The 174795-nt window shown below is 59.5% G+C and carries 152 protein-coding genes and 1 pseudogene; 69 read left to right on the forward strand and 84 right to left on the reverse strand.

Annotated features, from left to right (window positions below):
• The first annotated feature begins 1049 nt into the window (after positions 1–1049).
• Both L6R21_16090 and L6R21_16095 read left to right on the forward strand, forming a co-directional pair.
• On the forward strand, positions 1050–1397 hold the full coding sequence (locus L6R21_16090) for a hypothetical protein (protein ID MCK6560714.1): 348 nt from the start codon (positions 1050–1052) through the stop codon (positions 1395–1397).
• Positions 1394–1642 (forward strand): DUF4926 domain-containing protein, encoded by a 249-nt coding sequence (locus tag L6R21_16095; protein ID MCK6560715.1) that lies wholly within the window; start codon positions 1394–1396, stop codon positions 1640–1642. Before L6R21_16090 ends, L6R21_16095 begins: the two co-directional genes overlap by 4 nt.
• A 185-nt stretch (positions 1643–1827) precedes the next feature.
• Here the strand turns inward: L6R21_16095 and L6R21_16100 are convergent, their stop codons facing one another.
• The 4 genes from L6R21_16100 to L6R21_16115 all read right to left on the reverse strand — a co-directional run bounded on the left by L6R21_16100 (position 1828) and on the right by L6R21_16115 (position 7537).
• Positions 1828–2091, reverse strand: coding sequence for a hypothetical protein (locus L6R21_16100; GenBank protein MCK6560716.1), 264 nt, complete (start codon positions 2089–2091; stop codon positions 1828–1830).
• A gap of 112 nt (positions 2092–2203) precedes the next feature.
• On the reverse strand, positions 2204–4798 hold the full coding sequence (locus L6R21_16105) for a glycoside hydrolase family 9 protein (GenBank protein ID MCK6560717.1): 2595 nt from the start codon (positions 4796–4798) through the stop codon (positions 2204–2206).
• Between the two features lie 412 nt (positions 4799–5210).
• On the reverse strand, positions 5211–5510 hold the full coding sequence (locus L6R21_16110; protein ID MCK6560718.1) for a hypothetical protein: 300 nt from the start codon (positions 5508–5510) through the stop codon (positions 5211–5213).
• 14 nt (positions 5511–5524) lie between these two features.
• Positions 5525–7537: a hypothetical protein gene (locus tag L6R21_16115; GenBank protein MCK6560719.1), complete on the reverse strand. Its 2013-nt coding sequence runs from the start codon at positions 7535–7537 to the stop codon at positions 5525–5527.
• A 402-nt stretch (positions 7538–7939) separates the two neighbouring features.
• Between L6R21_16115 and L6R21_16120 the strand changes: the two genes are divergently transcribed.
• Positions 7940–8428: a hypothetical protein gene (locus tag L6R21_16120; protein ID MCK6560720.1), complete on the forward strand. Its 489-nt coding sequence runs from the start codon at positions 7940–7942 to the stop codon at positions 8426–8428.
• 170 nt (positions 8429–8598) lie between these two features.
• Here L6R21_16120 and L6R21_16125 read toward each other — a convergent pair whose 3' ends face one another.
• On the reverse strand, positions 8599–9618 hold the full coding sequence (locus L6R21_16125) for a zinc-dependent alcohol dehydrogenase family protein (GenBank protein ID MCK6560721.1): 1020 nt from the start codon (positions 9616–9618) through the stop codon (positions 8599–8601).
• A gap of 325 nt (positions 9619–9943) precedes the next feature.
• Complete coding sequence (locus L6R21_16130) at positions 9944–11638, reverse strand: glutamine--tRNA ligase/YqeY domain fusion protein (GenBank protein ID MCK6560722.1); 1695 nt, start codon at positions 11636–11638, stop codon at positions 9944–9946.
• 349 nt (positions 11639–11987) lie between these two features.
• On the opposite strand from L6R21_16130, the gene L6R21_16135 reads away from it, so the two are divergent.
• The 6 genes from L6R21_16135 to L6R21_16160 all read left to right on the forward strand — a co-directional run bounded on the left by L6R21_16135 (position 11988) and on the right by L6R21_16160 (position 19158).
• Positions 11988–12683 (forward strand): succinate dehydrogenase cytochrome b subunit, encoded by a 696-nt coding sequence (locus tag L6R21_16135; protein ID MCK6560723.1) that lies wholly within the window; start codon positions 11988–11990, stop codon positions 12681–12683.
• 2 nt (positions 12684–12685) lie between these two features.
• On the forward strand, positions 12686–14602 hold the full coding sequence (locus tag L6R21_16140) for a fumarate reductase/succinate dehydrogenase flavoprotein subunit (protein MCK6560724.1): 1917 nt from the start codon (positions 12686–12688) through the stop codon (positions 14600–14602).
• Positions 14599–15339 carry a succinate dehydrogenase/fumarate reductase iron-sulfur subunit gene (locus tag L6R21_16145; GenBank protein ID MCK6560725.1) on the forward strand — a complete coding sequence of 247 codons (741 nt, stop codon included), beginning with the start codon at positions 14599–14601 and terminating at the stop codon, positions 15337–15339. Before L6R21_16140 ends, L6R21_16145 begins: the two co-directional genes overlap by 4 nt.
• 100 nt (positions 15340–15439) lie before the next feature.
• Positions 15440–17350 carry an N-6 DNA methylase gene (locus tag L6R21_16150; protein ID MCK6560726.1) on the forward strand — a complete coding sequence of 637 codons (1911 nt, stop codon included), beginning with the start codon at positions 15440–15442 and terminating at the stop codon, positions 17348–17350.
• A 15-nt stretch (positions 17351–17365) separates the two neighbouring features.
• Positions 17366–17986 carry a hypothetical protein gene (locus L6R21_16155; GenBank protein ID MCK6560727.1) on the forward strand — a complete coding sequence of 207 codons (621 nt, stop codon included), beginning with the start codon at positions 17366–17368 and terminating at the stop codon, positions 17984–17986.
• A 116-nt stretch (positions 17987–18102) separates the two neighbouring features.
• Complete coding sequence (locus L6R21_16160) at positions 18103–19158, forward strand: DUF3810 domain-containing protein (GenBank protein ID MCK6560728.1); 1056 nt, start codon at positions 18103–18105, stop codon at positions 19156–19158.
• A 3-nt stretch (positions 19159–19161) separates the two neighbouring features.
• Here the strand turns inward: L6R21_16160 and L6R21_16165 are convergent, their stop codons facing one another.
• Positions 19162–20910, reverse strand: a complete 1749-nt coding sequence (locus tag L6R21_16165; GenBank protein ID MCK6560729.1) for a M28 family peptidase — start codon at positions 20908–20910, stop codon at positions 19162–19164.
• Positions 20897–21382, reverse strand: coding sequence for an isochorismatase (locus L6R21_16170; protein MCK6560730.1), 486 nt, complete (start codon positions 21380–21382; stop codon positions 20897–20899). Before L6R21_16170 ends, L6R21_16165 begins: the two co-directional genes overlap by 14 nt.
• A gap of 142 nt (positions 21383–21524) precedes the next feature.
• On the opposite strand from L6R21_16170, the gene L6R21_16175 reads away from it, so the two are divergent.
• A complete protein-coding gene (locus L6R21_16175) occupies positions 21525–21779 on the forward strand; it encodes a hypothetical protein (protein MCK6560731.1) in 255 nt (84 codons plus the stop codon).
• Positions 21780–21785: 6 nt separating this feature from the next.
• On the opposite strand, the gene dusB is transcribed toward L6R21_16175, so the two are convergent.
• The 3 genes from dusB to L6R21_16190 all read right to left on the reverse strand — a co-directional run bounded on the left by dusB (position 21786) and on the right by L6R21_16190 (position 25289).
• The gene (gene dusB / locus L6R21_16180) at positions 21786–22778 is read right to left on the reverse strand and encodes a tRNA dihydrouridine synthase DusB (GenBank protein MCK6560732.1); all 993 of its coding nucleotides are present in this window, start codon (positions 22776–22778) and stop codon (positions 21786–21788) included.
• A gap of 258 nt (positions 22779–23036) precedes the next feature.
• The gene (locus L6R21_16185) at positions 23037–24479 is read right to left on the reverse strand and encodes a hypothetical protein (GenBank protein ID MCK6560733.1); all 1443 of its coding nucleotides are present in this window, start codon (positions 24477–24479) and stop codon (positions 23037–23039) included.
• A 3-nt stretch (positions 24480–24482) separates the two neighbouring features.
• Complete coding sequence (locus L6R21_16190) at positions 24483–25289, reverse strand: hypothetical protein (GenBank protein MCK6560734.1); 807 nt, start codon at positions 25287–25289, stop codon at positions 24483–24485.
• 1089 nt (positions 25290–26378) lie between these two features.
• Here L6R21_16190 and L6R21_16195 point away from each other — a divergent pair.
• The 10 genes from L6R21_16195 (at position 26379) to htpG (ending at position 38339) form a co-directional block, all read left to right on the forward strand.
• A complete protein-coding gene (locus L6R21_16195; protein ID MCK6560735.1) occupies positions 26379–28445 on the forward strand; it encodes a serine protein kinase in 2067 nt (688 codons plus the stop codon).
• 108 nt (positions 28446–28553) lie between these two features.
• On the forward strand, positions 28554–29660 hold the full coding sequence (locus tag L6R21_16200) for a DUF444 family protein (GenBank protein MCK6560736.1): 1107 nt from the start codon (positions 28554–28556) through the stop codon (positions 29658–29660).
• An 88-nt stretch (positions 29661–29748) separates the two neighbouring features.
• A complete protein-coding gene (locus L6R21_16205) occupies positions 29749–31239 on the forward strand; it encodes a SpoVR family protein (protein ID MCK6560737.1) in 1491 nt (496 codons plus the stop codon).
• 41 nt (positions 31240–31280) lie between these two features.
• A complete protein-coding gene (locus L6R21_16210) occupies positions 31281–31805 on the forward strand; it encodes a hypothetical protein (GenBank protein ID MCK6560738.1) in 525 nt (174 codons plus the stop codon).
• A 238-nt stretch (positions 31806–32043) separates the two neighbouring features.
• Complete coding sequence (gene cobO / locus L6R21_16215; protein MCK6560739.1) at positions 32044–32601, forward strand: cob(I)yrinic acid a,c-diamide adenosyltransferase; 558 nt, start codon at positions 32044–32046, stop codon at positions 32599–32601.
• Between the two features lie 477 nt (positions 32602–33078).
• Positions 33079–34236 carry an endonuclease/exonuclease/phosphatase family protein gene (locus tag L6R21_16220; GenBank protein ID MCK6560740.1) on the forward strand — a complete coding sequence of 386 codons (1158 nt, stop codon included), beginning with the start codon at positions 33079–33081 and terminating at the stop codon, positions 34234–34236.
• A 10-nt stretch (positions 34237–34246) separates the two neighbouring features.
• Complete coding sequence (locus tag L6R21_16225) at positions 34247–34921, forward strand: hypothetical protein (GenBank protein MCK6560741.1); 675 nt, start codon at positions 34247–34249, stop codon at positions 34919–34921.
• 23 nt (positions 34922–34944) lie between these two features.
• A complete protein-coding gene (trxB, locus tag L6R21_16230; GenBank protein MCK6560742.1) occupies positions 34945–35883 on the forward strand; it encodes a thioredoxin-disulfide reductase in 939 nt (312 codons plus the stop codon).
• Between the two features lie 44 nt (positions 35884–35927).
• Positions 35928–36263: a hypothetical protein gene (locus tag L6R21_16235; GenBank protein ID MCK6560743.1), complete on the forward strand. Its 336-nt coding sequence runs from the start codon at positions 35928–35930 to the stop codon at positions 36261–36263.
• Positions 36264–36476: 213 nt separating this feature from the next.
• Positions 36477–38339 carry a molecular chaperone HtpG gene (gene htpG, locus L6R21_16240; GenBank protein MCK6560744.1) on the forward strand — a complete coding sequence of 621 codons (1863 nt, stop codon included), beginning with the start codon at positions 36477–36479 and terminating at the stop codon, positions 38337–38339.
• Between the two features lie 198 nt (positions 38340–38537).
• Here htpG and L6R21_16245 read toward each other — a convergent pair whose 3' ends face one another.
• Both L6R21_16245 and L6R21_16250 read right to left on the reverse strand, forming a co-directional pair.
• Entirely contained in the window at positions 38538–41042 is a 2505-nt protein-coding gene (locus tag L6R21_16245) for an OmpA family protein (protein ID MCK6560745.1), read from the reverse strand.
• A gap of 261 nt (positions 41043–41303) precedes the next feature.
• The gene (locus tag L6R21_16250) at positions 41304–44144 is read right to left on the reverse strand and encodes a gliding motility-associated C-terminal domain-containing protein (protein MCK6560746.1); all 2841 of its coding nucleotides are present in this window, start codon (positions 44142–44144) and stop codon (positions 41304–41306) included.
• 247 nt (positions 44145–44391) lie between these two features.
• Here L6R21_16250 and ftsH point away from each other — a divergent pair, with 247 nt between their 5' ends.
• The 7 genes from ftsH (at position 44392) to L6R21_16285 (ending at position 52179) form a co-directional block, all read left to right on the forward strand.
• Positions 44392–46320 (forward strand): ATP-dependent zinc metalloprotease FtsH, encoded by a 1929-nt coding sequence (gene ftsH, locus L6R21_16255; GenBank protein MCK6560747.1) that lies wholly within the window; start codon positions 44392–44394, stop codon positions 46318–46320.
• 249 nt (positions 46321–46569) lie between these two features.
• Positions 46570–47481, forward strand: a complete 912-nt coding sequence (locus L6R21_16260) for a hypothetical protein (protein MCK6560748.1) — start codon at positions 46570–46572, stop codon at positions 47479–47481.
• Between the two features lie 314 nt (positions 47482–47795).
• Entirely contained in the window at positions 47796–48176 is a 381-nt protein-coding gene (locus L6R21_16265) for a DUF5668 domain-containing protein (protein ID MCK6560749.1), read from the forward strand.
• A complete protein-coding gene (locus tag L6R21_16270; GenBank protein MCK6560750.1) occupies positions 48173–48871 on the forward strand; it encodes a cell wall-active antibiotics response protein in 699 nt (232 codons plus the stop codon). The genes L6R21_16265 and L6R21_16270 overlap by 4 nt, the downstream gene beginning before the upstream one ends.
• Before the next feature lie 81 nt (positions 48872–48952).
• Positions 48953–50008, forward strand: a complete 1056-nt coding sequence (locus L6R21_16275; protein MCK6560751.1) for a histidine kinase — start codon at positions 48953–48955, stop codon at positions 50006–50008.
• Between the two features lie 301 nt (positions 50009–50309).
• A complete protein-coding gene (locus tag L6R21_16280; GenBank protein MCK6560752.1) occupies positions 50310–51425 on the forward strand; it encodes an aminotransferase class I/II-fold pyridoxal phosphate-dependent enzyme in 1116 nt (371 codons plus the stop codon).
• Positions 51415–52179: a response regulator gene (locus tag L6R21_16285; protein MCK6560753.1), complete on the forward strand. Its 765-nt coding sequence runs from the start codon at positions 51415–51417 to the stop codon at positions 52177–52179. The genes L6R21_16280 and L6R21_16285 overlap by 11 nt, the downstream gene beginning before the upstream one ends.
• Positions 52180–52490: 311 nt before the next feature.
• Here the strand turns inward: L6R21_16285 and L6R21_16290 are convergent, their stop codons facing one another.
• The 7 genes from L6R21_16290 to L6R21_16320 form a co-directional block, all read right to left on the reverse strand.
• Positions 52491–53627: a glycosyltransferase gene (locus L6R21_16290; GenBank protein ID MCK6560754.1), complete on the reverse strand. Its 1137-nt coding sequence runs from the start codon at positions 53625–53627 to the stop codon at positions 52491–52493.
• Positions 53624–54721: a glycosyltransferase family 9 protein gene (locus L6R21_16295; GenBank protein MCK6560755.1), complete on the reverse strand. Its 1098-nt coding sequence runs from the start codon at positions 54719–54721 to the stop codon at positions 53624–53626. The genes L6R21_16290 and L6R21_16295 overlap by 4 nt, the downstream gene beginning before the upstream one ends.
• Positions 54722–54726: 5 nt before the next feature.
• Positions 54727–55431 (reverse strand): TylF/MycF family methyltransferase, encoded by a 705-nt coding sequence (locus tag L6R21_16300; GenBank protein MCK6560756.1) that lies wholly within the window; start codon positions 55429–55431, stop codon positions 54727–54729.
• A 247-nt stretch (positions 55432–55678) separates the two neighbouring features.
• A complete protein-coding gene (locus L6R21_16305; protein MCK6560757.1) occupies positions 55679–57043 on the reverse strand; it encodes a 3-deoxy-7-phosphoheptulonate synthase class II in 1365 nt (454 codons plus the stop codon).
• Positions 57044–57240: 197 nt separating this feature from the next.
• A complete protein-coding gene (locus L6R21_16310; GenBank protein MCK6560758.1) occupies positions 57241–58227 on the reverse strand; it encodes a hypothetical protein in 987 nt (328 codons plus the stop codon).
• Positions 58228–59319, reverse strand: a complete 1092-nt coding sequence (locus L6R21_16315; protein MCK6560759.1) for an aminopeptidase — start codon at positions 59317–59319, stop codon at positions 58228–58230. It lies immediately after the preceding gene.
• A 112-nt stretch (positions 59320–59431) separates the two neighbouring features.
• Positions 59432–60697, reverse strand: coding sequence for a M20 family metallo-hydrolase (locus tag L6R21_16320; GenBank protein MCK6560760.1), 1266 nt, complete (start codon positions 60695–60697; stop codon positions 59432–59434).
• A gap of 316 nt (positions 60698–61013) precedes the next feature.
• Between L6R21_16320 and L6R21_16325 the strand changes: the two genes are divergently transcribed.
• The 17 genes from L6R21_16325 to L6R21_16405 all read left to right on the forward strand — a co-directional run bounded on the left by L6R21_16325 (position 61014) and on the right by L6R21_16405 (position 72544).
• Complete coding sequence (locus L6R21_16325; protein MCK6560761.1) at positions 61014–61811, forward strand: energy-coupling factor transporter transmembrane protein EcfT; 798 nt, start codon at positions 61014–61016, stop codon at positions 61809–61811.
• A 4-nt stretch (positions 61812–61815) separates the two neighbouring features.
• The gene (truA, locus tag L6R21_16330; protein MCK6560762.1) at positions 61816–62640 is read left to right on the forward strand and encodes a tRNA pseudouridine(38-40) synthase TruA; all 825 of its coding nucleotides are present in this window, start codon (positions 61816–61818) and stop codon (positions 62638–62640) included.
• Positions 62641–62790: 150 nt separating this feature from the next.
• The gene (gene fsa / locus L6R21_16335; protein MCK6560763.1) at positions 62791–63444 is read left to right on the forward strand and encodes a fructose-6-phosphate aldolase; all 654 of its coding nucleotides are present in this window, start codon (positions 62791–62793) and stop codon (positions 63442–63444) included.
• A 48-nt stretch (positions 63445–63492) separates the two neighbouring features.
• Positions 63493–64809, forward strand: coding sequence for an adenylosuccinate lyase (gene purB / locus L6R21_16340; GenBank protein MCK6560764.1), 1317 nt, complete (start codon positions 63493–63495; stop codon positions 64807–64809).
• Positions 64810–64837: 28 nt separating this feature from the next.
• Positions 64838–65560: a hypothetical protein gene (locus L6R21_16345; GenBank protein ID MCK6560765.1), complete on the forward strand. Its 723-nt coding sequence runs from the start codon at positions 64838–64840 to the stop codon at positions 65558–65560.
• A 1-nt stretch (position 65561) separates the two neighbouring features.
• On the forward strand, positions 65562–66215 hold the full coding sequence (locus L6R21_16350; protein ID MCK6560766.1) for a phosphatidylserine decarboxylase family protein: 654 nt from the start codon (positions 65562–65564) through the stop codon (positions 66213–66215).
• Positions 66205–66948: a CDP-diacylglycerol--serine O-phosphatidyltransferase gene (gene pssA, locus L6R21_16355; GenBank protein ID MCK6560767.1), complete on the forward strand. Its 744-nt coding sequence runs from the start codon at positions 66205–66207 to the stop codon at positions 66946–66948. The genes L6R21_16350 and pssA overlap by 11 nt, the downstream gene beginning before the upstream one ends.
• A gap of 23 nt (positions 66949–66971) precedes the next feature.
• Positions 66972–67214, forward strand: a complete 243-nt coding sequence (gene purS / locus L6R21_16360; GenBank protein MCK6560768.1) for a phosphoribosylformylglycinamidine synthase subunit PurS — start codon at positions 66972–66974, stop codon at positions 67212–67214.
• Positions 67215–67220: 6 nt separating this feature from the next.
• Positions 67221–67910: a phosphoribosylformylglycinamidine synthase subunit PurQ gene (gene purQ / locus L6R21_16365; protein MCK6560769.1), complete on the forward strand. Its 690-nt coding sequence runs from the start codon at positions 67221–67223 to the stop codon at positions 67908–67910.
• Positions 67911–67956: 46 nt separating this feature from the next.
• Positions 67957–68226, forward strand: a complete 270-nt coding sequence (locus L6R21_16370) for a DUF4321 domain-containing protein (GenBank protein MCK6560770.1) — start codon at positions 67957–67959, stop codon at positions 68224–68226.
• Positions 68227–68262: 36 nt separating this feature from the next.
• The gene (gene tatA / locus L6R21_16375; GenBank protein MCK6560771.1) at positions 68263–68487 is read left to right on the forward strand and encodes a twin-arginine translocase TatA/TatE family subunit; all 225 of its coding nucleotides are present in this window, start codon (positions 68263–68265) and stop codon (positions 68485–68487) included.
• Between the two features lie 42 nt (positions 68488–68529).
• A complete protein-coding gene (locus L6R21_16380; protein ID MCK6560772.1) occupies positions 68530–68721 on the forward strand; it encodes a twin-arginine translocase TatA/TatE family subunit in 192 nt (63 codons plus the stop codon).
• A 110-nt stretch (positions 68722–68831) separates the two neighbouring features.
• Positions 68832–70271: an Asp-tRNA(Asn)/Glu-tRNA(Gln) amidotransferase subunit GatA gene (gene gatA / locus L6R21_16385; protein ID MCK6560773.1), complete on the forward strand. Its 1440-nt coding sequence runs from the start codon at positions 68832–68834 to the stop codon at positions 70269–70271.
• A complete protein-coding gene (locus L6R21_16390; GenBank protein MCK6560774.1) occupies positions 70271–70585 on the forward strand; it encodes an XdhC family protein in 315 nt (104 codons plus the stop codon). Before gatA ends, L6R21_16390 begins: the two co-directional genes overlap by 1 nt.
• Entirely contained in the window at positions 70578–71324 is a 747-nt protein-coding gene (locus L6R21_16395) for an XdhC family protein (GenBank protein MCK6560775.1), read from the forward strand. Before L6R21_16390 ends, L6R21_16395 begins: the two co-directional genes overlap by 8 nt.
• The gene (locus L6R21_16400) at positions 71321–71932 is read left to right on the forward strand and encodes a nucleotidyltransferase family protein (GenBank protein ID MCK6560776.1); all 612 of its coding nucleotides are present in this window, start codon (positions 71321–71323) and stop codon (positions 71930–71932) included. Before L6R21_16395 ends, L6R21_16400 begins: the two co-directional genes overlap by 4 nt.
• Before the next feature lie 255 nt (positions 71933–72187).
• Positions 72188–72544, forward strand: a complete 357-nt coding sequence (locus L6R21_16405) for a carboxymuconolactone decarboxylase family protein (protein ID MCK6560777.1) — start codon at positions 72188–72190, stop codon at positions 72542–72544.
• Between the two features lie 309 nt (positions 72545–72853).
• On the opposite strand, the gene L6R21_16410 is transcribed toward L6R21_16405, so the two are convergent.
• A complete protein-coding gene (locus L6R21_16410) occupies positions 72854–73063 on the reverse strand; it encodes a hypothetical protein (protein MCK6560778.1) in 210 nt (69 codons plus the stop codon).
• Positions 73064–73095: 32 nt separating this feature from the next.
• Between L6R21_16410 and L6R21_16415 the strand changes: the two genes are divergently transcribed.
• The 3 genes from L6R21_16415 (at position 73096) to L6R21_16425 (ending at position 77399) form a co-directional block, all read left to right on the forward strand.
• Positions 73096–73869 (forward strand): amino acid ABC transporter ATP-binding protein, encoded by a 774-nt coding sequence (locus tag L6R21_16415; protein ID MCK6560779.1) that lies wholly within the window; start codon positions 73096–73098, stop codon positions 73867–73869.
• Positions 73870–73964: 95 nt separating this feature from the next.
• Positions 73965–75512 (forward strand): ABC transporter substrate-binding protein/permease, encoded by a 1548-nt coding sequence (locus L6R21_16420; protein ID MCK6560780.1) that lies wholly within the window; start codon positions 73965–73967, stop codon positions 75510–75512.
• A gap of 39 nt (positions 75513–75551) precedes the next feature.
• Complete coding sequence (locus L6R21_16425; protein ID MCK6560781.1) at positions 75552–77399, forward strand: PDZ domain-containing protein; 1848 nt, start codon at positions 75552–75554, stop codon at positions 77397–77399.
• 138 nt (positions 77400–77537) lie between these two features.
• On the opposite strand, the gene L6R21_16430 is transcribed toward L6R21_16425, so the two are convergent.
• Entirely contained in the window at positions 77538–78647 is a 1110-nt protein-coding gene (locus tag L6R21_16430; protein ID MCK6560782.1) for a T9SS type A sorting domain-containing protein, read from the reverse strand.
• A gap of 224 nt (positions 78648–78871) precedes the next feature.
• On the opposite strand from L6R21_16430, the gene trmB reads away from it, so the two are divergent.
• From trmB to L6R21_16445, 3 genes are all read left to right on the forward strand, one after another.
• Positions 78872–79561 (forward strand): tRNA (guanosine(46)-N7)-methyltransferase TrmB, encoded by a 690-nt coding sequence (gene trmB, locus L6R21_16435; protein MCK6560783.1) that lies wholly within the window; start codon positions 78872–78874, stop codon positions 79559–79561.
• On the forward strand, positions 79542–80183 hold the full coding sequence (locus tag L6R21_16440) for a class I SAM-dependent methyltransferase (protein MCK6560784.1): 642 nt from the start codon (positions 79542–79544) through the stop codon (positions 80181–80183). The genes trmB and L6R21_16440 overlap by 20 nt, the downstream gene beginning before the upstream one ends.
• A 72-nt stretch (positions 80184–80255) precedes the next feature.
• Positions 80256–81224 carry a quinone oxidoreductase gene (locus tag L6R21_16445; protein ID MCK6560785.1) on the forward strand — a complete coding sequence of 323 codons (969 nt, stop codon included), beginning with the start codon at positions 80256–80258 and terminating at the stop codon, positions 81222–81224.
• Positions 81225–81260: 36 nt separating this feature from the next.
• Here the strand turns inward: L6R21_16445 and L6R21_16450 are convergent, their stop codons facing one another.
• Positions 81261–82028, reverse strand: a complete 768-nt coding sequence (locus tag L6R21_16450; protein ID MCK6560786.1) for a serine protease — start codon at positions 82026–82028, stop codon at positions 81261–81263.
• A gap of 346 nt (positions 82029–82374) precedes the next feature.
• Between L6R21_16450 and L6R21_16455 the strand changes: the two genes are divergently transcribed.
• A complete protein-coding gene (locus L6R21_16455) occupies positions 82375–82785 on the forward strand; it encodes an energy transducer TonB (protein MCK6560787.1) in 411 nt (136 codons plus the stop codon).
• A 366-nt stretch (positions 82786–83151) separates the two neighbouring features.
• Here the strand turns inward: L6R21_16455 and L6R21_16460 are convergent, their stop codons facing one another.
• From L6R21_16460 to L6R21_16470, 3 genes are all read right to left on the reverse strand, one after another.
• Positions 83152–83964 (reverse strand): SDR family oxidoreductase, encoded by an 813-nt coding sequence (locus L6R21_16460; GenBank protein MCK6560788.1) that lies wholly within the window; start codon positions 83962–83964, stop codon positions 83152–83154.
• 65 nt (positions 83965–84029) lie between these two features.
• Positions 84030–84548, reverse strand: a complete 519-nt coding sequence (gene tpx / locus L6R21_16465; GenBank protein ID MCK6560789.1) for a thiol peroxidase — start codon at positions 84546–84548, stop codon at positions 84030–84032.
• Positions 84549–84658: 110 nt separating this feature from the next.
• Positions 84659–85519, reverse strand: coding sequence for a DNA-formamidopyrimidine glycosylase (locus L6R21_16470; protein ID MCK6560790.1), 861 nt, complete (start codon positions 85517–85519; stop codon positions 84659–84661).
• 310 nt (positions 85520–85829) lie between these two features.
• Between L6R21_16470 and L6R21_16475 the strand changes: the two genes are divergently transcribed.
• Genes L6R21_16475 through trxA form a run of 3 tightly spaced genes read left to right on the forward strand, consistent with a single transcriptional unit; the run spans position 85830 to position 88456 of the window.
• On the forward strand, positions 85830–86699 hold the full coding sequence (locus L6R21_16475) for a hypothetical protein (GenBank protein MCK6560791.1): 870 nt from the start codon (positions 85830–85832) through the stop codon (positions 86697–86699).
• A 49-nt stretch (positions 86700–86748) separates the two neighbouring features.
• Positions 86749–87633, forward strand: a complete 885-nt coding sequence (locus L6R21_16480) for a hypothetical protein (protein MCK6560792.1) — start codon at positions 86749–86751, stop codon at positions 87631–87633.
• A gap of 16 nt (positions 87634–87649) precedes the next feature.
• A complete protein-coding gene (trxA, locus tag L6R21_16485; protein MCK6560793.1) occupies positions 87650–88456 on the forward strand; it encodes a thioredoxin in 807 nt (268 codons plus the stop codon).
• 141 nt (positions 88457–88597) lie between these two features.
• On the opposite strand, the gene L6R21_16490 is transcribed toward trxA, so the two are convergent.
• Positions 88598–90037 carry a beta-propeller fold lactonase family protein gene (locus tag L6R21_16490; protein ID MCK6560794.1) on the reverse strand — a complete coding sequence of 480 codons (1440 nt, stop codon included), beginning with the start codon at positions 90035–90037 and terminating at the stop codon, positions 88598–88600.
• Between the two features lie 216 nt (positions 90038–90253).
• Here L6R21_16490 and L6R21_16495 point away from each other — a divergent pair, with 216 nt between their 5' ends.
• On the forward strand, positions 90254–91081 hold the full coding sequence (locus L6R21_16495; protein ID MCK6560795.1) for a polysaccharide deacetylase family protein: 828 nt from the start codon (positions 90254–90256) through the stop codon (positions 91079–91081).
• A 55-nt stretch (positions 91082–91136) separates the two neighbouring features.
• Here the strand turns inward: L6R21_16495 and L6R21_16500 are convergent, their stop codons facing one another.
• The 31 genes and pseudogenes from L6R21_16500 to L6R21_16650 all read right to left on the reverse strand — a co-directional run bounded on the left by L6R21_16500 (position 91137) and on the right by L6R21_16650 (position 120083).
• The gene (locus L6R21_16500; GenBank protein MCK6560796.1) at positions 91137–92009 is read right to left on the reverse strand and encodes a hypothetical protein; all 873 of its coding nucleotides are present in this window, start codon (positions 92007–92009) and stop codon (positions 91137–91139) included.
• Between the two features lie 28 nt (positions 92010–92037).
• A complete protein-coding gene (locus L6R21_16505) occupies positions 92038–92859 on the reverse strand; it encodes a L,D-transpeptidase (protein MCK6560797.1) in 822 nt (273 codons plus the stop codon).
• Positions 92860–92958: 99 nt separating this feature from the next.
• Positions 92959–94053 carry a L,D-transpeptidase gene (locus L6R21_16510; protein MCK6560798.1) on the reverse strand — a complete coding sequence of 365 codons (1095 nt, stop codon included), beginning with the start codon at positions 94051–94053 and terminating at the stop codon, positions 92959–92961.
• A gap of 241 nt (positions 94054–94294) precedes the next feature.
• Positions 94295–94900 (reverse strand): DUF4398 domain-containing protein, encoded by a 606-nt coding sequence (locus L6R21_16515; GenBank protein ID MCK6560799.1) that lies wholly within the window; start codon positions 94898–94900, stop codon positions 94295–94297.
• Positions 94901–95484: 584 nt separating this feature from the next.
• Positions 95485–96465 carry an HPr(Ser) kinase/phosphatase gene (hprK, locus tag L6R21_16520; protein ID MCK6560800.1) on the reverse strand — a complete coding sequence of 327 codons (981 nt, stop codon included), beginning with the start codon at positions 96463–96465 and terminating at the stop codon, positions 95485–95487.
• 121 nt (positions 96466–96586) lie between these two features.
• Positions 96587–96925, reverse strand: a complete 339-nt coding sequence (gene raiA / locus L6R21_16525; protein MCK6560801.1) for a ribosome-associated translation inhibitor RaiA — start codon at positions 96923–96925, stop codon at positions 96587–96589.
• A 197-nt stretch (positions 96926–97122) separates the two neighbouring features.
• The gene (locus L6R21_16530; GenBank protein MCK6560802.1) at positions 97123–98088 is read right to left on the reverse strand and encodes a tyrosine-type recombinase/integrase; all 966 of its coding nucleotides are present in this window, start codon (positions 98086–98088) and stop codon (positions 97123–97125) included.
• Positions 98054–100306 carry a type I DNA topoisomerase gene (gene topA, locus L6R21_16535; protein ID MCK6560803.1) on the reverse strand — a complete coding sequence of 751 codons (2253 nt, stop codon included), beginning with the start codon at positions 100304–100306 and terminating at the stop codon, positions 98054–98056. Before topA ends, L6R21_16530 begins: the two co-directional genes overlap by 35 nt.
• 241 nt (positions 100307–100547) lie before the next feature.
• Complete coding sequence (locus tag L6R21_16540) at positions 100548–101015, reverse strand: DUF494 domain-containing protein (GenBank protein MCK6560804.1); 468 nt, start codon at positions 101013–101015, stop codon at positions 100548–100550.
• A 193-nt stretch (positions 101016–101208) separates the two neighbouring features.
• A complete protein-coding gene (gene secA, locus L6R21_16545) occupies positions 101209–104382 on the reverse strand; it encodes a preprotein translocase subunit SecA (GenBank protein ID MCK6560805.1) in 3174 nt (1057 codons plus the stop codon).
• A 174-nt stretch (positions 104383–104556) separates the two neighbouring features.
• Positions 104557–105036 carry a transcription antitermination factor NusB gene (gene nusB / locus L6R21_16550; GenBank protein ID MCK6560806.1) on the reverse strand — a complete coding sequence of 160 codons (480 nt, stop codon included), beginning with the start codon at positions 105034–105036 and terminating at the stop codon, positions 104557–104559.
• A 107-nt stretch (positions 105037–105143) separates the two neighbouring features.
• Positions 105144–106283, reverse strand: a complete 1140-nt coding sequence (locus tag L6R21_16555; GenBank protein MCK6560807.1) for an acyl-CoA dehydrogenase family protein — start codon at positions 106281–106283, stop codon at positions 105144–105146.
• A gap of 138 nt (positions 106284–106421) precedes the next feature.
• Positions 106422–107276: a 3-hydroxybutyryl-CoA dehydrogenase gene (locus tag L6R21_16560; GenBank protein MCK6560808.1), complete on the reverse strand. Its 855-nt coding sequence runs from the start codon at positions 107274–107276 to the stop codon at positions 106422–106424.
• Positions 107277–107286: 10 nt separating this feature from the next.
• Positions 107287–107724 carry a HEPN domain-containing protein gene (locus L6R21_16565; GenBank protein MCK6560809.1) on the reverse strand — a complete coding sequence of 146 codons (438 nt, stop codon included), beginning with the start codon at positions 107722–107724 and terminating at the stop codon, positions 107287–107289.
• A gap of 2 nt (positions 107725–107726) precedes the next feature.
• On the reverse strand, positions 107727–107948 hold the full coding sequence (locus L6R21_16570; GenBank protein ID MCK6560810.1) for a hypothetical protein: 222 nt from the start codon (positions 107946–107948) through the stop codon (positions 107727–107729).
• Positions 107949–108242: 294 nt separating this feature from the next.
• Positions 108243–109436, reverse strand: coding sequence for a thiolase family protein (locus L6R21_16575; GenBank protein MCK6560811.1), 1194 nt, complete (start codon positions 109434–109436; stop codon positions 108243–108245).
• Positions 109437–109456: 20 nt separating this feature from the next.
• Positions 109457–110302 carry an MBL fold metallo-hydrolase gene (locus L6R21_16580; protein MCK6560812.1) on the reverse strand — a complete coding sequence of 282 codons (846 nt, stop codon included), beginning with the start codon at positions 110300–110302 and terminating at the stop codon, positions 109457–109459.
• Entirely contained in the window at positions 110299–110925 is a 627-nt protein-coding gene (locus tag L6R21_16585; GenBank protein MCK6560813.1) for a hypothetical protein, read from the reverse strand. The genes L6R21_16580 and L6R21_16585 overlap by 4 nt, the downstream gene beginning before the upstream one ends.
• Positions 110922–112199, reverse strand: a complete 1278-nt coding sequence (locus L6R21_16590) for an ATP-binding protein (GenBank protein ID MCK6560814.1) — start codon at positions 112197–112199, stop codon at positions 110922–110924. Before L6R21_16590 ends, L6R21_16585 begins: the two co-directional genes overlap by 4 nt.
• A 22-nt stretch (positions 112200–112221) precedes the next feature.
• A complete protein-coding gene (locus L6R21_16595; protein MCK6560815.1) occupies positions 112222–113364 on the reverse strand; it encodes an acyl-CoA dehydrogenase family protein in 1143 nt (380 codons plus the stop codon).
• A 74-nt stretch (positions 113365–113438) separates the two neighbouring features.
• Positions 113439–113792, reverse strand: a complete 354-nt coding sequence (locus L6R21_16600) for a hypothetical protein (protein ID MCK6560816.1) — start codon at positions 113790–113792, stop codon at positions 113439–113441.
• A complete protein-coding gene (locus tag L6R21_16605; GenBank protein ID MCK6560817.1) occupies positions 113789–114043 on the reverse strand; it encodes a hypothetical protein in 255 nt (84 codons plus the stop codon). The genes L6R21_16600 and L6R21_16605 overlap by 4 nt, the downstream gene beginning before the upstream one ends.
• Before the next feature lie 289 nt (positions 114044–114332).
• Positions 114333–115121 (reverse strand): enoyl-CoA hydratase-related protein, encoded by a 789-nt coding sequence (locus tag L6R21_16610; GenBank protein MCK6560818.1) that lies wholly within the window; start codon positions 115119–115121, stop codon positions 114333–114335.
• A 66-nt stretch (positions 115122–115187) separates the two neighbouring features.
• The gene (locus tag L6R21_16615) at positions 115188–115526 is read right to left on the reverse strand and encodes a hypothetical protein (GenBank protein ID MCK6560819.1); all 339 of its coding nucleotides are present in this window, start codon (positions 115524–115526) and stop codon (positions 115188–115190) included.
• Positions 115527–115588: 62 nt separating this feature from the next.
• A complete protein-coding gene (locus tag L6R21_16620) occupies positions 115589–117136 on the reverse strand; it encodes an NTP transferase domain-containing protein (protein MCK6560820.1) in 1548 nt (515 codons plus the stop codon).
• A 97-nt stretch (positions 117137–117233) separates the two neighbouring features.
• Positions 117234–118601 (reverse strand): DUF1446 domain-containing protein, encoded by a 1368-nt coding sequence (locus L6R21_16625; protein ID MCK6560821.1) that lies wholly within the window; start codon positions 118599–118601, stop codon positions 117234–117236.
• A gap of 66 nt (positions 118602–118667) precedes the next feature.
• A complete protein-coding gene (locus L6R21_16630; GenBank protein ID MCK6560822.1) occupies positions 118668–119015 on the reverse strand; it encodes a type II toxin-antitoxin system PemK/MazF family toxin in 348 nt (115 codons plus the stop codon).
• Positions 119006–119281, reverse strand: a complete 276-nt coding sequence (locus L6R21_16635) for a hypothetical protein (protein MCK6560823.1) — start codon at positions 119279–119281, stop codon at positions 119006–119008. Before L6R21_16635 ends, L6R21_16630 begins: the two co-directional genes overlap by 10 nt.
• A complete protein-coding gene (locus L6R21_16640) occupies positions 119281–119448 on the reverse strand; it encodes a DUF1446 domain-containing protein (GenBank protein MCK6560824.1) in 168 nt (55 codons plus the stop codon). The genes L6R21_16635 and L6R21_16640 overlap by 1 nt, the downstream gene beginning before the upstream one ends.
• A gap of 52 nt (positions 119449–119500) precedes the next feature.
• Positions 119501–119856: pseudogene (locus L6R21_16645) on the reverse strand (DUF5615 family PIN-like protein).
• Positions 119853–120083 carry a DUF433 domain-containing protein gene (locus L6R21_16650; protein ID MCK6560825.1) on the reverse strand — a complete coding sequence of 77 codons (231 nt, stop codon included), beginning with the start codon at positions 120081–120083 and terminating at the stop codon, positions 119853–119855. The pseudogene L6R21_16645 and the gene L6R21_16650 overlap by 4 nt, the downstream one beginning before the upstream one ends.
• 66 nt (positions 120084–120149) lie before the next feature.
• On the opposite strand from L6R21_16650, the gene L6R21_16655 reads away from it, so the two are divergent.
• A complete protein-coding gene (locus L6R21_16655) occupies positions 120150–120416 on the forward strand; it encodes a hypothetical protein (protein MCK6560826.1) in 267 nt (88 codons plus the stop codon).
• Between the two features lie 536 nt (positions 120417–120952).
• Here the strand turns inward: L6R21_16655 and L6R21_16660 are convergent.
• From L6R21_16660 to recJ, 10 genes are all read right to left on the reverse strand, one after another.
• Positions 120953–121243, reverse strand: coding sequence for a coiled coil domain-containing protein (locus L6R21_16660; GenBank protein ID MCK6560827.1), 291 nt, complete (start codon positions 121241–121243; stop codon positions 120953–120955).
• Between the two features lie 364 nt (positions 121244–121607).
• Complete coding sequence (locus tag L6R21_16665; protein ID MCK6560828.1) at positions 121608–121772, reverse strand: hypothetical protein; 165 nt, start codon at positions 121770–121772, stop codon at positions 121608–121610.
• A 294-nt stretch (positions 121773–122066) separates the two neighbouring features.
• Complete coding sequence (locus tag L6R21_16670; protein ID MCK6560829.1) at positions 122067–122411, reverse strand: BrnA antitoxin family protein; 345 nt, start codon at positions 122409–122411, stop codon at positions 122067–122069.
• Complete coding sequence (locus tag L6R21_16675; protein ID MCK6560830.1) at positions 122386–122664, reverse strand: BrnT family toxin; 279 nt, start codon at positions 122662–122664, stop codon at positions 122386–122388. The genes L6R21_16670 and L6R21_16675 overlap by 26 nt, the downstream gene beginning before the upstream one ends.
• Before the next feature lie 49 nt (positions 122665–122713).
• Positions 122714–124378: an acyl-CoA carboxylase subunit beta gene (locus tag L6R21_16680; protein MCK6560831.1), complete on the reverse strand. Its 1665-nt coding sequence runs from the start codon at positions 124376–124378 to the stop codon at positions 122714–122716.
• Between the two features lie 51 nt (positions 124379–124429).
• Positions 124430–124726, reverse strand: a complete 297-nt coding sequence (locus L6R21_16685; GenBank protein ID MCK6560832.1) for a hypothetical protein — start codon at positions 124724–124726, stop codon at positions 124430–124432.
• A gap of 85 nt (positions 124727–124811) precedes the next feature.
• Positions 124812–125033, reverse strand: coding sequence for a hypothetical protein (locus L6R21_16690; GenBank protein MCK6560833.1), 222 nt, complete (start codon positions 125031–125033; stop codon positions 124812–124814).
• A 60-nt stretch (positions 125034–125093) separates the two neighbouring features.
• A complete protein-coding gene (locus tag L6R21_16695; GenBank protein MCK6560834.1) occupies positions 125094–125252 on the reverse strand; it encodes a type II toxin-antitoxin system RelE/ParE family toxin in 159 nt (52 codons plus the stop codon).
• Positions 125253–125361: 109 nt separating this feature from the next.
• Complete coding sequence (locus L6R21_16700) at positions 125362–125580, reverse strand: hypothetical protein (GenBank protein MCK6560835.1); 219 nt, start codon at positions 125578–125580, stop codon at positions 125362–125364.
• 29 nt (positions 125581–125609) lie between these two features.
• Entirely contained in the window at positions 125610–127307 is a 1698-nt protein-coding gene (gene recJ, locus L6R21_16705) for a single-stranded-DNA-specific exonuclease RecJ (protein ID MCK6560836.1), read from the reverse strand.
• Between the two features lie 335 nt (positions 127308–127642).
• Between recJ and L6R21_16710 the strand changes: the two genes are divergently transcribed.
• The 3 genes from L6R21_16710 to L6R21_16720 all read left to right on the forward strand — a co-directional run bounded on the left by L6R21_16710 (position 127643) and on the right by L6R21_16720 (position 132237).
• Positions 127643–128824, forward strand: coding sequence for a D-alanine--D-alanine ligase (locus L6R21_16710; protein ID MCK6560837.1), 1182 nt, complete (start codon positions 127643–127645; stop codon positions 128822–128824).
• A gap of 80 nt (positions 128825–128904) precedes the next feature.
• Positions 128905–130218, forward strand: coding sequence for a PP2C family protein-serine/threonine phosphatase (locus L6R21_16715; protein ID MCK6560838.1), 1314 nt, complete (start codon positions 128905–128907; stop codon positions 130216–130218).
• A 342-nt stretch (positions 130219–130560) separates the two neighbouring features.
• Positions 130561–132237: a M28 family peptidase gene (locus tag L6R21_16720; GenBank protein MCK6560839.1), complete on the forward strand. Its 1677-nt coding sequence runs from the start codon at positions 130561–130563 to the stop codon at positions 132235–132237.
• A 590-nt stretch (positions 132238–132827) separates the two neighbouring features.
• Here the strand turns inward: L6R21_16720 and L6R21_16725 are convergent.
• Entirely contained in the window at positions 132828–134345 is a 1518-nt protein-coding gene (locus L6R21_16725; GenBank protein MCK6560840.1) for an N-acetylmuramoyl-L-alanine amidase, read from the reverse strand.
• Positions 134346–134685: 340 nt separating this feature from the next.
• On the opposite strand from L6R21_16725, the gene L6R21_16730 reads away from it, so the two are divergent.
• The 3 genes from L6R21_16730 (at position 134686) to L6R21_16740 (ending at position 137734) form a co-directional block, all read left to right on the forward strand.
• Positions 134686–135429: a peptidylprolyl isomerase gene (locus L6R21_16730; GenBank protein ID MCK6560841.1), complete on the forward strand. Its 744-nt coding sequence runs from the start codon at positions 134686–134688 to the stop codon at positions 135427–135429.
• Between the two features lie 293 nt (positions 135430–135722).
• On the forward strand, positions 135723–136679 hold the full coding sequence (locus tag L6R21_16735) for a magnesium transporter CorA family protein (protein MCK6560842.1): 957 nt from the start codon (positions 135723–135725) through the stop codon (positions 136677–136679).
• 8 nt (positions 136680–136687) lie between these two features.
• Positions 136688–137734 carry a putative sugar O-methyltransferase gene (locus L6R21_16740; GenBank protein ID MCK6560843.1) on the forward strand — a complete coding sequence of 349 codons (1047 nt, stop codon included), beginning with the start codon at positions 136688–136690 and terminating at the stop codon, positions 137732–137734.
• A gap of 143 nt (positions 137735–137877) precedes the next feature.
• On the opposite strand, the gene L6R21_16745 is transcribed toward L6R21_16740, so the two are convergent.
• Both L6R21_16745 and L6R21_16750 read right to left on the reverse strand, forming a co-directional pair.
• Entirely contained in the window at positions 137878–139068 is a 1191-nt protein-coding gene (locus L6R21_16745; protein ID MCK6560844.1) for a hypothetical protein, read from the reverse strand.
• A gap of 596 nt (positions 139069–139664) precedes the next feature.
• Positions 139665–139922 (reverse strand): hypothetical protein, encoded by a 258-nt coding sequence (locus L6R21_16750; GenBank protein MCK6560845.1) that lies wholly within the window; start codon positions 139920–139922, stop codon positions 139665–139667.
• A 198-nt stretch (positions 139923–140120) separates the two neighbouring features.
• On the opposite strand from L6R21_16750, the gene fabF reads away from it, so the two are divergent.
• Positions 140121–141389: a beta-ketoacyl-ACP synthase II gene (gene fabF / locus L6R21_16755; GenBank protein ID MCK6560846.1), complete on the forward strand. Its 1269-nt coding sequence runs from the start codon at positions 140121–140123 to the stop codon at positions 141387–141389.
• Positions 141390–141727: 338 nt separating this feature from the next.
• Here fabF and L6R21_16760 read toward each other — a convergent pair whose 3' ends face one another.
• The 12 genes from L6R21_16760 to L6R21_16815 form a co-directional block, all read right to left on the reverse strand.
• Entirely contained in the window at positions 141728–144226 is a 2499-nt protein-coding gene (locus L6R21_16760; protein MCK6560847.1) for a bifunctional serine/threonine-protein kinase/formylglycine-generating enzyme family protein, read from the reverse strand.
• Positions 144223–145203, reverse strand: coding sequence for a hypothetical protein (locus tag L6R21_16765; GenBank protein MCK6560848.1), 981 nt, complete (start codon positions 145201–145203; stop codon positions 144223–144225). Before L6R21_16765 ends, L6R21_16760 begins: the two co-directional genes overlap by 4 nt.
• 698 nt (positions 145204–145901) lie before the next feature.
• On the reverse strand, positions 145902–147455 hold the full coding sequence (locus tag L6R21_16770; GenBank protein MCK6560849.1) for a cyclic nucleotide-binding domain-containing protein: 1554 nt from the start codon (positions 147453–147455) through the stop codon (positions 145902–145904).
• Between the two features lie 179 nt (positions 147456–147634).
• Positions 147635–148735, reverse strand: a complete 1101-nt coding sequence (locus tag L6R21_16775; GenBank protein MCK6560850.1) for a hypothetical protein — start codon at positions 148733–148735, stop codon at positions 147635–147637.
• Positions 148689–152369, reverse strand: coding sequence for a hypothetical protein (locus tag L6R21_16780; GenBank protein MCK6560851.1), 3681 nt, complete (start codon positions 152367–152369; stop codon positions 148689–148691). Before L6R21_16780 ends, L6R21_16775 begins: the two co-directional genes overlap by 47 nt.
• 9 nt (positions 152370–152378) lie before the next feature.
• Positions 152379–154145 (reverse strand): hypothetical protein, encoded by a 1767-nt coding sequence (locus L6R21_16785; GenBank protein ID MCK6560852.1) that lies wholly within the window; start codon positions 154143–154145, stop codon positions 152379–152381.
• Positions 154146–154152: 7 nt separating this feature from the next.
• Positions 154153–155847 carry a heme-binding protein gene (locus tag L6R21_16790; protein ID MCK6560853.1) on the reverse strand — a complete coding sequence of 565 codons (1695 nt, stop codon included), beginning with the start codon at positions 155845–155847 and terminating at the stop codon, positions 154153–154155.
• Between the two features lie 60 nt (positions 155848–155907).
• Positions 155908–156777, reverse strand: coding sequence for an FHA domain-containing protein (locus L6R21_16795; protein MCK6560854.1), 870 nt, complete (start codon positions 156775–156777; stop codon positions 155908–155910).
• A gap of 321 nt (positions 156778–157098) precedes the next feature.
• Entirely contained in the window at positions 157099–158664 is a 1566-nt protein-coding gene (locus tag L6R21_16800) for a cytochrome c family protein (protein ID MCK6560855.1), read from the reverse strand.
• Between the two features lie 35 nt (positions 158665–158699).
• Positions 158700–159581: a hypothetical protein gene (locus L6R21_16805; protein MCK6560856.1), complete on the reverse strand. Its 882-nt coding sequence runs from the start codon at positions 159579–159581 to the stop codon at positions 158700–158702.
• 506 nt (positions 159582–160087) lie between these two features.
• Complete coding sequence (locus tag L6R21_16810; protein MCK6560857.1) at positions 160088–164548, reverse strand: right-handed parallel beta-helix repeat-containing protein; 4461 nt, start codon at positions 164546–164548, stop codon at positions 160088–160090.
• A 21-nt stretch (positions 164549–164569) separates the two neighbouring features.
• Positions 164570–164992, reverse strand: a complete 423-nt coding sequence (locus L6R21_16815) for a hypothetical protein (GenBank protein MCK6560858.1) — start codon at positions 164990–164992, stop codon at positions 164570–164572.
• A gap of 102 nt (positions 164993–165094) precedes the next feature.
• Here L6R21_16815 and L6R21_16820 point away from each other — a divergent pair, with 102 nt between their 5' ends.
• The 6 genes from L6R21_16820 (at position 165095) to L6R21_16845 (ending at position 173235) form a co-directional block, all read left to right on the forward strand.
• Positions 165095–166924, forward strand: coding sequence for a T9SS type A sorting domain-containing protein (locus tag L6R21_16820; protein ID MCK6560859.1), 1830 nt, complete (start codon positions 165095–165097; stop codon positions 166922–166924).
• A 389-nt stretch (positions 166925–167313) separates the two neighbouring features.
• Positions 167314–168375, forward strand: coding sequence for a hypothetical protein (locus tag L6R21_16825; GenBank protein MCK6560860.1), 1062 nt, complete (start codon positions 167314–167316; stop codon positions 168373–168375).
• Positions 168376–168707: 332 nt separating this feature from the next.
• On the forward strand, positions 168708–169982 hold the full coding sequence (locus L6R21_16830) for a sterol desaturase family protein (GenBank protein ID MCK6560861.1): 1275 nt from the start codon (positions 168708–168710) through the stop codon (positions 169980–169982).
• A 286-nt stretch (positions 169983–170268) separates the two neighbouring features.
• Positions 170269–170766, forward strand: a complete 498-nt coding sequence (locus tag L6R21_16835; GenBank protein ID MCK6560862.1) for a DinB family protein — start codon at positions 170269–170271, stop codon at positions 170764–170766.
• Between the two features lie 213 nt (positions 170767–170979).
• The gene (locus L6R21_16840) at positions 170980–171819 is read left to right on the forward strand and encodes a hypothetical protein (GenBank protein MCK6560863.1); all 840 of its coding nucleotides are present in this window, start codon (positions 170980–170982) and stop codon (positions 171817–171819) included.
• 429 nt (positions 171820–172248) lie between these two features.
• Complete coding sequence (locus tag L6R21_16845) at positions 172249–173235, forward strand: SDR family NAD(P)-dependent oxidoreductase (GenBank protein MCK6560864.1); 987 nt, start codon at positions 172249–172251, stop codon at positions 173233–173235.
• A gap of 391 nt (positions 173236–173626) precedes the next feature.
• Here L6R21_16845 and L6R21_16850 read toward each other — a convergent pair.
• Positions 173627–174795: hypothetical protein (locus L6R21_16850; protein ID MCK6560865.1), on the reverse strand; the 1169-nt coding region annotated here is incomplete at its 5' end.

Below are 174795 nucleotides of genomic sequence, written 5' to 3' on the forward strand. Positions count from 1 at the left end.
TCGGTTGGCAAATTTTTGTGCTGCCCGAAGGGCCAAGTTCTCAGCTTGTCAGAAAACTTGCGTAGGCGATTAGCTCTTCAAACTTGGAATAAAATTCAAACTTTCCACCAACAGATAGATTAAGGCCAACTGATGGAAAGGCTTTTGTCAGTTGGGTTGTTTCTGTCGGTTGGCAAATTTTTGTGCTGCCCGAAGGGCCAAGTTCTCAGCTTGTCAGAAAACTTGCGTAGGCGATTAGCTCTTCAAACTTGGAATAAAATTCAAACTTTCCACCAACAGATAGATTAAGGCCAACTGATGGAAAGGCTTTTATCAGTTGGTTTGTTTCTATCGGTTGGCAAATTTTTGTGCTGCCCGAAGGGCCAAGTTCTCAGCTTGTCAGAAAACTTGCGTAGGCGATTAGCTCTTCAAACTTGGAAAAAGATTCCAACTTTGTTCCAACGGATGAAAAGACCCAACAGATCAGGCTTATCAGTTGGGTTCTTCTCTCAGTTGGAGATTGTCTTTTTGGTTGCGGCTTGTCCGCGTTGGGGATACACTCTCCTCGTTGAGAGGGCCGGGTTGACCCCGACGGGGTCGCATGGAATAGTCCACGGCCAGCGCCCTGGGAACCGATGGGATTTGTCGCATTCAGCCCTGCAGGGGCGGTGTTCCTGACGTGGTTCTATCGCGCCCCCGGGGCTTGGTGATTTCTCCTGATGACGACGTTCCCAGGGCGTTGCCCCTCACTGCTACCTTTCGTCCCTTTGGGGCTATTTGTCTGTGCAATAGAATTCGAATTGACGTTCTCGTATAATTGCGCCTTTTCTTTCACCGCCGCGACGCCGAGTTTTTTGAATCTTCTCTTCGTGCTCTTCGCGGCTTCGCGGCGTGTTTCATCCTTCCAACTGCCGCCGCAGCTCCTCCACCTCCGGCCTGCGCCGGCCGCAGCCCATTCGCGCGATCCTTTCCTTGCCAAAGCCAGAAAGCAAGCCCAGGGTTGAATTTGGCAAAAATCTTTGTTATTGTCGCCCCGGTTGAGAACGGGACCGTTACCAAGTGGAGGCGGCATGAAGGTGCAGAATTGTGAAACCGCCATTATTCCAGAAGCCAAAATCACCGGCTATCTGCTCTCGGATTCACACCCTGCCGGCCGCAGCAAGGCCAGGTTTTTTACACAGCTTGGCTTTTCAGTCGAATCGTGGGACGAACTGGCGCAAGCTTTACGGCAACATCTGGTGGATAATGAGATCGCCAAGATAGAATCATCGCCATTTGGAACGAGGTATGTTGTCGAAGGCAAAATCCTTACGCCGGACGGCAGAGCGTCATGGCTTCGCTCGATCTGGTTTGTCGCAACCGGGGAAGAGACCCCACGATTTGCAACGGCATACCCTTTGAAAAGGAGATCATCATGATTCGCGAGCTTGATCGTGTCGTGCTCACCGCCGATCTGCTGGAATACGGATTGCGCGTGGGCGACGTTGGCACCGTGGTTCTGGTGCATGGCAATGGCGAAGGTTACGAAGTTGAGTTTGTTGCTCTTGACGGCGAGACGTTTGCGGTGGTCTCGCTTTTCCCCGCGCAAGTTCGGCCGATCGCTCCCGGGGAAATCACGCATGCACGCAAAATCGAGGTTGTTTCTTCTGGAATTCTTCAATAGTCTTGCGCAACGAACGAAATCAGGCCGAGGTGCTTCATGCCGGCGGAATTGGCCACGGAAATCCAGAGAACCAGGAATGGCAGGATTCGCATTGCGCTCAGCCGCGGCGAGCTGGAGCGCTTCTGCAATTCGTTCAGATTTTTCCGGAAAGGCTTGCTCCAGCATCTGCGCGCCGCGGAAAAAGATCATCGCGCCGGACGGGTCACGAAAAGAGACAGCCTGTTCGAGCCTGCCCGCGATTGATCCAGCTTGCGACCACACAAGCTTTTGCGGCGCTTTTCCAGTAAAATCCCTTCAACCCCGTCCTGTGCACCATAGAGCTTCATCCAAAAGCAAAAGGCGTCTAGAGTTTTCGCGTCGATCTTGACGATCGTATTGTTTTCAAGTTTACGGACAAGAACGTGGCTGAATTTCGTTTTATCGGGCACCACAATCAGATTGACGATCACCCCATTTTCTTGGACTGATCTCCCCTGCCCAGCACTCACTCAACTGCCAACTGCCTCTGCAGCTCCTCCACCTCCAGCTTGCGCCGGCCGTAGCCCATCTGCCCGAACACCTCTATCGCACCAGCAGCATTTTTCTGCTCAGCATTTGTGTCTGAAATTTCACCACAGCAAAATAGACGCCGCTGGCGAGCGCATGGCCGTTGCTCTCTTTTCCCTCCCAGGCAACCGTGTGCGCGCCGGCGCTGCGGACGGCCTCGAGCAGCGTCACGACTTGTCTGCCGGAAAGATCGAAGATGATCACCTCGACTCTGCCGGCGGCGGGCAGGTGAAACGCAATGATCGTGGCAGGATTTCCTGCCGTGCGGGAATTCGCTCCGCGCAAAAACGGATTCGGATAATTCTGCAGCAGCCGAAAATCACCCACCGGCTCGGTTTTTCTCTGCGTCACGCCGGTGAACTTGCCGCCGGGTTTGCTCAAAAATCCAAAAGCCGCGGCGGCCGTGGCAATCGATTCATGCACGGTGAATTCGTTGGTCGGCGGGCAATAGCGGTTTTCAAACCACAACTCGTGCGAAGGCCACAGCTTCGCGTCGGGATAAACCGTGGTCCTGCCCCACTGCGGCTCCCACGGCCCGGCGGGTGTGACGGCCTCATACCAATACGGCCCGTACGGAATGATCCCGGGAATCATGCCCTTTTCGCGGTTGTAATACCACGAATCGAGATGCATGAATTCTTCCGGATGCTTCTCGCCAATGCCCGACACCCAGCATATATTCAACGGATTCGCGCCGAGAATATAATCACAGGTGGTGTAGCAATACGAGAGATATTTTCTATTGCCGGTGATCGCATACGCCGCCATCAGCGGAAAGATGTTCGGGCGGGTGGCATTGCCGGACACGACCGGATACCACCAATCATTGCCGTAACGATAGCCGCGGGAATCAGCGCTGTTGATGTGATCCGAGTAAGCCCATCTCTCCACCGCTTGTGCCAGCATGTTTTTGAGACTTTGATCGATGTTGGGTTGCTTCGTCATCACATAGGTCCACACGGCCCATTGCTGATCGTAGGAATCCCACACCTCCAGCTCGCTGGCCGCGGTTTTGATCAGGCTGTCTTTTTTGAATTGTTCCTGAAACGCCGCCTCGCCGGTGAGACGAAACAGCCACGCCGCGGCATATTGCCGGAAGTCGCGCACTTTGGTTTCATCGCCCGGCAAAATGTGATTCATTGCCCAGCCGTAAGCCCGGCGCGCCGAGGCGAGATAGTCTGATTTGAATTTGCCATGGCCCGCCACTTCCAGACAATGCGCCATCTGGCATGCGACCGCGGCATAATGAAATGAAACCTGCGGATCAGGCGCGTACGCGTACCATTGATCGGTATCGGTCACGCAACTCACGCCGGTGGCGGGATGTCGCCAGGTCTCGATGCCGCCGTGAATACCGCCGTCATCCTCCTGCATGCGCTTGAAAAAATCCACGCCCCAGCGCGCCTCATCCAAAATATCCGGAATGCCGTTGCCGCTTTCCGGAATGTTCAACTCGTCGTCGGAAAAATTTTCGGGACGCAGTTCATACGCCAGCAGCAGTGTCTTGCAGGCGTTCAAATGATAGGCATTGCGATCCCAATCCGCCGCATCGTGCCAGCCGCCCCAAAACGGTTTCTTGATATTCGTGGCGTACTGCGGCAATTGCGTGAACGCGTTGCCGCCGTCCAGGTAGCGCCAGTTGGAGAGAATCACGGTGTCGCCTTGGGCGGGATGATGGCAGCGCGGCCGCGTCCATTGCGTGTAAGGCGCTTCCAACGCCACGCCGCAGCGTTGCAGATAAAGCGCGCGAATCGTGGTGTAAAATGCTTCGCGATAAACATCGTCATCAACGCGAAACGGGTGAGATGATCCGATTCCCTCGACCATCAAACGGTATTCGCCCGGCCGGGTGAAATCCGAAAAATCCGCAACCCAAACATCGGCGCCGGTGAAACTGCCAAAGGGCGCGTGCGTGGGATAACCGTTGTCCGCTCCGCCGCTTTGCAGCCTTTTTCTCAACTCGATGGTCCCGGTATAAACCACGGTTCGGGATTTCTCTTCAACGATATAGAATCGCGAGGCAGCATAATCGTCCAGCGAAAGCGGGCCGAGATCGCCCAGCCAATGCGAGAGATAGGCATACTTCGCCGGCGCGGCGGGCGCGTAGCCGATTTGATTCACATGAATGGTTTCTGAGCGCAGGGCGTATTCATCAAAGACGAAGGTCGTATCGCTGCGGGTGAAATCCAAATAAGGAAATTGGAGATGATAGGTTTTGCCGTGCTGCAGGGGGTGGGGCAATTCGAGATAAATGAAATGTTCGAGCACGGAGGGATAGTTTGAAGCATGATTCGAGCTGAAATCCTTCGCCTTGCTTTTGCGGCCCACCTTGAGCGGAGACAGCGGCGTGGCATAATTCGCATCATCGGCGCTGCTCAAGGTGTATGAAGCGGTTCGCATCGCCCAGATAAGCAACAGCTCGGATTTAACGACGCGATCATCGTTGCCCGCCTGGCCGAGACCGTAGTGCTCGACGTAGCCGTCGTCAAAATGCAGCATGAGAATTTTGTCGGTGACCGGCAGGAGTTGCTTGAATTTGGAAGCGGAGGCATTGCCGGAAAAGAGGGTCAGCGCGGTGATAAGGCTGATCGATTTGGAGAGTATTTTCATACGATGCCCGCGATATGGTTTTAAGTGATTCACCCAATTCCGCTGAAAATATGTTTGTAAAATCGTTGTCTTAGTGCAAGCGAAAACGCCGCAGCGTGATACGTCACCGCTACGCGGTTTTTAGGGGTGGCGCCTGACTATAAACACATCTTTCCTCAGGATTCACCGGCTGCAGATTTTCCTGCCGCACGGAAAATGTTGTTGCTTCTTCGATGATTCTTGAATAAGTTCGGCGCAAAGAACTGAACAAGAAGAGGCGCCTTATGCCGGTCAAGTTAAGAGCCGAAGTCAAAAAAACAAAAAACGGCAAGATTCGGATTGAGATCAGCCGTGATGAGTTTGAACGCTTTTGCAATACGTTCGGATTCTTTCGCAAAGATTTTCTCCAGGTTCTCCGTGAGTCGGAAAAAGATCATCGGGCCGGGCGGGTTACGAAAAGAAACAATCTTTTCGAATTGATGAACAAATAATGCAAATCGCCACCACCCGAACTTTTGACCGGCTTTTCAACTCGCTCGACAAAAAGATTCAGCGGAAGGCCGCGAAAAAAACCGAGATTTTCAAACAAAACCCCTTCAATCCCATCTTGCGCACAGAAAAACTCCATCTCAAAACGCATGAAGTTTGGAGCTTTCGCATCGATCTTGACTATCGGATCGTTTTCAAGTTTGTCGAAAAGAACCTTGCCGAGTTTCGCTTCATCGGGCATCATAATAAAATCTACGACTACCCAATCTTCTTGGATTGATCCCTACTGCCCCGTTCCTGTTCAACTGCCAATTCTCTACGCAATTCCTCCACCTCCGGCTTTCGCCGGCCGTAGCCCATTTCTGCAATCATCTCTGCCGCAATGTCCAGATGCTCTCTTGCCTCTTGCCCCTTGCCCTTTGCGCCCTGCGCCATGCCCTCTGCCCCATGCGCCATGCCCTCTGCCAACAACAACCGGCACGCCTCCAAATGATAATCCGCCAAATGCAATTTCATCTCCCCGCGTTCGGCAATTTCTCGCGCTTCTTCGAGATCGGCCCAGGCCAGGGCAAATTCATTTTGGCTGCGATAGTAGGCGGCGCGGGCGAATAAACCCCATGGCAAATTATGTTGTGTTCCAGCTTCCCGCAAGCCGGCCACGGCTTGGTGCAAATAATCTCGGGCTTGGTCGAAATACTGTCCGGACGCTCCCAGCGCCCGGGCAGTGGTTTCCGCCAGGGCTTGCAGCAGAAACGCGCGGCCGAGGGAGAGTTTGTTCAAAGCAATGTCCAACAAATTTCGTGAACCATGCAAAACAATATCGAGAGCTTTCTCGGCGCGCTTTTGCACCTCCTGATACTGCCCCTGACTCAGCAGCAGATCGCAGAATTGAAAGCCACTTTGAGAATAGCGATAAGGATATTCTGGTGTTCTCTTCTTTTGCATGGCTTCGGCTTCGCGAAATAGGCTTTCCGCTTCAATAAGTTCACCTGCTTGAAGTAGCGCATTAGAGAGCCATGTTCGTGAGGTTTCTTTTATGAACCCATCCCCGCTGCGGTCAGCAAAGTCCACGCTCTGGCGGGCAGAAGCCACGGCTTGGCTGACCTCGCCCAACGTGAGATAGAGTTCGCTGAGGTTGCCAGCATCTTGCGCTGCACCTTTCCAATCTCCTTTTTGAGCGCTGGCTTCCATTCCCGCCTGCATGGGTTGGCTGGCCTCGGCTAAACGGCCCAGCGCCCGCAGACGAAAGCCGGCCCAACTCAAGACAACGGCTTTGTCACCATCTGTCAAACCAGAGGCAGGTTTACTCCACAGCACTTCAAAAAAGTTGGAGACCGTTGACAAATCAGCACCAAAGGCACCGAGTTTGTTACAACAATAATTAGTTCTTCCATCGCGTTGAATTCGAGAATAATACACATCATCCATGGCCTTCTGATGCCGCCCCGCCTGACACCCATGCGCCACCGCCGCAAACAGCGGTTCCATTTCTTCCAATGTATCGGGCAATTCTTTGGCCGGCAGCTTCTTGTAATATTCATAAAGCCGGCCATGTGCTTCTTGCCACGCGGCCGGGTTTTGCTGGCGCAGCTTCTCGCCAAAATGCTCGCGCACCAGCGGGTGGCAGTCGAGCGTGTCAGGGCGCTGCGCGTCTTTCTCCGCGAGCAGGCGCAGGTCGCGCAAATGCTGAAAGGCAAATTGCAATTGGGCAACGGGCAAGTTTTGCAAATTGGAAGTCAAGCCCTTGATCTCGGGTTGGGCAAGTAAGGCAGCAATCGCGCCCTTTGCAGCCGGGCGGTCGAAGAGTCCCATCAAATGGAGAATATCGCACTCCGGCTTGCCGGCCAGCCAGCGCTCGTAAGATTCCATCACCCGGCGCGCGTGGCCGCCTTGCTTTTCTTCTTCGGTCAAATGCGGAATCAAATCGCGTTTGCGCACCTCGCCCTCGTGTACCACGGCCAGGTAGCGGCCGAGCAGGTTCAACGCCAGCGCATGGCCGCCAAATTCCCGGCTCGCTGCGACCAGTTCCTTGTCCGTGCCCTTCACCTGCAAATGGCGCAGCAATTGGCTGCCGGCCTCGGGGCTTAAGTTTTCCAGATCAACGCGGCGGGAGGTTTTGCCCTCGGTGTGACTGATGTCCTGCAAGGCCACGCGCGTGGTTACCACGCACAGGCCCAAATTGGCGCGGGCTATTTCCTTCAGCAGCGCTTTGAGTCCCTGATCTTTCAGCTCGCCTTGCAGTTGTCCGGGCGGATATTGCAGCGGCTCCACGCCATCGAGAATCAGCAGGGTTTTTTGCTGCCGGAGCAACTCCGCCAGGCGAATGCCTTTGTCCCACGCTGAGAGAATCGCCGGCCCGCTGTAGCCGAACCAGCGCAGGGCCTCGTCAAAAAACGAGTCCGCGGAAACGTTGCGCTCTTCTCGGGTGCCCTGGCTGTAGAACGACCAGCCGAACACGCGCTCCGCGCCGCGAAAGTTGTCGCGCTCGAGCCGGCTCAGCCATTCATTCACCAACGCGGTTTTGCCGACCCCGCCCCAAGCCACCAGGCTGAGGAGGTGGGTATGTTCATCGGCCCAGGCCTGGTCGAGCAATGTGAGTTCCGCCTCGCGGCCAAAGAGGGTGCTGGTGGTGGTGGGCAGTTTGGCGGTTTGGATTTTATCGGGCGGTAGAGGTTGGAAAGTAGCCGTGACAGTTGCAGGAGCGCGTTTCAGCAATCCGGCCAGCTCTTCAGCAAGAGCAGCCAGCGCGGCTTCGGCTTTGTCTTTGCGCATACCGGCAAGCGGCTTGCCGTCTTTGGGGCGCGCTTGTATCTTTTTCAACCAATCGTTTTGTTGCCAGGCGCAAGGCTTCACAATTACCGGAAAAATCCGCACGCCCTGTTGCCGCCGGCGCTCCAACAGCAGGGGGACTTCTTTTTCCATGATGAATTTGGAAGTGAGAAACGTCGGCGAAATCAGCAGAATCGCCATATTGGCCGATTGCAGCGCATTTTCAATTTCCGCCAGCCACTCGTCGCCGCCTTGAATTTTTCGGTCATCCCAAATTTCCAACGTGATCTGATTTTTCAATACGCTAAGCTGGGTGACGAGACGTTCTTTCCAGGCCTCGTCTTTGTGGCTGTAGCTGATAAAAATTTTGTTCATAAAGCAACCCCGGAATGATATGCAATTCCTGCAACCATCAGGCGCCATTTGGGGGCCATTCGCCGGTGCCGTAGAGTTTGAATTGAGGCCTTAGCATTTGCACGATTGCGAATCCAAAGGCTGAGCGCCTGAAGGCGCGACTACGAAATTCGCAAGACCTTTCAAAGGCTGAGTGCCTGAGGGCGCGACTAGAAGATTCGCAAGACTTTGGCCCCGCGGATTTTTCTCGCCTTCAGTTCGCGCAGGGCGGTGTTGGCTTCCTCCAAAGGAAACTCCTGCACTTCCGGTTTGATGGGGATTTGCGCGGCGAGCGCCAAAAATTCGGCCACGTCGCGGCGGCTGACATTGGCCACGGTTTTGATTTCTTTTTCGAGCCAGAGGTGGCTGGGATAATTCAATTGCAGCAAGGCGGACTTGTCCGCCTCTTCTTTGCGAATGGCGTTGATCACCAATCGGCCGCCCGGCGCCAAATTCTCCAGCGCTGCCACGACCGGCCGCCACACCGGCGTGGTGTCGATGATGGCATGCAGCTTTTCCGGCGTTTTTTCTTCGGTGTCGCCTGCCCAGGCTGCGCCCAGTTCCAGCGCAAAGGCCCGCTCCGATTCACTGCGCGCAAAGACAAAGATCTTGGCCTGCGGAAACTGCTGCTGCGCCAGCTTGAGCACGAGGTGGGCGGAGGCGCCGAAACCGGTGAGTCCCAGGTTTTGTCCGTCCTGCAAGCCGGTCAGCCGCAACGAGCGATAGCCGATCGCGCCGGCGCACAGCAGCGGCGCCGCTTCTGCATCGGCAAAAATCTCGGGAATGGCGAAGACGAAAGCAGCGGGAACAGTCATGCGTTCGGCGTAGCCGCCATTGGCATCGCGGCCGGTGGCCTGGAACTGCGCGCAGAGATTTTCCTCGCCCCGCCGGCAGAAGTCGCACACCCCGCAGGCGGAAAAGATCCACGCCACGCCCACGCGCTCACCGCGCTGAAACCCGGCGGCGGCAGATTCGACTCGTCCCACGACTTGATGGCCGAGCACGATCGGCAGGCGCGGCGGCGGAGTGCGGCCTTCGATTTCATCCAGCTCGGTATGGCACACCCCGCAGGCAGAAACGCGCAGGAGAATTTCGTTTGTTTGTGGAACCGGATCAGGGAGGTCGGCCAGAATCAGCGGCGTTGGATTGCGGTCGAGCGCCGCCAAGCGGGAGAGGATCATGGCTCTCATGAGAGGCTCCTGGGTGGCAGAATGATTGAAGGCGGAATCATGCAGCCCAATGATAGGGAGCGCAACGGTTGAATAGCTGTCTGGAATTTTCCCGCTGCCACCGCGGCAACACAAAGACAACCGGATCAGCACGGCCAGATGACAGCATTTTTCAAATGCGTGTACAGGTTCGTAGTTCTCGTTGGGCACTGTTGCAACCGCGAAGCCATTGGCTTCAACAGCCGTCCAACAGGAACGGGGACTACAAACCTTTTCATTCAATTGAAAACGGCTGAAGAATTCGCCGGTTCCTGCTGATCCGGTCAAGGCCGGCCGTGCGCGAGCGTCAATCAGCGTTGCCCGATTTTTCGATCTTGCTCCAGGAATCCTTCAACGACACGATGCGATTGAAGATGGGCTGGCCGGGCCGCGCCTCCACCGGGTCCACGCAGAAGTAACCCAGGCGCTCGAACTGCCAACGGCTGCCGGGCGTGGCCTGGCCGAGGCTAGGCTCGACGTAGCAATCTTTGACCTGCTCGAGCGAGTTGGGATTGAGCTGCGCGAGGAAATCCTTGTTGTCGTCGGGATTCTCCTTGACGAAAAGCCGGTCGTACAGCCGCGCTTCGACTTTGAGCGCGTGCGCCACGGAGACCCAGTGAATCGTGCCCTTCACCTTGCGGCCGTCGGGCGAATCACCGCCGCGGGTGGCAGGATCGTAGGTGCAATGCAGCTCGATGATCTCGCCGGTGGCCGGGTCTTTCACGACATTGGTGCAGGTGATGAAGTAGGCGTAGCGCAATCTCACTTCGCGGCCGGGCGCCAGGCGAAAGAATTTTTTGGGAGGATCTTCGCGAAAGTCGTCGCGCTCGATGTAAAGCTCACGCGCGAACGGCACGCGGCGGGTGCCGGCCGCCGGGTCTTCGGGATTGTTGATCGCCTCCATTTCCTCGACTTGGCCGGCGGGATAGTTGGTGATCACGACGCGCAACGGCCGCAGCACCGCCATCACGCGCGGGGCGTGGCGGTTGAGGTATTCGCGCACGCAATGTTCGAGCAGGCCGACGTCGACCATGCTGTTGCTCTTGGCCACGCCGATGCGATCGCAGAAATCGCGAATGGCCGCGGGCGGGAAACCGCGGCGCCGCAGGCCGGCGAGCGTGGGCAGGCGGGGATCATCCCAGCCGCTGACATGGCCCTGTTCGACGAGCTGCAGGAGCTTGCGCTTGCTCATCACGGTGTAGGTGAGATTGAGGCGGGCAAACTCGATCTGCTGCGGATGGTGAATGCCGAGCGCCTCGAGAAACCAGTCGTAGAGCGGGCGATGATCTTCGTATTCCAGCGTGCAGATGGAATGGGTGATGCCCTCGATGGCATCCGACTGGCCGTGGGCCCAATCGTACATGGGATAAATGCACCACGTGTCGCCGGTGCGATGATGGGTGGCATGGCGGATGCGATACATCACCGGGTCGCGCAGATTGAGATTGGGCGAGGCCATGTCGATCTTGGCACGCAGGACTTTGGCGCCGTCGCGAAACTCGCCGGCGCGCATGCGGCGAAACAAGTCCAGGTTCTCTTCGACCGGGCGATCGCGCCAGGGGCTGTTGCGGCCCGGTTCGGTGAGCGTGCCGCGATAGTCGCGCATTTCGTCGCTGGTGAGATCATCCACATACGCTTTGCCGGCCTGGATGAGCTGCACGGCATAGTCGTACAACTGTTCGAAATAGTCGGAGGCGAAATAGAGATGCGCGCCCCAATCAAAGCCGAGCCAGCGCACGTCGGCGGTGATGGAGTCGACGTATTCCTGTTCTTCCTTGGTGGGATTGGTGTCGTCGAAGCGCAGATGGCAGCGGCCGCCGAATTCCTGCGCCATGCCGAAATCGATGCAAATGGCCTTGGCGTGGCCGATGTGGAGATAGCCGTTCGGCTCGGGCGGAAAGCGCGTGATCACCCGGCCGCCGAAGCGGTTGGTGCGGTTGTCTTCCTTGATCAGTTCGCGAATGAAGTTGGAAACGGCCGGGATCGACTCATGGGAGGGCATAAAGCTACGTTCCTTTGTGGTTGCGCCCGCAGCGGTGAGCATGCGACGAACGGACAACGGCCGCAAAAAATCCGCGCGGGCTGTGGTTCCAGTTGCGAATTCTTGCAGAATATAGTCAGATTAGTCATCGCCGTCAATTCCAAAGTTGGCGGCGTGACCGCGAGGGAAAATCGCTTGCAACTCTCCCGGCGCCGTTATATGTTTGCGAGCGTGTTCCTTGCCAGAATTCATTCACGACGTTTGTTCGGCGCACCGGCAGCCGGCGGCCGGAGAAGTTGCCCGCCGCGCCGGCCATGCTCCGCCGGGCAAGTGTCGCGACGGTACCGCATCTCAAGGGAAGGAGGAATGGATGAATGAAAAGCCGGCGGTATTGACTTCGTCGATTGGCAGCAAGGTTCTGGTGGCGCTCACCGGCATCGCGCTGGTGCTGTTCGTGCTGGTGCACATGATCGGCAATCTGCAAATGTTCATCGGCCAGGAGGCGATGAACAACTACGCGGTGACGTTGCGCAAGTTCGGCGCGCTGCTCTGGGTGTTTCGCCTGGGCCTGGTGGGCATCGCACTGGTGCATGTGTTCATGGCCCTGCGGCTGAAGCTGCAAAACCGGGCCGCGCGGCCGGTGCGCTATTCTTCCAACCACACGGTACAAGCCACGCTCGCCTCGCGCACGATGGTGATCAGCGGCTTGATCATCCTCACCTTTGCCGTGTATCATCTGCTGCATTTCACGCTGGGCGTGACCCATCCCGAGCATTTTGCGCTGCATGATGCCCAGGGCCGGCACGATGTGTACAACATGGTGGTTTATGGCTTTCAGAACGTGCTGGTGTCCGGCTTCTATGTGGTGGCGCTGGTGCTGCTGTTCTCCCACCTGAGTCACGGCGCGGCCAGTTTCTTTCAATCACTCGGCTGGAATCGTCCCCGCTGCAAAACCGCGCTGGCGAGATTCGGCGCGGTGGTGGCGTGGCTCGTGTGCCTGGGCTTCGTCTCGGTTCCTCTGGGCGTGCTCGCTGGCCTCATCAAACCTGTCGGAGGAGGGATGTGATCATGAAACTCGATGCAAAAATTCCCAGCGGGCCGCTGGCGGAGAAGTGGGACAAGCACAAGTTCGAGATGAAGCTGATCAACCCGGCGAACAAGCGCAAGTTCGACGTGATCGTGGTGGGCAGCGGCCTGGCCGGCGCTTCGGCGGCGGCAGCGATGGCCGAACTCGGCTACCGGGTCTCCTGCTTCTGTTTTCAAGACAGCCCGCGGCGCGCGCACAGCATCGCGGCGCAGGGCGGCATCAACGCCGCCAAGAATTATCAGAATGACGGCGACAGCGTCTATCGCTTGTTCTACGACACGGTCAAAGGCGGCGATTTCCGCGCCCGCGAAGCCAATGTCTACCGCTTGGCGCAGGTGAGCGGCAACATCATCGATCAATGCGTGGCGCAGGGCGTGCCGTTCGCGCGTGAATACGGCGGCCTGCTCGACAACCGTTCGTTCGGCGGGGCGCAGGTTTCGCGCACGTTTTATGCGCGCGGCCAAACCGGCCAGCAGCTTTTGCTGGGCGCCTATTCCGCGCTCAGCCGCCAGATCGGTTTGGGCAACGTGAAGATGTATCCGCGCACCGAAATGCTCGATCTGGTTTTGGTGGACGGCGCGGCGCGCGGCATCCTCACCCGCAGCCTGGTCGACGGCAAGATCCAGCGGCACGTGGCGGATGCCGTGGTGCTGGCGACGGGCGGTTACAGCCGCGTCTATTTTCTCTCCACCAATGCCATGGGCTGCAACACCACCGCCATCTGGCGCGCCTATCGCCGCGGCGCGGCGTTCGCCAATCCCTGTTTCACGCAAATTCACCCGACCTGCATTCCGGTGAGCGGCGACTATCAATCCAAGCTCACGTTGATGTCGGAATCGTTGCGCAACGACGGCCGCATCTGGGTGCCGAAGAAGAAGGGCGACACGCGCGCGCCGCGGGACATTCACGAAGACGAGCGCGATTACTATCTCGAGCGCAAGTATCCCAGCTTCGGCAATCTCGCGCCGCGCGACATTTCTTCGCGCGCGGCCAAGGAAGTCTGCGACGAAGGCCGGGGCGTGGGCGAACACAAGCGCGGCGTCTATCTCGATTTCTCCGATGCCATTCGCCGCCTCGGGGAAAATACCATTCGCGAGCGCTACGGCAACTTGTTCGACATGTACGAAGAGATCACCGACGAGAACCCCTACCAGGCGCCGATGCGCATCTACCCCGCGCCGCATTACACCATGGGCGGCTTGTGGGTGGATTACAACTTGATGAGCAACATTCCCGGCCTGTTCGTGATCGGCGAAGCCAATTTCTCGGATCACGGCGCCAACCGGCTGGGCGCGAGCGCGCTGATGCAGGGACTGGCCGACGGCTATTTCATTTTGCCCTACACCATCGGACATTATTTTGCCAGCGCCAAGCCGAAGAAGATGACGAGCACGGACCATCAGGCCTTCCGGCAGGTGGAGGAGGAAGTCACCGGCCGCATCAAGCGTTTGCTCAGCGTCAAGGGCAAACGCACGGTCGATTCCTTTCATCGCGAGCTGGGCACGCTGATGTGGGAACGCTGCGGCATGGGCCGCAACGCCGCCGGCCTGCAGCAGAATCTGCAGGAGATTCCGGCGCTGCGCGAGCAGTATTGGAGCGACGTTACGGTGCTCGGCAGCAATGAGGAGTACAACGTCTCGCTGGAAAAGGCCCTGCGGGTGGCGGATCTCTTCGAGCTGGCGGAGCTGATGTGCCGGGACGCCCTGGATCGCAACGAATCCTGCGGCGGCCACTTCCGCGAAGAGTATCAAACTGCGGAAGGCGAGGCCCTGCGCAACGACGAGAAATATTGCTATGTGAGCGCGTGGGAATATCAAGGCGAGAGCAAGGCACCGGTTCTGCACCAAGAGCCGCTGCAGTTCGAGTACGTCCAGCTAGCGGAGAGGAGCTACAAATGAGAGTGACATTGCACGTGTGGCGTCAGCCGAATGCGAACACGCCCGGCAAGCTGGTGACCTACCAATCGCCGGAAGCCAGTCCCGACATGTCCTTTCTCGAGATGCTGGATGTGCTCAATGAAGAGCTGACGCGCAAAGGCGAAGACCCGATTGCCTTCGATCACGACTGTCGCGAGGGCATCTGCGGCACGTGTTCGCTGGTGATCAACGGCATCGCGCACGGCCCGGGCGCCGGCAAGACCACCTGCCAGCTCTACATGCGGCAGTTCAAAAACGGCGATCACATTTATGTGGAGCCCTGGCGCGCCAAGCCGTTTCCGGTGATCAAGGATCTGGTGGTGGATCGCGGCGCGTTCGACCGCATCATGCAGGCGGGCGGCTTCATCGCGGTGAATACCGGCGGTACGCCGGACGCCAACGCGCTGCCGGTTCCCAAGCCTGACGCCGAGCTGGCGATGGATGCCGCGGCTTGCATCGGTTGCGGCGCGTGCGTCGCGGCCTGCAAGAACGCCTCGGCGATGCTGTTCGTGGCGGCGAAAGTCTCGCATTTCGCCCATCTGCCGCAGGGGCAACCCGAGCGCGAGCGCCGCGTGCGCAGCATGGTGGCGCAGATGGATCAGGAAGGCTTCGGCAATTGCACCAACCAGTATGAGTGCGAAGCCGTGTGCCCGAAGGAGATCAGCGTGACGTTTATCGCCAAGATGAACCGGGAGTACCTGCGGGCGATTGCGAGTTAGATGGCCTTCTGCCACAAATCGGGCCTGCCAATCGCAGGCCCGATTTTGAGATGTCGTAATAGCCGTTGCAAATTGACACTTCAGGAATCCGCAGCAACACATGCTGGCTGAAAACATCGCACGAGCATTCGAAGCGACGTACTCGACAACAGAGCGAAAATTCTCAGGAACACATTATACACCGGATAATGTCGTCGAGTACATCGTTGGGAGGACCATTGGAGCAGGGACCGCCGATCCCGGCAACTGCCGGATCCTGGATCCAGCATGCGGGTCTGGTCTTTTTCTGCTGAAAGCATATGAGATAGTTTGTGCGAATCTCAAACAAAAGCATGGCACGATTGACTCGTGGCGGGCGCGAGAAGTACTGGAGAGCTGCATTTTTGGAATAGACATTGACCCTGCGGCCGTCAAAGAGGCTCGGCAGAATCTGCTCTTGAAGGCAGGGGAGTTCGGCGTGGCGAGAGCCGACCTGAGTAGCAACTTCATCGCGGGTGATGCCCTCGACTTGCTGAATGAACACAAAGGTCAATTGGGATTCGATTTTGAGCAGGCAGAGGCTTCATCTCCTCTGGCTGGTTTTTTTCCCAGGGTGATGGCAGCGGGCGGTTTTGATTGTGTGATTGGAAATCCGCCTTATATTCGAATTCAAAACATTTTTCCGCTGGAACGTCGCAACAAATACATCAAGCTCTTTCGGACAGCAGCCGGACGCTTTGACATTTCTGCGCTTTTCATGGAATTCGCGACACGAGTATTGAGTGCGAAAGGAAGGCTTGGATATGTTGTTTCAAACAAGCTTCTCACCACCAACGGTTCCAGACATTTACGGCAGTTTATTGTTGATAACTTTACTATCGAGGAGATTGTTGACCTTGCCGATACCAAGCTCTTCGATGCCGCCATTCTGCCAATGATCGTGATTCTGCGCCGCGGCCGTCATCTCTCCGAGCAGATCATTTTTACAACTGCCAGCGAAATCAAAGGACCCTGCCCGCGCGCGGAAAAAAGCTCAGACATATTCGAGGTTCTGACACCCTCCGAACTACCTCTCGCACGCGATGTGGAAATTGGGTCTCGCACATTCAGCGTGCGCAGGTTTGCCGCACCTCATCCCACAAAAAACAAATCAATATGGACTTTTCATTCACCAGCCGAAACTCGAGTACTTGAAAAGATTTGGCGCTCGGCAGCAGGTACGTTGAATGATTTCGCCGAGAAGATCAGTGTTGGACTCAAAACGACAGCAGACGATGTTTTCATTAAACCATTGACGGAGTCATTCATTGGAAAAAGTGATCTTGAAAGAGATCTTATCCATCCTGTACTCGAGAGCCACAATATTCAACGCTGGTCGGTTCGCTGGCAAGCCCAAGAAGATTGCTTCGTTCTCTATCCTTACCGGGAGATCAATGGCAAACTGACACCCGTTGATTTGGATCGCTTTCCCCAGGCAAAAAAGTATCTTTTTTTGCACCGTGATAGATTGACTGCACGCAGCTATCTTAGAGATTCAGGACGCCAATGGTTTGAAATCTGGGTGCATCAATCTCCTCGAGATTTCGCCAAAATCAAAATAATTACACCGGATATTTCCGCTACAAACCGGTTCGCGTTGGATCAAGCAGGGTACTTTGTCAATGGAACCTGTTTCTATATCATTCTAAGCGACCAGTCATTGGAAATGAATCAAGCCGTACTGGCATTGTTAAACTCCAAACTGATGGAGTACTTTCACAAAACCACCTGTGGCAATGTTCTTTACGCCAAGCGCTTTCGCTACTGGACGACCTATCTGAGGCAATACCCTGTCCCAAGAAAATTGCACGAAAGCAGCAAAGTCAGGCAGCAACTGGCAAATACTGCGCGACAACTCGAACTGTCTTTATCCCCTGGCGAAATTGCAGAACTGGAAAACAATAACGATCGGTTGGTTTATGAGCTTTTCGGACTCAATGATTCTGATGTTGATGAACTTGAAAAAACACTAAGGATCAATCGAGCCACCTAGCCAAGAAATCTGCAGATGATCAAAGGCCGCAAGCAAATCTCAGCGTCCGCGAATGCGAAGAAGCTGGCGATCTATCAAAAAGACCTTGAGGATGCCGGTGTTCTTGCCAATCAGCCTCCGGATCCGGAAGTGCTGTACACACTGGAAGAGATGGCTGTCTTAATAGATGATTTGATGAGCATTGACGCTCCCAAGGATGCGGAGGGCAGAATACTGGAAGTGCGCCCCAAAGGACATTGGTTCGAATTTGAAGTCGCAAAGAAGCTAGGCTACAACTACCCACCTGGCGGCGGGCTTTTCCCAGACATCCGTCACCAGGCCATGGAGATAAAGCATCACACGGGAAAAAGCGTCACAGTTGATTTCGGGCGGTATCATCCCGGCTCCGATGACGTCATTAACGAGGTTTGGAATCGGAAGCTCCAGCTTAGAGTGAACCAAATTCGCTATCTCATCGCGCTGGCGCCGCCGCCGAAGTTTAAGGTTGCAACATTGCTTCTGCTCACGGGTGCGCAAATCGTCAAAGTGTTCGGCGTTTCGCCGAAAGCCACAATCAAGTATCAAATGGGGATTTCAGAAAAATGGCGGCGCGAGCATCATGGCAAAATGATGGTGGGAGAAAAAATTTGGATTTGAACCCCGGCTGCACCGTGATGGGCGCCGGATGAAACCGCGGGCTGCCACCGGCCGTGGCCGCTGTCACCACGGCCGGCGCAGCCCCATTGCCTTGATCAAGAGAATACGGCCCGGCCATGAACCCAAACCGCAATCGGTCGCTCACGTTTTCGGTTGCTGTGGCCGTGCTCCTCATTGTGTTCCTCGCAGTGTTGACGCGCCAGCCGGAGTGGGTTGAAACCTTCTACACCCAGCGCTTTTACCTCGCGCTCACCGGCTTGCTTTCGCCCCTCACCTCCGCCGTTTCCATTTCCCTCTCTGAGATTTGCCTTTACCTCTGCCTGCTCGCGGCGATTTGGTTTTGGCTGCAGCTCTTGCGCCGGCGCATGTGGAAACGCAGCTTGCGCAGGATGCTGCTGGGCGCCGCAGTGCTCGTGGCGTGGTTTTATGTCGCCTGGGGCTGCAACTATTTTCGTACTCCGATCGACCAGCAGTTGGGATTTGCCCGCGAGACTGCCGCCCTCGACAGCCTCACTTTTCGGCGTTATCTGGAACAAGGTATTGCCGTCACCAACAGGGCGTGGCGGCCGGCAGCGGTGTGGAACTTGTCCCAGCTCGACAGCATGCTCGAGCACAGCTATCAGCGGCTGTTCTCTGATTTGTCGCTGCCATTGGCGCCGGGCAGCCGCCGGCCCAAACACCTGCTCGTGCCGGCGCTGCTCAACTACACGTTGACCTCGGGCATTTTCAGTCCTTTTCTGCACGAAGTTCATCTTAATTCGGAACTGCTGCCGGTGGAATTGCCGTTCGTGCTGGCGCACGAAAAGGCGCATCAGATGGGCTACGCGCGCGAATCCGAGGCCAGTTTCCTGGGGGTACTCGCCTGTCTGGCGAGCGCGGACTCGGCGGTGCAATACGCCGGCCACTTTGCGCTGCTGGAATCTTTTCTGGCGCGGGCCGCGCTGCTGCAGGATGCTGATTCCCTGCGGCGGCGCGTGCGGCCGGAGGTGCGCGCTGATCTGAGCGCCGTGCGGCAGCGCTCGCTGCCCTACCGCGGCGTGCTGTCACAGTCCTCCCGTCGCATGTATGATGCCTATTTGCGCGCGAACCGCGTCAGCGGCGGCACGCAAAACTATGGGGAAGTGATCGAGTTGATGATACGGTGGCGGGAACAGCAGGCACAGCCGAAGTAGATTTCACTTGCGGCCGCGGCGAATCGCATTGACTTTGCTCTCCGTCAGGCGTTGCAGTTGGCGTTGCGCCTGCGCGATTTTCGCAGTCAACCCCGCGCTGGCAGGCGCAAGCGCTAGCTTGCGCACGCTGACAAACGCCTCCTCATACCACCTCTGCCAAGCTCTCAAAATCTTCTCTTCCTCAGCGGGATCAGCGCCGGGCTTGCCCAGCGCTGCCAGGCTGTTGCGCGTCTCATTCTCCAAGCGTTGGACCGCACGATTCAGCAGTAAGCGCACGACGGCGATGGCATCCGCCTCCGTGCCCTGCGCAAGAAAGAGCGCGGTGGCGGCGGCACTCACGCCGACATTGGCCATCTCTTGCGGTGAGACCTTGTCGATGTCATCGCCGCTGGTGCGATAGAAGACGTCGGTGAAATGCCAGGCCAGCACCGCGGGCACGCCGTGCTGCAAAAAGGGCACATGATCGCTGCCTCCTTCGAAGGGATTGCTGTGCACCTGCCAGCCGTTGCGCGCGAGCCGGCCGCGGCCTTCGCAGGCGGCGATGAACAAGTCATTCAGATAAGTGCCCTGCAAATCCGCTGCTTCGACTTCACTGCTGCCCCATTCCGTGTGTTGATCCGGCGGCCGCGTCCAAATCGCTGCGGGATCCGGCGCCCTTTCCACCAAAAAACTCCCGCCGGTTTGGGTAATGTCTTCACCTGCCATATCCAAAACCAATGCGGCGATCACCTGCGCGAAGGCCGCGGGTTCGGAACGCTGCCAGCGCAGCACGGTCGCGATTTCTTCGACCCACTTCAGCGTGAGCGTGCGCGCCGGCGCGGGCAGCTCACCCGCCGCCAGCGCCTGCCGCAGCGCCAGCGCCATTTCCAGCAACGTGGCGCAACCGGAGGCGTTGTCATTGGCGCCCGGCTCATCGAGATGCGCAATCACCGCGATCATCTCCTCGGGCTTCTGGCTGCCGGTAATTTCAGCGGTCACCTCGCGTACGACTTTCGCGGAAAACTGCGCCTGCACTTTTGCCTGCACCAACACCGGACCGTGGCGCAGCAGGGAATCGAGCAAAACCCCGCTGGCGTACGAAATCTTGAAAGCAAAGACCACCAGCGAATCGACGTACGGAATTGCATCCATGCTGATCGAAGCAGGATGCTCGACGGGCCGGTTGAAGTCCGGCAAGTAGGAAGAGATGAGGCCCGCGGCTTCGCCGGTAAGCGCGGCTTCGCCAAAGACCTCGTGCGGGGGCCGGCGCGTGTAGGCCACTTTGCCGCGCAGGCTGCCGGGCGCAACCTCCAGGCTGTCGAGGTCAACCAGCTCGGCTCGCATGCCTTGCGGCGGAGTGGCGTGGGAATTGGGACAGAGCATCATCTTGGCTTGCGCCAGGGAATGCAGCACGGTGTCGTTCGGCGCGAGCAAGCGCAGCTCGGCGAAATCGGGTTGCCATGCCCGGCCGTGGGCGAGCAGCGTGTCGCGTACGAGCAGTTTGAATCGGGAATCCGATTCCGAATAGCCGCCGGCGCGCAGCGCGGCGGCGATCGCCGCCATGCCCAGATTGAAATCGCGGTTGCCGGCGTGGCGCCAATAATTCTGCAGTAGGGCGACCGTCGCGAGCGCACGGTCGCCGCTGAAATGCTTGTCGATGACGGAGAGATTCTTGATCAGACCGGCGGGCGGCTTCTGCGCAGCAGCGGGCTGTTGGAGGGTAACGCAAAGAAAAACGCACAGGAGAACGAGCTTCGCCTTAGATGTCTTCATTCAGGCGGCGCTCCAAGTAGTGCGCCAGGTTCGGCCCGGCCGGGTTCGCCAAAACCGTTTCCACCCAGGCGTCGCGCTCGAAGCTGAGCACGCGCAAATCCCATACGCAGGCGATCAAACCCGTGGGCGTGACATACTCCCAGCGCTCGCATTCCTCGGGCGGAGAAACATAGACGTGATGATGCAATTCATTTTCCTCGGCCCAGAAGTCGAAGAACGCGAAATTCGCGCCGCGGCCTTCGTGTACGCCGACGAAACCGGTGTGGTAGTGCGTTGCGGCCGCAGGTTGGGAAAGATGAGGCGTGAAGAGTTTTTTCGCAGCGGCGATCAATTCCGCCTGCGGTTGCGGCCGGCGATAGGCAATGCCGTAGAGTTTGATTTGCCAGCCGGCTTCCTGCCACAACTCGAGGAAGCGAATCGGCCGGGGTTGATAATCCTCGCGCAGTTGAAGCGCGGGGAATGGGGAGGTCACTGGCTTTCCTTTTTGAGTTGGGACGATCTCACAGCAATTTCTGTTTGCGTGAAGCGATATTGTTCTCTCTGACACCGCCGCGGTTCGTTTTGGCTTGCCTGCCGGCGCAAAGGTTGAACCAGCAGGTGGGACGACAGAGGCGATGACGCTGCATGAAAAAGCGCTGGAGACTCGAATCCTGTCAATCCTGTTTCATCCGGTCGAAAAGACGAGTTTTGAATCCGGCATCGTCGTCACGCCAGCAGGGCAAACCGCCAATGGCTCGTGCGACAGGATTTGCAGGATGACAGCGCTTTTCGCCGGCGTGAAGGTTGAACCGGCAGGCGGGATGCCCCGGGCACCGACTCTTCATGCAAATAAGAAGCGCTGTAAGCAAACGAGGCCCACGGCTCGGTGAAATGAGTCACGCCGCGCGCAGTTCCTGCTGGTTCGCTTCCGCCTGCGCCAGCAGGGCGATGAAATCTTCCGGGGCGGTGCAGGTGACGAGGGCGGCGCGCAGTTTGCCCGCGCCCTGAATTTCGGTGACGTACTTGACCACGTGTTTGCGAAAGAGAATCAAACCGTAGTCCTGGTCATAATAGTCGAGCATTAGCGCGAGGTGGCGGCGAATGAGCGCGGCTTTCTCGGCAAAGGTGACCTCGTGGCGGTCCTTGCGCGCAAAGATCCAGGGATTGCCGATGGCAGCGCGGCCGATCATCACCGCGTCGCAGCCGGTGTGCTGCTGCAGCCGCTGAATGTCCGCGACACATTTGACGTCGCCATTGCCGATGACCGGAATCCGCACGGCTTGTTTGATGGCCGCGATCGCATCCCAGTCTGCTGCGCCGGTGTACGCTTGCGACTTGGTGCGGCCGTGCACGGCAATCAAGGCCGCGCCGTTGTCTTCCAGTGTTTTGGCGACCTCGAGAAAGTTGCGCGATTTGTGATCCCAGCCCAGGCGAATCTTGCCGGTCACCGGCACGGACAGCAGCTTGGAAAGGTGATTGAAAATGCGGCCGATTTTATCCGGCGTGCACAGCAACGCCGCGCCGGCGCCCCGGCCGGAAACCTTGGCCACCGAACAGCCCATGTTCAAATCGATGATATGCGGCCCGAGTTGCTCGATGCGCTGGCAGGCCTCCACGATCTTGTTCTCGTCGCTGCCGAAGACCTGAAACGTCATGGGATATTCGGAGGGATGAAAATCGAGCATGCGCAGGGTCTTGCGATTGCCCTGCAGAATGCCGTCGACGGAAACGAATTCAGTGTAGCCCATGGCGCTGCCGAAATCGCGCGCAATCATGCGGTAGGGCAAATCGGAAAAGCCTGCCATCGGCGCCAGCACCACCTCGCCGTAGACCGGAAGGTTGCGCACCCAAAAGGCCGGCGGCCGGGCTGGAGGATTGACAACTTGCATGCCGTTATTCCTGAACACTTGATTGGTCGATTCGAATGAAGTGCCCGAATGTAACAAAAAAATCGCAGGAATCCAGCCCCAACTTGCCGAAAGGCCGGCGCCGGACTGGCGAAATGGCAGGCGAGGCGAACAATGCGGCCGCGCCACACGCGGCCGCATTGTTCGCATTCAAACCAGTAGAGTTCAGTTGGAGAATCAGGCCGGCCGGAACAGCCGCGCGCGTTTGTTGTTTTGCGGGATGAAAAGACAGGCCGGATTTCACGCCTGTGAGTCAGCGCCAGAGTTGGGAGACTCGGGTTTGTCTTCCAGCTTGGCGAAGGGCGGGGCCGCCTGACCTTTGACCGGCTGATTTTTGGCGACAATCTCTTTGATGATTTCACGATTGGGCGTGGCGAGATTCAGGCGCAAGACGGCATTGTAGACTTTGAGAGCTTGCTCGTCGCGACGGCCCAGCAGTAGATAGATGTGCGCCAGGGGAAGATAGAGTTTTTCGCGTTGCGGATGGCGCGCCAGCATGACTTCGTAGATCGAAGCCGCGGCGGCGTAGTTGCCGCGCAATAGATAGTAGCGCGAGCGCGTCGTCGAAGAAAACATGATGAAGCTCAGCAGCGGCAGCACCACAATTGCGACGGCAGCGCCGATGAGATAGGGTGTCGAGCTTTGCTCTGCCAACTGCGGCGGGGTGAAAGCCGGGGATTTTTCCGGCGCGAGATTGGCGCGCGTGCGCTCCAGGCGGCTACTCACATCGCGATAGCCCGGCTGCCGGCGTTCCAACTCCTCGAAATCGGCGATGGCCCGTTGCCAGTCGGCGCGGCTCTCATGATCGCGGCCGGAACGGTAGAGCGAATCCATCTGCGCGTTCCAGATTTGTGCATGCGCTGCATCCTGCTCCTGCTGCTGTATGGTTTCGAGGTCGCGGATCCGTTCGATGACGTCGCGGTATGCCGGATCGACGGCGCGGATTTGCTCAAAAGCAGCCAGGGCATTGGCGAAGTCTTCCTGATCGAGTGCTGCGAGGCCTTCCGCATAAAGCCGCGCCCGCCAGTCTTCCTCGTTGGTTTCGGGTTCAGCGGGCGCCGCCTCCGGCTCGGGTTGGGGTGTGCGTTGCCGTGCTGGCGCCGGCGGCTCGGGCTGCTCGGCAATGCCGGCGAAAGAGTCTGCTGCAACCGGTTGCGGCGGCGGCTGAGGCGCGTCTTCGCCGGCAATTTCTTCGACCGTTGCAGCAGTCACCGGCGGTGGCGTGACGGCAGTATCCGCCGCCGCAGGCGCGGAACTGTGAGCGAGGCCGCGCACGGCTTCTTCGCCCGGCGGTGAGGATTTGAGATGATCTTCCGCGGGCGCGGCCTCTGGCAGCGGCTGGCGCAGCGAGTTGGTCAGGCCGGCAAGGAAAAATTTACGGCCGCCGTCTTCCGCCAGCAGCGGCCTTTGCCAAAAGCGCTTGGTGGTGATCCAAACGCGGTAAGGATTGCTGCCGCGCCGGAATTCCAACCCGCCGTGAATGTCGGCCTCCGGCGCGGGCGCCAGCGTCACCACCACGGAATCCTGCAGCACGCGATGGTACAAGACCAACTCTTGTTGCGATTCTCGCAGGATTTCCACGCTGTTCTCCAGCGATTGTTTGAGGGGAAACCACTGCGCCCACGCGCTGGAAGCCGCGGCAAAAAGAGTGCAGACGAGAACACGCCGGAAGAGCCGAATCATGAATCACCTCTGCTTCCGAAAGAAGTGTTGATACTGCAGGCTGACCGTGAGGTCATGCCCCCCGTTTTGCAGCGCGTAGTTTTGCCGGGCCAGGAGCAGAAACTCGTGCAGCTCGTAGGTCATGCAAAACGTGACGCCGCTGTTTTTCAGATTGGCAAAGACTTTGTCCGCGTCCTTGCCGGGGCGGCGGGCATCCACGACGCCATTGAAGGCTTGAAAGCCGCTCACGTACGCGCCCACGCGATTCCACCACAAGCCCAGGCCGGCAATGCCCTGCACCCGGCCGTATTTGTTGACATTCACTCCAAGTTGCGCCGAGGGGAAAACGGCCCGGCGCGAGAGGGCGGCGAGGCCGTCGGCATCGAACAAAACCAGGCTCAGGCGCACGTCACTGTCAGTGGCATAAAGCGCCTGCGCGGGATTGGTATCGCCCCACACGCCCAGGCGGCCATAGGCTTCCACGCGCGCCATGGTGGAGAACACGTGGTTGTAACCGGCCGTGAGCATCACGCCGTCTTCGCGCCGGCCAAAGGAGTTGCCGAGCTTGCGCGTGCGCATCTCCTTGGTGGCGTATTGATAAGTCGCGCCGAGGAAAGCCTGCCCAAGGCCGAGCTCGACCTCGAAATTGTGGCGATAGAAATCGACGTCCACCGTGCCGAGATTTTCGAACGTGGCTTTCCTGATGACCATGCTGGAGAGTCTGGCTTTGAAATCAGTGAGCAATTGCGCGTGGCTGCCGGCCGGCAGAAGCAAGGTTGCCGCGCCAACCAAGGCCAGGTGCAGGAGGCGTGGCGTGATACGCTTTCGCATGTGACTCCCTTTCAGAGATACTCGATTTGCGCACGGCCGCTTTGCCAATGGGGAAAGCATGCCGGCCCCGAACCAGCCGCGAGGATTTCCGGAGAGGCTGCTCTCCCGGCTGCGCCCCTGTTTCTGCAACGATCCCTGCTGCACGCGGCCAGGAAAGATGATCCCGGGGAAGTTCACGGAATTCCCCGCAGCGAGACGGGAAAGGGCGGGCAGGGTGCCGATGCCGATTAAGAACGATTATTTATAAGGGCTAATCCGTTGTTTTGCAGATTTTGAAATGACCAAGTGCACACCGGCGCACGCGCGGCGCCGCGGGTGTTGCCACGAGTGGTTGCGCATGGCGGCTGGCGCGCCAGGGAGGGCGAGCGATGGAACTTTTGTTCCAGCGCTTCAGTTTGAAGGCTTACATGGCCGGTGCAACAGCGGCAGCGCAACGGAACGACCTTCTTCATTCGTCTGGGCGCGTGGCCGCGTGAACGAATTCGTTTTACGCCGGCGTCACCACGCGCGCCGGATTATCGGCAGCGCCGGCAGGCGGGAAGAACTTGATCAGGCTGAGGGTTGCAGCGCACTCCTGGTGAGAAGCCGGGGCGTCCGTGGAGGGGAAAGCCCGGCGGCGTGGCCAGCGCCAGCAGCGATACGAACCGCCGCGTACCAATTTCGATATCGCCCGAGAAAGGGCTTGACTTTTATTCGCCGCGTTCGTAGTATCTGCCCACAATTTTCCAGCGCTCTTTGTCTTTGAAAGTCGAATTCATCGGATTCGACTTTTTTTGTCATGAGACGTATTGAAATCTTGTCATTGACCTTTCTGTATACCGGCAAGCTGACCGAGCAAGGCGGGCCGGGCGAACTACCTCATCATACTGCAACCCTAGCTGACGTTCCAGAGCGATCGTTCTCCTACCAACAGATGTTGTCACGATTTCGTTGATGGCCAATCGTTGCAAGCAGAGCGTGTAACGGCGACGCGTGGCGCGCTGTACCGTTCGCCAGTTGTCGACGTGCAGTCACTGGCACCCATGCCACCGTCTGATTTGGCTTGACCCGTGCCTGCATAAAAATTCAATGAAATGGAGGTTCATACTCATGTCTGAAAACATCACCCCCTCGGATGCCGACAGTTTGCTGGGCATCATCAACGGGTTGCACGATACAAGAACGTACCGCGCGCTGAATTGGAGCGGCTCGTTTGAAGAGTATTTGGGCATTGTGCGGCAAAACCCGGCGGTGACGCGCACCGCGTTTCAAAGAATCTATGACATGATCCTGTCGCACGGCCGCGACGAAATCATCGAGTTCAAGGAACGCCTGATCAAGTACAAGTTCTTCGATGATCCCATCGACCACGGCCGCGATGCGGTCTACGGCCTGGAGCGCGCGCTCATGCGCATCGTGAATTTCTTCAAAGCGGCGGCGAGCGGCTACGGCACCGAGAAGCGCGTGCTGTTGCTCCACGGCCCGGTGGGCAGCGCGAAGAGCACCATCGTGCGCCTGTTGAAAAAGGGGCTCGAGCATTACTCGCGCACGCCGGAGGGCGCCTTGTACACCTTCTCCTGGCGCCAGCACGTGAACGGCAAGGAAGTGTGGGAACGCTGCCCCATGCACGAAGAACCGCTGCATCTCGTGCCGGAAGACATCCGGCCGCGCGTGCTGGAGCGCCTGAATGCCGGCCGCAACACCGAGGAGCAGGTCAATATCGTCGGCGAGTTGTGCCCGTTCTGCCGGCAAACCTATCGCGATCTGCTGAAGCAACATCAAGGCTCGTGGATTGATCTCATTCAGGACGTGCGCGTCGAACGCCTGATTCTTTCAGAAAAGGACCGTATCGGCATCGGCACCTTCCAGCCCAAGGACGAGAAGAACCAGGATTCCACCGAACTGACCGGCGACATCAACTACCGCAAGATCGCCGAGTATGGCACCGAATCGGACGCGCGCGCCTTCAATTTCGACGGCGAGTTCAACATCGCCAACCGCGGCTTGATCGAGTTCATCGAAGTGCTCAAGCTCGACGTCGCGTTCCTGTATGATCTGCTCGGCGCCTCGCAGGAGCACAAGATCAAACCGAAGAAATTCGCGCAAACCGACATCGATGAAGTCATCATCGGCCACACCAACGAGCCGGAATACCGCAAGCTGCTGTCCAACGAATTCATGGAGGCGCTGCGTGACCGCACGGTGAAGATCGATGTGCCCTACATCACCCGGCTCAACGACGAAATCAGAATCTACGAGAAGGATTACAATCCGCAGCGCATCAAGGGCAAGCACATCGCGCCGCACACCATCGAAATGGCCGGTATGTGGGCGGTGCTCACCCGGCTGGAAGAGCCGCGCAAGGCGCAACTCACGCTGCTGCAGAAACTCAAGCTCTACAACGGCAAGACGCTGCCGGGCTTCACCGAGGATAACATCAAGGAACTGCGCTCGGAAGCGGCGCGCGAAGGCATGGAAGGCATCTCGCCGCGCTACATTCAGGACAAGATCTCCAATGCCCTGGTCAGCGAAAAGAGCCAGTCCAGCATCAATCCCTTCATGGTGATGAACGAGCTGGAGGCCGGGCTGAAGCATCACTCGCTGCTCACCAGCGACGAGCAGCGCAAACGCTACAAGGAGCTGCTGGCCGTGGTGAAGGAAGAATACGAAGACATCGTGAAGAACGAAGTGCAGCGCGCGATTGCTGCGGATGAAGACGCGCTCAAACGGCTCTGCGGCAACTACATCGACAACGTGAAGGCCTACACGCAGCGCGAGCGCGTGAAGAACAAATACACCGGGGCGGATGAAGAGCCGGATGAACGCTTGATGCGCGCGATCGAAGAGAAGATCGACATTCCTGAAAGCCGCAAAGACGATTTCCGCCGCGAGATTATGAACTATATCGGCGCGCTCGCGCTCGAAGGCAAGACCTTCAACTACAAGAGCAACGAACGCCTGCAAAAAGCGCTGGAGCTCAAGCTTTTCGAAGACCAGAAGGACACCATCAAGCTGACGACGTTGATCTCCAGCGTGGTGGACAAGGAAACGCAGGAGAAGATCGACGTGGTCAAAGCGCGCATGATCAAGTACTACGGCTACACCGACGAAAGCGCGACCGATGTGCTGAATTATGTGGCGAGCATCTTCGCGCGCGGCGATGTGAAACAGCGGTAACGCTTTTACTTCTCTTTCTGCTCATCCTCCAACTCGCCCTCCTGCTCGCCGCTTGAAAATTCCAGGCGGGCAGGAGGGCTAGGAAGATGGAGGCATGTGGAGATCTGCATGGTCAAACGCATCGAAAAAGATCGCAGCCGGTTTCGCCAAATTCTGCGCGGCCAGATCAAGAAGGAGCTGCGCAAATACATCAGCCGCGGCGAGCTGATCGGCAAGCAGGGCAAGGACATCGTCAGCATTCCGGTGCACCAGATCAACCTGCCGCACTTTCGCTATTCCGGCAAGAACACCGGCGGCGTGGGCCAGGGCGAGGGTGACCCCGGCACGCCCATCGGTCGCGGCGATGACCAGTCCGGCACCGGCCAGGCCGGCGAAGCGCCGGGCGATCATCTGCTCGAAGTCGATGTCTCGTTGGAGGAACTGGCGCAGTTGCTCGGCGAGGAGCTGGAACTGCCCAACATCTCGCCCAAGGGCAAGAAGAACATCATCAGCGAGAAGGACAAGTACACCGGCATCAGCACCACCGGCCCGGAATCGCTGCGGCATTTCAAGCGCACCTACAAACAGGCGCTCAAGCGGCAATTGATCAGCGGCTCGTACAATCCTGAAAGCCCGCGCATCATTCCCTATCGCGAAGACCGCCGCTACCGCACCTGGAAAACCGTGCCGTTGCCGGAGGCGAGCGCCGTCATCATTTACATGATGGACGTCTCCGGCTCGATGGGCGACGAGCAGAAAGAAATCGTGCGCATCGAATCGTTTTGGATCGACACCTGGCTGCGCTACCAGTACAAGAATCTTGAAACGCGCTATATCATTCACGACGCGGTCGCGCGCGAAGTCGATCAGGAAACGTTTTATCACACCCGCGAGAGCGGCGGCACCATTATTTCCTCCGCCTACAAACTCGCCCATACCATCGTGACTGCGAACTATCCGCCCGACGACTGGAACATCTACATGATCCACTTTTCCGATGGCGACAACTGGGGCGAGATCGACACCGACGAGTGCATCCAAATCCTGGAAAAGAAGCTGCTGCCGGCGGTGAATCTCTTCTGCTACGGCCAGGTGGAAAGCCCCTATGGCAGCGGCCAGTTCATTCGTGATTTGGACGATTATTTCGACGCCGAGGAAAAATTGGTGCTTTCGGAAATCCCCGACAAGGAATCGATTTACAAATCGATCAAGGACTTTTTGGGAAAGGGCAAGTAATCGCCTTGCGGCGCAGCCGCGGCCACAGTCTCAAATCTTCTGATCGTCTGATTTGAGACTCGACATTCCAACCAACACCAGACGCGCCATGAGCCTGCCTTCTGATCTTGCTGCCATCAAGGATGAAATCCGGGGTTACGCCCGCGAATACGGCCTGGATTTCTACGAGACCATCTTCGAAGTCATTGAGTACGACGAGCTCAATGAAATCGCCAGCTATGGCGGATTTCCCACGCGCTATCCGCACTGGCGTTACGGCATGGAATATGAAGAGCTCGCCAAGAGCTACTCCTACGGCCTGGCCAAAATCTACGAGATGGTGATCAACAACGATCCCTGCTATGCCTACCTCATGCGCTGCAACAATCTCGTCGACCAAAAGCTGGTGATGGCCCATGTGTACGCACATTGCGATTTCTTCAAGAACAACCTCTGGTTCGCCAAAACCAATCGCAAGATGATGGACGAGATGGCGAACCACGCCACGCGCGTGCGGCGCTATCTCGAGCTGTATGGCGAAGAAACGGTGGAAAATTTCATCGACGTGTGCCTGAGCCTGGAGAATTTGATCGATCCGCATTTGCCGTTCATGGGCAACGGCAACGGCCATGCGCCGGTGGCGGAAGAGGAGGGGCCGGAGGAACCCAGGCAGATCAAGCTCAAAAGCCCGAAGGACTATCTCGACGAATTCATCAATCCGCCCGCGTTCCTCGCGGCGCAGCGCCAAAAGGAGGAGGAAGAAAGCAAGAAGCGATTCCGCAAGGTGCCCGAAAAGCCGCAGCGCGACGTGCTGCAGTTCCTGATCGAATTCGCGCCGCTGCAAAAATGGCAGCGCGACGTGCTCAGCATCATCCGTGAAGAGGCCTACTATTTCGCGCCGCAGGGCCAGACCAAAATCATGAACGAAGGCTGGGCGAGCTACTGGCACTCCAAGATGATGACCGAGCGCATTCTCACGGATTCCGAAGTGATCGATTACGCCGATCATCATTCCGGTACGCTGCACACCAGCCCGGGACGGCTGAATCCCTACAAACTCGGCATCGAGCTGTTTCGCGACATCGAAGACCGCTGGAACCGCGGCAAATTCGGCAAGGAATACGAAGAATGCGATGATTTCGAAGTCAAGAAAGCCTGGGACACCCAGCTCGGCATGGGCCGGCAGAAGATTTTCGAAGTGCGCAAGCTCTACAACGACGTTACCTTCATCGACGCCTTTCTGACGCCGGAATTCTGCCGCGAACACCGGCTGTTTGTCTATGATTACAACGATCGCAGCGGCTACTATGAGATCAGCGACCGCCAGTTTCAAGCGGTCAAGCAGCGGCTGCTGTTCATGCTCACCAATCACGGCCAGCCCTTCATTCTGGTGGAAGACGGCAACTACAAGAATCGCGGCGAACTGTATCTCATCCACCGGCATGAAGGCATCGATCTCAAACTCGATGAGGCCCGCGATACCATGAAGAATCTTTACCGGATCTGGACCCGGCCGATTCACCTGGAGACCGAGCTGGAAGACACCAAGACCTTGTTGACCTACGACGGCGAGCAACACAAGGAGACGGAAATGGAATAAGGCAGCAACCCCATCCCTTCTTTCAAACTTCTGGAGGCAATATGAACCTCGGCATGCAGGTCGTGACGGAACTCGCACAGTTACGCCGCGGCCCGAACGAAAAGCCGCCCGCCCTCAAACCCCTGCCGCCCGGCGGCTGGCTCTACGAAGACGTCGTTGACGGCATTCATCTGAAACTCGAACTGGCCGATTTTGACCGGTTTGGCTATCTCGTGCACAAGATCACCGCGGTGCGCGCCGGCTCTCCGCCCGCCGGCAAACCGCTGAAGGCCTTGCTGGCCGAACAGGCGGCCGCGCTGGAAAACCGGATCACCTATCTGCTCGAAGGCTTTCGCCTGATCGAATTGGATGAAACCGCCCACCGCGCGCAGGTGCGCAGCGCCACGCCCTTTCGCGAAGAAGAAGCGATTCAATACTACGAAATTCTGCTCGAACAAGGCAGCGTGCTGGTGTTCGGCCGTTACGCCGGCAACCACAACAGCCGCAGCTTGCAACCGTTTCATGTCACGGATGATATTTGCCGCCGCCTGTTGAACGATCTCGCGGCTGCGCTCCTGGTTTCCTGACTCAGCTTCGGCACCTCCAAGATCTGCCCACGCAACACGCGAACAGGCGCCAGGCCTTTTGGCGTGTTGCGTGTGTTTGGCGGGCGGTGCAAGCAAGTTGACCCCGGCAGTGCGAAGCGCACGAGTGGAAAATTCTCTTCCAGGAAAGGACTCTGCAGCCCCGGCCAGGTGCCGGGGCTTTGCTGTTTGGGCCGGAGTTTTCGCTTGTTTCTCAGCGCGCGCGAAATTATGTTGCGCCATGAGCGAAATCAAAAAGACCATCACAGTGCGCCACGGCCTGACCCTGGTTTACACCGGTGACGGCAAGGGCAAGACCACTGCGGCGCTGGGCACGGTGCTGCGGGCGGTGGGCTACGGCCTGCGGGTTTTCATGCTGCAGTTCATCAAAGGCTCGTGGCATTACGGCGAACTGGAGGGCGCCCGGCTGCTCGCGCCCTATTTCACCATCGAACGCATGGGCAAGGGCTTTTACAGGATCGTCGATGACAAGCTGCCGGAGGAGGTGCATCGCCAGGCGGCGCAGGCGGCGGCGGCGCGCGCCCTCGAGATTCTCCGCAGCGAAGAGTTCGACATGGTCATCCTCGATGAAATCAATGTCGCGGTGATGACCGGCCTGCTGCCGGTTGCAAAAGTGATGGAGATCATTGCCGCCAAGCCCGCGACCTGCCATTTGATTCTCACCGGCCGCGGCGCGCCGCCGGAGGTGATCGAGGTCGCTGATCTCGTCACCGAGATGCGTGAGATCAAGCATCCGTATCAAAAAGGCAAATTGGCGCAAAAAGGCGTGGATTTTTGAAACGGGGCCGGCGCGATGAAAGTCTTCAGCTCTGCCACCCGCTTCAATCTCAAAAACTGCGGCGGGTGGCGACGCCAGTTTTCCGGCAAGCTGAAATCCGACGCCCTGCAGGCAGCAATGCCATCCCCGTAACCGAACGAGGCAAAAGCGCACGCAATGACGCTGAGAGGCAATGATACGCAACGGAAAACTTGACTTTAGTCCTCCAGTAATGAAGACAACAAATGATTGAGGCATCTTCACAAGCCTCTGCGGCTTTGCTTCCCTGAAGAAATTGCTTTGTCCCCCTGCCAACTGCCTCGGTATCGTCGTGTGGAAGATCGCGCTGGACACAATTATTCCCGGGCATCGAATTCTTGCGGCGGCGCTGTGCCCAAATCTTTACAGGATCGTCGCAGGAGGGCAAGGGGGTTGATCTTCTTTTCAAGGCAACAGTGCACTGGTCGCCGTTGGCCACAACAAACTTCATGAGCGACGGTGGCGAATCTTGACCCGCAAACGACAATCTCAGATCCCGCCCGGCGCGTGATACTCAAAAAGCTGACGCTACATTTCGGCGGTACAATCTTGTTGCTGGCTGCCGCGTTTTTCGCCGCGGTGCGGCTGCTCACGTTTCATCCCGCTGAGGTGCAGCCCGAAGCCGTCACCAGTCCCGACAGCGCGCCTTTGCTGCAACCCGGCCAAAAGCTCAAAATTCTGACGTGGAATGTGCAATTCATGGCGGGCAAGGACTACGTGTTCTGGCACGACACGCCCGGTTTCGACGGCCCGCATGAACGCCCCACCCCGCAAAGCCTCGCGCGCACCCTCGCCGAAGTCAGCCGCGTCATTCGCGCGGAGAATCCCGATCTCATTCTGTTGCAGGAAGTCGATGACGGCAGCCGCCGTACTGATCATGAGGATCAACTTCGCCGTTTGCTGGCTCTGCTGCCGCCGGAGTATTGCTCGCACGTGGCCGCGTTTTATTGGAAAGCAGCATTCGTGCCGCATCCGCGCATCTGGGGCGCGGCCGGCATGAAACTCGCAACGATTTCGAAATACAAGATCACCCGCGGCGTGCGCCATCAGCTCGCGTTGCCGCCGAACGATTTCCTCACGCGGCAATTCAGCACCAAGCGTGCCGTGCTCGAGGCCCGGCTGCCGCTGGCGCAGGGCGGCGAACTGGCGGTGCTGAACACGCATCTCGATGCCTTCGCGGCCGGCACCTATACAATGCACTTGCAAGTGGTGGAAATCGACAGTATCTTGGCGGCGCTCGACGCCAGCGGTATGGCTTGGGTGCTGGGCGGCGATTTCAATCTGCTGCCGCCGGACGAAGCCGCGTATCACCGCCTGCCCGAGAGCCACAAGAGTTACTATCAGCAACACTCGGAGATCGCGCCGTTGTATCAAAAATATCAAGTCTTGCCGAATTGGGAAGAGGTCACGGGGATTGATTATCAAAACTGGTTTACGCATTTTCCCAACGATCCGGCGGCTGCAGGCCCCGACCGCACGATTGATTATCTGATTTTTCCGAAGCCGGCTCGCGTGGATATGCACTACGTGCGGCAGCATGACCCGCTGAAAATTTCGGATCATCTGCCGGTTATTGCGATCATGCAAGTGCCGAATAATTTGTCGAACGAATTGTGATGAAAGTGATATGGCATCGCTGACGACAATCATTGAGCGACGCGTCGACGTCGGCAAAGTCATTCGCAACGCGGCCGTATTCAATTTCAAAAACTGGCGCGGAGGGGTTATGCAAGCGGACTCGCTGCCTCAGACCGTTCGAGATCTTTTTCAATTATTGCATGAGCGGAAAGCAGACTTTTTGTTGGTTGGCGGCATTGCTCTGCTGCAATATATTGAAGGCCGCAATACCGAAGACATCGATTTGATTATGGCGCTTTCCGCGCTTAAAAAGCTGCCTGAGATTCATATTGAGAAAATGGATGAATACTTCGCACGGGGACAGTTTCACGAGTTGCGCATCGACATCCTGCTAACGCGAAATCCGCTGTTCAATCATGTGCGACAGCATTGTGCCGCAATTCAACACTTTGTCGAACGTGATTTGCCGTGCGCAACAGTTGATGGGCTGCTGCTGCTCAAGCTTTATTCCCTGCCTTCGCTTTATCGCCAGGGCGATTTTACCCGCGTGGGACTTTATGAGAACGATATTGCTACTTTGATGCATGCCCATCAACCCCGACTCGATCCCTTGTTTGAAGAATTGGCGCGTCATATGAGCAAAACCGATCTCGACTCCGTCAAAGAAATCGTTGCAGAAATTCAGCAACGATTGCAACGTTTCGGCGAGAGTTTCAAATCATAAACATAATTGTTGAAGGATAAAAAATGTCATCCTCTGAAACACGCAATGTGATTATCATTGGTACCGGCCCGTCCGGTTACACCGCGGCGTTATACTCGGCGCGCGCGAATCTCGCGCCGCTGGTGTTTGCCGGCCCGGAGCCTGGCGGCCAGCTCACCCTCACGACGCTGGTCGAGAACTTTCCCGGCTTTCCCCAGGGAATCTTGGGGCCGGAACTGATGGAAAACATGCGCACGCAGGCCGAACATTTTGGCGCCCGCTTGCTGCACGACACCGTCGATCGCGTGAATTTCAAAACCCATCCGTTCGAGCTTTTCGTTAGCGAAAAAGTCTACCTGGCCAAAACCGTGATCATTTCTTCCGGCGCTTCGGCCAAATTGATGGGGTTGCCGGCGGAGCGCAAGCTGCTGGGACACGGCGTCTCCACCTGCGCCACCTGCGACGGCGCGTTCTTCCGCAATCAGGAAGTCATTGTGGTGGGCGGCGGCGACACCGCGATGGAAGACGCCAACTTCATCACCAAATTCGCCAGCAAGGTTTATCTCGTGCATCGCCGCGACAAGCTGCGCGCCTCGAAAATCATGCAGGAGCGGACGTTCAACAATCCCAAGATCAGCCTGATTTGGGACAGCGTGATCACCGAGATTCACGAGGTCGCGAAGAACACCGTCACCGGCGTGACGCTGCAGAACGTCAAAACCGGCAAGACCACGGAGATGCCGATCTCCGGCGTGTTCGTTGCGATCGGGCACAAGCCCAACACTGAATTCCTGCAAGGCCAGGTGGAAGTGGATGAGGTCGGTTACATCAAGCTGAAAACGCGCACCATGACGAGCGTCGCAGGCGTGTTCGCGGCCGGCGATGTGGTCGATCATTACTATCGCCAGGCCATCACCGCGGCGGGCATGGGTTGCCAGGCCGCGATGGACGTGGAGAAATATCTGGAAGCCCAAGGGCATTGACGGCGGCAGTGCCGTCGGCCTGTGTTGGCGCAGAAAGCCTCGCCATGATCAAACTCAATCTGCGCTGGCTGGTGCAAGCGCTGGCGCTGCTCGCGGGCATTGCCTGCTTCAGCGCTTTTTTTGATTCGAGCAAGACGCTGTTTCGGCAGCCCACGGGCGCTGCGATTGCCGCCGTGCTCGGCTGGCTTTTGCTCTTTTCTCTCAGCTTTCTGCTTTTGCTGTTCACCAGCTATCTCAAACAACGCGCCAACTTCACGCTGCGCCGCCGGCTCGCCAGCTTCGAGCGGCTGGTGCGCCTGCTGCATCTTGAGGACTACCGGGAGCGCGAGGGCGTCTCGGAGGCCAGGCAGCGCCGGCGGCCAGACGATTCCACGGCATGATCCCCGGGGCACTTCTTTCCGTTGCCGGCGGTCCGTCTCCGGCGCGCTGCCGCTGAGGCCACCGCCATCTTTGTTTGATTCAAACACTTGAAAATCGCGCGAACTTGTCATACATTTGCGCCGCTTCCGCGGACCCCGAGTGCCGGCGGAGCATTGTCAAGCATTGACGAGTGAAGCTCAATCCCTCTGATGAAAAACAGGAGATGATGTCATATGGCTGCCGACCAACCTCAAAAGATGCAGGAGTTCGAGTACAAGGCGGAGATGAAGCAGTTGCTCAATTTGATCGTGCATTCGCTTTATACTCATCCCGAAATCTTTTTGCGCGAATTGATCTCCAACGCTTCGGATGCGCTCAACAAGGTCAGATTTCGCCTGCTCACCGACCGCAATGTGCTGGACGCGGACGCTGATTTGCAGATCACCGTGACCCTCGATGCCAAGGAGCATACTTTTGCCATCACCGACACCGGCATCGGCATGACACGCGAGGACTTGATCGAGAAAATCGGGACGGTGGCAAGCTCGGGCACGCTGGAGTTTCTGCAGAAGGTGCAGGAAGAAAACCGCACGCTCGACGGCAACCTGATCGGCAAGTTCGGCGTCGGCTTCTACTCGGTGTTCATGGTCGCCGAGGAAGTGACGATCGAAACCCGTCATGCCAATCCCGACTCGCAGGGCTATCGCTGGCGCTCCGGCGGCGAGGGCACCTTCACCATCGAGGAAATCGACAAGCCGACCCGCGGCACGCACATCTCTTTCAAACTGCGCGAACAGGCGAAGGAATTCAGCGAAGAATACACCGTCAAGCGAATCATCAACAAGTATTCCAATTTTGTCGATTTCCCGATCTTTCTCGGCAAGGAAAAAGTCAATACCGTCACCGCGCTCTGGCACAAGCCCAAGGATCAGGTCCGCGAGGAGGAACTGATCGAGTTTTACAAATTCATCACCAATGACTTCAATCCGCCGCTCGGTCATTTGCAGTTGGCGATCGAAGGCGCAGTGACGTTCAACGCGCTGGTGTTCATCCCGGAAACGGCGACGCCGCTGTGGTTCCGCGATCCCCACGAACGCTCGCTGCAACTCTATTCCAACAAAGTCTTCATTCAAGATGATTGCAAGGAGCTGCTGCCGGAGTATCTGCGCTTCGTAAAGGGCGTGGTCGATACCGCGGACTTGCCCCTGAACGTCTCGCGCGAGGTGACGCAAACCAGCCCGGCGATGGCGAAGATCCGGGACATTCTCACCAAAAAGATTCTGGCTTTTCTCGCGGACTGGGCCAAACAGGAGAAGCCCAAATTCGAGAAGTTCTACCGCAATTTTGGCGCGTTCTTCAAAGCCGGCGTCAACACGGATTACGCCAATCGCGACAAGATCATCGAGCTGCTGCGCTTTGAATCGACCAAGCTGGACAAGGGTGAGCTGACCGGTCTGCGCGATTACCTCAGCCGCATGCAACCCGAGCAAAAGGCGATTTACTACCTCTCCGGCGAGAGCCGCGAGACGGTCGAGAAAAATCCCAAGCTCGAATACTTCCGCAAGAACGAAATCGAGGTGCTGTTGCTCACCGATCCGGTGGATGTATTCGTGCTGCCCTCGCTCAATGAATTCGACAAGCAACCGCTGCTGTCCATCGACAAGGCGGATCTGGAACTCGCGCCCGATCAGACCGGCGACCAGGAAGCCTTGCGCGGCGATTTGGCGAAATCGCTGCTCACGGTGTTTCGGGAAACGCTGGGCGACAAGGTGGAGGACGTGGTGGAGTCGAAACGGCTGGTCAACTCGCCGGTGACGCTGGTGGCGGGCAAGAACGGCCTCGACAGCCAGATGGAAAAAATGATGAAGCTGATGGACAAGAACTACACCGCTGCGAAAAAGATTCTGGAAGTCAACCTGTCCCATCCGCTCATCAAGAATCTCTCCCGCCGCAATCTCAGCAGCCCGACGGATCCGATCTTGCGCAAGAGCATCCTGCAACTGTATGAGGGCGCACTACTGCTGGAAGGCAACATGCCCTCCCCGGCTGACTTCGTGAATCGCATGAACGAGTTGCTGGAGGAAGCCACGAAGTAGGTTCCTGCGGCCGCGCGCTGCCTGACCGAAGCGATCGCGACGCCGGGGGTTGAACGGCCTTCCAAACACAAAATCCCACTGCCGCAGTTTTGCGCTGCGCGGCAGTGGGATTTTGTGTTTGGAGCGGCGGGTGTCTCGCCTCGCGGTTGCGTGCTGCGCATGAGGCGCAGGGATGCGCCGCGGCCGGCAAGGCGCGGCTCAATCGAACCCGAGGCCGGCGGCGCTGCTTGGCCAATTGGGCGAGTGCCGAATGTGAACCTCGACGCGGCGGTTCATCATGCGGCCTTCGGGCAGGCGATTGTCCGCCAGCGGCTCTTCTTCGCCCAGGCCAACGTAGGTCAGGCGTTCGCGGCCAATGCCGAAGGAAGTCAGCATGTCAAACACAGTTTTGGCGCGGCGGATCGACAGCCAGCGATTGGTGAGCTGATCGCCGATGGCATCGGTGTGGCCTTTGAGCAGGCAGGTGGCCTCCGGATCCGCTTCCAGCTTGGCGGCGATCAGCCGCAGCTTGGTGCGCAACTGCCGCGAATAACTGCTGAATTGATGTTCGGCAAAACCAAAGAGAAAGATCGGTATGCGCTCGATGCCGACTTCGTTGGTCAACTGCGTGCGGTGACGAATGCCGAGGCGCCGGCGCGGCGAGGTGGCGGTTTGTCCGAGCGCATCCCGCAGGGTCAATGCAAAGAAGCCGGACTGGTGCCCGCGCGTGCTGTTGCCGTTGAGCGGCACGGTGATGGTCTCGACCGCGGTGGCTGCTTTGGGGTGCTGTTGCACCAGCGCATGTTGCCATTCCCAGAAAACCGTGTCCGGCATGCTCGCGTTGCCGGCGAGCACGTCCACGGTGTCTTGTTGATCATTCATCACAGTGATTTGCCAGTCAGCCAGGCCGGCTTCGGCCACGGAATATTTGGTGACAAAGGCGCAGCGCGGCGGTTGTGCTTCCACTTCCTTTTTGGTGACCAGCAGAGGGCCGAGAATTTGTTGGTCAAATGGCGGCGCCGCGGTAATCTCGACGCGCTGCCATTCTTCCTGGCGCGGCAGGCTGGGCAGCGCCTGGCTGCGCGCCGGCCGCTGCGGCGCAGCAATGGCAACCTGTTCCGGCAACACCTGCAGACTGTCCACCAGATAATCCTTCACCGCCTGGGCGCGGCCGAGCGCGAGGTTGCGCCAGTCTTCTTCATAAGGCGGGCCGGCGCTGTAGCCGGTGAGTGAAATCACCGCGGTGCGATCCTGCGCCAGGCGCGCCGCCATGATGTTCAGCAGGTTGCGATAGGCCGCGTTGATCTCCGTGACGTTGGCCGCGACGAACACATGCTGTTGCGGACTGAGCAGATCATAGCGATTCTCCGGCAGTCGGCGCTCGGATTGCGGAAAGAACAGACGCGGAATGAGCGGCAATTCTTCCACCACATTGCGCAGCTCGATGATTTCCACGCTGTCGACGGTGGCGAAGATTTCCGGGGCCAGCCTGGGCATGTTGTTCACGCGCAGGTGCACGGGCAGGTGATGCACATGGCCGGGCGCGCGCGCCGTGATGATGAAGGGATAATCGCCGGGCTGCAGTTTTCCGGGAGATTCGAGCGCGAGCATCACGGTTTCAATGCCGCGCACTTGGGCTTGCGAGAGCCGCGGCCGCAAATGCGACGGCAACTCGCGCACTTCGAGCTGCACGGCTTTGGTGAAATCCTCGCGGCGCACGAGATTGAGATTGTACAAGGGCGTGTCGCCGGGCAACACCACGCGTGAGGGCGGAAAGGCCTGCAGATAGAAGGGCGGCTCGGGTTCCGCTGCCGGTGGATTGAGCCACGGCACAGCGAGCTTCAAGCCCAGCTCGTGCGAGCCGGCGCTGAGCAGGCCCAAATCGCTGGTGGGCAAATGAAAACTGTAGAGCAAGGCAGCGGCCGGCGGCAGGTTGAGTTCGCCTTCGAATACGGCGTTTTCCGCGCCATAGCCCAGCCGCACGCGGCCCAGGCGCGCGGAGAAAATTTCCGCGCCCAATGCGGGCCGCCATTCTTCGCGGCGCAACGCCATGCCGAGATCGAGGCGGCCGAAGCGATGGTTGAGCGTCGCGCCCAGCAGCGCTTCCAGCGGCAGGTTGAATTTCTCACTGGCGCGGGCGAGATTGGGCCGGTTGAAGTGATAAACCGAGGCGCCGAGCAGCACGGCCTCATGCACGCGCGCGGTGAGGCCGAGGCCGGGATCGAAAATCAACGGCGAGCTGGCGCGGCGAAACACGGGGTCATCGGCATCCACCAAGTCGAATTCCTCGCGATCGTACGCTCGCCAGGCCACGGCCAGATCGCTGCCGAGGGCCAGCCTCTCGCTGAGGGCATAGGCGGCGAGCAAGCCCAGGCGATTCTCACTGAGCAGGGGCGCGCCGAAGTGGCGCAGATGCAAACCCGCGCCGAATCGGGTGCCGCCCAGCCTGGGCCAGGTGAGTGCCACGTGCGAGGCTTTGAGCGCAAAAGCATTGTCCGCTATCGCGCCGGGGTAGATGAGTTTCAGGCCGAGATAGGCCTGGCCGGACAGCAACGCAGCGGCGGCTGGATTGGCAAACACAATGCGGCCGTCTTGCAGTGTCGAAGGGTTGAGCGGATCGGCAAGCTGGGCGCCGGCGGCCTGGGCGAGCAAGAGCAGGCCGGCCAGCAAGGGCGGCCACGAGGAAAGGAGAATTTGAATTCGCGCTGTGGATTTGAAGGTCATCACTTGTCACGCATCAATTTCGAGTCAACCCATTTTCTCTTGTCATACAATCGCGCCCTCCAGAATTTGACTGAATAGTGTCCGTCCGAAAACGTTCCAACCTCGGCTGAGCCGAGGCTTCCAAAACTTCAAGCGTCGTGAAAACTCTGAGGACTTTGATGCAACGGCCAAGCCGTTGCAGGAGCATTCCTCAAAAATCCGCAATTCCGGATGGACACCAAAGGAGTATGCAAATACGATCACAGTGTCGCCGGCCCGCATTCACCGCGCCAGCACGATGTATCCGTTTTTCACGTTGCGGCCGTGATTCTGCAGCGAATAGAGATAGATTCCGGGCGGCAGCGGCCGGCCGTGATCATCGCGGCCATCCCAGAGGAATTCATTTGCCGGTAACCGATCGGCCGAGAGCACGGTTCTGCCTTCGGTATTAAACACGCGCAGGCCCGGTTGCGCCAGCGCCAAACCGGCATAAGAAAATTTCACCGCGTCGTTGTAACCGTCGTGGTTGGGGGTGAAGGGATTGGGCCGCACGAAAAAAGCCGGCATCGGCTCGGCCGGCAGAATCTCCACCACCAGCTCCTGGCTGTTGTTGTCTTCGGATTCTTCGGCGATCTGATCCTCGGCATCGACGCGCAAACGCAAGTGATGGCTGCCGGCTTGCGGGAAGCTCACCAGAAAGTTTTTGCTGAGCACTGCGCCGCCGGCCATTTGCGTGATCAGCGTGTCTTGCACCAGTTCGCCATCGCGGCGCAGCTCGAGTCGAAACGGCGTGGGAATGGCATCAAGGCGATTGCGAAATTCTCCCACGACCCGGCCGCTGGCGTTGGGCCGCAGGTCGCCGAGCGGCCGCAAGGCCGTTGCCATCAAATCAAAAACCGCGGACCGCACGCGGAAACTGAACTCCTCCGCCATGGGATTGGGCGGCAGCGCTCGATCATGCGCCGCGATTTTGACGGTCACGTTTTCACCGGGAGGGAATGGCGCCGCGGGCCGATATTGCACGAAGTAATCGCGCGGGCCGCCGCTCAGCGCCGGCGCCACGGCAGTGCCATTCACCCAAAGCTTGAGGCTGTCGGCGGCCACACCGCTGGCTTCATCGCGCAGATGAAATGAAATGCCGGCGGTGGCCGGCACCGCTTGCGCGCCGGGCGCGGGCTGGCGGTCGCTGAGAAATGGGGGCTGATCGTCTCGCACGATGCTGAAGGTGTAGCGATCTTCCGGCATTAGATTAGGCGGAATGGCCGAATCCGCGGCGCGCACGCTCACCGTTACTTCCTCGTTGTAGCGCAACGCCGCCTCCGGCTGATAGCGCACCGTGAACTGCCGCGCATTGCCTGTGATCACCGGCGTGACGAGGCGTTCATTCACTGCCAGCACAATCGCGGCGCTGTCCACGCCCGCACCGGTGTCGTGAATCTCCACGCTGATCGCGTTCTCCGGCAGCACGTTCACTGCGCCGCGGCCGGGATTGTGGCCGGTGGTGAAAGGTGGTTCGCGATCAAGCAACACGCCGGTGACCTCGAGCGATATTGTATCACTCGCCGCTAACTTGCCGGCGCGACCGGTGATGATGAAATCATATGTGCCGGCCGGCAGTGTCGGCGCGGTTTGCAGCGTCAAGGTCGTTACACTCCCCGGTGAAACCACCGGTTGATCGAATTGCGCGGTCACGCCCGGCAAGTTCGGCCACCACGACAGCGCCACCGCTTGGTTGAAACTGCCGAGCGGCCGCACTTGCACTTGAAACTCGGCGCGGCTGCCGGCCAGCAGTCCACGCCGCCGCGGCAGTGCCACCAACTCAAAACCGGAGGCCTGGCAAGAGGGCACGAGAACCGTTCCCGCGACTGAATTCTGCGGCGTCTCGAGCGCTGACACATGAGCCTGCAGGCGCCAGGTGGTATCCGCCACCACCGGCAGCGCCTTCACCAACCAGGCTACCGTGCCACTCGCTTGCGGCGCCAGGCTGCCGGGCGTGAGGCTCTTGCGTGCGCTTTCGCCGGGCGCGAGCGCAAGCCCAGCCGGCAATTCCAAACGAGCAGTCACTTGCTCCGCCGCCGAAAAGCCGCGATTGGTGACGAGCAGGCTGACGTTGAAGGGATTGGGCGCGAGCGAATCGTTCACGCAGGACAGCCGCGCTTGCGTGTTGAGATTCAAAGAAAGCACGCCCGGCGCGCGCCGGACCTCGCCCAGGCCATAATAGGTCGCAACCGAACGACGCTCACCCGGCACCAGCCGCACCGGATCCCAGCGCAACAGCAGGGCGCTGTCGTTGTATGCCGAGGTGTCGGGCGCAGCCGGCGCGTAATCCCATTTCACTTGCGTGAGATTGATCCAATCGCCGATGGCGAAAAAATCCGGGCGCACCGCACTGCCGCCGGCGAGGGTGCCCTGTGCCACCAAGCCGCTGCTGTCGGGTCCGAATTCAAAGGCGAGATAGAAATCCGGCACCTCCGGCCCGCTGAAGATCTTTTCGCGATCACTGTAGCCGGTGCCGGCGAGCACGGGCGCGCGATCATTGGCATTGATTTTTGTGTCGAGCTCGAGCAGCAAGCCGGCGGCATGCGGCACCGTGTCGCGATTGGTGAGCAAATAGTGGATGAAAATCGCGCCGGTGGTATCGCTGAATTGCTCCGGCCGCAACCGCTGTTCGAGCCTGAGCGGCCCGGCGCCGTATTCACATGTAATCGTGCCGTCGGCCAATAAGCTGGGCGCTGTGAGCAGCGGTAAATTGGACAAGCCGGTGGTGAGGGGATCGTTGCTGTAGAGGCTGTCATCCAGGCGGAGCGTGAGGTGGGAAGTCTGCGGCGGCTCGGGAAAATCGAACAGCAGCGGCTGATCTTGCGCGGTGCCGATGTTGAACAGTCCGGCATGGACGAAGTGGCCGGTTGGCAGCGTGTCGGTGGTGGCGCGCACCTGCACCGCGACGATGCTGTTGCCCGAGCGCAACAATTGCGCGGTCTCGCCGGCGAATGTTTTGGAGTGGCGATTGCCGTTTTTGCCGAGGTGGCTGCCTGCTGCTTGCCCCCATAGTTCAATCGCGCTGCTCAACAAAACGAGAATGCCTAGCAACCAACCCTGCGACGTCTTCCCCAAAGGAAGCACATCATCCTCCTGGGATTAGGGCTGAGCACCATCCTGAAGCCTGTTGTTGCAGATTGCCAAAGTGGGAGAGCAAGGCTTGTCTGAGTGGAATCGTAGCTCAATCTAGGAATGTTGTTCAATTTGTCAAGGTGGAAGTTCGGCATTTCGCTTGACTTTGCCTGGTGCTGGGCATATCTTCACGCCCATCACAGACAATCATTGCCGTTGCGGTGCGGAATTCAGATCGTATGAAACCAGCCGAAAAAATATGGAACCGAAGAAAACACGCGCACGACCGCGAGTGTGGCTGCTGCTGATTGCACTGGCCGTAATTCTCACCTTTGTCCTGCCGCAGCTTTTGGGCGAAGCGCCTGCCCGGCAGATTCCCTACAGTGAATTCAAAAGCCTGCTGCGCCAACAAAAGATCACCCGCTGTACCATCGGGCCGGAAAGCATCACCGGCTTCCAGCGCGCCGATTCAACCGCGGCGGCCGCCCCCGGCTTTCTGAAGAAACTCTTCACCCGGGAAGCAGCCCAGCCCGGCGAAATCGCCTTTGCCACTGTGCCGATCAACGATCCGGATTTGATCAAGGATCTCGAAGCTGCGGGCGTGGCCTATGCCGGCGCCGCGGGCGACTGGTGGCAGGACATGCTGCTTATGTTCGGCGCCACGCTGCTGTTTCTCATTCTCATCTTCTTTGTGATGAGCTTGCTCTCGCGCCGCTTCAATCCCCAACGCGGGTTGATGACGATCGGCGAGAACAAGGCCAAGATCTACGTCGAAGGCAATACCAAAGTCACTTTCAAAGACGTGGCCGGCATCGATGAAGCGGTCGAGGAGGTCCGTGAAGTCGTGGAGTTTTTGCGGCAGCCGGACAAGTTCATCGCGCTTGGCGGCCGCATTCCCAAGGGCGTGCTGCTGCTCGGGCCGCCGGGCACCGGCAAGACCCTGCTGGCGCGCGCGGTGGCGGGCGAGGCCGGCGTGCCGTTCTACCAGCTCAGCGGTTCGGAATTCGTCGAGATGTTCGTGGGCGTGGGCGCGGCGCGCGTGCGTGATCTCTTCAAGCAGGCGCAACGCCACAAAGCTGCCATCATCTTCATTGATGAGCTGGATGCCATCGGCAAGGCGCGCGGCGCCGGCCCGTTCAACAGCCATGATGAGCGCGAGCACACGCTCAATCAATTGCTGGTGGAGATGGACGGCTTCGATGCCAACAATCGCGTGATCATCATGGCCGCCACCAATCGCCCGGAGATTCTCGATCTGGCGTTGCTGCGGCCCGGCCGCTTTGACCGGCAGATCGTGGTGGATCGGCCCAGCCTCGCCGGCCGTGCCGCCATCCTGCGCGTGCACGGCAACAAAGTCCGGCTGGCCAAAGACGTGGATTTGCGCGTGATCGCCTCGCGCACGCCGGGATTCGTGGGCGCGGATCTCGCCAACGTTATCAACGAGGCGGCGCTGCTGGCGGCGCGCGCCAACAAACGCCAGATCGACATGCGCGATCTCGAAGAAGCCATTGACCGCGTCATTGCCGGTTTGGAGAAGAAAAGCCGCGTGCTCAACAAGCGCGAGAAGGAAATCGTGGCCTATCACGAGGCCGGCCATGCGCTGGTCGCCGCCAGCTTGGAGGGTGTCGATCCGGTGCATCGCGTCAGCATCATACCGCGCGGCGTGGCCTCGCTCGGCCATACGCTGCAGCTTCCCACCGAGGACCGCTATCTCATGACGCGCACGGAATTGTTGGGCCGGTTGAAGGTGTTGCTCGGCGGCCGGGTGGCGGAGGAAATCGTCTTCAAGGAAATTTCCACCGGCGCGCAAAACGATCTCGAGCGCGGCACTGCCATCGCGCGCAGCATGGTCATGGAATACGGCATGAGCGCCCGCCTGGGCCCGCTGTTCTATGGCAACGACAAGCGCAATCTCTTTCTCGGCGGCGAGGCGTTCGGCAAACCCTACAGCGAAAAGATCGCCAGCCAGATCGACGAGGAAGTGCGCAGCATCGTTGACAAGGCCTATCACGAAGTCGAGCGCCTGCTGTGGCGCAAACGCCAGCGCTTGGCGCGCCTCGCCATGCTGCTGCTCGAAAAGGAAATGGTGGAAGGCGAAGAGCTGCAGGAAGTGCTGCAGGGCAAGAACAAACCGGCTGCCGGTTCCCTGACTGCCGGTAATCAAGAGAACGGCAAACCGTCTGAATGATCACGCGCATGGTGGCCTTGAAACACGCTTGTTGCGCTGTCATCCAGTAGAAATCTTGTGAAGATAACCACAGCGCTTCCTGCAGCGGCTTGGCCGCTGCCTGCAAGCCTCAGGGTTTCCACTGTGCTCGAAATTCTTGAAGCCCCGGCTCAGCCGAGGTTGAAACATTTTGCGGAAGTAACCATGCACCGTGCAGCAACCCTCATCTGCCGTGCGCAGTGTGCCGGCTGAATGGCGGAGACTGACGACATGCCGACGCGATCGCACTCCAGCGGCAATTCCCGCGGAGCGCAACCCGGCGTCTTGCTGGCGCTGATGCTTGTGCTTGCCGCCTGTGCTGCTTCTCCTGCTGTTGCCTCTCCTCGCGAAGATCACCAGCGGCGCCCCGCAAGCCTGTCCGCGCCTTCCTTTTTGAATACCAACACTCTCTGGCCCGCGCTGCCTGCCGGCTTGCATCTGAATCTCGCCGGCGAAATGCGGTCGCGCTGGCGCGCACCGCTCTCCGGTTTGCAGGGCCGTTTGCTGCGCCTGGGCGTGATTCGCCTCGATGCCGGCGTGGCCGAGGGCGTGGTGCTGCAGGTTCGTGGCGCGGTGCTGCAGCAGCTTGCGATCGATACGCGCGCCTCGCAGCCCAGACCCGGCTTTCCCCACCGCGGTACCACCCGCGACGCCGGTGATTTTTCGGTGGCCACCATCGTGCGCCTGGCGCAAAACGCGGCGCACACCACGGCCTTCGGCCTGCGCGTGGAAACCCGCCTGCCCAATTCCACCCAAAAAAAAGGCATTGGCACCAACACCACGGATCTATTCCTCGCCGCCCTGCTTTCACAAAAATTCAGCCGGCTCACGCTGCTGGCCGAGATTGGTTTGGGGATTCTCACCGCGCCGCTGGAAACCGACGAACAGAACGACGTGCTCACCTACGGCCTGGCTGCGAGCCATGACATTTCCTCCCGTCTGCAAATCGCCGCGGAAATCAACGGCTATTTGACCACGCGCAACCTCATTCCAGCCGGCACCGAGGCCCGCGGCGTGCTGCGCGCGGGCGGCCGCTGGCGCAGCAGGCATTTCGAGGCGGAATTCTCCCTCAGCCGCGGCCTCACCGCAAACGAAGGCACCTGGGGAGGGATGGTGGGAGTCGGGCGGGGGGTGAGGTTGTGAGGGGCGAAATAGTGTGATGACGGCCATGCGTGAAGAGCCTTATTACGCCACTCTCTAAGAATGTTCACTTTGCTGAGGGTGATCCACCGACAACGCAGACGCACGCAGATGAAGACCTGAAGATGATCCGCGGATAACTGATGTACATCCATCTGTGTCATCTGTGCAATCTGCGGAGAGACAGATTATTTACCCACCTCCCCGGCGCGGCCGCCGTTCACCGGCAGTTTCCCTCCATTGGCCGATACCCGCGCAGCTTTCCGCGGCCGCCGGCGTATCTTAGGCCGTAACCAAAACCAATCGGGAGGCTGATCATGAGAAAAGAATCGACCTGGCAGTATACGCCGCATCTTATCCTCGGCGGGCTGCTGATTGCGCTGGGCGTGATCGTGCTGTTGGAAAATCTCGGCGTGATCTATTTGGGCTCGCTCTGGGAGCTGTGGCGGTGGTGGCCGCTGATTCTGGTGTTCCTGGGGCTGAGCAAATTCTTCGCGCCCGGCGATTTCCGCGAGCGCCGCAGCGGCTTCTGGCTGATGGTGATCGGTGTCTGGCTGTTGATTTCGTTCTTCCGGGTGTTTGGCTTGGGCTTCAGTGAGTCCTGGCCGCTGCTGCTGGTGGCTGCCGGCATCAGCGCGATCTGGCAGTCGACCTCCGGCGAGCGCACCCTGATGAAGCGTCAAGGAGAACAGATATGAACGAAGAGAAGCGGTTTCGCCTGACCCCACAGCTCGTGTTGGGGTTGGTGCTGATCTTGTTGGGCCTCGTTTTCGTGCTCGACAATCTCGGCATTATCTACCGGGGCGATTTTCTGCGCTTCTGGCCGGTGCTGTTGATCATCTTCGGCGCCTTCAAGTTCGCGCAGAGTGACGGCGCCGCCGGCCGCGCCGGCGGCTTGATCCTGGTGGCGCTCGGCGGCCTGCTGCTGCTGCGCAGCCTGGATTTGGTGTATTTCAGTTTCTGGGATTTCTTCTGGCCGGCACTGCTGATCGCGGCCGGCATCAGCATGATGATGCGCGCGTGGACGCGCCATCGCAGCCATGACGGCAACCTGGATTCCGATGACTACGTGCACGGCCTGGCCATCATGGGCGGCTTCGAGCGCACCAACAACTCCCAGAATTTTCAGGGCGGCGAGTTGACCGCGATTATGGGCGGCTGCAAGCTCGACCTGCGCCAAGCCGCGATGCGCGGCAACGAAGCCATCCTCGATATCTTCGCCTGGTGGGGCGGGGTCGAGATTCGCGTGCCGGAAAACTGGAGCGTGACCCTCAAGGGCCTGCCGATCATGGGCGGCTTCGCGGACAGCACGCTGCCGCCGAAGGCCGAGACCAGCAAGCGGCTGATCGTCAAGGGCATCGCGGTGATGGGCGGCGCCGAAATCAAGAATTGATTTTCCGCTTGAGAAGTGGCCGGCGCGTGTGTATGTTGCGGCCGTTGCCCTCATCCGGATTTCGAAGAGAGACGCTCGCGCATGCACCCGCTGCTCGCAGAAAAACGCTGGTTTGGACTTTACCTCGCGGCCTGGCTGCTGGCCGCCGCGCTGCTAGCCGCCTTGGTGAAATTCATGGGGAACCTGGCTTGGGAAGCGGCGCTTGCCCTCGCCCTGCCTCTGGCACTGCTTTATGCCTTCCTGTGCCTGCCGGCGTGGTACCTCTGTCGCGCCTTCCCGCTTTCGCGTACCGCGCCCAGCCGTTTGGTGACGGTGCATCTGCTCGCCGCTGCCGTGACCAGTGCCCTTTGGGTCACACTGGGAACGGCCTGGAGCGCACTGCTGGCGCGCTTCTCCTACTGGCTCAATGTAGAGGCCGAATACCTGCGCGTCATGCCGGTGTTTGCCGGCGTCGGCTTGCTGCTGTTCTGGCTGAGCGTCGTCGGCCATTATCTGGTCATTGCCTTCGAAGAAGCGCGGCTTACCGAGAAACAGGCGCTGGAGTTTCGCATTCACGCGCGCGAGGCCGAGCTGAAAGCGCTGCGCGCGCAGATCGATCCGCACTTTCTCTTCAACAGCCTGAATTCCATCAGCGCGCTCACCAGCGCGAATCCGGCCGCGGCGCGGCGCATGTGCCTGGGGCTGGCGGATTTTCTGCGCCAAACCCTGCAGCGCGGCGCGCAGAACCACATCTCGCTGGCGGAAGAACTGGAGCTGGCGCAAGCTTTTCTCGCGATCGAGCAGGTCCGCTTTGGCGCGCGTTTGCAGGTGAAGGAAACGATCGCGGCGGACAGCAAACCCTGCTTCGTGCCGCCGCTGGTGTTGCAGCCGCTGCTGGAAAATGCCATCAATCACGGCATTGCGCATTTGGTGGAGGGCGGCACCATCACGCTGGCGGCGCAGCGCAACGGTGGGCGCCTGCAGCTTGCCGTGGAAAATCCGTGTGACCCGGACCGGCCCCGCTCAACACGGCCGGGTATTGGCCTCGAAAATGTGAAGCAGCGGCTGCTGACTCTCTTCGGCACCGAGGCGAGAGTCGATATTCTCGAAAACGCCGGCCGCTTTCGCGTCGAATTGTCGCTGCCGGCGCTGACATGAGGTGCTAATTGGTGTTCGGCTGCGTTGGAAAACCTGCGTTAGCTTGCAAGCCAGTGAAGACTGAAGCCCTCGGACGGCACGGGGAAGAGCTTTGGTTAAAACCATTATGGGTAAAACCATTGTCAATGTCATCCTGCAAGGATTCTGCGTAGACTTGGGCACAGTGCCGAGTGATTCACAAAACCCTCCGGGATGACAAATCAAATGAGCTGCTCAAACGAATTGGAGTGACGGCACACTTGCCTGCCCATGACTGCGTGAAATTTGTGCCCACCCCGAAACCAGAATTGCCGTAAAGCGCATGCAGCCTGCTCCCTTCAAACTGGAACGCTACTTTGCCCGCCATGAATTCAGTGCGCAGTATTTGCTGAGCGCCTCTGACTGCGAAAGCCTGGCACTCTCCGAGCTGCTGGGCTTGGCCGACGAACGCAGCCTCGCACTTTGGCGGGAATTGAAACTCGGCTACACCGAATCCGCCGGCCATCCGCAGTTGCGCGAGGCGGTGGCGCGGCTGTATGAATCCGTCACCCCGGAACAGGTGATGATCGCCGCGCCCGAAGAACTGATCTTTCTCGCGATGAACACGTTGCTGCGGCCCGGCGATCATGTCATCACCATTTTCCCCGCCTATCAATCGCTTTACGAAATCGCGCGCAGCCTGGGCTGCGAGGTGACGCCATGGCTCTGCCAAGCCACCGCCAATGGCTGGGCGCTCGATCTCGATGAACTCGAGCGCTGCCGCACGGCCAAGACGCGCCTCCTGGTGGTGAATTTTCCCCACAATCCCACCGGTTACTTGCCCACGCCGGCTGAGCTCGAGGCGATCATTGCCTGGTCGCGGCGCCATGATCTCCATCTCTTCAGCGATGAGATGTATCGATTTTTGGAATATGATCCGGCGGCGCGGCTGCCGGCAGTCTGTGATCGCTATGAAAAAGGCATCAGCCTGGCGGGATTGTCGAAGAGTTTTGCGCTGGCGGGATTGCGCCTGGGCTGGCTGGCCACGCGCGAGGAAGCGCTGCTGCACGCCTGTCTCACGCTGAAAGATTACACCACCATCTGCAACAGCGCGCCCGGCGAGATTTTGGGATTGATGGCTCTGCACGCCCGCGATGGAATTTGGGCCCGCAATCTCGCCATCATTCGCGCGAACCGGCAGCATGCCGAATCATTCTGCCGTGTTCACGGTGATCGTTTGCGCTGGCTGGCGCCGGCCGCGGGCTCAGTCGCCTTCCCCGAGTGGCGCGGTGACGGCAGCAGCGATGAGTTCTGCCGCAAGCTGCTCGCTGCGAAAAGCGTGATGGCCGTACCCGCCAGCATTTTTGATTTTCCCAGCAATCATATCCGCCTGGGTTTGGGGCGGAAGAACTTTGCAGAAGCCTTGCAGCGCGTGGATGAATACTTGCGTGGAAACTGACCTTTCGGCCGCCGCGAAAATCGGCGTGGTGATCGTTGACGACGAAGAACTCGCCCGCGCCGTGGTGCGCGAGTATCTCGCCGCGGATCCGGAATTGCAGGTGCTGGCGGAATGCGCCAACGGCTTCGAGGCCGTGAAGGCGGTGGCCGAAACCAGCCCGGATTTGCTGTTGCTCGATGTGCAGATGCCCAAGCTCAGCGGCTTCGAAGTGCTGGAGTTGCTCGACCGCGAAGTGGCCGTCATCTTTGTGACCGCCTATGAAGAGTATGCCGTGCGCGCCTTCGAAGTGCATGCCGTGGACTATTTGCTGAAACCTTTCAGCGCCGAACGCCTGCATGCAGCCGTGGCGCGCGCCAAGCGCCGCATTGCACAGCATGAGCCGCTGCCGCGCGCGGAGTTGACCCGCGCCGCGCGCACGGCCGTGGCGCCGCTCGAGCGCATCCTGTTGCGCGACGGCAGCAAGGTGCTGGTGATTCCGGTGGCCAGGATCGACTATTTTGAAGCGCAGGATGATTATGTCGGCGTGCGGTCTGAGGGCAAGAGCCATCTCAAGCAAATGACGATCGGCGAGTTGGAAGCGGCGCTCGACAACCGGCGTTTCGTGCGCATCCATCGTTCCTACATTTTGAATGTCGACCGGCTGGACCGCCTCGAACTTTATGCCAAGGACAGCCGCGTCGCGATTCTGCGCGACGGCAGCCGCCTGCCGGTGAGCCGCGCCGGTTATGCCCGGCTCAAGGCTTTGTTGGGGTGAATGGCGGGCGAGGGTTCAGACCAGACACGGGCAGGCGTTCTGCATCACGAAATGCGCTAGGCAAGAGGGCAGCATGCTACTCGTTTCTGGCATCTCTGGGGTAAATTTGAAATTGTCAAGACACCGGCGCTTCTGCAACGGCTTGGCCGCTGCTTCAATCACCACCGCGCTTGAAGTTTTAGAAACCTCGGCTCAGCCGCGGTTGGAACACTTTCGCACAGACACGAATTGCCTGCCCTCGCTTTGAAAAGGGGAACGAGCGCTCAGCCGCATGCGGACGCGACGTTTGCGCCTGTCCGAAGAGTGCGGCGTCAAATCGCCTTGCTTGACAACTTCTCATAAAATCCCGCCAGCGCTTCCGCAAATCCCTCCCAACTGTTTTGCTGCCGGCGCTGCGCAATCGCGCGCGCCATGCGCGGCTGCATGTTTTCCTCAAAATACGCTCGAATCTTTTCCGCGAGGGCCTGCGGGTCGTGTGCGTGCAGGATCAAACCGGTTTCATTGTCCTGCACCATTTCGGCAAGCCCGCCGACGTCGGTGACGATCACCGGCAGATTGAAGTGAAAAGCGATTTGCACGATGCCGCTCTGGGTGGCGGATTTGTAGGGCAGCACGCAGACGTTGGCGGCGGAAAAGAACAGCGGCACTTCCGCGTCAGCGAGGTAGCGCACGAACAGTTTGATCTTGCCGGCGCTGCCGCTCTCGTCGATGAGGCGTTGATAGCGGCTGAAATCGCCGTACATCTCGCCGGCGATCACCACGCAATAGTCGTCGGGGAGAAATGCCGTGGCGCGGATGAGATGATCCAGGCCTTTGTAGTCGCGAATGAAGCCGAAAAAGAGAATGAGGTGCTGCGCTGGCGGCAAGCCCAGTTGCGCGCGCGCTTGTGCGGCGGCGATCGGCGGCCCGAAATGATCATAGATGGGATGCGCCTTCAGAAAATATTCGGCCGCGGGCTTCAGTCGCAGCAGATCCTGCTCCACCACCTTGCTCATCACCGCGAAGCCGTCGTAACGGTTCAAGAAGTAGCGAATGAGCTGCACGTCTCCCGGCCGGCGCTCATGCGGAATGAGATTGTCGAGAATGGCAATGGCTTGCGCGCCGTGCCGGCGCACGCGTTGCGCCACGCTTCCCAGGCTGGGTGCGAAAAACGGCATCCAGAATTTGGTGAGCAAAAGGTCGGGCCGGCAGGCGCGTATGATGGCGGCGGTTTTGAAATAAGAAAGCGGATTGATGCTGTCCAGCACGGCCTGCGCCGGCACGGGATCAACCTGATCTTCCGCGGTGACATACTGCGTGGCCCCGGGAAAAAGCAGGCCGGGATATTGGCGGGTGAAGGTGAAGGCATGCACCTCGTGCGTTTTTTCGAGCGCGCGATAGAGCGAGGCATTGAACTGCGCGATGCCGCCGCGCAGCGGATAGAAAGTCGAGAGAAAAGCGATTCTCATGGTGTGTGCCGGCTGCGCTCGACGATCGCCTGGAAAACAGTGGCGACCGGCAGATCCTGCATGCAATGCCGCGTGCGGCGGCAGGTGTTGCCGAAGTAGCAATCGCAACCCGTCTCCGGTTCCAGCAGCACGCCCAGGCCGTACAGCTCGAATTCGTGGGGATTGAAGATGTTGTTGAACAGCACCAGCGGCTTGCGCAGGCCGAGCGCGATGTGCATCATCATGGTCACCGCGGTGACGATGACGTGGCATTGGGCGGTGAGCGCGATGAATTGCGGCAGCGGAAACGTGCCGGGGTAGTACGCGCCGCTGCGGGCTTGCAAGCCGCGGTTTTGTTCGTCTTCCTCCGGGCCGCCGAGCAGCATGGGAAAACAGCCGGCCTGCCGCAGCTCGGCGATCAACGCCACCCAATAATCTTCCGGCCACTGCCGGGTGAGCCAGCGCTTGCCGCAGCCGGTGTTGAGGCCGATAATCTTGCGGCCCTGTGCCTGCTCGTGCAAGCTCTGCCATTGGCCGTCATAGCGCCGGTCGGCCTCCAAAACATAGGGCTCGCCCCGGAAGTCGAAGCCGCAGATCTCGAAAATCTCCTCCAGATAACTCTTGCGGTTCTGCTGGGAAATGCTGTCGAACGCGCCGGTGAGCAGCTTGGCCTTGGCGGCCTGATTCAAACCGGTGATTTGCCCATTGGCCAGGCCGAAGCCGAACTTGCGATCGGCATTCACATCGGTGAGCAACGCGCAGGCCTCGAGATCCTTGTCGAGATTCACCGCGATGTCGAATTTGAGATGCGAAAGCGCATAGAGCGCTTTGAAATCGAAGCGGTAGATTTTATCGACGGCAGCGGCCGGCAGGATTTCCGGCGTGTGCGTCAGCCAGGAAATGTGCGCGCCGGGATATTCTTCGTGAAAACGCTGCAGCAGCGGCGTGGTGCGGATGACGTCCCCGATCGCGCCGAGCTTGATGAGCAGGATGCGCATGCGCACCGGGTCGTATTCCTCGCAGGTGGGGCAGAGCCGGCCGCGCTGCTTGTTGGGCAGGCAGGGAATGTCGCCGCGAAAATGCCGGCAATCGAGTTTGAGATCGGAGAATTGCATGGGCCTCAGATTTTGCGAATGACGATCGAACCCCAGATGTCCGGCAGCTCGACGATCTTTTCCGGTTTGTCCTGCAGAAATTCGTTGACCGCGCGCGCGACCGCATGATTCGATTCCGGCGAGTTGTAATCATGCGCGAACAGGTAGCCGCCGGGAACCATGCGCGGATAAAAGAACTCTAGCCCGGCGCGGGTGGGCTGATAGAGATCGAGATCGAGCATGACAAAGGCGAACTTTTCCTGCTCCAGGCCGCGAACGGTCTCGGGAAAATAGCCCGGCCGGAAGACGACATGATGGGTGTCGCCGAGCGCGGCTTTCACGATTTCGATGCTGGTGTCACGAAAGCGCTGATCGGCGCCGCTCAAATCCTGCTCCGGAAAGCCGGCAAAGGTGTCGAACAAATACAAATCACGCTCCGGCGCCAACAGGTGCAACAGCGCGCTCAGCTCGCCGCGGTAGACGCCGACTTCCGCAAGACTGCCGGCGATTTGCTGGCGTTCGAGTGCAGTGACAGCATAGGCCACCGCGGCGTAGCGCACCGGATCGTCCGCACCGGTGAGGTAGTTTGCCGCCGCGCGCCCATAGGTCGGGAACTTCGGCAGCAGGCTGCGCCAGCCGCGGAAGCGGCGCACGATCTTGCGCGCAGCGCGATCCAAATGCCAACGCACGAGCAGCCTTTTGAGTTTTTCTTTCTGAGAGGTGGAAATCACGGCACCGGCCACCGGAGATGATGAATGTTTGTCCGCGAATCAGAGGATGTTGTGAGCTGGAGCCCTTGCGGCTTTCGACAAAAATGTTCCTGCAACGGCTTGGTTGTTGCATCACAAACTTCGGAGTTGCCCCGCTGCTCAACGATTGAGAGACCTCGACTCAGCCCAGGCTGAACCTCTCTCGCACATACGCTCATATGAAGCATGCAGAGATCGAGCGTATCCCGCGGCCGCGACGCCGGCCGCGTCAAAAGCTCGGCCACGCCAGGTTGGGCACGCGTTCATCATGCGCACTGGCGATTTGAAAGGCCATTTCCATGCTCTGCGAGTAATTCAAGCGCGGATCGCAATAAGTCCGGTAATTCGTCGCGAGATCAGCCTCGGCGATTTGCTCGGCGCCGCCCAGGCATTCGGTCACCGCCTCGCCGGTCAGCTCGAAATGCACTCCGCCGAGATGGCTGCCGCAACGCTGATGAATCGCGAAACACTGCGCCAGCTCCAGCAGAATATCGCGAAAATCGCGTGTTTTCATGCCGCCTGCGGTGATTCTGGTGTTGCCGTGCATGGGATCGCAACACCACAGCACCCGGCCGTTGCTTCGTTGCACCGCCCGCAGCAGCGGCGGCAGCAGATCACCAATGCGATCCTTCCCCAGCCGGGTGATCACCGTGAGCCGGCCCCATTCGTTTTTGGGATTGAGCACGCGGATCAGCTCGACCAGCTCGTCGGGCGCGCAGGTCGGGCCGACCTTCAAGCCGAGGGGATTGGCCAGGCCGCGGAAGTATTCCACGTGCGCGCCGTGCAACTGGCGCGTGCGGTCGCCAATCCACAACGTGTGCGCGCCCAGATTGTAGTAGCGCTTGCGCTCTTTCACGTAATGCGTCAAAGCTTCTTCATAGGGCAACAACAGGCCCTCGTGCGAAGTGAAGAAATCGACGCGGCCCAAGACTTCCGCTTTCACGCCGCCCAGCGCCTCCATGAATTGCACGCCGTCGAGGATGCGTTTCACCAGGCGACGGTAGTCGCGGCGGCGATCGCTTTTGGAAATGAACTCGAGATCCCAGTGATCGGGGTAATGCAGGTCCGCGAAGCCGCCTTCGATCAGGGCGCGAATATAATTGATGGTGGTGGCGGAATGATAATAGCATTGCAACAGGCGTTCAGGATCGGGGATGCGCGTGCGCGCGTCCGGCTCGAAGGAGTTGATGCTGTCGCCGCGAAAGACCGGCAGCTTCTGGCCGCGCACGTTTTCGTATTCCGCCGAGCGCGGCTTGGCGTATTGCCCGGCGATACGGCCGATGCGCACGATCGGCTTGCGCAGGCCGTAGATCAGCACCAAACTCATCTGCAGCAGGATTTTCAGTTTGTTGGCGATGGCGCGGCTGCTGAAATCCTGAAAGCGCTCGGCGCAGTCGCCGCCTTGCAGCAGAAAGCGCTTGCCCTGCGCGGCCTCGCGCAGCAGGCGCTTGAGGTGATCGACTTCACCGGGAAAAACCAGTGAGGGATAGAAGCGAAGCTGCGTCAGCACGCGTTCCAGATGCGCGGCATCGGGATAGGTGGGTTGCTGGGTGATGGGTTTGTTGCGCCAGCTCCTGGGGGTCCAAGTCGTCATGGCTGGGTTATGGTTTCTGCCTGGCAAGTCATTGGCGTTTTTGTTTCGCATAATAGTCATGGCAGGCGGAGAATGTCAAGCAGGTTTCTTGCTGGAAGGCGCCCGGGCGCCGGCAGCTTCCGGCAGGTGTATCGGAAGAGGAATACTGCGGGGCTTGACTTGATTGGGCGGCGAAGCGTTTGCACAGCCGGCCTCGCTCACTCGAACAGCAATTTGCCGTCCTGCATGATCGTGCGGCTGTCGATCGAGATCGTGGGTTCGGAGATCAGGCCGCGCGCCACGATTTCGGTCGTCTTCAATGGGCCCAGGCGCCGGCCGAAGCCGAGGTGAATGGTGCCCAGGATTTTCTCATCCTCCAACTCAGATTGCCCGGAGCGCGCGTGCTCGTTCATGCCGAAGCCGATTTCGAGCACGGTGCGGGCGGTGCCGGTTTTGATCTTGGCGCCGCCGGCTTCCAGCAATTCCGCGCCGCTCAGGCGCAAGCGGCGGCGCAGGGCCACGGCCTCCCGGCCGCCGCGAATCAGTTTGATCTTGCCGTCCACGACTTTCATCGCGATGCCGGCCGCGCTGGCGGCGCGTTCTCCCGCCACGCCGTTGAGCACGATTTCACCGTTCACGGTGTTGCCCGCCGGCATGATGTAGGCGCGGCCGGTCGGCATGCTGGTACAGGGAAAATCACCGTTGAGCGGCGCCGCTTCCATGACGCCGCGATGCTGATGAATCGACATTTCGAGCGCTGTGCCGGATTTGCTGGTGAGCGTGATGGTTTTGCCGATGGTCAGAATGTCCGCGATTTTACGGCAGCGCTCCCGCAAGCGGCGCAAGTCGGTTTTGGCGCAGCGCTGCACCGCCTCCTCTTCCATCGGCGGGCAGATCAAAACCTGGCTGCGCGTCTGCTGCCGCAGCCAGTTGATGCTGGGCGTATCCAAATTCGGCGCCAACACCAGCACACGATCGGCAGTGTTGATGAGACTGCGCGAGAGCGCCGAATGCAGCGTGTGCCGTCCGGAATTGCCGGGCAATTCCAGCAGGAAAACCTCAACCTTGGCCTTTTCCGCCACCTTGCGAAAAATGCCGGTGACCGGCGCCTGCTCGCGGCCGGCGACCAACAACAGCGAATGCTTGGGCAGCAGTTCGAGATAATCGAACAACGCGAGCTGCGCCGTTTTCTCCAGTCGATTCATTTACACCAGAAGGTTGCCCGTGTCCATGATCATGCGGCCGTCGACATACACCGTCGGCCGCAGCACCAGGCCGTCGAGATGGCTCGACACACCCACCGTGCCGCCCATCGATTTGTTGTCGCCGAGCGCAAGATGAACCGTACCCATGACTTTTTCATCTTCGAGGATCAGGCCGGTGATCTGCGCCCGATCGTTGGTGCCGATGCCAAGCTCGGCGAGATTGCGGCCGGCCGGCCCGACCGCATCGACCAGTTGATTGAGCTTGTCGGCCTCCTGCCCGCCGGTGATTTCCACCGCGTTGCCGTTGCGCACCAGAATGTGAATGGGCTGTTGCAGCTTGCCGATGCCCGCGACCGCGGCCTCGAAGACGATCTTGCCCTCGGCGGTGCCTTCCAGCGGCGCAAAGAAAGTCTCGCCCGCCGGCAGGTTGCCGGAAGTGCCGGGTTGATGATACAGTCCGGTGTCAGGCTTGGGATAGCGATCGCCGCGCCGCATGGTGATGTCGGTGCCGGCGGGGCTGGTGACACGGATGAGATCGCCGCGCTGCAATTCCTCGGAGAGCTTGCGGCTGCGTGCCGCGATGGTTTGATAATCCGCGCTCAGACAACGGATCATCATGTCTTCGGTAATGCCGGGCAGCGTGGCGATGCGCGCCCCGCGTTCGCAGGCTTGACGCCGGGATTCGGTGTGCGTGACGGATTTGGTGGTCGGGCACAGCACCACGGCGCTAGCTGCCATGAGCGCGGCGATCGGGGCGGGCGGCTCTTCACCGTTGCGCGAGCGGGGAATGATTTCCGCCAGCATGGCCTCGGCGCCTGCTTCCTTGGCCGCCAGCCACAGCGCCTGGCCGATGTTGCGTTTGTTTTCATCGGTGATGACCGTCACCGTCTCACCCGGTTGCACATTCATGCACACTTTGACGGCGGTGCGCGCGGCCGCGAGCAGTTGCTCGTCCAGCGGCGCCGGCGCCACAGCTTTGGCCGGTGTCCGGCGGGCTGCCGGTTTCCTGGCGGCCGCTTTGGCTGCGGCTTTCTTCACGACTTTCTTGCGGGCGGTGGGAGCAGCCTTTTTTGCAGTCTTGCGAGTCGGCATGACAACCTCACATTTCGGTAATCAAATCATGACGTGCCTGCCTGCGAATGGGCGAGGCAAGAGGCTTGGTTAAAAGAAGCGCCAGCGGGCGCCGCAACAGCGTGGGAACGGCTCACGGTTGCATGAAAATATGCGCAAACACTTTGGCATCGTCAAGCAGGTTTTCGAGCAGGCAGTATTCGTCCGGGCTGTGGGCCGTGTCATCCATCGTTGACCACACCGCTGCCGGGATGCCGGCGCGCCGGAAGAATCCCGCCACCGTGCCGCCGCCGATGCCCATCGGTTTGGGCCGCAGCCGGCGCAAGTCGCGCACCGCCGCGGCGATGGCTTTGACCACCGGCGCTTCGCTGGAGGTGGGCGGCGCCGCCTGTTCGCCCTGCTGGGAGCTGACGCTGATCTTGACGCGAAACTTCTTCTCGACTTCCTTGACCATGGCGCGCACGGTAGTCATCACCTCGGACACTTTGTATTCCGGCAACAGGCGGCAATCGAAATACATCACATCTTCACCGGGAATGGTGTTGATGTTGGGCACATTCGCCTCGCGCTTGGTGGGCTCGAAGGTTGAAAACGGCGGGGCGAACATCGCGTTGCGTTTGCGGAAACGGCGGTAGAGCGAGTCCAGCCGATACGCCAGGTAGCTCGCGGCCTTGTGCGCATTGCGGCCCTTCTCCGGCTCCGAGCCGTGGCATTGCTTGCCGACGGTTTGAAAACGCAACCAGAGAATGCTCTTCTCGGCGACTTCGATCATCGCGCCCTTGTCGTCGCCGGCATCGGGAATGATCATGAGATCATGCGCTTCAAACAGGCGGCGGTGCTGCTGCAACAGATACTGCGCACCGTAGACGCTGCCGGTTTCCTCATCGGCGACGAACAGCAGCGCTACGTCATACGCCGGCAGGAGCGACAAGTCGCGCAGTGCTTTCACGGCGAACACCGCAGACACCAACCCCTGCTGATTGTCTTCCGCGCCGCGGCCGATCAGTTTGCGCCGGCCTTTGGCGTCGGTCTCGACACGCAAGGTCCAGGGATCGCCCGTCCATTTCGAAAGATCACCGGGTGGCACCACATCGAGGTGCGCCATGATCCAGATTGTGCGGCGAGCGGAAGCGCCTTTGCAGCGGGCCACGAAGTTGGGACGATAACCGCAGGGCACGCGCGCGTCCGGTGCATTCAACCATTGCATCGCATCGGGTCGCAAGGCGTGCGTCAGCCAGTTGTGGAGAAAATCGGCCTTGGTTTTTTCGCCCTCGCCGCCATTCTCGGGGGAGAGCGCGGGAATGCGGGTAAGCTGCCGCTGCAACTCGATCGCTTCCTCGTGATACTGGTCGAGGCGGTCGAGCAGGTGCGTCAAGGGAGCATTGAACTTGGGGTTCATGGGAGGTGTGGGGAGAGTATGGTTGAATTCTAAAGGACCGCACGCGGCGGAGTTGATTGCTGGCTGATTCTGTCAAGTGGGTGGGCGCCGTGAGAAGCCGCGAGCCGGTGCATGACCTCGCCCGGCCAACTGGCTTCGCCGCATCGGGGTGTCTCCTCCGGACTCCGGGGCAGCATGTGCCGTACAGAACGGCCATGAAAATATCTTCGAGGGTCTACAAAGTCAAGCGAAAAATCCGGATGATCATCGTTGCTTGGAGTTTTCTGTTGGCATTTCATCAAAATGTTGCTATATTCGCGCCAAAACCAAGCGGTTTATGAATTTATGGCAGAATATCACCCTCGGAAGATACTTCCCGGCAGACTCGATCGTTCACCGGCTTGATCCACGCGCCAAGCTGCTCGCAACTATTGGCATCATGTTCACGATCATGCTGACGGAATCCTGGCCGGCACTGCTGCTGTGGACGGCTCTCCTCGGCGCGGCCATGCTCAGCACGCGCATTCCGTTTCGCATCTTTGTGAGGAATCTCCGTGCTTTCCTCTGGCTGTTCGGAATTACCATTCTCCTGCACGCACTGACCAGTTCCACAGCCCCTGAGGTTGCGAGGTGGGGTTTTGCTTTTTCCTGGAGCGGCGTGTTGATGGGAGTGAAATATGCCCTGCGGCTCGGCCTGCTGGTGATCGCCGCGGCGATCTTGTCGAACACGACCATTCCGACTGACCTGACCGACGGCCTGGAGCGGCTGCTGCGGCCGTTGCAGCGGCTCAAGTTTCCAGTGCACGAACTGGCGTTGATGACCACCATGGCGTTGCGCTTCGCGCCGACGATCGTGGAAGAAGCGCAGCGCATCCAGCGGGCGCAGATTTCGCGCGGCGCTCGTTTCGAGGGCAGCTTGCTGCAACGCGTGCAAGCGCTCGTTCCCATGCTGGTGCCGCTGTTTGTCTCCACCTTCAACCGCGCGGATGAGCTGGCGGTGGCGATGGAAGCGCGCTGCTATCAAGGCGGCGAGGGCCGCGTGAGTTATCGCGAGCTGGCGTGGCGCCGGCGTGACTGGGCGACGCTCGGCGTGGTGGCGGGCATGAGCCTGCTGGCGTTCCACCTTTCTCGATGATGGCATGCCGAATATCAAGCTGATTCTGGAATACGACGGCAGTAATTTTTGCGGCTGGCAATATCAACCCAAGCGGCGCACGGTGCAAAGCGAGGTGCAGCGCGCCCTCAAAATTCTGCTGAAAGAGGAGGTCGGGCTGCACGTCGCCGGCCGCACCGACGCCGGGGTGCATGCCCTCAACCAAGTCGCGAATTTCCGCACGTCGGTTGCAGTGGAGCCGCAGCGCCTGCCGCGCAAGCTCAACGGCATCCTGCCGCGTGATGTCGTGGTCAAGCAGGCGGAGTTCGTGCCGGAGGCGTTTCACGCCCGCTATGATGCCGTGAGCCGGCAGTATCTCTATGTGCTCAGCCGCCATCCGGTGGCCGTCGGCCGGGGGTATGCGTATTTCTGCAAGTTTCCGCTTGCAGTGGAAGCGATGCAGGCCGCGGCGCAACACCTGTTGGGCGAACACAATTTTCGCGCCTTTTGCGCCAGCAACACCGAAGATCCGCACTATCTCAGCCGCGTCGAGATGGTGCAATGGGAAGACAGCGGCGAGAAAATTCTCGTGCGGCTGCGCGCCAACCGGTTTTTGCGCAGCATGGTGCGCATCATCATCGGTACGCTGATCGAGGTTGGCCGCGGCGCCCTGCCTGCGGAGGAGGTGGCAGCGATCCTGGCAAATCAAAAGCGCGTGCATGCCGGCGCCACCGCGCCGCCGCACGGCTTGTTTCTGGAACGGGTCTACTATCCGGCCACGGCCACGGTGTTGCCGCCGGAGGAGGCGGCAGCGCTTGAACGCCTGCGCGAGGAAGCGCAGCCAGCGGCGCTGGCTGAAGATTTGAACTGAGGACGCACGCGCGGTTGCGTTCGCGGGAATGCGGTTCGTTTTGACCGGTGCGCACGCGTCACACCAAACCCTGGCGCGCGGCCGATCGCGGAGCGCGACGTCACGTTGCAACACCACCAGCATATTCTCACCCTCACCTTGGAGTTCGACATGAAGCTTTTTCTCGACACCGCCAATCTTGGCGAAATCAAAAAGATCGCGGCGATGGGCCTGCTCGACGGCGTTACCACCAATCCCACGCTGATTTCAAAAGAAAAGGGAGAATTCAAGCAGATTCTGCGCAACATCTGCGAAGTCGTGCCGGGCCCGGTGAACGCGGAAGTCGTTTCGCTGGAGGCTGACGGCATGGTCAAAGAAGGCCGCGAGCTTGCCAAAATCCACAAGAACATCGTGGTCAAAATTCCGATGACGCGCGAAGGGCTGGTGGCAGTGCGGCGGCTGTCGAGTGAGAAGATTCCCACCAACGTCACGTTGATTTTCAGCCCGAACCAGGCTCTGCTCGCCGCCAAAGCCGGCGCTTCCTATGTCAGCCCGTTCCTGGGCCGGCTCGACGACATCTCGCACGTGGGCATGGATCTCGTGCGCACCATCGTCGAGGTTTATGAAAACTATGAATTCGAGACCGAAGTGCTGGCCGCGAGTCTGCGCAATCCGGTTCATGTGGTCGAGGCCGCGCTCGCGGGCGCGGATATCGCCACGTTGCCGGCGAAAGTCTTTGACCAGCTCTTCGATCACCCGCTCACCGACATCGGCCTGAAGCGGTTCCTGGAAGACTGGGAAAAGGTCAAGCAAGGTCAGGTTTGATTCTTCGCGGCAGGTTTGAAATCAGGTCTGCCGCCTACAGGCACGCTGATGATCGCACGCTATACTTTGCCCGAAATGGGCCGGATTTGGAGCGAGGACAACAAGCTCGCGGTTTGGCTGCAGGTCGAAATCCTCGCCTGTGAAGCGCAAGCCGAACTGGGCGCGGTGCCGGCCGCGGCCGTGGCCAACCTCAAAGCCAAAGCCGGGTTTTCTCCCAGCCGCGTGTTGGAGATCGAAAACACCGTCAAGCACGACGTGATTGCCTTTCTCACCAACGTCGCGGAAACCGTGGGGCCGGACAGCCGCTACCTCCATCTCGGCATGACCTCCTCTGATCTGTTGGATACCGCCCTGGCCGTGCAACTGAAGCAGGCGGGCGAGCTGCTGCTGCGCCGGCTGGAGGCTTTGCAGGCGGCCATTCGCGACCAGGCGGTGGCGCACAAGCACACCATCTGCATCGGCCGTTCACACGGCGTGCACGCCGAGCCGACCACCTTCGGCTTGAAACTGGCAGTGTGGTATGATGAAATCGGCCGCCAGCGCCAGCGTTTGCAGCAGGCCGTGCAGAACGTGGCAGTCGGCAAAATCTCCGGCGCGGTCGGCACCTATGCGCATCTCGATCCGCGCGTCGAAGCGTATGTGTGTGAGCAGCTCGGGTTGCGGCCGGCGGCGATTTCCACGCAAATCGTGCAGCGCGATGGGCATGCGGAATTTCTCAACACCCTGGCGTTGCTCGGCGCCTCGCTGGAGAAATTCGCCACTGAGATCCGCAGCCTGCAGCGCACGGAAATTCTGGAAGCCGAAGAGCCGTTTACCGCTGGCCAGAAAGGCTCCTCGGCGATGCCGCACAAGCGCAACCCGATAACCTGCGAGCGCATCGTGGGCCTGGCGCGGCTGTTGCGCGGCCATGCGCTCGCCGGCATGGAGAACATTGCGCTGTGGCATGAGCGTGACATTTCGCACAGCTCGGTGGAGCGCGTCGTCCTGCCGGACAGCACGATCGTGCTGGATTACATGCTGGTGCAATTCACCAAAGTGGTCGCAGACCTGCAAATCTATCCGGAAAACATGCGACGCAACCTCGAGCGCACCCAGGGCCTGATTCATTCCCAACAGGTGCTGCTCGCGCTCACGCGCAAAGGCATGGCCCGCGAGGAGGCCTATCGCGTGGTGCAGGAGCATGCCATGGCGATTTGGAATGTCGCGTTGGGTGCCGCCACGCCGGCGGCGGGATTTCAGGAACGGCTGCTGGCCGATGCACTGGTGCGGCGTTATCTTTCGGAAAAGGAAATCGCGCAGTGTTTTGAATTGGAACACAATTTTCGGCATCTCGATGCGATCTTTGCTCGCCTCGGGCTGCCGTAATCATAAAGTCACTACGTGAGGAGTGTGGATGAGTAACGCGAAGAAGAAGAGGAAACTGTTTGAGGGCAAGACCAAGGCATTGTTCGAAACCGACAATCCCGAGCAACTCATCCTGGCTTTCAAGGACGAGGCCGGTGAGGCCGCCGGCGTCGTTGAGCACAAGGGCGAAATCAACAGCCAAATCTCGGCGCTGCTCTTTCGCTATCTGGAAGGTTACCACGTTGCTACGCACTTCCTGGCCGAGGCTGGCAGAGATGCGATTTTGGTGCGCCAGCTCAACATGATCGCCCTGGCGGTCGTGACTCACTGCGTGGCGAGCGGGGCGACGGCCCGGCGGTTGGGGGTTAAGGAAGGCACGGTGCTGCAGCCGCCGGTGGTGGAATATTTCCTGAAGGACGAAAGCGCCAAGAAGACTCCACTTGATCGCAAGGATTTGCTGTCGCTCGGTCTGCTTTCATCGGAGGAGTTGCAGCAGCTTGTTCGTCTGACCGCCAAAGCTGTGGCGCTGCTCAGCAGTTACTTTGAGCGCCGCGGCCTGGTGCTGGCCGCGTGCCGGCTGGAATTCGGCCGCTACAAGAACCGCCTCGTGCTGGGTGACGAGCTGTCGCTGGCTTCCTTCCATCTGCGCGACCGCACGACCGGCGAGAATTATGATCTCTTGGAGGCGCGCCAGGAGATGGCGGCGCTGCGCAGAATATACGGCATACTCAGTCAACGCATTTTGACCAGACGCGAAAGAACGGCGGTGTAACGTGCATCGAGAAGGTTTGACGATTGTTCTGGCTTTGGCAATAACAGCCTTGCTTCTGACTCTCATTTATCGTACACTCGGCGGTGGTTTCATCGTCCGCGGCCTGAGCGTGCTGTGCTGGGCGACAACGGCGATGGCGGTCTTTTTCTTCCGCGACCCCGAGCGCGTGATTCCGAACGGCAAGGGCGAGGTGGTTTCACCCGCCGATGGCACAGTCATTGGCATCGACGAGGTGGAGGAGCCGCTGTTCCTGCAGGGGCGGGCGCGGCGGGTCAGCATCTTCCTGTCGGTATTCAACGTGCATGTCAATCGGGTGCCGGTGGAAGGCACGGTGAAGCTGGTGCAGTATCACCGCGGCCGTTTTCACGTCGCTTCGCTGCCCCAGGCTTCCAGCGAGAATGAGCAGTCAGTGATCGGCGTTGAGTCCCCGTGGGGCAGGGTGTTGTTCAAGCAGATTGCCGGGCTGATCGCGCGGCGCATCGTGTACGACGTGCGCGAAGGTTTGGAGGTGCGGCGCGGCGAGCGCTTCGGCATAATCAAATTCGGTTCACGGATGGAAGTTTATCTCCCTCTCGACACAGAAATCAAAGTCCGCCTCAATGAAAAGGTGCGGGCCGGGGAGAGCATCATCGGAGAATTCAAAAATGCTGCGTAAACAAGCATTGGCGCCGAACCTCATGACCCTGATCAACCTGCTGCTCGGCTTTCTGGCCATCGTATTTGCCGCCAACGGCAAATACGTGACCAGCGGGTGGCTCACCATCATCGCGGCGGTCTGCGATGTCTTGGACGGCAAGATCGCTCGCGCGCTGCACACCTCCTCCGATTTCGGCATCGAGTTTGACTCGCTTGCCGATGTGGTCTCCTTCGGCGTGGCACCGGCCTTCTTGATTTACCGCGCCCAGCTCAGTGAGCTGGGCTTGCTGGGGGTCATGGTTTGCTTTCTGCCTTTGGCCGCCGGCGCCATTCGCCTGGCCCGTTTCAACACCACCGCGTCCCTGCTGGACAAGCACAATTTCGTGGGCATGCCGATTCCCGCCGGCGCCAGTTTGATCAGCTCCTATGTCATCTTCAGCCACCAGCTCTGGGGCACCGTGCAATTCTCCGGCCTCACCATCACCCTGATCCTGATCGGATCGACGCTGATGGTCTCCACCATCGAATTCGATGCGCTGCCCAAGTTCTCTTTGCGCCGCGGCCGGCAAAACACCTTGAAACTCGTGCTGCTGGTGGTAGCCGTGTCCGCCTTTCTGCTCTTCCCCGCGCAAGCTTTGTTTCCCCTGGCCCTCGCCTACATTCTGATGCAGGTCGCGCGCGCCTTGCGCAACAGCTTCCGCGATGAAGAAGAAGAAGAAGCCTTGCCGGACGTTTCCATCAGTAAACGCTGAACCAATTCGCAGGCCCCTTCGCCGTGAAAGCTCTGATTCATATCACCCTCAAAGAGGGCATTCTCGACCCACAGGGCAAAACCATCCACCATGCGCTGCAGACGCTGGGATTCACCGCCATGGCCGAAGTCCGCACCGGCAAATTGATCGAAATTTCGCTCGCCGGCCTCGATCACGGCGGCGCGGCGGCGGTGGTGGAAGAAGCCTGCCGGAAACTGCTGGCCAATCCCGTCATGGAAAATTACAGCTACTCGATCGTTGAGTGATTGCCCATGCGCTTTGGCGTTGTCGTCTTCCCCGGCTCGAATTGCGATCATGACTGTTATCATGTCCTGAAGCATGTGCTGCGCCAGGAAACACGCTTCATCTGGCACAAGGAACGCGATCTCACCGGCCTGGAGGCGGTGATTCTGCCGGGCGGCTTTTCCTACGGCGATTACCTCCGCACCGGCGCCATCGCGCGTTTCTCGCCGGTGATGGAGGAAGTGATTGCCTTTGCCCGCGCCGGCGGGATTGTGGTCGGCATTTGCAACGGTTTTCAAATTCTCTGCGAAGCCGGACTGCTGCCCGGCGCCTTGCTGCGCAATGCCCACCTGCGTTTCGTTTCGAGAAACGTTTATGTGCGCTCGGAGAATGCTGCCAGCCGCTTCACCCGCCCGCCCGTACCGGCCGTGCTGAGAATGCCGGTGGCGCACGGCGACGGCAACTACTTCGCGGATGCGGAAACGCTGGCGCGCCTGGAACAACGCCGTCAGATTCTGTTTCGCTACTGCACCGCTGCCGGCCAAGTCACGCCGGCAGCCAATCCCAACGGCTCAGCCGCGGGAATTGCCGGCCTCATGAATGCAGCCGGCAATGTCATGGGCATGATGCCGCATCCCGAGCGTGCCGCGGAAGCGGTATTCGGCTCGACTGCCGGCGCCGCCATCTTCGCAGCGCTCATCGCCGCGCACGCCGCCTGAGCGCCGCGGCGACCGCGCGCGAGTCATCCACGAAAAAGGAGTGCCTGTGCCCACACGTCGAAAAGCTGGCTTCATCGTTTTCATGGTGTTGCTGGGGGGCGCGATCGGCACATTGTTGGGGAAATTGATCGGCCTGTTGATGCCGGCAGGCGTGGCCCGGGAATTTTTCCTGGCGGACGGCACCTGGGCGGTGGGTCCGCTCACGCTTGATGCCGCCGTGGTGAAATTGACACTCGGCGTCAGTTTCGATATCAACGTCATCGGGTTGATCGGGATCGGCGTGGCGGTTTATCTGCTGCGCTGGGTGTTCAACTGAGCTGTATTGGCCTGCCAATCCGCAGGGAGAAAGTTTATGTTCGGCCAAATCGGAATGAGCGAGTTGCTCGTCATCCTCGTCGTCGTGCTGCTGGTCTTCGGCCCGAAGAAACTGCCGGAATTGGCCCGCGGCCTCAGCCGGGGGATCAATGAGTTCCGCCGCGCCGCCGACGAGGTCAAGCAGGAATTGAATCTCAACCTCGAACGGGAGACGCGCTATCCGCGCGAGAGCGAGCGCAAATCTCCCCCCAAAGAGTCTTGACACGCAAGCCATCGATGTTGTTGACCTGTTAGGAGGTGTGCCATGCCTGGCCCCCAAGAGTTAATCGTCATCCTGATCATCGTTCTGGTGCTGTTTGGCGCGAAAAAGCTGCCGGAGCTAGCACGCGGCCTCGGCCAGGGCATTCGGGAATTCAAGAAGGCGGCAAGCAGTTCCGATGAGCAGGACAAGATCGAGCCGCCCAAGCAGCAATCGCAAGCGAACCAACCCAATTGATCGCATCCCCCGGCGGGGCCGATCATCCTGTGCGCTGTAACACGCGGCCGGGCCGTTCCAGTCGGGCCCACGGCCTTTTCCCCCTTTTTTCGTTGCAGTAATCGTTTACCATGACCCAAACCTCCAGCATTCGCCTGCTGCAAGAAAAACTGCGCCGCAGAGAACAAACCTGCGCGGCCCTGGTGGAAGAACATCTTGCCCGTCTCGCGGCGGCGACTTCGCTGAACGCTTTCCTCACGGTGTTGGAGGAGCGGGCGCGCCGCCGGGCGCAGCAGATCGATGCCCGTCTGCAGCAGGGTAAAGCCGGCAAACTCGCCGGCTGTCTGGTCGCGGTCAAGGACATTCTCGCGATCAAGGGCGAGCGCCTCACCTGCGGCTCGCGCGTGCTGGCGAATTTCGTTTCTCCCTACGATGCCACGGTAATCGAGCGCCTGGAACAGGCCGATGCCATCATCATCGGCAAGACCAACATGGACGAGTTCGCCATGGGAAGCTCGAATGAAAACTCGGCGTTCGGGCCGGTCAAGAATCCCGTCAATCCGGCGCACGTGCCCGGCGGTTCTTCCGGCGGCTCGGCGGCCGCGGTGGCGGCGGGTCTGGTGCATGCGGCGCTCGGTTCCGACACCGGCGGTTCCATTCGCCAGCCCGCGGCATTCTCCGGCGTGGTGGGTTTGAAGCCGACCTACGGCCGCGTTTCACGTTGGGGATTGGCAGCCTTCGCCTCTTCACTCGATCAAGCCGGCCCGCTTGCCACCTGCGTGGAGGACGCGGCCCGGTTGCTCGAAGTCATTGCCGGCGTCGATGCGCGCGATTCCACTTCCGCGCCGGTGCCGGTGCCGGAATACAGCACTCTGCTCGACGGCTCGGTTCGCGGAAAAACCATCGGCTTGCCGGTCGAATATCTCAGCCACGACGTGCAACCGGAAATCGCTGCCGCTGTCAGCCGCGCCAAACAACGGCTGGCGGCAGGCGGCGCGGTGCTCAAAGAGGTTTCCCTGCCGCATACGAAATATGCGATCGCCACCTACTATGTCATCTGCACGGCGGAGGCTTCTTCCAACCTCGGCCGCTATGACGGCGCCCGTTACGGCCAGCGCGCGCGCGAGTCTGCCTCACTGGAAGAACTTTACGTCAACAGCCGCAGCCAGGGCTTCGGCGCGGAAGTGAAGCGCCGCATCATGCTCGGCACGTACGTGCTGTCCTCGGGTTACTACGAGGCCTACTATCGCCGCGCCATGAAAGTGCGCACCCTCATCCGCCAGGATTTCGAGCAAGCCTTTCAACAGTGCGACGCTTTGCTCATGCCCACCACCCCCACCACTGCTTTTCGGCTCGGTGAAAAGGTGGATGATCCCCTCACCATGTATCTTTCCGACATTTTCACGGTTTCCATGAACCTCGCCGGTGTGCCGAGCATTTCGCTGCCGGCCGGTAAAGACAACGCCGGCTTGCCCATCGGCCTGCAACTGGCCGCCCCGGCCTTTGCAGAAGCCACGCTGTTTCGCCTCGCGCATTATCTGGAACATACCGGTATCAACGAGCCATCCTGATGCGAGATATCATTCCTGAATTGCTGCGCTGGCACAGCCAGGGCATTCCGGCTGCCATCGCGACCGTCATCAAAACCTGGGGCTCGGCCCCGCGGCCGGCGGGCAGCCGCATGGCCATTGCCGCCAACGGTGAATTCACCGGCTCGGTGAGCGGCGGCTGCGTCGAAGCGGCCGTGATCGCCGAAGCGCAGCAGGTCATCAAAACCGGAATTCCGCGACGGCTGGAGTTCGGCGTTGCCGACGAAACGGCCTGGAGCGTCGGCCTCACCTGTGGCGGAAAACTCGAAATCTTTGTCGAGCCGTTGCATGGATAAAGCCTTGCTCGAAACCTGCCAAAATCGTCTCGCTGCCGGTGAAGTGTTGGTGCTCGTCACGGTCACGCGCGGCGAGGCTGCGCTGCTCGGACGGCATGCGCTCCTCACCCGCAGCGGCGAATGCCAGGGTTCGCTCACGGATCCGGAGGTGATTGCCTTTGTGCGGCAGGTGGCGCTGCCGTTCTTCGAGCGGGAAAACTGCGAGTTGGTGCGATTCCGTGATCTCGAGCTTTTTCTGGAAACGTGCATGCCGCCGCCCAAGCTGATCATCGTCGGCGCGGTTCATATCGCCGTGCCGCTGGTGCACCTCGCGCACACCCTGGACTTTCGCGTGATTCTGGTCGATCCGCGCGGCCAATTTGCCACGGCGGAACGGTTTCCCCATGTCGATCAAATCGTGCGCGGCTGGCCGGAACCGGCGCTGACCGAAATCGGCATTGACGCCAACACCTGCGTCGTGGTTTTGACCCATGATCCCAAACTCGATGATCCTGCCGTCATCACCGCCCTGCGTTATCAACCCGCCTATCTCGGCGTGCTGGGCAGCCGCAAGACCCGCGAAAAGCGCTTTCGCCGGTTGCGGGAAGCGGGCGTGCCGGAAGAACAGCTCAGCCGCGTGCATGCGCCCATTGGTTTGAACCTCGGCGCGGCCACGCCCGCTGAGATTGCGGTCAGCATCATGGCGGAGATCATTGCGCGGCGCCGGCTTGCCCCGGCGGCAGAAGCAACGGCGCCATGAACGTTTCCGCCCTGGTGCTTGCTGCCGGTATATCCCAGCGCATGCCGGGCAGTAACAAACTGCTCCTGCCGCTCCGCGGCAAAACCATTGTCGCACACACGGTCGATCACTTGCTGGCCGCCGAAATTGCCGAAGTGCTGGTGGTGGTCGGACATCAGGCGGAGCTGGTGCAGGGCGCGTTGTCCGGCCGCGCGGTGAATTTCGTTTTCAATCCGGACTATGCCGGCGGACTGTCGACCGCGATCGTTGCCGGTGTGCGGGCGGCTTCCACAGCCGCGCAGGCCTTTTTGATTTCGCTGGCCGATGTTCCGCTGGTCACGGCCGCGGAAGTGAATCTCTTGCTGCAGTCATTTACTCGCCGCCGGGATTGTTCCATCGCAGTGCCGGTTCATGCCGGCCGCCGCGGCCATCCCGTGGTATTCGATCGCGTGCATGAACGCGAATTGCTGGCGCTCACCGGCGATGCCGGCGGCAGGACGATCTTGGCCGCCCATTCGCAAGCCGTGCTCGAGGTCGAAATGCCGGTGGATCATATCTTGTGTGATGTTGATACGCCGGCAGCCTACGAGCTTGTTTGTCTGCGCTGGGCGGAAATCGGGCGAGGGTGACAGTGCATTAGTTCTTGGTTGCCGTGAAAAGTACTTCCGCTAGCGCTGTCATTCTGCAAGAATTCCGTGAAGACCTGGGCGCCGTGCCGCTTTCTCTGCAAGATTCCTACTGAATGACAGGTCAAAGGGGCCAGCCAGGCAGATGAGAGTAACACCACACCAGCCCCGGGCATCACCCATCAGTCTGCAATTCACTCAGTTGGGCATGAATCGGCCGCGCGCAGCGGCGAAAGAACTTTCCAGAAAGGACCGGCGATGGAGGCCAAAGTCACCAAAACGCGCCAATACCGTGCGGCGATGAACGAAAAGATTCTGAACAGCGGCTTCAATGATTACAAGAAGTTTTTCGCGCTCGACAACAAGGCTTATCTGGCCGGCGCGCTGTCCGCCAAGCACAAGGAGATGATGGGGCTGGTGGCCAGCATGGTGTTGCGCTGCAACGATTGCATCTTCTACCATCTCGACCGCTGCGTGAGCGAAGGCGCCACGCGCGCAGAGATGCATGAAGCCATGAACATTGCCTTGATTGTGGGCGGCTCGATCGTCATTCCCCATCTGCGCTATGCCTTTGAGATGCTCGAGCAGCTTTACGCGGAGACGGAATCCCGCTAGATGTCTGGCGCTTCAAATCAGAACAAGATTCTGAAAGATTCTTGGCCACTACAGCATTTTTCAAATGCGTGTGTAGGTTCGTAGTCCTGCCCCCTCGTGGGGCCGCTGTTGCAACCGCGAATCCATTGGCTGCAACAGCCGCCCACAAGGGTCGGCGACTACAAACCTTTTTATGCAATTGAAAACGGCTGTGAGATACGAAGGCACGAAAAAGCAGAAGTCATGACATCAAGCTTTTTGGGGTGGCTTGGTGGTGTCTCAAACTAGTGCTTTGTTACTTTGATTTGCATAAGCGATTCCGAGTGTCATTCAAAAAGAATCTTGTGACGTACTTGGCGCCGTGCTCAAATCTTCACAGGATCCCTGCCGGATGACATTCATGGTGGCTATACAGATCAAGGCAACAGGCCACTCGTCGGGTTCAATGCTGCTCGCAGGGCTTTGAATTTCAGCTTGTCTGAAATCTGGCATAGTCTGCTGCGCCTGGTTGCGCGCGCCTTTTCTCGCTGTTTCATTCATGATTCGATTACCAGACTTGCAGGAGTGTGTGCATGTCGTCCACCAATCCCGTGGTCATTTCCGTCACTGATCTGCACAAATCCTTCCATCACAATCAGGTGTTGCGGGGCGTCGATTTGCAGGTGGAAGCCCGCGAGCTGACCGTGCTCATCGGGCCTTCCGGTTGCGGCAAATCGACCTTTCTGCGCTGCTTGAATTGCCTGGAAGTGATGGATCAAGGCCGCATCACCATTGGCGGCATAACGCTCGAGCGCCGGCACAAGTCGCAAGCGCTGAGCAATGACTTTCACGCCAAGACGCGCACGCTGCGCACCAACGTCGGCATGGTGTTTCAGAGCTTCAATCTCTTTCCCCATCTCACCACGCTGGAAAACGTCATGCGGCCGCCGATGGTGGTGAAGGGCCTTACGGAGGCCACCGCCAAAGCCCGCGCCCTGGACTTGCTCGGCAAAGTCGGGCTGGCCTCGCATGCGAACCACTATCCCTCCCAACTCTCCGGCGGGCAACAGCAGCGCGCTGCCATCGCCCGCGCGCTCGCCATGGAGCCGCAGGTGATGCTGTACGATGAGCCGACCTCCGCGCTCGATCCCGGTCTGGTCGATGAAGTGCTGAACGTGATGAAGCAGCTCGACGAGGAGGGCATGACGCAAATCGTGGTCACGCACGAAATGCGCTTCGCCCGCGATGTCGCCGACAAGGTGGTTTACTTCGAAGGCGGCAACATCGTCGAAAGCGGGCCGCCCAGCCGGATCTTTTCTGCGCCCGGCGACGAACGCACACGCAAGTTTTTGCGAAAGTACTTGTGAGCACCGACGCCGGCTGCCGTGATAATGCTGTCTGCGTTTCGCCGGCAATCATCCAACGAAATCCCTCTCTCAGCCGACGCCAACAACACCGACTCATGAACAAGACCCCGGTTTTCCTGCTCAATATTCTGCTCTGTCTGCTCAACCTGGTTGCGCCGCGGCTGCTGCCGGCCCAAACCCCGGCCAATCCGCCGTTGCGCTGGGGCGCGGATGCGGAAGGCGGCGCGCCCTTCATCTTTCCCGACCGCGAGGATCCCAGCCGCATGCTGGGATTCGAAGTGGATCTGGTCGCCGCGCTGGCCGCGCAATTGCAGCGCGAACCGGTGTTCGTGCAAAACCAGTGGGACGGCCTGGTGCCCGGCTTGCGCATCGACAACTATGACATTGTTGTCAACGGCCTGGAGATCACACCGGACCGCGAGCAGGAGATCAATTTCTCCATGCCCTACTACGTCACCTTCGAGCAATTGACGGTGCGCAAGGACACCTATGATCTCAACAGCCTGCAAGATTGCAGCGGCAGGATCGTCGGCACCTTGAAGGCCTCGCTGGCCGAGCGCATCCTGCAGTCCCATCCCGGCATCGAGATTCGTTCCTACGACGGCCAGATCACCGCGTATGAAGATCTCGCCCTGGGCCGCCTCGATGCCGTGCTGATGGACCATCCCATTGCGCTGTACTACGGCGCCACCAATCCCAAACTGAAACTCGTCGGCGATCCCATCGGCGAGATGAAATACGGCATTGGCCTGCGCAAAGAAGACACCGCGCTGCTGCATGAAATCAATCGCGCCCTGGAAGAATTGACCGCCAACGGCACCTTGCGCGCAATTTATCAGCGCTGGAACTTGTGGACGCCGCGGCTGGCAGCGTTCTTCAACGATCGCCAAGCTTCCAACGTGCAGCCCGAGGCCTGGCAGGCCTTCCTGCGCACCAACCGCCTGGAACGCACCTGGCAGGACAAGCTGGAGCAGTATCGCGTCAAATACCTGCCCCTGCTGCTCAAAGCGGCGATGGTCACCATCGGGCTTTCGCTCTCCTCCATGATTCTGGCGATCCTGTTCGGCCTGCTGCTCTCGTTGCTGCGGCTTTATGCGATGCAGCCGTTTTCATTCCTCGCAACGTTCTACATCGAAGCAGTGCGCGGCACGCCGCTGCTGGTGCAGTTGCTGTTCATCTACTACGCGCTGCCCCAGCTCATCGGCGTCAAGCTTTCGCCGGTGGTGGCGGCGGTCGCCGGCCTGGCGCTGAACTACGCCGCCTATGAAGCCGAAAACTATCGCGCCGGCATCCTCTCGATTCCCCGCAGCCAGATGGAGGCCGCGCTCGCCCTGGGCATGACGCGCTGGCAGGCGCTGCGCCACGTCATCATTCCCCAGGCATTGCGCTTGGTGATTCCGCCGGTGACCAATGATTTCATTTCTCTCATCAAAGACTCTTCGGTGGTTTCCGTCATCGCCATGGTCGAGTTGACCCGCGAATACCAGCGCCTGGCAGGCATCGACTTCGACTACCTCGGCCTGGGCGTGGTGGTGGCGGTGATGTACTTTCTCATCGGCCTGCCGTTCGTGCGTCTGGCAGGCTGGGCCGAACGGAAATTCTCGCTGGACAAACGCGCCACCGCGCCGGCCGCCAACCCGTGAGCAACACTTGACCGCCGCACTCTCCCACACGATACTGCCATGACGAAACGCATTCTTGTCTGTGCCGCGTTTTTCACCTGCTGCGCACTGGCGCCGCTTCTTGCCCAACCAGTTTGGGAGTACCGGCTGCGGCTGGAAGATCCACAGGCGCATTTGCTGCAGATCGAGCTGACCGCGCCGGCCGCAGCGCCGCCTCAGGATTTCAGCCTGCCGGCTTGGGCGCCGGGATCTTATCAGATCGCGAACTACGCCAAATTTGTGCAGGACTTTGCCGCCGTCGATGCCGCCGGCCGGCCGCTGCCTTTCACCAAAATCGACAAGCAGACCTGGCGCGTCACGACCGCAAGTGGCAGCGGAAAAACCACGATTCGCTATCGTGTCTTTGCCAATATTCTCGGCGACACCGAAAGCGAGTTCAACGAGGAACACGCGCAGGTGTTTGGTCCGCAAGTTTTCATGTATGCCGTCAATCAGCCGGCGCGGCCGGTGCGCCTGCGCGTCGAGCAATTGCGCGGCTGGCGCATCGCCACCGGCTTGAGCGCGGTGAATGACTCCACCTTTCAGGCGCGCGATTATGATGAATTCATCGACGCGCCCCTGGAAATCGGGAATTTTCTGGAAGCGCGTTTCACCTTAGCGGGAGCGCAATTCCGGCTGGCGGTGCACGGCGAAGAGGACAGTGCGCGGGTTCACGCTTTCGCGCGGCAACTGGCGAAGATCGTCGCGGAGCAAATGCGGATGATGGGCGGGCCGCCGTTTCAGGAGTATGTCTTCATCTGGCACGTTGATGCCCGCGCGCAATATTACGGTCTCGAACATCTCAACTCGACCAGCATCGGCATGCCGCATCGCCTGGGCGATTTGCGCAGCGCCGACGAGGTGTCGTTCAGTTACTCCGGTTTGCATCGGCAGGACATCGATCTCGAATTCGCCGCGCATGAGTTCTTTCACTTGTGGAACGTCAAGCGCATCCGCCCGCGTGAGCTGGGACCGTTTGATTACGCGCGCGAAGTCCACACCACCGGTTTGTGGATTGCCGAAGGCTGGACCGATTACTACGGCTATCTCACCCTCTTGCGCACCGGTCTCTGGTCACGCTGGAAATGGTTGCGGCTGTATGCGAATTTGCTGAGCGAATATCGTCTGAGCAGCGGCTGGCGGTTTCGCAGCGCTGATCAAGCCAGCCTCGACACCTGGCTGTGGGCTTATGGCAACGGTGAGCAGGGCAATCTTGGCCAGACTTATTTTTCATATTATTCTCACGGCAATTTGCTGGCCTTGTGCATGGACCTGCGCATTCGCAGCGCAAGCCGTGGCGAACGCAGCCTCGATGACGTCATGCGCGTCATGCTCGCGCGCTTCGGCCATCCCCAGCCGGGATTCACCCGCGCACAGTTCTGGCAATGCCTCGCGGAGGTGACGGCGCTGGATTGGCGCGCTTTCCGGCGCGATTACGTTGAAGGCACGCACGAGCTGCCTGTGGGTGACTATTTGAAGCTGGCGGGAATCAAGATCGACACGGTTTCAAATCTCGACGCGCCCTACCTGGGCGTAAGCGTGCGGGAGCAGGACAAGCAAGCCGTGGTGGCGGCAGTGGGATATCGCTCCAGCGCCGCCCAAGCCGGCCTGGAAGTGGGCGATCGCTGGCTGGCGCTCGATGACCAAACCGTTACGGCCGAAAACTGGCAAAGCCTGCTCGCGCGCAAGGCCATTGGCGCGAAAGTGGTATTGCTGGTTTCCCGGCGTGGCAACATTCGCCGGCTGGAGGCAGTGTTGCAGAGCCAGCCGCCGGTGTCTTATGAACTAAACGTTGTGGAGGAAGAAGACCCGGCTGCGACTGCCGTGCGGGAGGCATGGTGGCGGCCTTATGTTGCAGGGGAAGATTGAAGATGAATGCGCAACACCGCCGAATGCCGACAAAAAAGCCCCATTTCCCGCGGCGCGTGCTGTTGACACGAGCAGAATCGCGAGAAACGGGGCAACCTTGTCATGCGCAGTTGGCGCGCGGAATGAGCCGGCGATCCGTTACTTCAGGAGCAACATGGTTCTGGCTTTGACAACCTCACCGGCTTTCAAACGATATGTGTAAACGCCGCTGGCCAGCCGCGTGCCGCGATCATCCGTGCCATTCCAGCGCACGGCATGAGTGCCCGCGGGCAGGGAAGTTGAAACCAGCGTCCGGATTCTTTCACCCTTCAAGTTGTAAATCTCCAGCTCTGCAAAAGCCGGCCGTTCCATCCGGAATGAAATCGTGGTTTCCGGGTTGAAGGGATTGGGAAAGTTTTGCGCCAGCTCGAAACTCGCCGGCTGGCTGCTGTTGCCGGAGTTTTCCGCCACCGCGGTGGTCAAGGAGGCCAGGCGGCCGAAATAGGAAGCATTGGTGAAATTGGGATTGGTTTCACCATCCTGGCTGGTGGCCTGCGCGACAAAGAAATTGCCGCGCGAAACCCAGGAGTAATCGATGCTGACCGTGGTATCGGCCAGGAACAGCGTTCCACCGAAGTAAGTGAGACTGATGGTTTGCGAGTTGGCGCGAATGCGCAGGCAATCAAAGTCACCGACCGGCAGCCGCACCCGGCCCCAGGCATCGACACTGTTGTTGGTCGTCGAGCGGATGATGGTCCCGAAGGAGGCTGGATCGCCGATGGTGTCGGATTCCACTGCGTTCCAACTGGTGCCCAACTGCAACGGCAGGGGAGCAATGTCGCTGCTGCCCATGACGTCGGCGATGGCAGTGTCCGGCGTCACGAATCCCGAGCCCAGTGTCTGCAGGTTCGCCGCGGCCACTTGCAGATACAGATAGTACTCGACGCCCGGCTCTGAGGGCATGGTGGTTTTTTGCGCCAGATTGGCTTGAGGATATTGACCGGCAAACGGCGTTGCCTGCGGCGACACGAATTGATTGATGACTCTGTCCGCCTGCAACACGATATTGCGAAAATCCCACGTTTGATTCGCGCCGGCCGCGCCGACGTTGACGATCACGCTGCCCGTGGTGTCATAATCGAATGCCTGCGACTTGCCGATCAGCCCCAGCAGATCGCTCGACGTGATGGTGATCTGTGCCGAGGCCAGCGAGGTCGTCAGCAGAACTGCGGACAGCGTAAGCAAAGTGTGTCGTAATCCTGTTTTCATCCTGTTCTCCGAGAATGTGATGAGACTGCAAGTGGCGCCGCACACCGGCGCTGCAACTGCCGGTATCATACGCAGGCCTTTGGAAAAAAGTTGAGTTGGAAGGTCAAATATCGCCTGGTCAAATGCAAAATAGATCATTTGATCTATGTCACGCCGGATTCGTTCCGGTTTGTGCTCCCTTTTTGCGTCCGCCGCGATTGCTGGCGCTGCTTTGGTGAACAGCCATGTCGAGAAAAAAACTGCGCCGGTTTGCCGAGCTGGCCACTTTTCCCAATGTCTTTTATCATCCGCTTGACCTGAAAGGGCGATGGCACGAGCGCTGTTTCAAGAACGAGCATGCCATCACCCTCGAGCTCGCTTGCGGCAAGGGCGAGTACACCATTGCGCTCGCCCGCCGTTTCCCGGAGAGGAATTTCATCGGCGTGGATGCCAAGGGCGCGCGCTTGTGGACCGGCGCGAAGATCGCGCTGCAGGAAAATCTGGCGAATGCGGCCTTTCTGCGCGGGCATATCGAGAATCTCACGGAGTTCTTCGCCCCGCAGGAAGTGAACGAGATTTGGATCACCTTTCCCGATCCCCATACTGAAAACACCAAAGCCAAAAAGCGCCTGACCGCGCCGCGTTTTCTGCAGAAGTACCGCGCGCTGCTGCCGCCCTTCGGCCGGATTCATCTCAAAACCGATGATCCCGGCCTGTTTGCCTTCACGCTGAAAACCGTGCCGGCGGAAAGCGGCCTCATCCTCACGGCGATTCCCGACGTCTATCAACATACCAGCGATGACGAGCTCCTGCGCATTCAAACGACCTATGAGCGCCGCCATCTCGCTGCCGGCAGAACCATCAAATACGCGTGTTTCCAACTGGCGCCGCTTCCTCAACCCGAGAAAATCCGCAATGAACTGCTGCACACTTGAAAGTACCAACAAATTCTTCAACACCCAGGCCGGCAGCATGTTGCGGCGCTTCAAGCGGCGCGGGCTGCGGGTGGAACAAAGGCTGCTGGTCCAAGGCATTCGACGCAGCGGTCTGACGCCTTCCGACATTCTCGAGATCGGTTGCGGTGTGGGCGCGCTGCATCTGACCTTGCTGCAAGACGGCGCCGCCGCCGCCACCGGCATTGACATTTCGGAGAAAATGATTGCCGCGGCGCGCCAGCTCGCGGCGGAGTTGAGGCTGCATCAGCGCACCCGCTATCAACAAGGGGATTTCCTCGACCTGCAGGAAAGCCTGGCTGCGGCGGATATCACGATTCTCGACAAGGTGATTTGTTGCTACCCTGAAGCGCAGCCGCTCATTGCCGCTGCGGCGGCCAAGACACGCCAGTTGTTTGCGGTGAGCTATCCGCGCCCAAGCCGTTTCGCCAAGCTGGCCTTTCGCTTGCTCCTCGTCGGATTGAAACTGTTGCGCATCAAATTCCATCCCTACTATCACCCGCCCGGACAAATCGAAGAGTTGATCCGCGCGCAAGGTTTTGAAAAGGAGTTTGACGAGCGAACGCTGATTTGGGCGGTGCAAGTCTATCATCGCCGCGTTTGAAGCCGCGGTGAAAGCCGTATCTACTGCAGGAGTTTCTGCGGCGCTCACACACGCTGTTCGAAAGGATCGTTCATGAAAGCCATACGCATTCACCAACTGGGCGGCGCGGACGTGCTGCAACTCGAAGAGATTCCCGTCCCCGAACCGGCCGCCACCGAAGTGCTGATTCAAGTTGCCGCCAGTGGCGTCAATTTTATCGATGTGTATTACCGCACCGGCCTTTACAATGTGACGTTGCCCTTCACGCCCGGCAATGAAGCGGCGGGTGTGGTGGTGGCTGCCGGCGAAAAAGTCACAGACCTGCAACCCGGTCAGCGCGTGGCTTTCGCCATGACCCTGGGCGGCTACGCGGAATACGTTGTCGTGCCGGCGTGGCGCGTGGTGGCGTTGCCGGAGGCCCTGGCATTCGAGGTGGGCGCCGCAGTCATGTTGCAGGGTATGACCGCGCATTACTTGACGCACACGGTCTATCCGCTCAAAGCGGGCGACACTTGCCTCGTGCATGCGGCTGCGGGCGGCATTGGCTTGCTGTTGGTGCAAATGGCGGCGCAGCGCGGCGCACGGGTCATTGGCACGGTTTCGACGGAGGCAAAGGCCGCGCTCGCGCGCGCCGCCGGCGCCGCTGAAGTCATTCTCTACACGCAGCAGGATTTTGAGCAGGAAGTGAAGCACTTGACGGCGGGCAGGGGCGTCGAGGTGGTGTATGATGCCGTGGGCAGGACAACCTGGGAAAAAAGCATGAACTGCTTGCGGCCGCGCGGTTATCTCGTTTTCTTCGGACAAGCCAGCGGCGCCGTGCCGCCGATTGATCCGCTAGCGTTGAGCGCCAGAGGCTCGCTGTTCATGACGCGCGCCACGCTCACGCACTACACCGCCACGCGCGAGGAATTGTTGTGGCGGGCGAATGATGTCCTCAATGCCGTCATGCAGGGCAAGTTGACTGTGCGCATTCATCGCATCTTGCCGCTGGCAGAAGCGCGGCGGGCGCATGAGTTGTTGGAAAGCCGCCAAACCACTGGCAAGCTGCTCCTGCAGCCCTGAGTTTGGCGCGGATTCGGGGCCGTGCTGTGGCTTGATTCAAAAGATGCCGGACCATGCCACCGCCGCACCGGTGGCCAGCAACAACGTCCCACCGATCAGCCAGCCGGTCCAGCGCTTTTGCTCGACGCCGGCGTGCCAGCGTTCCGCCAGCGGCACGTTGCCCAGCCAGGCATTCAGCCGCGCTTGCACGACCGGGAGTGGGATGCCTTCCCCGGGAGCGCTGCCGCGCGCCAATGCAATGCCGACTACGCGGCCGGCAGCGTCAACTACCGGTCCGCCTGACTGGCCTTCGGGCACGGCAAAGCTCAGCACGAGCAGATCATCATCGCTGCGCACGATGCGGCCGCGATTCTGTGAGATGAACGGCGTTTGCGGGAATCCCAGCACGCTGATGTTGTCGCCCGGCGCCAGCGCTGCGCCGGGATGAAACAACAGCGTCGGCGAGAGGGCAAGAGTCTTTGCACGCACCGCCAGCAAGGCCAGCTCCGGCGTGCGCCACTTTTCGAGAATCAGCTTCGCCGAAACCGCCTCCGGGCGATTGTCGAGTTGAATCGCAAGCTCATTTTCGAGGCCGGCAATGACTTCGTTGGCGGTTAGGATAATGGCCAGCCCTTTCTGCGTTTTGCCGACTACCAATCCGCTGCCGTAGCGCTGGCCGTTGCCGGCGATGACTTTCACCACTGACGGTTGCGCGCGGCGATAAATGCTTTCCGGAATTTTGGCGATGGTGGTTTCGAGTAATTGCGCCCGGCCGGTTGCGCTGCCGGCCAGCGCGCTCAACAGCAGCAAGCGGCAGGCGAGCATTCGCGGCCTGAGGCGTGCGGCAAAACCGCACCTCTGAAAAGAATGAGTGTTCATGGGGCATCCCAGCGCTTTGCGTTAAGCGGGAAATGGGGCAGAGGAGTGAGGATTGCCTCCAAAGGGCTTTGTTTGGTGCCGGCAATATGTCATTGCCTGCCGCGAAAGTCAAGCGCATTCTGGTTGCGTGCGCTGGTTCCCCCGCTGCCGCATGACTTCATAACGGCATGTCATGGTGCCGGCATTTCCCCGGCGCAGGTCCAAACCGAAGGCGTGGAAAAGTGTCACGCAGAAGAACATTCACAGGGAGATTCATTACGCCCGCTTGGTGATGAGACAAAGGAGCATAACAATGAGAACATGGAAGGTTCTGCTGTTGGTTTCGGCAGTGATCGCCTCTGCCTGTCTGAAGCCGCTGCAAAAGGAAGTCAGCAATTCGCCGCCAGCCGGCGCGGGCAGCAGCTCGTCCGAGGAGAACATTGCGCCCGAACCAATTGGCGGCCTGGCGCTGTTGCAATCAGCGGTAAATCAACCGGAGGAAGTGCGCAAGGAGAATCGCGCGGGAACGGCAGTGGTGGCGGCGACCATCAGCAGTAATGGCCGCGTTGTGGAAACGCGCATCGTCAAAAGCTCAGGGTCCGCGGCGATGGATGCTGAGGCTATGCTGGCGGTGGCGCGCGCCTCCTGGAGGCCCGGCCGCCGCAATGGCGTGCCGGTCACCGCTACTGTCGAAGTCACTCTCAATTTCGGCCCGGGCTATTGATGCCTTTGCCCGCCGTTTCGGTTTCGCCGGCAGAACAGACAGCACCTTGCCGCAGGTGTTTTCGCTGGCGATTCTGTGGTCCTTAGTTTATTTAGACGGAATTGTTGCCTCAGAAGCGAAAGAACCCTTCCCTCGGAGGGAGGCAACCCAACTGATGCAGTCTTTGTTTGTCTGTTGGGTTGTTTCTACCTGTTGGCGACTTCCGCGTTGCGATGAAAGGGAATCGTTTGAATTCTGACGAGGATTTCGTTGCGGAACGGCAGGATGAAGTGTTTGTGAGGGAAATCTTGTGAGGAACTTGGCGAGGTGCTCAGATCTTCACCGGGACTGCTGGCTGACAGAAGGGTAGTCTTTGAAGTTGCCGATTCACCGCATCACTTTGCCGCCATCGATAACGATGGTCTGGCCGGTGATGAAGCCCGCCAATTCGGAGGCCAGAAAGAGAATCGTGCCGGCCACTTCTTCCGGCTTGCCCCAGCGGCCCATGGGCGCCTCCTGCGCCAGAGTCTCGCGCTGCGCCGGGCTGAGTTTTTCATACCAGCCGCTGGCAATGTTGCCGGGTGCAACGGCATTGGCGCGAATGCCGTATTTGCCGTATTCCAGCGCCAGATCGTGCATCAATCCCAGCACCGCCGCTTTGGCTTCGGTGTAGGGCGTGCCGCGATAGCCCACCAGCGCCGGCGTGGAGCTGACAAAGATCAACACGCCGCGCTGCTGCGCCACCATCAGCTTGAGGGCCTCCCGGCTGCAATAGCGCGCGCCGTCCAGGTCCACCGCGCGCACGCGTTGAAACCATTGTTCGCTCTCACGCTCGCCCATTTTGTGCAACGGCGTGTGCCACAATTCCTCCACCAGGGGATAACCGGCATTGCAAACCAGCACCTCCAGCCGGCCGTTGCTCCATTCCCGCAAACGCGCGAACATTTCGCCGACCGCCTGCGCCTCCGCGACATCGGCGGGCAGCGCCAGAGTCGCGACGCCATGGCGCGCCGCCAATTCACCGGCGACCGCCTGCGCTTCCACCGCCGAGCGGCTGTTGATGGCAACGCGGGCGCCACACTGCGCAAACATGCTGGCTGTGAGGCGGCCGGTGCCGCGCGTTCCGCCCGTAACCAGCACCACGGCCTCGCGCAAGCCCGGCAGGTGCAAATGCTCGAATGGTGAAAAAAGCGCGTTCATGGCGCCCCTCGGTTTGGCAGAGTTGGCAAAGCCGCCGGCGAAAATCGAGCTGAGCGGCGAATGGTTCAGATCAGCTTCTTGATCGCCGCCATGGCCTTGTCATAGTCGGGATGCTGCCCGATCTCGGGAACGTACTCGACATGCTGCACGATGCCGTTCCGGTCAATCACGAAGATCGCGCGGGACAGCACGCGAACTTCCTTGACCAGCGTGCCGTAGGCCAGGCCAAAACTGGTGTCGAGATGATCCGCGTAGGTTTTGACATTCTGCACGCCGGCGTTGCCGCACCAGATCGCCTGCGAGCACGGCAAATCCGTGCTAATGGTGAAAAACTGTGCGGCCTCGCCCAACTTGCCTGCCTCCTGGCTGAACCGCCGAATTTCTGCATCGCACACGCCGGTGTTGACCGACAAAATGGAGGATATCAAGGTGGGCTTGCCGCCCAGAGTTTCAAAACGAACCGTCTTCCAATCATTGCCCATCACAGTAAAAGCCGGCGCCCGGTCACCGACTTTGATTTCCGCACCCACCAAAGTGAGAGACTTGCCTGCGAGAGTCACTGCGCCCTTGCGTTCCGTCGCCATGTTTGCTCCATTGTTCAAATTGAAATGCACCTTCAGATGAAATACAATAATGGCGGCAATATAGAACTCCAGGCTTGCGAAAGCAAGGCTTGATTGCGGCTGCGGGTGGCTCAGGTGCGTGATTTGTTCAGATCCCGCCAGTCGAGAAATTGCCCGCGCGCCAGCGGCTGGCAAGTCGGGCAAAAAAAAGCATCATGTCCCAGCACGCCGGCACGCCGGATTTTGCTGCCGCACTTGGGGCAGGGCTGATCTTTGCGATTGCGCACCTGCATATGCTCGCGTACTTTCACTTCCAGCGCGGGCTGGGCGGCCGCCACCGCATGAATGCCCCATTGCATGACCGCGCGAATGCTGTGATACAGCCGCGTGATCTCCTCGTCACGCAATTGCGGGCACAAGGTCTTGGGATGGATGCCGGCGTGAAACAGAATCTCATCCGCGTAGGCGTTGCCGATGCAGCTCACGATCTTTTGATCCATGAGCAGCACGCGCACCTGCTTGCGGTTGCGCTTCACTTGCTGATGAAAGTACGCCGGCGAAAACGCCTCCGACAGGAGATCCGGCCCCTGGTCTGGAAAGCGCGGAATTTGCTGATAAGCCCCGGCCGCCGTCAAGTAGATCTTGCCCATCTTCTTGTCATCGAGGTAATGCAGGCGGCAGTGGCTCGGTTCACAAGCCAGGGTGAGAGCGCAGCTTGCCGCCGGTTTGGTATCGTCGCAGCACCATTGCAGCCGGCCGGCGAGCATGGGATGCAGGATTAATTCCTTTTCTCCTGACAGGCGGAAGACCAGGAACGGCCCGTGGCGCCGCACCGCCGTGCAAGTGCAGCCGGTGAGCGTCTCGGCAAAATCCGCGGGGAGCAGCATGCGTACCACCACCGGCTCGTGAATGTCGACGGCGGTGAAATGTTGGCCGACAAGCAACGGCTGCAGGCGTTCTTCCAAATAGACGAGATCAGGCAACTCGGGCATGCTTTTTCTCCACGGTGGGAAATGGGTAGGGCGAGAGGCCAGGCCGAGGAAGCAAGGCAACAGCCCACTCCTCTGGTTGCGCGGTGCAGCATTGGCGGGCATGAAACGGCGATTGCATAATTCCGGTTTTCTGCTATCTTTTTGCTGTAAGCAGCCGCTGGAGCACGGAGTTGCCCGGCGACGATTTGATTCACGAGAATGGCCGCGCGGCAAGATTCTTTCGACGTGCGGCATATACGCTTGCGAATATAGCGCGAAGCCGTTTGGGGCGCAAGCGTGAATTCCTCACTTCAACCCAGCGGGAGCCAAAATGACAAGACTCGGCAGAAGAGTGGGCGTGTTGGTGAGCCTGTGCTGCACACTCGCCACCGTGGCGGTGGCGCAAAGCGATTCCACGGCACTGCAGCCGACCACGGACAACGGGGAATGGTTCATTTTGAAAAAGGAGGATCTCGCTGGCGGCACGCATCACACCCGGCATGCCGAGATTTTCGGAAAGTACGTCACCGGCTACAATGCCTGGGTGTTGCAGGCCATCGACAAAGTGCAGGCCACTGCGGTCGAGGGCGGCGGCTATTTCACCGGCATCAAAGCCGTGCCCACCGAGTCGCCCGTCGGTTATGCGCTCACGCTGTTTGGCAAGCCGCTGCTGGCACCACCGCGGACCACGAGTTATTGCAGCGGCGCAACCTATGCCGCCTTCATCGAGCAGTTGAATCTGATGCTGCCGCAAGCCGGGCAGCAGCTCACGCCGGAACGGCTGGAGGCCCTGCGCATGCAGGAACCCGACGGCGGCCGCCGGGAAGATACGATCAAGTTCTGGGGCAAATGGAACGATGACGGTTTTGGCAACCATTACGCCCTGGTGCAGTACTCGCAGATGGGCACCGAAATCAAACCGCGCAATGCCCGGCCCGGTGACTTCATGAACATTTCCTGGAAGAAGGGCCTCGGCCACTCGGTGATTTTCCTGGGCTACTATCGCGATGAGAACGGCACCAAGAATGTCGTCTATTGGTCGAGCCAGACGCGCACCAACGGGTTCGGCGATGAAGTCGTGCCGCTGGAGCGCATCAAAGACGTGAAAGTTGTTCGCCTCACCGCGCCGCAGAATCTGCTGAGCTTCGATATCGACACCCCGGTGCAGCGCGACATTCCGGGAGACGTAATCGACTGGTGAATCCCGCGCCTGAGTGCCGCCTCAACCTTCATGACTTTGAGAACGGAGCATGATGATTAACCTTGCACCTCTGCTTTTGCTGTTGACCGGCTGGGCGTGCGCGGAGGATTCCAAGCCCGCGGTCCCGCCCCCGCCGGCAGCGACGCTGACGGTTCCTGAAATCACTGCCTACGACCTGGCGGCAAAGTCGCCGAGGGTCGTCAAGCTACCCAAGGATTTGCGCGAGATCTCCGGTCTGGCCTTCACCGAGGACGACCGGCTGTTGTGCCACAATGACGAGGCCGGCATCGTGTTCGAGGTGGACTATCGCACCGGCAAAATCGTGAAGCGGTTCTATCTCGGCCGGTTGCTGGTGCGCGGCGATTTCGAAGGTATTGCGGCACGCCGGGACACCGTGTTTCTGGTCGATTCCGGCGGCACCGTCTATCGCTTCCGTAACGTCAAAGACGGGCAGCATGCCGAGTATCAACGCCTCGCAACGCCGTTGCATGTGCGCAATGATGTTGAAGGATTGACCTACGATCCTGAAACCGATTGCCTGTTGCTGGCCTGCAAGGGCGAGCCGGGCAGGGGCTTGAGCAACACCAGCAAAGCAGTCTATGCGTTCTCGCTCAAGACGCGACGGCTGGAGGCCACGCCGCGATTTGTGCTCGCGCTGCCGGAAATCCTGCCGCACACCGGCGGCAAGGAATTCAATCCCTCGGCAATCGAACGCCATCCCATCACCGGCAATTTCTTCGTGCTGGCTTTCAACGGCATGGCGATCGTCGAATTGGATCGCACCGGCAAGCTGCTGGGCGTGACGAAACTGCCCAAGTCCGTGCACTCGCAACCTGAAGGTCTGGCGATTGCCCGGGACGGCACATTGATCATCGCAAACGAAGGTCAAAAAAAGGCGGGAACTTTGGTGATTTATTCCCCCAAAACCCAATAACCCAACTTTCAATACTATGGACGTCACCTATAAGACTTTTCAGAAAGAAGTGCTGGCCGCCAGCCACCAGACTCCGGTGCTGGTCGACTTTTGGGCAGAGTGGTGCGGGCCTTGCCGCATCCTCGGCCCAGTGCTGGAGAAACTGGCGCAGGAAGCGCAGGGCAAATGGCGATTGGTGAAAGTCAACACCGACATGGAGCCAGAGCTGGCGCAACAATTCAGAATACAGAGCATCCCGGCGGTGAAGTTGTTTTTCGATGGCAAGATGATCGCGGAGTTTCTCGGCGCGCTGCCGGAACGCGAAGTGCGGCGCTGGCTCGAACAGAATATTCCGAGCGCGGCCAGGCGTGAACTCGAAAGCGCGCGGGCGGCGCTGCAAAGCGGTGATCACGCTACCGCGCGCAAGCGGCTGGAAAGCGTGCTGAAATCCGATCCGCAGAATGTGGAAGCGCGCGTTTTGCTGGCCGGCCTGTGGGCGGCCGGTGACCTCGACAAGGCGCACGAGTTGGTGCGGGACATTCCCGAAGGCACGCCCTTTTCAAACAAAATCGAAGCCATCCAAACGCTGCACCGGCTGTCGCATCTTCCGGAAAGCGGTGGCGAACCGGCGGCAGACTGGCAGCTTTACCGCCAAGGCATTGCGGCCTTTCGCGCAGGGAACTACGCCGGCGCTTTGGAAGCTTGGGTCGAGATCGTCGGCCGCAACCGCCACCTCGATGAGGACGGCGCGCGCAAGGCCTGCGTGGCCTTGTTCACGCTGCTCGGCTCCGAGCATGAAATCACGCAGACTTATCATCGCCGCTTCACTTCAGCGCTGTATTGAGTGCGGCGGGTTGCGCTGCTGTGCCTCCGTTTTGTGGAATGCCTTCGGCAACAGCCGAGGGCATTCTTTTTTGCATATCGGCCGGGAGGCTGCCGTCCATTTCATCTTGGCAGCGGCGCTTCGCCCTGCCACTGCCGGCTCTCAGCGCGGCAAAACGGCAATTCCCGTGGGGTCGGCTTCGACCTCGATGGTCTTGATGACTTGAAAGGTGTGGGTGTCTATCACCTGCACGTTGCCGGGCGTGCTACCCTCGCTGCTGGGATGATGCGCCGGGTAGTCACCCTCGAGATTCTCGTTGGTCACATAGGCAAAACGCCCATCACGCGTGAAGGCAACGCCGTGCGGATTGGCAAAACCGGGCGCCGTGATGGTGGTTGCGACTTGATTATCCGCCACCCGAATGACCGTGACGTCGTTGGAGCCTTGATTGCAGACATAAACTTGTTTGCCGTCGGGCGTCACCTCGAGCAGAAAAGGCCTCTTGCCCACCGCGATCGTTGCAATCACGTTGCGGCCGGCAGTGTCGATCACCCGCACTTGATCCGCGGCGAAGCAGGTCACATAGGCCAGGCGATCGTCCGGCGTGAGCGCGATCTGCAACGGCTGATAAAGGGATGATTGCACCGGGTTCACGTCCGGTGCGAGCAGCACCGGGCCAAGTTCTTCGTAAGTGTCCGTGCGAATGATCGAAATGCTGTCGGAGAGATAGTTGGTGACGTACAGCAGCCGGCCGTCGCGGCTTAAGGCCAGGCCATGAGGGGCAAGCCCGACGCGCAGCTCACGCCGCACCGTCATGGTGTTGGTGTCGATCACCTGCACGCGGCGGCCACTGCTGAGAATTTCCCAATTGCTGACATAGGCGCGGCTGCCGTCCGGGCTGACCACGACATTTGCCGGCGAGCGGCCGGCACGGACTTTACCGGCGAGCGTGTCCGTGGCAACCTCGAACTTCCACACTTCGCCTTTGTCAATGAGCGTGACGTACCAGTACTTGCTTTGCGCATCGACAAACAAGTTGTGCGGCACGTCCAGGCGGGGTGAATCGCCGACAGGAAGCAACCGCGCGACGAGGTTGTGTTGCGTGGCAATCACCGCGACCAAGTCGTTGCCCTGGTTGGTGACATAGGCCTTTTCCGTAATGCCCTCGAAGGGCCGTACGCCAGCGTCGTTGCGCGCGCCCGCATCGATCCAGCGCGCCACAAAATCGGCGGTCCTGCTCGACAAAGTATCACGTCCGAGCGGCATGCGCGGGCTGGCGAGGCCGCGCAGATGTTCGATCATGTGGCTGTGCTGTGAGTTGCCCGAGATCACCACCTCGCCGAAACGCGAGCCGGCCATCACCTTCTCCCAGGAATCGAGCTGCAAGCCGGCGGCGCGATCGACCGAGTTGTGGCAACTGGCTGACATGCACTTTTGGTTGAAGATCGGCTGCACGTGTTGGGAATAAACAATCCGGTCGATTTTCGAGTAGTCAATCTCCTCGACGTCGGGCAGAGGTCCGGCAATTTCATGCCGGCAGCCAAACGTGAAGGCCAGTCCAACAGCGGCAGCAAGGCACAGGCAAGGCAGCAGGAGCTTCATGTACGAATCCTTTTGGTGCGCGCGACGAAGACAATTCAAAGTGGCAAAAAGATATTGAAACTGGAACTGGAATCCAATACCTTCATCGTCCCAATTGCGAGTGTGAGGGCTGTGCACAATCCCGTGGCAAGTTCCGCCCGCTGGCGCCGGCTGCCTCGGCGAGGGCGTGCGCCGTTGACTCAGAATCTACCACACAAAACGAAATCGAAGTGAGTGATGCTTCCCGTTGTGTTGGCCTATCATCAGGTTGGTGGCCGCAAAACCCTCGGCGTCACATGGACTACTGCGGCGCAATTCGAGCGCCAGATGGCCTGGCTGGCGGAAGCAGGTTATCGCACGGCCTCGCTCTCCGCCTGCTTGCGGCAGAGTGGCGCGCCGCCGGATCGCACGATTGTGCTCACGTTTGACGACGGCTTGCGTGGTTTGATCAAGCACGCCCTGGCGATTCTGGAGCGCTTCGGCTTCACGGCGACCGTCTATCCGGTGGCCGGCTATGTCGGCGCTGAGAATCGTTGGGATGTGAATTTCTTCGGGCGCCGCAACCAGCACCTCGATTGGAATGAGCTGCGCGAGCTGCAGGCGCGCGGTTGGGAGATCGGCAGCCACTCACTGCGCCATGCTTATCTGCCGACGCTGCCGGAGGCCGCTTTGTTCGAAGATCTGTTTGATTCCCGGCGGCTGCTCGAAGATCACCTGCAGATTCCGATTCGGCATTTATCGCTGCCGTTTGGCCGCGGCAGTAATCGCGTTTTTCTCACGGCACAGCGCGCCGGCTATGCGAGCGTGGCGTTGCTCGGCCCGCAACCTCGCGAGCTGCAGTGGGGCAGCCCACAGGCTGAAGCCGCGCCGCTGTGGTTGATTCCCCGCCGCGGCGTTTATTTGCATGATACGCTGCGCAGCGTGCAGCGCCGGGTGCAAGCACCGCTGGACTCCAGACGCGAGTATTGGCGCCAACGCACGATCAGTTTTTTTTCCAACGGCACGGTGATGGTCAAAGCGCTGGGCGAAATCTTGCAGCCGGTACGCCGGCAGGCGCATGAGTGAAGCGATTCTTGGTGAGATTATCTGCCGGCAGGGAAGGTTGAGAGAGGGAAACGGCCTAGAGGTGCAGCGCCAGGTTGGCATTTTGGGGCAAGGCGCGATAGATCGCTTTGGCGTCGTCACGGTTGAGTTCGAGCGCAATCCAGAAGCGATGTTCGGGCAGCCGGCGCTGGGCCAGAGAGTCGACCGTGGCGGCCGCGGTGTTCCACGTGCGTTGTGTTTCATACCACAACTTCTGCAAACGTCCCTCCCAAGACGGTGTCTGTTCCTGCTCCACAACGATGGTGAGATTGCGGTCGAATTCCCAGGTGAAGTGCACATCGCGGTCTTCGATCGGGATTTCGGTTTTGCGCTGCTCGGCTTCGATGGTATCCTTGGGCGCCTCGATGATGCGGATCGGCGCTTTGGGCAGGGTGGCAAGCTCGCGCTGCAAAATAAACGGGCTGGCCAACCACTGGCGCAGCCGGCCCTTGGCGGCGAGGTGATCCAGGGCGTCGCTGCGGTCATAGCGGACGATCCTGGACTGCCGCATTGGCACGCCTTTGACTTCCAGGATGATGAGGCTGTCACTGAGGTTGACCACCAGCCCGATGGAATCACTTTTGCTCATTTGATGCCGCACCTGCCAGAAGGCTTCCTCAATGGCCAGCGCCAGGCGTTTCTCGGCCAGCACCTGTTTTTCCGCCTCGTCTTCCGGTTCTTTGAGATGTTGATGATTGGAGGAGTCTACCGCGGCTGGTTTTGCCGGTGCAGCTTCGAAGGCCAGGTGGCGAACAGGCAGGGCCACGGCGAGCACAAACAGCGCCAGGGGCAGCGGCAGCAGAAAGAACAGGAATACCATCTGGGCCTTGCGATTGCCGGCGAGCAGGCGCAGCAATGGCAGGAAGGGTTTGCGCAACAGGAGTTTGATCTTGTGCAAAACGTTAGGCATGACCCGTCATCTCACTGCATCACATGATTCAATAAACGAAAACCTTCGAGCCGAGCTGCAACTTCTGATAGACAATGCGCAGATCGTCATCGCCCAACCGCACGCAGCCGTGCGTGACCGGCATGCCCAGCAGGCGCTGATACAACGTGCCGTGAATGAGGTAACCGTTGCCAAACGCCAGGGCATAATCGCCCAGCACGCCCCGCTCGAATCTTTCCGGCGAGTTGGGCGGCGGCACCGGCCGCCCTTCTTCGATGAAAGCCCAGTCCGGCATGCGCCAAACGGGATTTTTGACTTTGCCCTGAACGCGAAACATGCCGCGGGGTGTGGAAAAGATCCACTGCCGGTCATCCTGCGCCTTCAGTAACACGTAGCTGCCGGTGGAGCAGATGCCTTCATGCAGCAGTTTTTTGCCGGACATGACATAGATGCGATTGCCGGAGGAATTGACAATCACATAAGGCTGGCGCGGCACCAAGGCTTCCATGCGGCGCTGCAAACTGGCCACGCGCTTGCCGGCCTGCTGCACTTCGCGTTGCAATTGGGCAATTTCCATGTTGCGCGTTTCGAGAGAGAATTGTGATTCCGGCAGAATCGCGAACAGCCACTCGCGCAGCACCGGCGCAGCGAAGAGTGTCACCAGTGTGAACAGGAATCCCGTCAGCAGGCCGTAGGCGGCGGCGCGCAATCCCAACCTCGAAGGCGGCGGAGTGCGTCCTGCTTCCGGCTGCGGGCCGGCAGCAGGCAGTACCGGCTGCGCTTCCGGTGGCGGTGAGGGGGTGAGTCCTTTGTCGTCTGGGCGATTGTTCGCCCCCGCGGCGGTTTGTGAAGTTTGCTCAGGCGTCATCATGGCGTGCACCCAGGGAAGTGAAGCGAGTTGGAACGGTGCGTACAAATGCCGCTGGCGGCGCGCGGTGTCACCGTTGCCGAAGAATAGTGTGCGGCCAGGTTAGTGCAATGTGTTGCCATTCGTGGGCAGACCTTTTAGCGAACCAACGATGGTGACCGGCGTGCCGATGTCGGCGCGGTCATAAAGCTCGTCCATGTAGGCATTCTCCAGGGCGACGCAACCGGCGGTCCAGTTCGCGCCCTTGCCGCCATGGCCATGGATTTCAATCAAGCCGCCGATGGTGGCATAGCGTGAGAGTTCGCCGCGTTTGCGGGCCTCCAGGAATTTCTGTTGGTCTTCGCCGTTGGGATAATCGATCTGGAGCGCTTTGTAGTAGATGGTGTCGCGATTGGCTTTTTTCTTGAGGATGCGATAGCGGCCTTCAGGCGTGGCGTTATCGCCGCGCTGGCGTTTGTGGCCGAGCCATCGTGGCCCAAGCTCAACCGGATACTCGGCGCGCAGTTGCCCCCCTTGGTAGAGGTAGCATTTGTGCGCCATTTTGTCGACCACGAGGGCGACACTGTCGCTGGCCGCCGACCAGGCGATGGTCTCGGCGACCCAGCGCTTCCACTCCGGCACTTGGCGCAGGTAGCTTTCCAGTGTGGCCTTGGTGGTGCTCCAGGCGCCATTCACCAGCGGTTCGGCCGCTTGCAGTTTGGCTTTGGCGGTAAGGTAGTCTTGGCGCCAGTGGGCAAACTGGCTTTCCAGCACCATCAGCTCGCTGGCCACGAATTTTTGCCAAAGCGCCTTGTTGACCGGAATGCGCCGGGATTGCTCGCGAAATTCTTCCACCGTTTGTTGCAGGCGCGCGATGCCGAAGGTGGTGAGCAGCTCCAGGGAATCGCGCCGTGCCACGGCCAACCGGCCGGCAATGCGGCCGCAGAGTTTGGCATTCTCCGCCAGTTGCGCGGTGGCGCGAAAATCGCGGTTCCAAAACCATTTGCGGTTTTCGGTGTGCCAGGCGGTTCGGGCCTGTTCCAGGTAGGTTTCGGCCTGGCGAAAAACCTCGGGAGCGTAGCTGGCGGCTTCATGGCGGCGCGCCTCACTCACGGCCAGCCAGGCTTCTTGGAAAGGCTGGGAGGGCGCCGGCTCGTATGATGGAATACCGACGATGAGACTGGTGAGCACAACGACAAGGGCGGCGGCGGCTGTCATGGCACGCGCACGGCTCTGCGGGAGTCTGATTCTCTTCATCAGCTCGACCACATGTCCTGATAAATTCCGGCTCCTCGTCCTGAGCGTTTCAGCGATATGGCTGCGGAGAATCTGAAAAGTCATGGGGAAGGAAATGAGATTCCAAATAGAAAACCTCGGCCAGTGAGGTGTATTCGTGCCCAGGGCGCGAGCAGCACTTCACCGGTCGAGGCGGAAAAGGGGAATTGACAGAGATGATCGGTTAGCTGCGCGAACCCATCTTCTTACCGATCGCGTTTTCCAATTCCTGGATCACCGAGTCGATCTTGCTCATCGCAGCCTGCACTTTGTCGCGGGCCGTCAGATAGTCGTTGCTCGTCATCGCGTTTTGGGCTTCGCTCAAGCCGGATTCCACGGCATTGATGTCAGCCTGAATCATCTCCAACGCCGCGCGGCCTTCTTTGCCCTTGGGGGCTTTGGCCATCAGCTTCTTGGCAGCCTCAATCTTCGGCGCCACTTGGGCCATCAGGGTGTCGGCTTCCGCGCGTACTGCTTCTTTGTTGGTGGCAGCCGCATCGGATGCGGACTTGAAGGCGGCAATCGCAGAGTTCAGCAGGGCGGTGGCGCGGTCATAATTGCGCAGCAGCGCGAACTTCGAATTCTGTTGTTCCACCTCAGCTTGGGCGGCGCTCAGAGAGTCTTTCGCGGCATTGAACAAGTCCATCGCGTAGCGATTCGCTTCTGCGGTTTGGGCCGCCTGCATGGCCGCGTCGGCGTCTGCCAGCAATTGTTGGGGTGCCTCTTTGCATCCCATGACGAACATCAGAACCACGATGCCGAGAGAACTCAACAGAGTCTTGGCCTTCATAGAAGATACCTCCTAAAAGTTAATGAAATGTGGAAGAAACTCATGGGTCCAACTCGCAAACCTCCGGAGCCCGCCAAGCCGGTGCAATCTGGGACCCGCAATTACAACCGGACGAACCGCCATTCTTGATGCCTGCCTGCGCGCCAACCATCACGTGCGGGCGCAGCCGCCGCCCACATGGCCGGTGCTTTCGTCAGGTGAGCTGAAGACCGTTGGTCTCGATCAAGAAGATGCCGGGATTAGGGCCATCCTGTGGAAGAGTCGTCGCCTGGTGAAGCGACCACCAAGAATGGGGGAGGTTGAAGTGCAATGCGCAAACTCTTCTGCTACGGCTTTTTCCTCACAACTCCGGACAACTCAGCCTGGCGGCTTTTCAAATTGGCGATGAATCTAAACAAAAGAAAATTAAAAAGCAAGTGGCATGACGCAAGGCCGCAAAACACCATCGCGCACGCCACTTTTTGAGACCAGATCTGATTGCGGAGGCAGGGGAGAAAGGACTTCCTAAATGTCTGAAATCGCAAGAGGTGCAGCCGGCGCCGGAGTGGCTTTGCTGCGCCGGCCAGTGGCATGCCGAAGCGGGCTTATTCGAAATCGCGCTGCAGATATTTCTCCAGTTCGAGATGATCCTCGGTGCGCTCCTGAATCTTGCGCACCAGCTTTTCATTGAAGTCGCGCGCCATGTGGTGCCCCGCGATTTTCAGCAACTGATTCAGCGCGATGACCTCGGCGATGACCGTGATGTTCTTGCCGGGGAAGATCGGCAGCTTGACGTAGGGGATCTCGACTTCGAGAATCGTCGTCCTTTGCTCATCGATGCCGATGCGGTCGTAGTCTTCCTTGCTGTCCCACTCTTCGAGGTGGACTTCGACTTCGACGCGTTTTTGTGCACGGATCGAGCGGATGCCGAAGATGCTGCGCACGTCGATGATGCCCAAGCCGCGGATTTCCATATGATGCTGCAACAGCTCCGTACCCTGGCCGATCAAAATTCCGGCGGCTTTGCGGCTGATCTGCACGACGTCATCGGCCACCAGCCGGTGTCCGCGTTCCACCAAATCGAGCGCGATTTCGCTCTTGCCGATGCCGCTGCGCCCGGTGAACAACACGCCGATGCCGTACACGTCCACCAATGAGCCGTGCACCGTGATCTTCGGCGCGAATTTTTCATCGAGGTATTCGCTCAGCAGATGGGTCAGCTTCGTGGTCTTCAGGTGCGTGCGAAAGACGGAGATGCCGCGCTTGTTGGCAAGCTCCACCAGTTCGTGATGCGGAGGGTTGTTGTCAGTGACGATGAGACAGGGAATGTCGAAATTCAGCACCGGCTTGAGCGCCTTCAGCCGTTCGTGCGGCGTAAGTTCATCGAGATAGCGCAACTCGGTGTTGCCCAGAATCTGCACGCGGTCATAAGTGAAAACTTTGGTGAAGCCCGAGAGCGCCAGGCCGGGCCGGTGCAAATCGGCGTCCTTGATCACGCGCCGGAAGCTGTAGGTGCCGTTGACGATCTCGAGCGCCAGGCGCGAATGTGTTTCGTTGTACAACGTTCCGACGGTGAGATTTTCCATCAGATGACTCCTGCTCCCATCACTTTTCTTGAGACTGCTGGTGAGCGGCCAGCTGCCATTGCCGGCCCCATACGAAGCTGCCCGGCGGTTGGCCGGGCAGCTCGGTGAAACTCTTTCTCTGCTACATTGCGGCGACGCGTCTTTCTGTGAATTCCCGTTCCGCCTTGCTGTTGCTGCGTTTGTGCAAGCGACCCTTGTATTTCTTCAGTTGCCGTTCCAGCTTATCCACGGCCAGCGTGATCGACTTCCGGATGTTCTCACTTTTCTCCGTCGCCGCCAGCTTTTGCCCATACACCTTGACCAAAATTTCAGCCACCTGCGTTTGCTTCTCCCACGAGAGAATCACTTCTCCTTCGATGATGCCGTCATAGTATTTCTCCAATCGAGCAACTTCCTGTCTGGTGAAAGCCTTGAGGGGCTCAGGCGCGGTGAAATGGCGGGCCGTGATGTGGAGTTTCATTGCAACCTCCTTGGGGTTGGGGTTCGAGGAGAAAAAACGACCTCTGAACGTGGATTGAATGCACTGTCCTGTCATCCCGTTGGGGTGAGTGCAGGCAGGAACTTCATGATTTCTGACTTGGGAATGGCCTCCTTTTGATTGACCAGTCTGGTTCTGGCTTTTTAGACGAATCTTGCAGCCAAAGAGTTGTATCGCAATTATGGCTTCGGCTCCCGCCCCTCAGCGAGCTTCTCCGGTACCGTCATTGCGGCGCGCGGATGCGCCAGTTGATAAACCCGCTGCAGCCGCTCGGCGGTCACGTGGGTGTAGATTTGCGTCGTGCTCAGGCTGGAATGGCCCAGCAATTCCTTCACCGCCATCAAGTCGGCGCCAGCATCCAGCAGATGGGTTGCAAAGCTGTGACGCAACACGTGGGGATGCGCCTTGTCGCGGCCCGTCACCTGGGTGAGGTAATGCCGCACGGCGTTGTAAACCTGGCCGGCTGACATGCGCCGGCCGCGAAAATCGAGAAAGAGTGCCTCGCTGTCTTTGGGCTCAACCATGGCCTCGCGCACCCGCAGCCATTCCAGCAGCGCCAGCCGCAACGCGCGCCCCATCGGCACTACCCGTTCCCGGGCGCGCTTGCCGAGCACGCGGATCTGTTGATTGGCGAAATCAAGAGCAGTCACATTGAGATCGACCAGTTCCTGGCGCCGCAGCCCGCTGCCATAGAACATCTCCAAAATCGCGCGGTCACGCACACCCTGCGGCGTCGCGATATTCGGCAGCCGCACAGCCTCGAGCAGCGTTTCCGCGGGCAACAAGCGGGGCAGGCGCCGGGGTTTTTTCAAGGAAACGAGATTGGCAGTGGGGTTGTGCGGCAGGGCACCTTCGCGCACCAGGAACCCGAAAAAGAGCCGCACACTCACCAGCTTGCGGTTGATGGTTGCGGGCGCCAGTCCGGCGGCGGAGAGCGCGCTCAGATATTGCCGCACGCCGGCCCGGCTGACCTCCACGCCGGCATTCATGCTGCTCAGAAACTCGCCGAATTGCCGCAAATCTTGCTCGCGGGTTTCCAGTGTGCGCGGCGCAGCACGGCGCTCGGCACCCAGGTACAGCAGGAATCTCTCCAGCCAGCCGGCGAAGCTCTCAGCCGCCGGCGGCAGGCTCGAAGTAGTCTTCATCGGGAGCGGATTCCAGCTCATGTTTGCATTTGGGGCAGCGGATGTGCAGGCCTTTGGCCTGGGTGTAGCGCTCTTCGGTGTAGGGATTGCCGCATGCCGGACAGGGATTCTTCACCGGCTTGTTCCAGGTCACAAAGTCGCAATCCGGATAACGGCTGCAGCCATAAAACGTCCGGCCGCGCTTGGAACGGCGCTCGACCACCTGGCCGGTGCAGCCCTCTTTCGGGCACGCCATCCCGATGGGGTAGGGCTTTGCCGTCTTGCAGTCGGGGTAGCCACTGCAGGCAATGAAGCGGCCGTAGCGGCCGACTTTCACCACCATTTCCTTGCCGCAGTTTTCACAGGTTTCACCGGTGGCCACCTCCTGGCTGTCGAGCGGCCGGGTGAATTTGCAGTCCGGGTAGCCGCTGCAAGCCATGAAGCGTCCGTTGCGGCCCCAACGAATGATCAGGGGGCGCTCGCATTTGGGGCAGCTCTCCTCGGTGGTTTCCTGCAACTCGTCCTTGATGACGTCCTTGCGCTCCTCGGCGGCCATCACGGCGCGGCTGAAGGGCTGATAGAATTCCTGCACGACTTCCAGGAAATCTTTCTTGCCGGTTTCGATTTTGTCGAGCTCGTCTTCCATGAACGCGGTGAACTCGACGTTGAAGATTTTGGGGAATTGCCGAATCAGGATGCGGTTCACCGTGCGGCCCAGCTCCGTGGGCGCGAGCTGGCGGCCCTGTTTCTCGACGTATTTGCGCGCGGTGAGCGTGCTGATGATCATGGCATAGGTGCTCGGCCGACCGATGCCCAGAGCATCCAGTTCCTTGATCAGGCTGCTTTCGCTGTAGCGCGCCGGCGGTTTGGTGAAATGCTGTTCCGGGTGCAGATCGAGCAAGGTCAGCAGCTCGCCCACGGTGAGTTCGGTGGGCACGTTTGAGTTCTCGCCGTTTTCGTCCTCTTCATCCTTGAAATCGTCGAAGGCCTGCAAGAAGCCGCGAAACACGATGATGGAGCCGGCGACGCGCAGCAGACAGCGGCCGGCAGTAATGTCGATCGAGGTTTGCTCGTAGACCGCGGCTTCCATCTGGCTGGCAATGAAACGCTGCCAGATCAATTCGTAAAGCCGGTACTGCTCGTCGGTCAGGTATTTTTTGATGGCCTTGGGCGCGTATTGCGTGGCAGTCGGGCGGATGGCTTCATGGGCGTCTTGCGCGCCGGCCTTGGCTTTGTATTTCGGCGGCGTCTTGGGTAGATATTCCAAACCATAATCGCGCGCGATCAGTTCGCGCGCGGCCTGCACCGCTTCGTCGGCCACGCGAATCGAGTCGGTTCGCATGTAGGTAATCAAACCGACGCTGCCTTCTTCGCCAAGCTCGATGCCTTCATACAGTTGCTGGGCGATCATCATGATGCGTTTGGCGGTGAACCCCAGCCGCTTTGCGGCTTCCTGCTGCATGGTGCTGGTGGTGAAGGGCGGGGCTGGCTGCCGGCTGATTTTCTTCTTGCGCAGGTCGGCGACTTTGAATTCCTGCCCGCGCAGCTCGGCTGCGATGGCCTGGGCTTCGCTCTCACTGTGCAGCTCCGGCTTCTGGCCGTCGATCTTGACAAGATTGGCGAGAAATGGCGCAGTCTTCTTGCCCTTCAATTCCGCCGCGATCGTCCAGTATTCCTCCGGAACGAAATGGTCAATGGCATCTTCCCGCTCACAGATGAGGCGGAGTGCCACGGACTGCACCCGGCCCGCGCTCAGGCCGCGAAAAATCGTGCGCCACAGAATCGGGCTGACTTGATAGCCCACCAGCCGATCCACCACGCGCCGCGCCTTTTGCGCATCCACCAGGTTGTCATCGATCGGCAGCGGCGACCTCAGCGCTTCCTTCACCGCCCGTTCAGTGATCTCATTGAACCGTACGCGCAGCACGTTCTCATTGCGCGCGGTGATTTCGTCGGCGAGGTGGCGCGCAATCGCCTCCCCCTCGCGATCAGGATCGGTTGCAATGAAGACTTTGTCCACGTCTCCGGCTGCTTTGCGCAGCTCGGTCAGGATCTTGCCCTTGCCCCGAATGGTGATGTATTCCGGTTCGAAACTATCCTCGACCGCCACCGCCAGGCGTTGTTTGGGCAAATCTTTGATATGCCCGACCGACGATTTGACCGTATAGTCCTTGCCGAGAAACTTTCCAATGGTTTTGGTTTTTGCTACGGATTCTACAATGACTAATGCTTTTGCCATGATGAACCTTGTTGCAGGCTGATTTGCGTTTGCAATGAAACAAAAGACCGCAACTCCCTCCGCCGGTCGAGAGTCGTGAGAAGACGACGGGCTCTGGGGTCAAAACAGAAGGGTGGCCACGGGTGTGTTTAACAGTGGCGAGCGCCAGCAAGCCGGCGACGAGACCACAGCGCTGCCGGTCGGCTGGGAGGAGTGCGGAACAGACGGGTTGGGCCAGCAGCCGCCGGCCCGATGATCACAATCAATGAATGACCGACTTGTCTTCGAACCAAACCATCGCCTTGTCATGGGAACCCTCCGCGTTGAACCAGTGACCTGCCACGAGGGTTTTGATGTCTGCCAGCGTAATCGTCGCGACGCCCGTCATCAAGGCCCGCTCGATGACGTGTTCGATCTCGAGGTCGCTCAACAGCCGCAGTTGCTTGAGCTGCAGCAGATAACCGTAGGCTTCCGTGGAAATGATCGCGCGTTCGGCTTCGTGGAGAATGCGAACTGAGCCCGGGCGGGTTGAGCTGGCGGTATACAACAACTCTTCGGTTTCGCTGGGGTAGCGCTCGAACAACCAGGAGAAAGCAAAGCTGATTTCGGACTGCGAATATCCGCGCTGGAGGAGATCGCGGGAAATCAACTCGAGGCGCTCAGGATTGGACTTTTTGCCGCGGATTTCGGCCATAATATAGACCAAAATCTCAACGACGCGTTCGTTCATGCGAATGTTCCTCCAGGTCCCCTCACTGCTCTTCCAAAAGTTGGCCGCAATCTAAGAAAAAAATCCCGAAAAGCAAGAGGTTTTAAGGTTTGTTAGCGAATATTAAACAGTTGACGCACAGCGCGGCGCCTCAATCCCGAAACCCCTCCCGGCACGAGCCCGCCTGCCGGCCACGGGCCCCGGAGTCCCCCTTTCACGCCTGCGCGCCATGACACTTCTTGTACTTCTTGCCGCTGCCACAGGGGCACGGGTCGTTTCGCCCGATCTTCTGCTCCACCACGATTGGCTGCGGCTTGCCGGCCTGTTGCGGCTGCGGCTGAGCGCCACCGCGCGAAGCGAAGCCCATGCCTTCGGTGGCATGGTGCACGGTGGTCACCTGCGGAGGCATACGCCGCCGCACCGGCGGCGGTTCCGCCACCTGCGCCTTGATGACGAACTCCAACACCTGTTCATCGATCTCGCCCAGCATCTCTTTGAACATGCGGAAACCCTCGCCCTTGTACTCGATCAAGGGATCCTTCTGTCCATAGGCGCGCAAACCGATGCCCTCTTTCAATTGATCCATCTCATAAAGGTGCTCGCGCCACTTCTCATCAATGGCGCGCAACATCGCGAAGCGCTCGAGCTGGCGCATGAGCTTGGGCGTCAGCATGGCTTCTTTGCGTTCGAAAACCTCGATGGCGAGGCGGGTGAGGGCCGCGCTGAGATCCTCGCGTCCTAAACCCGGCTTGCTGCGCACGTCCGCGGGGATCGCCATCAAAAAGGTCTTTTGCAGCGCGTTTTGCAGGCTTTCCCAATCCCAGTCGTCGGGGTGATCGCCGGTGGCGTAGAGGGTGACCTTTTCGGACACGTACGACGAAATGATGTCCAGAATCTCTTCGCGCAGGTTTTCGCCGCGCAGGGCATTGCCGCGACGATCATACACCACCTCACGCTGCTGGTTCATGACGTCGTCATACTCGAGCAGATGCTTGCGGATGGAAAAATTGTGGGCTTCCACGCGTTTTTGTGCGCGCTCGATCGAACGGGTCACCATGCGATGGGTGATCACCTCGCCCTCTTCCACGCCCAGGCGATCCATCACGGCGGCAATGCGATCGGAGCCGAACAGACGCATGAGATCGTCTTCCAGCGAGAGATAGAAGCGCGAGGAGCCCGGGTCGCCCTGACGGCCGGAGCGCCCGCGCAACTGGCGGTCGATGCGCCGCGATTCATGCCGCTCCGTGCCGATGATGTGCAAACCGCACGGCACGCTGCCATGGCACTTGTATTCCGCCAGATGCGGGCAGGGTTCCTGATTCGGCTTGGGCTGCACCAGCGCGCAATTGGGATGGGCGACCACGCCACGGCCCAGCTTGATGTCGGTGCCACGCCCGGCCATGTTGGTGGCGATCGTGACCGCGCCCGGCTCGCCGGCGCGTTTCACGATGTTGGCCTCCTGTTCATGATATTTGGCGTTCAGCACCTGATGCGGGATGCCCCGGCGCTTGAGCATGCGCGAGAGCGTTTCGGAGACTTCCACGCTGATGGTGCCGACCAGCACCGGCCGCCGCTTGCCGTGCATCTCGGCGATTTCGTTGATCACGGCATTGTATTTCTCCCGCCGCGTCTTGTAGATCTGATCTTCATAATCGATGCGGCGCACGCGCTCGTTGGTCGGAATGACGACGACATCGAGCTTGTAGATTTCGAAGAATTCCGCCGACTCGGTTTCCGCGGTGCCGGTCATGCCGGCGAGCTTGTGATACATGCGGAAATAGTTCTGCAGCGTGATGGTCGCGAGCGTCTGGGTCTCTTCGCCCACGCGCACGCCCTCTTTGGCTTCGATGGCCTGGTGTAGACCGTCGGAATAACGCCGGCCGGGCATCAACCGGCCGGTGAATTCATCGACGATCAAGACCTTGCCTTCGTTGACCACGTACTCGACATCGCGCTCATACAGCGAATAGGCGCGCAGCAGTTGGGAGATGCTGTGCACGCGGTCGCTTTTCGCGGCATATTCCTCCTGCAGCCGGGCCTTGGCCTCTTCTTTTTGCGCCACCGTGAGATCGTCGCGCTGATTGATCTCATGCAACTTCTCGCCCAGGTCGGGCAGCACGAACATCTCCGGCTCGTTGGGCGAGAGGAATTCCCGGCCCTTTTCGGTGAGATCGATGGTGTGATGCTTTTCGTCGATGGCATAATGCAACTCATCATCGATCTCATGCATGCGCTTGTCGCGCAGGAAATCGCTTTCCACGTCGCGGATGAGCTTTTTGACGCCGGTTTCCTGCAGTGCCTTCATGAAGCGCTTGTTCTTGGGCGCGCCGCGTTCCGCGCGCAGCAACCGGATGCCGGCCTCATATTCATCGTTCTTCTCGCCGGTGGCCAGCAGCTTTTCCGCCTCGTTCACCAACTGGGTGACGAGCTGATTTTGCGCCTGCACCACCCGCTCGACACGCGGCTTCATGGCCGCATATTGCTCGTTGCCGGCGTGCTCCACCTGGCCGGAAATGATCAACGGCGTGCGCGCTTCGTCGATCAAGACGGAATCGACTTCGTCGACGATGGCGAAGTAATGGCCGCGCTGCACCTGATCCTCCGGCCGGATCGCCATGTTGTCGCGCAGATAATCGAAGCCGAATTCGTTGTTGGTGCCGTAGGTAATTTCGGCACGGTAGGCTTCCTGGCGCTGCTGCGGATTCATTTGATTGGTGATGTAGGCCGCGTTCAGGCCGAGGAATTTGAAAATCTCTCCCATCCACTCGCAATCGCGCTGCGCAAGATAGTCGTTGACGGTCACGAGATGGGCACCCTTGCCCGCCAGCGCATTGAGATAGAGCGGCATGGTGGCAACCAGAGTTTTGCCTTCGCCGGTGGCCATCTCTGCAATCTTGCCTTGATGCAGGACGATGCCGCCGATGAGTTGCACATCGAACGGCACCATGTTCCAATCGGTTTCCTGCCCGACCACTTTCCAGGTTCGGCCGCACAGCCGGCGGCACGTCTCCTTCACCACCGCGTAGGCTTCGGGCAGGATCTCGTCGAGTGCTTCGCGCAGCAGCTCGCGCTCCTCCTCCTCCGCCTCGGCCAGCCGGTCGCGGATTTCCTCCATTGTCCGTCGGCCCAGCTCGCTGGCGTGCTCCCGGCCGTTGTCGGCCGGTGGTTCTTCGCCGCGCAGCAACGCATTCAATTGCGCGATTTCGGCGGCGACGTCTTTCGTGACCTCCTGGATGTGCTGCCGAAATTCCAGGGTTTTGGCCCGCAACTCCTCGTCGCTGAGATCACGCAAGGTCACATAAATGCGATTGATTTCGGCGACGATCGGTTGAATCCGTTTGATGTCCCGCTCGTGTTTATTGCCAAAGAATTTGGTGAGGAGATTCATGCCCTCTGACTCGCTGATTCTGGCGTCCTAAACTCGCTTTTGCCTGCCATGGCAAAAGCATTCAATTGATAGTCCATGCCGGTGAGGAATGTTGTCCGCGGCGCCGGCAAAGCCGGCGGCAACCTTTCCACGCCCGCGCTGGTCTGCCGGTTTCACCGGGCCGGCGCCGGGGGGTCAATGGCCGGGGTCGCGCTTCGGGCCTTCGCTCAAGCCGCGCCCTTTTTTGCGCAGACGGCCGGCTTTGCGCAAATCGATCAAGACCGCATCGAGAATGCCGTTGACAAACCGCCCGCTCTTTTCCGTGCTGAATTTTTTGGCGATCTCGATCGCCTCGTCGATGGACACTTTGGGAGGGATGTCTTCGAAGTAGAGAAATTCGCAGATGGCCATGCGCAGAATGAGCTTGTCCAAAATCGCAATGCGGTTGAACTCCCAATTCACCGCTTTTTGCTTGATGAGCTGGTCGAACTCATCCTTGCGCTCGACCGTCAGCCGGAACAAGTCCTCGGCAAAGGTCAACACCGGTGCGGCTTCGGTCTTGCTCAAGATGACGTCGGCGACAATCGCAGCCGGCTCGTTTTCCGACAATTCATGCGCGTAACAGGCCTGCAACGTCAGCTCGCGCGCCCGGCGCCGATCACTCAAGGGTGACATACGAATGACAAAGAATGATATGACTGATCAACTTATCGGTACTGCTGTTTGCATGACAGTTTTTGCAACCGCCGCAATATAAGGAAGTCCGGATTCAGAGCAAACCATTATTTCAGCAGGCTGCGCGCTATGACCAGCTTCTGAATCTCCGAGGTTCCTTCATAAATTTCGGTGATGCGCGCGTCGCGCATGAAGCGCTCGACGGGATAATCCTTCAGGTAGCCGGCACCGCCGTAGATTTGCACCGCCTGCACGCCGCATTGCACCGCCACCTGCGCGGCATAGAGCTTGGCCTGCGCCGCTGCCGTGGAAAAATCCCGGCCTTCGTCTTTGATGGTGGCGGCGCGATACACCAGCAGACGCGCCGCTTCCACCGCGGTGGCCATGTCCGCCAGCATGAATTGAATCGCCTGGAAATCCGCCAGCGGCCGGCCGAACTGCACGCGCTCCTTGGCGTATTTCACCGCGGCCTCCAGGGCGGCTTGGGCAATCCCCACGGCCTGTGCGGCAATGCCGATGCGGCCGCAATCCAGAATCGTCATGGCGATGCGGAAGCCCTGACGCTCTGCGCCGATGAGATTTTCCGCCGGCACCTTCACATTGTCGAAATTCAACATCGCGGTGTCGCTGCTGCGAATGCCGAGCTTCTTTTCCTTCTTGCCGACGGAAAATCCCGGCCTCTCCTTCTCCACCACGAAAGCGCTGACGCCTTTGTGGCCGGCGGCCTTGTCCATGGTGGCAAAGACGATGAAGCGATCGGCATGGACACCGTTGGTGATGAAATTCTTGGTGCCGTTGATGAGGTAGTGGTCGCCCTGCCGTTCGGCGGTGGTTTGCAGATTGCCGGCGTCGCTGCCGGTGCCGGGTTCTGACAGGCAGTAGGCGCCGAGGCGTTCGCCCCGCGCCAGCGGGATCAGGTATTTCTGTTTCAGCGCCTCGCTGGCGAATTTTTCGAGGCCATAGCAAACCAGCGAGTTGTTGACCGACACCACCACGCCCGCCGAGGCATCGACGCGCGACAGTTCCTCGATGACGATCGCATACGAGACCATGTCGGCGCCCTGCCCGCCGTATTGCACCGGCGTCGTCATGCCCAGGTAGCCCAGCCGTCCCAGTTCCTTGATCTGGCGGTGCGGAAATTTCTCCTGGGCATCGCGTTCCGCCGCGTCCGGGGCGAGTTCCTGCTCGGCGAAGCGGCGAATCTCGTCGCGAATATGCTGGTGTTCATCCGTCAAATTGAAATCCATTGTGCCGGCACTCCTCTCTCAAAGTGGTTGAATGATGTCTGGAGGGTGAATCGCATGCGCCGGCGGCGGCGCGCCGCTCGGCAGAATTCGCGGCCGCGGCACCTGCGTCGCAGCGCAAACCGGGCGCCCGCGGCCGCATCACGTGGCCGGCGTGTATGAGTAGAATCCTCTGCCCGTCTTGCGCCCCAGATGCCCGGCCGCGACCATTTTGCGCAACAGCGGACACGGGCGATATTTGTCGTCGCCGAGCTGGGTGTGCAAAACCGTCATGATGTGCAGACAAACATCCAGGCCGATGAAATCGGCGAGCGTGAGCGGCCCCATGGGATGATTCATGCCGAGCTGCATCACGCGATCGACGGCTTCCGGCTCGGCCACGCCTTCCATCACGCAGTAGATCGCCTCGTTGATCATTGGCATGAGCACGCGATTGGAAACAAAACCGGGAAAGTCGTTCACCGCCACCGGCGTTTTACCGAGCTTCTCGCTCAACTGCATGACCGAGGTGAAAGTTTCGGTACTGGTCGCCAGGCCGCGAATGACTTCAACCAGTTTCATCACCGGCACGGGATTGAAAAAGTGCATGCCGATCACTTTTTCCGGCCGTCGCGTCGCGGCCGCCAGTTCGGTGATTGCAATAGAAGACGTATTGCTGGCCAAAATGGTTTGGGCCGGACTCAGCGCATCCAGCTCCGCAAAGATCTTCTTCTTGAGGGTGACATCCTCCGTCGCCGCCTCGACGATCAGCTCGCAGGCGCTCAGACTCTGCAAATTCACCGCCGGCGTGAGGCGGGCGAGAGCCGCCGCCGCGTCCTCCGGCGTCAGGCTGCCTTTCTTGACCTGCCGTTCGAGATTGCTTTTGATGGTGGCGAGCGCGCGTGCGAGCAGCTCCTGCTTCACATCCACCAGGGTGACGTGGTAGCCGAATTGCGCGAACACATGAGCAATACCGTTGCCCATCGTGCCGGCGCCAATGACGCCGAAGTTGTGCATGCGTTTTTCCTTATGACTCTGAGCTCTTCAATCTGCTCTCGTATACTTGCATACCGCCGCGTATCAGCCGGCGCAGTTCCGGGGATTTTTCACAACTTTCAATCACCGCTATCCCCTGGCCCGCGGACGCAACCAAGAGCGCGACGGTTGCCTGCGAATGGAATTCCTGAGAATGCAAATCGTAATCAGCCAGACGCCGGCGGTCATCGAGGCGATGCAACATTCGGTAGAGCTGCTGGCATTCGCTTACGCCGGCATTGTTGATTCTCCCCTGCAATTGACCATGTGCCTGCGGACCAACTGCCGTGTCAAATCCCAAACCCGAAAGCAATGCGACACACCGATGAAAGAGCGCATAGTAAGCACGGCTGGCAGCGGTGCGATAAGCCGCTTCTGACGACAGCTTGAGCAATTGCTGCGCGATCTGCAGGAAGGCTTCGGCGTTCACTCTCAAAGCCCTCCAACCGCCAGACAAATCCTGGCGCCCTTTTCAACCGGAACCTGACTGATCATCTCCCGGTCGAATTTGTTCATCTGAGTCAGTACCTCGGCAACGGTTTCAGAACCCACGACTTCAATCGTAATCCAACTGTTGTTTTCAATCCCCGGATCAATAGCGTGCTCAAACCGGATCTTGCTGACGATGGGAAAACTCTCATACACCAATCGCACCGCCGTCTCCAAGTGTGGGAGCAATTCATTGGCAACGGCAAACTGCCAAACCTCACTCGGAACGTGGTGACCGCTGACCACATGAGTAGGAGGCGCTGATAGCCTTGCGTTCAGAGGTTGTTGCTGAACCTGATCGGCGGCCGCCGGCTCGGTGACGCGATTCGTGGCAGGTGCTGAATCCGCAGCAGAGGAACCGGGTTCTTTTCCGGCGGCAACGTTTCAGGTTGCTGTTGGGTCATTTCTGAATTCACGGTATTCTCGCTGGCTGAACAATTCGAATGTGCACCTTCTTGATCAACCGGCGTTTTCCACCAGCACCGCCGCCGCTTCGCCGCCGCCGATGCAAATCGCAGCCATGCCGTGCTTCTTTTTGTACTCTTGCAGCGCGTGAATCAAGGTGACGAGAATGCGGCAGCCGCTCGCGCCAATCGGATGGCCCAGGGCCACGGCGCCGCCGTGCACATTCAGTTTTTCCATGGGGAGGCCGAGTTGCTGTTGTGCCGCCAGCGCAACCACGGCAAAGGCCTCGTTAATCTCGAAGAGATCGATCTGATCCAGCGTGAACCCCGATTTTTGGAGCAGTTTGGCAATCGCATCGATCGGGGCGGTCGTGAACCACTCTGGCTGCTTGGCCGCGGCGGTTTGACTGAGCAGCTTGGCCTGTGCCTTCACGCCCAGCTTGTCCGCCACTTCCCTGGCCATGACCACGACCGCGGCCGCGCCATCGTTTATTTTCGAGGCATTCGCCGCAGTAATGGTGCCCTCCTTGTCAAAGGCCGGGCGCAAGGCCGCCATTTTCTCGAAGTTGGCCTTCTGCGGTTCCTCATCCTCGCTGATCAAAATCGGATCGCCCTTCTTCTGCGGCAGGGGCACGCCCACGATTTCCTTCCGAAACAGACCATTTGCCTGCGCGGCTTGCGCGCGCCGGTAGCTCATCATCGCGAATTCATCTTGCTGGCCGCGCGGAATACTGCATTCGCGTGCGCACAATTCGGCGGCGTTGCCCATGTGAAAATTGTTGTAGACGTCCCACAAACCGTCTTTGATCATGCTGTCGATCAACTCGCCATGCCCCAGGCGGTAGCCCTCGCGCGCCTTGTTTAACAGATAGGGCGCGTTGGACATGCTTTCCATGCCGCCGGCGACGACCACTTCGGCGTCGCCGACCATGATGGCCTGCGCGGCCAGCATCACGGCCTTCAATCCGGAGCCGCAAACCTTGTTGATGGTCATGCACGTTACCTCGACCGGCAAGCCGGCTTTGATCGCTGCTTGCCGCGCCGGCGCCTGACCCACGCCGGCAGGCAGCACGCAACCCATGATGACTTCATCGACCCGCCGCGGATCGATGCCCGCGCGCCGCACGGCTTCCTTCACCGCCAGCGCGCCCAACTCGGTGGCGGAAAACGGCGCCAACGCGCCCTGAAACGCACCGATCGGCGTGCGGCATGCACCGGCAACTACGACTTCTCGAAATGGCGTTGGCATGGCGAATTCTCCTTTTCAAATCAAGATTCAAACACCACCGGCTCGATCTTCCAATTCCCCTCCTTCTGCTGCAGGAACCCCGCTTTGAGGTGCGCGCCGTGCTCGAAAATCAACAACCACTGTTCCTCGAAGGCCTGCTGCAATATCACCGGTTTCACTTGCATTGTTTGCAGGGGAAACAGATCATAGCCCATCACATAGGGAGTTCTGAGATGGGAGTCCGTCGGTACCAAATCCGCGAGAAAACAAAGCGTGCGGCCGGCGGTTTTGATTTTGATAATGGCATGATCCTGCGTGTGCCCGCCGGTGACGATGCTTGCGATGCCGGGCAGAACCTCTCCGCTGCCGTCCAGGAATTGCAACACCCCGTGCCGCTGCAACGGCACGAAGTTTTCCTGTAGATAGCTGGCGCGGCTGCGCGGATCGGGATTCATGCCGTATTCGTAGTTGCCGCGCTGGCAAAAATATTGCGCATGCTGGAACGTCGGCTCCAAATCTCCGTGTGCATTGCGGCGCGTGCTCCAGCCGATGTGATCGAAATGCAGGTGTGAAAGAATGACGTGCGTGATATCTTCAGGCTTGAGGCCGTGGCCGGCAAGCTCATCCAACAGGGTATGCTCGCGCTGAATGGCGTAGATGCTGGCGAACTTCTCATCAAATTTATCGCCGATGCCGCAATCAATGAGAATTTTCTCTTCGCCACGGAGAACGAGCAGCGAATTCAATCCCAGCAAAATGCGATTCTTCTCATCGGGCGGGTCGTGGCGCTCCCACAACACACGGGGCACCACGCCGAACATCGCGCCGCCGTCAAGGCGAAACGTGCCGTCGGAGAGCAGGAAGATGTCGATGTCACCGAATTTCATTCCGACCGTTCAATTGCAGACAATGGTGAGCGTCCGAACCATTCCACCAATGTCGATTTGAATTGCGAAAAGCTTGCATCTCTGCAATTCTTCAAAGTCACTGTCGCCGCCAAATTTGCATAGATTGCCGAGGATCGAGGCAGACGCGATTTTTTGAGTGCCTCTTCCATGGCTGCCTTTGGATCTTTGGGTTTCTGATTCTCATCTCGTTCATATCTCGCAAGCATTTCCTTGAGCTGCTCTTCCGGCAGCCCCAAAGATCTTGAGACATGGGGAGAGTCTGCCCAAACCCAGATTTCCAACTCCGGGTCTATAACCACAATTTGATTTCTTCCAAGCCAGCCGGCTACGTCGAGGCGCTTTTGAACAATTTGCTGGATTCCCTGGACGGTTTCGGGTGAGCCGCATCCCTCCCGGTCAAAAATGACCAGGGCAAAACGATAAAGCCTGTGGAATGGTCGTAAGAAATCGTGGCATTTGCCAAAAACGCCGGCATCTCTTTCGGGATGCACTCTAATGTCGCAAGAAGGTTTATTGATGCCAAGCGAATTCTCGCGTGTCAGCAGTTGCCTGACCGCGGCTTCCATATTTTTGTCCGGCACGAGGACGATCAAATCTTTCATCCCAGAACTCCCGACGCGAACAATACGCTGAGGTTGACTTCTCCGCGCCAGTCTCTCAGTTGTGGATGCTCCGTTCCGGCGATAATGTCTGTTGCGCCAGTCGGCGTCTTGCCGAAACACAGAATCTGTTCCAATTTTGCCAGGCTCAAAAAAATCGGTGAATGGCTGGCAACCAATACTTGATTGTCATACACTGAAGAAAGCGATTGGTAAACTGCTTCAACTGCTCTTGGGTGCAAGCCATTCTCCGGTTCTTCAATCAAATAGATCGAACCTTCCGAAGGCAAATAGGCGATAAGAGTCAATGCCAATAGTCGCAGCGTTCCATCTGAAACCAACCAGGATGGCACGCGGGTTCCCGTTTGATAGGCTACCTCGAGATACAAATGCCGGTCTTCTTGCCGTTCCTGAACCTCAATTGCCTGAATCTCAGGCAAGGCCGTTTGCACATGGGCAAGCCATTGTCGATAACGTGCCGGATCTTTCTGTAGCTCACGCAAAGCCAGGGGCAGATTCGAACCGTCTGGAACAAAACGTTTCGGCGTCAATGGCGAGCAAGGCTGGCGCATGGCCAGACTGTTCAACGCCAGAACCTGAATCCCTTCCATGAGAAGTCGTTTTGCCCATGTCGAAATGGGGAATTTTTGCTCATCCTCGGGAAGATTTGCCAGCGACGATTTTCGCGGCCCCAACCTGAAGAGATTGTTCCAGTCACCGGACTCGGCTTTAAACCAATCATTCCCCGACTCGCTGATCTTATTGACAACCTTCCGCCATCCCGCCGGAGAATGCTTGCGTGGCGGAATCAAGACGGAATCCACGACCGGGTTCTCATGTGGGAAATCAAGATGCAATCTCAGTTGAGGCGCCTCATCGTGGGGTTGATGTCGACGGGGTGTCACCCCTTCCTCCGACTTCAACCAAAAGACTTCGTTCAGGAGTGCAGCTTCATTCTCGTAAGAGTAACCCAACGCGATTTCATAGCGGCATTCTGTGTAAGCGCCGTTATTCTTTGAGCCATGCAAACGTTCGGGCAAGGCAAACTCGATGGCCAGCTCGAAGCGGTTGCCGAGTCGATTCCAGGTCATTTCTTCAATCGAACGCGCACGCCGGCGAATGCTTTCCTCCGGTCCATGCTTCAGCATGTCGCCGACGAAAGCAATGGCATCCAGGAAGGTTGTTTTCCCGCTCGCGTTCGGTCCGATCAGAATATTGAAGGGAGCGAGCCTCTGGCTTAAACAGCGCAGCGAGCGATAATTGAGAGCTTCGATCAAGCAAATCATGCTGGATAGTCACCTACCATTCTTTCAACACTTCCCGCGAAATGATCATGCGCTGCACTTCGCTGGTGCCCTCGCCGATTTCGGTGAGCTTGGCATCGCGCCAGTAGCGCTCGACGGGATAATCCATGAGGTAGCCGTAGCCGCCGAAGATTTGAATGGCCTTGGTGCAGGCGCGCATCGCCATCTCGCTGGCGAAGAGTTTGGCCATGGCCGCTTCCTTCACAAAAGGCTGGCCGGCATCGCGCAACTGCGCGGCGTGCTGCACCATCAGGCGCGCGGCATGAATCTCGGTGGCCATGTCGGCGAGATACCAGCGAATGGCCTGAAACTCGCTGATCGTCTTGCCGAAGGCCTTGCGCTCGCGCGAATAAGCGGCCGCGCGCTCGAGCGCCGCCTGCGCCAGCCCCACCGCCATGGCGCCGATGCCGATGCGGCCGCCGTCGAGAATCTGCATGGCATATTTGAAACCGTCATTCTCCCGGCCCAGCAGATTCGCGGCCGGCACCCGGCAACTGTCGAATGAAATCTGCCGGGTGTCGCTCGCGCGCAAGCCGAGCTTATTTTCCTTCTTGCCGATGAGCAAGCCGGGAAACTCACGCTCGACGATGAACGCGCTGATGCCCTGGGTCTTGGCCACCTCGTTGTTGGTGCGGGCAAAAACCACATAGGTGCCGGCATAGCCGCCGTTGGTTACGTACATTTTGCTGCCATTCAAAACGTAGTGATCGCCCTGGCGCGTGGCAGTGGTGGTGAGCGCCGCCGCATCGGAACCGCTGTGCGGCTCGGTCAGGCAGAAGGATCCAAACTTTCTGCCGCTCAAGAGATCAGGCAAATACTTCTGCTTCTGCGCTTCGCTGCCGAACAAGTAGATGGGCGTCGCACAGAGCGAGCAATGCGCCGCGACCGACAGGGTTGTGGCCCCGCAGGCGCCCGCAAGCTCCTCGATCATCAACACGAAAGAAACCGTGTCCAGGTCGCCGCCGCCGTAGGCTGACGGGAACGGGATGCCGAGAAAGCCCAACTCGCCCATCTGACGCAGGGCGGCGGCGGGGAACTCCATGGTCTGATCGATTTCAGCCGCCTGCGGCTCCAATTCCTTCTTGGCGAATTCGCGCACCGTGTCGCGAATCATAAGCTGTTCATCGGTAAAATTCAGCATATCGTCTCTCTCAAGTTAGAGGTCCAGGTGAAGCCGGCTCTCGAAAAAATAACGCATCGCCGCTTTGCAGTTTAAACTCTGCTCAAGAAATTCTCCAAAACAAAAATTTTGCGCAAGCGAAAATGCAGGGGGCTTTCCACCAGGGCAATGGCTTTCAAGCTCTCCAGGCCGGAGACAAACCAGGGATCTTTGCAAGCAGGTATTTCCAAAACCCAACGTGGCGTCTCAATTTTCAATTCATCGCACAAATAATGCGCCGTTGCCGCCAGTATGGCGTCGAATTTCTCGTTGCTCAACGCAAACGATTGCGAGATAGCGGAACGGTTTTTATAATAGCGGAAGTCATCGACAAAATCCATCAAGGCAACCACCCAGTTCGAGGGATCGGCTTCGATGCGTTGTTTGGTTTCGCGCAGCGTCGTCATGATTCGAACAGTTCTTCGATAAAATATTGCGTGGCCGGCTTGATTTGTTGTTGGGGATAGTATTTTTCGAGAATGCCAAACACCTCTTGAGGCGTTCTTAGATTCAGCGCTTTGATCAAGAATTCCACGTCTTGCCTGTCCGTCGCTTCGACCCGTGCGGCCAATATTTTCACGGCCAACAAATAATCCGGCTTGGGAACAAAGACTTTGAGATGGGAGAAATCCCAAAGAATCCGTTGTGGGTGTTGCACGACGAAGCCCTGACGGCATCGTTCAACCAATCTTCCCGCAGCTCAAACGCGTCCGCAACACGCCTGTTTGCCTCCCGCATTCGCTGGGCTGGCTAAAAAACAGCGTCAATGTCTTTAGTACTCGGGCGGGCATCATATACGAGACACATCACCGCGCCGCCATAAAGGCAGGTTTCACCTTTCACGTCTAACAACTGCAATTCGTCGTTCAACCTCACGAGGCAAATTTGTATTTGGCTTTTGTCCATTTGTTGACTCTCATACACTCGAAAAGCACGACACAAAGTCGTTATTCTCCCCGAAAATCCGGCATGCGCTTCTCACCAAACGCTGCCAGCGCTTCCCGGCGGTCGCTGGTCGGAATGATGCGGCGATAGCATTCCAGCTCGTAAGCCAGACCCTCGGTCAACGACAAATCCAAGCCGCGGCGCATCGCCTCCTTCGCAGCCTGCACGGCAAGCGGGCCGTTCGCCGCGATCATCTCCGCAAGTTGCATCGTCACATTCAACAGCTCGCTTTCAGACACGACACGATTGGCAACGCCGTGCGCCAGGCATTCCTGTGCATTGAACAATTTCGCCGTGGCAATCCATTCCATGGCGCGGGCATAACCAATGAGCCGCATGAGCCGTTGCGTGCCGCCGGCCCCGGGAATGATCGCCAGCGCGGTTTCGCGCAAGCCCATGGTGGCGTTTTCACTGAGCACGCGCAGATCCGCGGCCAGCGCGAGTTCCATGCCGCCACCCAGCGCCGAACCGTGCACGGCCGCAATCGTGGGCACGTTAATGTCCGCAATCGCCTGGACGGCGCCGCGAATGCCTTGCACCACGCTTTCAACCTGACTCTCGGAAATGTCTTTACGTTCTTTGAGATCAGCGCCGGCGCAAAAATGTTTGCCCTCGCCGCGCACAATCAGAACGCGGAGTCTTTTGTCAAGAACATCTTGATTTGCGCGCTGTGCTGCGACTGTAATCTCGCTTACGAGTTGGCGGCCCAAAGCATTCACCGGCGGGCGGGCGAGAGTCAGATATCCGATCGCATCCTTGCCGTCATATTTGACAAATTCGAAAGCAGCCACAAGCGTTCCCGCGATTTGTTGAATAATGATGATTGTTACAGCCTGCCGGGCGCAATCCTCGCTTTTCTATTTTCTATCCTCGAAATCATCCGGCGCTTCAATTTCCATCTGCAACAGGCCCAGGCCATGGGTCTTGCCCTGTGCATCGCTCTTCAGGCTTTCCGAGCCGCCGCCGCCGAGGGAATCGTGCAGAATGAAATTCAGCGCCATGATGCCGTCGACTTCGTAGCGCTCGACCTCGCCGCGGCAGATCGCGTGAAAATGGCTTTTGACTCTGGCCGGTGTGAGGGTCCTTTTGAGCAACTCATAGCCCGCGCGATCATACGCGACGATGCCAACGTTGCTGGCATCGCCTTTGTCTCCGCTGCGGGCATAGGCAATTTCAGAAAGCCGGATTCGCTTCATCGCGGTGCAGCCTTCTTGTTGCGAGTGAACAGCCGTTGGTTGTCAGTTGTCGGCCGGCCCTTTCAAAGCACCGGCGACGCGCCTGGCGCGGGCACGCCAGTCGACTTCTTCTCCAGCGAGTGCAGCGAGTCCAGCCCCTCGGGCAGCGGCAGCACCCAGCGCACCGGTTGCACCGAGCCGTCTTTGCGCACCAGGCGTTCGACATACTTGAATTTGAGCACGGAATGCTCGACCCAGACGTCATCTTCGATGATCGAGCCGAAGATGTAACTCGTGCCCTTGATCAGTACATTGTTGCCGATGCGTGTGGGAAATTCATCCGAGCCGGTCATGTTCACGCCGGATTCGATCTGGCAGTTTTCCCCGATGGTCAGGTTGCCCTTGATGATGTCACCCTGCAGGATCTGGGTGTTGTTGCCGATGACCAGCCGCTGGTGCGGGTAGGTGCTCAGGTGCACGTTCTCATGAATGACGACGTTCTCGCCCAGTTCGATGTTGCCTTCGAGCGTGGCGCGGCCCTTGATCACCACACCTTTGTTGAGGCTGACTTGCGGCCCGAGGTGCACGCCCTTGCCGATTTCGATGTCGAGCGGCGCGCGCGCGATGTCCATGCCGATGATTTGTTCGATGACTTCATCGGCGATGAAGAAATCATCCTTGTCCTCGATGGAGATGATGTCCTTCAGCCGCTCATAGGCTTTTTCGCGGGCGATCTTCTCCATTTCCTTCAACACGCTTTTGTTGTTGAAGCCCATCACCGTGGAATAGTCATTGGCGCGGGAGGCGCGCACCGCCAGATAATTTTGGTTGAAGATCGCGATGAGATCGGTAATGTAAAGCTCGCCTTGGGCGTTGTTGGTTTGCAGCAATTGGATATAGCGCACCAGCGGCGCGAATTTGAAGGCATACACGCCGGTGTTGAATTCCTGGATGTTGAGCAGTTGTTCGCGGGTGAATTCGTATACGCGATTGTTGTACTGAATGCGATGCGGCTGTTCGGGAGCCAGCGCCAGAATGTCACGATGCTCCATGATCGCGATGACCTTGTCGTAGTCGCTGCCGGAGGATTTGCCGGTGCTGTCCCCGGCGGGCACGCGCAGGATGCGGCCGTAGTAGTTTTCCTCCGGCCGGCCTTGATACTCGGCGGTGAGCACCATCATGTCGCAGGCATTGCGCTCGAAATCCATGCGAAAATCACGGATCGCGCGGCTGGTCAGCAGGCCCATGTCGCCCGGGAAGACAAACACCGCGCCGTCAAACTGATCGTTGATCAGGCTGGTGAGGCCGACGTGCACGGCGTCGCCGGTGCCGCGTTGATCCTGCTGAAAAACGAAAGCACGCGCCGGCGCCGGCCCCAGCGCCCGCGCGACATCGAGCGCTTTGATGCCGACCACCAGAATCTGATTGCCGGTTTCCAAACCGTCGCGTGCCGCATTCGCCACCCGCGTCACCGTCGGCACACCCCAAATCAAGTGCAGCATCTTTGATTTTTCCGATTTGATCCGCTTGCCATGCCCGGCGGCGAGAATCATCGCCACGCGGCTGCTGCTGCGGGCGACCGGCGCGGAAAGCTCGCGCAGGGCTGTCATGATCTCCAAGTTTTGTTCCATGCTCACGGTTGCAGTTCCTTATGTTGAGTTCAACTTGGGGGAGGATTGCGATGATGGTGGCCACGGCAGCGCAGCGTTACAGCGCTGGCCGCCACGCTCAAAACGACACGACTTCGACGCGCGGTTGAATCTTGCTTTTGCTCACCAGCGCCGGCCAATAGCTGATGATGTCAGCGGCCTTGGGCCGGCCACCGGCAAAACCGGTCACGCCCGGCGGCCCGCTGGTGACCAACGGCACGATCTCCATGCCGAAGCGGTCGACCTTGGCCCGGTCGTGACTCTTTGCGCCCACGCGCAGCACGACTTCCGGCGGGTCGACCGGCGGAACAATGCCGGCATGACACACGCCGCTGCCCAGGAATTCCACCAGCCGCTCGCTTTCCGAAAAAGTACAACCATCGAGCGCGAGACGCTGCCAAATGATTTCGGCGCACAGCCGGGCTTTGGCCAGCGCTTCGGGCCCGGCGATGACGAGCTGGCCGGTGGCCTTGTAGCCGTTGTGATAACTGAGACTCACTTTCAAGCTTTCCGTGGGTGCGCTGCCTTTGATGCCATGCACCCGCACGCGATCAGGGCCGGCCTGTTCGAGTTGGATCGTGGTGAAATCCGCAATGACGTCGGGCGTGAGATAGCGCCGCGGATCGCCCATCTCATATACCAGTTGGGAAGCCACGGTTGCAATATTGACCTGGCCGCCGGTGCCGGCATGCTTGGTGATGAAAAACTCGCCGGAGGGCTGGGCCGCGATAATGGGATAGCCGAGGCGGGCAAAATCATCGATCTCGCGCCAATTCGTGTAGTTCGCGCCGGTGCATTGCGCGCCGCATTCCACGATATGCCCGGCGATCGTGCCGGCCGCGAGCTGGTCATAGTCTTGCGGCTGCCAGCCGAATTCATGAATCATCGGGCCGAGCACCAGCGAAGGATCGGTGACCCGGCCGCAGATGACGATGTGCGCGCCCTGGGCCAGCGCCGCGGCGATGGGAAAGGCGCCGAGATAGGCATTGGCCGAGGTGATCTTGCCCTTGATCTCATGGAGCGCGCGGCCGTCATCGAGATTCTTGAACGCCTCGCCGTCCGCTTGCAACTCATTCAACCGGCCGAGAATGTCATCACCGGTAACCGTGGCGACCTTGATACCGGTCAGCCCGAGCTTTTGGATGACCTGGCCGGTCGCGCGTGCGCACGCCGCGGAATTCACCCCGCCGGCGCTCGCGATAATTTTGATACCCTTCTCATGGCATTGCGGCAGAATGCGCTCGAGCATTTGAATAAAGTCGGTGGCATACCCCGCCTCGGGATTGCGGCTCTTGAGCTTCTGCATGATGCTCATCGTGACTTCGGCGAGATAGTCGAGCGTGAGATAATGCAGCGGGCCTTCGCGCACCAGGCGCACGGGGCCGAGAATCGAATCGCCCCAAAAGCCCTGGCCGTTGGCGATGAGAAGAGGAGAGGTGGCGTTCATGTCAGTTCGTCGAGTTATCAAAAGTCCACATGTGTGAAATTATTGCGCCATTTCAAATCCGATGTTTCAACTGCGAATATCAATATACGTTTTCAACGCTGTTTCGATGTCGGGCATTTTCGCAACTTGAATTTCAGAAAGTTTTCGCAACAGCCTCTCTTTGGCAACAGTTCTGATTTGGCCGCCCAAAACCAACGAATCCACCTTCAAGCCGGAGTCTTCAGATCGCAATATTACGTTGATCGGGAATCTGCTGCCCGCCAAGTTGCTTGTGAGTGGCAAAACACAAACGGTCGCACCAAATTCATTCGTCACGTCGTTGCTAACGATGAGACATGGCCGCGTGCCCATTTGCTCGCTACCTTTTGTAGGACTCCAATCGTCCAGCCAAATTTCTCCCCGCTTTACTCCCACCACTTCTCCGCCTCGCCGTTTTCAATTTCAAGACCTGGTGCAGTCGCCAATCCTTCTTCCGCCAAGTTCACTTCAAAAGCGTGCTCGGCTTTTGTCGAGGTCAGATAAGCATGTTTGAGTTTTTCCAAAGCGTGCTCGTGATTTTGGCTCGCCGCCAGAATCGCGATCTTGAATTTTTCCCCGACGCCTTGCGGCAAAGGCTCTTTTAGCTCAAGATGTGTTTCATCCATTACCACAGCTTCTAGAATTGATATGGCTTCGGGCATTATAATTCCTTTTGTGTTAAAAATGAAACCAGCCTCATCGCCTCAGCCAGGTAATCGAGCGTGAGATAATGCCGGGGGCCTTCGCGCACCAGGCGCACGGGGCCGAGAATCGAATCGCCCCAAAGGCCCTGGCCGTTGGCGATGAACAGTGGAGAGGTTGTGGTCATGACAGTTCGAAGTGATCAGTATCGTTCGCGTCAAAACGAGGAATTCGCGCCGTTAGAAAGGCAAGATACGAATTCTAGCTCTAGCCGCATCTAGCGTAATCAAAACGCCGCGATCAAGTTCATCTTCATACTGACGTAATATGGACACCAATAGATTTTCTAGATGCTCCGGCAGCGTATCCTGCGTGCGAACTTGAATCACACTCGGCCCAGTAGCGCGGGTCAAAGCCAGCAAAGTGCCGAAATCCAGATCGTGCGTGAAGACGGTATATCCATTTGTTCTGGCCCATTCACAGAATCCTCCGCGCGAGAATCACCAATGGTTGACCAGTGCAAAGTCTGCCAGCCATGGCGTTCAAACACGCTCACCCATTCGGGCGAGAGATTCATGTCAATAAGCAATTTCATGCGGTCAGCAAAGGCAATTCGATTTCTTCAACCCGCCAAGCGGCGTAGGCCAGTGCCTCGCGAATGTCTTCCGTTTCCAAATATGGATACGCCTTCAGAATTTCAGTATCAGAGTAACCCGTTGCCACCAACCCCACGATCATTCCTACCGTGACGCGCATGCCGCGAATGCAGGGCTTGCCACCCATGACGTTCGGGTTGAGGGTTATTCGCGTGAGATTGCGCATTGTATTCTCCTAAAGTTCTTTCAGAATGTTCATCATCGCCTCAGCCGGGTAATCGAGCGTGAGATAATGCAGCGGGCCTTCGCGCACCAGGCGCACGGGATTGAGAATCGAATCGCCTCAAAAACCCTGGCCGTTGGCGATGAAAGCTTATGGCTGTTGGCCTGCATCCATGTGATCGAGGAATTTCACCATCTCAGCAGCAAAGTCGCTCAAATCGTCCAAACGGCTCAAGTGCTCGCGCAAGAGGCGTTCCGGATCAAGAAACAAGCAGTCCTGCACGAGAATGTTTCTGCCGCCGCCGCTTCCGGTCAAGCGTTGCGCCAGAGCCGGTGAAATGACGCCGCCCTTGACGAGAGTTTGGCTGACCTCATCTTTTTCCTCCGGCAGGGGCAAAGACAACTCTGCAATCAGATGATTTCCGAATATCAAGCACGCATGGCACGGCAATTTGCAACGTTCACTCTCCGGCGGCCCGCAAAATATCATCGCTGCGGTAAGTCTCCTCGCCTCCTGCGCGCATGCTTTCGAGCTTGACGAGCATGTCATGCAGTTTGTTGAGCCGCACGCGAATGGAATCGTGACGGACGGCCATATTGCCTGGTTTGGATCCTGCTTCGAATGATTTCTCATTCGGATTTGCGGTGCGGGGCCGCGTCATGCTGCCTTCGCAACGTTGCGAAGACGAAGGCCGCGCTTGCTGCTGCATTGATCCCCTGGATCGGCTCCTCAGTGATGCCGTCAGCGCTTTGTTCGGTGGCAGGCGTGGATGGCACCGATCAGTTACGTGGCCGAGGCAACGCCAGGCCTGCGCCAAGACCGCTCGCCGACAAGTGGGCGCTGTCTGCGCAAGCCTGGCTGGGCAGTTCCGGTTACTTGGTGAACTTCGCAAACGCGCTTTTGAATGCCCCCTTCAGCTCGGTCCAGCTCTTTTCCGCGCCCGCCTTGATGTCCTCCCAGGCTTCGTCGCTGGCTTCCTGCAGTTGATTGAATTTCAGCATCGCGGCATCTTTCTTGGCCCGCAATTCGGTGATTTGCTCTTCGATTTCGATCTTCGCGCCAGCTTTGGCCTGGTCCGCTTTCAGTCTCAATTGATCGAGCTCGGTGTCCCACTCTTGCAGTTGCGCGGCCAGCTTCTGCAAATAGGATGCTTTCGTTTCCATGACCCTGCTCCTTTCGGTTAATGTAATATTGGCCTGCTCTTTTGGGCATCTGATGTGAGTCAGATGCAGGAATTGAGGAATTCTATCCCCAGGGTTCCAACCACTCTTTTTCAGACAATCCGGCTTGGCGGTGCAATGGTGCCGGCGTTTTGTTCTACTTCGGCAGATTCTGTTTCGTGCCCACGAAACACGTGAGATACACCCAAAGGCCTTTCGCAGTTATCGTGTGTTGGGCGGTAGAAATTCAAACTTGCCCATGAAGAATTAGACGCTCATCTTTTCTCTCTGAAAATATTTCCGCCACGCTTCCAACGGCGCAGGACGAGGGATAAGCTCCTATTCATCCCCTGCGGCGCGAACGCTCTCAAGACAAAGTTGAACAGCCTCGGCAATGTTTTTTGGCCTGAGCCAAGGTGCGGCCTGGCGAGGCCACGTCAAGCTCCAGACATCGGGCGGAATTGAGCCGGCCTTCTTTTTCGATCAAGACATGCAAATCAAGCGGCTTTGCATTTCCGTATTTTTTATTCATGTTTCATCTCATTTTTCATTCATCCTTCACTAACCGACTTGCGATGTGCATCACATCCTCATCACACCCGTGCGATACTCGCCCATTTCTGCCCGGTGCGCCGCCATCTCCAAGCCGGTGATCAGCGTCCGCCGCATTTCCCGGGGATCGAGCATGCCGTCTCCTAGCAGGCGCGCGAGAAGAGAGTGAGACCTCCGCCTTCTGCTTGTCAACGAGTCACCGGTGCAACTCCCCGTGTGCTTTTTCGGAAAACTCTTTTTTCGCATGCCTGAAGGTCGTGCGCGCGGCACAAACTCACGCTGCTTCGCGTTGCAAGCCTTCATCAATCCACCGTTTTAGTACAGCGTGTGTGGGCATTCTCTTTCTGCGCGCTATTTTTTGGGTCTTTTGCCATTGCTCAGGGCCGAGCCCCAAGAGCTCTGCCAGGCGCTCTGCCTTTCTTTTTTGCAGGTGAGCTTTGAAAGACGGGGAGACTTCGATGGTTTCATCCAAGTCTTCCATCTCGTATTCCGTGGTATCGTGCGTGTCCCAAAAACGCGCTTCCTCTTCCAAAGTCTTGAAAGTTGGGGTCGGCAGCAATGTCTTTGGTTTGATCGGCGCAGCGCGCCGTGGCCTATTTCTTTTTTTGGTTTTGTGCATAATATTTCTCTTTCAAAGTAGAGTCGCGTGCCGTTATTGGATACGCGCGACTGCGGCCGCGATAGGTGAAGATCACTGTCAAACACCGTCCGCTGCGCGTCCGGCCATAGGCAATGTGTTTTCCGTCTTTGGTTTTGCGCAGAAATGGGCGATTTTCGAGAACTTCTTCGACTTCGAGAAATTCTACGCTATGCTCGCCGATATGGGAGACGTTCCAGTCATCCCATTCACACGAAATAATTCGCACCGGCATTGCCCTCGGAATAGCAACAAAGACTGCATTGGTGTGATTCTGATCGAGGTCACATCCGCATCACGCCGGTGCGATACTCGGCCAGTTCCGCCCGGTGCGCCGCCATTTCCAGGCCGGTAATCAGCGTCCGCCGCATTTCCCGGGGATCGAGAATGCCGTCCACCATCAGGCGTGCCGAAGTGAAGTAGGGCGAGGCCTCTTCATTGTATTTCGCAACCAGGCGTTTGCGGAAGGCGGATTTCTCCTCGGGCGAAAGTTCCTTTTTGGTAAGCAGAACCGTGTCGGCCGCAATGCCGCCATCCATCACCGCCAATTTAGCCGTCGGCCAGGCGAAAATCAAGGCCGGGTCATAGGCCTTGCCGCACATGGCGTAGTTGCCCGCTCCGAAGCTGTTGCGAATGACGACGGTAAACTTCGGCACCACGGCATTGGCCTGCACGTTAACGAATTGGGCGCCGTCTTGAATGATGCCGCCGCTCTCCGCCTGCTTGCCGACCATGAAGCCGGTGACGTCATGCAGGAAGAACAGCGGAATGCGACGCTCATTGCACAGCATGATAAAGTGCGTCGCCTTGTTGGCCGAGTCGGAATAGATGACGTTGCCCATTTGCACCTGCGGCGGCTGCGGCCGGCCGAGATGATCCGGCGGCATGTGCCGTTTCACCGCCATGCCCTGGTTTGCCACAATGCCGGCGGAAAAACCGCCAATACGGGCAAACGCGGTCACAATGGTTTTGCCGTACTCCGGCTTGAATTCTTCGATGCGACTGCCGTCCACGAAGCGCGCAATGATCTCGCGCATGTCGTAGGTGCCGGCGGCATTTTCCGGCAGGATGCCGAGCAGCTCCTCGGGATCGTACGCCGGTTCTTCCGTGGCGGTGCGGTCAAATGGCGAACGCGGCGCATAGTTCAAGAGCGCCATCTGCTCGCGGATAAAGGCGATGGCCTCGTCTTCGGTGTCGAAGCGATAGTCTGCCACGCCGGAGACCGCGTTGTGCATGGTCGCGCCGCCGAGCGTCTCCGAGTCCACTACCTGGCCGACCGCGGCTTTCACCAGAAACGGCCCGGCGAGATACATGCTCGAGTGTTCGGTGATCATCGCCAGCTCGCTCGACATGCCGGGCAAATAGGCGCCGCCCGCCACGCAGAAACCGAAAACCACGGCAATCTGCGGAATGCCCATGGCGGCCATCCTGGCGTTGTTGCGGAAGATGCGGCCGAAGTGCTCGCGATCGGGAAAGATCTCCGCCTGGCGCTCAAGATTGACGCCGGCGGAGTCCACCAGATAGATGATGGGCAGGCGATTCTCCATCGCGATTTCCTGCGCGCGCAGATTTTTTTTGCAAGTGATCTCAACCCAGGCCCCGCTTTTCACCAATGGATCGTTGGCGACGATCACCGCCAGCTTGCCGGACACGCGGCCGATCTGCACGATGGTGCCGGCGGACGGATAGCCGCCGGGAATATCGTGGTACATGTTCCAGGCGGCGAACAAGCCGATTTCGAGCGGCTCGCCGCCGGGATCGAGAATGCGCCGGATTTTTTCACGCGCGGGGTATTTGTTGCGCGTCGCGAGCTTTTTCACCGCGGCGGGTGCAGGCTCACGAATCTCCTTGGCACGCAGATTCAACTCACTGAGCAAGCGCAGCGAATGGCTGTGGCGTTTCTTGTATTCTTCGGATTTGGTGTCGAGCTGAGTGGGGAAGACTTTCATGCAGGCTCCGTCACGGGAATTCGATTTCATCGCGATGTTTGCCGGCGCGGCTTACTTCTTGACAGTCGGGCGGTGATCACTCCAACTGAGCTGTGGGCCGTCAAATAACAGAGACAGAAGATTGAGAATGTCTCGCTTGAGAATTCCCCATTCTTGAGCGATTAACAAGTATTTTCCTCTGAAGGTCCGCTGAAGAAAGAGCAATTCCAATTGCGCGGCGGGAGCAAAGCTTGCGTTGCCATCGAACCCCTCCAGCTCGTAGCTTTCACCGGCAATAACTCCCACACCGAGGCGAGCGACGGAGGCTGCGGGCAGCAGGGTCACATCAGACCCGGTGTCAAGCAGCATGGGAACGTCAGACAAGAGGCCACCATGGCGGGGGTCACGCAGTGTGACTCGGGCCAAAGGTGCAGGTGGATTGAACCATGCCGTCTCATATGCTGGCATCAGAAGGTCCTTCAATCACCATCATTTCTTTGACGAAATCTTTGGCCTGTTCCGGATGAACCAGCCGCGGGCTGTAAACGTGTGCGACGCGTTTGGCTTCCCAGTCCGGCACGATAACATAGACTCTGGTCTTTTCCGGTAACTGAACGTTCTCCTCGAGCCGGATCAAACCGTTGTCAACGATGCCTTCATAAGCCAGTACTTTCATGGTTCACCTCGCTTTCATCATCGCTATGATGGTGCCCGCAACCAGCCGGCATCTCAGCGCTTATTTCTTACGGTAAATTTCGCGGCGATGGCCGATACTGTGAATGATGACGGTTTTTTCATCATGAAGTATCTGATAGATGATTCGATAATCGCCTTCACGGAGTTTATAAAAACCTTTGAGATTGCCTGCAAGGCGCTCAGGTTTGATGCGATCCAAGTTTGCGACAAGCCATGTAATTCGTTTATCATACGACGCCCAACTGGCTTGTCAAGTTCTTCCAGTTCATTCGCTGCCTGTCTCAGTATACGAGCCGCATACATGGCTTCTATTCCAGTTCAAGACGCCGAGTGACCTCCTCCAAGCTCTCGCCGCGCTCACCACCTTCCACCGCCTTCCTTTGAGCGAGCAATCGGTCCCGTACCGATTTGCGCACGCTCAAACCTTCGTCTGGATCGCCTGGCAATTCCAGCAATTTTTGTTCGATGAGCCTTCCCAGCATATCTTGCAGCTCATCCATTGTCATTTGAGAAACGGTAGTTGCCATTCTTTCTCCTTCACGTTTGCAATCAGCCTCTAACGAATATCCTTCACCCGCAATTGAATCGTTGTCCGCCCCTGCCAGGTGTTTTCTTCGACCAGGTAGGCGAGATCGACGTCACTGCGGCCGTCGGTGAGGCGATGGCGCAAATCGCCCAGGTTGAAGCCGATGCAGTCCAGCCGCCGGTTGCCCTGCATGACATTGAAGCGCAAATGGTTGTTGCCGACGATCTGGGGATTGCCGAGCACGCGCAGCCCGCGCGAGACGAACACCGGCCGCATGTTCTGCGGGCCGTAGGGCGCCATGGCTTTGAGAAATTTCATGAAGCGCTCGTTGATGTCGGCGAATTCGATCTCGCCGTCGATCAACAGCCGCGGCTTGAGCATGTCGGCGCTCAGCGTTTGCGCCGCGATCTCCTGCAGCTTCGCGCGCAGGCTCGCGATGTGGTCGGTGCGGATGCTGAGGCCGGCGGCGTACTTGTGGCCGCCGTAGGCGAGCATCAGCTCCTGGCACTGGGTGAGCGCGTGGTGAATGTCGAAGCCGGGAATGCTGCGCGCCGAGCCTTTGCCCATGCCGTTGTCGGTCGAAATCATGATCGTCGGGCGATAGAACTTCTCGACGACGCGCGAGGCGACGATGCCGATCACGCCGGTGTGCCAGGCCTCACGATCGAGCACGATGACGTTGTCGCGGCCGAGATCACACTGCCGCTCCACCAGCTCGAGCGCTTCGCGAAAAGTACTGTCATCGATGCTGCGGCGCTCGCGGTTTTCGGCATCCAGCACGCAGGCAATGCTCTGCGCCTGTTCGGGATCATCGGCGGTCAGCAAATCCACCGCCCGGTTGGCGTCGCCCATGCGGCCGACCGCGTTGATGCGGGGCGCCAGAATGAAGACGATGTGGCCGGTGCCCAGCTCGCTGCCCTGCAGGCTGCACACATTGATCAGCGCCTGCAAGCCGATGTTCTCGGTGGCGTTGAGTTTTTCGACGCCGGCTTTGACCAGAATGCGGTTTTCATCGGTGAGCGGCACGATGTCCGCCGCGCTGCCGATCGCCACCAACTCGACGTGGCGCAGCAGCGTCGCGGGATCCTGCCCGAGGTGCCGGCACAAGGCCTGCATCAACTTGAACGAGACGCCCACGCCCGCGAGTTCTTTGAAAGGATAGGGACAATCGCTGCGCTTGGGATCGAGCAGTGCGGTGGCGGGCGGCAGCAGCGGGCCGGGTTGGTGATGATCGCATACGATCACGTCCATGCCCAGGGCACGCGCCCGGCGGATTTCCTCGACCGCGGAGATGCCGCAATCGACCGCGATGATGAGATTGACGCCCTGAGCGTGCGCCTTCTCGATGCCGGTGAGCGACAGGCCGTAGCCTTCGCGCAGGCGCTCGGGAATGTAGTGGGGCACGTCGCAGCCCAGGCTGCGAAAAACCAGCTTGAGCAGCGCGGTGCTGGTAACGCCGTCAACGTCATAGTCGCCGTAGATCAGGAGGCGCTCCCGCCGCGCCAGTGCGGTGGCGATACGCGTGACCGCGGTTTTCATATCCGCCATCATAAAGGGATCATGCAGCCGCTCGAGGTCGGTGCGGAAGAAGCTGCGCGCGCTGTCGGCTGATTCGATGCCGCGATTGAGCAGGACCCGCGCGATGATGGGCGGCACACTCAATTCCTGCGCCAACCGCAAAACCGATTCCTGAGGCGTGGCCTCGATAAACTGCCATTGTAACGTCATGATGATGCCTTTGGGGCTGGAGAGGAACGGTCAAATGGGAATCACAACCGGAATCCAACGCACGGCCGGCGGCCGATACTGCCGCTCGCCGGCGCGCGCCTGCGCTGCGGGCGCCGCACTGCCGCAGCCATCAGCGCCAGCAGCCGGGTGGGCTGGCGTGGCTCCGGGTGTGGGCTTGCATGCCGGCGCCATTGTAAAGATTTCAGCGCCGAATTTCAAGCGAAAATCTCGGGTGAACTTGGAGTTTGCAATTCAAGCGCGAAGTTTTATATTGCGGCTGCCACGCACAGCCGGAATTGTTCAGCTTGCAATCGAGGAAATCGTCGGAATCTTCCATGAGAAAACTGCGCGTTTGTGTCGTCTTCGGCGGCCGCTCGGGCGAGCACGAAGTCTCGCTGGTTTCCGCCACCTCCATCATCAATGCGCTGGACCGCGAGAAATACGAAGTGGTGCCGGTGGGTATCACCAAGTCCGGCCGCTGGATCAGCGGCAGCCAAGCCCTCGCTTTTTTGAAAAGCGGGCAGGACACCAGCCACTCGCTGGCAATGGTGCCGCCCGATCCTAACGAACATCGTTTGGTCTCTGCGGCGCCGGCAGCCATGCAGGAACTGGCCAGTGAGGCCGGCATCGACGTGGTCTTTCCGGTGTTGCACGGTCCGCTCGGTGAAGACGGCACGGTGCAGGGCCTGCTCGAGCTCGCCAACCTGCCCTACGTCGGCAGCGGTGTGCTCGGCTCGGCGGTGTGCATGGACAAAGTCGTGCAAAAAGCGCTCTGCCTGCAGGCGGGCATTCCGGTGGTGGATTTTCTGTGGCTGCGCTCGGAAGATTGGTTCAGTGACAAGTTCGAGCATTTCCCCATGGCGGTGCATCCGCAGCGGTTGAGTGGAAAAACGCGCGCCGAGATTTTGCGGGCGGTCGAAGAAACGCTCGGCTTTCCGGCTTTCATCAAACCGGCGAACATGGGTTCGAGCGTCGGCATCAGTCGCGCGCGCACGGCCGAGCAGGTGGCGGCTGGCATCGAGGAGGCGGCGCGCTACGATCACAAGATTCTCATTGAAGCCGCCGTCGTCAACCCGCGTGAAATCGAAGTGAGCGTGCTGGGCAATCTGCGCCCCAAAGCCTCGGTCTGCGGGGAAGTCGTGCCCTCGAACGAATTTTATGATTACGACGCCAAATACGTCGATGGCGCCTCGCAACTCCACCTCCCGGCGAATCTACCGCCTCTGCTCGCGCAGAAGATCCGCGCCTGCGCGGTCATGGGCTTCATCGCCTGTGAATGCCAGGGCATGGCGCGCGTCGATTTCCTGCTCGAACGCGACTCCGACACGTTTTATCTCAATGAGATCAATACCATTCCCGGTTTCACCCAGATCAGCATGTATCCCAAACTGTGGGAAGCGAGCGGCATGGCATATGCGGAGTTGTTGGATGAGTTGATCCAGCTTGCGCTGGCCTGGCATCATGCCAAAAACAAACTCCTGACCTCTTATCAGCCCAAGCAGGACTGGTTCAAATAGCCGCCGGCCGGGCGGGCATGTGCCGGCCGTGACCGATGGCGCTGCAGCCGCGGGACAAATTCAAGAGGAGCCCTGTCACGATGAAGCGAGAACCACAGCACCCCGACGCCGGGCTCAGCGCTCAAGCCCTGCAGGAAGAGAACCTCCGCCTGCAGCGGGCGGTGCAGGAATTGGCGCTGTTGAACGATCTCGCCCGTGAGATCGGCGCCTCGGTCAACATGCAGACGATCATGCAGACCATTATCCGGCGCTCGCTGCGCGCCGTCAACGCCGAGCAGGGCGTGATCACGCTGATCGACCTGCAGGCCTCGACTTCGATGAAAACGCTGGTGCGCACGCGCGCCAGCTCCGACCGCCAACAGGCCTTTCACCTCGAGCAAAATCTGCAAGGCTGGATGCTGCTGCACAAGCAGCCGCTGGTGATCAACGATCCGGCGCACGACGAGCGCTTTCGTGGCGTCGAATGGGAGAAATCCATCCGCTCATTGCTGTGTGTGCCCCTGCTGATCAAATCGACGCTCACCGGCATTCTCACCATCTACAACAAAAGAGAGGGCGGGGGATTCACCCCGGATGATCAGCGCCTGCTCGGCATCATCGCGGCACAATCGGCGCAAGTCGTGGAGAACGCCCGGCTCTACGAAGAAGAACAGGCGCTCTTGCGCATGCAGGAACAGGTTCGCCTGGCGGCCAAGATTCAGCTCGATTTGCTGCCCAAAACCATGCCCGTGCTCGCGGGTTATGAGATCGCCGGCAAGACTGTGCCCGCGCAAAGCGTCGGCGGCGACTATTATGACTTCATCCCCCTGGCAGAACATCGCCTCGCCCTGTGCCTCGGCGATGTCACCGGCAAGGGGCTGCCGGCTTCGCTGTTGATGGCCAATCTGCAGGCCACCATGCGCGGCCAGGCCTTGGCGAGTGCCTCGGTGACCCAGTGCGTGCAACGCGCCAACACGTTGCTCCATCAAAGCACCGACGAGGAAAAATTCGCCACGCTGTTTTATGCCGTGCTCGATTCGCACGCGCATATTCTCCACTATGCCAACGCCGGCCACAACAATCCCTTCCTCTTTTCCTCCTCGCAACCCCAGCCGCAGCCCTTGAAAACCGGCGGCATCATGTTGGGGTTATTGCCGGACTATTCATTCAAAGAAGCCAGTATGGCCCTGCAGCCCGGTGATTTGCTGGTGATCTATTCGGACGGCATCACCGAAGCGCAGAATGCCTTCGCCGACGAGTTCGGGGAAGAACGCCTGCTCGCCGTGGTGAACCAACATGCCGGCGTAGCGCTGCCGGAGTTGGTTGACACGCTGCTGCAGGAAGTGGCGGCCTTTACCGGACCAACGCCGCAGCAGGATGACATGACTTTGGTGGCTTTGCGGAGAGTGGCATGATCGACTATGCCGTTCTCCTCATCGCAACATTCTCACGTCATACTTGTCCCGCCTGGCAAAGTGCTTGCTTGCGAAGAGGATTGCCGCATGGTTTGAATGGTGGACTTTTGTGAATAAGCTGTCGTTTGATCAAAATCCCACTGCTCTTTTCATCGTCGTTGCGGTCGATTCTGCGGTGCACGCCCTGGCACCAGCCGCCCCCTGCCTGCCGTGATTGCGCCGCTCAACAAAATTTCCCGCCGTCACTTATCTTTTGCATCTTCCGGCAAAAAATCTTATCATCGGCACATTTTGAAAGTCACAAATCCAGGCTTCCGTACGATTGATTCATTGGAGGAATGCATGCGTTGTCACTGCCTCTGGCTGCTGCTTCTGCTGGCCTTTGGCCTGGCGGGCTGCGGCCAACCAGCGGTCTCTGAGTCCGATGCCGCCAATCTCATTGCACAGGAGGAGATTCTCAAGGACACGCGCGCGTTGTCCGCGGACGACATGGAAGGCCGCGCGCCCGGCACTGCGGGCGGCGACAAAGCCGCGGCGTACCTCGCCAACCGTTTCAAGGAAGTGGGCCTCGCGCCGGTGAATGGCAGCTACTTCCAAACCGTGCGCATGGTGGGCATGAAGAAAGACGCCAGCCGCTCAACGCTCAGCCTCTCGCATCCGCTTGGCGAGTTGGATTATCTCTCCGATTCGACCTTGACTTATTGGTCAACCGCGCAAAAGCCGGTGGTGGATTTGCACGAGGCGCCGCTGGTGTTCGTGGGCTACGGCGTGGAAGCCCCCGAGCACAACTGGGACGATTTCAAGGGCGTCGACGTGGCCGGCAAGGTGCTGTTGTTTCTCAACAACGATCCGCCGGTGACCGAAAACGGCGTTGAATTATTCCAGGGCAAGACCCGCACCTACTATGGCCGCTGGACCTACAAGTTCGAGCAGGCAATGAAACACGGTGCCGCCGGCGCGTTCATGATTCACACCACGGAATCCGCCAGCTATGGCTTCAATGTGGTACAACACAGCGGCGGCGAAGAGCATTTTGCGCTCGACTTGCCCAACAGCGGCTATCAGGTGGAAGTGCTGGGGTGGATCGATCAGGCCACCTCCGCGCGCCTCGCGCAAGCCATGGGCACCACGCTGGACGGCCTGTTTGCGCAGGCTGCCAGCCGCGACTTCAAACCGATCGATACCGGCGTGCGGGTGAGCGCGCATCTCGAAACCACGATTCGCAAAGTCGAAACCAAGAACGTGATCGGCATGGTGGAGGGCAGCGATCCGAAGCTCAAGGAGCAGGTGATCGTGTTCTCTGCGCATTATGATCACCTCGGCAGGAACGACGATCTGCCGGGCCCGGACAAAATCTACAACGGCGCCTGGGATAATGCCCTGGGCACCGCCGGTCTGATCCATCTCGGCCGCGCCTTTGCTTCTTTGCGGGAGCGGCCGCAGCGCTCGATCCTGATGCTTGCCTGTGCCGCCGAAGAAAGCGGCCTGCTGGGCAGCCAGTGGTTCACCGTCGATCCGCCGTTTGCGCTCGAGCGCATCATCGCGAATTTCAATGTGGATATGCCGCAGATCTTCGGCGTGACTGCCGACCTCGCCGCCATCGGCCTGGACACGAGCACTCTCGGCGAGGCACTGCGCGAGGCCGCCGGCCAGTATACGGTGGTCGATTCCGCCGGCCAGCCGCAGCCGCTCCTGGTGCGCGGCGATCCCAACCCGAATGCCGGCAGCTTCTACCGCTCGGATCAGGTCAACTTTGCCAAAGCCGGCATTCCGGCGTTGTACCTCAATCCCGGCAAGCAGTATGTGCGGCCGCCGGCGGTCGATCCGAAGGAATATCATGACGCGCATTACCACCGCGTCACCGACGAAGTGAATGAGGTGTGGGATCTTTCTGGCTGCGAGCGCGACTTGCGCATTTTCTTCGCGGCCGCGCTCAATGTCGCCAACGCGCCGGAACGGCCGCGCTGGGTGGCGGGAAGTGAATTCGAAGAAGAATGGAAGGAGCTGTACGGCGAATAATCCGTCTCGGCACGGATTCTCTGATCACCAAGGCCTCCGGCGACAAACAGAAAGCGATGCCTTGGTGGTCAAATCTGGTTTTGCCGCGGCCTCGCTTTGGATTGAATCAAAAGCACAGACACAGCTTGACCGTGCCAATCTCTTCAGAGTGAGACGGTTGTTTCGGAAGCAATAATTTCCTCCAGCCGATAGAAACGCACCCAACTGATAAAGCGCTTCTTGACGTTTTGGGTCGTTTCCATCTGTCGGCGATTTCCTTTGAGCTGCGATTTCTCCGGGTGGGGGGAGAAGCTGCAGCACCGCACAATCACTCAGCTTGACGCCCAGGCGGGCCGGCAGTGAGTTCCTCCGCAGCAACAATCCAGCTTGCCATGGTCGACTCAGCCACTGCCGCTCGCCGGATTGCGGCGGTTTGCAATTGGGTGAGCAGGTTTGTAGTCCCCGCCGCTGGTGCGCGGCTGTCAAAGCCAATGAATTCACGGTTGCCACAGTGCCCCACGAGGGCGCAAGGCCACGATTCCTGTGCCCGCGTTTGAAAAACGGTATAACGGCGGCTTGCACCATTCTCCCTTGTCCTGCCCGCAGCAATTTCACTTCACCAACAAAACCTTCGCATGCTGCGTCTGCGTCGCAGTGGTCAGACGCACGAGGTAGACGCCCGCCGGTTGCAGCCGGCCTTCGTCATCGCGTCCCTCCCAACGCAGGACATTCTGCCCTGCCGGTAGCAATTGCTCATGCAGCAGCCGCACGCGCTGGCCGAGCAGGTTGTAGACGGCGAGCGTGGCGAGCTCCGATTTCGGCAGGGAAACGCGGATGGTCATCGCAGCGGAGGCTGCGGCGCTGGCAGGTGAAAACGGGTTGGGATGGCATTGCAGAAGCTGATAGGAAGCGGGTGTCGGTGATTCCGACACGGCGGTGGCAAACTGGCCGATGAGGCGCGCCACCGAGTCGCGCATGGCGGCTTTCCGGGCGAAGAGAATGTCACCCGGGCAGGCGGTGGCGCGCACTTCACGATGGCCGTAGATGTGATCGCGCACCGCGCCGTAGGCGGCATACACGCTCGCGCCTTTGGGATCGATGCCGCGCTGGTCGCACTTCCAAGCCAGCAGGGAATAGAGCGCATGCAGCAGCTCGGGCGTGGGTTGATGATTGTAGGGCGGATGAAAATATCCCAGCGCGGAAACGCCCATGCTGCCGGCATTGAAACCGTCGTGCGCGCCGCGCACGTCGCTGGCGTCATTGTCGTCTTCGCGGGCCTGAAAGAGGTGGCCGTGCTTGCAGATGGTGTAATTGTAGCCGATGTCGATCCAGCCGTTGGAATCCATGTGATAGGCCTGAATCGCGCGCACGCGGGCGGCGCAATCCTCGTAGCTGCCGACATTGAAATCGGAAATGCCGGCGGTGTGATGAAAGCCGAGATGTTTGGCGGTGGTGTATTGATAACCTGTGCTCGGCGATCGCGCGCCCCATTCCGCCCGTTTATAGATGCGCGGCTTCGGCACGCTGCCTGGTTTGGCCAGGGGCGCCGGAATCTCGTTCTGCTGCGCTCGTGCGCTCGCGCTGAGGGCCGGGCCATTCATTGAATTGATGATCTGCAGCGACATGCGCTCGAGTTGCGGGGCCGTGCCGGAGAATTCCAGCCGGTATTGCACCCAGCGGCTGCTGGGATCGACGAAGACCAGCGCGCCGCTTCGGTCGCCCGCAAAGGGATTGGGCCGGCCGTCTTCGGTGAGCGCCGCGATCGGCTCTTCTTCGGCGGGTACTGGCAGCCAGTTGCCCCACTGCCCGCCGTCTGCCCGCACGCGCACGAACACCTGCACCTCAGCCCCGGCTGGTGTTGTCGCCAGCCAGTGCGGCCCAACAGCGTTGAACGTGAACGGGCTTTTGATGGCCGGCGAAACATAATGCGCGCGGCCGGCGCCGGGCGAAAGCGCGAGCAGATTCCCGGTGAGTTGCAGGTCGGGCTGTCGTTCACCCTGCCCAAAGTCTTTTGTGGTGTGAATGATCTGCAGGGATTGCGTTTCCGCGGCGCGCGCGACGGCGCCAATCGTCCCCAACAAGAAAAGCACCGTCCCCAGCCGCTGCTGCCACCGGTGAAACTCAGGCATGTTTCCTCTCCGTGATCCTGGTTGTTGCGGTTTGGATGAAATGGCCGGCAATATCACGATTCCGGTCTGCAAAGGCAAGCGCAGATTTACGCGCGCGGGCCGAAACTAAAGCTTGCAGGGCAGAGGGCGGATGCGTACCTTGCGCCTTGCTTTCGCAAAGCGAATCCGGTTACGAGGGCTGCGGTCTGGCTGATCTCCGGCATTTGATTGCGGGAACTCGAAGGTGTCTACCCCAACAATGGAGTTTGAAATGATCAATCGCGCGATACTCGTATTGGCGATGGCTTCGACGGTTGGCTGTCAGGAAACAATCAAGTTTGACAAACCCCTGGAGGATGAAATGGATCCCGTGGTCGTCATGACAACAACGGCCGGCGATATTTACCTCGAGCTTTTCCAAAAGGACGCACCAAAGACCGTCGCCAATTTTCTCGAACTGGCGGAGGGCACGAAGGAATTCAAAGATCCCAAAACCGGCCAGATGGTCAAGCGGCCTTTCTACGACGGCTTGAAGCTTCACCGCGTGATCAAGGATTTCATGATGCAAGGCGGCTGTCCGCTCGGCACCGGCACCGGTGATCCGGGTTACCGCTTCGAAGATGAGATCAACGCCGCCGGGCTCGGCCTCGACAAGATCAAGCTCACCGAAGCACAGTTTTCCCTGCAGGCTGAGGTGCAGCGCTATCAAATGTATCTCGGACAAAAGCTCGGTATCCGCTCCCAGGCCGATCTCGATGCCAAGCGTGAGCTGGTCGAGGCGGAAATGGTCCGCCTGAGCCAAATGTCGCTGATGGAACTGTATCAAGCGGTGGGCTACCAGTATGACAGCACCAAGAGTTCCCACAAGGCGGTGCGTGGTGCGCTGGCCATGGCCAATTCCGGCCCCAACACCAACGGCTCGCAGTTCTTCATCAACCAGATCGATACCCCCTGGCTGGACGGCAAGCACACGGTTTTTGGCCAGGTGGTGAAGGGCATGGAGGTGGTCGACAAGATTTGCAACTCGCCGGTGAATCAACAATCCCAGCCGCAGCCGGAGATCAAGATCGTGTCGGTCAAGGTGCATCAACGGGGCAAGAATTAGTCGTCTGCCGCCCTGACCGAACGAGCCGGAACCAAATCCTGCCACTGCGGCACGAGGTCGCTGTTTGGTGTCTTCATGCTTTGGTGATGAGCAAGGCTCTGCTTTTGTTGCAATGAGTCAACTGCAAAGCGCCGCGCCGGATTTCACCTGCCCGAACGATTGGTGCGCCGGAAAATTTGCCGGCCCTGTTTCTCCTCCCGCCGGCATTTGAGTGTATAGTAGTTGAAAGTTTCGCCTGACACGCATGTAATGATTTTGCCGGCGCTTTCCCGCAGGCGCCTGGAGAAGAGAAATTGAAAGCCGGATTTGAACTCAAAGACGGGGCCCTCGTCCCCAGCACTGGTGAGCAGCCCACGATTTTGGTCTACGCCGCGCCCAGCGAGCAGGAAAAACAGCAGCTCATCGCAACTCTGCGACTGGATGCCTATGACCTGGAATCGGCCCTCGATCCCGATGAAATTTCGCGCGTGGAGTTTGCCAACGACCGGGTGGCCTTGATTTGGAAGCGGCCCAAGAATGCTTCTTTCGACCAGCGCTTGCAGCTCGATGTCGCCTCGCTCGGCCTGTTTCTGCACCAGGACCGGCTGCTGGTGATCATGAGCGAATTGGCGATTCCCTTCGCCGCCAAGGAGTTCCAGGGCGCAGGCTCGGCCGTGGAGATTCTGCTGCGCTTCCTGCTGCACACGGTGCATCATTACCTCGGGCATCTCAAGGCAATCAAACAACTCACAGTCGAGTTGGAATCCAAAATCAGCTCGTCGATGGAAAATCGCTACCTGCTGCAGATGTTTGCGCTCGGCGAGAGCCTGATTTATTATCTCAACGCCATCGAAGCCAACGGCGCGGTGCTGGCCAAGCTGCGCGGCAACGTCGAGCGCCTCAAGCTTTTGCGCCAGCAGGTGGAATCGCTCGACGACATCATTCTGGAAAACCAGCAATGCGCGCGGCAGGCGCAGATCTACAGCTCGGTGCTCTCCGGCCTGATGGACGCGCGCGGCACCATCATCAACAACAACATGAACGTGCTGTTGAAAAATCTCACGCTCATCAATATCATCTTTCTGCCGCTCAACCTCATCGCCAGCATCGGCGGCATGTCGGAATACAGCATGATGACCAAAGGCGCCGACTGGCGGCTGTCCTATGCGATTTTTTCGCTGGGCATGGTGGTGCTGGGCTGGGTGACGTGGGTGGTTTTGGTGCGCAGCCTGGACAAACGGCAGCGCAAGCGTGAAAACTTCAAACACTGAGGGAAGGTTTGGATACCTCGCGACTGTCCCACTTGCTGCAAGCCTACCGCCAGGCGCCGCCCCAGTTCCACGCGACCAGCTATTGGCAGTCCTACGAAGAAGAGATCCTCCAGACCATTGCTGCCGCAGATTTGAACGAGCTGCGCTCCGGCAAGTATCCGGTGTTTGCCTCGTTCGGATTCAGCGACGTGGTCTACACCTACCATCCCAACACGCCATGGTGGAAAAACTGGCTGCTCAAGCTCCTGCATCGCCACGTCATCAAGGATCGGCGGGTGCTGCCCTACGGTCTGCGCATTCCGGACATTCAGCGGATGGCCTATCACTACTGCAAACTGCGTGGTGAGTTGAGCGGCGCCAGGTCGATCCGCGACCTCGCCATGTCCACCTTCGGCAATCCCGGTGATCTCTTCAAGATTCAGGGCCGGGCCTACTCGGTTCACTTTCTGAGCTATTATCTGCGCTATTGCTTCGTGCAACAGTATGTTGGATTTCAGGGGGAGGAGACTGTGGTGGAGCTCGGCTCCGGCTCGGGCTATCAGATCGAAATTCTCAAAAAGCTCCATCCCGGGATGACGATTCTCTGTTTCGATTTGCCCGCGCAGATTTTTTTGTGTGAAACCTATCTCACGCACGCGCTGGGCCGCGGCCGGATTGTCGGCACCGAAGAAACGGCGCAAATGACGGACTTGTCCGGTCTGCGGCGCGGATTGGTCTATTGCTTCGGCAATTGGCAATTTCCCCTGCTCGAGCATTTCAAGTTCGACGGCTTTTGGAATGCGGCCAGCTTCGGCGAAATGGAGCCGGCGGTGGTGCAAAACTATTTGTCATATGTTCTGGGAAATGCCGAATGGATCTATTTGCTGCAAGCGCGCCGCGGCAAGGAAACCGTGGGCCGGGCCCGCGTGCGGCAGCCGATCACGTTTGAAGACTATGCCAGGTATCTGCCGGGATACACTTTGCGGAAACAGCAGCACGCTTACCAAGCCCACAAGCGGTTGACGCAATCCGGCGGCTATTTCGAGGCGGTGTGGGTGAAGGAAGAGAGCAGTTGAAGCAACGCCACGTGGCGGCGGCCGGCCGTGGTGACACTTGCAGCGTAAATGGAAATCCCCTGGCGTTGCCCTTCACGGGCAATGCCAGGGGATTTGTTTTGCAACCGCTGTGATCCGCGATCCGCCGTGCACAGATCGGATGGTCAGCGTGGCGGCAAGCTGCCGTCGTCGCCGTTCTGGCCTTCCTGTTGCTGGCGGCGGGCTTCGCCTTCCAGAATGCGGCGCAACCGTTCAAGTTCGCGCTCGGCCTTGCGGCGCTCTTCTTTAATGCGTTCCAATTCCGCTTCGGCGGATTCGGTTTCACGCTGCTCTTTGATGATCTGTTCGAACAGCTCGCGCCGGCTTTCCGCTTTGCGCATGAGCAGATCGCGCTCGCTCATCGAGTATAGCGAGGTCGGCAGCAGGGTGATTTTCATGCCCAGGCTGACGCGCCAGGCCGAGTAGCGCGGCAGGGTGTAGAGCCGGGCTTCATTGCGGGCGGGCGTGGCGCTGCCGGACAGGCGCAAATCCGAGCTGGCATCGAGCGCCATCCAGCGATAAGGTTTGTAGGAGACGCCGGGCGTGAGATACATGACCGCGCTGCGGCTGAAGGCGGTGGTGGGCGGCGCGCTGATGAAGGCGCTGCCCAACAGCTCGAAGCGGAAGTTGAATTTTTCCGAAGGCAGAATCATGGCCGCGCCATAGAGAAATTCCTGCGTCATCTTGGTGACCGCAATCTGCGGCGCATCGCTGGAAAGGATTTGTCCGACGTCGTTGTGATTCCAGTAGCCCAGATTGAAATGCGCGCTGAAACCGTCTTCGGGATACAGCGGGTCGCGCGCAAATGACACCAGGGCGGTGGCGCCAAAGCTCACCTTGCCGGCGGAGTACGGCTCGAAGGGCAGGTTGTGCATCTTGGCGGTGGGCAGGCGCGTGCCCAATTCGATGCCATAGGTCATGGCGGCGCCGCGCTGGCCCAGGGAGGCGATCTTCAAGCGCAGAAAAATGTCATCGGGGATGTTGAAGGCTTTGCCGCGGCGGTTGGTGTCTTGGTAGATCATCGGCACCACCGACAATTCGAAGTGACGGCTGATGCCGTAATTCAAAGCCGCGCCACCCTGCACATTCCAATAGGCCACGGCGGTGGTATCGCCTTTGGGATTGGAGGCCGGCGGCGGCACATTCACCACCTTGCCGTAGAAACGGGTGTGGGTGTACAGGGTCAGGTAGCCCGGCTCCAGGTTCCAGGCGGAGCGGACAAAGGTCGGGCCGCGCCCGCCGTGGAACGGCACCTGCGCCTGCGTTTCCGGCGCGCCGGCGAGCAACGCCACCAGGCTGCACAGCGCGATGCGCATCCCAAACCGTCCTCGGGGCGAGCCGTACGCGGACCGCCCTGAGAAGGAAAGCCGAGATGTAAGCTGAATCATGATGAAAACCTCCAGAAAAATTTGTGTCACGGCAGAATTACGGATCTAAACTGATTTCGAGCAAATCGCCGGCGGGCTTCGCCGCGGTCGCCGGTGCGAAGCTCGTGCAATCGTGTCGTCGCTCATAGGCTCGCATGAACTCGCTGGGGGGGCTCGCCGTGTCTGTTGGTCGTGGAGATTGGTGGCGTGCGGTCGGAACCAAGCCCGTCCGGATGGGGCTCAATCGGGGTTGCCTTTTCGGCTTTCATCCCACGGGAGGAGGTGATCAACTACACTGAAAAGTGCAAATCCCTGTTGCCCATTGCGGCCCGCCCGTTCGCCTGCGCCGCCGCGCGAGTTTTGCGGCACGCGCACGCTGGCGGCAGGTTGGCGCAGACGGAGCTGCGGCTCATCATGACGTCCAGTCACCACGGACAACGCACTGTTCCTTCGGCCACTACTGCCGTCCCCCGGCTGCGCTGGCAGCCTTCCCCTGCTGGCGGCGGCCTCCTGGGTGCCCGCCGCGTTTCCTCTTCGCCGAAGGCTCACGCCCTTTCATTGTCGCCAGGAGATACCAACAATTTTGTGCGTTCGCAGAAAGTTTTTGGCCCTGGTTCGTTAAATGTTTCTGACAATAGCAGTCGCGGGCGCCCATCACCGCTGCTGTCCTCCGGCTGTTGTCCGGCCGGACGATGGCAGCCCAAAGGAGCGTTCCAGCCTGCTAACAATGCTATCGCGGTTATCGTACCCGCCTGCTGCCAAAAATGCGTAAGCGGCAAGACAAAATTGGCCTTGTTTTTCATGGGCCTCTGCCGGCATCAGGTCGCGCAGGCTTGGCAGCCGCACCGCGACCGCGGCCACGTTCCAGAAACAGTGTTGACGTTTTGGGGAATAAAGCGTATTTTCCGCGAACCGTTTGGCAACTACAAGCCGGCGCATTCAACCGCGGAGCAAGTTAAGAGCAGGAGGCATTCGCGATTTGTCACGTAGCGGAGAACAACATGCATTCAACCCTTCAGCGCAAACGAGTTTTCATCACGGGTATGGGCTTGGTGACGCCCCTGGGACTCACCATCGAAGAGAACTGGTCGGCATTGATGGCGGGACTTTCGGGGATCGGCCCGATCACGCACTTTGATGCCTCCCATCTGAGCACCCAGATTGCAGGAGAGGTCAGAAACTTTCACCCCGAACACTACATGGAGGTGAAAGAGATCCGGCATTACGACCGGTACGTGCACCTCGCGGTGGCGGCGGCGGACAAGGCGCTGGCTGATGCCGGCCTCTCCGCGGAGAATCTGCCGCACGAGCGCACCGGCCTGCTGATCGGCTCCGGCATGGGCGGCATGGAAACCTTCGTGAACAACACCCGCGCGCTGATCGAGAAGGGGCCGCGCCGCGTTTCGCCGTATTTCGTGCCGGCGGTGATCGCCAACATGGCCTCCGGTTTTCTCACCATTCGCTACGGCATTCAAGGCCCGAATTTCTCCATCGTGTCGGCCTGTGCCACCGGCGCGCATTCCATCGGCGAAGGTCTGGAGATGATTCGCAAAGGCATCGCAGAGGTGATGCTGGTGGGCGGCGCGGAGGCCGCGGTCATCGAGCTGGGCGTGGCGGGCTTCATCGCGGCCAAGGCGCTCTCCAAACACAATCATCCGCCGGAAAAAGCCAGCCGGCCGTTCGATCTGGCGCGTGACGGCTTCGTGATGGGTGAAGGCGCGGGCGTGCTGGTGCTCGAAAGCGAAGCGCATGCGGCCAGCCGCAACGCGCGCGTGTGGGCCGAACTGCTGGGCTCGGGCTCCTCGTCCGATGCTTATCATCCCACGGCGCCACGCACCGACGGCACCGGCGCCGCCAAGGCGATTCGCTTTGCCCTGGCTGACGCCGGACTTGCCAACGAGCAGATCGGCTACATCAATGCTCACGCCACATCGACGCCGTTGGGCGACCGCGCGGAAGCCGCCGCGATTCGCCACCATTTTGGCGAGCATACCAAAAAGATCGCGGTCAGCTCCACCAAGTCGATGACCGGCCATTTGCTCGGCGCCGCCGGCGCGGTGGAGGCGGCCTACACGGCGATGGCGTTGCATCATCAAATGCTGCCGCCGACGATCAACCTGCACGAGGTCGATCCCGAATGTGATCTCGATCACGTCGCGAATCAACCGCGGCCGGCCAAACTGCAGTATGCCATTTCCAATGCCTTCGGCTTCGGCGGCACCAACGCCACGCTGGTGTTGGGCCGGTATGAGGGAGAAGGCGCACGCTGAATTTTCAACTGGCAGGCGCGGGGGCGGGAAGCGCAGGAGTTTTCATCCGCAGATGGCGCAGATGACGCAGATGGTGATGAGGGTGTTGGCAGGCGCGGGGGCGGGAAGCGCAGGAGTTTTCATCCGCAGATGGCGAAGATGACGCAGATGGTGATGAGGGTGCCGGCAGGTGCGAGGGCGGAGCGCAGGGGTTTTCATCCGCAGATGGTGATGAGGGTGCTGGCAGGCGCGGGGGCGGGAAGCGCAGGGGTTTTCATCCGCAGATGGCGCAGATGGTGTTGGTGGACGCAACAATTGTCGGCGGGTGCGACTGAAGAGCGTGTGCAATGCGCTCGCCTTCACGGCGGCCAGCTTGCGGCCACGCGAAAGCCGAGATTGTTGCTGCGAAATGTGGGCGCGATGCCGCGGCGATAGGCAATCTGCAGCCGCGCCGGCGTGTCGCTCCACGAGCCGCCGCGAATCACCCGTTCGTTCCCCAACGGAACCGTCACGCCATTCTGCGCCGGGCCGTTGGCGGTGGCAAACCAGCCGCTGCACCATTCCCACACATTACCGGTCATATCGCAAATCCCCAGGGCATTCGTGCCGAATTTGCCCACCGGCGCGGTGAATGCATGGCGATCGTCATAATTGCGCCAGATGACCGGCCAGTCCGGAAAAACCTTCTTCAGGGCTTCATCGGCAACGTTGCCGCCGCGTGTGAGTTGCGGCGGCCCGTTGCCCCAACTGTATTTCATGTCCGTTTTCCCGCTGCGCGCCGCAAATTCCCACTCCGCCTCGGTCGGTAAGCGATATTTTTCCGCGCGGTTTTGCGACAGCCAATTGCAGAACTCCACCGCGTCCTCCCAAGACACCCCCACGACCGGATGATCAGGATCATGCAGGGCCGGCCCGAGCTGTTTGTAGAAGCCGTCGCTGCCGGTGCGGTAGTGATATTTGCTGCCGGCGTCCATCCATTCCGGAAAATGCCTGCCGGTTGCCTCGACGAACGCCAGATACTCGCGATTGGTCACTTCATGTTTGCCGATGAGGAAATCACCGAGCGTGACGGTTTTGGGCCCGCCGGTCGCTTCATCGTTCGCAGCCTCGCGGCGCCAGCTACTGGCTTGCACCAACACCATGCCCTCGGGAAGGCGGGCGGTTGCCCGCTCCCCGGCGCGCGAGTTCGATTCGCGAAAGACTTGCCGGCTGACGAGGAGATTCTTCGGCGGGGTATTGCGCGTGCGCGGGGCAGTCTCGTTGTTCAATTCTGCTGCGTTTTTTTCTTTCTCTGCAAGCAGGCGATTCGAGTTTGATTCCGGCGGCTTCCCCGCGGTGCGACTCTGCGGGGCCGGGACAATGAGCGGGTTGCTTGCCGGCTTTTGTGCCGAGGGTCCGGAGTTGGCGGAACTGGCCGGCACCGCGGCCGCGCCGTTCGCGGGAGCGGGCGGGGCGGCAGTGCGCCCCGGAGGGCCCGCAGTTGTAGCAGCGGCCGCCGTTTCTTCTGCTTCGACAAATTGATTGGCGCGCACCAGCAGCCACCGTAAAGACTGGGTGAGGTAGGCTTGGGTGGCCGGCTCGCGCAAAATTGCCCAGGACAAAAGCGAAGAAGCTGCGAGGAACACTGCCGTGATGAGCAGGCTTTGCTTGAATGGCATTGGCCGCGTTCGTGAACTGCGGCGCGGCGGGGTGGCGTTGCGGGCAGCGGCAGCAGGCTTGCTGATGCCGTTTTCGCCGGTGGGCCTTCTTGCCGGCGCGGGGGTGGCTGCCAACATGATTTTGTCCGCAGTGGTTGCTGCCACTTCGCTGCCGGCGAGGATGGGTGTCGCGCCGGTGGCGGGCGCTGCCGCCACGGCCGTGCGTGGCTCCGCCTTGCGATTCAGGCGAAAGACCTGTTGGCCCTGCGCACCCTGCCGCAGCTTGTGCAGCCGCCGGCCAACTTCCGCGGCGCTCGCCGGCCGGTCCTTCGGATTTTTCGCCAGTAGTTGCTGCACGAGATCAGCCATGCCGGCGGGAAAGCCCACCAGCATTTCATCGAGCCGCGGCGGTGCCGTGTTCACGATGGCGTTGATCAACTCGCTTTCGTTCAACGCATCGAAGGGAAGCTGCGCGGTGAGCGATTCATAAAAAATCACGCCCAGGCTGTAGAGGTCGGTGCGATGATCGACCGGCTGGCCGAGATACTGCTCCGGCGAAGAATACACCGGCGAGCCGATGCGCGCCTGATAGCGCGTCAAGCGCGCATTGGATTCGAGAATCTTGGCCACGCCGAAATCCACCACCTTCACCATCTCATTGCCGTGCTCATCGTGCACCAGCATGATATTGTCGGGCTTGAGATCGCGGTGAATGACATTGTTGGCGAGCATGCAGGAAAGCGCGGCGCATATCTGGGTGCCGAGCTCGAGCACCTGATCGAGCGAGAGCGCGCCGTGCCGGCTCAGGCGCTGGCCGAGCGACATGCCTTCGAGAAACTCCATCACGAAGTATACCATGCCGTCGGCGGTCTCGCCGAAATCATAGACGCTCACGACGTTGGGATGCTTGATGCGCGCCGCCACTTGCGCTTCCTGGTAGAAGCGCTGGCGGATTTCGGCGTTGGTGAGAAAATCCGGCCGGATGAATTTGATCGCCACGAAATCTTCGATGAACATGCGGCGCGCGCGAAACACGCTGCCCATGCCGCCCTCGCCCAGCTTGGCGTGCAGTTGGTAGCGCCGGTCGATCACCATGCCGATTTGCGGCTGGGGATAAGCCCGCAGGCCGCCGCCGGCGGCCCTGACGCCGGCGCACGCATGCGGCCGGGTGGCGTCATAAGGCGACTGGCATTTGGTGCAAGTCTTGATGGTGGTTCTCATCGCCTTCCCATCGCAAAGCTCGGCCCGATTTGAAACGTCAGGTATTGAATCGCCGGGCCCTCATCCAAAAATGCGTGATATTGCAGGCGTGACTGCAGCCAGATTCGTTCGCCGAGCGGCAGTTGCTGGGTGAGATGTGCGGCCGCGCCCCAGCGCCGATCGGTCAGCGTCGCGGTCCGGCTCGCGCCGGTGATTTTGATTTGCGGCAGAAACCAACCCAGCCCCACGCCCAACGTCCAGCGCGGGTGAACCTGAAAATCGAGGCCCGCGCCGACTTTGATCATCGCGGCCGATCCCTGCAAGCCGAGATTCAAAAGCTGCTGCGCGATTGGGCCTTTCAGCCGTAACGGCGACCAGGCATAATTCAAATTCAACCCCCAACGCGGCGACAGCGGCAGCAAAAACAGGCCCTCGAGCGCGGCGCTGCGCGCAAAAGCCGCAGTCATGTCGATGGTCTGCACCGGCTGTTCGTTGGCATCGACGACTTCCAGATTGAAGCTCAGCCCATACGAAGCGGAGCTGCTTTTGAGGCTCTGGTTCAGGCCGCCGATCAGGCTGAAGCGCAGCGGCGGCCACACCGGCGCCGGCCGCTCGCCGGTGAGGGCTTTCGCTCCTTCGCCGCGCGGCGGCGTGCGGTCGCGTGCGCCCTTCAGCTTTTCCAGCATCGGATCATACTCGCCCGTGCGCGGTTCGAGCACATCGCCCTTTTGAATCGTGGTGTGGTCGGCCTTCACCAGAACTTTGACGGTGGCCAGGCGGGGATTGACTTTCGTCACCTCGACCCGGCCGACCCAATACATCAATTCACCGGACTGGCGATTGACCTCGAACACATCACCCACTTGAATCCCGCCTTCCGCGCCGCGATCAATGAGACCGAGATTGTTCTCAAAACGCAAAACCCGGATGGGCGTCTGGGCAGCGGCAAGGCTCAGGCTGGCAGCCAGTAGCGCTGTCAAAATTCGAAAACTTGTCATTCGCAATCTTGGCTCGATTAAGCTCGTGATCGCTCGCCTGCGGGGCGCAATGCCGTAGCGAGAGCCGTTGGCTTGGATGAGATTGAACACAGCCCCACGCGGGCAAATCTGCAAGATCAAACCGGCCGCCCGCCCACCGTGCGGTTGCGAGCCGGCTGGAAAAATTTCCGCAACGCCATTCTGCTCAGCAAATACCAGCCCACCTCACGGCAGGGCTGCGAATTCGTGAATATTCGTCCAGCCGCGCTGGCTTTGCCAGCGCCGCCTGGCAATTTCGTTACGTTCCCGTCGGCGGGATTTCCAAAATGTAAATCCCCTTCGCCGGGAGGTCACTTTTGCGAATCAAGGTAACAGAGCGCCAGTGAGCTGGTACCATGATTTATTGGAATGGCCTCTCGCTTTGTCATTCAGGCGAATCTTGTGAAGAACTCGGCACGGTGCCCGAATTTTCACGACATCCTGTGAAGATTTGAAAGGGGCGCCGGGTCCTTCACAGGATTTCTTCTGGATGACACGCGGAATCACATCTACCAATCAAGGCAACAAGGCACGAGTGCTTTGTTATCTTGATTGGCAGGAGTGATCCCGCTTGTCCTGCGGAAGGAATCTCGTGAGGTACTTTGCGCTGTGCTCAAGTCTTCACAGGATCCTTCCAGGATGACAATGGTGGTGGAGATATTTTTCAAGGTCACGGTGTGCTAGCGTTTCCGCGCGAGCAACTGCTGGAACTCCGCCACACTGCCGACGCGATAGGCGCAACCGTGCGGGCAGTTGTTGACACAGGCCGGGCCGTGATTGGCTTGATAACAGAGATCGCATTTGCTGGCAAGCAGACGCGGCTGGCCGCGCAACATCTCCGGCAGCATGTTGGCGGGCCACACTTCGCCGGTTTCGTGCATGATGATGGCATCATAGGGACAGTTGTTGGCGCACGCGCGGCAGCCGATGCAGAGATCGTCCACGATCTCCACCACTTCCCCCACCTGCGCGCGGTGAATCGCGCCGGTCGGACAGCCGATCAAACACACCGGGTCATGACAGTGATAGCAGGACTTGGTGATCAGGAAGTTTTCATACTTGTCGCCCTCGCGCACGAAGCGCGGGCGGCCGGCATGCGTGTCCGCGCAGCCGCGCACGCAATCGTCGCAGCGCGTGCAGGCATCGAGGTCGATCACCAGCATGCTGCTGCCCTGCACCAAGCCCTTGTCGAGCGCGGTTTGAATGAACTCCGACTGGCCGACGTGCTTGCGATTGTAGCCGGTCTCCTTGATGCGCGCCACCGCGCTTTCCCACAGCCGCCGCCGCACCGCCGCATATTTGCGCAACAACGCCTGCAAATCTTCCCGGCTGATTTTGATCAGCTCGGTGAACTCCACCGAAGTGGCCGTGCACATCCATTTGCCCAGCTCGGGCACCAACAACTCGACTTCGCCGAGCGTCAGGCCTTTGGAGAGATAGGACACCGCGACTTCTCCCTCACCCAAAGGCTGCGACAGTTTCAAGAAACCGGAGCGTACCACATACAAAGCCCCGGCCTCTTCGCCGGCGCGTGCCACCACTTCCCCCGGCTCGCACGAAACCAATTCGACGCGGCTGGTGAGCGCGGTGAGAAAGCCCTCCTCGCAGGTTTGCAGCAACGGCGTGGTCTTGAGCTGGGCCAGCAGCGAGCGCTCGCGATAGATCTTGTCCAGGCGCTCCTTCAAACCGCGTGATTTGCGCTTCATGCGGCGCAGGGCCGGCACGCGAATCTGCGCCAGCACGCATTCGGTGGCGGTGCGGGCGGTGACGGATTGCGGCCAGCCGTTGACCGCGCCGATTTCGCCGAACAGCTCGCCCGCGCCCAGCGTGAGGCCGCTGCCAGCCGGCAAATTGAAATCCACCGCGGAGAGAAACACGATGCCCGCGCCGTTCTTCGCTTTGCCGTTGGCGGCCGGCCGCCGGCCATTGCGGACTTTCTGCAAATAGACCTCGACCGTCCCCTGCACGATGAAAAACGCCAGATCGAGATATGCGCCCTCTTCGAACAGAATGGCGTTCGGCTGCCAGCGCGCAATCGCCACGTCCGGACTGAGCTCTTCGAGAAAGGCCTCATCATACTCCCGAAACAACTCGAACTGGCGCAGCCGCTCGGGTGAGAGTTTTTCTGAAATGCCCAGAATGCCGGCGGTCGCGCCCAGCGCCGACCAGCGGTCGCGGTATTGTTCCATGCGCTTGACGCCGGTGGTAGCGGGCTGATTTTTTTTAGAATTCAAAGACGGCATGACTTTTTCAATGTGCAGTTCAAGTTTGGTTGTGATTTAGGCTGCGCTGCCGCCGGCACATTTGCCCTGGCGTTCGGCAGAACAACGCCAAGTCATCGGAGTTGCGTGCACGTCTGCACCGGATCTCACGGGATGACAGGGGTAGGGCAGATTTTTTTCCATGCGCCACTTCATTGCCCGGTGCGTTGATACAACAGCTCCAGACGTCTTTTCACAATCAGCAGAATCTCGCCGAGCGAAGCGGTGTCACTCACTGCCGGAAACGGCGGCAAAGTGAGAGGCAGCATCACACGCGTGGTCTCGACGGGTGCTGGGAGCAGCGCTGCCTCCGGCGCGGCGGCCGGCAGGTTCATCGGCGCATTCGCAGCCATTCTGGCCGGCGCGGCCGCTGGCGGCGCCATGGCCGCGGCGGGCATCTTCTCCGGTTTGGCGGGTGCGGCATTCGTGGCGGGTGGATTCGCACGCTGGTCGGCTGCTGCGCGCGGTGCTGCTGGCGCCGCAGCCGCCACTGCCATCACCGGGCCTTTCGCATTCATCGCCCGTTCAAACGGCGCTTTGGTGAGCTCGTTTTGATCCGGCGGACGCTGCCAGTGTTTGGCCACCTTCTTCAGGCCGGAGATGTAGTTGAAGCGCGCGCCATCGGGATGGCCCGCGGCCAGGAGTTTCTGATCCGTGATGTAATGACAGCGCACGCACGTCGCCGCGCGCTGATCGAGATTGGCCAGTTCCACCAGGCCGAGCCGCAGCGCCTTGACGTAGCCCGGCCGCGTCCTGCCGAGTTTGGGATCACCCTCGGAATGCGGATCCTTGTAGCCGCTGCCGGCACCGTGACAACTCTCGCAGCTCACGCCTTCTTCCACTTCCCGGTTTTCCTTGCCCGACACCACCGTGCCGTGACATGTCATGCAGCTTTGATTGCCTTTCAGCATGTCCGCCGGATTGACGCCCGCCAGCTTCGCGATCTTCTCATAAGCCGCGGGATCGTCGAAGAAGGCATCCACCGTCACTTTGTGCGCATCATTCTTCCACCACTCATTCTGCTGCGCGTGGCAATTGCTCTGCCCCAGACCGCAACTGCCCGGGCCGAGCGTTTTGTATTGCGCCCAGCCCGGCGCTGCTGCGACCAGCAGCAACAATGCAGCGAGCGCCCGCCTGATTTCCGCCGCGGAAAAGAACGTCGGCGCGGCAACGAACTGCGGCAGTCTGCCGTGCGCCGCGTCGCCGTCAATCGCCGCGTCGGGCCTGGCGGATCGATTTTTTCCAGTAATCATCGGAGACCTTCCAAATCTTGCCGTCCCGCAAAAACAACCGGCGCATTTCTTCGAGCGTCAGCGGCCGCGAGCCGAGACGGCCAAACACGCTCACTTGATTGCCGCTCTCATCGACCGCGCGGTCGCGGTCCATGCCCTTCGACAGCGCGATGGCCTCGCCCGGCGTCCGCTTGGTGGCAATCAGCCGCGGATTGGGTCGCGGGCTGAATCCCAAAAACGCCGGGTCCAGCGGCGAAGTCAGTTGCAGCACGTGCACGCCGTTGCGGCCGTCGGCGACATAAGCAAACAAGCTGGCATTGGTGGCCGCCACCTTCACACCGTAAGTGTCGCTGATCTTACCCTCGCCGTTGTAGATTTGATCGACACGCAACGCTTCGGGATTCTCCGCGTCGAGAATGACGAGGCCCTGTTTGCCCGCGGCGACATAAGCGTAGGTGCGCGCCCAATACAGCTCGCGCGCATCTGCCAGCGCCACCACATTGTTCGGCACCAGCCGCGGCTGCTCCGGAAAAGTGAGATCGATGGCCTTGACGCCTTCCTGATCGCACACCAGCGCATAGCGGAATTGCATCGCCACGGCTCTCGGTTTTTTGAGGGCAGGCGCGCCGATGCGCGCCACCAGTTTCGGCTGCCGGGGATTGTCGACGTCCACGATCATCAAACCCTGGTCGCAGCACAGGTAAACATAGCGGCCGGCGATCGTCAGATTCACCGCGCCGTTGAGCGCACCGTTGGGATTGAACGTGACCGCGCGCTCGAGAAAATTGTTGCGCGGATTGTTGTCCACCAGGGTCATGACGTCGACCAGAATCAAACCCTCCTCGCGGTCGGCGACATAGGCATAGCTGTAGGACGGATGAATCGGCCACTGTTCCTGATTCTCCGGCCGGTGCACGCGTCGGGTGTCGACCGGCATGTTGGTGGGCAGGGCCACGGCCGTGGCGAATTTCGTCTTCACCTGCGTGTCCTGCCCGAAGGGCGAAACCGGCGCGGAGACAATGCGCTCGGAAAAGCCCTTGTTATCGATATTGGCAACGTCATACACGCGCAGTCCGTCCTCGCCGTTGGCGGTGTAGAGATACTCGCCGCGCAACTGCAGGCTGCGGATATTGGTGCCGCCGTGCTCGTATGCAGTTGCCAGTTCCTTGCCGTTCTGCAGGTGCCGTTGATAGTCGTCGGGATAGGCGAGCTTCTGCAAATAGCTGCCGATCACCGCCTGGGGCTCGTCATCTTCCGTCACTTTCACTGCGGCCAGGCCGTGCGGCCCGAGGCCGGCGTAAACGTATTTGCCCATGAAATTGACGGTGTTGGTGCCCTGCAACAACACCTGCGCCAGCCAGGCGTTGTTGTCATTCTGCTCGGAAAGATGGCAGTCCGTGCAGGTGCGGGTTTCGGTGGTGCGCACGGTGTGCGGAAAATGGGGATTGAACGCCTGGCTGCTGTAACCCGGCGCGGAAATCGGCACTTGTTGATTGTAAATCTGCTCGCGACTGGCATTGCGCGAGCTGAGCATCACCGCGCTGGAGGAACGCGCCGGCGCATACTTGTTGCCTTTGGTCGTCGCGTTGCGGCACAGCATGAAGGCGTCGTCGCGCAACACCTGCGGGTTGTAGGTCGTCCAGTTGCGCGATTCTCCGCCTTCGAAGTGATTCATCGCTTTTTTCCAGTTCGCCTGCTGCGGCAGATGGCAGCCGAAGCAATTCGTCACCCACGAGCTGTGGCAGGTGTAGCATTCCATCTTTTGCGGGCCGTGCGCCAGTTGCGACTCGCTCATCGGCCGCGCCCAGGTCACACCGCCGGTGGCCACCAGCTTGGCCGCAGCCGCCTTGGCATTGTAATGCTTGCTCGCGGGATCGACGATGTCCGCCACCTGGGGAATCTCCCATTGCAGGGAATCGTGCACCATCGAGCGTTGGAAAACGCGATCGCCGCGCTTGATGAAGCGGCGTTCGCCGAAGGGCGTCAACCGGTCGAGCAGTGCAGTGCCGCCGGCCGGCGCCGCCAATCCTGAAGTCAGCAGCGTGGCCCGCTGCGTCACCGTGCCGTGGCAATCGACGCATTGGATCTCGATCGCGTTGTGAAACTCGCCGTAGAGCTTGCCGTTGCCGTGATTGTCCTGGGTGGTGTGGCAATCGACGCAGTGCATGCCCTTCTCCGCGTGAATGTCTTTGAGGTGCACGGCTTTCTGCGCGGTGCGGCATGCTTCATCGCAATAGGCCTTGCTGCCGTCGGCGAGCGGGACGACGCCGTGAAATTTGTGCGGCGCGTCGGGTGGAATCGCTGCGCCGTTCTGATCCAGCAGGTTGCCGCGCCGGTCGCGCTTGAACACCGCGCGAAAGATCCAGCCGTGGCCGTGATAGTCCGCCAATTGCGTGGTCTTGAGCTTGGGATTCAGCCGCGTGACCGTGCGCAGAAAATCCGGATCGCCCCAGTTGCCGCGCAACACCGCCTCCTCGGGATTGGCGGCGAGCAGCTTGAAAGCCTCCTCGGAGGAAAGCTGCTGCTGTTGCTTGGGATACATGAACTGGCCGTCGCTCTCGTAATCCCACATTTGAAATCCGAGAAACGTATTCATGAAGCCATTGGGCTGATGCATGTGACACACCATGCACTGGCTGGTGGGAATCGCGCGCGTGAATTGGTGACGAATCGGATGTCCGGATTCCCGCTGGGAGATGGTGGTATCGGCGGTTTGCGAGTAGCCGCGATTGCCGAACTTCGCATAAGGCCCCGCGTGCACCGGCGAACGATCATTGGCATACACCACATGGCAGGCAGAGCAGCCGCTCGAGCGATAGTCGCCGGGATGATCGTTGGTACCCAGAAACGAAAGATGCGGATCGTTCAGCCGGGTTTTGTGAATGTTGAGCAGCGGCGAGCTGATCAGCAACTGCGTTCCCAAGCCGCGATCGCTGAGCTTGTTGTCGGGTTTGCCCGGTTCTTCCAGCGGGTTGGGCAGGCCAATGTCCGAGGGATTGATGCGCGGCACGCGGCCGCCGCGTTCGAAGCTGCGGAAGTTGTCGCCCGGCTGGGAAATCTCCCAGCGCGGCAGGGGCAGGAGAAAGGGCAGCACGCCTTTTTGCAGCTCTTCCGGCGTGGGCGGCGGCACGGTGTTGAGGCGTTGCGGCTCGCCTGCGCGGCTGTAACTTTCTCCGAGCAGGTAGTTCTTGGCGGAGAGAATGCCGTTGTTGTAAGCCGCGCCGCCCCACAACAGCGCGGAGTGCGTCATCATGCTTTTCTTGACGCGCAACACTTCCTGGGCATGGCAGCCGCCGCAGGCCTCCTGCGCCACCCGCAAATCGCTGGGATTGACAAAGCGGATGAATTCCGGCTTCTCCTCGTTGAGCAGAGTGTAAGAACGCTCCGGATTGGCCGAGCTTGGCCATTGGTCTGGATGGCGCGGCTGCACGTGCGCCTTTTTGAGTGTCGTGGCTTCGGCATCGCCGCCGTGGCAATCGGTGCAGCCGATCTTGATGGCAGTATTGCGGTGCATTGGCTCGATGCCACGGTGGCAGGTCAGGCAGCCTCTGCTTTTGCGATCTGCCTGGCGCTGCGTCTGTTTCATCAGATCGGTTTGGGCAAATGCCGTGGCCGCCGTCAACAGGCAGGCCAGAAGGTATGGCCGTATTCTCATGTCCTCTGTTCAGTAGGTGAAAACCAGCGAGGCAAACACCGAGTACAGCATCTGCGGTGACTGATAAATGTCGATGAATCCGCCGAAGGGCCGGAGCGCGGTTGCCGAAATGGTGATGATAGCATTATTGTTCAAAAAAGGTCGATAGATGAAACCCAGGCCAAAATCCAGCCCGATGTCATTGCGAATTGTGGATTGATTCAAAAACTGCTGCAATGGCGCGGTGGTGGCAAAGCGCAGATAGTTGGCATTCAACACGCTGCGCAGCTTGGGCGTCCATTCCGCCTCCCAGGCAAGATTGAACAGCAGCAAGCCGGGATTGACGAAATTGGGCTGCCCCTGCGTCTTGCTGCTGCGCAGATTGGGCAGGAGACTCTGACGATTCACCAAATTCACGCCCAACAGGCGAATGCCTTGCAGATTCCAGAAACTGAACGGCCCGCCGGCAAAGAATGGCTGATCGACAATGGCATCGAAGCCGCGGCCAACGCCGTCAAATGGCTTGGCATCTCCGGAGGAATAGAACACCGAGGCTTTGTAGCGTTTCCAATCTTGATCAATTGAAAGTTCCAACGCTGCCATTTGTGCATTGATGCGCACGCGCCGGCCGGCAAGTTGATTCCGGCTGTCACTGCCTACCACTTGATAGAAAGCATGGTTGATATTCCAGCGGCCGAGATGGCCGTCGCCCGTCCAGCCGAGATAAAAAGCACGCACCGTGTGCGGCGTTGCCGTGCCGATCAGTGCCGGCCGTGTGGGAAAGCCGTTGGTATCAACGTAGATGCTGGCGCGATCGACGTTGTAATGCAGGCTCCATTGCGCGGTGTAACCGAGGGTGAGAAAGTCCTGGCGGTACAAATTCACCAAATAGACCTGTTGATTGCGATCATCGAAAACGGTATTGAGCTCGCTGTTGGTGTCCTTTTCCAACTGATAAAAATAGGCGAGGTTGTATTGATAGTGATTTGAATGAAAATTGCCGAACAAACGGCCGCCGAGATTGAAGTCACTGAAGACAAAGCCGCGAAAGTCGCTGAACATACGCTGAATGCCGGCTTTGAATGAAATGAAATCATAGCGGTCGCTGAGATTGAGCAAATGCTTTTCCAGCGACAATTCCTGCAAAGCGAGCTGCCGGTCGCTGCGATCAGTGCGGTTGCGCGGGCTGATGCGGGCGACATTGCTTTCCCGCAAATCGAGGTAGTTGAAATTGAACGCCGGCGTCACGCGCAGCTCCCAATCGCGCGGCCGGAAGGCGGTGTCGCCGTGATAAAGATCGAAGGTCAGTCGCAACGTCTCGCTGGCGAGCGTGCGGTCGCCGGCGCCGAAGAAATTCTGGCTCTGCGCATTGGCGGTGCTCACGCCGCTGGGCGTCGGCAGCCGCGCGGCCTCGATGAAATTGTCGGCGCTGGCGGTGAAAATCAAAAACGTGTTTTGCCCGAACAGCGGCCGATCACCCTTGAGCTTGTTTTGATTGTAGGGATCATACCACCGGCCCTTGACATTGAGTTCATAGGGCGGCGGTTTGATGCTCTGCCAGCGGTCGGTTACCGGCTCAAAATCTTTCGGCATTGCTGCCGGTTTGGCAGGCAGGGCAGGGCGGCGGGTTGCAGTGGACCGGCGCGGCCGCGTTTCCACCACTTTGCGCGCCCGGACTTGGGAGGAGTCCCGCAGCGCGCGCCGCTGCGCCCACGCCTCATTCCTCGCAGCATCGAGCCAGCCCAGGCCCACCATCACCAACATAACGAACAGCAAACTCTGCTTGCACTCTCTCATGTCACACTCACGGCAATTCCGGCTGGCGGGGAAATTTGAGGTAAGGCAGCTTGACATTGCGATAGGCGTATTGATCGGTGCGGAGGGCCGGCGGTGCCTCGAAGCCCAGCGCGCCGCCGGCTGCGATGTAATCGTCCTGATCGACGCCATCGCCGCTGACGCCGAGGCCGCCCGCGAGCTGGCCGTTTTTGTAAAGCGGAATGCCGCCGGGAAAAATCTGAATGCCGTTGACGAACGGCGACCGGACCGGCATGGTCTGCTGCAACGTGAAGTCAAACTGCGCATCGACGTTTTGGTAGAACGGGCCGCTTTCCACCGGCTGGGTTTGCGGTTGCGCGCCGAGATCGATGCCCGGCGGAAAGTAGCGCTGGCTGAGAAATCCGAAGGCGCGCGTGCTCACCGCCAGCGGCGCGCCGGCGGGCAAGCCCAGCAGCGTACGCATCTGCTGACCGAGGGTATCATTGGGATCGCTGAACGCCACGGCTGAGCGCGCCTTTTGCGCGGCCACGTCGAAGCTGAACATGGTGGCATCCGCCATGCGCCAGATGCCGAGCAGCGTGCCGTCGACATCCGACACTGCGACCACGACGCGCGCCGCGCTGCCCAACGGCCGGCGAATCGCCGCGCGCGTGCGATTGGCGCGCGCCACCGCCTGGTTGATAATCTGACGCACCTCGCCGGCGGTCAACACGCTGCCGCCTTTGATGCGATAGTCATGCGCGGCATCCAGCATCACCTCGCCTTCCATCGGCATACTAGGCGGCGGCGTCGGCCGTATCGGAAAACCGGGATCGACCGTGCCGCGCGCCGCCAGGCTGTCGAAAGTCAGACTGAAATTGAAGGCCGGCGGCTGGGTGTTGGCGTAGAGCAGTTGGATGCCGTCGAGCATGATGGTGTCCCCGCGCTTGTCGCTGGAAACTTCATAGCCGCGCACGGCGGCCAGCGCAATGATCTCGTCCCGGCTGACGCCCTGGCAATAATTGAACATGGTGTTGAGCAGGTTGCCGGCGACCGCGGGATTGACATTGGCGGCCACGAACGTATCCGAGCCGCCGCTGATGCCCAAGCCGCCGGCGAGCGCACCGTTTTTGAAAATCGGCACGCCGCCGGAAATGCTGGTCAAGCCCGGAATGTTGCGCGGGTTGGGTTGCGGCGGCCCGAGCGGCGGCAGCGGTGCACCGTTGGGCTGCACATCACCGGTGGCAAGCTGGGAGAACGGCACGCCGAACAGCGGCCCGGCCGCGGTGTTACTGGCGGCCGGCGGGAAATGACCGCGCGTGATGAAGCAGGCGGTGAGGGTGGTGAAGCCGTGTTGATTGCTGCTCAAATAGGCGGCGGTGCGCGCTTTGGCGATCTCGCCGAGCAGCGCCTGCGCCGCCGGTGCCGCCTGTCCCGCGCCATTCATGTGAAAGACGCCCAGCACGTTGCCTTCACGGTCGACCACCGCGACGTTGATCTTCTCATTCATTTGCCCGGCCACTGCGACCGCTTGCGCCATCAACCGCTGTACGTCCGTTTCCGTCAACGCGGGGGGCTGCGCCGGCAGGGTTGCCTGCATCGGCATGCTGCGCGGACTGCAGCCGTTGAGCGCCAGGACGAACGTGTACAGCGCAAAGAAGAAAAAGAGGACGAACAGGCACCTGGCCTGCCAGCTTGCACCACCCTCACGGCGAAGCTTGTTTTGCCTGATCAAGGATGACATGCGGCGTGTTGCTCCTGCGATGGTTTGAATGAAAAACACTTTCCTGGCGGCACGGCTTGATCAACGCCCACCGGCGTCCGGCAGGCGTGAGTTGGCGGCGGACACAGCGGACAACAGGCGGGCAGCCACCGTGCCGAAGCGGAGCGCGGCCGGCAGTGCCACCTCCGTTTCGCGCGCGATGGCCTCCCGGCCCACAAAGGTGTGATTGCGGCTGTCCAAATCACGCACGCTGACGGTGTTGGATTTCACGATCAGCACGGCGTGACGGCGGGAAATGGAGGGATCATCGATGCAGACGGTGCAATCGGGCGCGCGGCCCACGAGATTCTCACCGGCGGCCAGCGGGAAGTTTTGCACTTCGCCGCCGGCTTTCTGCACTTCCAGCAACAGAGCCGTGCGACCGGCCGCGACGGGCGCTTCGACTCTCGTTTTCTCCGGCGCGGCGGCCGCGAACGGCAGTTCGCCGAGCGTCACCGGCACTGCTTCGATCAGGGTGCGGCCAATGCTCGAGCGGCGGCGCCGTTTGGTGGTTTTACCTTTGGCGAATGCCGGTCTTGACGGCGCGGGCGAAGAGGGCTTCTGCGCCAGCACCTTGAAACCATTGCCCGGCGCTGCCGCTTTGGCCGCGGCCTCGGCCACTTGAAACACGAAGTCGAACTTCCCGGCAAAGGTGATGACGTGCAAACGTCCCAGTTTTTCGCGGCCGCTCACCCGCCGGCCGTCGAGCTGGGTGCCGTTGCGGCTGCCCAAATCTTCCAGCACGTAACAGCGCTGCGCCTCCTCCCAAAAGATGCGCGCATGCCGGTCGGAAATGACCGGCGGCTCGAGTACGATGTGATTGTCGCCGCTTTTCCCGATCAACGCTTGTTTGCCGATCGCGAAGCTGGCGCCGGCGAGCATGCCGGTCGTGCAGAACAGTCTGGCTTTCATGGCTGATCTTCCGCTGCCGCGGGGCACCGACAAGTTGCGCCAAATGGGCGAGATGTCGCCTTCTGACAAAAAGTGTTCCTGCAACGGCTTGGCCGTTGCATCAAGATTCTCTGAGTTTCCACGACGCTCGCAGTTTTGCAAACCTCGGCTCAGCCGAAGTCAGAGCATTTTCGGACGGGCGCTCATGCCCTGTCACCTTGCAGAGTATATCCGCCACCGCTGAAGAAACCGCCTGGGCGCTTGGCCCGAAGCGCGCACAAGCCGAATCAAACTCGCTCCTGTTCATGACGAAGCGCCCGGGCGGTGGTAACAGGCCATGAGTCAATCAACATACAACAGCAGGCTCGCCCGATTGGTTTTGTTCGGATGATAATAGTGGCACGTCACGCAGCGATTCGAGGTTTCCGCGGCATTGTGGCAGCCGCGGCAATTCTCGATGCCCGGCACATTCTGAATCGCGGCGCGATCGGCCGCCGCCGCGGTGGCGGTGACCGGTTCGAACATCGGGATGGCGGTGTGGCATTCCAGACAGCGCCGCTGCAGAATGTGAGCGCGATGATCGAACTCGGCGCGCCGCAAGATCTGCTGATCCTTTTGCACCCGCTGAATGGCGGCATTGGCCACCACGTGGCAGCGCTGGCAGTTGCGCGTGAGATTGTCGGCCAGGCCGAGAATCGCCTGGGCTTGCGCCGGCGAGACTTGCGCATTGGGTTGCAGGGCGGACCGGAACAGCCTGGCATCTTTCGCGGCAAACTCTTGACGGCGGATCTTGTTCTGCGCGACTTTGAGCAGGGAATCCAAGCGCACCAATTCTTTCCGCATTTCCGGTTCGGGGCGTGAGCGCAGCGCTTCGGCTTGGCGGCGCAGAGTCTGCAAGGCCTCGTCATAAACCGGCTGCAGCGCCGGCGCACCTGCTGCAGCCGGGCCGCCGGCCTTGATCAAATCCGCCAAGCCGTTTTCAGGATAAAGCAGGCGGCGCAGCGAGCGCAGATTCTCCAGGATCCAGGGGTCGGCGTGGCGCACGGGAGATTTCACCACCCGGTTGCCGGATTTGATTTGAAACTCACCCGCACTGAGATTTTTCACCCACGCCAAAGCCGGGCCGCCGCGCCGGCGCATCTCTTCGAGCAACTCGACGCCCGGCGCCGGATCACCAGGATTGCGCACGGCCAGCGCCGGGGTTTCGCTGTTGGGTTGCAGATGGCAGGCGCTGCAATGCGTGTCGAACGCGATCGGCTCGAAATGCCGGCCGTCAGGCCGGGGATTGTGGCAATACAAACACGCGCGCTCGCGATCGGTCAATTGCTCGCGTTTCGCCACTTCCGCCACGTGCCGAATGTGCGTGAAGCGCAGCGTCGAATCATCCGCCGCCGGCGGCGCGATGAAATCGAATTGCGGGTGGCTGCGATTGAACGAGCCGAATTCGTGGCAGGGCAGGCAGCGATCATCCGCGACCCCGGTGAGTTTGGCTTCGCGGCCGTCATGTTCTTGATGACAGCCGGCGCATTCCTGCTCCTGCGCGCCGGCAGTGATCCGGCGCGGATCCGCCGAACGGTAGATTTCATGCGCCGCGAAGGAATACACGCCCAGCGTGTCCCCGGTTTTCTCATGGCAGACTGAGCATTTTGCGCTGGTCGCCGTTTGAAACGGCTCGTGGCACGCGCGGCAATCGGTTTCGAACTTGGCATGGCCGGAGGAGACCGGGCCGCTGGCGATGAACTGGTTTTGCAGCAGCAACGCGTCGACGGCGTAGTAGGCCAGCACGCACAATCCGCCTAGGCCGCCGAGCGCCACCAGCACGCGCCGCGCCTCCGGCAGGACATAGCGCTGCGCCAGCGAGAGTTTGAGAGTGCCGAAAAATCCCTTGTTGCCTTCTGCCTTTGCCACGGTAATCCGATTCGTTCTGCGCCCGAGAGCAGCGTTCAATAGTACCACACGGCGAACACATGCAGCGCCACCAGCACCAGCAGCACCAGCGAAGCTGGCACGTGCAAATAGAGCCACCAGCGCAGTGCGCGCTGCAGGGTGAAATGCGCGTCGATCTCGAGTTTGGCGCGGTAATACGATTCCAGCTCGTACAGCTTGTGCTGTTCCTCCGCCGGCAGCAAGCGGCGGACATACTCGAACTTTTTGACGCGCGCCTGAATGCCGCCGGTGATGTCGAGGTAGTAGATCCAGCGCGGCTGCGGCGCGGCCAGTGCCAGCGCGATTTGGTCGCGATAGAAATCCTGCACCGGCTCGGTGCAGGTTTGCATCAGGGCCGCCGCCTTTGCGCTGATTTCCGCGATCAACTCGGGGATGCGTTCATACACCACTTCCAGCGCCAGGCCCGAGCTGAGCAGGCGCGGCAGCCATTTTTGCAGCAGCACGCCGGCCGCGCCGCTCACGGTTACCCAAATGCTCAAACTCCACATCCACCACGCCAGCCGGCCGTGCGGCAATTGAAAACCGGTGTGCATGAACACCAACACCAGAAACAGGGTGCCGCCGTAGAGATGAAACTGCAGCCAGGTTTGCGCCGCGCCCCAGCGCTGCCGCAACGCGGTCTGGGCTAACCGCCGCCGCATGCTGAACAAGGCTGCGCCCAGCATCAACACGGCGGCGGCGGTGCCGTACGATATTCCCCAAAGACTCTGCGGCGCAATGTCGCTCACCACGGCATTCACGATAAACACCAGGCCGCACGCGGCCAGCGCGATCAGGAACAGCCGCGCTTCCTTTGGAATCGCGCGCCAGAGCTGGCTCAGCCGGCGGCGCGGCGTTGGTTTCTTTTTGTCCGGTGCGAGGGATGATTTCTCCGGCATAGCTTTAAAGGTTGAATGAAGCACAAGAGGAATCGTTGCGAAGCAGGCAATCATTGAAAGCGGGAGTTCGGCAGTCCGTTTTTTTGCTGCCGCTGGCGGGCAGGGGAGCTTCCAATGCGAACTTTGCCCGGCAACACGAGGCAAAATTCAAATGCAGCGCGTTGGCGGCAGGCTCATTCACGGCTGTAACTGACCGTTTCGTAATTGAGCTTGCCGGCGGCCGTGCCTGAGCGCAAGTGTTTGAATAACTCAAACGCCTGCTCATGTAGCACGCCTATCTTCGCAAAACAGGTGCCAGCAAGTGTAAGGGCAGCGGGTGGGAAACAAAAAGCCCCGCCGGCAGCGGGGCTGGTGAGCAGCAGTCGGTTTTGATCGACAGTCTATATCGTGTCCGTCCGAAAACGCCACCGCCTGGGCGCTTCATCATGAGCATGAGCGCGCCTTATTCGGCTCAGACACATCTCAGGGCCAAGCGCCCGGGCGGTTTCCTTCTTTCTGAACGGACACTATTTCACGAGGACCAGCTTTTGCGTGGCTTGAAAACCGCCCGCAGTCATGTGCAGCAGATAGACGCCGGCGGGCAGTAACCGGCCGTTGTCATCGCGGCCCTCCCAGGAGGCTTGATGAGCGCCGGCTGGTTTTTCCGCACGCAACAGGTGGCGCACGCGCCGGCCCATCACGTCATAGATCACCAAATCAACCACGCTCAGGCGGGCGGTTTGAAACATGATGCGACCCGGCGTTGCTGCGGCGCGCAGCGGATTGGGAAAGACCTGCGCGAGCTGGAATTGCGCCGGCAGATGGCCGGCAGGCGCGTGCACCGCCGTGGTGAGCAAGTCGATTTGCCATTCGGCTGAAATGGCATGCGTGCCGTCGCTGACTTCGACGCGCACCGTGTGCCGGCCCTCGGCATAGAAGAACGCCACCCAGGCAAAATCTTGCGCGAACGAAACCGAGAAGTTATCGACAAACCAGGTGTAACTCAGCGGATCGTTGTCGGTATCGATGGCGCTGGCGGAAAAACGAATCGTATCCTGCCGGGAAGCGGCCAGCGGCGGGCTGACCGGCGGCGCGACATTGACCCAAACCGGCGGATTGTTGCCGGCGAGCGGCACATCGCGCGTGGGTTCGAGATCGAAACCGTTGAGCGGCGAAACTTCCTGCTCGGTTGGTTGGGCAACGCCGAAATAGTTGTGACTGGCTTTGATTTTCGGCGCGCTGTGCGAGCGCAGGAGCTGGCGGCCGGTGTTGCCGCCGGTGTTGCCGAAGATGTCATTGCCGCGGCCACTCTCGCCGCCGATCACCGGCAAGGCCGCGCCGGTGCAATAGATCGCGCCGCCCAGCGTGGTGGCCTCGGTGTGATTCTGTGTGATGCGGCAGCCGCTGATTTGCACGCTGGAATTATCCAGGTACATCGCCGAGCCCAGTGCCGGCGAATGGTTGTTCGCGATCGTGCAAGCCAGAATTTCGCCGCTGCTGTTCTGCAGATAAATCGCTGCGCCGCTGCCGCGATTTTGCGTGAAGCGGCATTGGCTGAGATAAAGCTGCGTGACCGCCATGCTCGCCAGCCCGGCGCCGAAGGCTGGCGTCGTGTTGTCACGCCAATGCACGCCGACCAGGCGAATGGCGCGGCTGTTCTCCAGCCGCAAACCGGCGCCGTTTTCGGCCGGCTGTTCCGCGGCGAGGCTGGCGCCCGCTGCCAGAGTGAGCTGCCGGATTTCGACGCTGTCCGCCTCGACAACTTCCAGCAGGCGGCTGGCAGCGCCGCCGTTGATGATCACACTGTCGGCATGACTGCCCGCCAGCACGACGCGGCTGGGCAAGCGCACCGGCAAAACCTCGCCGGTTGATTTGCGCGAATAAACGCCGTTGGCCAGGCTGAGGGTGAAGCGATCCCCGGGCAGCGCAACGAACAATCGCAACGCGCGGCCGAGCGTGCGCAACGGATTTTTTGCGGAGGGCGCGCGATTGTCATCCGAGCCGTTGGGCGAAAGATAGAGCGTGCGCTCGGCGCTCGGCAGAATGATGCTGGTGCGGCGAAACTCGGAGACATTGAAGCCGGCGAGGCTGCTCACCTGCGCCTCGTCCGGCCGCGCGCCGAAGAAATTGCAGCGGGCTTCGTTGGGCGTGATGCGGTTCGGGCCGGCCAGCGCTTTGCCGTTGCCCGGTGCGCGGTTGCCATAAAGATCGTTGCCGTTCTCCGGCGTGCCGCCGATCACCGCGTTGGCCTCGGCTGCGATGAAGAGAGCGCCGCCGCTCAGCGTCGCGCTGTTGTCGATGATGGTATTGCGGAAGAACTGCGCCGTCCCGCTGGCCAACGCCGCGCCGCCGCCTTGTTCCGCTTGATTGCCGGCCAGGTAGTTGGCGTGCAAGTAGGCGAGTTTCATTTTGCTGAAATAAAGACCGCCGCCGCTGGCGACAGCCTGGTTGCCGATGAATTCGCAATGGCGCAGGGCAACGCTGTCACCCTCCATATGCAGGCCGCCGCCGCGCAGTTGCGCCTGATTGCCGTCAAACTGCGTGAATTGAATCGTGGCCGGCTTGCAGCCGCGCAGCGCCAAACCGCCGCCCTGCACGGCCTCATTCTCCTGAAACCGGCAGCTATCGATCAACACCGTCGTCACCGAATCGAGCAGCACGCCGCCGCCGCGCTGCCCGCTCTTGCCGTGGCGCAGCATCATTTGCCGCAATGCCACTTGCTGCAGCTTGCGGCCTTCGAACAGGCGATGAATTCCGTCGCCGCGGATCACCGTCTGCTCGCGTCCGGCGCCGGTGAGGGTGAGATGACTTTCCAGCGCAAGCGGAAACGTTTCGCGGTTGGTGTCCGGCGCATACTGGCCGGGCAGAAGCTGCAGCGTCATCGGTGCTTCCGGTGTGCCGAAGAAAAGCTGCAGCGCCTCGGTCATGGTGCGCAGCGGCGCCTGCGGTGTGGCGCCGCTGGCCTCGTCGTCGCCGTTGGGCGAGACGTAGAGCGTGCGCGTGCCGCGCGGCAGCCGAATCGCCAGCGTGCGGTATTCCAGCAGCGAGAACTCATTCACCGGAACCGCCGTGCCGGCACCCGGCACCTCGCCCCAGAAGTTGTAACGGGCATCGACGGTCAAGCCCGGGGAAGTGCGCCACAATTGCGTGCCCTGGCCGGTCGTCGTGTTGCCGTAGAGGTCATTGCCGCGGCTGCGGCTCGCGCCGATCACCGGCTGCGAACCGCCGTCGAGCGCGATGGCGCCGCCGCCGGCCGTGGCATGATTTCGCCGAATGCGATTGCCGCTCACTTGCAGCCGCGCTTGCGCCAGGTGAAGCGCGCCGCCGGCTTCTGCGGTGTTGCCGGTGAAATCATTTTGTTCGAGCACGGCCGCGCTGCCGGAATCAGCCGCAAGGGCGCCGCCGCGCACCGCCTGGTTGTTGAGAAAAACATTCTGCACGACTTCCGTATCCTCGCCCAACAGCGCCAGCGCGCCGCCGCTGCCCGTGCTGTGATTTCCCCGAAACAGGCAGTTGGCAATGCGGTTGCCGGAACCGCCGATAATGGTGAAGCCTGCCCCGCGGCTGCCCTGATTGTTCTCCACCAGCAGTGAATCCAGCAGCAATCGTTCACAACCGCGTGCCACCAGCGCGCCCCGGCCGGCGTGGCGCAGCGTCACCGCCGTGAGGCGCGCGCCCACGACATTCATCGCTGCGACCAATTCCGACTGCAGCCAGTTCGCGCCCTCGATGAAAGTGGCCTCCTGGCCGGCGCCCAGCAGGCTGACGCGCGATTTCAAACGAATCGGGAAATTTTCGCCGGTGCTGGCAGTGCCGTAAATGCCCGGGCGCAGGTACAGGCGCATGGTATCAAGTTCAGTGGCGAAAAACTGGCTCTGCGCGTAGTTGATCGTGCGCCACGGCTGCGCGGCGCTGCCGTTGTTCTCGTCCGCGCCGGTGGGCGCAACGAAGAACGTCTTCGTGCCGAACGCCACGTTGATGGCGACATTGCGGGCATTGCCCAGATTGATCTGGGCCGTCGGTGCCGCCACTTTTTTGTCCGGCAACGCGCCCCAGAAATTGAAGCGGGCGTCGGCCGTGCTTTGTTTGTCGAGCAGAAAAAGCTGTGCCCCCTGCACGCCGCCGGTGTTTTCGTGAATGTCATTGCCAAGCTCGAATGCGCCGCCGATCACCGCGCCCACGGCATTGCTGAGCACGATGCCGCCGCCGCCTTGCTGCTGGCTTTGCTCCGCGCCATTCCAGCGAATCCGGCATTTTTGGATGGTGGGTGCGGTGGCGGCAAGGTACAACGCGCCGCCGAGGTTGCCGGCCCGGTTGTGCTGCAGCGTGGTGCCGGTGATGAGGCTGGCGCTGGAGCTGTCGTGGTACATCGCGCCGCCGTTCAAGGCGCGATTGTTCTCCAGCACGCAGTTCTGCACCGTCAAACCCGAGCCTTTGGAAATGAACAAGCCGCCGCCGGCCGCCGCCGCGGTGTTGTCGCGGATCAGGCAATTGCGCAGCGTGAAGTTGGTGAAGCCCTTGATCCACACGCCGCCGCCCTGTCCCGCGGCCGCGGCGCCCGTGGCCTTGCCGTTTTGCAGGCACAGGCCCGCCAGGCCCGCCTGTTGAATCTGTTGGCCGGTGAAAAGATGCAGGGCTTGGCCGGCATCGAGAATGGTGGCGTTCCGGCCTGCGCCCAGGATGGTCATCCAGCTTCGCAGCGCCAGCGGGAAGGCTTCGCCGGTGGTGGCGGCGCTGAAGGTGCCGCTGGACAGTTTGATGACTTTGGGATTGGCCGCGTTGCTCGGCGTTTTCTGCAGCGCCACGGTGAGGCTGCGATAGGGCTTGGCAACGGAACCGTCGCCTTGCGCATCGCTGCCGGAGAGGGAAACATAAACCGTGTCCACCGCGGCGAAGGCGCGCGGCGCGCCGGCCGGCGCCAATACGCCGGCAAGCAGCAGCGCGATGGCAGGCAGGAGCGGACGGCGAAAAGAGAGGGTGAGGGCCATGGCTGAGATTCCCGAGGGTTGTCAAAATCCTTTTTGCGTCGTCATGTTCTCCCTCATCAGAAGACCAATGCCGGCGTGATGAAAACGCCGGACGAGGGGTTGTGGGTTATATATACCTGCAAAACCACCGATTGGGAAAAGTGAAAGAGCGAGCGGGTGGCCAACGACGAAGAATCCAAAAAAGTACTTGACTTTGAGTTTCGCTAAAATTATACTCATGCCACGTTGTTGAGCGAATCTACTATGGGAGGTGCAATGAGTTTTATGATTCGTAGGGGGCCGGGGTAAAAGTCTGAACAACTTGCTTGTCTTCATCCCGACCTTTTCTTCATCTTCATCCTGTTTCTCTTCTTCCCTTCTTTTTCCTATTCCTCCCCAAGCCTTGAAGATGGAGATGATTTGATACCACCATCGATTTAGGATGACGCTGATAAACTGTTCCAATATCCCGTATTCACCTGACGGATGACATTTGGCAGCGCAGCGCCGGTGAAGATTTCACATTGGCTCGGGATTGAGCGGCAACTCGCTTCAAGGGGATTTGCGATGTCCGGCAAAACACTATTTTTGATTCCCGGCCTGCTGCTGGGAAGCCTGTTCGCGTTCGACTTGTCCGGCCAGACCGTCATCGATATCGGCAAGTTCGAAGAGGATGTTCGGATTTCAAACTATCTGCCCTCTGCCGGTTTCGGCCGCTCGGCGGCGGCCGGCGACGTGAATGGCGACGGCATCGATGACATGCTGATCGGTGCCGGCACCATCGAGCTTTTCCACCTGGGCGGCGGAGGCGCCTTTTTGATTTTCGGCAACCAGGCGCTGCCGCGCTTCATTGATTTGGAAAACCCACAGGGACGCGTGGCTTTTTGGGGCGGCGGCCGCCAGGACTATGCCGGAGATAGGGTCGACGTTTTCGACTTTTCGAATGACGGCCTCGCCGATGTTTTCATCGCCGCGCCGCAATGGAATTTCGCCGGCGGCAACCAAATGGAGGGCCGGCTTTACTTTTTCAAGGGCAGAGCGCATTGGCCGGCGGAAATCACTTTGCAGGATTATCCTGGCGACAGCCTGGCCGCAACGTTGCACGGCGAGCGCTCCCGCGCATACCTGGGATATTGCTTGACGCACGGCGACTACAATGGCGACGGCATTCCGGATCTGGCCGCGGTCACTCGTTTTGCCAATCGGCCGGCGCACATCTCACAACAATCAACGGCTTACCTGCTTTGGGGCGGCCAGCGGCTGATCAGCGGTAAAATCGACAATCCCGCTTTGCAACATTGCACGATTACGCCTTCCCGCGAAAAACAGATTTCTCTCATCCTCTACACCGGGAATTTGGACGGCGATGCCTATGACGATTTGATCGTGAATTTGCCGGATGCCGATGTGTTGACGGAGTTGGACTGGGGCGGCGTTGGTTTTATCCTCTGGGGCAGGAAAGACTGGCCGGAAACTCTCGATTTGAACGGTTGGCAAACCGATGGCCAGATTACGCGCCTGGTGGGAAGGAGCCAGGTGCCCATGACCGCCTATCGTTTCGTGAGCGGCGATTTCAACGGCAATGGCATCACCGACATGGTGATCGACAGCTTTGACACGCTGACCCACAAGAGCTACGCCCGCCTCTATTTGGATCCCCACCTGGCCCGGGGAAAAACCTTCGAGTATTTTGACCCGCGCCACCAGGTAGTCGTGATTACCGATCCTTATGCTTTTGATGGCGGCAACACTTCCCCCTACAAAATAATAAAACTGGATTGGAATCATGATGGCGTGGATGATCTGGCACTCACCAATCTGCTGGCGACGCGCCGGATTCCGGAGCTGACTTACGAAGGCAATGCCTACGTTCTCTACGGCGCCCCGGCTTTTCCGGATACCGTTGATTTTCGCCGCACGAATGCGCGGTGGGACGTCATCTGGGGTGGCACGCGTTCCGCCTGGCTCGGCCAGTCCATTGCCGCCGGCGACGTGGACGGCGACCGCAAAGATGATCTCATCATCGGCGCGTGGGCCGCGACGACAAAGGCCGGAGATGCCAGCGGTGAAGCTTATGTGCTGTTGAATCCCACGCGCGCGCAGCATATGCCTGCTCCCGGCACGCTGGCGTTGTTGCCCGCCTCGCCCAATCCGCTGCGGGCAAACTGCGTCATTTGGTTTGATCTCAATCGGGAAACCGGCGTGCAGGTGCAGATCTATGACGTTTTGGGCCGCCGGGTTCGCCTGTTGCTGGAAACGAAGCTGCAACCGGGCCGGCAATCAGCAGTGTGGAATGGCCGTGACCAGGCCGGTAACCTTGCCAAATCCGGCGTCTATTTCATCGTCTTGCGCGCGGGCAATAATGTTCAGACGCAAAAAGTTTTGTTGTTGCGTTAGTACTAAAACGTTAAGTGCACATGTTGTCTCCAGAAGGCCGGCTTGACCCCAACGGGATCGCATGTCATAGCCCACAGGCAGCGCCCTGGGAACCGATTGGGGCTTGGCGATATCTCATGATTACCGATTTCCCAGGGCTTTGCCCTTCGCTCTTGCATTGCGCCCTTTTGGGGCTGTTGGTCTGTGCAATAGAATTCGACTTAACGTTGTAGGCCATAGGGCAATCAAAGTTAGAATAGAATTCTGACTTTTTATCCCCAACGGGTAGATTAAGACCAACGGATGAAAAGACAAAAAGCTTTATCCGTTGGAGCCGCTCGCAGGGCTGCGGTTTTCAGCTTGTCTGAAAATCCGCTTTATTCAGTTGCTCAACCGAAAGGCCTGTCACCATGAAACAGAAATGCTGCTCTCCTGCTGCCGCCCTGCTGTCCTGTGTTTTCACGCTGGCCGCGTTGGATGCCAGCCACGCCCAGTTTGCCTATTCCACTTTCACGGAAGGTTCGGTGGCGTATGCGGCGTTGTCGGGTTTGGGCATGGACTTCTCCGCTGCCAATCCTGCGGTGCTCTGCGGCCTGCCGCCGGGCAAACGATTTGCCTACGTGGTGGAAGCGAATGAAGGCAGTGTTGATGAGGCCTTTCTGAACGAATTCCCGAATTCCAGCTTGCAGCTCGCGCTGGCTTCGCGCTTGACCATTGCCTTCGCCCAGACCAAACGGCAAGTCGACACCTTCGCCGACGCTTCCCGCCGCGGTCCTGCCCATCCGCTGCGCGACCTCACTTTCGGCTACCAACAAGACTGGGCCGTGGGTGCGGGTTTTCAGATCAAGCCAGCCCTTCATGCCGGCCTGGTGATGCGCCATGAAGGCTATCTCGTCGTGCCGCATTCCCTGGGCCCGTACTCGTTTGGGCAACAATTCCGCAGCTTCGATCTGGGATTCCGGAAAACCGGCACGCGCTTCAATTTCGGACTCGTCCTGCGCAATTTGGTCAAAGACCGCGCGAGCAAGCCGTTCAACCAGCCGGTGCGCATTCGGATCGCAGGCACGGATTCCATCATTGTCTGGAATCCCTTCTCGTTTCCCGGCATCGCCTTAGAACCGGCCTTCAGACTGGAGGGCGGGTTGCACTGGCTGATCAGTTCACACTGGCAACTGCTGGCAGATTGGACGACCCGCAAAGAATACGCGTACGGCTTGCGCTGGCGCGTTTTTTCGACTTTATTCATCACCACCGGAACCGGCAAGCGCTTTGATCGCATCTATGATGACGAAGCCGTGACCTACACGACGCTCGGCAGCCAGTTTCAGCATAAGAGCTTTGCCCTGGGCCTGACCTGGATCATTCCGACCCGCCAGGGCCGCACCCAGTTCGTGTCATCGCCCCACGGCTCCTATCAGATTCAGCAGAATCCGCACCATCGCCTGCTGATCGGCCTGGCCTTGTCGCTGTAATCTGCGCGCACAGCCGCCAACACGCTCGGTTTCTTTTCCGCCCTGGACTGCTCCACCCTCAGAGGCTGCGGCTGAGTATTGCAGCGTGCGGTTGTCCTTCCGCATTGCGCCGGCGCGCCGTTGTTCGCACGTGTAATGACTCAGTTATTGGTGGGGATGATCTGCCACGGCTTGCAGCGGTGCAACCGTTGCTGATCGATATGACACACCCGATAAGTGAGACATTACTCGCACGTCAAACTCGGCCTTGACTTTCCCGCCCTCGCTGTGTACGTTTTGCACCGGCATTCCCAAGCAATTCCCCGACCTGGAAGCCCGATCACGGAGGAGGCATGGATCTCAACTACATCGCCCTGGCGATTCCTTTTTTTCTGCTGCTCATCGGCGTGGAAGTCTGGTTTGCCCGCCATGAACGCAAAGAATACTACCGCTTCAACGATGCCATCAATGACCTGAGCTGCGGCGTGGCGCAACAAGTGGTGGGCGTGTTCAGCAAAGTCATCATCGTCGGCGGCTATGTGTGGCTCTATGAAAACTTCCGGCTGCTGGAAATTTCCTCCACCTCCGTGGCGGCGTGGCTGGTGTTGCTGTTCGGCGTGGATTTCTGCTATTACTGGTTTCATCGCGTCAGCCATCGCATGAACGCGCCCTGGGCCGCGCACATCGTGCATCACCAAAGCGAGGAATTCAACCTGGCGGTGGCGCTGCGGCAGGGCACGTTGCAAAGCTGGTTTTCGTGGATCTTCTACCTGCCGCTCGCGCTCATCGGTTTTCCGCCGCTGATGTTTCTCACCATGTCGGCTTTCGACACGCTGTATCAGTTTTGGATTCACACCCGCGCCGTCGACAAACTCGGCCCGCTGGAGTGGGTGCTCAACACGCCCTCGCATCACCGCGTGCATCACGGCCGCAATCCCAAATATCTCGACAAAAATTACGCCGGCATCTTCATCATTTGGGATCGCCTATTCGGCACCTTTGAACCGGAAACCGAGCCGGTGGTGTATGGCGTCACCGAGCCGCTCAACAGTTGGAATCCGATTTGGGCCAATTTCCATTACTGGGCCAAACTCAAGCACCTCGCCGGCCAGTTTCCGCGCTGGATCGACCGCGTCAAACTCTTCTTCATGCCGCCGGAATGGCGGCCCGCCGGCCTGCCGCCGCTGCCGCCCCATCCCGAGGTGACGCCGGAAACCTACGTCAAGTATGATACCAAATTGCCGTTGGGTTTGAATCTCTACGTGTTGCTGCATTTCAGTCCGGTGGTGGCCGCCACTTTCTTTATGCTGCAAAAAGAAAACACCTGGCCGCTGCGCTGGCATCTCATTGCCGGCGGCATGATCCTGTTGGCGCTTTTGACCCTCGGCGGCATTCTGGACAAACGCGGCTGGGCCTTCCGGCTGGAGTTGGCGCGGTTGGTGTTGCTGGCCTTTGTCACGATGCTGGCCTTTGCCGGCAGCGAGTGGTTCGGCCTCGCGCTCGTGCTGGCGGTGTCGCTTTTTGCCGGCTTTGCGTTTTGGCTGGCCAGCTACCGCCATGTGTTCTTTGCGCCCGCGCCGGCTGCCAGCGAAAATACAGAAAGCTGGCGGCTTTCAGAAGCGCCATGAATGCTGACCGTGTTGCGCCCGCCCATGCGTTGCCGGGACGGCAGCCGGCCAGTGACGCTTGATCTGCAAATGTCTGCCCAGAAATGAAGAAACCGCCCGGGCGCTTGGCCCAGAAGCGTGTCCAAGTCGAATGAGACTCACTTCCGTTCAGGACAAAGCGCCCGGGCGGTATTCTGCAATGACTTGAACTGCTGACATCAGGCTGTCGCACCGGCGACTTATTTTTGTCGGCACACAATCAACGTGTCGCAAGAGTTACTTTGTATCAAAAAAAGAAGGAGAAGAGATGCTGCGTACGATCGAAGATTTCGTGAAGGTGTGGGAAGAAGAAAGCGGGATGACGCTCAAGCTCTTCCGCAACCTCACCGCCGCCAGCCTGGCGCAGAAAGTAACGCCCGAGGGCCGCAGTCTGGGGAAGCTGGCCTGGCACCTGACCACCTCGCTGCACATGCTGTCGGAAGCCGGCCTCCCGGTTGACGCCCCGAAGGATGACATGCCGATTCCCGGCAAAGTGAATGACCTCATCGCGGCTTATGAAAAGGGCACGGCTTCGGTGCGTGACCAGGTGAAGAAACACTGGACGGATGCCGCGTTGCGCGACATTGTTTCGATGTACGGCGAAGAATGGGCCAAGGGCCAAGTGTTGTGGGCCACCCTCCTGCATCAAGCCCATCATCGCGGCCAAATGACGGTGCTCATGCGTCAAGCCGGGCTCAAAGTCCCCGGCATCTACGGCCCGGCGCGCGAAGAGTGGGCCGCCATGAACCTGCCGCCGCAGGAATAGCCTACCGTCGCATCGTTGAAGTTTCTGCCCGCGCAACACCAGCACGGCATGATGACTCTGGCGCGTGCGGGCCGCCGTTCACGTGTTTCGCGGGCAACTCTCGAGGCAGAAAGTATCAGCCGCAAGAACCGCGTGCCGCAATTGGAACCGCCGGCCGCGCAACCAAGCATGCGCATGCCGGCCTTTACCAGCACGAAAAAGAGAGAAGGCTCATTGCTCCACGCCCTCCGTTTCCAGCAAGAAATCCGCCGCGGCTCTTCGCTGCCGTTGCTGCTCGGCGGCGATGACGGCCAAACCTACGTCGTCAAACTCAATGCCGCCGGCGATGGCCTGCTCGCCCGCGTCATCGAATGGCTGGCGGGCCGGCTCGGCGAATTGCTCGAAGTGCCGGTGCTGCCGCCGGTCGCGATTTGGGTTTCCGCCGGGCTGGCCGGCCAGGCGGCTGACCCGGAAATCAAAGAGCTGTTGGCGAAAAGTGAGGGCCTCAACCTGGCAACGATCTTTTTGCCCGAGGCCTCTCCTTTTCGCGCGGAAGCCGCCGCCGGCCTCGACGACGCTGTGCAGCAACGCCTTTTCCTCTTCGATCTGCTCCTGCTCAATCTCGACCGCACCGGCAGCAATCCAAACCTGATTGTGCACGGCGGCCGGTTGTGGAGTCTGGACTATTCCTCGGACTTCGAGATCAGAAGTCTGCTCACCGGCGCGGCCTATCGCGAGCATGTGATCTTGAAGCAGCTCAAACGGCATCCCTTTTATCGGCCGGAGACGAGCGCGCATGCCTTTCTCGGTCAGTTGCGCGGCATTTCCGAGGACCGGCTGCGCGCGATTGCGGCCAGCCTGCCCGCGGAATGGCTTGCTCCGCTGCAGCTCGCGCCCTCCGCCGCCGCGGCACGCACGGCACTCACGCACAAGCTGATTCGCTTACAGCAACTCGGCCTTGCCAAACTGGCCCGGCGATTGGATCTGCTGAAAGTGCTGGTCCTCGAATCGGAAGAAGAGATCAACGCCAGAAACTTGCAGAACAGAAAGGCTTTTGAATCGCGCTGGGGCTGATGTTGCCGGGAGGGGCATTGGCATCTTGTGTGTGGCGGCGACTCTGCCAGCAACAAGCATTGATAAATCGAACAAGCTAGTTCATGTTGTCGCCGTCAATTCACCGCGCCGTGTGATTAGTACTACAACGTTAAGTCGAATTCTATGGCACAGACAAACAGCCCCAAGCTGGCGAAATGTAAAAGCGAAGGGCAACGCCCTGGAAAATCGGTATTCATGAGATCTCACCAAGCCCCATGCGGGGCGCCATAGAACGACGTCTGGAATGCTGCCCCTTGGCTATGTGCGATAGATTTTATCGGTTCCCAGGGCGCTGCCCGTGGGCTATCACATGCGACCCCGTCGGGGTCAAGCTGGCCTTCTAAACGAGGAGAGTGTATCCTTAGCGTTGTGGTACTTACCGGTGAGCAAATCATAAGGCCAACGCAGATGAATACAGCAAAAGCCCTGACCGGCAAAGTCGCCGTGGTGGCGGGCGCCACCCGCGGCGCTGGGCGCGGCATTGCCTGCGCTCTCGGCGAGGCGGGTGCCACGGTTTATTGCACCGGCCGCAGCACGCGCGCTGCGCTTGGCGGCCGCCGGCCGGATAAAGCGGCGCCCTTTGCGCTGGCGCAGCGCCGGGAAACCATCGAAGAAACCGCGGAATTGGTGACGAGCGCCGGCGGCGCGGGACTGGCCCTGCAGGTCGACCACACCGTGCCCGCGCAAGTGCAGGCCTTGTTCGAGCGCGTCAAAGCCGAGCAGGGCCGCCTGGATATTCTGGTCAATGACATTTGGGGCGGCGACGAGCTGACGGAGTTCGGCACCCCGTTTTGGGAGCTGTCATTGGAAAAAGGCCTGCTCGTGCTGCAGCGCGCCGTGCATTCACACCTCATCACCAGCCGCTTAGGTGTGCCGCTGATGCTTAACGGCACTGCGGGCCTGATCGTGGAAATCACGGACGGCGATTTTTTCGGCTATCGCGGCAATCTCTTCTATGATCTCGTGAAAACCTCGGTCATTCGCCTGGCTTTTGCGATGGCCCGCGAGCTGCGGCGCCGCCAGATTGCGGCGGTGGCGGTCACGCCCGGTTTTTTGCGCTCCGAAGCCATGCTCGATCGTTTCGGCGTGACCGCAGACAACTGGCAGGAGGGCGCGAAGCAGGATGCGGATTTTCTTGCGTCAGAGACGCCGCTGTTCGTCGGCCGCGCGGTCGCGCGCCTGGCCGCTGATGCGCAGATCATGCGGAAAACCGGCCGGGTCTTCAGCTCATGGGAGTTGGCGGAAGAGTACGGCTTCACTGATCGCGATGGCAGCCGGCCCAACTGGGGCAGGTATTTCGTCGAGAAGTACGGCCGCTATCGCAAATGTGACGAGGCTTTTTATGAGTATTGGTGGCAGGGGCCGGGCGAGCTGGTGTTTCCTGATTGGCCGTGAGGGGTTCGAATCTCGCGAGCCTGCGGCAGCAAGGTTGGCAGGCGAATTTGATGCCGTCAGTCAAGAGCAGGCAGTGCACTGTTGGTTTGAAAAGTATGCTTTACCTCGACTATCATCCAGTAAGGATCCTGTGAAGATTTCGGCACGGTGCCGTAACATCCACAGCAAAAGCTCACCGCAGCGGCGCGGAGGCAGTAAGTTTTTTTCTCGTTGTCTTCGTGCCTTGGTGGCGAGAGAATTCTTGCCCTTTTTGCAGCGATTCAACTAAAAAAAACTAAACAGAAGCAAACAGAGATAACAGAGACTTTCTTCTCTGTTGTCCCTGTTCGCCCCTGTTTAGGCGGATTACCTCTTCAAACATAGAATAAAATTCTGAAAGTTCTTTGTCATTTTAAGCGGCCTGTTTGAGGCCATAGTCGACACACAATGCTTCAAGATTGATCTGAATATTGCGATAGAGTTGATCGCGATAGTTTAGTTTGGGCTTTGGGCCAGGCTTCTTGTTAATGTGAGCGGAGGCTAACACGGGTTCAAGAATCTCATCGCGGAACACGATCAACCCCACCGCGCTTTGCAGACCGTCGGTGGTAAAACGATAGCGTTGGCGCCCGGTAATTTTCGTGATGATCGTTTTGGCTTTGAGCTTGCGCAGGTCATAGGTCAGTTGCGATTTCGTATACTCCTGGCCCTGCAAACGTTGTCGCACCTGCGCATAAAGCTCAGCGGCGGTAAAGCCATCCGGTCGTTTCGCAAGCGCCACGGCGGTTCTCAGCACCGTCATCACGCGACGATGTGTCAATTGAATCCCGGGAACCCGAAGGTGATTTTGAAGGGTGGGCGCTTGCAAGTGCTCAAGTCTTTCGTGCGGTAAGCGACATTGAGTTGCCGCCTGCAAAGTGTTGTGATAAGTCCGGATCATCTGCTCCATGCGGTGACGGTACTTCGGCCATGCCGACAGACTCTTTTTTAAACCCAGAGCGCGGGGATGATTGATCTTGGCTTCGGTGCGGAGCACGCGCTCGCCTTGGTCGTACGTTTTGATCCGGTTGCTCCCAAACCAGAGATTCACCGTGGTCAAATCATACTCAGGATTCTCGAGGCGCAGGCTCATGCTTTTGATCTTCACCCCTCGGCGATCTTTGCCAAAGACCGTATTGATGCTTCCCGGGCGCAAGCGTTGCCGGGTTTCATCAATCATGTTTTGATAGACCCACTGCAAGTAGCGTGGCTGCCGAAACAACATGTTGTGAGCGTATTCCACTTGCATGAAGGAGAGCAGTCGCGCAATGCCTGAAGCTTTGAGCTCTTGGGCCGTTAAACCCCTCATTACGCGGGGCATCCACCGACGGCAAACGTCCAAGAGATGCCCTTCAGACAAGGTATCTGCAAGCTCTTGGAGCGCTTGGCCGTCGGTGATTTCAGTCAGACAATTTTCGTGTTTCTGATATGCTAAACCACGACGGTTGGCACGCTCTGCCAGCCACTCGTGGCCGTTCAAGATAATCTTTGCGGCAAACGGTGGATGCGGCGAAATGCCAATGGTCACATGTCCCCAGTTTT

It is taken from the genome of bacterium, assembly GCA_023150945.1.
Classification (GTDB): Bacteria; Zhuqueibacterota; Zhuqueibacteria; order Zhuqueibacterales; family Zhuqueibacteraceae; genus Coneutiohabitans.

Coding starts and splice junctions, on each gene's coding strand:
- L6R21_16785 (MCK6560852.1), bottom strand. CDS start 154,145: ATGAGAGAGTGCAAGCAGAGTTTGCTGTTCGTTATGTTGGTGATGGTG.
- L6R21_16210 (MCK6560738.1), top strand. CDS start 31,281: ATGAACCTCGGCATGCAGGTCGTGACGGAACTCGCACAGTTACGCCGC.
- L6R21_16560 (MCK6560808.1), bottom strand. CDS start 107,276: ATGCACAACTTCGGCGTCATTGGCGCCGGCACGATGGGCAACGGTATT.
- L6R21_16655 (MCK6560826.1), top strand. CDS start 120,150: ATGCAGCGGGCCTTCGCGCACCAGGCGCACGGGATTGAGAATCGAATC.
- truA (MCK6560762.1), top strand. CDS start 61,816: ATGCCGAATATCAAGCTGATTCTGGAATACGACGGCAGTAATTTTTGC.
- L6R21_16165 (MCK6560729.1), bottom strand. CDS start 20,910: ATGAAGACATCTAAGGCGAAGCTCGTTCTCCTGTGCGTTTTTCTTTGC.
- nusB (MCK6560806.1), bottom strand. CDS start 105,036: ATGTCACCCTTGAGTGATCGGCGCCGGGCGCGCGAGCTGACGTTGCAG.
- pssA (MCK6560767.1), top strand. CDS start 66,205: ATGCTGCGTAAACAAGCATTGGCGCCGAACCTCATGACCCTGATCAAC.
- L6R21_16425 (MCK6560781.1), top strand. CDS start 75,552: ATGACGAAACGCATTCTTGTCTGTGCCGCGTTTTTCACCTGCTGCGCA.
- L6R21_16720 (MCK6560839.1), top strand. CDS start 130,561: ATGCGTTGTCACTGCCTCTGGCTGCTGCTTCTGCTGGCCTTTGGCCTG.
- L6R21_16615 (MCK6560819.1), bottom strand. CDS start 115,526: ATGAAGCGAATCCGGCTTTCTGAAATTGCCTATGCCCGCAGCGGAGAC.
- L6R21_16480 (MCK6560792.1), top strand. CDS start 86,749: ATGATGATTAACCTTGCACCTCTGCTTTTGCTGTTGACCGGCTGGGCG.
- L6R21_16190 (MCK6560734.1), bottom strand. CDS start 25,289: ATGCGAAAGCGTATCACGCCACGCCTCCTGCACCTGGCCTTGGTTGGC.
- L6R21_16185 (MCK6560733.1), bottom strand. CDS start 24,479: ATGATTCGGCTCTTCCGGCGTGTTCTCGTCTGCACTCTTTTTGCCGCG.
- L6R21_16780 (MCK6560851.1), bottom strand. CDS start 152,369: ATGAGAATACGGCCATACCTTCTGGCCTGCCTGTTGACGGCGGCCACG.
- L6R21_16650 (MCK6560825.1), bottom strand. CDS start 120,083: ATGCGCAATCTCACGCGAATAACCCTCAACCCGAACGTCATGGGTGGC.
- L6R21_16260 (MCK6560748.1), top strand. CDS start 46,570: ATGCCGACGCGATCGCACTCCAGCGGCAATTCCCGCGGAGCGCAACCC.
- L6R21_16555 (MCK6560807.1), bottom strand. CDS start 106,283: ATGGATTTCAATTTGACGGATGAACACCAGCATATTCGCGACGAGATT.
- L6R21_16410 (MCK6560778.1), bottom strand. CDS start 73,063: ATGAATGAAACAGCGAGAAAAGGCGCGCGCAACCAGGCGCAGCAGACT.
- fsa (MCK6560763.1), top strand. CDS start 62,791: ATGAAGCTTTTTCTCGACACCGCCAATCTTGGCGAAATCAAAAAGATC.
- L6R21_16710 (MCK6560837.1), top strand. CDS start 127,643: ATGAGAAAACTGCGCGTTTGTGTCGTCTTCGGCGGCCGCTCGGGCGAG.
- gatA (MCK6560773.1), top strand. CDS start 68,832: ATGACCCAAACCTCCAGCATTCGCCTGCTGCAAGAAAAACTGCGCCGC.
- L6R21_16505 (MCK6560797.1), bottom strand. CDS start 92,859: ATGATGACGCCTGAGCAAACTTCACAAACCGCCGCGGGGGCGAACAAT.
- L6R21_16835 (MCK6560862.1), top strand. CDS start 170,269: ATGCTGCGTACGATCGAAGATTTCGTGAAGGTGTGGGAAGAAGAAAGC.
- L6R21_16475 (MCK6560791.1), top strand. CDS start 85,830: ATGACAAGACTCGGCAGAAGAGTGGGCGTGTTGGTGAGCCTGTGCTGC.
- L6R21_16280 (MCK6560752.1), top strand. CDS start 50,310: ATGCAGCCTGCTCCCTTCAAACTGGAACGCTACTTTGCCCGCCATGAA.
- L6R21_16105 (MCK6560717.1), bottom strand. CDS start 4,798: ATGAAAATACTCTCCAAATCGATCAGCCTTATCACCGCGCTGACCCTC.
- L6R21_16845 (MCK6560864.1), top strand. CDS start 172,249: ATGAATACAGCAAAAGCCCTGACCGGCAAAGTCGCCGTGGTGGCGGGC.
- L6R21_16315 (MCK6560759.1), bottom strand. CDS start 59,319: ATGCCGACTCGCAAGACTGCAAAAAAGGCTGCTCCCACCGCCCGCAAG.
- L6R21_16380 (MCK6560772.1), top strand. CDS start 68,530: ATGCCTGGCCCCCAAGAGTTAATCGTCATCCTGATCATCGTTCTGGTG.
- L6R21_16625 (MCK6560821.1), bottom strand. CDS start 118,601: ATGAACGCCACCTCTCCTCTTCTCATCGCCAACGGCCAGGGCTTTTGG.
- L6R21_16140 (MCK6560724.1), top strand. CDS start 12,686: ATGAAACTCGATGCAAAAATTCCCAGCGGGCCGCTGGCGGAGAAGTGG.
- L6R21_16195 (MCK6560735.1), top strand. CDS start 26,379: ATGTCTGAAAACATCACCCCCTCGGATGCCGACAGTTTGCTGGGCATC.
- trxB (MCK6560742.1), top strand. CDS start 34,945: ATGTCATCCTCTGAAACACGCAATGTGATTATCATTGGTACCGGCCCG.
- L6R21_16810 (MCK6560857.1), bottom strand. CDS start 164,548: ATGGCCCTCACCCTCTCTTTTCGCCGTCCGCTCCTGCCTGCCATCGCG.
- L6R21_16790 (MCK6560853.1), bottom strand. CDS start 155,847: ATGTCATCCTTGATCAGGCAAAACAAGCTTCGCCGTGAGGGTGGTGCA.
- L6R21_16325 (MCK6560761.1), top strand. CDS start 61,014: ATGAATTTATGGCAGAATATCACCCTCGGAAGATACTTCCCGGCAGAC.
- L6R21_16390 (MCK6560774.1), top strand. CDS start 70,271: ATGCGAGATATCATTCCTGAATTGCTGCGCTGGCACAGCCAGGGCATT.
- L6R21_16825 (MCK6560860.1), top strand. CDS start 167,314: ATGAAACAGAAATGCTGCTCTCCTGCTGCCGCCCTGCTGTCCTGTGTT.
- L6R21_16290 (MCK6560754.1), bottom strand. CDS start 53,627: ATGAGAATCGCTTTTCTCTCGACTTTCTATCCGCTGCGCGGCGGCATC.
- L6R21_16130 (MCK6560722.1), bottom strand. CDS start 11,638: ATGCCCTCCCATGAGTCGATCCCGGCCGTTTCCAACTTCATTCGCGAA.
- L6R21_16155 (MCK6560727.1), top strand. CDS start 17,366: ATGATCAAAGGCCGCAAGCAAATCTCAGCGTCCGCGAATGCGAAGAAG.
- trxA (MCK6560793.1), top strand. CDS start 87,650: ATGGACGTCACCTATAAGACTTTTCAGAAAGAAGTGCTGGCCGCCAGC.
- L6R21_16690 (MCK6560833.1), bottom strand. CDS start 125,033: ATGAAAGTACTGGCTTATGAAGGCATCGTTGACAACGGTTTGATCCGG.
- L6R21_16225 (MCK6560741.1), top strand. CDS start 34,247: ATGGCATCGCTGACGACAATCATTGAGCGACGCGTCGACGTCGGCAAA.
- L6R21_16320 (MCK6560760.1), bottom strand. CDS start 60,697: ATGAACCCCAAGTTCAATGCTCCCTTGACGCACCTGCTCGACCGCCTC.
- L6R21_16760 (MCK6560847.1), bottom strand. CDS start 144,226: ATGAGAACCACCATCAAGACTTGCACCAAATGCCAGTCGCCTTATGAC.
- L6R21_16675 (MCK6560830.1), bottom strand. CDS start 122,664: ATGCCGGTGCGAATTATTTCGTGTGAATGGGATGACTGGAACGTCTCC.
- L6R21_16585 (MCK6560813.1), bottom strand. CDS start 110,925: ATGAAAGATTTGATCGTCCTCGTGCCGGACAAAAATATGGAAGCCGCG.
- L6R21_16245 (MCK6560745.1), bottom strand. CDS start 41,042: ATGACCTTCAAATCCACAGCGCGAATTCAAATTCTCCTTTCCTCGTGG.
- L6R21_16430 (MCK6560782.1), bottom strand. CDS start 78,647: ATGAAAACAGGATTACGACACACTTTGCTTACGCTGTCCGCAGTTCTG.
- L6R21_16450 (MCK6560786.1), bottom strand. CDS start 82,028: ATGCTCGCCTGCCGCTTGCTGCTGTTGAGCGCGCTGGCCGGCAGCGCA.
- L6R21_16640 (MCK6560824.1), bottom strand. CDS start 119,448: ATGACCACAACCTCTCCACTGTTCATCGCCAACGGCCAGGGCCTTTGG.
- L6R21_16575 (MCK6560811.1), bottom strand. CDS start 109,436: ATGCCAACGCCATTTCGAGAAGTCGTAGTTGCCGGTGCATGCCGCACG.
- hprK (MCK6560800.1), bottom strand. CDS start 96,465: ATGGAAAATCTCACCGTCGGAACGTTGTACAACGAAACACATTCGCGC.
- L6R21_16660 (MCK6560827.1), bottom strand. CDS start 121,243: ATGGAAACGAAAGCATCCTATTTGCAGAAGCTGGCCGCGCAACTGCAA.
- L6R21_16635 (MCK6560823.1), bottom strand. CDS start 119,281: ATGCCCGAAGCCATATCAATTCTAGAAGCTGTGGTAATGGATGAAACA.
- htpG (MCK6560744.1), top strand. CDS start 36,477: ATGGCTGCCGACCAACCTCAAAAGATGCAGGAGTTCGAGTACAAGGCG.
- L6R21_16460 (MCK6560788.1), bottom strand. CDS start 83,964: ATGAACGCGCTTTTTTCACCATTCGAGCATTTGCACCTGCCGGGCTTG.
- L6R21_16205 (MCK6560737.1), top strand. CDS start 29,749: ATGAGCCTGCCTTCTGATCTTGCTGCCATCAAGGATGAAATCCGGGGT.
- L6R21_16270 (MCK6560750.1), top strand. CDS start 48,173: ATGAACGAAGAGAAGCGGTTTCGCCTGACCCCACAGCTCGTGTTGGGG.
- L6R21_16495 (MCK6560795.1), top strand. CDS start 90,254: ATGCTTCCCGTTGTGTTGGCCTATCATCAGGTTGGTGGCCGCAAAACC.
- L6R21_16235 (MCK6560743.1), top strand. CDS start 35,928: ATGATCAAACTCAATCTGCGCTGGCTGGTGCAAGCGCTGGCGCTGCTC.
- L6R21_16135 (MCK6560723.1), top strand. CDS start 11,988: ATGAATGAAAAGCCGGCGGTATTGACTTCGTCGATTGGCAGCAAGGTT.
- L6R21_16265 (MCK6560749.1), top strand. CDS start 47,796: ATGAGAAAAGAATCGACCTGGCAGTATACGCCGCATCTTATCCTCGGC.
- L6R21_16445 (MCK6560785.1), top strand. CDS start 80,256: ATGAAAGCCATACGCATTCACCAACTGGGCGGCGCGGACGTGCTGCAA.
- tpx (MCK6560789.1), bottom strand. CDS start 84,548: ATGGCGACGGAACGCAAGGGCGCAGTGACTCTCGCAGGCAAGTCTCTC.
- L6R21_16775 (MCK6560850.1), bottom strand. CDS start 148,735: ATGATTACTGGAAAAAATCGATCCGCCAGGCCCGACGCGGCGATTGAC.
- L6R21_16455 (MCK6560787.1), top strand. CDS start 82,375: ATGAGAACATGGAAGGTTCTGCTGTTGGTTTCGGCAGTGATCGCCTCT.
- L6R21_16620 (MCK6560820.1), bottom strand. CDS start 117,136: ATGGAACAAAACTTGGAGATCATGACAGCCCTGCGCGAGCTTTCCGCG.
- L6R21_16725 (MCK6560840.1), bottom strand. CDS start 134,345: ATGCCTGAGTTTCACCGGTGGCAGCAGCGGCTGGGGACGGTGCTTTTC.
- L6R21_16400 (MCK6560776.1), top strand. CDS start 71,321: ATGAACGTTTCCGCCCTGGTGCTTGCTGCCGGTATATCCCAGCGCATG.
- L6R21_16275 (MCK6560751.1), top strand. CDS start 48,953: ATGCACCCGCTGCTCGCAGAAAAACGCTGGTTTGGACTTTACCTCGCG.
- L6R21_16090 (MCK6560714.1), top strand. CDS start 1,050: ATGAAGGTGCAGAATTGTGAAACCGCCATTATTCCAGAAGCCAAAATC.
- L6R21_16415 (MCK6560779.1), top strand. CDS start 73,096: ATGTCGTCCACCAATCCCGTGGTCATTTCCGTCACTGATCTGCACAAA.
- L6R21_16820 (MCK6560859.1), top strand. CDS start 165,095: ATGTCCGGCAAAACACTATTTTTGATTCCCGGCCTGCTGCTGGGAAGC.
- topA (MCK6560803.1), bottom strand. CDS start 100,306: ATGGCAAAAGCATTAGTCATTGTAGAATCCGTAGCAAAAACCAAAACC.
- L6R21_16530 (MCK6560802.1), bottom strand. CDS start 98,088: ATGAAGACTACTTCGAGCCTGCCGCCGGCGGCTGAGAGCTTCGCCGGC.
- raiA (MCK6560801.1), bottom strand. CDS start 96,925: ATGAAACTCCACATCACGGCCCGCCATTTCACCGCGCCTGAGCCCCTC.
- L6R21_16580 (MCK6560812.1), bottom strand. CDS start 110,302: ATGAAATTCGGTGACATCGACATCTTCCTGCTCTCCGACGGCACGTTT.
- L6R21_16095 (MCK6560715.1), top strand. CDS start 1,394: ATGATTCGCGAGCTTGATCGTGTCGTGCTCACCGCCGATCTGCTGGAA.
- L6R21_16510 (MCK6560798.1), bottom strand. CDS start 94,053: ATGACAGCCGCCGCCGCCCTTGTCGTTGTGCTCACCAGTCTCATCGTC.
- cobO (MCK6560739.1), top strand. CDS start 32,044: ATGAGCGAAATCAAAAAGACCATCACAGTGCGCCACGGCCTGACCCTG.
- L6R21_16600 (MCK6560816.1), bottom strand. CDS start 113,792: ATGACGACGCTGCGCGAAACCAAACAACGCATCGAAGCCGATCCCTCG.
- L6R21_16125 (MCK6560721.1), bottom strand. CDS start 9,618: ATGAGAGCCATGATCCTCTCCCGCTTGGCGGCGCTCGACCGCAATCCA.
- L6R21_16470 (MCK6560790.1), bottom strand. CDS start 85,519: ATGCCCGAGTTGCCTGATCTCGTCTATTTGGAAGAACGCCTGCAGCCG.
- L6R21_16500 (MCK6560796.1), bottom strand. CDS start 92,009: ATGCCTAACGTTTTGCACAAGATCAAACTCCTGTTGCGCAAACCCTTC.
- L6R21_16405 (MCK6560777.1), top strand. CDS start 72,188: ATGGAGGCCAAAGTCACCAAAACGCGCCAATACCGTGCGGCGATGAAC.
- L6R21_16715 (MCK6560838.1), top strand. CDS start 128,905: ATGAAGCGAGAACCACAGCACCCCGACGCCGGGCTCAGCGCTCAAGCC.
- fabF (MCK6560846.1), top strand. CDS start 140,121: ATGCATTCAACCCTTCAGCGCAAACGAGTTTTCATCACGGGTATGGGC.
- dusB (MCK6560732.1), bottom strand. CDS start 22,778: ATGCAAGTTGTCAATCCTCCAGCCCGGCCGCCGGCCTTTTGGGTGCGC.
- L6R21_16745 (MCK6560844.1), bottom strand. CDS start 139,068: ATGCGCATCGCGCTGTGCAGCCTGGTGGCGTTGCTCGCCGGCGCGCCG.
- L6R21_16665 (MCK6560828.1), bottom strand. CDS start 121,772: ATGAATAAAAAATACGGAAATGCAAAGCCGCTTGATTTGCATGTCTTG.
- tatA (MCK6560771.1), top strand. CDS start 68,263: ATGTTCGGCCAAATCGGAATGAGCGAGTTGCTCGTCATCCTCGTCGTC.
- trmB (MCK6560783.1), top strand. CDS start 78,872: ATGTCGAGAAAAAAACTGCGCCGGTTTGCCGAGCTGGCCACTTTTCCC.
- L6R21_16200 (MCK6560736.1), top strand. CDS start 28,554: ATGGTCAAACGCATCGAAAAAGATCGCAGCCGGTTTCGCCAAATTCTG.
- L6R21_16295 (MCK6560755.1), bottom strand. CDS start 54,721: ATGCAATTCTCCGATCTCAAACTCGATTGCCGGCATTTTCGCGGCGAC.
- L6R21_16700 (MCK6560835.1), bottom strand. CDS start 125,580: ATGGCAACTACCGTTTCTCAAATGACAATGGATGAGCTGCAAGATATG.
- L6R21_16750 (MCK6560845.1), bottom strand. CDS start 139,922: ATGAAAAACAAGGCCAATTTTGTCTTGCCGCTTACGCATTTTTGGCAG.
- ftsH (MCK6560747.1), top strand. CDS start 44,392: ATGGAACCGAAGAAAACACGCGCACGACCGCGAGTGTGGCTGCTGCTG.
- L6R21_16345 (MCK6560765.1), top strand. CDS start 64,838: ATGAGTAACGCGAAGAAGAAGAGGAAACTGTTTGAGGGCAAGACCAAG.
- secA (MCK6560805.1), bottom strand. CDS start 104,382: ATGAATCTCCTCACCAAATTCTTTGGCAATAAACACGAGCGGGACATC.
- L6R21_16440 (MCK6560784.1), top strand. CDS start 79,542: ATGAACTGCTGCACACTTGAAAGTACCAACAAATTCTTCAACACCCAG.
- L6R21_16310 (MCK6560758.1), bottom strand. CDS start 58,227: ATGAATCGACTGGAGAAAACGGCGCAGCTCGCGTTGTTCGATTATCTC.
- L6R21_16150 (MCK6560726.1), top strand. CDS start 15,440: ATGCTGGCTGAAAACATCGCACGAGCATTCGAAGCGACGTACTCGACA.
- L6R21_16145 (MCK6560725.1), top strand. CDS start 14,599: ATGAGAGTGACATTGCACGTGTGGCGTCAGCCGAATGCGAACACGCCC.
- L6R21_16110 (MCK6560718.1), bottom strand. CDS start 5,510: ATGATGCCCGATGAAGCGAAACTCGGCAAGGTTCTTTTCGACAAACTT.
- L6R21_16540 (MCK6560804.1), bottom strand. CDS start 101,015: ATGAACGAACGCGTCGTTGAGATTTTGGTCTATATTATGGCCGAAATC.
- L6R21_16175 (MCK6560731.1), top strand. CDS start 21,525: ATGACGCTGCATGAAAAAGCGCTGGAGACTCGAATCCTGTCAATCCTG.
- L6R21_16730 (MCK6560841.1), top strand. CDS start 134,686: ATGGATCCCGTGGTCGTCATGACAACAACGGCCGGCGATATTTACCTC.
- purB (MCK6560764.1), top strand. CDS start 63,493: ATGATCGCACGCTATACTTTGCCCGAAATGGGCCGGATTTGGAGCGAG.
- purQ (MCK6560769.1), top strand. CDS start 67,221: ATGCGCTTTGGCGTTGTCGTCTTCCCCGGCTCGAATTGCGATCATGAC.
- L6R21_16305 (MCK6560757.1), bottom strand. CDS start 57,043: ATGACGACTTGGACCCCCAGGAGCTGGCGCAACAAACCCATCACCCAG.
- L6R21_16490 (MCK6560794.1), bottom strand. CDS start 90,037: ATGAAGCTCCTGCTGCCTTGCCTGTGCCTTGCTGCCGCTGTTGGACTG.
- L6R21_16680 (MCK6560831.1), bottom strand. CDS start 124,378: ATGAAAGTCTTCCCCACTCAGCTCGACACCAAATCCGAAGAATACAAG.
- L6R21_16670 (MCK6560829.1), bottom strand. CDS start 122,411: ATGCACAAAACCAAAAAAAGAAATAGGCCACGGCGCGCTGCGCCGATC.
- L6R21_16765 (MCK6560848.1), bottom strand. CDS start 145,203: ATGACAAGTTTTCGAATTTTGACAGCGCTACTGGCTGCCAGCCTGAGC.
- L6R21_16830 (MCK6560861.1), top strand. CDS start 168,708: ATGGATCTCAACTACATCGCCCTGGCGATTCCTTTTTTTCTGCTGCTC.
- L6R21_16515 (MCK6560799.1), bottom strand. CDS start 94,900: ATGAAGGCCAAGACTCTGTTGAGTTCTCTCGGCATCGTGGTTCTGATG.
- L6R21_16805 (MCK6560856.1), bottom strand. CDS start 159,581: ATGCCGGAGAAATCATCCCTCGCACCGGACAAAAAGAAACCAACGCCG.
- L6R21_16395 (MCK6560775.1), top strand. CDS start 70,578: ATGGATAAAGCCTTGCTCGAAACCTGCCAAAATCGTCTCGCTGCCGGT.
- L6R21_16160 (MCK6560728.1), top strand. CDS start 18,103: ATGAACCCAAACCGCAATCGGTCGCTCACGTTTTCGGTTGCTGTGGCC.
- recJ (MCK6560836.1), bottom strand. CDS start 127,307: ATGACGTTACAATGGCAGTTTATCGAGGCCACGCCTCAGGAATCGGTT.
- L6R21_16420 (MCK6560780.1), top strand. CDS start 73,965: ATGAACAAGACCCCGGTTTTCCTGCTCAATATTCTGCTCTGTCTGCTC.
- L6R21_16795 (MCK6560854.1), bottom strand. CDS start 156,777: ATGAAAGCCAGACTGTTCTGCACGACCGGCATGCTCGCCGGCGCCAGC.
- L6R21_16685 (MCK6560832.1), bottom strand. CDS start 124,726: ATGCTGCTTGACACCGGGTCTGATGTGACCCTGCTGCCCGCAGCCTCC.